We start from the raw sequence: 228,334 nt of genomic DNA on the forward strand, positions 1-228,334 counted from the left end.
GTCACCTCCAAGACCGGTGTGCGCGGCCTGATGATGCTCACCCAGCGCACCGCCCAGGCCATGGGCGTGTCCAACCGCCTGGACCCGAAGCAGAGCATCCAGGGCGGCGCCAAGTACTTCATGGTCGTCAAGGCCCAGCTCGACGACAGCATCAAGGAGCCGGACCGCACCTGGTTCGCCCTGGCCGCCTACAACGTCGGCAGCGGCCACCTGGAAGACGCGCGCACGCTGGCTAGGCGCGAGGGGCTGAACCCGAACAAGTGGCTGGACGTGAAGAAGATGCTGCCACGCCTGTCGCAGAAGCAGTGGTACAGCAAGACCCGCTACGGCTATGCCCGCGGTGGGGAGCCGGTGCACTTCGTGGCCAACATCCGCCGTTACTACGACATCCTCACCTGGGTGACCCAGCCGCAGCTCGAAGGCCAGGTGGCCGAGGGCAGCCTGCATGTGCCGGGGGTCAACAAGGACAAGCCGGCGGAACAGTCGCCGCCGATGTAGTGCCGGGCGACCGGTGGTGGAGGCCCAGACCGGCTCAGGCCTTCGTCCTGCGTGCCTTGAAGAACTCGCTCAGTATCTGCCCGCACTCCTCGGCCAGCACCCCGCCTTCATAGATCACCCGATGGTTGAGAAACCCCTGGGTGAAGAACTGCCCCTGGCTCTGCACGACCCCCGCCTTCGGCTCCAGTGCCCCATACACCACCCGCGCCACCCGTGAGTGCACGATCAGGCCGGCGCACATGCTACACGGCTCCAGGGTCACGTACAGGGTGCTGCCGGGCAGGCGGTAGTTGCTCGCCGCCCTGGCCGCCGCGCGAATGGCGACCATCTCGGCATGGGCGCTGGGGTCGCTGTCGGCGATCGGCCGATTGAAGCCCTGCCCGATGACTTGCCCGTGCTGCACCAGCACCGCGCCCACCGGCACTTCGCCCATGGCCGCCCCTTCGGCGGCCAAGGCCAGGGCCAGACGCATGAATTCCTGGTCGCGGCTGCGATCGATGATCTGCGGGCGCATCAGACCACCGCGATCGCGGCCATCAGGCCGGTTTCCATGTGGTCGATGACGTGGCAGTGGAACATCCAGGTCCCTGGGTTATCCGCCACCAGTGCCACCTGGGCACGCTCGTTCTTGCCCAGCAGGTAGGTGTCGGTGAACCAGGGCTCGACGATCTTGTGGCGATTGGAGGCGATCACCTTGAAACTCATGCCGTGCAGATGGATAGGGTGCTGGTACTGGGTCATGTTCTTCAGTTCGAAGATATAGCTCTTGCCCTTCTGCAGGGTAGCGATCGGTCGATCGGCACAGGTCTTGTCGGTGATGTCCCAAGCCTGGCCGTTGATCTGCCACAAGCTTGGAGGCTTGCCGTCCTCGGTGCCGACCGACACCTTGCCGGCCCACTCGAAGTTGAAGTTGAGCTTCTCGGCGTTCGCCAGGTCCGGCTCAGCGACCGGATTGGGCGGCAGGGGCTTGGGCCAGTCGCCGGGAGCTTCGTCGCTGACCACCGAGCGCAGGGTGCCCAGGCGCACGAAACCATCGCGCAGGGAGATCTCCTCGCCGGCCTGGGGAATGCGGATGGCCAGGCAGATGCGCATGCCCGGGCCGAGCCAGTAGTCCTTGCCCAGGGGCCGTGGCGTGACGGGGTTGCCATCCAGGGCATAGATCATCGCCTCGCAGTTGCCCTTGAGGTTGATGCGGTAGGTCCAGGTGTTGTCCAGGTTGAGCAGGCGCACCCGCACCACCTGGCCGGCCGGCAGCTCGGTGACCGCCCCGGCCTGGCCGTTGATGGTGATCAGGCGCCCGGCGGTGCCGTTGCGCGCCGCCTCGCGGGCAACGCTGAACGGCATCCAGGCGCCCTGCTCGTCCACGTGCCAGGTCTTCAGGCTCAGGGTGCGTTCATGACGAAACCCCGTGGGCTCGCGCTCCTCGACGATCAGCGGGCCGACCAGGCCGCGGCCCAGTTCCTCGGAGCTGCTGACGTGGGGGTGGTACCAATAGCTGCCAGCGTCCGGGACGCGGAACTTGTAGTCGAAGAACTCGCCCGGCTTGACCGGCAATTGCGACACGTAGGGCACGCCGTCCATTTCCAGCGGCAGGCGGATGCCATGCCAGTGAATGGTCGTCTCGACCGGCAGGTGATTGATGAAGCGTACCCGCAGCCAAGTGCCCTGGCGTACCCGCAGCTCGGTGCCCGGGGCCGATGGGCCGAAGGCCCAGGCCTCGGTCTTGAAGCCGGGCACCAACTCGACGTCCAGGGGTGCGGCGATCAATTCGTAGTCGTGCCCGGCGTTCTCGTCCTCCACCTTGCCCAGCCAGTAGCGGGCGGCGCCCCCGGCGCCCAGGCCAACCACCACCAGGCCGGTCAGGCCCTTGAGCATTTGTCGACGGGTGAAGGACATCGGTGCAGGTACCTCGTTTTTCGCGATCAATCTGCCAGCAGAGCTGGCAAGGAAGGGCGAATACGATACACCTGCAGTTGAGAAAGATTAAGTGAAGACTTGTACCTCGGGCCGGACGCGATGTCGCATCCAGCATTAAGTACCACCCCCACCACGACCGTTCCAACCATCTTGTGCGCCCCTTGAACCACCGCGAGTACGCTCATGATCTTTACCGAACGGCAGAAGCAGGATCACCAAACCCTGAACCTGATGGCGACCCAGGTAAGCACCTCTTGCCCCGACCTGCGCCAGATGGCCCGGGATATCGCCAAAGCGCTCCTGACCCAACATGGTTTCACGGCACTGGATCCCGACCGGGTGTACTTCCATCGCTTCCATACCGCCTCCAGCAGCCCCCGCACATTCAATGGCTGGCAGCATCATGAAAAGCCCTACCAATCGCTGACCCTGCCACAGCTGGTGATGCATCGCTTCGACGCGGCCGAGCAGGACAATGCCGACCTGCTCGGCAACTACACAGGTTTCTACACCTCAGGCCCAGGGGCCCAAGCCTACGATGAACGCAACGAAGTCCCCCTGGCCCCCAAGGCCGTACTCGAGGCGTTCTGGAAGATCGATTTCAGCAGTGCCTTCCATCAACGCCTCGATGCCTTCTGGGCACAGCATGCCGATGACTACCGAACCCTGGCCAAATCCATGTTCCTGGGCAAGGTCCTGGAAGCCTGCGCACATGACGCCCACAGTAGCCTGGCCAAGAGAGCACGCCAGATCGCCGAGGCCTTGACGGGCGTGCGGACCTGGCCTGCCTCCCTACAGGAGTTGCGCCAGCAGGTCGTGCCCTCGACAGAGGTACGCCTGTGCACCTTCGACATAGGCGGACACGTCGCCAGCGATATCCTCAGGGTGGTGATGAGTGATGGCTGCCAGTTGCTCTACCTGCCAGGTGAAGACGAGGCGCTGCAACTGTTCGCCAGTGACCGGGAGCTTCATGCGTGGGTCCTGGCCAATACCCGGGAAACGCAAGGCAAGGTCCGCTTCATGGGCCACTTCCCGCTGGCGAGCCAAAAGGAGAATGCCCCCAACGTGGGGCTCGGTCACCTGCTGGATGTCATGAGGTGCCAGTGGGACGCCGCACATCCCGATGGCCTGAACACGCGGGACACGACGCTGCACGTGGATGCTTTCAGCCACCTGCGCGATGCCGCTCGCCAGCGCATGCTCGAAGATGCTCACTTCGCCTTGCGCTCCAACGCAGACCTGCGCAAACAGCTGTGGATCGGTTACCTAGGGGCCTTCTCCAAGGTCTTCGGCCCCATGGCCGCCCTGGACTGGCCAGTGGCGCTGGCCGCCGTCGGCGCAGGCCTGGCCGAGACAGGCCTGGATATCGACCAGGCGATCAACGGCCACACCACCGCCGAGCGTCAGGCGGGCGTCACGGGGGCCATACTCGCCGGCATCAATACCTTGTTCAACGCCACTTTCCTGGTTGCCGCCGGTGTGAACGTCACGGGCGAGCTGGCCCCCATCGAGGAAGCCGGCGAACAGGTCACGCTCCCCGAGGAAAACCAGCCCCCGGGCGAAGAACTCGATCCCGCCACCCCGGACGAGATCCAGGCCTGGGTTCCGGAAGATTTCAGGCCGAGCGATCTCGCACGGCGGATGCAGACGCTAGAAAGCAACGATATCCTGCGCAATGCCCCGGCAAACGCACCGTTCAAGGGCATCCTGGTACAGGACGGCAAGCAGTACGCGATGGTTGGCGACCTCGTCTACCAGGTACGTTTCGTCGGAGAACTGGATACCTGGGTCATCATCGATCCAGAAAACCCCTACGCGTTCTCAGGCAGCATCCCCATTGCCCCGGATACCGAAGGCCGCTGGCAACCTATCGACAGCATAGGGCTCAAGGGCGGCGGAATACCGAGGTTCCTGCTCAAGGCATGGGGCCGGTTACGGCCAAGGCCTGCCCTGCCACCCCTGGCCCCCACCCCCTACGACGTAGCGGAAATCGAGCGTCCGGCCTTGGCGCCTGCGACCAGAGGCGGCCTGAGGCTCGCCCTGGAAGACCCCGACAGCGGCCATCCCTATTCGGTCTATAGGCAACTGCGCGACCGCTTGGCCGCTGACGCACAGGGCTTCTTTTCTTCGTTTCACGCCCCTGCCCGCCCAACGATTCCCGAGCTACCCAGTACAGCCACAAACAAGGAGATCATCCGCACGCTTTACCAGGAAAGCGACGGTCTGGTGATCGGCGAGTCACATACCCAACGCGGCGCCAAGCAGCTCTTGATCAAGAACATGCGGCAACTCAAGAAACAGGGGGTGGATGTACTCTACATGGAGCACTTCACGACCGATTTCCACCAGGTCGATCTCGACCTGTTCAACCGAACCGGGATGTTGTCGGCCGAACTCAAGGCCTATGTGGAGGATTTCGACGCCCAAGCCACCCTCGCCGAATCGACGCCCCACACCATGAAGAACGTGCTGTACGAGGCCCACCGGCAGAACGTACGCGTACAAGCCATCGACTGCCTTGCCTCGTACGTCCAAGCCTGGGACGTGCAGCCCTCTTCGACCATTCGCCAGGAAATGATGAACTACTTCGGCCATGTGGTCATCGAGGCCGACCAGACGCGACGCGGGGCCGGAAAATGGATCGCCCTCGCGGGCAACTCCCATGCCAATACCTTCATGGGCACTCCCGGCCTGAGCGAGCTGGAGGGGGTTATCGGCTTGCGGGTCGAAGACGTCGAGATCGACCAGGCAGGCGGCATTGGCAACGATCCCGGCTTCTGGGAGGAGGTGGAGGGGGAGCCGTTATTCGTCAAGAACGACCTGCTCCTGCAAGTTCCTCTCCTTCGCCCCTGGATGTAGGTACGACGGCCCTGCCCCTGAGCGCCATGGCGACAACTCGCGTCAGAGTGCCGCCATGGCACTCCAGCGAATCGTACGCCCTGAAACCCAAAAGCCCGCAATCATGCGGGCTTCTTGGATGTTTCTCACCAGTGGGGACCGGTCAACGCCGATTCCACTTCATTATCAATAGAATAAAAAAACCATATAAGCGGCTATTGCCCATCGTGACTACAACGAATCAAGACAGTGAATCTGAAAGGACTTCCTAGCACTACGCCTGATTTTGAGAAGCTATGAAAGAGGAGTAGAGAATATCGGCGAAATCATGCCCGTTGATATCGCCAGTAACCAAATCCCTAACGGCATCCGCTAGCAGATCATTGTCTAAGGTTATTTCATAATCATTGAGCGAAAGGTACTCCAAGCCGACTGCAAGCCCGGTGCGCTTGTTAGCATCAGGGAGTGCGTGGCCTCGCGCGATACTGGCTGTGTATTTAGCGGCAATTTCAAACACATCGTCGAGGCCATCATAGGCGACCGCATTGTCGATTCGGGCCAGCGCGCCCTGCAAGATCGGAATGCTCACCGCCCCCTTCATGCCGGGCTCGGTAGTCAAGATTTGAGTATTTATCTCAATGACACGTTCAAATGGAAAGAAGATCAATTCCATTACATGTCAGCCAGCTTCTGAAAGGTTTTCCTGTGAGTTCTGAGAGCGAGCTTGGTTTCTGAATAAACGATCTGCTTCCCCAAGTCGCCGCCCAAATCCAGCTTCTTGGTGGCTTTAATTTTAGGCCTTTCTACTATGGATACGCCATAGGTGTTCAGCTTGTGGTTCATGGCTTGGGTACCCCAAACGGCTTGATCAATTTCTACTCGCAAGGTAGCACACGAGGAGGCAAGACGCACCGAGCCGTCGACTTAAGGTACAGAGGAGGTTGTCCGGCATTTTTTTGGCCTGTCGGCGACCGCTCCTGACCGATCGAGGCAAAAAGGGGACTGATTTATTTTCCACTTGTTCATCAGCCTGCTGGGCGTCGTGCTGGTGCACACGACGCGTTGGCGTGAGGAACGCGCCGCCATGGGCCTATGGCCTGCCGCTGCCGGGCATGCCGGCGGTGGCGACGCTGTGGCAGAAGCATGTGCATTCCGAGGCAGCGCTAAGGATGCTGCCCACCCTGTGGTTGCAGTGCGTGGTAGCGACAGGTGCATTCGCCTGACTGGCGAGCTTGGAGGGCAGCTTGATGCAGTGGCAAGCACCGGATTCACGCTGAGCGTGCTGTGGACGGCTGCGCTGTCCATCCTTGGCGGCTCTATGGGCTTGGGCCATGTTTGATGAGCCGCTGTCGTGATGGATGTTGGTGGGCACTGGGGTGTCGGGGTTGAGGGTCTGCTTGGTGGCGCGGCGGAGCGGGTGCGGAGTTGAAGCCACGGGTGTGATACCCCACCTCAAAAACGCCGAAAGCCCGCAGTTACGCGGGCTTCCGGGGTGTTTTTTTACCGTTTGATCCGGTCTATGCCGGACGCGGGATCACTCCCACTCGATCGTGGCAGGCGGCTTGCTCGACACATCGTAGGTGACGCGGGAAATACCTTCGATTTCGTTGATGATACGGCCGCTGACGGTCTCCAGCAGCTCATAGGGCAGGTGCGCCCAGCGAGCGGTCATGAAGTCCACGGTCTCGACGGCGCGCAGGGCGACAACCCAGGCGTAGCGGCGGCCATCACCGACCACACCGACCGACTTCACCGGCTGGAACACCACGAACGCCTGACTGGTCTTGTGGTACCAGTCAGCCTTGCGCAGTTCTTCGATGAAGATGTGGTCGGCGCGACGCAGCAGGTCGGCGTATTCCTTCTTCACTTCACCGAGGATGCGCACGCCCAGGCCCGGGCCCGGGAACGGGTGGCGGTAGACCATGTCGTACGGCAGGCCCAGCTCCAGGCCGATCTTGCGCACTTCGTCCTTGAACAGCTCGCGCAGCGGCTCGACCAGCTTGAGGTTCATCTCCTCCGGCAGGCCACCGACGTTGTGGTGCGACTTGATCACGTGGGCCTTGCCGCTCTTGGCGCCGGCCGACTCGATCACGTCGGGGTAGATGGTGCCCTGGGCGAGGAACTGGATGTTCTCCAGCTTGCTGGCCTCGGCATCGAACACGTCGATGAAGGTGCGGCCGATGATCTTGCGCTTCTTCTCCGGGTCGCTCTCGCCCGCCAGGTTGGCCAGGAACTGGGCCTCGGCGTCGGCACGGATCACCTTGACGCCCATGTTCTCCTTGAACATGGCCATCACCTGGTCACCTTCGTGCAGGCGCAGCAGGCCGTTGTCGACGAACACGCAGGTCAGCTGGTCACCGATGGCGCGGTGCAGCAGCGCGGCGACCACGGAGGAGTCGACGCCGCCGGACAGGCCCAGCAGCACGTTGGCCGAACCGACCTGCTCGCGGACCTGGGCGATGGCGTCCTCGACGATGTTCGACGGGGTCCACAGGGCTTCGCAGCCGCAGATGTCCTGGACGAAACGCGACAGGATGCGCCCGCCTTGCTTGGTGTGGGTCACTTCCGGGTGGAACTGCACGCCGTAGTAGCCACGGGCATCGTCGAACATGCCGGCGATCGGGCAGCTCGGGGTGCTGGCCAGGATGTGGAAGTCTTCCGGCATCTGGGTGACCTTGTCACCGTGGCTCATCCACACGTCCAGGCCGAACACGCCGTCATCGTCAACATGGTCTTCGATGCCATCGAGCAGGCGGCTCTTGCCGACCACGTCGACGCGGGCATAACCGAACTCGCGCAGGTCGGAACCTTCGACCTTGCCACCCATCTGTTCGGCCATGGTCTGCATGCCGTAGCAGATGCCCAACAGCGGGACGCCCAGGTCGAACACCGCCTGCGGTGCGCGTGGGCTGTCGGCTTCGTGGACCGACTCGGGGCCGCCGGCGAGGATGATGCCGCGTGGGTTGAATGCGCGGATCGCTTCATCGTCCATGTCGAACGGATGCAGTTCGCAGTAGACCCCGATCTCGCGCACGCGGCGGGCGATCAGCTGGGTGTACTGGGAACCGAAATCGAGGATCAGGATACGGTGAGCGTGAATGTCGAGGGCCATGACTCAATCTCTGATACAGCTGCGAGCGTCTAGCCGCAAGCTGCAAGTTGATCGGGGGAAAACGCGGTAGCGGCTGCAGCGCAACTACCGCTTGTAGCTTGGAGCGCGTAACGGCGACTGGGCTGTCAGCCGACGCGGTAGTTCGGCGCTTCCTTGGTGATCTGCACGTCATGCACGTGGGACTCGGCCATGCCGGCACCGGTGATGCGCACGAATTCCGGCTTGGTGCGCATCTCGTCGATGGTCGCGCTGCCGGTGTAGCCCATGGAGGAACGCAGGCCGCCCATCAGCTGGTGGATGATCGCCGCCAGGGCGCCTTTGTAGGGCACACGGCCTTCGATACCTTCCGGCACCAGCTTCTCGGCACCGGCCGAGGAGTCCTGGAAGTAGCGGTCCGAGGAGCCCTGGGCCTGCGCCATGGCGCCCAGCGAGCCCATGCCGCGGTAGGCCTTGTAGGAACGGCCCTGGAACAGCTCGACCTCACCCGGGGCCTCTTCGGTACCGGCGAACATCGAACCCATCATGACGCAGGAGGCGCCGGCGACGATGGCCTTGGACAGGTCGCCGGAGAAGCGGATGCCGCCATCGGCGATCAGCGGGACGCCAGTCCCTTCCAGGGCGGCGGCGACGTTGGCGATGGCGCTGATCTGCGGCACGCCGACACCGGCGACGATACGGGTGGTGCAGATCGAGCCCGGGCCGATACCGACCTTGACCGCGTCGGCACCGGCTTCGGCCAGGGCCTTGGCAGCGGCGCCGGTGGCGATGTTGCCGCCGATCACCTGCACCTGCGGGTAGGTTTCCTTGACCCAGCGCACGCGGTCGATCACGCCCTTGGAGTGACCGTGGGCGGTGTCGACCACCACCACGTCGACGCCCGCGGCGACCAGGGCGGCAACGCGCTCGCCGGTGTCCTTGCCGGTACCGACGGCTGCGCCGACGCGCAGGCGGCCCTGGTCGTCCTTGCTGGCCAGCGGATAGGCCTTGGCCTTCTCGATGTCCTTGACGGTCATCATGCCCTTGAGGTTGAACTTGTCGTCGACGATCAGGACTTTTTCCAGGCGGTGCTTGTGCAGCAGCTCGCGGACTTCGTTCTTGTCGGCGCCCTCGCGCACGGTGACCAGGCGCTCTTTCGGGGTCATCACCTCGCGCACCTTGGCTTCCAGACGGCTTTCGAAGCGCACGTCACGGGAGGTGACGATACCGACCAGGTCGCCGTTCTCCAGCACCGGCACGCCGGAGATGTTGTTCAGGCGGGTCAGCTCGAACAGGTCGCGCACGGTGGCGTCGGCGTCGATGGTGATCGGGTCCTTGACCACGCCGGCCTCGAACTTCTTGACCTTGCGGACCTCGGCGGCCTGCTGCTCGATGGTCATGTTCTTGTGGATGATGCCGATGCCGCCTTCCTGGGCCATGGCGATGGCCAGGCGCGCTTCGGTCACGGTATCCATGGCGGCGGAGACCAGGGGAATGTTCAGCTCGATGCCACGGGTCAAACGGGTCTTGAGACTGACTTCATTGGGCAGTACCTCGGAATAGCCAGGTACAAGGAGGATATCGTCGAAGGTCAGGGCTTCTTGGCTGATACGCAGCATCGCGGGGGCTCCCGGGCGGGAAAAATGGAAGCGCGCCATTATACTCATCCACGCTGCCGCGCTCAATGCAAAATAAGGGCCTCTTGTCAGCTGCGAGCGTCGGGACCAAGCCGCTCGCCGCGCATGGCTCAGCGCTTGTCGCCCAGCTTCACCTGCACCACCGCCACCGGCTGGTCCAGCCAGTCGGCGAAGGTATCGAGGAAGGCCTGGGTGAAGCCGGCCTCGCCCCAGTTGTTGAAGATGAACCCCAGGTTGGAGAAGGCGCACGGCTGCAGGTAGAGGAAGCCGTTGATGTCGTCCTCGAAGCCGCATAGCGGGCAAGTGAAGTTGTCGCTCACCCCGGGCATCCACTCCTCCAGGCTCTCGAACAGCGGTTCGCCCACCTCACGCCGACATTCGGGGCAGCCGGCCTCCTCGAGAAAACCCTCGGTAGGGGTATAGATGCAGCGCTTGAGCACCACCTCCAGGCCGTTGATCGGCTCGCCGAAGGGCAGCTTCTGCGGGTGCAGCGCCACCTTGCGCGCGCCCTCGGCCAGGGCATGGCCCATGCGGTTGCCGGTACGCCCGCAGGTGCTCAGGTGTTCCTCGACGATCTTCTCGCGCACCAGCCAGCGCAGGATCGCCCGGGCGCGGGCTTCATGCACCGGCACGGTGGACAGTTTGGGGACGATGATGCTCTGGGTGTTCATGAACGAAACGGGCCTGCGGACTGCGGTAATGGCGCAATTCTACCGCCTGCTCACCTGCCCAGATAGCGACCGATCAACGCCACGCCGCTGGCCAGCACCAGCCAGGTGACAATCGGACGAAGGCCTCGCGCGACAGCCTCATGCTCAGCCGCCGTCCAACCCACAGCCCGGCGATCTGGAACAGCGACAGCCCAAGACACTGTGGGCTTGCCGGCGATAGGGCGCGAAGCGGCCCCAAATGACCGGCACGGGGACCTGCCGGCAACCGATGCACAACCCCGCCGCGTCCTTTATGATGCCCGCCATGATCAGAGACCCTTTCGAACGACTCGGCCTGGACCGCGAGGTCCTCACCGTCAGCCAGCTCAACGGCCGCGCCCGCGTGCTGCTCGAGGACGTGTTCCGCAGCGTCTGGGTGGAAGGCGAGATTTCCAACCTCGCCCGCCCGGCCTCCGGCCATGTCTACTTCACCCTCAAGGACAGCGGCGCCCAGGTGCGCTGCGCGCTGTTCCGGCAGAATGCCGCCCGCGTGCGCCAGGCCCTGCGCGACGGCCTGGCGGTGCGGGTGCGCGGCAAGGTCTCGCTGTTCGAGGGGCGTGGCGACTACCAGTTGATCCTCGACAGCGTGGAGCCGGCCGGCGATGGCGCCTTGCGCCTGGCCTTCGAGGCACTGAAGGAGAAGCTCGGCGCCGAAGGCCTGTTCAGCGCCGAACGCAAGCGCCCCTTGCCGGCCCACCCGCAGCGCATCGGCATCGTCACCTCGCCTACTGGCGCAGTGATACGCGACATCATCAGCGTCTTTCGCCGCCGCGCGCCCCAGGTCGAATTGAACCTGATCCCCACCGCGGTGCAGGGCCGCGAGGCCATCGGCCAGATCGTCCGTGCCTTGCAGCTCGCCGACAGCCGTGGTTTCGACGCACTGATCCTGGCCCGTGGCGGCGGCTCGCTGGAAGACCTCTGGTGCTTCAACGAGGAAGCCGTGGCCCGCGCCGTGGCGGCCTGCGTGACGCCCATCGTCAGCGCCGTGGGGCATGAGACCGACGTGTCGATCAGCGACTTCGTCGCCGACGTCCGGGCCCCGACCCCATCCGCCGCCGCCGAGTTGCTCGCCCCCGACAGCAGCGGCCTGCAGCAACGTCTCGAGAGCCTGCAACGGCGCCTGCTGCTGCGCATGCGCAACCGCCTGGCCCACGACCACCTGCGCCTGGAAAGCCTGGCCCGGCGCCTGCGTCACCCGGGCGAACGCCTGCGCCAGCAGGCCCAGCGCCTGGACGACTTGGACATGCGCCTGCGCCGCGCCTTCATGCTCGGCATGAACCAGCGCCACGAACGCCTGGCACGGCTCGACACACGCCTGTCCGCCCAGCACCCGGGGCGCACGCTGAAGCTGCTCGGCCAGCGCCTGGACAGCCTTGCCGAGCGCTTGCCGCGAGCCATGCGCGAAGTGCTCAAGGACCGTCGCCAGCGCTTCCAGGCCCAGTTGCAGACCCTGCAGGTGGTCAGCCCACTGGCGACCCTGGCGCGCGGCTACAGCATCCTGCTCGACGAGCGCGGCCAGGCCATTCGCAGCGCCGCCCAGACTCACAACGGCCAACGCCTGACCGCACGCCTGAACGAAGGCGAACTCAAGGTGCGGGTCGAGGACAATCACCAGACCCCGGTCACCCTTTCGCTACTGGACTGACACATGCCCCGCCTGCTCGCGCCCCTGCTCGCCCTGACCCTCCTGCTGCTCGGCACCAGTGCCCAGGCCAGCTACATCACCCGCCAGTTGAACAAGCCGGTACCTGGCGGCGTCGCGGTGGTCGACCTTGGCCCGGCAGCCAGCGCCCCGAGCGCACGCTTCGACGGCAAGCCGGTGCTGGTGGTCAAGGAGCAGGGCACCTGGCTGGCCATCGTCGGCATCCCCCTGACCCAGCAGCCCGGCACCGCCGTGCTCACCCAGGGCGGTCGCACCCTGCCCTTCACCGTCGTCGGCAAGAAGTACCCCGAGCAGCGCATCACCTTGAAGAACAAGCGCCAGGTCAACCCCAACCCCGAGGACCTCAAGCGCATCGACCGCGAACTGGCCGAACAGCTCAAGGCCTACCGCAGCTTCAGCCCCAACCTGCCGAGCAACCTGATCCTCGACAAGCCGGTCAACGGCCCGCTGTCGAGCCGCTTCGGCGTACGCCGTTTCTTCAATGGCGAGGAACGCAACCCGCACGCCGGGCTGGACTTCGCCGTGCCCGCCGGCACGCCGATCAAGACCCCGGCCAACGGCAAGGTGATCCTGGTGGGCGACTATTTCTTCAATGGCCGCACGGTGTTCGTCGACCATGGCCAGGGCTTCATCAGCATGTTCTGCCATATGTCCAGGATCGACGTGAAACCCGGCCAGGTGCTGCGCCGCGGCGAAGTGGTCGGCCGTGTGGGCGCCACCGGCCGGGCGACCGGGCCGCACATGCACTGGAATATCAGCCTGAACGATGCACGGGTGGACCCGGCGATCTTCATCGGGGCGTTCCAGCCCTGAGATTGGCGACATTGGGCCGCTTGCGCCCCTTGAAAAGACCGCGCAACCAACGCGGTCTTTTTGCACCCAGCAAGCGATAAAATCTCGAAAACCTACTTTTTTTGAGCATTTCTATCAATTTTTCTCGAAGGCTTGCCATCCTTCACCCCACTGGTTAGGGTTGAAGACATGAAAACGTCCACGACCCTCATTCTGCTCCGCCAACACCGCAGCCTCTGCCTGGTCAGTGCACGACTACCAGGGTGAATCGCGTCGCCTCGCCTTTTCATCTCGTTACGTCCGGCAGGCCCGATCACGGCCGCACACTAAAGGATTGCTTCCATGACCATGCTCAAAGACCCTTCGAAGAAATACCGCGCGTTCCCGACCATCGACCTGCCCGACCGTACCTGGCCGTCGAAGACCATCACCCAGGCGCCGATCTGGTGCAGCTCCGACCTGCGTGATGGCAACCAGTCGCTGATCGAGCCAATGGACTCGGAGAAGAAGCTGCGTTTCTGGAAGACCCTGGTGCAGGTAGGCGTCAAGGAAATCGAAGCGTCCTTCCCGTCCGCCTCGCAAACCGACTTCGACTTCGTGCGCACGCTGATCGAGGACGGCCACATCCCGGACGACACCACCATCCAGGTGTTGACCCAGGCCCGTGAAGACCTGATCGCCCGGACCTTCGAGTCCCTGCGCGGGGCCAAGAAGGCCATCGTCCACCTGTACAACGCCACCTCGCCGTCGTTCCGCCGCATCGTCTTCAACCAGGACAAGCAAGGCGTGAAGGACATCGCGGTGAACGCGGCCAAACTGTTCGTCAAGTACGCCGCCCAGCAGCCGGAAACCCAGTGGACGTTCCAGTACTCGCCGGAGACCTTCAGCGCCACCGAACTGGAGTTCGCCAAGGAAGTCTGCGACGCGGTGATCGAGGTGTGGAACCCGACCCCCGAGCACAAGATCATCCTCAACCTGCCGGCCACCGTCGAAGTGGCGACGCCGAACGTCTACGCCGACCAGATCGAGTGGTTCTGCCGCAACATCAGCCGTCGCGACAGCGTGATCATCAGCCTGCACACCCACAATGACCGTGGCACCGGCATCGCCGCCACCGAGCTGGGCCTGATGGCCGGCGCCGACCGCGCCGAAGGCTGCCTGTTCGGCAACGGCGAGCGCACCGGCAACGTCGACCTGGTCACCCTGGCCCTGAACCTCTACACCCAGGGCATCGACCCGCAACTGGACTTCTCCGACATCGACGGCGTGCGCAAGGTGGTCGAGGAGTGCAACCAGCTGCCGGTGCACCCGCGTCACCCGTACGTCGGCGACCTGGTCCACACCGCCTTCTCCGGCTCGCACCAGGACGCCATCCGCAAAGGCTTCGCCCAGCAGAAGGACGGCGAACTGTGGGAAGTGCCTTACCTGCCGATTGACCCGGCCGACATCGGCCGCAGCTACGAGGCGGTGATCCGCGTCAACAGCCAGTCCGGCAAGGGGGGCATCACCTACCTGCTCGAGCAGGAGTACGGCATCAGCCTGCCGCGCCGCATGCAGATCGAGTTCAGCCAGGTGGTACAAGGCGAAACCGACCGCCTGGGCCTGGAAATGACCGCCCAGCAGATCTACAGCCTGCTGCACAAGGAATACCTCCAGGCCAACACCCCGTACGCGCTGGTCAGCCATCGCCTGCAGGAAGAAAACGGCCACAGCGCGGTGGAAGTGGAAGTCGCCGGTGAAGGCGAGACCACCCTGCACTGGCGCGGCAAGGGCAACGGCGCCCTGGAAGCCCTGGTCGCCGGCTTGCCGATCGGTGTGGAGATCATGGACTACAACGAGCACGCCATCGGTGCCGGTACCAATGCCAAGGCCGCGGCCTACATCGAGCTGCGCGTGGCCGGTGGCCGTCCGGTGCATGGCGTGGGCATCGACGAAAACATCACCACCGCCAGCTTCAAGGCCCTGTTCAGCGCGCTGAACCGCTCGCTGAGCCAGCAAGCAGCGAAGGCGGCATAAGTCACACCGCAACATGCAAAGCCCCTGTCGAAAGACAGGGGCTTTCTTGTGCTCGACAGTTAGAGCGAAACGTAATTCGTTGATTTGGGCAAACCCTGTGGACATTCCGTCAACCGAATGTTCTGCGTGCGGCAGCGCTGCCCGGAGGGCTGGGTCATCTCCCTCAGAACAACTTGATCGTATAGCTCAGGATCAACCGGTTCTCATCGATATCCGTGCGGTAGTTCGATCGCGCCACCACGTTGCGGATACGTACGCCAACGCCCTCCAACGGCCCACTCTGCACCACATAGGCCAGGTCCAGGTCGCGCTCCCAGTCACGCCCCTCGAAGCCCAACCCCGTCTCCACGTCCTTGCCCTTCACATAGCGCAAGGTCGACGTCAGCCCAGGAGTCCCCAGCACCACGAAGTTGTAGTCATGCCGGACCTGCCACGAGCGCTCGCCCGGGGCGGCGAACTCGTAGGTGGGCAGCGTGTTGCCCAGCGGGTTGGTGTTGGCGCCGACCTGGATGAAGCCGTCGTCGCCACCGATCTGCTGGTAGCCCAGGTAGAAGGTATGCCCGCCGTGCTTGGCGGAGAACAAACCGAACAACGCATGGTTGTCGTACTCGCCGGCGATCTGCCGGCCGTCCTCGCGGGCATCGAAGTAACCTGCGTTGACCCCCAGCACCCAATCCCCCACCGGCTCGGCATGCTTGAAGCTGTAGAAACGCTGCTGGTAGATGTCCTCGAGTTGCGCCTGCCACACCCCGACACTGGTGCGGTTGTCGTTGAAGGCATAGTCGGCGCCGACGTAGTTGAAGCGGTCGCTGGTGAAACGGGCCAGGCGCTGCGGGTTGATCGGGTCGTTGACCAGGGCATACATCTTCTGGTCGTTGGACGAGTCGCGCAGGCGGGTGGAGCGGAACTGGCCCGCGCTCAGGGTCAGCCCCGGGAACTCGCGGGATTCGAGCATCGCGCCCTGGTAGGTCGGTGGCAACAGGCGCAAGTCGCTGAACACCAGCACCGGCAGGTTCGGCATTAGCTCGCCGATCTTCAGTTCGGTCTTGGAGGCCTTGAACTTGATCGCCGCACCCAGGCGGCCGTACTCGTCCGCCGACTCACCGTCGGCGTGCGTGGGCAACAATCCCGACCTGGCCCGGTCAGGGCTGCTGTCGAGCTTGATGCCGAGCAGGCCGATGACATCGACACCGACGCCGACCGTACCCTGGGTATAGCCGGAGCTGGCATTGAGGATGAAGCCCTGTGCCCATTCCTCGGTCTTCGATTGCCTGTTCGCCCCCTGGATATCGGAATAATCGCGGCTGAAGTAATAGTTGCGGGCTTGCAGGGTGGCCTGGGCACCTTCGATGAAACCGGCTTGCTCGGCGACCGACTCACCGCACAGGGCGGCGGCCAGGCAACCGCCAGTCAGGCGAACGGCCGGGTTGAGACGCTGTGACATTCGGGCATGCATGGAACGACTCCTGGATTTCGGGCAATGGCGATCCGTCGCGGTGGCCTGGGGCCAACCACGGGCGGAGTGCGACAAGGGGGATCGGCAAGCGGACCCAGGGCCCGCCTGCACTGCCGTTACGAAAGCCGGTCGGCCGCCTAGCGGTTGACCAGCTTGGCCGGCAAGGCGATCACCAGGAAGCAGCTGAGGATCAGGCAGCCTGCGAACACCCACAGCGCGGCATGGGAGGTGCCGGTAAGGTCGGTCACCAGGCCCATCAGCGAGTTGCTCACCAGGCCCGCGATGTTGGCCAGCGAGCAGGCCAGGGCGAAGCCGGTGGCCGCGGCGGTACCCTTGAGGAACGTCGCCGGCAGGCTGAAGAACACCGGTACCGCGCCGATGATCGCAGCCGAGGCGATGGAGAACAGCACCACGGTCACCACCAGGTTGTAGCTGAACAGGGTACTGCCGGCCATGGCGAACGCACCGATGACGAAGGGCACGATGATGTGCCAGCGGCGTTCGCGATGACGGTCGGAGCTCGCACCGATCATCAGCATGCCGAGCAAGGCGGCAAGGCTGGGGATGGCGGTCAGCAGGCCGATGTGGAAGGTGTCGCTGACGCCCGCGTCGCGGATGAAGGTCGGCATCCAGAAGCCCATGGCATAGGCGCTGAGCAGGATGGAAAAGTCGATGCCACCGAGCATCCACACCTTCAGGTTGAAAAAGCCATCGCGGAAACTGTGCTTGCTGCCCTTCCCTTCCGCGTCATCGGCGGCGAGATCGCTGGCCAGTTGCGCCTTGTCGTCCTCCGACAGCCACTTGGCCTGCTGGAAGTTGTTGGGCAGCGCCCAGAAGGTCAGGATGCCGAGCAGCACACTCGGGATCGCCTCCAGCAAGAACAGCCATTGCCAGCCGTGCAAACCGTGCACCTGGTCGAAATGGCCCATGATCCAGCCGGAGATCGGCCCGCCGATCACGCTCGACAGCGGCAGCCCGATCATGAACAGGGCGATGATGCGCCCACGCCGGTAGGTCGGGTACCACATGGTCAGGTAGTACAGCACGCCCGGCAGGAAGCCCGCCTCGGCGGCCCCCAGCAGGAAACGCAGGATATAGAACTGGGTGGTGCTGGTGACGAACATGGTGCAGGCCGAGAGCAGGCCCCAGGTGATCATGATACGGGCGATCCAGATCTTCGCACCGACACGCTCGAGGATCAGGTTGCTGGGCACTTCGAAGATGATGTAGCCAACGAAGAACAGCCCGGCGCCCAGGCCATAGGCCGCGGTGCTGAACTGCAGGTCTTCGAGCATCTGCAGCTTGGCGAAGCCGACGTTGATGCGGTCGAGATAAGCGGCGAGATAGCAGAAGCACAGGAAGGGGATGAGCCTCCATGTGATCTTTCGATAAAGCGCTTGTGTGCCATGGTCGGCTTCGCTATGGACCGTGGTTGCATTCGCAATGGGCATTTTCTGTCTCCTGGCGGCGACTTGTGGTTGTTGTATAGGCCAGCAGTTTTCGACGCTCCGGGAGCGCCGCGAACTACAAGCGACTTTCCAGGGCAGCGTCACAAGATCCCCGAGCGCTCCTGCGGGGAGGTCGCCCAGACAGCAGGCGGCCAGGGAACGGGCTTCCCGCGCCGTTCCTCGATTGTTATGGGTGCGCCGGTCGAGTCAGCCGGCCAGGCGCGCCAGTTGTTCCATGGCTTCCTGCCGACTGACGACATCGCCGTACTTGCTGTCGATGTCGAACAGGTTGGCCTCGTGGGGAGCGGGATGGCGATCGCCCACGCATTCACGAACCACGATGGTACGGAACCCATGCTGCACGGCGTCCACCGCGCTGGCACGGATGCAGCCGCTGGTGGAGCAGCCGGCCAGCACCACGGTGTCGACCCCTTGTGCATGCAGCAGCGAGGCCAGGCTGGTACCGAAGAAGGCACTGGCGTACTGCTTGCTGATCACCGGCTCCCCTGGCCGTGGCGCCACCGGGGCGCAGAACGCCGCCAGCGGGTTGCCCTCGACCATGTCCTTCATCACCGGCGCCTTGCGCACCCAGATACCCCCATCGGCGAAATGCCCAGGCTGGTAGCGGATGTTGGTATGCACCACCAGGGTACCGCAGCCACGGGCCAGTTCCAGCAGGCCAGCGGCCTGCTCCACCGCCGACACCACGCCCGGGGCGTAGAGCGGCGCACCTGGTGTGGTGTAGCCCTGCATGAAGTCGATCAGCAGCAAGGCAGGCTTGCGGCCGAAGCCGATGCGCTGGCCCCACACGCCCTGGTAGTTGTCGCTTGCACTCTGCACGTCGCTCATTTCCGCCTCCCGACTCAGTAGGCGCCCGACAGCAAGGCACCGGCACCCGGCACCACTGGCTCCAGGTCCAGGGCCTTGAGCATGGCGTAGGTGGTGGCGATGGCCGCAGTGACCACCGGCTTGCCGGTCTGCGCCTCGACCTTGGCCACCGCCGACAGCGACTGCATCTGCACGCAGGCCGACAGCACCACCACATCGACGCCTTCCAGGTCCATGTCGGCGACGATACCGGGCAGGTTGGCCGGGTCGTGGCGGGCCACGGCGAGGTTGTCGGGGATTTCCAGCGCGCGCCAGTCCTGCACCTCGAAGCCTTCTTCACGGATGTAGTTCACCACCAGTTCGGTGAGCGGCTTCATGTAGGGCGCGACGATGGCGATGCGCTTGGCCTTCATCACGTGCAAGGCTTCGACCAGGGCACCGGCGCTGGTGATCACCGGGGCCTGCGCCTCATTGTCGGCGGTGGCCTTTTGCAGGCGCTTTTCCGACTGGCGATGGTAGCCCAGCCCCATGGCCATGATCGCCACCAGGCAGGCGTAGCCCAGCACGTCGACCTTGGCGTCGGACAGCTCGACCGCGCAACGGTCGGACTCGGCGTCCATCGCCGCCAGCTCTTCCTTCTTCACCTGTTTCATGCGCATGCGGCTGGAGTGGAAGGTGAAACGCTCGGGGCGGATGGCCTGGCGCGCCATGAGCATCGCCGGGATCTCGGTTTCCATGGTGGTGTTCGAGCTCGGCACGATCTGGCCGATGCGATACAGCTTGGTCATGTTGCGTGCTCCTTCAGACGAGAGGTTGGCCGAGGAAATCGCCGAACGCGGCGAAGAAACCTTCAAGGTCATCCCAGGGAATCATGTGCCCGGCGTTGTCGACGTGAACCACCTGGATATCCGGCTTGAGCTCGCGGATCTCGGCGATGTCCTGGGGCTGGATCACGCCGCCGCGCCCGGCCACCATCAACAGTGCCGGCTGGCTCACGGCGGGCAGGTACTGGTGGATATCCACCTCGTGGAAGTCCTCGAAGGCGCGCACGATCGCCGGCTCATGGCAGGTGTGCAGCCACTCGGCGCGCAGTTGCAGTTGCTCGTCGCTCCAGGTTGGGCAGAACGCACGCATGTCGTCGCCGGTCATGCCGATGCTGGCCTGGCGGATCGAGTCCACGTACCACGGCAGCTTGCTCGGATACGCGCAGCGCCCCGGCCCGGAGACCGGCGGGTCCACCAGCACCAGGCGCTGCAGGCCCGGTGCGCCCGCGGCGGCGGCACGGATGGCGAAACGCGCCCCCATCGAGTGGCCGAGCAGGTCATAGTGCTCAAGGCCCAGGGCCTCGGCGAACGCCGGGATGTCCGCGGCGCAGGCATCGGTGCCATAGTCCAGGCCCGGACCGCTGGAGGACAGGCCACGGCCGCGCACGTCGAGCACGTAGGTGTCGAAGTGCTGGCCCAGGCGCTCGGCCACGAAGCCCCAGGTGATCGCCGGGCTGGTGATCCCCGGCACCAGGATCAGCGCCGGGCCCTTGCCACCGTAGCGCAGGTAGTGCTGGCGGATGCCGTTGGCACTGACGTTGCCACCCTCGACGAAGGTGCTCATGCCGCTTCCCCGCTCTTGAGCTGCTGGCCATAGAGGTCATAGCCATAGACCCACGCCGGATCTTCCTGGGTACGCAGGAAGGTGTTGGCGTTGGACACGGCCTGCACGCGTGAGGCGCGCTCCTTGCGGTTGGCCTCGTACAGGGCGAAGGCGGTGTGGTGGTCGGACAGCCCGGTTTCCTCCAGGCAGCGGGTCAGCATGGCGGCATCCTCGATGGCCATGCAGGCGCCCTGGGCCATGTGCGGCTTCATCGGGTGACAGGCGTCGCCCAGCAGCACCAGGCGGCCACGGCTCCACAGCGGCAGCGGGTTGCGGTTGCGCAGCGGCCACTTGGTGATCGACTCGGTGGAGCGGATCAGGTTCTGCACCGTCGGGTGGTAACCCTCGAAGGCCGCCAGCATCTCTTCCTGGCTGCTGTCGACGAACGGGCCCTGGAAGTCCCAGGCCTCGTGCGGCACGCCGGTGACGAAGTAGTACTCGTCCCGCTTGCCGGTGGTGTAGTAGACCATCATGTGACGGTCCTCGGTCCACCACTTCACGCAGTCTTCGAACACGTCCGAATAGCGCGCCAGTCGCTCGCCGCGGATCAGCGCCCGGTGGGCGACCCAACCGCTGTAGATCGGTGCTTCGGCGCCCAGCAGCGCTTCGCGGATCTTCGAGTGGATGCCGTCGGCACCGATGACGATGTCAGCCACGGTGCTGGTGCCGTCGGCGAAGGCCAGGCGCACCTGGTCGCCATCATCGACGATGCTTTCCAGGCGCTTGCCGAAGTGCACGGTGCCCGGCTTGATGGCGGCGATTTGCAAGGCATGCAGGTCGCCACGGTGAATGGTGATGTACGAGGCGCCGTACTCGCGACGGGCGAACTCGCCAAGGGGAATGCGCGACAGGTAGTCGCCGCTCAGGCCGTCGCGGCTGAACCAGAAGTCCGGGTGGGAGCTCATCAGCTCCAGCTTCTGCTCCAGCCCCATGCGGCGGAAGATCTTCATCACGTTCGGGCCGATGTGGATACCGGCGCCCAGCCGGGTGAACTCCGGTGCCTGCTCATAGACCTCGACGTCGAAGCCTGCCTGCTGCAACAACGTCGCGGCGGCCGCACCACCCAGCCCTGCACCGACGATCGCGATTTTCTGTCTACCCCGCATGGGCATGTCTCCTCTTGTTCTGATGGATCGCAAGCGGGAGGTCCCGCCTGGCGATTTACAGTGTATACGCTCTATTTTTTCAAAGTGAAGATGCTGCATCAGGATATTTTCAAACAACCGATTGAAGTCGACGAACGGCCTACTGTTACCGTATATATTGATAAATGTGTGCTTTCGTAACGAACCAATACAGTGCTTGCGCTTTGTTCTGGGATGCGCTTTTCTATTGCAAATAGGGCGTACACACTATTTATAAGCACTACAACGAAGCACGCGGCACCACCATGGTGCAACGGCCTCCCCCTTCACGCCTGACCAGGAGAAACCCGATGCCGGTTAGCAACGCAGAACTGACCCAGATGTTCGAGCACGTGCTCAAGCTGTCCCGCGTGGACGAAACCCAGAGCGTGGCCGTGCTCAAGAGCCACTATTCCGACCCACGCACGGTGAACGCGGCGATGGAAGCGGCGCAGCGCCTGAAGGCCAAGGTCTATGCGGTGGAGCTGCCGTCGTTCAACCACCCCAGGGCCATGGGCAACGACATGACCGCCTACTGCGGCGACACGGCGCTCACCGGCAACCTCGCCGCCCAGCGCGCCCTGGAAGCCGCCGACCTGATCGTCGACACCATGATGCTGCTGCACTCCCCCGAGCAGGAGCAGATCCTCAAGACCGGCACGCGCATCCTGCTGGCCGTGGAGCCGCCGGAAGTGCTGGCGCGGATGCTGCCGAACGAAGAGGACAAGCGTCGCGTGCAGGCCGCCGAGGCCATGCTCAAGCAGGCGCGCACCCTGCACGTGCGCTCCAAGGCCGGCAGCGATTTCCATGCCCCGCTGGGCCAGTACCCGGCCGTCACCGAATACGGCTACGCCGACGAACCCGGGCGCTGGGACCACTGGCCCAGCGGCTTCCTGTTCACTTGGCCGAACGAGGACAGCGCGGAGGGCACCCTGGTGCTGGACGTGGGCGACATCCTGCTGCCGTTCAAGACCTACTGCCGCGAACGCATCACCCTGGAGATCGAGAAGGGTTTCATCACCGGCATCCACGGTGGCTTCGAGGCCGAGTACCTGCGCGACTACATGAAATACTTCGACGACCCCGAGGTGTACGGCATCTCCCATATCGGCTGGGGCCTGCAACCCCGCGCCCAGTGGACCGCCATGGGCCTGCACGACCGCAACGACGGCATGTGCATGGACGCCCGCGCCTTCTATGGCAACTTCCTGTTCTCCACCGGCCCCAACACCGAGGTCGGCGGCAAGCGCAAGACGCCGTGCCACATGGATATCCCGCTGCGCAACTGCGACATCTACCTCGACGACCAGGCCGTGGTGCTGGCCGGCGACGTGGTCGCCCCCGAGGCCTCCAAAGCCCGCTAGCCCTGACCCGCGGCTTGGTTATACTGGCCGGACGCTCCGCTACCGGGGGCCGGCCAGCCCCCCTCCACACAAGCCAAGCCATCACATGCCCAGAAAACCCAGCCCAGCTCCCGCCGCCCCACAGATCGACGCCACGCCCTACGATGTCACCGAACAGATCGGCCACCTGCTGCGCAAGGCCTATCAGCGGCACACGGCGATCTTCCAGCAGCAGGCCTGCGACCCGCAGCTCACCTCGATCCAGTTCGTCACCCTGTGCGCCCTGCGCGACAACGGCCCCAGCTCCCAGGCCGAGCTGATCAAGGCCACCGCGGTGGACCAGGCGACCATTCGTGGCATCGTCGAGCGCCTCAAGAGCCGTGGCCTGATCCAGCTGTCGCCAGACCCAGGCGACCGGCGCAAGGTCATCGTCGAACTCACCGAGGCGGGCAACACCCTGCTCGACGCCATGATTCCCTGCGCCCGCCGGATCAGCGAACTGAGCATGGGCAGCCTGAACGCGGCGGAGCAGGTGGCGATCCTGTTCCTGCTGCGCAAGATGATCGACAGCGACGAGTCGGCTGGCTGATCCGTCCTGGGGCAGTTTTCTTCACAAGCGTTCATGCCATTCGGGGCCGCTTCGCGCCCCATGATGGCAACGCACGACTTGACTGACTGACATAGCCGCAATCATCCCTGGCCTGCTTCTTGCCTACTCATTTCATGTAGTGAGTACTTACCGAAAAAACGCACCCGTTGAGTCCTTTGGTAGCGCCCCGGTACTCGCCCATGAACGGCAAGCAACCTCCAGAGATGAGCGAACCATGCAAAAAGACATCTCCCTGCGAGTCAACGGCCAGGCAGTCGAGGTCAGCGCGACGCCCGACACGCCACTGCTCCTGGTCCTGCGCAACGACCTGTGCCTGAACGGCCCGAAATACGGCTGCGGCCTGGGCGAATGCGGCGCCTGCACGGTGATCATCGACGGTGTCGCGGCACGCGCCTGCGTGATCCCGCTGTCCGGTGCCGAAGGCCGCGATATCACCACCCTCGAAGGGCTCGGCAGCAAGGCCGCGCCGCACCCGGTGCAGCAGGCGTTCATCGACGAGCAGGCAGCGCAATGCGGCTACTGCATGAACGGCATGATCATGACCGCCAAGGCCCTGCTCGACCGCATCCCCAACCCCAACGACGAACAGATCCGCAACGAGCTGTCCGGCAACCTCTGCCGCTGCGGCACCCACGTCGAAATCCTGCGCGCCGTGCGTCGCGCAGCCGGCCGCCAGGCCTGAGCCCGGAGACAAGCATGAATCACTCACAGCAGGTTCCCACCCGCGACCAGTTGCTGGCCAAGACCGGCGTACTGCTCATCGTCGACGAGATCGTCCCACCCTCGGGCCCGGTGGCCAAGGGCGTGACGCCGGAGGTCAAGGACAAGGAGTTGGCGCTGTTCCTAGCCGTCAGTGACGATGGAACGGTCTACGCCTTCAACGGCCACGTGGACCTGGGCACCGGCATCCGCACCTCGCTGGCGCAGATCGTCGCCGAGGAACTGGACCTGCGCATGGACCAGGTGCACATGGTGCTCGGCGATACCGAGCGGGCACCGAACCAGGGCGCCACCATCGCCAGCGCCACCCTCCAGATTTCCGCCGTGCCGCTGCGCAACGCGGCGGCGGAGGCACGGCGCTTCCTCCTGCGACGAGCAGCGCAGCAGCTGGCTGCCGATGTTGAGCAATTGCGCATCGAGGACGGCGTGGTGATCGCTGGCGACGGCCGTGCACTGGCGTTCGCCGAACTGGTGCGCGGCGAGCGCCATCGACTGCTCATCTCCGGCGACGCGCCGCTCAAGCGCATCGAGGACTACCGCCTGGTCGGCCGTAGTGCCGCGCGCGTGGACATCCCCGGCAAGGCCACCGGCGAGCTGACCTACGTCCACGACATGCGCCTGCCCGACATGCTTCATGGCCGCGTGGTACGCCCGCCCTACGCCGGCTACGACAGCGGCGAATTCGTCGGCAACAGCCTGCTGGCAGTGGACGAATCGTCGATCGCCCATATCCCCGGCGTGGTCGCGGTGGTGGTGATCCGCGATTTCGTCGGCGTGGTCGCCCAGCGCGAAGAACAGGCAATGCGTGCCGCGCACGAACTGAAGGTCAGCTGGAAACCCTGGACCGGCAAGCTTCCCGACCTGTCCGACGTGGCCCAGGCGATCCGCGACAACCCTAGGGTCCAGCGCACCGTGCTGGACAAGGGCGATGTCGACGCCGGCATCGCCAACGCCAGCCAGCGCCTGAGCCGGAGCTACCTGTGGCCGTACCAGTTGCACGGCTCGATCGGCCCGTCCTGCGCGCTGGCCGACTACACCGAAGGGCAGATCCGCGTCTGGTCCGGTACCCAGAACCCGCACCTGCTGCGCGCCGACCTGGCATGGCTGGTGGAATGCCCGGAAGAACGCATCGAGATCATCCGCATGGAAGCGGCCGGATGCTACGGGCGCAACTGCGCCGACGATGTCTGCGCCGATGCGCTGCTGTTGTCACGCGCAGTGGGCCGGCCGGTGCGGGTGCAACTGACCCGCGAGCAGGAGCATGTGTGGGAACCCAAGGGCACGGCGCAACTGATGGAGATCGATGGCGGGCTCAACGCCGACGGCAGCGTGGCCGCCTACGACTTCCAGACCAGCTACCCGTCCAATGGCGCCCCCACCCTCGCCCTGCTGCTGACAGGAGCCGTGGAGCCGGTGCCGGCGCTGTTCGAGATGGGCGACCGCACCTCGATCCCGCCCTACGACTACGAACACATGCGCGTCACCATCAACGACATGACCCCGCTGGTGCGTGCCTCGTGGATGCGCGGCGTATCGGCCTTGCCCAACAGCTTCGCCCACGAGTCGTACATCGACGAGCTGGCCTTCGCCGCGGGCGTCGACCCGGTCGAGTACCGCCTCAAGCACCTGTCCGACCCACGGGCCATCGACCTGGTCAAGGCCACTGCCGAGCGCGCCGGCTGGCAACCCCACGACGCCCCCATGCAGACCCCGGCCGAGGGTGACGTGCTGCGCGGTCGGGGCTTTGCCTATGCGCGCTACATCCACAGCAAGTTCCCCGGTTTCGGTGCGGCCTGGGCGGCCTGGGTCGCCGATGTCGCGGTGGACCGGCGCACCGGCGAAGTGGCGGTGACCCGCGTGGTGATCGGCCATGACGCCGGCATGATGGTCAACCCGGAAGGGGTGCGGCACCAGATCCACGGCAATGTGATCCAGTCCACCAGCCGGGTGCTCAAGGAGCAGTTGAGTTTCGAAGACTCGAAAGTGGCGAGCAAGGAATGGGGTGGCTACCCGATCCTCACCTTCCCCGAGGTTCCGGACATCGACGTGATGATGCTGCCGCGCCAGCACGAGCCCCCCATGGGCAGCGGCGAATCGGCCTCGGTGCCAAGCGCTGCGGCTATCGCCAATGCCATCTTCGATGCCACCGGCATCCGCTTCCGTGAGCTGCCGATCACCGCCGAACGGGTACGTGCGGCGCTGGGCGGCGATGGTCCCGGCAACGACACGCCAGCGCCCGGCGAGGTGAAGACCAAGCGCTCGAAGTGGTGGTTCGGCTCGCTCGCCGGCCTGTTCGGCGTCGCCCTGGGCATGGCCGCCACCGCCCTGCCCTGGCGCGCCGAGATCGCCCCGGTGACGCCGCCTGCGGCTGGCAGCTGGTCGGCGTCGATGCTCGAACGGGGGCGCCAGGTGGCTGCCGCGGGCGATTGCGCGGTCTGCCACACGGTGAGCGGCGGCAAGGTCAATGCCGGCGGGCTGGCGATGGAAACACCCTTCGGCACGTTGTACAGCACCAACATCACCCCTGACCCGGAAACCGGTATCGGCCGCTGGTCGTTCGCGGCCTTCGAGCGAGCCATGCGCGAAGGCATCAGCCGCGATGGCCGGCACCTGTATCCGGCCTTCCCCTATACCTCGTTTCGCAACATCACCGACGGCGACATGCAAGCACTGTATGCCTACCTGATGTCCCAGGCCCCGGTACGCCAGGAAGCGCCCGCCAACCAGATGCGCTTCCCATTCAACCAACGCCCGCTGATGGCCGGCTGGAACGCGCTGTTTCTCAAGCGCGGCGAGTACCAGCCCGACCCGCAGCGCAGTGCACAGTGGAACCGTGGTGCCTACCTGGTCGACGGCCTGGGCCACTGCACCGCCTGCCACTCGCCGCGCAACCTGATGGGCGCCGAAAAGGCCGGCAGCAGCTATCTGGCCGGCGGCAAGGTCGACGGCTGGGAAGCACCGGCCCTCAATGCCTTGGGCACGTCGTCGACACCCTGGAGCGAACGCGAGCTGTTCGACTACCTGCGTACCGGTTTCTCTGACAAGCACGGCGTCGCCGCCGGCCCCATGGGCCCTGTGGTCAGCGAACTGGCCACCCTGCCGGAAAGCGACGTACGCGCCATCGCCCATTACCTGGCCTCCCTCGACGGCGAGCCACGAGCGGTAGCGGCCAAGGCACCGCCCCAGGCGGACACACAGGTGTCGCTGAGCAATGGCGAACGGGTGTTCAAGGGCGCCTGCCAGGCCTGCCACAGCGATGGCCTGGGACCGAAGCTGTTCGGCGTCAGCCCGTCGATGGCGGTCAACAGCAACGTCCACAGCGACCTGCCGGACAACCTGCTGCGCGTGGTGCTGCACGGCATCCCGACCCCGGCGACCCGCGACCTGGGCTACATGCCGGGCTTCAGGGACAGCCTGTCGGATCGGCAAGTGGCAGACCTAGCAGCCTACCTGCGCCAACGCTTCGCCGCCGACAAACCGGCCTGGGAAGGGTTGCAGGCCAGGAGCGCACAGGTACGCGCCAACCCCGGCAGCCACTGAGCCTCAGCGGCGCAGGCCGCGCAGGGCCAGGTCGCTGATGAAGTGCAGCCAGTCGTCCTTGGCGCGCTTGTCGGTGAGGTCCTCGGCGAGGAACGAGCTCAAGGTGTAGCAATTGGAGTTATAGAAGTAGCAGAGCGAGGCGATCATCAGGTAGGCGTGCTTGATGTCGATGTCGTCGCGAAACAGGCCCTTGGCCTGCCCGGCTTCGATGATCGGCCGCAACACGCCGACCGCCTCGCCCGACAGCGCCTGCAGGTTCAGGGATTTGCGGGCGTGCTGGCCCTGGTGCAGGTTCTCGGTGGCAAGGATGGTGACGAACTCCGGGTGACGCAGGTAGTAGTCCCAGATGAACGCCACCAACTGGCGCAGCGCGGCCTCGGGGTCGGCGAGGTCGAGCCGCAGCTTGCCCTCGGCCTTGTTGAAGCTGGCGTAGATATGTTCCAGCACGCTGATGAACAGCTTCTCCTTGTTACCGAAGTAGTAATAGATCATCCGGTCGTTGGACTTGGCCAGCTTGGAGATTTGCTCGATGCGCCCGCCGCTGAAGCCGTGCTTGCTGAACACCCGCACCGCCGCCTTGAGGATGCTGTCCTTGGTACGGTCGGCCTGCTGGGCACGAACGCCGGTTTTGCGATTCTGCATGTTGGTCCCTGTGGGGCAGTGCCAGATGGCCCGGATAGTACCAACACTGCCACAGGGTTCGCGCCCCTGCGCGACTTTTCTGGCGCGATGCACACCCTTTGGAACGAGGTAGCGGAACATGCGGCATCTCGACTTGCAGGTCATAGACCAGGCGCTGCAATGGGCCCGATCGGGCCAGCCGGTGTGGCTGTGCACGGTGCTCTCCACCTATGGCTCGGCACCCCGCTCACCAGGCGCGATGCTGGTCAGCCGGGGCGTGGACGGGTACGTCGGGTCGTTGTCCGGCGGCTGTGTGGAAGAAGAGTTCCTGGAGAGCCTCGCACGGGGCGCATTCGCCCGACAGGCGCAGGTGGTGCGCTACGGCGATAGCCAGGAACAGAGCCGGCGCCTGCGCCTGCCCTGCGGCGGCGTCTTGGTGGTGCTGGTGGAGCACCGGGCGCCGGATAGCGACTGGCTGGAGCACCTCGAGGCCCTGCGTAGCGCGCTGCTCGGCCAGCGTCGGCTATCACGCCAGGTGAGCCTGGCAGATGGTGCCTTGCGCATCGACACCCACGGCGGCCAGGGCAATGCCCGCGTACGCCTGCTCGATGATGCGGTGCATATCGACATCGGCCCGGCCCTGCGCCTGGTGCTGGCCGGCCTGTCGCCGGTGGCCGAAGCCTGCGCCGACATCGCCCGTACGCTCGGCTGCGAGGTGATCGCATGCGATCCCCGGGAAGAAATGGCGCACGTGCAGCTCGACGGCGTGCAGATGCACCGCATCCTGCCTTCGATGTACATCGCAGCGCACGGCTGCCATGCCGCGACGGCCGTGGTGGCGCTGACCCACGACCCGAAGATCGACGACCTGGCGTTGATGGAGGCGGTCAACACCCCGGCCTTCTACATCGGCGCCATGGGCTCGACCACCACCTCGGCCCGCCGCGCCGAACGCCTGCGGCGCATTGGCGGGCTGACCGACGCACAGATCGAACGCCTGCACATGCCCATCGGGCTGGACCTGGGCAGCAAGTCGCCAGCGGAGATCGCCCTGGCGGTGATGGCGGATGTGCTGCGGGTGTATCGGGGCAAGGCGCGGCATGCGTTGTAGCGGTGCGCAAGGGACGCCGAGCGGCCCCAATGGCGCTGGCACCGGGCCTACCCCACGATGCCTTCTGCCAGGCAAAAAAAGGGGCGCCGACCAAGCGCCCCATAAGCCGTGCAGCACACAACAAATACGATTTCAGTCCAGCAGGGCCATGGCCTCGGCACTGCAGGCCTCGATCCGCGCCCAGTCGCCGTTCTTGATCCAGCTGCTGTCGAGCATCCAGGTCCCCCCCACGCACATGACGTTGGGCAGGGCCATGTAGTTGCGCACATTGGCCGGGTTGACGCCGCCAGTCGGGCAGAAACGAATGTCGCCGAACGGGCCGGCGTAGGCTTTGATCGCCGCCACCCCACCACTGATCTCGGCGGGGAACAACTTGAAGCGCCGGTAGCCGAGGGCGTAGCCCATCATGATTTCCGACGGCGTGCTGATGCCCGGCAGCAGCGGGATGTCGCTGTCCACGCCTGCTTCGAGGATGTCCTGGGTGACCCCGGGAGTCACCACGAACTGCGCGCCAGCGGCCTCGACGGCGGCGAACATGTCGCGGTCCAGCACGGTACCGGCACCGATGCACAGCTCCGGCCGCTGCTCGCGCAGCACGCGGATGGCCTTAAGGCCGTGCTCGGAACGCAACGTCACCTCCAGGGTGCGGATGCCACCGGCGGCCAGGGCGTCGGCCAGGGGCAGGATGTCTTCCTCACGGGCGATGGTGATCACCGGCAGGATGCGCGCCTGGCCACAGATCGCGTCGATCCGGGCGGCTTTCTCGGCCATCGAGAGCAGAGGCTGTGGGCGTTCAAGCGTGGTCATGAGAGTGGATCCTTGGCTCATGGGCACCAGTAGATGTCCAGGGGGTCGTGAAGAAAGGCGCGAATCGGCATTTCGGTTGGGTCGGCGCCCGCCAGGGCGGCGCGCAGGGTAGCGAGTTTGCCCAGGCCTTGCACGGACAGGGCGATGAAGCCGGCGCTGGCCAGCAGTGCACGGCTCATGCTCAGGCGCTGGCGCGGCACGCTCGGCGCCAGCATCGGCAGGCAGCGGCGCGTGCCAGCAGGGTCCAGGCCTTCGGCCAGGTTGGGGCTGGCCGGGAACAGCGACGCCGTGTGGCCGTCGTCGCCCATGCCCAGCACCAGCACATCGATCGGCGGCAGCTCGGCCAGGGCCTGGTCGGCCAGGGCAGCGGCGGCCTCGAGGTTGTCAGCGCAGTGGTACAAACCGACGAAGCGTGCCTTGGCCGCCTCGCCCGTGAACAAGTGACGCGCCAGCAGCCCGGCGTTGCTGTCGGCATGCGCCACCGGCACCCAGCGCTCGTCGGCCAGGCTCACGGTGACCTTGGCCCAATCCAGCGGCTCGCCGGCCAGGCGCTCGAGAAACGGCACCGGGCTGCGCCCGCCAGACAGCACCAGGCAGGCCTGGCCCTTGGCAGCGATGGCCTGGCGCAGGCGCTCGGCCACATCACCGGCCAGGGTCTCGGCCAGCGTGGCGGAGTCCGCCAGTGAGTGCGCCTTCACCTGCGCAGGCAATTGCAGTTCAGATATCGCCATACCACGCCCTCCCATCGCGTGTAATCAGAGCGATCGAGCTCATCGGCCCCCAGGATCCAGCCGCATAGGGCTTGGGGGCGTCGCCGGCGTTCTTCCAGCCGGCGATCAGCTGGTCGCACCATTTCCAGGCATATTCGATCTCGTCCTTGCGCACGAACAGGTTCTGGTTGCCGCGCATCACTTCCAGCAGCAAGCGCTCGTAGGCATCGGGAATCCGCGCGCTGCGCCAGGTATCGGAGAAATTCAGCTGCAGCGGCCCGCTGCGCAGTTGCATGCCTTTGTCCAGGCCCTGTTCCTTGGTCATCACCCGCAAGGAAATGCCTTCGTCCGGTTGCAGGCGGATGATCAGTTTGTTACCGATCTGCAAACGCTGTTCCGGGGCGAAGATGTAGTGCGGCGTTTCCTTGAAATGGATGACGATCTGCGACAGTTTCTGCGGCATGCGCTTGCCGGTGCGCAGGTAGAACGGCACGCCCGACCAGCGCCAGTTGCGGATATCGGCACGCAGGGCGACGAAGGTCTCGGTATCGCTGGCGGCGTTGGCGTTGTCCTCTTCCAGGTAGCCTGGCACCGGCTTGCCATCGCTGTAGCCGGCGATGTACTGGCCCCGCACCACGCAGGTGCTCAGGGCCTCGCCGGTGATCGGCGCCAGGGCCTTGAGCACCTTGACCTTCTCGTCGCGGATGCTGTCGGCCGACAGGTCGCTGGGCGGGTCCATGGCGATCAGGCAGAGCAGCTGCAACAGGTGGTTCTGGATCATGTCGCGCAGCTGGCCAGCCTTGTCGAAGTAGCCCCAGCGCCCCTCGATACCGACCTTCTCGGCCACGGTGATCTCCACGTGGGAGATGGAGTTCTGGTTCCACTGGGTTTCGAACAGGCTGTTGGCGAAACGCAGGGCGATCAGGTTCTGCACCGTCTCCTTGCCCAGGTAGTGGTCGATGCGATAGACGCGGCTCTCCGGGAAGAAGCGCGCCACGGCGTCGTTGACCCGGCGCGACGACTCCAGGTCGTGGCCGATGGGCTTCTCCAGCACCACCCGGGCACGATCGGCCAGGCCGGCCTTGTCGAGGTTCTCGCAGATCGCCCCATAGACTGCCGCCGGCGTGGCGAAGTAGGCGATCAACGGCAGCTCGCCGGCAACCTGCTCGGCCAGGGCCTGGTAGCCCTCGGGCTGGAGGAAGTCCAGGCGCAGGTAGCTCAGGCGGCCGAGGAATCGCCCCAGGGTCGCCGCCTCGATGTCCGCCTCGGGCACGAAGCGGCGCAGGTGCGCCTCGATGGTCGCCAGGTGCTGCTCGCCGTCGCCTGCCTCGCGGGCCAGCGCCAGCAGGCGGGAATCGGCGTGCAGCAGGCCGGCACGGTCGAGCTGGTAGAGCGCGGGGAACAGCTTGCGCAGTGCCAGGTCGCCGAGGGCGCCAAACAGGGCAAAGGTGCAAGGTTCTACACTGATCGCAGCCATGATGTTGGTTCTTTCCTAAAGTTGACCTAGGAATATCGTGTTCAAACACGATTTTCAAGGGGTAATGTAGTAAAAACTACAACATTACCGACAAATGTTACAGACAAGTGGTGCGGCAACCTTACCGCCAGTACGATAGACACCGTGCAAAAAGCCTGCTGTTCCACCAGCCGGCCGTCTTCCCGACCCAAGGACATACCATGGACCGCGTGCGAAACCTCCTGGAACAGATCCAGGGACGCCTCGACGAGCTGAACAAGGCCGAACGCAAAGTCGCCGAGGTCATCCTGCTCAACCCGCAACAAGCCACCCGCTTCAGCATCGCCGCCCTGGCCCAGGCGGCCAAGGTCAGCGAGCCGACCGTCAACCGTTTCTGCCGCTCGTTCGGCGTCAGCGGCTACCCTGAGCTGAAGCTGCAACTGGCGCAGAGCCTGGCCAGCGGCGCCGCCTACGTCAGCCGCGCCGTGGAGGCCGACGACGATCCGGCCGCCTACACCCAGAAGATCTTCGGCAGCGCCATCGCCTCGCTCGACAGTGCCTGCCAGCAGCTCGACCCGCAGCAGGTCAGCCGCGCCGTGGACATGATGATCCAGGCCCGGCAGATCCACTTCTTCGGCCTCGGCGCCTCGGCCCCGGTGGCCCTCGACGCCCAGCACAAGTTCTTCCGCTTCAACCTGGCCGTGTCGGCCCACGCCGACGTGCTGATGCAACGCATGCTGGCCTCGGTGGCGCACACCGGTGACCTGTTCGTCATCATCTCCTACACCGGGCGCACCCGCGAACTGGTGGAGGTGGCGCGCCTGGCCCGGGAAAACGGCGCCTCGGTGCTCGGCCTGACCGCCGCCGGCTCGCCGCTGGCCAAGGCCTGCAGCCTGAGCCTGCACATCCCGCTGCCGGAGGACACCGACATCTACATGCCGATGACCTCGCGGATCATCCAGCTCACCGTGCTCGACGTGCTGGCCACCGGCATGACCCTGCGCCGTGGCGTGGACTTCCAGCCCCACCTGCGCAAGATCAAGGAAAGCCTCAACGCCAGCCGCTATCCCATCGAGGACGACGAGCTCAACTGAGCCGATGCGCCTGCAGGCGCAGGTGGGCACGCTGCCCCGGCGCCAGGCTCAGGCCCTCGTCACTGCCGCTGGCCGCCTCGACGCAGACGAAACGCTGGCACTCGCGCCCGCTCACGCCCATCAGCGGACGCTTGCCCGGGTGCCAGACCACGGTGTCGTCGCTGTCGCCAGTATCGATGCACAACGCCCGCTCCCAGGCCGGGTCCTGCAATTGCACCCGGGGTGTGCCCGGATAGACCTTCTGGCAACCACCCTTGAGCTTCAGGGCGCCGTCCTCGCGGCAGGCCTGGCGGTTCAGGCGGTCGTAGCCCTCGATATCCTCCAGCCCAGACAGCGCTATCTCCGAGACGTCGCTGATACGCCAGTAAGCCAGCAGCGCATGGCTCAACTGGCAGGGCTCGCTGTCCTGGTGCTCGGTGCTCAGGCGCAGCTCCATGCGGCTGTCCAGCCGCGCATGCAGGTCGACCTGCCAGTCGCACAGCTGCAGGCGCCACCTGAGGGTCACGCCTTCCTCGTCCTCGCGGCTGTCCATCAGCTTCCAGTCGAGCAACCGCGCCCAGCCGTGGGCCGGCCACAGGTCCTCGCTGGGGTGGCGGCCATACCAGGGCCAGCACACCGGCACGCCACCACGGATCGCACCGACCTGCGGCCACTGTTCGGCGCACCACAGCCAAGGCCGTTCGCCGGCCGGCTGGAAATGCAGCAGCTGCGCGCCCTGGCGGCTGAACACCGCCTGGCAACGGGGATGATCGATGATCAGCACATCGCGCTGCTGGTAACGCTCCCACTCGAAGGTCGGCCTGGGCCGCTGCGAGGTGAAGAAGCGATGGAGCGGATGTTCGGGCATGGTTGCAAGGCTCTTGTTGTTGAGATAGCGCTGTCTCGACCTGGGCCCTGTTGCCACTGCGGGCCAGTGGGAACAGGGTTGCCAAGAATGGATGGCGTAAATTTACAACAATTTTTCTCAGAATGACGACTGAATCTTCAGGCCCGCGACCAGCGCGTTGTCCACCTCGTCCACCCCGCCCGGGCTCTTGATGTATTGCAGGTTGGGGCGCACGGTCAGCCAGTTGGTGACGTGGAAGCCGTAGTACAGCTCGGCGTTGTACTCGGTGCGCTGCAGCGGCACGAAGCCTGGGTTGTCGTAGTCGTCGATGCCGCTGGCGGCATTGAGCTGCCCGGCGCGCTTCTTCACGTCGTCGTTGACGTGGATACGGGCGATGCCGAAGCCGATGTCATCCTTGGGCCGGGCATCGAAGGGCCCCTTGTAGACCAGGCCGAGCTGCTGGTAGTTGTCGATGACGTTGGTGGCCTTGTCGTGCACGGTGAAATTGGCGAACAGGCTCAGGCCACGATTGACGTCGCCGCCATGGGCGGTGACCTGCTGCTGCGCCACCACCCACCAGCCATGCTTGCTGGAGTGGGACTTGAAGTCGTTGCCGGTGATGCCTTGGGGCTGGCCATTGACGTCTTCGTAGACATCGTCGGCCTTGGCGGTGCTGTAGTAGTAGCCCAGCCGGTACTCGCCCGGCAGGCCATTGACCTTCGGCGACCAGACCATCTCCACCGGCAGGATCGCCCCCTTGGTGCCGCTGCCGCTGAGCTTGAAGCCGTTGCCGGTCTCCAGGTTCGAGGGGTTCTGCTCGAAGGCGCCGACCTGGACGAAGAATTCCGGGTTGATGTTGTACTTGACCCGCAGGGCCCACTGGCTGACCGGCCAGTTGTACCAGATGTCGCCGACCCAGTTGCCCACCTGGGAGCCGCAGAACGCCAGGTTCTGGAAGTCGCAGGGGAAGCTGTTGAAGTCCTCGCCCTCGCCGAAGCGGCCGAATTTCACGTCCAGGGCGCCGTCGAAGTACTTCTGCTTGATCCACATCTGGGTCAGGCGCCAGGTCTGGCCACGCCCCCAGACCTCCTGGACCGAGCTGAACTGGCCGGCACGCGGGTCGCTGATGCGGTCGTTGGACAGGTTGCGGCCACTGCGCTCGGTGATCGCCAGCTTGAACTCGGCGTCATGCCAGCCAAGGATCTTCTCCAGGTCCAGGTGCGCGCCGAGGGCGAATTGGTCGCTGTAGCGCGCGGTCTTGTCGTCGTTGTAGCCACCGTGCAGGTTGCCGGCTACCTCGCCGACGTAGTCGAGGGTGAAATCGTAGCCTTTCTCCAGCAGTTCGGTGCGGGCTCCGCCCCAGTCACCGGTCATCCATTTCGACTCCGTCGAGAAGGCCTCGGCGGCCTGTGCGCCACTGCTGCCGACGATGGCCAGCATGGCCAGCGCCCCCAGCGTCCCGATGCGTTTGCAATGATCCATCCCTTGTTCCTCATTTCTTGTTATTGATGGTTTAGACGACTCAGCGCCCTTTGAAACGAGCCACGTTGTCCTTGACCACTGGGGCCGGCGTGGCCAGGTCCAGGCGTTCGCCGCTGACCGCGTCGAACAGCAGCACCCGCCCCGGATCGAACTGCAGGTTCAGGCTGTCGCCGACACGGCACGCCACATCCGGCGCCAGGCGGCAGCAGACCTTGGTCTGGTTGAGGGTGACGAACACCAGCAGGTCCGGCCCGGTGGGTTCGATGACCTGCACTTCGGCCCGGATACCCGGCAGGCCGTTGCCCTCCTCCGCCCCCAGGGTGATCTGTTCCGGGCGCACGCCGAGGATGATCTCGCGCCCGTCCAGCGCATCGTCCAGCACGCCGAGCGACAGCTCGCAGCGGGCCTGGCCGCTGTCGAGCAGGGCCAGCAGGCGCCCCTCCTGTTTCGTCAGGCGCACGGGAATGAAGTTCATCGGCGGCGAGCCGATGAAGCTGGCCACGAACAGGTTGGCCGGATCGTTGTAGATCTGCCGCGGCGTGCCGAACTGCTGGATGACCCCGTCCTTCATCACCGCCACCTTGTCGCCCAGGGTCATGGCTTCGATCTGGTCGTGGGTGACGTATACCGTGGTGGTCTTCAGGCGCTGGTGCATCAGCTTGATCTCGGTGCGCATCTCCACCCGCAGCTTGGCGTCGAGGTTCGACAGCGGCTCGTCGAACAGGTAGATCTTCGGCCGTCGCGCCAGGGCCCGGCCCATGGCCACCCGCTGCTGCTGGCCGCCGGAGAGCTGGCCGGGCTTGCGCCCGAGCAGGTGTTCGATCTGCAGGAGCCTGGCGACCCGCGCCACCTCCTCGTCGATGGCCGCCTGGGACATCTTGCGGATCTTCAGGCCGAAGGCGATGTTGTCGCGCACGCTCATGGTCGGGTACAGCGCGTAGGACTGGAACACCATGGCGATGTCCCGGTCCTTGGGGCTCATGCCGCTGATGTCGGCACCGTCGACGAGGATCTCGCCGCCGCTGATGTCTTCAAGGCCGGCGATGCAGTTCATCAGGGTCGACTTACCGCAGCCGGAGGGGCCGACCAGGATCAGGAACTCGCCGGACTCGATGGCCAGGTCGATCGCCTTGAGGGTATCCGGCAGGCCGCTGCCGTAGCGTTTGTTGACGTTGCGAAGTTCGAGCCGTGCCATGTGTCACCCCTTGACCGCGCCGGCGGTGAGGCCGCGCAGGAAGTATTTGCCAGCGAGGACGTAGACCAGCAGGGTCGGAAGCCCCGCGATCATCGCCGCCGCCATGTCGACGTTGTATTCCTTGACCCCGGTGCTGGTGTTGACCAGGTTGTTCAGGGCCACGGTGATGGGCTGGGCGTCGCCGCTGGCGAACACCACGCCGAAGAGGAAGTCGTTCCAGATCTGGGTGAACTGCCAGATCAGGCAGACCATGATGATCGGCACCGACATGGGCAGCAGGATCCGCCCGAAAATGGTGAAGAACCCCGCCCCGTCCAGACGCGCCGCCCGCACCAGGGCCTCGGGCACGCTGCAGTAGTAGTTGCGAAAGAACAGCGTGGTGAAGGCCAGCCCGTAGACGATGTGCACCAGCACCAGGCCGGTGGTGGTGCTGGCCAGGCCCAGCTTGCCGAGGGTGAACGAAGCCGGCAGCAGCACGGTCTGGAATGGCAGGAAGCAGCCGAACAGCAGCAGCCCGAAGAACAGCTGCGAGCCACGGAAACGCCACATCGACAGCACGTAGCCGTTGAGCGCGCCCACCAGGGTCGAGATGAGCACCGCCGGCACGGTGATCTTCACCGAGTTCCAGAAGTAGCCGCCTACCGTGTCCCAGGCCTTGATCCAGCCGATACCGGTGACCACTTCCGGCCAGCTCAGCAGGTTGCCGGTGCGGATGTCGTCGGGCGACTTGAAGCTGGTCAGCAGCATCACCACCAGCGGCACCAAGTACAGGGCGCAGGCGGCCAGCAGGGTGGCATGGATGGCCAGGCGGCTGGGGGAGAACCAACGCGGGCTAGTCATGGCGCTTGTTCCTCAGTTCCGAATACAGGTAGGGCACCAGGATCGCCAGGATGGCGCCGAGCATGAGGATCGCACTGGCCGAGCCCATGCCCATCTGCCCGCGGCTGAAGGTGAAGTTGTACATGAACATCGCCGGCAGGTCGGAGGCGTAACCCGGCCCGCCAGCGGTCATGGCGGCGACCAGGTCGAAGCTCTTGATGGCGATGTGGGCGAGGATCATCAGGGCGCTGAAGAACACCGGGCGCAGGCTCGGCAGGACGATGCGCAGGTAGATCCTCGGCAGGCTCGCGCCATCGACCTGGGCGGCACGCACGATCGACGAGTCGACCCCACGCAATCCGGCCAGGAACAGCGCCATGACGAAGCCCGAGGCCTGCCACACGGCAGCGATCACCAGGCAGTAGACGACCCGGTCCGGGTCTACCAGCCAGTCGAAGCGAAACCCCTCCCAGCCCCAGTCGCGCAGGAGCTTGTCCAGGCCCAGGCCGGGGTTGAGCAGCCACTTCCAGGCGGTGCCGGTGACGATCATCGACAGGGCCATGGGGTAGAGGTAGACGGTGCGGATGACGCCTTCGCGGCGGATGCGCTGGTCCAGCAATACCGCCAGCAGCACGCCGACAGCCAGGCTGATGGCGATGAACAGGCCACCGAAGACCAGCAGGTTCTTGCTGGCGACCCACCAACGGTCGTTGTCCAGCAGCTTCAGGTACTGGGTCAGCCCGGCCCATTTGTAGCTGGGCATGAAGCTGGAGTGGGTGAAGGACAGCACGAAGGTCCAGAGGATGTAGCCATAGAAGCCCACCAGGACGATCAGCATGCTGGGGGCCAGCACCAGTTTCGGGAGCCAGCGCTGCAGGGCGTCCAGGGGGGAGGCCCGCAGGGTTGCGGTTACTGTGTTCATGAGGAAATCCTGCTGGGGTGCATGGATTTATGGAGTGCGGTGTCAGTTCTGGCCTATTCGCGGCGGTTCGGCGCGGATAGGCCCGAACTGACACCCCGCCTTACTGGGCCGCCTTGATCGCTGCACCCAGTTGCCGGGCCGCCTTGGCCGGATCGGCCTTGGGGTCGTTGAGGAAGTTGGTGACCACGTCGAAGATGGCCCCCTGCACCGCCAGCGACGAGGCCATGTTGTGCGCCATGCTCGGCTGCAGGCCTTCGCCTTTTCCGGCCTCCTGGAAGTCCTTCTGCGACTGCTGGGTGCAGGCGTCGAACGGGCTCATGTCCATGCCCTGGCGCACCGGCAGCGAGCCCTTGGCCTGGTTGAAGGCGGTCTGGAAGGCCGGTTCCAGGGCGACCTTGGCCAGGTCGCCCTGGGCCTTGATGTCGTTGTCGTCCTTGAGCTTGAACATCGCCAGGGAGTCGATGTTGTAGGTGAAACTGCCCTGGGTGCCTGGGAACGGCACGCACTGGTAGTCCTTGCCGGCGACCTTGTGGGCTGCGGTCCATTCGCTCTTGGCCCAGTCGCCCATGATCTGCATGCCGGCCTTGCCGTTGATGACCTCGGCGGCGGCGATGTTCCAGTCGCGGCCGGCGCGGTTGGGGTCCATGTAGCTACCCAGGCGCTGCAGGACCTTGAAGGTCTCGACCATCTTGTCGCCGGTGAGGGTCTGCGGGTCCAGCTCGACGAACGCCTTGTGGTAACCCTCGGGGCCGAGGATGCTCAGCACCAGGCTCTCGAACACGGTGCTGTCCTGCCATGGCTGACCGCCATGGGCCAGGGGCTGGAAGCCGGCGGCCTTGAGCTTGTCGGCGGCGGCGAACAGCTCGTCCAGGGTGGTCGGCACCTTGGCGCCGGCCTTGTCGAACACCTGCGGGTTGACCCACAGCCAGTTCACCCGGTGGATGTTCACCGGCACCGCGACGTAGTGGTCGTCGTATTTCCAGATGTGGGTCAGCTTGGCCGGCAGCAGTTGATCCCACTGGTTGGCCTCGGCCACCTCGTCCAGCTCGGTGAGCAGGCCCAGGGCGCCCCATTCCTGGATGTCCGGCCCCTTGATCTGCGCGGCGGCCGGCGGGTTGCCCGCCACGGCGCGGCTCTTGAGCACGGTCATGGCCGCGGCACCACCGCCACCGGCCACGGCATTGTCCTTCCAAGTGAAGCCGTCCTGCTCGATCTGCTCCTTGAGGGTCTTGACCGCCGCGGCTTCACCGCCCGAGGTCCACCAGTGCAGGACTTCGACGGTGCCGTTGTTGGCAGCGATGGCAGAAAGGGGCATGAGCGAAGCGAGGGAAACGACAGCGGCGAGACGGGTGATCGCATTCATCGTGAAAACCTTTCTTGTTGTTATGCAGGTGCAAGCTGAGGCTTGCGCTTGCCCCGAAGTCTAACCAGCACACCGGCGCCGCCAGGTAACGAAGGGATGCGCGAATGTCACCGAACCGTGACATTCGCCGCTCAGTCGGCCGTGCGCGGCAAGCTCAAGGTGACCCGCAGGCCACCCTGGCGCAGGTTCAGCAGGCTCACCTCGCCACCGTGGCTGTGGGCGATGTTGCGCGCGATCCCCAACCCCAGACCGTAGCCCTGCTGCTGCCCGGCCAGGCGAAAATGCGGCTCGAACACCTGCTCCAGGCGCTGCTCAGGCACCCCGGGCCCCTGGTCGTCCACTTGCAGGACGAACCCGGTGGCGCTGTCGAGGATGCGCAGGTGCGCCCGCTCGCCGTACTTGATGGCGTTGTCGATCAGGTTGCCGATGCAACGGCGCAAGGCCAGCGGCTTGCCCGGATAAGGCGCCAGGGCGCGGCCCTCGACGGTGATGCGGCCATCGCCCAGGTAGGGCTCGGCGAGGATCTCCAGGACCTGGTTGAGGTCGATCGGCTCGATGTTCTCGTGGATGTCGGTGTCCTTCACGCACTGCAGCGCGCCCTTGACCAGCAGCTCCAGCTCGTCGAGGTCGCGGCTGAACTTGGCCTGCATCCGCTCGTCGTCGAGCAGCTCGACCCGCAGGCGCAGGCGCGTGATCGGCGTGCGCAGGTCGTGGGAGATGGCGCTGAACAACTGGCTGCGCTCGGTCAGGTAGCGACTGATGCGCTCACGCATGCTGTTGAAAGCGCGCCCCACGTCGGCCACCTCGCTGCCACCGCCTTCGGTCACCGGCGCCACGTCCGCCCCCAGCGACATCTCCCGCGCCGCCCGCGCCAGGCGCTTGAGCGGGCGGCTCTGCCAATGCACCAGCAGGCCGATGAACAGCAGCAGCAAGGCCGTGGTCAGGGCGATGAAGCCGATCTGCTGGCGTGGCAGCCGCTCGGCCTCCAGGCCCGTGTAGGGCTCCGGCAGCAACGAGGCGATGTACAGCCACTCGCCCTCGTCCAGGCGGATCTGCGTCACCAGCACCGGCGGGTTGAGCGGCTCCAGGGTCAGCGAGTAGTGCGCCCAGGAGCGCGGCAACTCGTCGAGCCTCAGGCCGCTGTTGAAGATGCGCAGTTCCTGGGGGCTGACGAACGCCACGCTGATCTCCACCTGCTGGCCGAGGCGCTCGTGCAATACCTCCTGGAAGACCTCGATCACCGCCTGCTTGCGCGGCGTGACCGGCAGCAGCGGCATGTCCAGGGGCTTTTCGTTGAGCGAGACGAAGAAGCGCGTCCCGCCCATGCTGCGCAACTGGTCGAGGATCATCGGCCGGTAGGCCACCGGCAACGAGCGGAAGTAACTGACACTCGCGCTCATGGAGTGGGCCAGGCTGCGGGCGCTGGCCTGCAGGCCCTGCAACTGGCTGGCACGCAGCTGCGACACCCAGATCAGGCTCGACAGCCCTTGCGCCAGCAGGACCACCAGCAGGGTCAGCAGCAGCATGCGCCCGAGCAGCGAGCGCGGCAGCAGGCGCCAGCGCCGTTCAGCAGGCCGCGCAGACATGGGCCGCCAGCAGGTAGCCGCTGCCGCGCACGGTGCGGATCAGGCGTGGTGGCTTGTCGGTGTCGCGCAGCCGCTGGCGCAGGCGGCTGACCGCCATGTCGACGATGCGATCCAGGGGCATCGGCTCGCGGCCGCGGGTGGCGTTGCCGATGGTGTCGCGGTCGAGGATCTGCTGCGGATGGTCGAGGAACAGCTTGAGCAGGGCGAAGTCGGCGCCGGAGAGGATCACCTCCTCGCCATCACGGTGGAACAGGCGATGGCTGATGGTGTCCAGGCGCCAGTCGTCGAAGGCCAGCACGGCACCGGCCGGCGCGGCCTGGGCGAATTCGGTACGGCGCAACAGGGCCTTGATCCGCGCCTGCAGCTCGCGGGGGCTGAAGGGTTTGCCGAGGTAGTCGTCGGCCCCCAGCTCCAGGCCGATGACCCGGTCGGTCTCGTCGGAACTGGCGGTCAGCATGATGATCGGCACCCGTGCCTGGCGCGGGTGCTGGCGCACCCAGCGGCACAGGCTGAAGCCGTCCTCGTCGGGCAGCATCACGTCGAGGATCACCAGGTCGCAAGGCTGGCTGTCCAGTGCCTGGCGAAAGCCCTGGCCATCGGCCGCGGCGTGGACCTGGAAGCCGGCCCGGCTCAGGTAGGTTTGCAGCAGTTCACGGATCTCCTGGTCGTCGTCGACCATCAGGATCGATTTTCCGGCAGTGCTCACAACGTCCCATCCTCTGGTTGGCGCGGGTCTTCATGCCCGCTGTTGTCGGGGCTGCTGTGCAGCCCGCTTGAATCAGTCCTGCAATGCCTGCTGCAACGCCACCCCGGCACCGAGCAACCCGGAGAACTCCGCCGTCACCAGCCATACCGGCAGCCCTTCGAAATACCCGCTCATGCAGCCCTTGTCGGCAAAGCTTGCAGCGAACCCGCTGTGCAAGAACAGCTCGGCAAAGCGCGGGATCACGCCGCCGACGATATAGACCCCGCCCCGCGCCCCGAGGGTGAGCACATTGTTGCCCGCCACCCGGCCAAGAAAGCGGCAGAACTGCTCGATCACCGCCATCGCCCGTGGCTCGCCGCCCAGGGCGGCATCGGTGATCTGCGCCGGGGTCTTGTGCCGTGGCGTATCGCCGTCCAGGGCGCAGATGGCCTGGTACAGGCGCACCAGGCCGCCACCACTGAGCACGGTCTCGGCGCTGACATGGCCGATCTGCCGGTGGATCTGCTGGTGGATCGCCGCCTCGCGGGTATTGCCCACCGGCAGGTCGACGTGCCCGCCCTCCCCCGGCAGCGCCAGCCAGCGCTGTTCATCCAGGCGCAACAGGGTGCCCACGCCCAGGCCGGTACCAGGGCCGATGACCAGCGCCGGACGCGCAGGGTCCGCCTCGCCCGGGCAGACCTGGCGGTATTCGCCGTCCTGCAGGCGGGTCATGCCCAGGGCCATGGCGGAAAAATCGTTGAGCAACAGCAAGCGCTCGACCTGCAGCGCCTGGCAGAAGGCACGGCGGCTCAAGCGCCAGTGGTTGTTGGTGAAGCGGAACTCGTCGCCATCCACCGGCCCGGCCACCGCCAGGCACACCGCCGCCAGAGCGCCACGGCCGATGCCCTGCTCGGCAAGGTAGGCCTCGATGGCCTGTTCGGGGCGGGTGTAGTCGGCAGTCGCCAGCACCTGCACGGCATGCAGCCGGTTATCGCGCCACAGGGCGAAACGGGCATTGGTGCCGCCGATGTCACCGACCAGCAAGGCCTTCATTTGAGGTTCTCCAGGGCCGAGGTGAAGGCGCTGGCGCCCTGCTCGGCCGGGCTGAACGCCATGCGCATGAAGCCGAACAGCTCGCGGCCACAGCCCAGGTCGTTGCCCCGGGGTGGCTCGGGCAACTCGCGGGTGGCCATTTCCTCGGCCGGTACCATGACCTGCAGCGTGCCTTCGACACCGTCGACCCGCACGATATCACCATCGCGCACCCGTGCCAGCGGGCCGCCGTCATAGGCTTCCGGGCAGACATGGATGGCCGCCGGGATCTTGCCCGAGGCGCCAGACATACGCCCGTCGGTGACCAGCGCCACCTTGTAGCCACGGTCCTGCAGCACGCCGAGGAACGGCGTCAGCTTGTGCAGCTCGGGCATGCCGTTGCAGCGTGGCCCCTGGAAACGCACCACGGCGACGAAGTCGCGCTCCAGCTCCCCGGCCTTGAAGGCATCGGCCAGGGACTGCTGGTCGTGGAACACCCGCGCCGGCGCCTGCACCACCTGATGCTCGGGCGCCACGGCGGAAACCTTCATGACCCCACGGCCCAGGTTGCCCGCCATCACCCTCAGGCCACCTTCGGCCGAGAACGGCCGGGCCACCGGCCGCAGGATGTTCTCGTCGAGGCTTTGCGCCGGCCCTTCGCGCCAGACCAGCTTGCCGTCCTCGAGAAACGGCTCCTGGGTATAGCGGCGCAGGCCATGGCCGGCCACGGTGTTGACGTCCTCGTGCAGGAGCCCGGCGTCGAGCAGTTCGCGGATCAGGAAGGCCATGCCGCCGGCGGCCTGGAAGTGGTTGATGTCGGCCTTGCCGTTGGGATAGACGTGGGACAGGGTCGGCACCACCTCGGAGAGGTCCGCCATGTCCTGCCAGGTCAGCTGGATGCCGGCGGCCTGGGCGATCGCCGGGATGTGCAGGGTGTGGTTGGTCGAACCACCGGTGGCATGCAGGGCGACGATGGCGTTGACCAACGCCTTCTCGTCGACGATCTCGCCCAGGGGCATGAAGCTGCCGCTGGCCTTGGTCATGCGCGTGACCTGCTGCGCCGCCTCGGCGGTCAGGGCATCGCGCAGCGGCGTGTAAGGGTTGACGAACGAGGCGCCCGGCAGGTGCAGGCCCATCACTTCCATGACCAGCTGGTTGGTGTTGGCGGTGCCGTAGAAGGTGCAGGTGCCGGGGCTGTGGTAGGACTTCATCTCCGACTCGAGCAGTTCCTCGCGGCTGGCCTTGCCCTCGGCGTAGCGCTGGCGCACGTCGGCCTTCTGCTTGTTGGAGATCCCCGAAGGCATCGGCCCGCCAGGGACGAAGATGGTCGGCAGGTGACCGAAGCGCAGCGCCCCCATCATCAGGCCGGGGACGATCTTGTCGCAGATGCCCAGCATCAGCGCGGCGTCGAACATGTTGTGCGACAGGGCGACGGCGGTGGACATGGCGATCACTTCGCGGCTGGCGATGGCCAGCTCCATGCCCGGCTCGCCCTGGGTCACGCCATCGCACATGGCCGGCACGCCACCGGCGAACTGGCCGACCGAACCGATCTCGCGCAGGGCCTGCTTGATCAGTTCGGGGAAGTGCAGGTACGGCTGGTGGGCCGAGAGCATGTCGTTGTAGGCCGAGACGATGGCCACGTTGGCGGCGTTCATCATCCGCAGGGCCTGCTTGTCCTGGGTGCCGCAGCCGGCCACGCCGTGGGCGAAGTTGGCGCACTGCAGGCCGGCGCGCATCGGTCCGTCGCTGGCAGCGCCGCGAATCAGCTCCAGGTAGCGTTCACGGGTGGGACGGCTGCGTTCGACCAACCGTTCGGTGACCTCAAGGATGCGCGGATGCATGTACTGGACTCCAGGCTAACAGTGGGGGTGGTCTCACAGGGCATTTCCCCTTCAAACGATTGCGACCTAGGCTCAAGGAAAAGGTGCCTGAGGCAATCGAGGGAAGGCTGGCCCAACCACTCGTTGTAGGTTTAAACAAAATACTGCCATCAAAAAGGCTTGTTTTCTATCTGTCAGTGAATAATCTTGTAATTCCAACAACAAAACCGTTTCAGTGAAGCTGCTCTTTTTGCCACAGGCTTCACCCGGACCGCCAGAGGTAGTGCCATGACCCTTCGCATCGCCATCAATGGATTCGGCCGCATCGGACGCAACGTCCTGCGCGCACTCTATACCCAAGGCTACCGCCAGGACCTGCAGGTCGTCGCCATCAACGACCTGGGTGACAGCGCCATGAACGCCCACCTGCTCAAGTACGACAGCGTGCATGGGATCTTCGAGGCCGATGTCCAGGCCGATCACGAGAGCCTGACGGTCAATGGCGACCGTATCGCCGTCAGTGCCATCCGCAACCCGGCGGAGCTGCCGTGGAAAGCCGAGGCGGTGGACGTGGTGTTCGAATGCACCGGGCTGTTCACCGAGCGCGCCAAGGCCGCCGCTCACCTGGCCGCCGGAGCCGGCAAGGTGATCGTCTCGGCACCGGCCAAGGGCGCCGATGCCACGGTGGTGTATGGGGTCAACCACGATATCCTGCGCGCCTCGCACCAGGTCATTTCCAATGCTTCCTGCACCACCAACTGCCTGGCGCCGATCGCCCAGGTGCTGCACCGCGAGTTCGGCATCGAGCAGGGCCTGATGACCACCATCCATGCCTACACCAACGACCAGGTGCTCACCGATGTCTATCACGGCGATCCGTACCGTGCACGTTCGGCGACCCAGTCGATGATCCCGAGCAAGACCGGCGCCGCCGAGGCCGTGGGCCTGGTGCTGCCGGAACTGGCCGGCAAGCTCACCGGCATGGCGGTCAGGGTACCGGTGATCAACGTGTCGCTGGTGGACCTGACCGTCAACCTCAAGCGCGAGGCCAGCGCCGAGGAAGTCAACAGCTTGTTCCTCGAGGCCAGCCGGCATTCCCGGGTGCTGGGCTACAACGCCCTGCCGCTGGTGTCGTGCGATTTCAACCACAACCCGCTGTCGTCGATCTTCGATGCCAACCATACCCGGGCCAACGGTCGGATGCTCAAGGTATTGGCCTGGTACGACAACGAATGGGGCTTCTCCAACCGCATGCTGGACAACTGCCTGGCGCTGTGCAACGCCCGCTGATCGCTGGCGGGGTATGGGCAGGGCTGCTTTGCAGCCCATCGCCGGCAAGCCGGCTCCCACAGAGCCCCTGCAAACCGCATCATCCAGGGTACGACTCGTACCCCTGTGGGAGCCGGCTTGCCGGCGATGGGGCGCGAAGCGGCCCCAAATGGCCGTTGAAGCCTTGACTCACCGGCATTGGGAAAGCGACGGCTGCCGATCTTTACCTAATCGTGACACTTCCAGGCTTGACCTTGGCCAATGATGATAAGCATTATCATTCACCTCCTATCGGCCCAGGTTTCCCCGTGAGTCAGTCCCGGTTCAACACAGTCTTCCTAACCCAGCGCCTCACCCTGCTGCGTACGTTGCAGCGCATGGTCGGCAACCCCAGCACGGCCGAGGACTTGCTGCAGGAAACCTACCTACGGGTCACCCGTGCCTTGGGCGAACGCCCCATCGAGCACCTCGAGCCGTTCGTCTTCCAGACTGCGCGCAACCTTGCCCTCGACCACTTGCGGGCACGCCGGGTGCAGGCACGGACCCTGGTCGACGATGTCCCCGAGCAGGTGCTGCACAATGTCGCCGCCCAGGCCGGCAGCAGCGAGGACGCCGCCCATGCCGAACAATTGCTCAGGCACCTGAGTGTCAGCCTTGGCCAGCTCACTGCGCGCCAGCAGCGGATCTTCATCCTCAGCCGCCTGCATGGCGCCAGCTACCTGGAAATCGCCGAACAGTTGAAGGTCTCGGCCAGCACGGTGCAGAAGGAACTGAAACTGATCATGGCCATCTGCATGGGCGTGGCCGACCGGCTCAAGTGAGCCGACCGCTCGCCGGCCGACCGAGGCAAAGCCCTTGCCATGCCTCGCCGCAGCCCTGATCATTCAAAAAAAAACCTACCGCAAGGAACCTCCGTGACCGACAGCCCCGTCCCTCGCCCGTCACCCGCCGGGCCTGACGCCCGTGCCCGTGCCATGGACGAGGCACTGGACTGGCTCGTGCGCCTGCAATGCGCCAGCGAGGACGATACCCGTGCCTTCGAAGCCTGGTTGAGCGCCGCCCCGGAAAACGCCGAGGCCTATGTCGAGGCCGAAGCCCTGTGGAACGGCGCGCCCCTGCGCCAGGCCGCCAGCCACCTGCACCACAACCGCCGCCGCTCCCTTGGCGGGCGCCTGCGTGCCCACTGGAAACCTCTGGCCACCGCCGCCGTGTTGCTGGTCGGGCTGTTCACCTTCGGCAACCTGCCGGTACGCCTGCAAGCCGATCACCTGACTGTGGTCGGCGAGCGCCAGCGCCTGCAACTGGACGATGGCGCGCAGGTGCTGCTCAACACCAACTCGGCCTTCGCCAGCGACCTGCGCGAGGGCCGCCAGGTCGCCCGCCTGCTCCAGGGCGAGGCGTATTTCCAGGTGCCCGGCGGCATCCAGGCGCCCCTGGAAGTCCAGGCCGGACCACTGCGTGCGCAGGTGCACGACACCGACTTCGCCGTGCGCTACCTCGATGGCCAGGCCCAGGTGCGGGTGCAACGCGGCGACGTCGACCTACAGGCCGCCAGCGACCAGCGCATCCGCCTGAGCGCCGGCGACAGCATCAGCGTCGGCCCCCAGGGCTTCAGCCAGCGCCAGCGCCCGGACATGAGCAAGGAACTGGCCTGGATCGACGGCCGCCTGGTGTTCGAGAACTGCCCGCTGAGCCAGGTCCTCGACGAGCTGCGCCGCTACTACCCCGGCTGGATCATCAGCCGCAACACGCAGCTGGAGCAGGTCGCGGTGACCGGCAACTACCGCCTCGACCAACCCCTGGAAACCTTGCGCGCCCTGGCCCAGATCACCTCGGCGCAACTGCACGAGTACCCCGCGCTGGTGATCATCAACTGACCGACGAACTTTTTTTACGCGATCGCGCCGCCCTGCCCGTCTCGTTATAGCCAATGCAACTGATTCTTGTTTTGAAACAAGAACAGCCATCACCTATAACAGTTCGCGCGTCAGGGAGCGCCTTCGATGTCCACAGGTCCAACTCGTCCGTCCACCTCCTCCCGCCGCATGGGGCAGCTGTCGCTGCTGACCCTGGCCTTGCTCGCCAGCGGCGCCTGCAGCCTGCCGGCGCTGGCCGCAGAGCCCACCCAGGCCAGCGGCCCGCGCATGGGCGACTACCGCTTCGCCATCGCCCAGCAGCCGTTGGTCTCGGCGATCAACGCCTTCAGCCAGGTCACTGGTTGGCAGGTCGGCTTCAATGCCGAGTTGGCCGAGGGAGTGTCCTCGCCGGGGGTGCAAGGCTCGCTGGCGCCGGAGGCCGCGCTCAAGCGCCTGCTCCAGGGCACCGGCCTGGGCTATCGCAAGATCGGCAACGGCAACGTGGTGCTCGAACGCCAGGTGGCAGGCAACGCCATCGCCCTGCAGCAGCTCACCGTCAGCGCCACCCGCAGTGCCCAGGACGTCAGCCAGGTGCCCAGCACCGTCAGCGTGCAGACCCGCGAACAACTGGACCGGCAGAACGTCAACAACATCCAGCAACTGGTCCGCTACGAGCCTGGCGTGTCGGTCGCCGGCACGGGCCAGCGCAGCGGCCTCAATGGCTACAACATCCGCGGCATCGACGGCGAACGCATCCTGACCCAGGTCGACGGCGTGTCCATTCCAGACAGCTTCTTCTACGGCCCCTACGCCCAGACCCAACGCAACTATGTCGACCCGGAGATCGTCAAGCGCGTCGAGATTCTTCGCGGCCCGGCCTCGGTGCTGTACGGCAGCAATGCCATCGGCGGCGCGGTGAGCTACTTCACCCTCGACCCGGACGACATCCTCAAACCCGGCAAGGACGTCGGTGCGCGCCTGAAGACCGGCTACAGCTCGGCGGACGAAAGCTGGCTGACCTCCGCCACCGTGGCCGGCCGCCAGGGCGACTTCGACGGCCTGCTGCACCTGAGCCAGCGCAATGGCCACGAGACCGAATCCTACGGCAGCCATGGCGGCACCGGCCTGGATCGCACGCAGGCCAACCCCGAGGACGTGCGCACCACCAACGTGCTGGCCAAGCTGGGCTGGAACTACGCCGACGATGCGCGCCTGGGCTTTACCTACGAGCGCTACAAGGACGATCGCGACCAGAACATCCTCAGCGCGGTGGGCGGCCCCTTCATTCCCGGTTTTGGCGCCATGAATTCCTATCGCACGCGCCAGGGCAACGACACCGTGACCCGCGAGCGCTTCGGGATCAATCATGAATTCGGCCTCGACAGCCTGGTCGCCGACCATGCGAAGTGGAGCCTGAACTACCAGATCGCCAAGACCGACCAGCGTACCGATGAAATCTACGCGGCCTCGGGGCGCGAGGTATTCAGGGATCGCCAGACCACCTACAAGGATCGCCAGTGGGTCTTCGATGCCCAGTTGGACAAATCCTTCAGCATCGGCCCGACCGATCACCTGCTGACCTACGGCACCACGCTCAAGCACGAGAAGGTCACCGGTTCGCGCAGCGGCACCGGCACCTGCCTGAACGTGGGCGGCAGCTGCGCGTTCATCGGCCAGGACAGCAGCCGGGACGGCCAGGCACTGGTCAGCGATTTCCCGGACCCGACCGTCGACACCTACAGCCTGTTCGCCCAGGATGAGATCCGCTGGAACAACTGGACCTTCCTGCCAGGCGCGCGCTACGACTACACCCGCATGGAGCCGCACATGACCACCGAGTTCCTGCGCGGCGTGCAAGGCAGCGGCGAGGCCCCCGAGCGGATCGACGACTCGGACAAGAAATGGCACCGCGTCTCGCCCAAGTTCGGCGTGACCTATGCCTTCAACGACAACTACACCTGGTACGGCCAGTACGCCGAGGGTTTCCGTACGCCGACCGCCAAGGCCATGTACGGGCGCTTCGACAACCCAAGCCTGGGCTATCGCGTGGAGCCGAACCCCGACCTCGAGCCGGAAAAGAGCAAGAGCTACGAGACCGGCCTGCGCGGCAACTTCGAGGCAGGCAACTTCGACGTGGCGGTGTTCTACAACAAGTACCGCGACTTCATCAACGAAGACGCCGTGCAGTCGGCCAATCTGGGCTCGACCTTCCAGGCCAACAACATCAAGCACGCCACCATCAAGGGGGCCGAGTTCAAGGGCCGCCTGAACCTGGACCACTTCGGCGTAACCCAGGGCCTGTACACCCAGGGCTCGCTGGCCTACGCCCATGGCCGCAACGACGACAACGGCCAGCCGCTCAACAGCATCAACCCGCTCACGGCAGTGATCGGCCTGGGCTACGAGCAGCAGAACTACGGCGGCCTGCTCAGCTGGACCCTGGTCAAGCGCAAGACCCGCGTCGACGACACCACCTTCTTCGCCCCCGACGGCACCAGCTCGCAGTTCCGCACCCCGGGCTACGGCGTGCTGGACCTGACCGGTTTCTACAAGGTGACCGACGACATCACCGTCAATGCAGGCCTGTACAACCTCACCGACAAGAAGTACTGGCAGTGGGACTCGGTGCGCGGCTACGACGCCCTGGGCGAGGCAGCGGTGACCCAACCGGCCAACCTCGACCGCCTGACCATGCCGGGCCGCAACTTCGCCATCAACCTGGTGTGGGATATCTGACCTGTAGTCAGGGGGGGGGCGCCCCGGCAAGGCCGCTCCCACATGGCCCTTCAGCGCCCATTATTTGTGATCGACTCGGCCCCTGTTGGAGCAGGCCGCGAAGCGGCCCCCTGACGATAATTTCACCTCTAGATGAGATTTTTTTACTGTTCCGTCTCACCTGGTTCGTCTTGTACTAGACAGCCTATTCCCAAGGACCCGCCTCCATGACCAGCACCCTTGCCTCTGAACGCCCAAGCCTGCGCTCGCAGCGCCTGAACCAGATCACCCATGCGCCGCACAGCGAGCTCGATGCCCTGGTCAAGTCCCATGCGCCGTTCGACAATCGCGAAAACTTCGCACGCTTCGTGGTCGCCCAGTACCTGTTCCAGTCCGAACTGCAGGCCCTGTACAACGACCCACAACTGATCGCCATCGTCCCCGACCTGGCCGAGCGCTGCCGCGCCGAACAGGCCCGCCTGGACCTGGCCGACCTGGACACCGAAGTCCCCGCACCGGTCTTGGGCGCCCTGCACAACCCGAGCCTGGGCGAGGCGATGGGCTGGATCTTCGTCTCCGAAGGCTCCAAACTAGGCGCCGCGTTCCTGATCAAGCGTGCCGTGGCCCTGGGTCTGTCGGACAGCTTCGGTGCCCGCCACCTGGGCGAACCGGCCGGTGGCCGTGCCGAGGGCTGGAAGCAGTTCACCCGCATCCTCGACAGCCTGGAGCTGTCGGCCGAGGAGGAGGCCGCCGCCGAACGTGGCGCGGTCGCTGCCTTCGAGCGCTTCACCGAACTGCTCAAGCATGCCTACGCCGCGGATGCCGCACTGGCCTGACACGCCTTACCCGGCCACCCCTGGTGGCCGGACCGCCCCTTGCAGTGAGACCATGACCCAGCCTGCCCGCTCGAAGCTGTCCCGCCTGCTGTACGCGATCCTGGCCTATGTCAGCCTGGGGATAGGCCTGGTCGCCATCGTCGTGCCCGGCCTGCCGACCACCGAGTTCATTCTCCTTGCCGCCTGGGCCGCCACCCGCAGCTCACCGCGCCTGAGCGCCTGGCTGGAGAACCACCGGCTGTTCGGGCCGATCCTGTACAACTGGCGCAACGGCAAGGTCATCCAGCGCCGCGCCAAGGTCAGCGCCACCGTCAGCATGCTGCTGTGCGCCACGCTGATGCTGGTTTTCCTCGAGCATCGCTGGCCGGTGTTCCTGGCCCTGGCCGGCATGGCCCTGGGCAACCTGTGGATCTGGTCGCGCCCGGAGCGGCCTACCCCGCCCTGCCCCGGCACCGGCCCGGCCTGACGCTCACAAGCCCAGCAATCCCGAATACAGCGCATAGGCCGCCAACCCCGCCCCCACCAGCACCGCCGCGAAGATCAGCCTCTCCCACTGGGTGAACAGGGCTTGCCCCTGCTCGCGCTTGGCCCGGGCGAACAGCACCACCCCCGGCGCATAGAGCAGCGCCGACAGCAGCAGGTACTTGAGCCCTCCGGCATACAACAGCCAGATGGCATAGACCAGCGCCACCAGCGCCACCACCAGGTCCTTGCGGCGCATTCGCTCCTGCCCCGCGTAGCCCTCGCCTCGCAACGTGAGCAACACGGCGTAGGCCGCCGACCAGAAGTACGGCACCAGGATCATCGACGAGGCCAGGTAGATCAGGCTGGTGTAGGTGCCTGCGGAGAACAGCGTGATCAGCAGGAACCCCTGGATCATGCAGTTGGTCAGCCACAGGGCGTTGGCCGGCACATGGTTGGCGTTCTCGCGGGCCAGGAAGCGCGGCATGGTCTTGTCCCTGGCCGTGGCGTAGAGGATCTCGGCGCACAGCAACGCCCAGGACAGCAGGGCGCCGAGCAGCGACACCGCCAGGCCGATACTGATCAGCAAGCCTCCCCAGGGCCCGACGATGTGCTCGAGCACGGCGGCCAGCGACGGGTTCTGCAACTGCGCCAGCTCCGGCTGGGTCATCACCCCCAGCGATAGCACGTTGACCAGCACCAGCAGCGCCAGCACGCCGAGAAAACCGATCACCGTGGCCTTGCCCACGTCGCAGCGGTGCAAGGCCCGGCCGGAATAGACACTGGCGCCTTCGATGCCGATGAACACGAACACCGTCACCAGCATCATGTTGCGCACCTGCTCCAGCACGCTGCCGAACTTGGGATTGCCCAGGCCCCAGATGTCGCGGGTGAAGATGTCGGCACGAAAGGCGAAGGCGGCGATGACGATGAACATCAGCAGCGGCACGAGCTTGGCCACGGTAGTCACCTGGTTGATGAACGCCGCTTCCTTGATGCCGCGCAGCACCAGGAAGTGCACGGCCCACAGCAACAACGAGGCGCAGCCGATGGCCACCGGCGTGTTGCCCTCGCCGAACACCGGGAAGTAGAAGCCCAGGGTGCTGAACAGCAGCACGAAGTAGCCGACGTTGCCCAGCCAGGCGCTGATCCAGTAGCCCCAGGCCGAGGAGAAACCCATGTAGTCGCCGAAGCCGGCCTTGGCGTAGGCGTACACCCCGGAGTCCAGCTCAGGCTTGCGGTTGGCCAGGGTCTGGAACACGAAGGCCAGCGCCAGCATGCCGACGGCAGTGATGCCCCAGCCGATCAGCACAGCGCCCACGTCGGCCCGCGCCGCCATGTTCTGCGGCAACGAGAAGATCCCGCCGCCCACCATCGAACCGACCACCAGCGCGATCAACGCCCCCAGGCGCAGCTTTTGTCCCGGTTCGCTCATGGGGCCTCCCCCCTGCGTTCTGTCATACGCATGAAACAACCCTTGCGTTCATATAAAAGCTGCAGCCAATTTATATTAGACCAGGCGATCAGAGGCAGAAGATTCATAACCAGTATTTCTATGCCACCTGCAACTTCACGCCCGTTATTTCCGTGACGTGAATCACACTGCACCGGTACACAATGTGTTTACCCGGAAAATTTGCTTATTACCCAAAAGCGGCTAGCTTCAACATTCGCAGGCCGGTGGAGCGATTGCTCCAGATGGACATGGAGGTGCCAGCGCACAAGGCCTGCAGCCACGCTGTCGGCACTCTCCAGGAGGCGCGTGAAGGAATTTTCCTACTTCACAACGTCATGAACTGATCTGCATCAGCGAATGACGAAGGCGTCGGATTTATTCTGTCGTCAACTTTCTCCTGGCACGGAGTTGTTAAATGTCTGATTCTCCCGGAAAACTAAAACTGGGTGCACTTGTTGCACTTGTCGTCGGTTCGATGATTGGCGGCGGGATCTTCTCGTTGCCGCAAAACATGGCGGCCAGCGCCGGTGTCGGTGCCGTGCTGATCGGCTGGGCCATCACCGCCGTCGGCATGCTGACCCTGGCCTTCGTGTTCCAGACCCTGGCCAACCGCAAGCCTGACCTGGACGGTGGTGTGTACGCCTACGCCAAGGCCGGCTTCGGCGACTACATGGGTTTCTCCTCGGCCTGGGGCTACTGGATCAGCGCCTGGCTGGGCAACGTCGGCTACTTCGTGCTGCTGTTCAGCACCCTGGGCTACTTCTTCCCGATCTTCGGCGAAGGCAACACCCTGGCCGCCGTCATCGGTGCGTCGATCCTGCTCTGGGCCGTGCATTTCCTGGTGCTGCGCGGCATCAAGGAAGCGGCGTTCATCAACCTGATCACCACCGTGGCCAAGGTCGTGCCGCTGGCGCTGTTCGCCTTGATCTGCCTGTTCGCCTTCAAGCTCGACGTGTTCACCGCCGACATCTGGGGTGAGAGCTCACCTGACCTGGGCAGCGTGATGAACCAGGTACGCAACATGATGCTGGTCACCGTGTGGGTGTTCATCGGCATCGAGGGTGCGAGCATCTTCTCCTCGCGGGCGGAAAAACGCTCCGACGTGGGCAAGGCCACGGTCATCGGCTTCATCACCGTGCTGTTGTTCCTGGTGCTGGTCAACGTGCTGTCGCTGGGCGTGATGACCCAACCGGAACTGGCCAAGCTGCAGAACCCGTCGATGGCCGCCGTGCTCGAGCACGTGGTCGGCCACTGGGGCGCGGTGCTGATCAGCGTCGGCCTGATCATCTCGCTGCTCGGTGCCCTGCTGTCGTGGGTACTGCTGTGCGCCGAGATCATGTTCGCCGCGGCCAAGGACCACACCATGCCGGAGTTCCTGCGCCGCGAGAACGCCAACCATGTGCCGGCCAATGCCCTGTGGCTGACCAACGCCATGGTGCAGATCTTCCTGGTCATCACCCTGTTCTCCAGCAGCACCTACCTGTCGCTGATCTACCTCGCCACCTCGATGATCCTGGTGCCCTACCTCTGGTCGGCGGCCTACGCCTTCCTGCTGGCGGTACGCAGCGAAACCTACGAGCAGGCCCTGGCCGAACGGCGCAAGGACCTGATCATCGGCGGCATCGCCCTGTTGTACGCCATCTGGCTGCTGTACGCCGGCGGCGTGAAGTACCTGCTGCTCTCGGCCCTGCTCTACGCCCCTGGCGCGATCCTGTTCGCCAAGGCCAAGCGCGAGGTGGGCCAACCCATCTTCACCCCGGTGGAAAAACTGATCTTCGCGGCCGTCGTGGTCGGCGCCCTGGTGGCGGCCTATGGCCTCTACGACGGCTTCCTGACCCTTTGAACCACGTCTTCGCATTCTTGGAGGTATGAATCATGTCCACGGAAAAAGTGCAATACGGCGTCCACTCCGAAGCCGGCAAGCTGCGCAAGGTGATGGTCTGCGCCCCGGGCCTGGCGCACAAGCGCCTGACCCCGAGCAACTGCGACGAACTGCTGTTCGATGATGTGATCTGGGTCGACCAGGCCAAGCGCGACCACTTCGACTTCGTCACCAAGATGCGCGAGCGCGGCGTCGAGGTGCTGGAGATGCACAACCTGCTCACCGAGATCGTGCAGAACAAGGAAGCGCTCAAGTGGATCCTCGACCGCAAGATCACCGCTGACACCGTCGGCGTCGGCCTGACCAACGAAGTGCGCAGCTGGCTGGAAGGCCTGGAGCCGCGCCACCTGGCCGAGTTCCTGATCGGCGGCGTGGCCGGCCAGGACCTGCCGGAGAGCGAAGGCGCCAGCGTGATCAAGATGTACAACGACTACCTGGGCCACTCCAGCTTCATCCTGCCGCCGCTGCCCAACACCCAGTTCACCCGCGACACCACCTGCTGGATCTACGGCGGCGTGACGCTCAACCCGATGTACTGGCCAGCGCGTCGCCAGGAAACCCTGCTGACCACCGCCATCTACAAGTTCCACCCCGAGTTCACCAAGGCCGACTTCCAGGTCTGGTATGGCGACCCGGACAAGGACCACGGCCAGGCCACCCTCGAAGGCGGCGACGTCATGCCGATCGGCAAGGGCATCGTGCTGATCGGCATGGGCGAGCGCACCTCGCGCCAGGCCATCGGCCAACTGGCACAGAACCTGTTCGCCAAGGGCGCGGCGCAGAAAGTGATCGTCGCCGGCCTGCCGAAGTCCCGCGCCGCCATGCACCTGGACACCGTGTTCAGCTTCTGCGACCGCGACCTGGTCACGGTCTTCCCGGAAGTGGTCCGGGAGATCGTGCCGTTCATCATCCAGCCGGACGAAAGCAGGCCCTACGGCATGGACGTGCGCCGCGAGAACAAGACATTCATCGAGGTGGTCGCCGAACAACTGGGCCTGGCCAAGCTACGGGTGGTCGAGACCGGCGGCAACAGCTTCGCCGCCGAACGCGAGCAGTGGGATGACGGCAACAACGTGGTGGCGGTGGAGCCCGGCGTGGTCATCGGCTACGACCGCAACACCTACACCAACACCCTGCTGCGCAAGGCCGGTATCGAGGTCATCACCATCAGCGCCGGCGAGCTGGGCCGCGGCCGGGGCGGCGGCCACTGCATGACCTGCCCGATCGTGCGCGACCCGATCGACTACTAACGACCATCGCTTGCCGGCTGCCCCCCACGCGGCGGCAGCCGGACACAACCCGAATCCAAGGAGAACCGTCATGGCGTTCAACATCCACAACCGCAACCTGCTCAGCCTGGAGCACCACTCCACCCGCGAGTTGAAGTACCTGCTGGACCTCTCCCGCGACCTCAAGCGTGCCAAGTACACCGGCACCGAGCAGCAGCACCTCAAGGGCAACAACATCGCCCTGATCTTCGAGAAGACCTCCACCCGCACCCGTTGCGCCTTCGAGGTCGCCGCCTATGACCAAGGCGCCAACGTCACCTACATCGACCCCAACTCTTCGCAGATCGGCCACAAGGAAAGCATGAAGGACACCGCCCGCGTGCTCGGGCGCATGTACGACGCCATCGAGTACCGGGGCTTCAAGCAGGAGATCGTCGAGGAGCTGGCCAAGTATGCCGGCGTGCCGGTGTTCAACGGCCTGACCGATGAATACCACCCGACCCAGATGATCGCCGACGTGCTGACCATGCGCGAGCACAGCGACAAGCCACTGCACGACATCAGCTACGCCTACCTGGGCGATGCCCGCAACAACATGGGCAACTCGCTGCTGCTGATCGGCGCCAAGCTCGGCATGGACGTGCGCATCGCCGCGCCCAAGGCGCTGTGGCCGCATGACGACCTGGTCGAGCGTTGCAAGCAATACGCCGAAGAGAGCGGTGCGCGCATCACCCTCACCGAAGACCCGAAAGCCGCGGTCCAGGGCGTGGACTTCGTCCACACCGACGTCTGGGTGTCCATGGGCGAGCCGGTCGAGGCCTGGGGCGAGCGCATCAAGCTGCTGCTGCCCTACCAGGTGAACAAGGAACTGATGAAGTCCACCGGCAACCCGCGGACCAAGTTCATGCATTGCCTGCCGGCCTTCCACAACTCCGAGACCAAGGTCGGCAAGCAGATCGCCGAGCAGTACCCGAACCTGGCCAACGGCATCGAAGTGACCGACGACGTGTTCGAGTCGCCCGCCTGCATTGCCTTCGAGCAGGCGGAGAACCGCATGCACACGATCAAGGCGATCCTGGTGTCGACGCTGGCCGACCTGTAACGCCACGCGCGATCCCTGTGGGAGGCGGGCCTGCTCCCTCCCACAGGCTCAGCGTCGATCAGCACATTTCCGTTTAAAGGACATTCCCCATGCGTATCGTTGTTGCTTTGGGCGGCAACGCCCTGTTGCGCCGCGGCGAGCCGATGACCGCCGACAACCAGCGCGCCAATATCCGCATCGCCACCGAGCAGATCGCCAAGATCCATGCCGGCAACGAACTGGTCATCGCCCACGGCAACGGTCCCCAGGTCGGCCTGCTGTCGCTCCAGGGCCAGGCCTACAAACCCGACGAGGCTTACCCGCTGGATGTGCTCGGAGCCGAAACCGAAGGCATGATCGGCTACATGATCGAGCAGGAGCTGGGCAACCTGCTGCCGTTCGAAGTGCCGTTCGCCACCCTGCTCACCCAGGTGGAAGTGGATGCCAACGACCCGGCCTTCCAGGACCCGACCAAGTTCATCGGCCCGGTCTATGGCAAGGAAGAAGCCCAGCGCCTGGCCGAGGAGAAAGGCTGGGTGGTCAAGCCCGACGGCGACAAGTACCGCCGCGTCGTGGCCAGCCCCAGGCCCAAGCGCATCTTCGAGATCAAGCCGATCACCTGGCTGCTGGAGAAAGGCACCGTGGTGATCTGCGCCGGCGGCGGCGGCATCCCCACCATGTACGACCCGGCCAAGGGCGAACGCCTCCTCCAGGGCATCGAGGCGGTGATCGATAAGGACCTGTGCTCGGCACTGCTGGCCGAGCAGCTCAAGGCCGACCTTCTGGTGATCGCCACCGACGTGAACGCGGCGTACATTGACTACAACAAGCCCACCCAGAAAGCCATCGCCGAAGCCCACCCCGACGAGCTGGAAAAGCTCGGCTTCGCCGCCGGCTCCATGGGACCGAAGGTCCAGGCCGCCTGCGACTTCGCGCGCCACACTGGCAAGGTGGCGGTGATCGGTTCGCTGTCGGACATCCAGGACATCGTCAAGGGCACCGCCGGCACCCGCGTCTCCACCGCCAAGCCGGGCATCAGCTACCGTTGAGTGCAGTAGGCGGGCGTGGGGCGCCCGCCGTTTTCAACTTTCCGGAGGATTGCGCCATGGCCCAGTTCCAACCCGGTCACCTGCATATCGAGCGCCATGCGCTGACCAAGGATGACCATAGCTACAACCTGTGCATCGATTACGAGGTCGCGCAGGATCCCAAGGAAGGCAAGGGCATGCAGTTCCGCATGCACGGCAATATCCAGGGCAAGGACATGGACGAGACGTTCTTCCTGGCCAAGGACCAGGCCTTCGACTTCGCCCGCCATGTCACCCGGGTGGCGGAAAAGTACGGCATCCCGAAAAACGCCAGTAGCCTCGGCTCGTCACACAAGTACTACGACCTGATGTTCGAGGACGTACGGGCGCAACTGGACGTGAAATCCGGAGACCCCATCAAGCCCGAGCACCTGGGATAGGAGCTGCAAGCTGCAAGAGACTGCCGAACCTGCGCGATTCGCTTTTCTCTTGCAGCTTGAAGCATGAAGCTTGAAGCTATCCGCCTCCATCCCCGGCTACCGCTCCCCCAATGCGCATCCACGTCAGCTTCATCGACCGCGTCGGCATCACCCAGGAAGTCCTGGCCCTGCTCGGTGCCCGCAACCTCAACCTCGACGCCGTGGAGATGGTCCCGCCGAACGTCTACATCGACGCCCCGACCTTGAGCCCCGCCGTGCTCGAGGAACTGCACGATGCGCTGTTCGAGGTCCAGGGCGTGCAGTCGGTGGAAGTGGTCGACATCCTTCCCGGCCAGCGTCGCCACCTGCAGCTCGATGCCCTGCTCGCCGCCATGAGCGACCCGGTGCTGGCGGTAGACAGCGCCGGCAAGGTGTTGCTGGCCAACCCGGCGCTGATCGCCCTGTGCGGGCGCGAGTCGGCCGGCCGCTCGGTGGGCGAGCTGTTTGGCGACCCGGGGCTGCTCCAGGCCCTGCTGGACAACAACTTCCACCTGCCCATGCGCGAGATGCAGCTCAACGGCCAGAGCCTGCTGCTCGACGCCACGCCGATCACCAACGCCGGCGGCCTGCTCACCCTCTATCCGCCGCACCGCATGGGCGAACGCCTGTCGGCCCTGCACCACGATCACGCCGAAGGCTTCGATGCCCTGCTCGGCGACTCCCCGGCGATCCGCACCCTCAAGGCCCGTGCCCTGCGCGTGGCAGCCCTGGATGCACCGCTGCTGGTACATGGCGAGACCGGTACCGGCAAGGAGCTGGTGGCCCGCGCCTGCCATGCCACCAGCAGCCGCCATGCCGCGCCGTTCCTCGCGCTGAACTGCGCCGCACTGCCGGAGAACCTGGCCGAGAGCGAACTGTTCGGCTACGCCCCGGGCGCCTTCACCGGCGCGCAACGGGGTGGTAAGCCAGGCTTGATGGAACTGGCCAACCAGGGCACGGTGTTCCTCGACGAGATCGGCGAGATGTCGCCCTACCTGCAGGCCAAGCTGCTGCGTTTTCTCAACGACGGCAGCTTCCGTCGGGTCGGTGGCGACCGCGAGGTCAAGGTCGACGTGCGCATCATCAGCGCCACCCACCGCGACCTGGAACGCATGGTCGCCGAAGGCACGTTCCGCGAAGACCTGTTCTATCGCCTCAACGTCCTTAACCTGCAAGTCCCGCCCCTGCGCGAACGTGGCCAGGACATCCTCCTGCTGGCGCATGTCTTCATGCAGCAGGCCTGCACCCAGATCCAGCGCCCACCCTGCCACCTGGCACCGGCCACCCACCCGGCGCTGCTGGCCAACCCCTGGCCCGGTAACGTACGTCAATTGCAGAACGTGATCTTCCGCGCCGCCGCCATCTGCGATGGCAGCCTGGTGGACATCGGCGACCTGGACATCGCCGGTACCTCGGTGGCGCGTGGCCAGGATGGTGACGTGGCCAGCCTGGAGCAAGCCGTCCAGGCCTTCGAGCGCGACCTGCTGCAGCGCCTGTACGTGAGCCATCCTTCGACTCGCCAGTTGGCCAACCGGTTGCAGACCTCGCACACCGCCATCGCCCAGCGCCTGCGTAAGTACGGGATTCCGGCGAAGGGCTGATGACGGTACGGACCATCTTCGTATCGATTTCATTACGTCGTAATGAAATCGATACACGCCTTTGCAGATGCAGCTACGCAAGGGTTTGATCCAGCACAGCTTTTCAATCGCCCAACATCTGTAGCGATTTCATTACAGACTGCGGAACATGGACTTTCCCAATATCCCCTCAACCCATTGATTTATAAGCGATTGACTCATCTGGCCGCATTATTGCTAAGGGAATTCCAACCAAGAGTGCGGACCTACCGCACCCAACGCCCCCTGCGAGGAATTTCCATGAGCGAGTTGCGTTTCACCGAAGATCACGAATGGCTGCGCGTCGAGGCCGACGGCAGCGTCACCGTGGGCATCACCGCCTACGCCCAGAACGCCCTGGGCGATGTGGTCTACGTGCAACTGCCAGAACTGCAGCACTACGAAAAAGGTGCCGAAGCCTCCACCGTCGAATCGGTGAAGGCCGCCAGCGGCGTCTACATGCCCCTGACCGGTGAAGTGATCGCGGTCAACGACCAGCTCGACGCCAGCCCCGAGCTGGTCAACGAAGACCCGCTGGGCGAAGGCTGGTTCTTCCGCTTCGTCCCCGCCGACGCCAGCGCCGTGGCCAGCCTGCTCGACCAGGCCGCCTACGACCGCCTGCTCAACGCCAACGACGACGCCTGAGGAGAAGCCGCCATGACCATCGACCTCGGCACCGCCAACGAATTCATCGCCCGTCACATCGGCCCACGCAGCGCCGACGAGCAGGCCATGCTCGCCACCCTGGGCTTCGATTCCCTGGAGGCCATGACCGCCGCTGTCATCCCCGAGAGCATCAAGGGCACTAGCGTGCTGGGCGCCAGCGACGGCCAGAGCGAGGCCGATGCCCTCGCCGACCTCAAGGCCATCGCCAGCCAGAACCAGCTGTTCAAGAGCTATATCGGCCAGGGCTACTACAACTGCCATACCCCGGCGCCGATCCTGCGCAACCTGCTGGAAAACCCGGCCTGGTACACCGCCTACACCCCCTACCAGCCGGAAATCTCCCAAGGCCGCCTGGAAGCGCTGCTGAACTTCCAGACCCTGGTCAGCGACCTGACCGGCCTGCCGATCGCCAACGCATCCTTGCTCGACGAAGCCACGGCCGCCGCCGAGGCCATGACCTTCTGCAAGCGCCTGTCGAAGAACAAGGCCAGCCATGCCTTCTTCGCCTCCGTCCACTGCCACCGGCAGACCCTCGACGTGCTGCGCACCCGTGCCGAGCCCCTGGGCATCGAGGTGGTGGTCGGCGACGAGCGCGAACTGACCGACGTCAGCGCGTTCTTCGGCGCCCTGCTGCAATACCCGGCCAGCAACGGCGACGTGTTCGACTACCGTGAGCTGGTGCAACGCTTCCACGCCGCCAACGCCCTGGTAGCGGTGGCCGCCGACCTGCTGGCGCTGACCCTGCTCACCCCGCCCGGCGAGTTCGATGCGGACGTGGCCATCGGCAGCGCCCAACGTTTCGGCGTACCGCTGGGCTTCGGCGGCCCGCACGCGGCCTACTTCGCCACCCGTGACGCCTTCAAGCGCGACATGCCGGGCCGCCTGGTCGGCGTGTCGATCGACCGTTTCGGCAAGACCGCCCTGCGCCTGGCCATGCAGACCCGCGAACAGCACATCCGCCGCGAGAAAGCCACCAGCAACATTTGCACCGCCCAGGTGCTGCTGGCCAACATCGCCAGCATGTTCGCCGTGTACCACGGCCCGGCCGGCCTCAAGCGCATCGCCGAACGCACCCATGCCCTGACCGCGATCCTCGCCGCCGGCCTCGGCCAACTGGGCGTCAACGTGGTGACCGGCGCCTGCTTCGACACCCTGACCCTGGCCACCGGCGATGCCACCGCCAGCCTGCACGACAAAGCCCGCGCCCAGCGCGTCAACCTGCGCCAGGTCGACGCCACGCACCTGGGCCTGTCCCTGGACGAGACCTGCACCCAGGCCGACGTCGAGGCCCTCTGGCAACTGTTCGCCGGCGACCAGGCCCTGCCGGACTTCGCCGCCCTGGCCGCCACCGCGGCCTCGCGCCTGCCGGCCGCCCTGCTGCGCCAGTCGGCGATCCTCGCGCACCCGGTGTTCAACCGCTACCACAGCGAAACCGAGCTGATGCGCTACCTGCGCCGCCTGGCCGACAAGGACCTGGCCCTGGACCGCAGCATGATCCCGCTGGGCTCGTGCACCATGAAGCTCAACGCCGCCAGCGAGATGATCCCGGTGACCTGGGCCGAGTTCGGCAACCTGCACCCCTTCGCCCCGGCCGAGCAGAGCCAGGGCTACCTGCAGATGACCCGCGAACTGGAGGACATGCTCTGCGCCGCCACCGGCTATGACGCCGTGTCGCTGCAGCCCAATGCCGGCTCCCAGGGCGAATACGCCGGCCTGCTGGCGATCCGCGCCTACCACCGCAGCCGCGGCGAGGGCCATCGCAACATCTGCCTGATCCCCTCCTCGGCCCACGGCACCAACCCGGCGACCGCGCACATGGCCGGCATGCGCGTGGTGGTCACCGCCTGCGACGCCCGTGGCAACGTCGATGTCGACGACCTGCGCGCCAAGGCCATCGAGCACCGCGAGCAACTCGCCGCGCTGATGATCACCTACCCGTCGACCCACGGCGTGTTCGAGGAAGCGATCGGCGAGATCTGCGCGATCATCCACGACAACGGCGGCCAGGTGTACATCGACGGTGCCAACATGAACGCCATGGTCGGCCTGTGCGCACCGGGCAAGTTCGGCGGCGACGTGTCGCACCTGAACCTGCACAAGACCTTCTGCATCCCCCACGGCGGTGGCGGCCCGGGCGTCGGCCCGATCGGCGTCAAGTCGCACCTGGCCCCCTTCCTGCCGGGCCACGCGGCCCTGGCCAACCCCGAGGGCGCGGTCTGTGCCGCACCGTTCGGCAGCGCCAGCATCCTGCCGATCACCTGGATGTACATCCGCATGATGGGCGGCGCCGGCCTCAAGCGCGCTTCGCAGATGGCCATCCTCAACGCCAACTACATCGCCCGTCGCCTGGAAGAGCACTATCCTGTTTTGTACACCGGTGGCAACGGCCTGGTCGCCCACGAGTGCATCCTCGACCTGCGCCCGCTCAAGGACACCAGCGGCATCAGCGTCGACGACGTGGCCAAGCGCCTGATCGACTTCGGCTTCCACGCCCCGACCATGTCCTTCCCGGTAGCCGGTACGCTGATGATCGAACCGACCGAAAGCGAGTCCAAGGAAGAACTGGACCGTTTCTGCGACGCGATGATCCAGATCCGCGAGGAAATCCGCGCCGTGGAGAACGGCAGCCTGGACAAGGACGACAACCCGCTGAAGAACGCCCCGCACACGGCGGCGGAGCTGGTCGGCGAATGGGCGCACGGCTACAGCCGCGAGCAGGCGGTGTACCCACTGCCGAGCCTGGTGGAAGGCAAGTACTGGCCACCCGTCGGCCGGGTCGACAACGTGTACGGCGACCGCAACCTAGTCTGCGCGTGCCCGTCGATCGAGAGCTACCAGGACGCCTGATAGCCCCAGGCTCGCCACCCACCCTGTGGCAGCGGGCTTGCCCGCGAAAGCGTCGGTGAAGCCACCATCGCATTCGCGGGCAAGCCCGCCGCCACAGGTTCACCGTCATCCCGACGACCCTGGTAGGAGGTCACCATGTCATTGAGCGTCTTCGACCTGTTCAAGATCGGCATCGGCCCCTCCAGCTCCCATACCGTCGGCCCGATGCGCGCTGCTGCGCGTTTCGCCGAAGGGCTGCGCCGCGAAGGCCTGCTGGCCCGCACCGCCAGCGTCAAGGCCGAGCTGTACGGCTCCCTCGGCGCCACCGGCAAGGGCCACGGCAGCGACAAGGCCGTGCTGCTGGGCCTGGAGGGCGAACACCCGGACAGCATCGACACCGAGTCCATCCCTGCCCGCCTGCACGCGATCCGTGACAGCGGCCGCCTGCGCCTGCTCGGCGAGCACGAGATCGCCTTCGTCGAAAAGCAGCACCTGGCGATGATCCGCAAGCCGCTGGACTACCACCCCAACGGCATGATCTTCCGCGCCTTCGACGCCGCCGGGTTGCAGATCCGCAGCCGCGAATACTACTCGGTAGGCGGCGGTTTCGTGGTCGACGAAGAGGCCGCAGGGCAGGATCGCATCGTCGAAGACACCACCGTGCTGGCCTATCCGTTCAAGACCGCCAAGGAGTTGCTCGCCCACTGCACCGCGCAGCAGCTGTCGTTCAGCCAGGTGATGCTGGCCAACGAAGCCGCCTGGCGGCCAGAGGCCGAGACCCGTGCCGGCCTGCTGCGTATCTGGCAGGTCATGCAGGACTGCGTCGAGGCCGGCTGCCGTCATGAGGGCATCCTGCCTGGCGGGCTGAAGGTCAGGCGCCGTGCACCGGCCCTGTACCGCCAGTTGAGCCGCCATCCGGAAGCCAGCCTGCGCGATGCCCTGTCGGTGCTCGACTGGGTCAACCTCTATGCCCTGGCGGTGAACGAGGAGAACGCCTACGGCGGACGGGTGGTCACCGCCCCGACCAACGGCGCGGCCGGCATCGTCCCGGCGGTCCTGCACTACTACATGCGCTTCGTCCCCGGTGCCAGCGAGGACGGGGTGGTGCGCTTTCTGCTCACCGCCGCGGCCATCGGCATCCTCTACAAGGAAAACGCCTCGATCTCCGGTGCCGAGGTCGGCTGCCAGGGCGAGGTCGGCGTGGCCTGCTCCATGGCCGCCGGAGCCCTGTGCGAAGTCATGGGCGGTACCCCGCAGCAAGTCGAGAACGCCGCCGAGATCGGTATGGAACACAACCTGGGCCTGACCTGCGACCCCATCGGCGGGCTGGTCCAGGTGCCTTGCATCGAGCGCAACGCCATGGGCTCGGTCAAGGCCATCAATGCGGTGCGCATGGCCTTGCGCGGCGACGGGCAGCACTACGTGTCGCTCGACAAGGTCATCCGCACCATGCGCCAGACCGGCGCCGACATGAAAAGCAAGTACAAGGAGACCGCCCGTGGCGGTCTGGCCGTCAACATCATCGAATGCTGACCCGAACACTACCTGAGGAGCCCCCGATGTCCGAAACACTGCACAAGACCCCGCTGCACGCCCTGCACCTGGAACTGGGCGCGCGCATGGTGCCGTTCGCCGGCTACGACATGCCGGTGCAGTACCCGCTGGGCGTGCTCAAGGAGCACCTGCACACCCGCGAGCAGGCCGGCCTGTTCGACGTCTCGCACATGGGGCAGATCCGCCTGCGTGGCGCCGAGGCCGCCCAGGCCCTGGAAACCCTGGTGCCGGTGGACATCGTCGACCTGCCGCTGGGCATGCAGCGCTATGCCATGTTCACCAACGAACAGGGTGGGATCCTCGACGACCTGATGGTCGCCAACCTGGGCGACGACGAGTTGTTCCTGGTGGTCAACGCCGCCTGCAAGGACCAGGACCTGGCCCACCTGCGCCAGCACATCGGCTCGCGTTGCGACATCCAGCCGCTGTTCGAAGAACGTGCGCTGCTCGCCCTGCAAGGCCCGGCGGCTGCCCAGGTGCTCGAGCGCCTGGCACCGGAGGTGGCCGGCATGACCTTCATGCAGTTCCGCCCGGTCACCCTGCTGGGCGAAGACTGCTACGTCAGCCGCTCGGGCTACACCGGTGAAGACGGTTACGAGATCTCGGTGCCGGCCGGCGCCGCCGAAGCCCTCGCCCGTCGCCTGCTGGCCGAACCCGAAGTACAGCCGATCGGCCTGGGCGCACGTGACTCGCTGCGCCTGGAAGCTGGCCTGTGCCTGTACGGCCACGACATGGACACCCGCACCACGCCAGTGGAGGCCAGCCTGCTATGGGCCATCTCCAAGGCACGCCGTGCCGACGGCGCTCGCGCTGGCGGCTTCCCGGGCGCGCAAGCCGTGTTCGCCCAGCAGCAGCAAGGTGTCGCCCGCAAGCGTGTCGGCCTGCTGCCCCAGGAGCGCACGCCGGTACGCGAAGGTGCCGAGATCGTCGACCAGAACGGCAAGCCGGTCGGCAAGGTGTGCAGCGGCGGTTTCGGCCCGACGCTCGGTGCACCGGTCGCCATGGGTTATGTCGATAGCGAACATGCCGCGCTCGATACCGCCTTGTTTGCTGTTGTACGGGGCAAGCAGGTGGCCTTGAAAGTCAGCAAAATGCCTTTTGTCGCGCAACGTTACTATCGCGGTTGATTGTTCCCACGGCAGGTTCGGCATATTCGTTTTCGAACCTGCCTAATAACTTTTGAACATGGCGCCAGGCCAGGCACCATGCCGTTTCCGACAATTTTGTCGGTTATCGGAAAAAGCCTGAATTCCAGCGGTCCGGAGGGCTTGTTTTTGTCGACGGAGTTAGCGTAGAGTCACTGCACTGTGTTTGCATGGGTCGCAACAGTTCGTGACCTGGGCCAGTAGCTGCAATCTGCTACAACCCGTTCGACGTCTCTTACTTTCCTGCAACCCAGCCCGGTACTTTTTCATATCGTTTGGATATGAAAAAAACTGTCATCAAAAACTAAGCTTCATAGGAAACAAGACAATGGCTGAGCGTCAGAACGGTACCGTCAAGTGGTTCAATGACGAGAAAGGTTACGGCTTCATCACCCCCGAAAGCGGTCCGGATCTGTTCGTGCACTTTCGCGCCATCGAAGGTAACGGCTTCAAGAGCCTGAAAGAAGGCCAGAAGGTCTCCTTCGAAGCTGTGCAGGGCCAGAAAGGCATGCAGGCCGACAAGGTCCGCGCTGAAGGCTGATCCCAGACTTCTTCAGAAAAAGCCCCTGCCAAGTGCAGGGGCTTTTTTTTGTCCGTAGAATGTGGGCTTCGCCACTCGGAGCCGTCCTGCATGTCCAAGCCTCTGCTCAAACCCCAGGGTGATTTCCCGCCGGTCGGCCTGGGCCGTCGCCTGGCCGCGATGTTCTATGACTTCTTGCTGTGCACCGCCCTGCTGATCGTCACTGCCGGCCTCTACAAGATGGTACAGATGGCGATCATCGGCGAGGCACGCATGCGTGAGCTGACCGAGGCTGGCGCCCTGGACGGTGACCCGCTGCTGTCGACCCTCCTGCTGTTCGCCCTGTTCGGTTTCTTCGCCAAGTTCTGGACCCACGGCGGGCAGACCCTGGGCATGCAGGTGTGGGGAGTACGGGTGCAGAACGCCGACGGCAGCGCCATCAGCCTGTGGCAGGCGCTGCTGCGCTTTCTCGTGGCCATCGCCTCATGGCTGTGCCTGGGACTGGGGTTCTTCTGGTCGTTGATCGACAAGCGCAAGCGCAGCTGGCATGACATCTACTCCGAGACGCAACTGGTGCGGATTCCCAAGCAGAAGAAATGAGCTTGCCGATACGTCCCCGGTGCCAGCCGCTTGAATGGCATCTGGGGCTGCGAAGCAGCCCCAGGCTTGACTGACCGGCATCGACGCTAGGGTCGACTTTTCTGTGCAGCCCAGGCCATCACCCCGCCCGGCGCAACAACCACACACCGGCCAGCGCGCAGATCCCGGCCGGGATCACCACCGCCAGCAGCGGCGGGAAGCCGAACACCTGGCTCGAAGGCCCAAGCAAGTCCTGGCCGATGCGGAACACGAAGCCCACCAGCACACCGGTGAACACCCGCTGGCCGAGGGTGACCGAGCGCAGTGGTCCGAAGATGAAGGAAATCGCCATCAGCACCAGCGCCGCCGTGACCACCGGCTGCAGCACCTTGGTCCAGAAGGCCAGCCAGTAGCGGGCGTTGTTCAGGCCCTGCTCGGACAGGTAGTGGATGTAGTCCCACAGGCCAGTGATCGACAGGGACTCCGGTGCCAGGATCACGGTATTGAGCAACTGCGGCGTCACCGAGACGTCCCAGCGCTCCTGCGGCGCCTTCACCACCTCGGTGCGGTCGCCGTGGAAGAAGGTGGTGCTGACATCGCTGAGGATCCAGTGGTCTTCCTGGTACTGAGCCCGACGGGCGAAGCTCGAGGTGACGATCCGTCGCTCGTCGTCGAAGCGGTAGCGGGTCACGCCCAGCAGCAGGCCATTGGGCTGCACCGCGTTGATGTGCACGAACTCGTCGCCCTGGCGGTGCCACATGCCGCGCTTGGAACTCTGCGCCTCACCGCCGCCCTGGGCCAGTGAGCGGTCGGCCTGGGCCTTGTTCTCGGTGACCGGGGCCACGTACTCGCCGATCAGCAGGCCGACCAGCATCAGCACCAGCATCGGCTTCATCACCGCCCAGACGATACGCCCGATGGACACCCCGGCGGCGCGCATGATGGTCAGCTCGCTGCTGCTGGCCAGGCTGCCCAGGCCGATCAGGCAACCGATCAGCGCCGCCATTGGCAGCATCTCGTAGAGCCGGCGCGGTGCGGTGAGCAACACGAAGTTGCCGGCATCCAGCACCGTATAGGTATCGCTCAGGTCGCCCATCTCGTCGATGAAGGCGAACAGCGAGGCCAGGCCGAGGATGATGCCCAGCACCGCCAGGATGGCCAGCAGCACGCTCTGGCCGATGTAGCGATCCAGCTTAACCATGGGCCACCTCCGCACGACGGGCGGCGCGCTTGAGGCGCAGCGGCTCCCAGTACATCAGGCCCAGGCCGATCAGCAGGAACAGGCCGTGTACCCACCACATGCCCAGGGCGATCGGCAGCTTGCCCTTCTCCAGGGCGCCGCGTACGGAAATCAGCATCGTCAGGTACGCCATGTACAGGAGGATCGCCGGCAGCAGCTTGAGGAAGCGGCCCTGGCGCGGATTGACCTTGGCCAGCGGCACCGCCAGCAGGGTCACGATGAAGACCAGCAACGGCAGGGAGAGCCGCCACTGCAGCTCGGCCTGCTCGCGCAGGCCCTGGTGCCCGAACAGTTGCCAGGTCGGGATGGCTTCGCGCTCGGTCACTTCCTCGCTGACCTCGGGCTTGGGTAGCAGCACGCCGTAGGTGTCGTACTTGATCGCCCGGTAGTCGGCCTGGCCGGGGTTGCCGTCGTAGCGGTAGCCGTTCTCCAGGATCAGGTAGCGATTGCCGTCGGCCTGCACTTCCTGGTGGCCCTTCTCGGCAACCAGCACGGAGGGCGCGCGGTCCTTGGTCTTGTCCTGGTTGAAGCGTTTCTCGGAGATGAACACCCCGGCCAGGTTGACGCGGTCGTCCGTCAGCTCCTCGGTGTAGGTCACCCGTGAGCCGTCGCGCAAGGTCTGGAAGCGCCCGGGCACCAGGGTGTCGAACTCGGTCAGGGCATCCTGCTGGTTGATGATCTGCTGCACCTGGGCCACGCCCTGGGGCGCCAGGCCCAGGCTCAGCCAGGCCACCAGCAAGGCGACCAGCGCGGCCGGCGCCATGGTCAGGGCGAGCAGGCGCTGCTGGCTCATGCCGGTGGCCGAAAGCACGGTCATCTCGCTTTCCAGGTACAGCCGGCCGTAGGCCAGGAGGATACCGAGGAACAGCCCCAGCGGCAGGATCAGTTGCAGGAAGCCCGGCAGACGGAAGCCCATGATCAGGAACAGCACGCCCGGATCGAGCACGCCCTGGGCCGCCTGGGCCAGGTACTTGATGAAGCGCCCGCTCATGATGATCACCAGCAGCACGGCGCTGACGGCGCTCAAGGTCAGCAGGACCTCGCGGGACAGATAACGAAAGACGATCAAACCAGACACTCCTGGGTTGTCAGGGGCGGAGAGCCAAACAATGGCCTAGGACAGCCAAGGCCCGTGCCAGTTCGCCGACGGCGAAGCAGCATGTGAAGTGCGCGCATTATCCTGTGATTGACCGCGCCTGTCACTTGGCCGCGCATGACGGCGCAGGTCGGGGTTGTCACAAGGGTTGCCGCAGGCTCAAACTGGCAGCTTTTCCACTGGCACGCGAACATGCGGCCAGGCCTGCTTCGAGCGCTCGCCAAAGACAGCGCCAACTGACAGATCATTCGGGGACCCTGACATGGAACTGGTTGTAAAAAGCGTAGCCGCAGCATCCTTGAAAACCGCCACCCTGGTGCTGCCCGTCGGTGAGGGCCGCAAGCTCGGCGACGTGGCCAAGGCCGTCGACCAGGCCAGCGGCGGCGCCATCGCCGCCGTGCTCAAGCGCGGCGACCTGGCCGGCAAGCCCGGCCAGACCCTGCTGCTGCACAGCCTGCCAGGCCTGAAGGCCGAGCGCGTGCTGCTGGTCGGCAGCGGCAAGGAGGCCCTGAATGACCGCAGCTGGCGCAAGCTGGCCAGCAGCGTTGCCGGGGTGCTGAAGAACCTGGGCGGCGGCGACGCCGTGCTGGCCCTGGAGGATGTCGCCGTCGACGGCCGCGATGCCCACTACGGCAAGTACCGCCTGCTGGCCGAGACCCTGCTCGACGGCGAGTACGTGTTCGACCGCTTCAAGAGCCAGAAGGCCGAGCCACGCACCCTGAAGAAGATCACCCTGTTGGCCGCCAAGGCCGGCCAGGCCGAGGTCGAGCGCGCCGTGAAGCACGCCACCGCCATCGCCACCGGCATGGCCTTCACCCGTGACCTGGGCAACCTGCCGCCGAACCTGTGCCACCCGAGCTTCCTCGCCGAACAGGCCAGGGACCTGGGCAAGGGCCACAAGAATCTCAAGGTCGAAGTGCTCGACGAGAAGAAGATCAAGGACCTGGGCATGGGCGCCTTCTATGCCGTGGGCCAGGGCAGCGACCAGCCGCCACGGCTGATCGTGCTCAACTACCAGGGCGGCAAGAAGAGCGAGAAGCCGTTCGTGCTGGTGGGCAAGGGCATCACCTTCGACACCGGCGGCATCAGCCTTAAGCCGGGTGCCGGCATGGACGAGATGAAGTTCGACATGTGTGGCGCCGCCAGCGTGTTCGGCACCCTGCGCGCGGTGCTGGAACTGCAGTTGCCGATCAACCTGGTGTGCCTGCTGGCCTGTGCCGAGAACATGCCCAGCGGCGGCGCCACCCGTCCCGGCGACATCGTCACCACCATGAGCGGCCAGACCGTGGAGATCCTCAACACCGACGCCGAAGGCCGCCTGGTGCTGTGCGACACCCTGACCTACGCCGAGCGCTTCAAGCCGCAGGCGGTGATCGACATCGCCACCCTGACCGGCGCCTGCATCGTCGCCCTGGGCAGCCACACCTCCGGCCTGATGGGCAACGACGACGCACTGGTCGGCCAGTTGCTCGACGCCGGCAAGCGGGCCGATGACCGCGCCTGGCAACTGCCACTGTTCGACGAATACCAGGAGCAGTTGGACAGCCCGTTCGCCGACATCGCCAACATCGGCGGCCCGAAGGCCGGCACCATCACTGCCGGCTGCTTCCTGTCGCGCTTCGCCAAGGCCTACCACTGGGCCCACCTGGACATCGCCGGCACCGCCTGGATCAGCGGTGGCAAGGACAAGGGCGCCTCGGGCCGCCCGGTACCGCTGCTGACCCAGTACCTGCTGGACCGCGCCAACGCCTGATGCCCCAGGCCGGGCGGCGCCCGCGCGGCGCCGCCCGGCAGAGCGAACCATGAGCAAAGTCGATTTCTACATCCTGCCCACCGACTCGTTGTCGGCACGCCTGGACTTCGCCTGCAAGCTGTGTGAAAAGGCCTGGCGCCTTGGCCACCGGGTCTACCTGCATTGCCAGGACGACGCACAGCGCAGCGAGCTGGACGAACGCCTGTGGCGCTTCAAGGGCGAGGCCTTCGTGCCCCACGACCTGGCCGAGGCCCATGCCGATGCCGTGGTCGCACTGGGCCTCGGTACGGATGCCGGCGCGCACCGTGGCCTGCTGATCAACCTGGGCGGCGACGTGCCGGCCTTCGTCGGCCAGTTCGAGCGGGTCGCCGAGATCGTCGTCGAGGAGCCGACCGTTCGCCAGGCCGCTCGCGAGCGATTCCGTTTCTACCGCGAACAGGGCTATGCTCTGCAAGACCACCGCTTACAGCGACTTTGACGATGATGGACAAGCCTTCCCCCCTGCCCGATTCCGCCCACCTGCTCGACGACCTGGAGTCGATCCGCCAGTTGCTGGGCGATGCCGACCTGCAACCGCCGCTGCTGACCGAGACGGTCGAACAGATCCCCCTGCTGCTCGACGAACCGGCCGGCAATGCACCACCTGCCGCCGAACCGGAGCCGGCCGCAACCGCCGAGGACGATCCGCAGACCCGCCGCCAGGACACCCTGCTGCACCTGGAAGCCGAACTGCGAGCCGCCGCGCAGTTGATCATGCAGGACGTGATCAACGACTTCACTCCACACATCGAGAACGAAATCAAGCGTCGCCTCGATGCGCGCATGGAGCGGCTGATCAAGCGCTCCGAGTAAGCCCTCCCGGGGCCGCTACGCGCCCACTACAGCTCCCCGCCTCGCAGCTTGTCGCTTGAAGCTTGCAGCTCCGTTATACTTCCCGGCTTTCCCGAATTAATGCCATAGGGTCCCGCCGCGCATGGATAAGACCTACCAGCCGCACGCCATCGAAACTTCCTGGTACACCACCTGGGAGTCGGAGAACTATTTCGCCCCACAAGGTGCAGGCGAGTCCTACACCATCATGATCCCACCGCCGAACGTAACCGGCAGCCTGCACATGGGCCACGGCTTCAACAACGCGATCATGGACGCCCTGATCCGCTTCCGCCGCATGCAGGGCCGCAACACCCTGTGGCAGCCAGGCACCGACCACGCCGGCATCGCCACCCAGATGCTGGTGGAGCGCCAGCTCGAGGCCAAGGGCCAGAACCGTCATGACCTGGGCCGCGAGAAGTTCCTGGAGAAGGTCTGGGAATGGAAGGAACAGTCCGGCGGCAACATCAGCCGGCAGATCCGCCGCCTGGGCTCGTCGGTGGATTGGAGCCGCGAGCGCTTCACCATGGACGACGGCCTGTCCGAGGCAGTCAAGGAAGCCTTCGTCCGCCTGTACGAAGACGGCCTGATCTACCGCGGCAAGCGCCTGGTCAACTGGGACACCAAGCTGCACACCGCCATCTCCGACCTCGAAGTGGAAAACCACGACGAGAAGGGCCACCTGTGGAACCTGCGCTACCCGCTGGCCGATGGCGCCACGACCGCCGAAGGCAAGGACCACCTGGTCGTCGCCACCACCCGTCCGGAGACCCTGCTCGGTGACGCCGCCGTCGCCGTCAACCCGAACGACGAGCGCTACCAGGCACTGATCGGCAAGTTCGTCGTGCTGCCGCTGGTCGGCCGACGCATCCCGATCATCGCCGACGACTACTGCGACCCCGAATTCGGCACCGGTTGCGTGAAGATCACCCCGGCCCACGACTTCAACGACTACGAAGTCGGCAAACGCCACGACCTGCCGCTGCTGAACATATTCGACAAGAATGCCCTGGTCCTGGCCAGTGCCCAGGCCTTCAACCTCGATGGCAGCCTCAACGACAGCGTCGACACCTCCCTGCCCGCGCAGTACGCCGGCCTCGACCGTTTCGTCGCGCGCAAGCAGATCGTAGCCGACCTGGATGCCCAAGGCCTGCTGGTCAGCATCGACGACCATGCCCTGAAGGTGCCGAAGGGCGACCGCTCCGGCACCGTCATCGAGCCCTGGCTGACCGACCAGTGGTACGTTTCCACCAAGCCGCTGGCCGAGCCTGCCATCGCGGCGGTGGAGGACGGCCGTATCCAGTTCGTGCCCAAGCAGTACGAGAACATGTACTTCTCCTGGATGCGCGATATCCAGGACTGGTGCATCAGCCGTCAGCTGTGGTGGGGCCACCGCATCCCGGCCTGGTACGACGAGTCCGGCAAGGTCTACGTCGGCCGCGACGAAGCTGAAGTGCGCGCCAAGCATGGCCTGGGCGCCGACGTGGTGCTGCGCCAGGACGACGACGTCCTCGACACCTGGTTCAGCTCGGGCCTGTGGACCTTCTCCACCCTGGGCTGGCCGGAGCAGACCGAGTTCCTCAAGACCTTCCACCCCACAGATGTGCTGGTCACCGGCTTCGACATCATCTTCTTCTGGGTCGCGCGCATGATCATGCTGACCATGCACCTGGTGAAGAACGAGGACGGCACGCCGCAGGTACCGTTCAAGACCGTCTACGTCCACGGCCTGGTGCGCGACGGCCAGGGCCAGAAGATGTCCAAGTCCAAGGGCAATGTCCTCGACCCGCTGGACATCGTCGACGGCATCACCCTCGACGCCCTGCTGGAAAAACGCACCAGCGGCATGATGCAGCCCAAGCTCGCCGAGAAGATCGCCAAGCAGACCAAGGCCGAGTTCCCCGAAGGCATCGCCAGCTACGGCACCGACGCCCTGCGCTTCACCTTCTGCTCGCTGGCCTCCACCGGCCGCGACATCAAGTTCGACATGGGCCGCGTCGAGGGCTACCGCAACTTCTGCAACAAGATCTGGAACGCCGCCCGCTACGTGCTGGACAAGGGCGAGGACTGCGGCCAGAACGGCGAAGCCTACGAGCTGTCGCTGGCAGACCGCTGGATCATCTCGCAGCTGCAGCGCACCGAGGCCGAAGTAACCCGCCAGCTCGAGCAGTTCCGCTTCGACCTGGCCAGCCAGGCCCTGTACGAGTTCATCTGGAACCAGTACTGCGACTGGTACCTGGAGCTGTCCAAGCCGGTACTGTGGGACGAGAACGCCCCCATCGAGCGTGCCCGCGGCACCCGTCGCACCCTGGTGCGCGTGCTGGAAGTGGCCCTGCGCCTGGCGCATCCGTTCATGCCGTTCATCACCGAGGAAATCTGGCAGCGCATCGCGCCGCTGGCCGGCATCCAGGGCAAGACCCTCATGCTGCAGCCGTGGCCGGTGGCCAACGAGAGCCGTATCGACAGCGCCGCCGAAGGTGACATCGAGTGGCTCAAGGAGCTGATGGTGGGCCTGCGCAACATCCGCGCCGAGATGAACATCGGCCCGGGCAAGCCGCTGCCGCTGTTCCTCAAGAACGCCAACGCCGACGACCAGCGCCGCCTGCAGGAGAACGAGGCGCTGCTCAAGAAGCTGGCCAAGGTCGAGTCCTTCACCGTGCTCGGCGAACAGGACGAAGCGCCGCTGTCGGCCACCGCGCTGGTGGGTGACCTGCAGGTACTGGTACCGATGGCCGGCCTGATCGACAAGGATGCCGAGCTGGCGCGCCTGAACAAGGAAATCCAGCGCCTGCAAGGCGAGGTCCAGCGCGTGGGCGGCAAGCTGTCCAACGCCGCTTTCGTCGACAAGGCACCGCCTGCGGTGATCGAGAAAGAGCGCGCCAAGCTGGCCGAGGCCGAGCAGGCCCTGGCCAACTTCACCGAGCAGCATGCGCGGATTGCGGCGCTCTAATCACTAGAGACCGTCAGGGCCGCTGCGCGGCCCTTTCGCGACACAAGGCCGCGCCCACAGGACGGCGCCCGACTTCAAGGCGCCACTCTCCTGTAGGCGCGGCCTTGTGTCGCGAAAGGGCTGCACAGCAGCCCCTGGCCTGCGACACCGGACCCGACCATGACCGTAAAACCCACCCTGCACCCGCGCAACCGCCATCAGGGCCGCTACGACTTCCCCAGCCTGATCAAGGCGCACCCGCAACTGGCCAACTTCACCATCACCAACCCCTACGGCAAGCCGAGCATCGACTTCGCCAACCCGCAGGCGGTGCGTGTGTTCAACCGCGCCCTGCTCAAGGCCCAGTACGGTATCCAGCACTGGGACATCCCGGCCGACTACCTGTGCCCGCCAATCCCGGGCCGAGCCGACTACATCCACGTGCTGGCCGACCTGCTGGCCGAGGACAGCGGCGGTGAGATCCCCCGTGGTGCCCAGGTACGCGCCCTGGACATCGGTGTCGGCGCCAACTGCATCTACCCCCTGCTCGGCCACAGCGACTACCGCTGGCGCTTCCTAGGCTCGGACATCGACCCGGTGGCCCTGGCCTCGGCCAGGACGATCGTCCTGGCCAACGGCCTGGGCAAGGCCATCACCCTGCGCCAGCAAGCCAACCGCAACCACATCCTCACCGGCCTGCTGCAGGGCGACGAGCGTTTCGACCTGACCCTGTGCAACCCGCCCTTCCACGCCTCCCGCGAGGAGGCCACCCGCGGCAGCCAGCGCAAATGGAAGAACCTTGGCAAGCTCGACCCCAGGCGCAAGCTGCCCGTGCTGAATTTCGGCGGGCAGAACAACGAGCTGTGGTGCGAGGGCGGCGAGATCCGCTTCGTCACCCAATTGGTGGGCGAAAGCGCGCAGTACGGGGAGCAGGTGCTGTGGTTCACCAGCCTGGTGTCCAAGGCCAGCAACCTGCCTGGCATCGAGGCAGCACTGAAGAAGGCGGGGGTTAAGGCACAGCGTATCGTCGCGATGGGCCAGGGCCAGAAACAGAGCCGCATGGTCGCCTGGAGCTTCCTGGACGACAGCGCGCGCCAGGCCTGGCACGCTCGCCGTGAAAGCAAACCGCAGGTATGAAAAACCGCGCCCGGGCAAGCCGGGCGCGGTTTCAGTACGGCATCGACAATTACTTGTTGACGGCGTCGGTCAGGACCTTGGCTGGTACGAACTTGACGACTTTCTTGGCAGCGATTTCGATGGCGGCACCAGTCGAAGGGTTGCGGCCAGTACGGGCAGGACGCTCGGCGACTTTCAGCTTGCCGATACCTGGGAGAGTGATCTCAGCGCCGTTTTCCAGTTGGTCGGCAACGATCTGGCCCAGTTGCTCCAGCGCGTTCTTGGCGGTGGCCTTCGGGGCGCTGATCGATTCGGCGATGTCGGCAATCAGTTGGTCTTTGGTCAATGCCATGGTGGTGTTCCTTCCCTATCAAATTCAGTGGTTATGCAGCGTGCTACATCGGTTATCGGGCCAGCCCTGAAAAGGTCCGGCGGGCCGCGCCAATCGCGTATGTAGATACGAAAATCGGCGTTTGGTTCGACACGACGCGAGCGATCTGCCAGCAATGCGCCACCCAAGGGGCGCAAGACCGCGCAAAACTACCACAGGAATGGATAAATATCCGCTACCGGCTTCGATTTTATGCAGGTTTTTCGGGGGTTTTGTCGTAAAACGCAAAAAATTGAACAAAAAAACAACAACAGGCATTTACGCCAACATCCGGCCACTGCATCGCCCCCGCCCCTGGGGTAAACTGGCCGACTTTGCAGCGCGGCCTCGCACCGCCCCACACCATTCGAGAATCCCATGCCAATCCGTCATTGCATCGTTCACCTGATCGACAAGAAGCCCGATGGCAGCCCCGCCGTGCTCCATGCGCGGGACAGCGAACTGACTGCATCGGACGCCATCGAGAACCTGCTGGCTGACCTCAACGACAGCTACAACGCCAAGCAGGGCAAAGCCTGGGGCTTCTTCCACGGCGAATCCGGGGCCTACCCGTTCAGCGGCTGGCTCAAGCAGTACCTGGACGAGGAGAAGGACTTCACCGCCTTCAGCCGTGTCGCCGTCGAGCACCTGCAAAAGCTGATGGAAGAATCCAACCTGTCCGTCGGTGGCCATGTGCTGTTCGCCCAGTACCAGCAAGGCATGACCGACTACCTGGCGATCGCCCTGCTGCACCACAGCGAGGGCGTGGCGGTGAACGCCGAGCTGGATGTCACCCCGTCGCGCCACCTCGACCTGGGCCAACTGCACCTGGCGGCGCGGATCAACCTGTCGGAGTGGAAGAACAACCAGAACTCGAAGCAGTACATCTCGTTCATCAAGGGCAAGAACGGCAAGAAGGTCTCGGACTATTTCCGCGACTTCATCGGCTGCCAGGAAGGGGTCGATGGCCCCGGCGAGACCCGTACCCTGCTCAAGGCCTTCAGCGACTTCGTCGAGAGCGAGGACCTGCCCGAGGAGGCCGCCCGCGAGAAGACCCAGACCCTGGTCGAATATGCCACCACCCAGACCAAGCTGGGCGAGCCGGTGACCCTGGAGGAGCTGTCCAGCCTGATCGACGAGGACCGCCCCAAGGCCTTCTACGACCATATCCGCAACAAGGACTACGGCCTGTCGCCGGAGATCCCGGCCGACAAGCGCACCCTCAACCAGTTCCGCCGCTTCACCGGGCGCGCCGAAGGCCTGTCGATCAGCTTCGAGGCGCACCTGCTCGGTGACAAGGTGGAGTATGACGAAGAAGCCGGCACCCTGATCATCAAGGGTCTGCCGACCCAACTGGTCGACCAGCTCAAGCGCCGCAAGGAGTGAAACCGCTGGGCTGCCTCGCAGCCCATCGCCGGGACTGCGCCGTTCTTGAGCGAATGGGTCGCACAAGCGCCCTAGGAGCCGTGGGTCACGCCACCATAGGCCGCCACCAACGCTTCCTTGGCCGACTTGCGCAGCTTCTTGACCAAACGCTCCTGGCGCAGCGCCTCGGCCTTGTCCGGCCACTGCTCGACATAGACCAGCGCCTGGGCCGGGCTGGTCTTGAAGTAACGTGCCCCCTGCCCTTTCTGATGCTGGAGGAAACGTCGCTGCGGATCGTCGCTGATACCGCAGTACAAGGATCCGTTGGCGGCGCGGACCAGGTAGACGTACCAGGGTTTGGGAAGGGATGTCTCGCTCACGGCTCGATTCAGGACAGCTGGGAAAGGCCGCCAGCTTAACCGCTCAACGCCCTTGCTGGAACGCCCGCAGCCCCTTGAATGCCTGCTGGCGTATCTTGTTCTGCAACATAGGCGACCACCCCAGCAGCAGCCCGGGCAGGCCCAGGGCCTGACGCGACCAAGCCCACAGGTCGAAGCTGTCATCGTGCTGACGAATCAGCCCATTGCGGATCACGAAACGCGCCTGGATGTCGTTGACCACGGTGCGCCCGGTCTGGCTGAACAGGTAGGTCGCCACCCAGTGCGCGCAGCCGCTGTCCTGGTTGGCATGGACGTGGTCGAAGGTCAGGGAGAAATCCCTGGCGCGGGTTGTGAGCAACCGCCACATATCGCCGACGTCACTGCCGCGCAAGGTGCCGAAGACCGGGTCGGTGAAGACGATGTCATCGCTGTAGCAGGCCACCATGGCCTCGGCGTCCAGGCGCTGGAAAGCCTGGTAGAAGCGGCAGATCAGGGCGTGGTTGGCGTCGCTCATGGGGCTGCTCCGTCCTGCAGGGCGAAACCTGAACGATAATCCGCCGCGGGCGATGTCGCCATGGCCATTCGCGCCATTTGTGCAGGCCTCAAACCCGTTCGCTCTCCACCTGCACATGCAGCGCCCGCCCGGCACCAAGGCCGAACACGATGGCGCCCACGCCCAGCACCGCGAAGATCCAGCCCACCGCAGCCCAGCCACCGGTCAGGTCATGCACCAGCCCCACGGCGAAAGGCCCCATGGAGGCCAGGGTGTAGCCCACGCCCTGGGCCATGCTCGAGAGGTTGGCGGCCACATGAGCATCCTTGGAACGCAACACGATCAGGGTCAGGGCCAGGGCGAAGGTACCGCCCTGCCCCAGGCCCAGCAGGACCGCCCAGCCCCACAGGCCGGAAAGCGGCGCATACAGGCAGCCGAACAACCCGGCCAGGGTGACCAGCATGACGATCACGATGGCCAGGCGCTGGTCCTTGCCACGGGTCGCCAGCCAGGGCGCACTGAGCGAACTGACCAGTTGCACGATCACCGAGCCGGACAGCACCAGGCCTGCCTCGGTCGGGCTCAGGCCGCGGCCAATGAGGATCGATGGCAGCCAGCCGAAGACGATGTAGGCCAGCGAAGATTGCAGGCCCATGTACAACGTCACCTGCCAGGCCAGCGGGTCGCGCCACAGACCGCGCACCCGGTAGGCCACCTTGTGCAGGCCATGCCCCTGGCGCGCCTGGGGCAACCACACGAGCATCGCCAGCAATGCCGGCACCAGCCAGAAACCCAGGCCCATCGCCCAGCTGTCGTCGAAGCGCTGGGCCAGCGGTACGGTCGCGCCGGCGGCCATCGCGGCACCGAGGCACAGGGCCATGGTGTAGACGCCAGTGAGGGTCCCCGCATGCTGTGGGAAGTCGCGCTTGACGATGCCTGGCAGCAAGACGCCGATGATGCCGATGCTGGCCCCCGCCATCAGGCTGCCGATGAACACCCCAGCCGTCCCCAGGGCACTGCGCACCAGGATGCCCAGGGCCAGGGTCAGGAGAATGCCGAGGATCACCCGCTCGCTGCCGAAACGCCGCGCCAGGACCGGCGCCAATGGCGCGAACAGCCCCAGGCAGAGCACCGGCAAGGTGATCAGCAAGCCGGCCTGGGAAGCATTCAGTCCCAGCCCCTCGCTGACCTGGCCCAGCACCGGCGCCATGCTCGACAGCGCCGGACGCAGGTTCAGCGCCACCAGTACCAGGCCCAGCAGCAACAACCAGGGCCGCTGCAGGAGCACCGGTTGCTGCTGGACCTGCTCGTCGTCGGCTTCGGCATCGATGAGCAGTTCATCGAGCTCCGCCTCGCGGGGGGCGGTGTGGCGGGTCAATTGTTCAGCCATGGGAGTCTCGCTTTCAGGATTCGATGAGGGTGCGGCTCAGGCGCTTGGCCCGCTCCGCGTCGCGCTGCTCGATGGCGTCGAGAATCTGCCCATGCAGGTCGAAAACCTTCTGGCAACGGGGGGCAGTGCTCATGTTGAGCTGCAGCGCCGCCGCCACCACGCCGGAGAAATAGCGGTACAACTCGCTCAGGGCGGGGTTGTGGGCGGCGTCCACCAGGCGCTGGTGGAAGACCAGGTCACAGGTGACGTAGGCCTCGACATCACCATGGAAATGCGCCGCGCTATCGGCAAGCGCCTCGCGCAGGCGGGCCAGGTCGTCCTCGGTGCGACGCAGGGCGGCCAGCCCGATCGCCTCGGCTTCGAGGATGTGGCGGGTTTCGCGGGCCTGCTCGGGGGTGCAGCGGGACATGGCCTGGACCGCCTGGAGCGGGTCCTGGGCGGTACGCAGGTAGCTGCCGTCGCCCTGGCGGATTTCCACCAGGCCACTGAAGGCCAGCACCCGCATGGCCTCACGCACGGTGTTGCGGCTGATGCCCAGCTCCAGGGCCAGTTCGGGCTCGGTCGGCAGGCGCTGGCCGATGGCCCAGGTGCCGCTGGTGATGCGGTTGCGCAGTTGGTCTACGGCTTGCTCGACCAGGGAGCGTTTGATTAACGGAGTCATGGGGACATCCAGTCATCGGATGATTTTTGCGAAAAAGTGAACGATAACCCTGGAATACCGCAGGGGCAAGGTTGGTTTTTCACAGCGCCGAAACGATATCGGCTGCAAAGCAGCCCCAAATGGCCTTGCGATCAGCACCGCTCCCCGTGAGAGCGGGCTTGACCGCGAAGAGGCCGCTACGGCCGAGTCAGTTCAGCGCATCGAGCAGCGCCTGGTTCTGCTCCGGCGTACCGATGGTGATCCGCAGGAACTGGGCGATACGCGCCTGCTTGAAGTGCCGCACGATCACCCCCTGCTCACGCAAGCGTGCCGCCAGCCCAGCGGCATCCTGCTGTGGATGGCGGGCGAAGATGAAGTTGGCCGCCGACGGCAGCACTTGGAAACCTCGCGCAACCAGTTGCTCGACCAGCGCCTCGCGGCTGTCGATCACCTGGCGGCAGGTCTGTTCGAAGTACGCCCGGTCCTCGAACGCCGCCGCCGCGCCGACGATCGCCATGCGGTCCAGCGGGTAGGAGTTGAAGCTGTTCTTGATCCGCTCCAGCGCCTCGATCAACGCTGGGTGACCGACCGCCAGGCCAACCCGCAGCCCCGCCAGGGAGCGCGACTTGGACAGGGTCTGGGTCACCAGCAGGTTGTCGTAGCGGTCCACCAGGCTGATGGCGGTCTGGCCGCCAAAGTCGATGTAGGCCTCGTCCACCACCACCACCGAGTCGCGGTTGGCCTCGAGCAAGCGCTCGATCGCCTCCAGCGGCAGCAGGCAGCCGGTGGGCGCGTTGGGGTTGGGGAAGATGATCCCGGCGTTGGGCTTGCGGTAGTCCTCGATCCGGATCTGAAACTGCTCATCCAGCGCCACCTGTTCGAACGGAATGCCGTACAGGCCACAGTAGACCGGGTAGAAGCTGTAGCTGATGTCCGGGAACAGCAGCGGCGCATCGTGTTGGAACAGGCCGTGGAAGATGTGCGCCAGCACTTCGTCCGAACCATTGCCGACGAACACCTGCTGTGGCGTGACGCCATAGTAGTCGGCGACCGCCTGCTTGAGGCGGTCGCCGTTCGGGTCCGGGTACAGGCGCAGGTTATCGTTCAACTCGTCGCGCATGGCCTCCAGCGCCTTGGGCGACGGGCCATAGGGGTTCTCGTTGGTATTGAGCTTGACCAGGCGGGTCAGCTTCGGCTGCTCGCCCGGCACGTAGGGCACCAGGTCCTTGACGAAGGGGCTCCAGAATCGGCTCATGTTAGTTCCCCTCGTTCTCGGTGAGGATGCGGTATTCGGCGCTGCGGGCGTGGGCGGTCAGCGATTCGCCACGGGCCAGGACCGAAGCGGTGTGGCCCAGCTCGGACGCGCCCTGCTCGGAGCAGAAGATGATCGACGAACGCTTCTGGAAGTCGTACACCCCCAGCGGCGAAGAAAAGCGCGCGGTGCCGGAAGTCGGCAAGACGTGGTTGGGGCCTGCGCAGTAGTCACCCAGCGCTTCGCTGGTGTGGCGGCCCATGAAGATCGCGCCGGCGTGGCGGATGTGCGGCAGCCAGGCCTGCGGATCGGCCACCGACAGCTCCAGGTGCTCGGGCGCGATGCGGTTGGCCACGTCCATGGCCTGCTGCATGTCGCGCACCTGGATCAGCGCACCACGGCCATTGATCGACTTCTCGATGATCTCGGCACGCTCCATGGTCGGCAGCAGCTTGTCGATGCTGGCGGCGACGCGATCGAGGAAGGCGGCATCCGGGCTGACCAGGATGGCCTGGGCATCTTCGTCGTGCTCGGCCTGGGAGAACAGGTCCATGGCGATCCAGTCCGGATCGGTCTGGCCGTCGCACACCACGAGGATTTCCGACGGACCGGCGATCATGTCGATGCCGACCTGACCGAACACGTGGCGCTTGGCGGTGGCCACGTAGATGTTGCCCGGGCCGACGATCTTGTCCACCTGGGGCACGCTTTCGGTGCCGTAGGCCAGGGCCGCGACGGCCTGGGCACCACCGACGGTGAACACCCGGTCGACACCGGCGATACAGGCGGCGGCCAGCACCAGTTCATTGACCTCGCCGCGCGGGGTCGGCACCACCATCACCACCTCGGAAACCCCGGCGACCTTGGCCGGGATGGCGTTCATCAGCACCGACGAGGGGTACGACGCCTTGCCGCCGGGCACGTACAGGCCGGCGCGGTCCAGCGGGGTGACCTTCTGGCCGAGTACGGTGCCGTCGGCTTCGGTGTACTGCCAGGAGTCCTGCTTCTGCCGCTCGTGGTACATGCGCACACGGCTGGCGGCCTTCTCCAGGGCTTCGCGCTGGGCCGGGGTGATGCGGGTCAGGGCCAGTTCCAGGCGCTCGCGGCCCAGGATCAGGTCATCGATGCTTTTGGCGTCGACGCCGTCGAAACGCTGGGTGAACGCCACCAGGGCTTCGTCGCCACGCTCGCGCACGGCCTTGATGATGTCGAGCACGCGCTGGTTGACCGCGTCATCGGACACACTTTCCCAGCTCAGCAGATGATCCAGATGTCGGGCGAAATCCGGATCAGCAGCGTTGAGACGGGCAATTGCAGTGGACACGGTCATGGCGAGGGCCTCGATGATTAGCGAATGCTCAGGCGCCCTAGGCTACCAGTCCATCCGCGCGGGCACCCGAGAAAATTGGCTATGACGCGGATAGATGGGCGCGACAGCGAAGGTCGCGCGCAGAGGTCAGCCGCGGTGTCGCGATTCGACAGCCTGGCGCAGGGTATCGATCAGGCTCTGGATGCGCGCGTGCTGCATCTTCATGGAGGCCTTGTTGACCACCAGGCGCGAGCTGATGGTGGCGATCAGTTCCTGGGGCTCCAGGCCATTGGCGCGCAAGGTGTTGCCGGTGTCGACCACGTCGATGATCTTGTCGGCCAGGCCGATCAACGGCGCCAGCTCCATGGAGCCGTAGAGCTTGATGATGTCGACCTGGCGGCCCTGCTCGGCGTAATAGCGCTTGGCGACATTGACGAACTTGGTGGCCACGCGCAGGCGGCCCTTGGGCTCCGGTGCTCCCACCGCACCGGCGGTCATCAGCTTGCAACGGGCGATCTGCAGGTCCAGGGGCTCGTACAGGCCCTGGCCACCGTACTCCATGAGCACGTCCTTGCCGGCCACACCCAGGTCGGCGGCGCCATGCTCGACATAGGTCGGCACGTCGGTGGCACGCACGATCAACAGGCGCACGTCTTCCTGGGTCGTGGGGATGATCAGCTTGCGGCTCTTGTCCGGATTCTCGGTCGGCACGATGCCGGCCTCTGCCAGCAGCGGCAGGGTGTCGTCGAGGATGCGGCCCTTGGATAGCGCGATGGTCAACATTGGAGCGTCGGTCCTTAAGCGTCTACTGCCGGCCGGGCACGCGCCCGACCGCATACGATTCGGCTGGCGCGTCCCTGCGCCAATCACAGACTAGCCCGGTACGCGACGGATCTTCGCGCCCAGCATCTGCAGTTTTTCCTCGATGCACTCGTAACCACGGTCGATGTGGTAGATGCGATCGATCAGGGTGTCGCCTTCAGCCACCAGGGCCGACAGCACCAGGCTGGCCGAGGCCCGCAGGTCAGTGGCCATGACCGGTGCGCCCTTGAGCGCCTTGACCCCGGTGACGATGGCGGTGTTGCCTTCGACCTGGATCTGCGCGCCCATGCGGTGCATCTCGTAGACGTGCATGAAGCGGTTCTCGAAGATGGTCTCGATCACCGCGCCCGTGCCTTCGGCGATGGCGTTGAGCGAGATGAACTGCGCCTGCATGTCGGTCGGGAACGCCGGATACGGGGCGGTGCGCAGGTTGACGGCCTTGGGCCGCTTGCCGTGCATGTCCAGCTCGATCCAGTCTTCGCCAGTGGTGATCTCGGCGCCGGCTTCCTTGAGCTTCTCCAGCACCGCCTCGAGGATGGTCGGATCGGTGTCCTTGAGCTTGACGCGGCCACCGGTCACGGCGGCGGCGACCAGGTAGGTGCCGGTCTCGATCCGGTCGGGCATCACGCGGTAGTTGGCCGAGTGCAGGCGCTCGACGCCATCGATGGTGATGGTGTCGGTGCCTGCGCCTTGGATCTTGGCGCCCATGGCGATCAGGAAGTTGGCCAGGTCGACCACCTCCGGCTCACGGGCGGCGTTCTGCAGCACGCTGCGGCCCTTGGCGAGCGCCGCGGCCATCATGATGTTCTCGGTACCGGTCACGCTGACGGTATCGAAGAAGAAGTGCGCGCCACGCAGGCCGCCCTCAGGTGCCTGGGCCTTGATGTAGCCGCCCTCGACCTCGATCTTCGCGCCCATGGCCTCCAGGCCGCGAATGTGCAGGTCGACCGGACGCGAACCGATGGCGCAGCCGCCCGGCAGGGCCACTTCGGCCTTGCCGAAGCGGGCGACCATCGGGCCGAGCACGAGGATCGAGGCACGCATGGTCTTGACCAGCTCGTAGGGGGCGACCAGGGTCTTGATGGTGCGCGGGTCGATCTCCACCGCCAGCTTCTCGTCGATCACAGGCTCGATGCCCATGCGGCCGAACAGCTCGATCATGGTGGTGATGTCGTGCAGGTGCGGCAGGTTGCCCACGGTGACCGGACCGTCGGCCAGCAAGGTGGCCGAGAGGATCGGCAGGGCGGCGTTCTTCGCCCCGGAAATGCGGATCTCGCCGTCGAGGCGGGCGCCGCCAGTGATAATCAGTTTGTCCATTGGAGTCTCGCCGCCAAGTTGGCTCAGGTGCGCTCAGCCCAGGCTGCGCTGCTGAAAAATTTCATGGTTACCGCATGGATGCTGCCATCGGCGATCCACGGGTTCAGGTGAGCATAGATCGCCTGCTGGCGCTTGACCGGGCTCTGGCCGGCCAACTCGTCGCTGATCACGTTCAACTGGAAGTTGCAGCCTTCGCCCTCAACTTCGACCCGGGTTCCCGGCAATTTCTCTTCAAGGAAGTTCTTAACTTCTACGGCCTGCATGCTCAACCTCAATCGGCGCCCTGTGCGCGCGGGTCGGCCATCATACAAAAAAGCCCCTCGCCTGCGAAGCCCATGGACGGGCGTGCTGACCGAGGGGCCATCCATTGAAGGCGAGCCATCAGCCCGCCAGCACTTCATCGAGGTCATACACCTCGGCGATTTCCCGCATGGCGTCGGGCATCTCGCGCACTTCCCAACCCTTGCCCGCCGCCTGGGCGTCACGCATGAACGCCAGCAGCAGGGAAAGGCCGACACTGGAGGACTTCACCACCGCCGAGCAATCCAGCACCAGGCGCGGCTCGCGACAGGCGGCGATCAACGCCTTGCCTTTCTTGCGCAGGGTCGGGCCGCTGCGGTAGTCCAGCACGCCGGCCAGGCGCAGGACGCCCGGCTCGGCCATGCTCACGCCGGCTTCGCTCATTGCACTTCCTTGTCTGGCGACTTGTCGGCGGTTTCCTTGGCCTTGGCCACCTCGCCGGCCCAGCCGTCGATGGTCTTGTCCAGGTCGTTGCCGTTGCGCTGCATGGCGTCGGCGAACTGGTCGCGGAACAGTTTGCCGATGTTGATGCCGTTGACGATGACGTTGCGCACCTTCCACTCGCCGCCCAGCTTGACCATGGTGTACTGGACCGGGTAGACCGCGCCGTTGTTGCCGGTGACCTTCATGCCGACGCTGGTGCGATCGCCTTCCTCGCCCTTGGCCGGGTCGACGGTGATGCCCTGGTTGTTGTACTCCAGCAGGGCATTGCCATAGAACTGCATCAGGCTGCGCTTGAAGTTCTCCTGGAAGCGCTGCATCTGCGCAGGCGTCGCCTTGCGCGAGTACTTGACGGTCATGATGCTCTTGGAAATGCCATCGGCGTCGACCACCGGGCCGAGCACGCGGTTGAGCGCATCGTAGAACGCTTGCGGACTGGTCTTGTACTGTTCCTTGTTGGCCTTGAGGTCGGCCAGCAGTTCGTTGGTGGTGCCCTGGATCACATCACGGGCGGATTGCCCCGGCGCCGCCAGGGCCATCAGGGGGAAGGCCGCCAGCAGGACCAGCAGGCCACGTCGCAGGATCGAAATCATGAAAACTCCTCAATTAGCTGGTTGGGCTTCTTTCGGTTCCTTGCCAACGGAGTTGAGCAGGAACTTGCCAATCAGATCTTCCAGCACCAGGGCCGACTGGGTGTCGTGGATGGTGCTACCGTCCTTGAGCACCTCGTCCTCGCCGCCCACGCTGATGCCGATGTATTTCTCGCCGAGCAACCCGGCGGTCAGGATCGAGGCAGTGGAGTCGGTCGGCAGGTTGTCGACGTGCTTGTCCAGCTGCAGGGTCACCCGACCGGTGTAGGAATCACGGTCCAGATCGATGGCCGTGACCTTGCCGATGGTCACGCCGGCCATGGTCACCTTTGCTCTGACAGTCAAACCGGCGATATTGTCGAAGTACGCATAAACTTTGTACGTGTCGCTGCTCGGGCTGGCGGACAGCCCGCTGACACGCAGGGCCAGCAGCAGCAACGCCAGGATCCCGGCCAGAAGGAACAGGCCGACACCGATTTCCAGGGTGCGGTTTTGCATCAGAAATCTCCAAACATCAAGGCGGTCAGAATAAAGTCCAGACCCAGGACCGCCAACGAGGCGTAGACCACGGTCTTGGTGGTGGCACGGCTGATCCCTTCTGAGGTGGGCTCGCAGTCATACCCCTGGAACACGGCGATCCAGGTGACGACGAAGGCGAACACCAGGCTCTTGATCAGCCCATTGAGCACGTCGTCGGTAAAGGAAACGCTGTTCTGCATGTTGGCCCAGAACGAGCCTTCGTACACGCCCAGCCAGTCCACTGCCACCCAGGACCCGCCCCAGATGCCGACCACGCTGAAGATCAGCGCCAGCATCGGCAGCGAGATGAAGCCTGCCCACAGGCGCGGGGCAACGATGTACTTGAGCGGGTCGACCCCGATCATCTCCAGGCTCGACAGTTGCTCGGTGGATTTCATGTTGCCGATCTCGGCGGTCAGTGCCGAGCCCGCGCGCCCGGCGAACAGCAAGGCGGTGACCACCGGGCCGAGTTCGCGCAGCAGGGTCAGGGCGACCATCTGCCCCACCGCCTGCTCGGAACCGTACTTGGTCAGGATGCTGTAGCCCTGCAGGGCCAGCACCATGCCGATGAACAGGCCAGAGACCACGATGATCGCCAGCGACAGCACGCCAACCGAATACAGCTGCTTGACCAGCAGCTGGAAGCTGCCGCCGATGCCGCCGCGCCCAACCAGCGCATGGAACAGGAACAGGCAGGAACGCCCCAGCACGGCCAGCACGTCGATGGCCGAGCGACCGAGAAGACGGATACGTTCGAGTAAGGATCGTCTGCGCATCAATGCGCCCCCAGCAGATCGGCGCGGTAATCAGGCGCGGGAAAGTGGAATGGCACCGGACCGTCCGGATCGCCCTTCATGAACTGGCGGATACGCGGGTTGTCCGAGCCCATCAGTTCGTCAGGCGTACCCTGCCCCAGCACCTGGCCGTCACCGACCACATAGATGTAGTCGGCGATGCTGGCAGTCTCGGCCAGGTCGTGGGAAACCACGATGCTGGTGATGCCCAGGGCATCGTTGAGCAGGCGGATCAGGCGCACCAGCACGCCCATGGCGATCGGGTCCTGGCCGACGAACGGCTCGTCGTACATGAGGATCTGCGGGTCGAGGGCGATCGCCCGGGCCAGCGCGACCCGGCGCTTCATGCCGCCGGACAGCTCGTCCGGCATCAGGTCGATGGCCCCGCGCAGGCCCACGGCCTGCAGCTTCATCAGGACGATGTCGCGGATCATCTCGTCCGACAACTGGGTGTGCACCCGCAACGGGAAGGCGACGTTCTCGAACACGTCAAGATCGGTAAACAGCGCGCCGCTCTGGAACAGCACGCCCATCTGCTTGCGCGCGTCGAACAGGTCGCCCCGCGACAGGGTCGGCAAGTTCTGCCCAGCGACCCACACCTCGCCGCTGGACGGGCGCAACTGCGCGCCCATCAGGCGCAGCAGGGTCGTCTTGCCGCACCCGGAAGGCCCCATGATGCCGGTGACCTTGCCGCGGGGGATGCGGATGTCGACATTGCTGAAAATGCTGCGCGAACCGCGCTTGAAGGTGACGCCCTTCAACTCGACCGCGTAGGCGCTATCCACACTCATCTAGACTCCTTGCGATGCAGCCTCGTCTCCATGGACGCCCACCTTCATCGTGAAGGCACACGCGCCCCTTGGCGGGCCGAATAGCGGCGAACTATAGCATCGCGGCAGGCCCGCCCCAAGGCCATCGCCCGAGTCGTTCAGGCCAGCGACAGGCTCGCGCGACCTCCGTCCGGCAATCGAAGGATGAGCCTTTCACACATTGCAGCTATAATCGGCGCCTTTTCATCAGGCATCGTTTTTCGACATGAGCCAATCCAGCGAGCTGATCCAATCCGCCCAGCGCACCCTGCGCCTGGAAGTCGAGGCCGTGGAGGCCCTGCTGGCCCGCATCGACGATAATTTCGTCAAGGCTTGCGAGTTGATCTTGGCCAGCAAGGGCCGGGTCATCGTGCTCGGCATGGGCAAATCGGGCCACATCGGCAACAAGATCGCCGCAACCCTCGCCAGCACCGGCACCCCGGCCTTCTTCGTGCACCCGGCCGAAGCCAGCCACGGCGACATGGGCATGATCACCCGCGACGACGTCATCCTGGCCCTGTCCAACTCAGGCAGCACCGCCGAGATCGTCACCCTGCTGCCGCTGATCAAGCGCCTGGGCATCCAGATGATCAGCCTCACCGGCAACCCGGATTCGCCCCTGGCCCAGGCCGCCGAGGTCAACCTCGATGCCCGCGTCGCCCAGGAGGCCTGCCCATTGAACCTGGCGCCCACCTCGTCCACCACCGCAGCCCTGGCCCTGGGCGACGCCCTGGCCATCGCCCTGCTCGAGGCGCGCGGCTTCACCGCCGAGGACTTCGCTTTCTCGCACCCGGGCGGCGCACTTGGCCGCCGCCTGTTGCTGAAAGTGGAAAACGTCATGCATGCGGACGACGAACTGCCCCAAGTGAAGCGCGGCACCCTGCTCAAGGACGCACTCCTTGAAATGTCTCGTAAAGGTTTAGGCATGACCGTCGTCTTGGAAAACGACGGCAAGCTGGCCGGTATCTTCACCGACGGCGACCTGCGCCGCAGCCTGGATCGCAACATCGACGTGCACAAGACCCCGATCGACCAGGTGATGACCGTCCACGGCAAGACTGCCCGCGCCGAGATGCTGGCCGCCGAAGCCCTGAAGATCATGGAAGACCACAAGATCAACGCACTCGTGGTGGTCGACCAGGACGACCGCCCGGTCGGCGCCCTGAACATGCATGACTTGCTGCGCGCGGGGGTGATGTGATGGGGAGCGACGCGATGAACCAGGACCTGATGCAACGCGGCAAGGCGATCAAGCTGGCGGTGTTCGACGTCGATGGCGTGCTTACCGATGGCCGCCTGTACTTCCTCGAGGACGGCAGCGAATTCAAGACCTTCAATACCCTCGACGGCCATGGCATCAAGATGCTGATGGCCTCGGGCGTGACCACGGCGATCATCAGCGGGCGCAAGACCCCGGTGGTCGAACGCCGGGCCAGGAACCTGGGTATCCCGCACCTGTTCCAAGGCCGCGAGGACAAACTGGTGGTACTCGACGGCCTGCTGGCGGAACTGGGCCTAAGCTATGAACAGGTTGCCTACTTGGGCGACGACCTGCCCGACCTGCCGGTGATCCGCCGGGTCGGCCTGGGCATGGCAGTAGCCAATGCCGCGCCGTTCGTGCGCCAGCACGCCCATGGCGTGACCCAGGCACGTGGCGGCGAAGGCGCCGCCCGCGAGTTCTGCGAACTGATCATGCAGGCCCAGGGAACCCTGGACGCTGCCAACGCCAACTACCTGTAAGGCCGTACATGCTCAGCAAGAAAGCCCGAAACATCGCGCTGTTCGGTGCGATCGCCGCCCTGCTGGTGGCGGTCGGCTACTGGAACATCAGCCCCGAGAGCTTCCTCGACAGGCCAGTGGCCCAGGTCGACCAGAGCGCCATCGACTACTACGCGATCAACGCCCACAGCGTGCAGTTCCTGCCCGACGGCAAGCTGCAGTACGAAATGACCGCCGACAAGGTCGAGCACCTGAAGGCCAGCGAAGTGACCCTGGTGACCAAGCCCGACCTGCACCTGTATCGGGGCACCCCGTATCCCTGGCACGTACAGAGTGAACGCGCCGAGGTCAACCCGGACGGTAGCGAGGTCGAGCTGATCGACAAGGTCCGCGTTGCCCGTACCGACGCGAAACAACGCGATACCATCATCACCACTACCCGCATGACCGTGTTCCCGCAGAAGCAATATGCGCAGACCGAGCAAGCCGTTAGAATCGACGGCGCCGGTGGCACGACCACGGGCAAAGGAATGAAAGCGTATCTGAAAGACGGCAGGATGGACCTGCTGTCCAACGTAAGAGGACAGTATGAGGCTCGTTAAAACCCTCCCCCTTCTGCTCAGCCTGGGCGCGGCACTGGGAAGCGCGAGCGCCTTGGCCCTGCCGAACGACCGTGACCAGCCCATCCGCATCCAGGCCGACAACGCCCACCTGGATGACAAGCAGGGCGTTGCCACCTACACCGGCGACGTGATCATCACCCAGGGCTCGATGATGATCAAAGGCAATACCGTGACCATCACCCGCGCCGCCTCCGGCGATATCGACGTGGTCACCTCGGTGGGCAACCTGGCCTACTTCGAGCAGCAGCAGAGCGCCGCCAAGCCCGACAAGATGAAGGGCTGGGCCGTGACCATCCAGTACCAGGCGCTGAAGGACATGGTGATCCTCACCGACCGCGCCAAGGTCGAGAACGAAGGCAACACCACCGAGGGCGAGAAGATCGTCTACAACACCAAGACCCAGGTGGCTACCGCCGGTCGCGGTGGCAACGTGACCTCGCCGCGTCAGCGCATCGACATGGTGATCCAGCCGAAGAAGAAGGCCGAGTAAATCAGATGGCAACCCTCAAAGCCCAGCACCTGGCCAAGAGCTACAAGGGCCGCCAGGTCGTCCGCGACGTCAGCCTGTCGATCGACAGCGGCCAGATCGTCGGCCTGCTCGGTCCCAATGGCGCCGGCAAGACCACCTGCTTCTACATGATCGTCGGGCTGGTCCAGGCCGACCAGGGCCGCGTGCTGATCGACAGCCTCGACGTCAGTCACCAGCCCATGCACGGCCGCGCCCGTGCCGGTATCGGCTACCTGCCGCAGGAAGCCTCGATCTTTCGCAAACTGTCGGTGGCCGACAACATCATGGCCATCCTCGAGACCCGCAAGGATCTGGACCGTGACGGCCGACGCAAGGAACTGGAAAGCCTGCTGCAGGAGTTCCACATCAGCCACATCCGCGACAACCTCGGCATGAGCCTCTCCGGTGGCGAACGCCGCCGTGTCGAGATCGCCCGTGCGTTGGCCACCGCGCCGAAGTTCATCCTGCTGGACGAACCCTTCGCCGGTGTCGACCCGATTTCCGTAGGCGATATCAAGCAGATCATCCACCACCTCAAGGCCAAGGGCATCGGCGTGCTGATCACCGACCACAACGTGCGCGAAACCCTTGATATCTGCGAAACCGCCTACATCGTCAATGATGGCCAGCTGATCGCCGAAGGCGACGCCGAGACCATCCTGGCCAACGACCTGGTCAAGGAGGTTTACCTGGGCCACGAGTTCCGGCTCTAACGCTAGGAGTCTGCCCGGAGCACTGGCACAGGCGCCCGAGAAGGGCTTAAGTGATACAGTGCTCTAGGCAAACGCTACAATTTAAGGCATAAAACTTGCTTGAAGTTGGCGCCCCGGCGCCCTCTCTGTAGTGGATGGCGCATGTGCGCCGGCGAACAAGGTATTTAGCCCCTGCCATGAAACCATCGCTCGTCCTAAAAATGGGCCAGCAACTGACGATGACCCCGCAGTTGCAACAGGCTATCCGTCTGCTTCAGCTCTCCACCCTGGACCTTCAGCAGGAAATCCAGGAAGCGCTGGAGTCCAACCCGATGCTCGAACGTCAGGAAGACGGCGACGACTTCGACAACAGCGACCCGATGGCCGACAACGCCGAGAGCAAACCGGCCAGCGAACCCCAGGACAGCAGTTTCCAGGAAAGCACGGCCAGTGCCGACAACCTGGAGGATGGCGAATGGAACGAGCGCATCCCCAACGAGCTGCCGGTGGACACGGCCTGGGAGGACATCTACCAGACCAGCGCCAGCAGCCTGCCCAGCAGCGATGACGACGAGTGGGACTTCACCACCCGCACGTCGATCGGCGAGAGCCTGCAAAGCCACCTGCTGTGGCAACTGAACCTGGCGCCGATGTCCGACACCGACCGCCTGATCGCCGTCACCCTCATCGACAGCATCAACGGCCAGGGCTACCTGGAAGACAGCCTCGAGGAAATCTGCGCCGGCTTCGAGCCAGAGCTGGATATCGAGCTGGATGAAGTCGAGGCGGTGCTGCACCGTATCCAGCAATTCGAGCCCGCCGGCATCGGCGCACGCAACCTGGGCGAATGCCTGCTGCTGCAACTGCGCCAACTGCCAGCCAGCACGCCGTGGATGGCCGAAGCCCAGCGCCTGGTCACCGACTTCATCGACCTGCTCGGCAGCCGCGACTACAGCCAGCTGATGCGCCGCATGAAGCTCAAGGAAGACGAACTGCGCCAGGTCATCGAGCTGGTGCAGAGCCTCAATCCGCGCCCGGGCTCGCAGATCGAGTCGAGCGAGCCGGAGTACGTGGTCCCCGATGTCATCGTGCGCAAGGACAACGACCGCTGGCTGGTGGAACTGAACCAGGAAGCGATCCCGCGCCTGCGGGTCAATCCACAGTATGCCGGGTTCGTCCGCCGCGCCGACACCAGCGCCGACAACACCTTCATGCGCAACCAGTTGCAGGAGGCGCGCTGGTTCATCAAGAGCCTGCAGAGCCGCAACGAGACGCTGATGAAGGTCGCCACCCAGATCGTCGAGCACCAGCGTGGCTTCCTCGACCATGGCGACGAGGCGATGAAGCCGCTGGTCCTGCACGACATCGCCGAGGCGGTGGGCATGCACGAATCGACCATTTCCCGGGTCACGACGCAGAAATACATGCACACGCCCCGTGGCATCTACGAACTGAAATACTTTTTCTCGAGCCATGTGAGCACCGCCGAAGGCGGCGAATGCTCGTCCACGGCGATCCGTGCGATCATCAAGAAACTGGTTGCGGCGGAAAATCAGAAAAAGCCATTGAGTGACAGCAAGATCGCTGGTTTACTGGAGGCACAAGGCATCCAGGTAGCCCGTCGCACCGTCGCCAAGTATCGTGAGTCCCTCGGCATCGCACCGTCGAGCGAACGCAAGCGACTGATGTAGCCCCTGGCTGTGCCATAGCGTTTCAGTGGCAGGTGCAATACCTGCCCTTTATGCACGGGCAACAAAGGAGAAGCTGTATGCAAGTCAACATCAGTGGACACCATGTAGAAGTCACCCAGCCGCTGCGTGAGTACGTACTCGAGAAGCTCGCTCGCGTGGAGGGCCACTTCGACAAGATCACCAACGTGCAGGTCATCCTGACAGTCGAGAAGTTGCAGCAGAAGGTCGAGGCGACCCTGCAGATTCCCGGCGGCGAAGTGGTTGCAAACGCCGAAGACAAAGACATGTATGCAGCGATCGACGCCCTGGCTGACAAGCTCGACCGCCAACTGAAAAAACACAAGGAAAAACAGCAAAGCCTGCTGCAAGGTGCAGCCGCCCGCTGATCCCCCTCATCCATGATCCGACTTGAAACCATCCTGACCCCCGGCCGTTCCCTCGTGAACGTGCCGGGCGGCAGCAAGAAGCGTGTGCTCCAGGAAATCGCCACCCTGATCGCCAGGGACGTGGCCGAACTGGAAATGGAAGACGTATTCGAGAAACTGGTCGCCCGCGAGAAGCTGGGCTCCACCGGTTTCGGCAATGGCATCGCCATTCCCCACTGCCGGCTCGAAGGCTGCACCGCACCGGTCAGCGCCCTGCTGCACCTGGATGCCCCCATCGACTACGACGCCATCGACGGCGCTCCCGTGGACCTGCTGTTCGTCCTGCTGGTACCGGAAGCCGCCACCGATGCCCACCTTGAACTGCTGCGCCAGATCGCCAGCATGCTCGATCGCAAGGAGGTCCGCGATCGCCTGCGTGCCGCCGACAGCAGCGAGGCCCTGTACCAGGTAGTCCTGGACGCACAGAACGAGCACTGAACATGCGCCTGATCATCGTCAGCGGCCGGTCCGGCTCCGGCAAGAGTACCGCCCTCGACGTGCTGGAAGACAACGGCTACTACTGCATCGACAACCTGCCTGCCGGGTTGTTGCCGCAATTGGCGGAAAATGCGCTGGTCAATACCGAGATGCTGCAACCGAAGGTCGCCGTCTCCATCGATGCACGCAACCTGCCCAGCCATCTGTCGCGATTCCCCGAATTGCTCGAGGAGGCGCGTGCCCGGCATATCCAGTGCGACGTGCTGTACCTGGATGCGGACGAGGAGACCCTGCTCAAGCGCTTCTCCGAGACCCGCCGGCGCCACCCGCTGACCAACGCCGATCGTTCCCTGGCCGAGGCGATCCGCGTCGAGAGCGAACTGCTCGGCCCGATCGCCGACCTGGCGGACCTGAAGATCGACACCACCAGCCTCAACCTCTACCAGTTGCGCGACTCGATCAAGCTGCGCCTGCTCAACCAGCCTGAGCCCGGTACCGCCTTCCTGGTCGAGTCCTTCGGCTTCAAGCGCGGCATGCCTGTGGATGCCGACCTGGTGTTCGATGTGCGCTGCCTGCCCAATCCCTACTGGAAGCCGGAACTGCGTGAGCACTCCGGCCTGGAGCAGCCAGTGATCGACTACCTCGACGCCCAGCCGGATGTCGAGGAGATGTTCCAGGACATCTCCAGCTACCTGCTCAAGTGGCTGCCACGCTTCGCCGCCAGCAACCGCGCCTATGTCACCATCGCCATCGGCTGCACCGGTGGTCACCACCGCTCGGTGTACCTGACCGAACGGCTGGGCCAGCAGTTGCAGCAATCCCTGAAAAACGTCCAGGTCCGCCACCGCGACCTCTAGCCCACAGGACCCGCACCACGATGCCCGCCCGCGAAATCACCATCATCAACAAGCTGGGTCTGCATGCCCGGGCGGCCGCCAAGTTCGTCGGCGTGGCCGGGCGCTTCCCCTGCCAGATCAGGGTGGGCCGCGCACCGGACAAGCTGGTGGATGGCAAGAGCATCATGGCGGTGATGATGCTCGCCGCTGGCAAGGGTACCCAGGTCCACCTGCACACCGAGGGCGAGCAGGATGACGCGGCCATGGATGCATTGGTGGCACTGATCAACAATCGCTTCGACGAAGGCGAATAGCCCCCGGGATTCCCTCGAACCTTTGCGCAACATCTCCTGCCAATTGTCAGGAGCAGGTTCTGTTCGATTGCCTTACCTATATCGGTATGGATTGAAGGCGATCCCATGGAACCACACAAGCAAATCAAGCCTTTGTATTGGGTCGGCAGCAGTAGGAAAGATATTCAGAAACGCCCCGCCGATGTCCAAGATGTCTTCGGTTTTGCCCCGCACTTGGCGCAGGAGGGAGGCAGGCATCCGCAAACGAAGGCCTTGAAAGGCTTCTCAGGCTCGAAGTCGTGGAAGATCATGGCAACAACACCTATCGCGCCGTCTATTCCGCGGCATCAGCGAAACGAAGATGATCGAGTGCCTGGCGCGCCTGGGGCGGGATATACAAATTGTCATCAAGGCCGCCCCGCGCACACGTCGTGAAGGACGCGTGGAAGTGATCTATGCCTGAGCCAACGGCATAAGCAAAAAAAGGTACTCCCCACCTTCGCCATGCTCACGACATCGCCGTATCCATCACCATCATCAGGCAGAAGCCGACGCACAGCCCCAGGCTGGCCAAGCGATGATGGCCGTTGCTGCGAGACTCAGGGATGATCTCCTGGGTCACCACCAACAGCATGGCCCCCGCCGCGCAGGCCAGGCCCAGTGGCAGCAGTAGCTCGGCGATGTTCACCAGCCAGGCGCACACCACCGCCGCCAGCGGCTCGACCAACCCGGAAGCGGCCCCGATCAGGAACGCCTTGAAACGTGGCATCCCCGCCCCCGCCAGCACCAGGGCGATCACCAAGCCTTCGGGTACGTCCTGCAGGGCGATACCCATGGCCAGGCTGTCGGCATCGGCCATGCCGCCGCCGGCCGACACACCGATGGCCATACCTTCCGGGATGTTGTGCGCGATGATGGCAATGACGAACAGCCAGATCCGTGCGGCGATCACCGGCTTGTTCTCGCCACCGACCAAAGCCTCCGGCGAGGCGCCCGACACCTTGAGGTCGACCAGGAACAGGCACAGGGCACCGAACAACAGGCCGAAGCTGATCAGCCCACCGGCGCCCCAAGGGCTGAAGCCAATGGCCTGGGCCGCATCCAGCCCGGGGATGATCAGGGAAAACGCCGTGGCCGCCAGCATCACCCCAGCGCCGAAGCCCAGCAGGGTGTCGGCCAGGGCCACCGGCATGTTGCGGATGACCAGTACCGGCACCGCGCCCAGCGCCGTGCCCAAGGCACACAGCGCTCCGCCCTCGAGGGCGCGCAGCATGCGCGGCTCGAGGTCCAGCCAGGCGATGCCGCGCGCCACCAGCAACGCAGTGCCGACCAACAACAGCAAGGTGCCCAGCGCCAGCCGAAACAGGCGCACACTGCTGACAGACATCACCTCCGAGCGCATACCGGTTCGACTCACTTCAGGGCTTCAAGGTAGCGGCGTTCGACTTCAGTCCAATCGATGACGTTGTAGAACGCACCGATGTATTCCGGACGACGGTTCTGGTACTTCAGGTAATAGGCATGCTCCCAGACGTCCAGGCCGAGGATCGGCGTGTTGCCGTGCATCAAGGGGCTGTCCTGGTTACCGCTGCTCTCCACCACCAGGGTCTTGGCCGGGGTCACGCTGAGCCAGGCCCAGCCGCTGCCGAAGCGGGTCAGCGCAGCCTTGGTGAAAGCCTCCTTGAAGGCCTCGAAGCCACCCAGTTGCTCGTCGATGGCCTTGGCCACCTGGCCCTGGGGCTGGCCACCGCCCTTGGGCGACATCACAGTCCAGAACAAGGTGTGGTTGGCATGGCCGCCGCCCTGGTTGACCACCGCGCCTTGCAGTTGCTCGGGCAGTTGCTTGACCGCGCCCACCAGCTTCTCGACCGGCCATTCGGCCCATTCGGTGCCTTCGATGGCGGCGTTGAGGTTGTTGATGTAGGTCTGGTGGTGCTTGGTGTGGTGGATCTCCATGGTCTGGGTATCGATATGCGGCTCCAGCGCATCGTAGGCATAAGGCAACGCAGGCAAGGTATGGGGCATGTCAATGGATTCCGTAGGCGTGTGAACGATGAATCGGTTCGCGCTGGGCGGCCAGCTCGCTCGCCCCTGGCGCATGGCGATCGAGCAGGCGCTCGGTACGCGGGTACTGGCCGTATTCGGCGATGAACCCCAGCAACTCGGTGTAGGTCCGGCCGCTGTGGCGCAACGCCGCCTCGCGCAGGGCCTGGGGCAGGCGCGGGTCCTGGCTGGCCTGAAGCAAGCGCTGGTGGGCGGCGCACAGGTAGTCGGCGCTCTCATGAGGCTGGTTCAGGCGCAAGTGCAGGTCGGCCAGGTTGTGGTGGGCGATGACGAACGCAGCCACCGCTTCGTCCACGTCATGCCAGCGCTCGAACAGCACCTGGGCCAGCGCCAAGGCCTGCAGGTAGTGTTCCCGGGCATCGACCAGCTCGCCCTGTTCGAACAGGCGGTTGGCGGTTTCCGTGGTGTGTTTCCAGTGCTGCATGACGTGTCTCCTGGGCGGTGCTGGATCAAATACCGCCGGCGGTGAGTTTTTCAGGGTCCAGCAGCGCCTCCAACTGGTCGCGCGACAGGTCAGTGTGCTCCAGCGCCACGTCGATGATCGGGCGCCCCTGCTTGTAGGCAGTCTTGGCGATCTCGGCGGCCTTCAGGTAGCCGATGATCGGGTTCAGCGCGGTGACCAGGATCGGGTTGCGCGACAGCGCCTCCTTGAGCTTGGTCTCGTTGATCTTGAAGCTGGCGATGGCCTTGTCGGAGAGCAGGCGGCTGGCGTTGGCCATCAGCTCGATGCTCTCGAGCAGGTTGCGAGCGATGACCGGCAACATCACGTTGAGCTCGAAGTTGCCCGACTGCCCGGCCACGGCGATGGTCGCGTCGTTGCCGATCACCTGGGCGGCGACCATGGCAGTGGCCTCCGGGATCACCGGGTTGACCTTGCCCGGCATGATCGAGGAGCCCGGCTGCAGGGCCTGCAGCTCGATTTCGCCGAGGCCGGCCAGGGGGCCGGAGTTCATCCAACGCAGGTCGTTGGCGATCTTCATCAAGGCCACGGCGGTGGTCTTGAGCTGGCCGGACAGGGCCACGGCGGTATCCTGGGAGCCGATCAGGGCGAACAGGTTGTCACCGGGGGTGAACTCGACCTGGGTCAGCGCGCTGAGCTGGCGGGCGAAGCCCGCGGCGAACTGCGGATGGGCATTGATCCCGGTGCCCACTGCGGTACCGCCCTGGGCCAGCGATTGCAGGCTCGGCAAAGTCGCCTCGATATGCGCCTGGGCAGCCTTGACTTGGGCAGCCCAGCCACCGAGGACCTGGCTCATGCGCACCGGCATGGCGTCCATCAGGTGGGTGCGGCCGGTCTTGACGTAGGCATGCACCTGGTCAGCCTTGGCTTCGATCACCTGGACCAGGTGACGCAACGCCGGTAGCAGTTGCTCGTGCAGGGCCAGCGCGGCGCTCACGTGGATGGTGGTGGGGATGATGTCGTTGCTGCTCTGACCGCAATTGACGTGGTCGTTGGCATTGACCTTGTCGCCCAGCACGCGGCTGGCCAGGGTGGCGATCACCTCGTTGGCGTTCATGTTCGAGCTGGTGCCCGAGCCGGTCTGGTACACATCCACCGGGAAGTGCCGGATGAAATCCTCGGCCAGCAGTTGCTCCACCGCCTCGACGATGGCTGCGCCCTGCTCGGCGCTCAATTGCTCCAGCTCGACGTTGGCCTTGGCCGCCGCGGCCTTGGCCAGCAGCAGCGCGCGGATGAACTGGGCCGGCATGCGCTGGCCGCTGATCGGGAAGTTGTCGACCGCGCGCTGGGTCTGGGCACCGTACAGCGCCTGGGCCGGCACCTGCAGTTCGCCCATGCTGTCACGCTCGATACGGGTATCACTCATCATCAAGTCCTTGCATCAGTTCATCGGGAGAAATCGAAGGCAGCAGCACGCAATTGGCCAGTTGCAAGGCGTAGGGCTGCCAGCGTTGGTTCTGTTCGCGACGGTCGAGGTTGCGCAGGTCGAGCAACGGACGCCAGGCCTGGTCCAGGCACAGGCAACGCCAGTGCCAGGGCAGCATGCGGTCGCAGGCGGTATCCAGGAGCAGGCGGAACGAGGTCAGGGCCACCGTCCAGGGCGAGGTTTCGGTACAGCACACCAGGTAGCGGCCTTCGGCCAGGTAGTGATCGATCAGCCGGGGCTCGTCGGGTTCGAGGGCACAGCGGATGCGCCGGCTGAGCCAGCGCCAGTTTTCCAGGTAGGGCAGTTCGTGGAGGACGGGTTTCATGAACATCATCGCCGGGTTACTGGATAATGATATTCATTATTAAGTGATAAATAGAATCACTTCAAGAGCAAGGCGAAAACCAACGCCTCGCGCGCCGTGAAAAATCGGCGCGACGACGTGATGATGCTTATTCGAATGTGCCCAATGAAGGGGCTGCTAGGCAGCCCCAATTGACATCACACAGATTGAGGTTCAACTACCCGCCACGGTCATCCGCTCGATCAGCACCGAGCCGCTGTGGATGTTGCTGCGGGTTTCGATATCACTGCCAATGGCGACGATTTGCTGGAACATGTCCTTCATGTTACCGGCGATCGTCACTTCCTGGACCGGGAAGCGGATCTCGCCATCTTCCACCCAGAAGCCCGCCGCGCCGCGCGAGTAGTCACCCGTCACCATGTTCAGCCCATGGCCCATCAGTTCGGTCACCAGCAGGCCTCGGCCCATGCGCCGGATCAACGCCGCCTGGTCCTCCACACCATGGCTGACGAACAGGTTGTGCACACCGCCGGCATTGGCCGTGCTCGGCAGGCCCAGCTTGCGGCCCGAATAGGTCCCAAGGAGATAGGACACCAACTCACCTTTGTCGACGAACGGCTTGGCATAGGTCGCCAGGCCGTCACCATCGAACGCGGCGCTGCCCAGGGCCCGCGGCAGGTGCGGACGCTCGTCGATGGTCAGCCAGGTCGGGAACAGGCGCTGGCCGATGGCACCGTCGAGGAACGACGACTTGCGGTACAGGTTGCCGCCGGAAATGGCCGACAGGAAGCTGCCGAACAGGCCGCCCGCCAGCTCGGCGGAAAACAGCACCGGCACCTCGCAGGTCGGCACCGGACGCGCGCCAAGGCGGCTGGCGGCACGCTGGGCGGCACGCTGGCCGATGCTGCGCGGGTCGGCCAGCAAGTGGCCCTGGCGATTGACGTCGTACCAATAGTCACGCTGCATTTGCCCCTCGCCCTCGGCGATCATCACGCAACTGAGGCTATGGCGGGTGGAGGCATAGCCGCCGATGAAGCCATGGCTGTTGCCATACACCCGACAACCCTGGTGGGTATTGAGGGTGGTACCGTCGGCGTTGCGGATGCGTGGGTCGGCCTCGAAAGCCGCCGCCTCGCAGGCCAGCGCCTTCTCGATGGCCTGCTCGGGGCTGATGTCCCAGTCGTGGTAAAGGTCGAGGTCGGGGATATCCCGGGCCATCAGCGCCGCGTCGGCCAGCCCCGCGCAATTATCCTCGGACGTATGCTGGGCGATGGCCAGGGCGGCGGCCACGGTCTCGCGGATCGCCTCCGGGCCGCTCGCCGAGGTACTGGCCGAACCTTTGCGCTGGCCGACATACAGGGTGATGCCAAAGCCCTGGTCGCGATTGAACTCGACCGTTTCGACTTCACGCTGACGTACCGTGGTGGACAGGCCCTGCTCCAGCGACACCGCCACCTCGCAGGCGCTGGCACCCTGGCGGCGCGCTTCGGCGATGATCGCTTCGACCTGTTCCTGCAACGCCGGCAGGTCCTTGGGGCCTACGCTCTGGACTGCACTCATGGTTCTCTCCACTCAAAATTCTGCGTACGGCTTGGGTCATTCTACGACCGGACCGGACAAGCGGCCCCCGACTGGTTATCATGGCGGCGTTTTCCAGCGGACTGCCACCATGGTTGATTCTTACGACGACGCCTTCGACGGCGAAAAAAGCAAAACCCAGATCAAGCGCGAACTGCACGCGCTGGTCGAGCTCGGCGAGCGTCTCACCACGCTCAAGGCCGACACCCTGGCGCGCCTGCCCTTGACCGATGGGCTGCGCAAGGCGCTGGCCGAGTCCGTCAAGCACACCGCGCATGGCGCCCGCAAACGCCACATGTCGTTCGTCGGCAAGCTGATGCGCGACCAGGACCTCGACGCCATTCATGCCGTGCTCGAGCAGATCGACAGCTCGAGCCGCCAGTACAACGAACGTTTCCACAACCTCGAGCGCTGGCGCGACCGACTGGTCGATGGCACCGATGAAGACCTCGAGCGCTTCATCAACGAGTACCCCGAGGCCGATCGCCAGCACCTGCGCTCGCTGATCCGCCATGCCCAGCACGAGAAGGCGCGGAACAAGCCGCCTGCCGCCGCGCGCAAGGTCTTCAAGTACATCCGCGACCTCGACGAAACCCAGCGCGGCCTGCGCTGAGGCCCGTCTCGGGGCTGTCACGCAGCCCCTCGCGGGAACGGCTGCGTGTCGCGAAAGGACTGCATGGCGGCCCCGACTTTTTCACGCTCCCGTACCACCCACCGTGATGGCATCGAGTTTCAGGGTCGGTTGGCCAACGCCGACCGGCACCGATTGCCCATCCTTGCCACAGGTTCCCACACCACTGTCCAAGGCCAGGTCGTTGCCGACCATCGACACTCGGCTCATGGCCTCCGGGCCGTTACCGATCAGGGTCGCGCCCTTGACTGGCGCGGTGATCTTGCCGTCCTCGATCAGGTAGGCCTCGCTGGTGGAGAACACGAACTTGCCGCTGGTGATATCCACCTGCCCACCGCCGAGGTTGGCGCAATACAGGCCTTTCTTCACCGAGGCGATGATCTCCTGCGGATCGCTGTCGCCGGCCCGCATGTAGGTGTTGGTCATGCGCGGCATCGGCAGGTGCGCGTAGGACTCGCGGCGCCCGTTGCCGGTGACGGCCATGCCCATCAGCCGGGCATTGAGCTTGTCCTGCATGTAGCCCTTGAGGATGCCGTTCTCGATCAGCGTGGTGCATTCCGTCGGCGTCCCTTCGTCATCGACGCTCAGCGAACCACGGCGGCCTTCCAAGGTGCCATCGTCGACGATGGTGCACAGCGTCGACGCTACCTTTTCACCGATGCGCCCGCTGTAGGCCGAGCTGCCCTTGCGGTTGAAGTCGCCTTCCAGGCCATGCCCCACCGCCTCGTGCAACAGTACGCCGGACCAGCCCGGACCGAGCACCACCGGCAAGGTACCCGCCGGTGCCGGCTTGGCCTCGAGGTTGACCAGCGCCTGGCGCAGCGCCTCTCGGGCATAGCCCATGACCCGCTCCTCGGTGAAATAGCGGTAGTCGGTACGCCCACCGCCGCCCTGGCCACCTCGCTCGCGCCGACCGTTCTGCTCGACGATCACGCTGACGTTGAAGCGCACCAGCGGACGTACGTCGGCGGCCAGGCTGCCATCAGCGGCAGCCACCAGGATGCGTTCCCAGACCCCGGCCATGCTCACGGTGACCTGCTGGATCCTTGGGTCCAGGGCCCGGGTGGCAGCATCGACACGCTTGAGCAGCTCGACCTTTTCCGACCTGCTCAGCACGTCCAAGGGGTTGTCCGCGGCATACAGGGGCGTCACCTCCTGGCTGCGAAACGCCTGCACACGGCCCTCCTGGCCGGCACGGGAAATCGAGCGGGCAGCACGAGCCGCCGAGGTCAGGGCCTCGAGGTTGATCGCGTTGCTGTAGGCGAAGCCGGTCTTCTCGCCAGATTGGGCCCGCACGCCCACGCCCTGGTCGAGGTTGAAACTGCCTTCCTTGACGATGCCGTCCTCCAGGGCCCAGGTTTCCGAGATCTGGCCCTGGAAATACAGGTCGGCGGCGTCGATACCGGGGCCGGCCAACTCGCCCAGCACAGCCTGCAGGCTGTCCAGGGTCAGTCCGCCCGGGGCCAGGAGCTGCTCGCTGACGGTGGATAACATCTGGCTCATAGTCACTCCGAGGTGTGCGCAGGCCGCAAGGCGTCCTGCGAGAAAAAGCGCCGGTGCAAGGCGACCGGCATTCGCGCCCGTATGGACGCCTGTTCATCGATATCGCGCTCGGCCAGCAAAACGCCTTCGCCGCGCGCCTGTTCGGCGACGATCCGCCCCCAAGGGTCGATGATCGCCGCATGGCCGTGGGTTTCCCGCGGCCCTGGATGGGTGCCGCCCTGGGCCGCGGCCAGCAGGTAGCACTGAGTTTCGATGGCCCGGGCGCGGATCAGCACCTCCCAGTGGGCCGCGCCGGTCACCGCGGTGAAGGCCGAGGGCGCACTGATCAGCTCTGCCCCGGCAGCGCGCAGGGCGCTGTACAGCTCGGGGAAACGCAGGTCGTAGCACACCGAGAGGCCCAGACGCCCCACCGGGGTGTCGGCGACGACCACCTGGCCGCCATGGGCATAGTCGTCGGACTCCCGGTAACGGCCACGGCTGTCCGCGACATCCACGTCGAACAGGTGCAGCTTGTCGTAGCGCGCCGCCAGCTCGCCATGCTCGTCGACCAGCAGCGAGCAGGCGTGGGCCTTGGCATCGGGCTGGCCGACCGGCGGTAACGGCAGGGTACCGGCGACAATCCATAACCTGAGGTCGCGAGCCGTGCGTTTCAACCATGGCAGGATCGGCCCCTCGCCCATGGCCTCGGCCCGGCCTATCGCGGCCGCATCGCGCCGGCCCATGGCGACGAAGTTCTCCGGCAGCACTGCCAACCTAGCGCCGCCGAAGGCAGCCTGCTCCAGCAGGGCCGTGGCACGTTGCAGGTTGGCCAGCACATCGTCCTGGCTGACCATCTGGATGACCGCTGACTTCATTGACGTTTCTCGAAAGGTTTCACAAATGTGATTCTAGGCTCTTTCCATGGGCCCTCGATGCGGTAGTGCACGCTGGCGAAGCGGGCCACGCGATCGCCGATCAGGCGGTCGACCAGAAACAGCGCGCCACCGACTGCCGGCGCCCCGACGATCAGTGCGGCCAGGGGCAGGTTATTGGTCACCGGCAGGGTCACCTGCAGGTTGGCATCGACCCGGTCGCGGACCATGTCCAGGGTGCCGTCGAGTTCGAAATTGCTCGATGGCCCGGTGATGGTGATCGGCTCACGGGTCACGTAGACCCCATTGCTGGCCACCAGCAGGCCCTTGAGCCGATCGTAGGCCAGGCCCTTGTCGAACAGGTCGGAGAAGTCCAGGCGCAGGCGGCGGCCGATGGAGTTGAAATTGAGCAGGCCGAACACCCGCAGGGCCTGGGCACTGCCCTCCACCTCTATGAACTGGCCACTACGCAGGGCCGCGTCGAGGCTGCCGGAGAAGCGCTGGAGACCGACCCAGGCTGGCGAGCCCGGCCAGCGGCCATCCACGTCGAGGCGGAAGTCACGGCTGGTGACGGTCGGGGCAAAGCCCCAGCCCTTGAGCACCTCGGCAAGGTTCTTGCCCTCCAGGCGCCCCTTGTACCAGCTGGCGCTACGCCCCGGCTCGCCCTCCCAGCCACCGCTACCGCCGATGCGCAGGCCCTTGAGGTCGAGGTCGATATCGTTCAGCGAAACGCCACGCGCGGTCGGCCGCAGCTTCACCGCTGCGCGGCCGTACAGGTCGTCGCCGCGGAACAATTTGTCGATGGTCAGGTCGAGGGACGGCGCCTTGCGCGGATCGAAGGAAGCCAAGGGGTCAGGCGCATCCTCGGCCTGGACCTGGGCCGGGTCGGCCGCGGGCAGGCGCAGGGTCTGCAGGCGCACGCTCATGGGCGCGGCCTTGGCATCCGGGATGCGGGCATTGCCGATGACCTCCCGGCTGTCCAGGCGCAGGTCCCAGGCCGCGCTGCCCCGGGCCAGGCGAACCACAGCCTGGTTCAGGTCCAGGCCGAAGGCCTTCAGTTGACCGATGCTCAGGTCGACGCCCAGCAGGTTCTGCCGGGCATTGTCACCCGGCGCCTGGCCGGCGAAGCGCTCCAGTTGCTGCTGCCAGGGCGCCACGTCCAGGCTTTCGAGCCGGCCACGCACGCGCAGGCCCTGGCCGGGGGGCAGCAGCGCATTGCCGCTGCCGAGCAACAGTTCGCCACGGCCCTGGGCCAGCTTGTCGGCCGGCGCGGCATAGGCCAGGCGGGCCAGGTCGGCATAACCGGCGTCGAAGCGTCGTTCCTCGCCCTGCAGGGTCATGCTGAAGCGGCTGTCACGGGTGTCCGCCGCAGCCTTGCCGAACGGTGCCGGCAGGTCGATGGCCAGCCCCTTGAGCGTGGAGTTGACCGTCAACCGGTTGTCGCGGGCGCCAAGGCTCAGTCGCAAGCGGTATGGCAGGTCGCCCGAGGCCGGCAGCGGCTGCCCGAACTGCAGCCAGTCGGTCAACGTCTTGAGCGCCACCTGGCCGCTGGCATCGATACGGGTCTGCATCTGACCGGGCCGGCCTTCGGCGACGATCTGCGCGGTGACCGGCTTGCCGAATGCCTGCAGGCTGATGCCCTTGCCACTCAGGCCCTTGTCCAGGTCGAAGCTGAAGTCGCCCTTCAGACGGCTCAGTTCCAGGGTCGGCGGCGCCACCTTGAGGCGGGCATTGGCGGTGGCGAAGTCCACCCGCACCTTGGGATGCAGGCCATGGGCCAGGGGAATGTCGAGCTTGACCTTGCCCTTGAGCGGCCCCTCGCCTTCCCAACCGGCGAAGATCTCGCCGGTACCGATCGGCGCTTGCTGGAGGATCTTCAGGCCATCGCCCAGATGGCCATCGAAGTCGCCCTCCAGGTACAGGTGGCTGTGCTGGTCGCCTTCGACATGGGGGATGTCGACGCTGACGTCGCTGACCTGGGTGTCGAGCAGCAAGCCACGCTTGGCCTTGATGCGCACGCCGCTGTCCTCGATGTAGACATCGCCATCGACCTGCTGCACCTGCGGCCAGCCAGGCTGGAAGTCCAGTGACGCATCGCGCACCTTGAAGAACAGGCTGATGCTGCGCGCCTGCGGCGGCGCACCATGGTTCAGCGAACCCTGGTACTGGAAGTAGCCTTCGTCGACGGTGCCCTTGACGATAGCGCTGCGCAGCCACTCGTCGACCGCCGGGCTGAGCACCTCGGGCAGGTACTTGGCGGTGTAGCGCCCGTCGCCTTCGGTCAGGCCCACGCGCAGGTCCATGTAATCCTCGCGCCCTTCCTCGAACAGTAGGCGGATGAGGAAGTCGGCGGCAATCTTGCCCTCCTCCCCCAGCACCTTGATATACGGCGCAACCAGGGTGAAGCCGTCCTTGTCCAGTTGCCAGGTGAGCCGGGCGTTGGCCTTCTGGTAGTGCCAGGGTTTGGCGAAGATCGGGTACAGGTGCAGCATGAAGGCGTCGCTATCCAAGCGCAGCTCGCCGTGTCCGAGGTCGCCGCTGATGCTGCCGTTCACGTTGCCGGCCGCCGGCGCCCCGTGATAGGCGTCGAAACCGACCTTCTCCAGGTTGGCGGCGAAGCTCAGACGCTGGTCGCCCTCGGCCTTGGGGCGGATGTCCAGGCGCACGTTGCGCAGGGCACCGGTCACCTTGAGGGCATCGACCACGGTCATGACGTTGTCCGGCAACGGTGCCAGGGCGTCGACCAGCGGTGTCAGCGGCGTCAGGTCGAGGCGATCGGCCTGGACCTGCCAGTTTTCCTGGCTCGGATCAGTGCCTGACCGCTGTTGCAGTTGCAGGTGGGTTTCCCAGCGGGTCTCGCCGATGCTGGCCGCGAGCGAGTCCACGGTGACGTCGAAGCCGTCCTTGCCCCGCCGAAGCCAGGCGTTCAGGGCAAGGTTGTCGAGGGTGACGGCCTTACGCCCGACGTGGGCGCCCTGCAACTGCGGTGCATTGAGGCGGGCCACCGCGCGCTGCAGTTGTCCTTTGTTCCAATCGATCCAGAACTCGCCACCGGCGCGCAGCGTCGTGGCCTGCCACGGCCCCAGCAGGCGCGGCGGCAACCAGCGGGCCCAGTCGCTTTGCGGCAGGCTCAGGTAGGCCTCGAGCCGACTGTCGCGCCAGTTGCCGGGTACGGCACGACCACGCAGGCTGGCGGCCAGGGGCTGGCCATCGGGCAGGGTGGCCCGCAGGTCCAGCACCTGGCGCGAGGCGCCGGCGCGCAAGCCCGCACTGACGTAGGTGAGGGTCAAGGGGTCGCGTTGCCAAGGGTGGAGGGTGACCTGGCTGTCGAACACATCGATGCGGCCCAGTTGCCCCAGGCTGCGCAGGACCTGCGCCGGATCCGCCGGGGTGTCATCCTTGCGTGGCAGGCCTTCGAGCACCCAGGCGCCCTGTTCGTCCTCGCGCAGGATCAGTTGCAGGCCGCCGAGCTGGACGTTCGCCAGGCGCAGCTCGCGCGCCTTGAGGCTGGCCCACAGGTCCGGCACCACCTTGACGTCGTCCAGGCGCAAGGCCGCGGCGTCCTCGCCCAGTTGCAGGTCACGTACCTGCAACACTGGCGCCAGGCCGCTCCAACGACCTTCCAGGGCACCGATATGTACCGGCAGGCCCAGGGCCTGCTCGGCCTTGATCTCGGCGTCGGCACGGTACTCGGCCACCAGGGGGGTCAATTGCCGGCCGAGGCTGACATACAGCGCCACCAGCACCGCGAACAGGGCGCAGAGCCCCAGCCCCCAACGGGTCAAGGCGATCAGAACGCGGGTCAGACGTCCCATGGCCATGGCCCTCCAAGTCGTGCCTTAACTATGGCTCGGTGCCGTGGCTTTGCCAGTGCGTCCGAGCGCCGTGGGTGTTCATAACGCGTCAGAGCAACACCACATCGTACTGTTCCTGGGAATACATGGACTCCACCTGGAAACGGATGGTTCGGCCAATGAAAGCCTCGAGCTCCGCGACGTTGCCAGATTCCTCGTCGAGCAGGCGATCGACCACCTTCTGGTTGGCCAGCACCCGGTAACCCTCGGCCTGGTAGGCCCGGGCCTCACGGAGGATCTCGCGGAAGATCTCGTAGCACACGGTCTCGGGTGTCTTCAGCTTGCCACGCCCCTGGCAGGCGATGCAGGGCTCGCAGAGCACCTGCTCGAGGCTCTCGCGGGTGCGCTTGCGGGTCATCTGTACCAGGCCCAACTCGGTGATGCCGATGATGTTGGTCTTGGCATGGTCGCGCTCGAGCTGCTTCTCCAGGGTCCGCAGGACCTGGCGCTGGTGCTCTTCGTCCTCCATGTCGATGAAGTCGATGATGATGATCCCGCCGATATTGCGCAGGCGCAGTTGCCGGGCGATGGCGGTGGCCGCCTCGAGGTTGGTCTTGAAGATGGTTTCCTCGAGGTTGCGGTGGCCGACGAAGGCGCCGGTGTTGACGTCGATGGTGGTCATCGCCTCGGCCGGGTCGACCACCAGGTAGCCGCCGGACTTGAGCGGCACCTTGCGTTCCAGGGCACGCTGGATTTCGTCCTCGACGCCATAGAGGTCGAAGATGGGCCGCTCGCCCGGGTAGTGTTCCAGGCGGTCGGCGATCTCAGGCATCAGCTCGCCGACGAATTGCGTGGTTTTCTGGAAGGTTTCCCGGGAGTCGATGCGGATCTTCTCGATCTTCGGGTTGACCAGGTCGCGCAGGGTACGCAAGGCCAGGCCCAGGTCCTCGTAGATCACCAACGGCGCACCGCAGGTCTTGATCTGGCTGCCGATCTGCTCCCACAGGCGGCGCAGGTAGCGGATATCCTGGAGAATCTCTTCGGCGCGGGCGCCCTCGGCGGCAGTGCGCAGGATGAAGCCGCCGGCATCGCGGATATCCTCCTGCTCCATGCAGTCGCTGACCACCTGTTTGAGGCGATCGCGCTCGGCTTCGTCCTCGATCTTCAGGGAGATACCGACATGACTGCTGCGCGGCATGTACACCAGGTAGCGCGACGGGATCGATAGCTGGGTGGTCAGGCGTGCGCCCTTGGTGCCGATCGGGTCCTTGGTCACCTGCACCACCAGGGCCTGGCCCTCGTGGACCAGCGCGGTGATGGTCTCCACCGCCGAACCTTCGCGCTGGGAGATCTCCGATGCGTGGATGAAGGCGGCGCGCTCCAGGCCGATGTCGACGAAGGCCGCCTGCATGCCCGGCAGCACCCGCACCACCTTGCCCTTGTAGATGTTGCCGACGATGCCGCGGCGCTGGGTGCGTTCGACATGCACCTCCTGCAGCACGCCGTTTTCCACCACTGCCACGCGTGACTCCATCGGGGTGATGTTGATCAGGATCTCTTCACTCATGGCAGGCTCTCGTCAAAGGTCTCAGGTAATGATGGATCGCTGGCGGATAGCTGGCTAGCGCGGTGCTGAATCCTCATGTTGCTGCCAGCAGGCGATGGCGAATTGCGCCAGCAGGTCGGCCGTCTCGCTCAAGGGCAGGCCGACCACCGCCGAATAGCTGCCGACGAGGCTCGTGACGAAGACCGCCCCCAGCCCCTGGATGGCGTAGCCACCGGCCTTGTCCAGCGGCTCGCCAGTGGCCCAGTAGCGCTCGGCCTCCTGCGCACCGATGGCACGCATGCGCACGTTGCTCGCCACACAGGCGCTCAGGCAGCGCTGGCCATCGCTCAGGGCGACGGCGGTGAGTACCTGGTGTTCACGATTGGAAAGCTCGGCCAGCATGGCCAAGGCGTGTTCGCGATCTTGCGGCTTGCCAAGGATGCGACCATCGAGCACCACGGCGGTGTCGGCGCCCAGCACCACCCCTGGCCCGCTTACCTGGGCCAGCCCGGCTGCGGCCTTGGCCCGGGCCAGGCGCTCGACGTACTCGGCCGCGCCTTCGCCAGGCCGAGGGGTCTCGTCGATGGGTGCACTGACGGTGGTGAACGGCACGCCGATCTGGGTCAGCAGTTCACGACGGCGCGGCGAGCCAGAGGCCAGATACAGCGGAATCATGTCGACATCTCCCTGTCAGCGGCGATGATGGCCGTCAGTTGATGTGCAGGCGGCGGCGCAGATCGCGCAGGCCGAAGCTGATCCATGGCCAGAGCAACGCGCTGATCACCGCCGACCAGACCAGCGCCAGGGTCGGCAAGCGATTGCCGGTCAGGGCGCTGAGCCACAGCTGGATCAGTTGGGCGATACCGAAGATCACCAGGATCACCAGGCTCTGCTGCCACATGGGGAACATACGCAGGCGCTGTTGCAGCGACAGCACCAGGAAGGTGATCAGGGTCAGGATCAGGGCGTTCTGACCCAGCAAGGTGCCATACAGGACGTCCTCGGCCAGGCCCAGGACGAAGGCCGTGGTCATGCCGACCTTGTGCGGCACCGCCAGGGCCCAGAAGGACACCAGCAAGGCCAGCCACATGGGCCGGAACACTTCCATGAACTGGGGCATGGGCGACACGCTGAGCAACAGGCCGATCACGAAGGTCAGCCAGATGGCCCAGCCGTTCTTGCTGCGCGAACCTGCCATCATTCTCTCCCGGGGGTATTCGGCGCCGCGGGGGCCGCTGCCGGGCTGACAGGGGCCGCGCCTGGGGCGGCGGGGGCGGGGGTTGCCGGCGCGGCGGGTACGGCGCCCGGCGTGGTGGCGGACGGGGCAGGCGTGCCCTGCCCACCGTCGCCCGTGGCCTGGCCGTTGCCTGCCGCATCCTTGCGGTCAGCCTCTTCCTGGGCGATCGCCGCCTCCGTGGCACGCTGTTCCGGCGAACGCCGGTCGCTGAATACCAGCAGCATGTAGCGGCTACGGTTGAGCGCTGCGGTGGGAATGGCGCGGACGATGGCGAACGGCTGGCCGGAGTCGTGGATCACCTCGTTGACCGTGGCCACCGGGTAGCCGGCCGGGAAGCGCTGGCCCATGCCGGAGCTGACCAGCAGGTCGCCTTCCTTGATATCGGCGGTGTCGGCCACATGACGCAGCTCCAGGCGCTCCGGGTTGCCGGTGCCGCTGGCGATGGCGCGCAAACCGTTGCGGTTGACCTGCACCGGGATGCTATGGGTGGTATCGGTCAGCAGCAGCACCCGCGAAGTGTAGGGCATCAGCTCGACCACCTGGCCCATCAGGCCACGGGCGTCGAGTACCGGCTGGCCGAGGAACACGCCGTCGCGCTCGCCCTTGTTGATCAGGATGCGATGGGTGAAGGGGTTGGGGTCGACACCGATCAGCTCGGCCACCTCCACCTTCTCGTTGACCAGCGCCGAGGAGTTGAGCAGCTCGCGCAGGCGCACGTTCTGCTCGGTCAGGGCCGCCAGCTTCTGCAGGCGCCCCTGCAGCAGCAGGGCCTCGGTCTTGAGTTTCTCGTTCTCGGCGATCAGTTCGGTGCGGCTGCCGAACTGGCTGGCCACGCCCTGAAACAGGCGTTGCGGCAGGTCGGTGACCCAATAGGACTCCATCAGCACCAGCCCCATCTGGCTGCGCACCGGTTTGAGCACGGCAAAGCGCGAGTCGACCACCATCAGCGCGACCGACAGCACCACCAGCACGAGCAGACGAACGCCCAGCGAAGGGCCCTTGGAGAAAAGCGGTTTAATGGGCCGTTCCTCGTGGACGACGTTTCAGGAGGTCATTGGACATGGGGCAATGCACCGGCCTGCTTGCGGGTTGACGGAAACGACGCCCGGACGGACGCCAGCCCAGCACATACAGGTAGCACTGCGGGTGCTACCTGTAAACCGGGCGTTGACACTGCCAGGTGACGGACAGCGCCTGGGCTCACTCGCTGGAGAGCAGGTCCATGGCGTGCTTGTCCATCATTTCCAGCGCACGGCCACCGCCACGGGCGACGCAGGTCAGCGGGTCTTCGGCGACGATCACCGGCAGGCCGGTTTCCTGGGCCAGCAGCTTGTCCAGGTCGCGCAACAGGGCGCCACCACCGGTCAGCACCAGGCCGCGCTCGGCGATGTCCGAGGCCAGCTCGGGCGGCGACTGCTCCAGGGCGCTCTTGACCGCCTGGACGATGGTCGCCAGCGACTCCTGCAAGGCCTCGAGCACTTCGTTGGAGTTGAGGGTGAAGGCACGCGGCACGCCTTCGGCCAGGTTGCGGCCACGCACGTCGACTTCGCGGACTTCGCCGCCCGGGTAGGCGGTGCCGATTTCCTGCTTGATGCGCTCGGCGGTGGACTCGCCGATCAGGCTGCCGTAGTTGCGGCGCACGTAGGTGACGATGGCTTCGTCGAAACGATCGCCGCCGACCCGCACGGACTCGGCGTAGACGACGCCGTTCAGGGAAATCAGGGCGATCTCGGTGGTACCGCCACCGATGTCGACGACCATCGAGCCGCGGGCCTCTTCAACGGGCAGGCCGGCACCGATGGCGGCGGCCATCGGCTCTTCGATCAGGAACACTTCACGGGCACCGGCACCCAGGGCCGACTCGCGAATGGCGCGGCGCTCGACCTGGGTCGACTTGCACGGTACGCAGATCAGCACGCGTGGGCTGGGCTGCAGGAAGCTGTTCTCGTGGACCTTGTTGATGAAGTACTGCAACATTTTTTCACAAACGCTGAAATCGGCGATCACGCCATCCTTCATCGGACGAATGGCGGCAATGTTGCCGGGCGTGCGACCCAGCATGCGCTTGGCCTCGGTACCGACTGCGACGACGCTTTTCTGGTTGCCGTGGGTACGGATGGCAACGACCGAGGGCTCATTCAGGACGATACCGCGCTCACGCACGTAAATAAGGGTGTTGGCAGTCCCCAGGTCGATGGACAGATCGCTGGAAAACATGCCACGCAGTTTCTTGAACATGGGAAAGTGACCCTAGGCAAAGCGTGGGTAAAAAAGTGCGGCAAACTCTAACAATGGCAGGGATTTTGGGCAAGGAGCCAATATGTTAAATTGGCAGTTTTTCCGAGCACGCCAGCAGATGATCGCGGCCGTATGACCGCCAGAATGCCGGCATGTTCCTCATCGCGGACCCCATCCGTTCCGTTTCTCCTGGAGATCCCCATGGCGCTTCAACGCTGCGACGTGGAAAAGATCGCCCATCTGGCCCGCCTGGGCCTGAATGAAGGCGAACTGCCACGCATTACCGATGCCTTGAACAGTATTCTCGGGCTGGTCGACCAGATGCAAGCTGTCGACACCAGCGGTATCGAACCCCTGGCCCACCCCCTGGAGGCCAGCCAGCGCCTGCGCCCCGACCAGGTCACCGAAAGCAACCAGCGCGATGCCTACCAGGCCATCGCCCCGGCGACCGAGAACGGTCTGTACCTGGTTCCGAAAGTCATCGAGTAAGGGATAGAGCCTGCCATGCATCAATTGACCCTGGCCGAGATCGCCCGCGGACTCGCCGACAAGTCGTTTTCCTCCGAAGAGCTGACCGCCGCCCTGCTGGCGCGCATCCAGCAACTCGACCCGCAGATCAACAGCTTCATCAGCGTCACCGAGGAGCTGGCCCTGCAACAGGCCCGTGCCGCCGACGCCCGCCGCGCCGCCGGCGAGGGCGGCGCCCTGCTCGGTGCGCCGATCGCCCACAAGGACCTGTTCTGCACCCAAGGCATCCGCACCAGCTGCGCCTCGAAGATGCTCGACAACTTCAAGGCGCCCTATGACGCCACCGTGGTCGCCAAGCTGGCCGAAGCCGGCATGGTCACCCTGGGCAAGACCAACATGGACGAGTTCGCGATGGGCTCGGCCAACGAGTCCAGCCATTACGGCGCGGTGAAGAACCCGTGGAACCTCGAGCACGTTCCTGGCGGCTCGTCGGGCGGCTCGGCTGCCGCCGTGGCCGCGCGCCTGTTGCCGGCCGCCACCGGCACCGATACCGGCGGCTCGATCCGCCAGCCGGCGGCCCTGACCAACCTCACCGGCCTCAAACCGACCTACGGCCGCGTCTCGCGCTGGGGCATGATCGCCTACGCCTCGAGCCTCGACCAGGGCGGCCCGATGGCGCGCACCGCCGAGGACTGCGCCCTGCTGCTGCAAGGCATGGCCGGCTTCGATGCCAAGGACTCCACCAGCATCGACGAGCCGGTACCGGACTACAGCGCCGCGCTGAACGGCTCGCTGGAAGGCCTGCGCATCGGCCTGCCGAAGGAATACTTCGGCGCCGGCCTCGACTCGCGCATCGCCGACCTGGTCCAGGCCAGCGTCAAGGAGCTGGAAAAGCTCGGCGCGGTGGTGAAGGAAATCAGCCTGCCGAACATGCAGCACGCCATCCCGGCCTACTACGTGATCGCCCCGGCAGAGGCTTCCTCCAACCTGTCACGCTTCGACGGCGTACGCTTCGGCTATCGCTGCGAGGCGCCCAAGGACCTCACCGACCTGTACAAGCGCTCGCGTGGCGAAGGCTTCGGCGCCGAGGTGCAGCGGCGCATCATGGTCGGCACCTATGCCCTGTCGGCTGGCTACTATGACGCCTACTACCTCAAGGCGCAGCAGATCCGCCGCCTGATCAAGAACGACTTCATGGCCGCCTTCGAAGAGGTCGACCTGATCCTTGGCCCGACCACGCCGAACCCAGCCTGGAAGCTCGGCGCCAAGAGCAGCGATCCGGTCGCCGCCTACCTCGAGGACGTCTACACCATCACCGCCAACCTGGCGGGCCTGCCGGGCCTGTCGATGCCCGCCGGCTTCGTCGATGGCCTGCCGGTGGGCGTGCAGTTGCTGGCCCCGTACTTCCAGGAAGGCCGCCTGCTCAACGTCGCGCACCGCTACCAGCAAGTCACCGACTGGCACACCCGCGCCCCCAACGGCTTCTGAGGAATTCACACATGCAATGGGAAGTTGTGATCGGGCTGGAGATTCATACCCAGCTCGCCACCCAGTCGAAGATCTTCTCCGGCAGCGCCACCACCTTCGGCTCCGAGCCGAACACCCAGGCCAGCCTGGTCGACCTGGGGATGCCCGGCGTGCTGCCGGTGCTCAACCAGGAAGCCGTGCGCATGGCCTGCATGTTCGGCCTGGCGATCAATGCCCAGATCGGCAAGCGCAACGTGTTCGCGCGCAAGAACTACTTCTACCCCGACTTGCCCAAGGGCTATCAGATCAGCCAGATGGACCTGCCGATCGTCGGCAAGGGCTACCTGGACATCGCCCTGGAGGACGGCACCATCAAGCGCGTCGGCATCACCCGCGCGCACCTGGAGGAAGACGCCGGCAAGAGCCTGCATGAAGACTTCAGCGGCTCCACCGGCATCGACCTGAACCGCGCCGGCACCCCGCTGCTGGAGATCGTGTCCGAGCCGGACATGCGCAGCGCCAAGGAGGCCGTGGCCTACGTCAAGGCGATCCACGCCCTGGTGCGCTACCTCGGGATCTGCGACGGCAACATGGCCGAGGGCTCGCTGCGCTGCGACTGCAACGTCTCGGTACGCCCCAAGGGCCAGGCCGAGTTCGGTACCCGCTGCGAGATCAAGAACGTCAACTCGTTCCGCTTCATCGAGAAAGCGATCAACTACGAGATCCAGCGCCAGATCGACCTGATCGAGGACGGCGGCACGGTGGTGCAGGAAACCCGCCTGTACGACCCGAACAAGGACCAGACCCGCTCCATGCGCAGCAAGGAGGAAGCCAACGACTACCGTTACTTCCCCGACCCGGACCTGCTGCCGGTGGTCATCGAGGACAGCTTCCTGGAAACCGTCCGCGCTGGCCTGCCGGAGCTGCCGCAACAGAAGGTCGAGCGCTTCCAGAGCCAGTACGGCCTGTCGGCCTACGATGCCAACGTGCTGGCGGCCAGCCGCGAGCAGGCCGACTACTTCGAGAAGGTCGCCAGCATCGGCGGCGACGCCAAGCTGGCCGCCAACTGGGTGATGGTCGAGCTGGGCAGCCTGCTCAACAAGCTGGGCGTGGAGATCGACCAGGCGCCGGTCAGCGCCGAGCAGCTCGGCGGCATGCTGCTGCGCATCCGCGACAACACCATCAGCGGCAAGATCGCCAAGACCGTGTTCGAGGCCATGGCCGCCGGTGAAGGCGACGCCGACAGCATCATCGAGAGCCGCGGCCTCAAGCAGGTCACCGATACCGGCGCGATCGACAAGATGCTCGACGAAGTGCTCGCCGCCAACGCCGAGCAGGTCGAACAGTACCGCGCCGCCGACGAGGCCAAGCGCGGCAAGATGTTCGGCTTCTTCGTCGGCCAGGCGATGAAGGCCTCCAAGGGCAAGGCCAACCCGGGGCAAGTGAACCAATTGCTCAAGGCCAAGCTCGAAGGGTAATCGTTTTACCCCTGTAGCCCGACGAGGGCCCCGCCCTCGTTCACGGGACGAGCCCGCTCCCACAGGTTCCCCGCCCCCTGGGCCTTTCGGGAACCAGTGGGAGCGGGCTCGCTCCGCGATGGGCCGCAAAGGATGCAGTCTCGGAGCCTTCGACTTGACAAGACACGCCCTCAGCGCCCTGGCGCTCCTCTTCCTGCTGGCCGGCTGCGCCAGCCACGACATCGACCCCCGCGGCTACGACCAGTCCGGCACGGCCTCCTGGTACGGCTCACGCCACCACGGCAAGCGCACCGCCAGCGGCGAACCCTTCAACCAGCACGGCCTGACCGCCGCCCACCGCAGCCTGCCCTTCGGCAGCCGGGTGCGGGTCACCAACCTTGCCAACCAGCGCAGCGTGGTGGTGCGCATCAACGACCGCGGTCCGCACACTCGCGGCCGGCTGATCGACCTGTCGCGCGCCGCGGCAGAAAAAATCGGCATGCTCCGTAGCGGAACGGCGCGCGTCCGGGTACAAGGTCTGAGCAACTGAGCCGACAGGAGTCTCGACCATTTTCGACCTGGCCACCCTCCCCACCTTCAGCCTCCTGCAACTGGGCCTGGGCCTCGTGTTGCTGGTGATCGGCGCCGAGCTGCTGGTGCGCGCCGCCGTGCGCCTGGCCCTGCGCCTGCATGTACGACCGCTGATCATCGGCCTGAGCCTGGTGGCGTTCGGCAGCACCGCGCCGCAGCTCACCGTGAGCCTGCAGGCGGCCTACCAGGGCGCACCGGATGTCGCCGTGGGCAGCGTGATCGGCAGCAACATCTTCAATGTCCTGGTGATCCTGGGCCTGGCTGCGCTGATCATCCCGTTGCGTGTGTCCAGGCAACTGGTGCGCCTGGACATTCCATTGATGATCGTCGCCAGCGGCCTGGTCTACCTGCTGGCGGCCAACGGCCAGTTCGGCCGGTTGGAAGGCCTGTTGCTGCTGCTTGGCCTGCTGGGCTACCTGGGGATGCTCTGGCATCAGTCGCGCCACTACGCCCGTACCTACCCGGCGCCCGAGGCGGTACACACCAGCGCAGGGCGCTTCTGGAGCGCTGCGACGCTGCAGGTCCTGCTCGGCCTGGTTCTCCTGAGCCTGGCCGGCCACCTGCTGCTGGAGGCCTCGGTGGAGGTGGCCACGGACCTGGGATTGTCCGAGCGGATCATTGGCCTGACCGTGGTCGCCGTGTGCACCTCCCTGCCAGAGCTGGCTGCCGCCCTGGTGGCCGCCCTGCGCGGGGAGCGGGAGATCGCGGTGGGTACGGTGATCGGCAGCAACCTGTTCAACCTGCTGGCAGTGCTGGGGCTGACCGCGCTGGTTACCCCCGAACCGCTGTCGATCTCGCCCAACGCCCTGGACTTCGACCTGCCGGTGATGCTCGGGGTGGCCGCGCTGAGCCTGCCGGTGTTCTACTCCGGCTATCGAGTCACCCGCGCCGAAGGCCTGGTATTCCTCTGCCTGTACCTGGCCTATGGTCTGCACGTGGTGGCCTTCACCACTGGCATGCCGCTGGCCGGTCGCCTGGAAAAACTGATGCTGTTCTACGTGATGCCGGTGCTCGGGGTGCTCTTGCTGTACACGACCCTGCGCGCCTGGCGCCGCCAACACTAAGGAAAACAACATGGCTGACACACGCAAATCCGGCGAGCAGATCCGCCGCCAGGTAATGGGCGACGCCTTCGTCGACCGTGCCCTGGGCAATGCCACCGACTTCACCCAACCCCTGCAGGACTTCGTCAACGAGCACGCCTGGGGTAGCGTCTGGGCCCGCGAAGGACTGGCGCTGAAGACCCGCAGCCTGATCACCCTGGCCACGCTGACGGCCTTGAAGTGCCCGCAAGAGCTCAAGGGTCATGTGCGTGGCGCACTGAACAACGGCTGCACGGTGGAGGAAATCCGCGAGGCGCTGCTGCACTGCGCGGTCTATGCGGGGGTGCCGGCGGCGATCGACGCGTTCCGCGCGGCACAGGAAGTGATCGACAGCTACCCAGCCTGATTTTCGCGGCGCGCCATTCGCGGGCAAGCCCGCGAATGCTCCACCGTGAAAGAACAGATCAGCCCCTGACGAGCTGGCGCTGCTTCTTCAGACGAAACGCCACCCACAGCACCGCGATCCACAGCGGAATCAACATCACCGAGATGCGGATCGGCGGCGTCAGGTACATCACCACCAGGATCAGCGCGATGAACGCCAGGCACAAGTAGTTGGTGAGCGGATGCCCCCAGCTGCGGTAGAACGGCACGATGCCCCCCGCCAGCTTGGCCCTGCGGAACTTCAGGTGGGTGATGCTGATGCTCGCCCAGTTGATCACCAACGCCGACACCGCCAGGGCCATCAGCAGGCCGAAGGCTTCGCCCGGCATCAGGTAGTTGATCACCACGCACAGGCCGGTGGCCACGGCAGAGACGCCCAGCGCCGCCAGCGGCACGCCACGGCGGTTGACCTTGAGCAACTGGCGCGGCGCATCGCCCTGGGTCGCCAGGCCGAACAGCATGCGGCTGTTGCAGTACACGCAGCTGTTGTAGACCGACAAGGCCGCAGTAAGCACCACGACATTGAGCACGGTGGCCACCAGGTCGCTGTCCAGTTCATGGAAGATCATCACGAACGGGCTGCCGCCCTGCACCACCTTCTGCCACGGATACAGCGACAGCAGCACCGCCAGGGCGCCGATGTAGAAGATCAGGATGCGGTAGACCACCTGGTTGGTGGCCTTCGGGATGCTCACACGCGGGTTGTCCGCTTCGGCAGCGGTGATCCCCACCAGCTCCAGCCCACCGAAGGAGAACATGATCACCGCCAGGGCCATGATCAAGCCGGTGACGCCATTCGGGAAGAAGCCACCGTACTGCCACAGGTTGGCCACGCTGGCGTCCGGCCCGCCCTGGCCACTGCCCAGCAGCCAGGCACCGAAGACGATCATGCTGACGATGGCCACTACCTTGACCAGGGCGAACCAGAACTCCAGCTCGCCATACACCTTCACCTGGGTCAGGTTGATCGCGTTGATCACCACGAAGAAGATCGCCGCCGTGGCCCAGGTGGGGAAGCCCGGCCACCAGTACTGCACGTAGATGCCGACCGCGGTCAGCTCGGCCATGCCCACCAGCACGTACACCACCCAGTAGTTCCAGCCCGAGACGAAGCCTGCGAACTCGCTCCAGTATTGGTGGGCGAAGTGGCTGAAACTACCGGCGACCGGCTCCTCGACCACCATCTCGCCCAACTGGCGCATGATCAGGAAGGCCATCAGGCCGGCCACGGCGTAGCCCAGCAGGACGGACGGGCCGGCCAGCTGGATGGTCTGGGCGATACCCAGGAACAGCCCGGTGCCGATGGCGCCACCCAGTGCGATGAGCTGGATATGGCGATTCTTCAGCCCGCGCTGCAACTGCTCGGGCGTACGCTGGTCTTGCATGAAGTGTCCTCAGGTCAGGAGGCAGTGTTGTTGGTGTTGTCGGCAGTCGAGGATCTAGATCCATCCGCCCCACTGCAAGATAAAAATGCCGATATTGGTAGTGATTGCCGCCAAAAGCGTGGTGATCACGATGATCGAGGCCGCCAACTGGTGATTGCCGTTGGCCGCCCGCGCCATGACGTAGCTCGCCGCTGCCGTCGGGCTGCCGATGTAGAGGAACAGGATGCCCAGTTCGGCGCCACGGAAACCGCAGAGCCAGGCGCCCAGGGTACCCAACAGCGGCAGCCAGACCATCTTCACCAGGCTGACGTCGATGGCCAGCTTGCCACTGTCGCGCAAGGCCGCCAGCGACAGGGTGCCACCGATGCAGATCAGCGCCAGGGGCAGGGTCATCTGGGCCAGGTAGTCGGCGGATGTCAGCAACCAATTGGGCAGTGGCACCTGGCCGTAGGCCATGGGCGTGGCCACCAGTACGCTGAGGATCAACGGGTTGCTGAAGATGTTCTTGCACAGGCTCCAGGGGTCGGACTTCAGGTCCGGGCTGTAGACCGCCAGGACCACCACCGACAGCGAGTTGTACATGAGGATCACCAGGCCGGCGAGCACCGCGCCCAGGGAGATGCCGTAGTCGCCATACAGGCTCGCCGCCAGGGCCAGGCCGATCACCCCGTTGTTGCCGCGGAACGCACCCTGGGTATAGATGCCGCGATCGGCCGGCGGGCAGCGCCAGATCGCCAGGCCCCAGGCAATGGCGAAGCTGAGCAGGGTCGCGGCGACGAAATACAGGAGGACCCCAGGCTTGACTGCGGCGGCCAGGTCGGCGTGGTAGATGCCGAGGAACAGCAGGGCCGGCATGCAGACGTTGAAGACCAAGGTCGAGGCGACCTTGTTGAAATTGTCGTCGATCAGCCGGATACGCTTGAGAAGCACGCCCATGAACAGCATGGCGAACACCGGGGCCGTGATGTTCAGCGTCTGGATGAAGAGGGCGAGCATTGCAGGTCCTGAGGGGTTGCCGTTAGGGGGCTAATGATACGCGACCCGTCAGGTTTTGCGGGGATCTTGCTGTGACTTCTTCGGGTTTTGCTGCTGGGTACAGGGTGAGCCAGGCGGGGCGCACATCGGGGCTGCCTTGCAGCCCCGACAGCCAGCCGACGCTCCGCGAATCGAACCCTCGGCTTCAGCGCCGTACCGGCCGCTTCTGCAACTTGCGCTGCAGCGTACGCCGATGCATCCCCAGCGCCCGCGCGGTCGCGGAGATATTGCCATCGTGCTCGGCCAACACCCGCTGGATATGTTCCCACTGCAGCCGATCCACCGACATCGGGTTCTCCGGCACCAGCGAATCCAGGTCCGCATGCTCGGACAGCAACGCCGCCACCACATCGTCCGCGTCAGCCGGTTTGCACAGGTAGTTGCAGGCTCCGCGCTTGATGGCCTCGACCGCCGTGGCGATGCTCGAGTAGCCGGTGAGGATCAGCACCCGCATCTCCGGATCCAGCTCCAGCAGCTTGGGCAACAGCACCAACCCCGAATCGCCTTCCATCTTGAGGTCCAGGGTCGCGTAGTCCGGCACATCCTGCTTGGCCAGCACCAGCCCCTCTTCGGCGCAGGACGCAGTGCTCACGCGGAAACCGCGACGGCTCATGGCACGGGCCATGACCCGGGTGAAGGTGGCGTCGTCGTCCACCAGCAGCAGGTGTGGCAGCTCTTCGCCCTCGACCTGGTTTTCTTCGCTCATCGTTCATCTCCTCGCTTGCCATGGGGCAGGCGCAGCTCGGTAAGGGTGCCGCCCTGTTCATGACTATAGAGTTTCACCGAGCCGCCAGCACGCGTCACGCTGGCCTTGCTCAGGAACAGGCCCAGGCCGAAGCCTTTGCCCTTGGTGGTAAAGAAGGGTTTGCCGATCGCCTCGGCGATGGCCACGGGCACGCCCGGCCCATGGTCGCGGATGCTGATGAGGATGTCCTGGTCGTCCCAGTCCAGGCGTACCTCCAGGTCGTCCGGGCAGGCGTCGGCAGCGTTGTTCAACAGGTTCAGCAGGGCCTGGGTCAGGTCTGGGGGCGGGGTCAGGCGCGGCACCTCGCCGTCGCGCAGGCGCTGGAAACGGTAGCTGGCCTCCGGACGCATCAGGTGCCAACGGTTGAGCGCCTCGTCGAGCCAGACGGTCACCTCCTGCTCCACCACGCTCATGCGCCGGTTGGCCTCGGCGGCACGCACCAGTTGCTGCAAGGTCTCCTTGCACAATTTGACCTGGTCCTGGAGCACCATGAGGTCTTCCTGCAACTGCGGGTCGGTATGGTCCTGGCGCATCTCGTTGAGCAGCACGCTCATGGTCGCCAGCGGCGTGCCCAGTTCGTGGGCCGCCCCGGCAGCCTGGGTGGCCACGGCCAGCAGTTGCTCGTCACGCAAACTCTCTTCGCGGCGCTCGGCGCGCAACTGCTCCTGCCGGCGCAGCTCCTCGGCCATGCGCGCGGCGAAGAAGGTGATCACCCCCGCCGCCAGGGCGATGCTCAACCACATGCCGTAGACCTGCATCTTGTCCCGCGCCAGCGGCAGGGTCTCGAGCGGGTAGAACTGCACCAGCAGCAGGCTGTAGGCCGCCAGGGCGATGCCGGAAAGCACCAGCGAGTAGATCCACGGCAGGGTCACCGCGGCGATCGCCAGGGGCACCAGGTAATAGGAGACGAAGGGGTTGGTCGAGCCACCCGAGTAATACAGCAAGGCGCTGTGGATCAGCAGGTCGCAGGCCAGCTGGAAGGCGTATTCGAACTCGGTGACCGGCAGCGACAGGCGCAGGCGCAGGGCGGTGAAGGCGCACAGCAGGGACGACAGGGCCAGGGTCACCGCCAGGGAGAACCAGGGCAGCGGCAGCAGTTCGGTCCAGTAGGCCACGCCTACGGAGCCGGCCTGGGCGGCCAGGACCAGGATGCGAATGAAGGTCAGGCGCCAGAGGTTCTGGCGGGTGGCGGACAGCGGATGTGCGACGGCGAGCATGAGCTCTCCTGATGAGTGCTCCAGGGAAAACGGCTGGAGTATACCGAAGCCAGGCGCCCCGCTGCAGCGATGCGGCAAAGCGCCACACTCGGATCCAGCTTGCAGCTTGAAGCGCGGCGCTCGGAGATTGAAGCTCGGAGTCGCCCCATGAACCCACTACACTGTTTCCGGTCTGATGGACCATGCATTTCATTGCCAAGGAGCCCTACATGCAAATCCCTCGTCGCGGCACAGCCCTGATCCTGTCCTGTGGCCTGCTCGCCAGCCTGCCCACGCTGGCGGCCGAGGCACCGCGCTACAACCAAGTGTCGCTGCGTGCCGAAGTCAGCAAGGAAGTGGCGCGCGACCTGATGGTCGTGACCCTGTACAGCGAAGCCCAGAACAGCGACCCCGGCAAGCTCGCCAAGCAGATCACCGAGACCATGAACAAGGCCGTGCAACAGGCTCGCCAGGTCAAGGAGGTGAAGATCAGCCAGGGCAGCCGCAACAGCTACCCGGTCTACGACAGCAAGGGCCAGAAGATCACCGGCTGGCGCGAGCGCGCCGAACTGCGCCTGGAGAGCGCCGACTTCCCGGCCCTGTCCAAGCTCACCGGTGAACTGCTGCAGGACCTGAAGATGGGCGGCATGGACTTCTCCATCGCCCCGGCCACCCGCAAGGCCAGCGAAGACGCGCTGCTCAAGGATGCCGTCAACGCCTTCAAGGCCCGCGCTCAATTGGCTACCGAGGCGCTCGGCGGCACGGGCTACAAGGTCGTCAGCCTGAACCTCAACAGCAGCGGCTACCCGCGCCCGTACCTGCGCAGCGCACCGATGGCCGCCAAGGCCATGATCGCCGACGAGTCGGCACCAGCACCGGACATCGAGGCCGGCACCAGCGAAGTCAGCATGAACGCGGATGGCTTGATCGAAGTGCAGATGCCCTGATAGCCGAGGGCCGCTTCGGGAGCGAAGCCCAATGCGGTCAGGCAAGCTGTCTTGGGGCCGCTTCGCGCCCCATCGCGGGCAAGCCCGCTCCCACAGGGTCCGAATCGACCGCCAATGATGCGGTTTGCAGGATCATGTGGGAGCGGGCTTGCCCGCGATGGGGCGCGAAGCGGCCCTAAGCCTGGCCGGCCAGCCCCAACCGCCCCTCTCTCCCTCCCCCTTGTAGCCGAAAACCTATACCCAGTTCAGCCGTTTCCTACGCTCTAAACCGGTGCATCCGCTTGCCCCATTTAGTGCGAAATATCTTGAAAATCTCACCCTTCCACGCCACGCAAACGTTCAACTTCGTAAAAAGTTACACGAATGCGACATCCATGTACGTCCGTACCACACTTTTGACGCCAACTATCCTCCTCCCTGTTGCATTGGGAATACCCCCTGCATAAGTATCCCCAGGTCGGCTCACGAGGCCGCCTCAATCGAAAAATGACAACAATGAGGCCACCATGCTCAAACACGCAGTCATTCCGTTCCTGGTCGGCGCAGGCTTGCTAGCCGGCACACCCACCGCCCTCGCCGCGACCAACCTGGTGTTCTGTTCCGAAGGCAGCCCGGCCGGTTTCGACCCAGGCCAATACACCACCGGAACCGACTTCGATGCCTCGGCCGAAACCATCTTCAACCGCCTGACCCAGTTCGAACGCGGGGGCACCGCGGTCATTCCCGGCCTGGCCACCCGCTGGGAGGTTTCCGAGGATGGCAAGGCCTACACCTTCCACCTACGTGAAGGCGTCAAGTTTCACACCACCGACTACTTCAAGCCGACCCGTCCCTTCAACGCCGATGACGTGCTGTTCACCTTCAACCGCATGCTCGACAAGGACCATCCCTTTCGCAAGGCCTACCCCACCGAGTTCCCCTACTTCACCGACATGGGCATGGACAAGAACATCGCCCGTATCGAGAAGCTCGACGAGCACACCGTGCGCTTCGTCCTCAACGACGTCGATGCCGCCTTCATCCAGAACCTGGCCATGAGCTTCGCCTCGATCCAGTCCGCCGAATACGCCGACCAGTTGCTCAAGCAGGGCAAGGCCGCCGACATCAACCAGAAGCCGATCGGCACTGGCCCGTTCGTGTTCAGCAAGTACCAGAAGGACGCGCAGATCCGCTACAAGGGCAACAAGGACTACTGGCAACCCGAGGACGTCAAGATCGACAACCTGATCTTCGCCATCAGCACCGATGCCTCGGTGCGCATGCAGAAGCTGAAAAAGAACGAATGCCAGGTCACGCTGTTCCCTCGCCCGGCCGACATCGAGCCGCTGAAAAAAGACCCGAAGCTGCAGATGCCTGAACAGGCCGGCTTCAACCTCGGCTACATCGCCTACAACGTGATGGACAAGATCAAGGGCAGCAACGAGCCCAACCCCATGGCCCAGCTCAAGGTGCGCCAGGCCCTGGACATGGCGGTGAACAAGCAGCAGATCATCGACTCGGTGTACCAGGGCGCCGGCCAGCTGGCCGTCAACGCCATGCCACCGACCCAGTGGTCCTACGACACCAGCATCAAGGACGCCCCCTACGACCCGGAGAAGGCCAAGGCCCTGCTCAAGGAGGCCGGGGTCAAGGACGGTACCGAGATCACCCTGTGGGCCATGCCGGTGCAGCGCCCCTACAACCCCAATGCCAAGCTGATGGCCGAGATGCTGCAGTCCGACTGGGCCAAGGTCGGCATCAAGGCCAAGATCGTCAGCTACGAGTGGGGCGAGTACATCAAGCGCTCCAAGGGCGGCGAGAACGGCGCCATGCTGATCGGCTGGAGCGGCGACAACGGCGACCCAGACAACTGGCTGGGCGTGCTGTTCGGCTGCGATGCCCTGGAAGGCAACAACTTCTCCAAGTGGTGCTACAAGCCCTACGACGACCTGATCAAGCAAGCCAAGGCGACCTCCGACCAGGCCAAGCGCACCGAGCTGTACCAGAAGGCCCAGCACATCCTCAAGGAACAGGTGCCCTTGACCCCCATCGCCCACTCCACCGTGTACCAGCCGATGAGCGCCAAGGTGAAGGACTTCAAGATCAGCCCCTTCGGCCTGAACTCCTTCTACGGCGTGAGCGTGGAGAAATAGGGCAAGCCCCTGCGCCGCTGGCCTGACCGGCCGGCGGCCCCTCGCGCCACCCACGCACTACAGACCAAACGTCCTCCCGCTGCCATCCGCAGCGGGTCGGGCTCCTGTTGCCGCGCCTGCTACCTGGGCCGGCGAAAACCAATGGACAAGGATTCGCCATGCGCCACGCCACACTGCTCGCCACCCTGCTCGGCCTCGGCCTGCTACCCCAGGCCCCGACCCTGCTCGCCAAGAACCTGGTGTTCTGCTCCGAAGGCAGCCCGGCCGGTTTCGACACGGCCCAGTACACCAGTGCCACCGACAACGACGCCGCCGAGCCCATCTACAACCGCCTGGTCGAGTTCGAGCGTGGCGGCACCGCCGTGCAGCCGGCCCTGGCCACCGCCTGGCAGGTGTCCGAGGATGGCCTGCGCTACACCTTCCAGTTGCGCGAAGGGGTGAAGTTCCACGGCAACAAGGACTTCACGCCAAGCCGCGACTTCAACGCCGACGATGTGCTGTTCACCTTCCAGCGCATGCTCGACAGGCAGCACCCGTTCCGCAAGGCCTACCCCACCGAGTTCCCCTACTTCGTCAGCATGGGCCTGGACAAGAACATCGCCCACATCGAGAAGAGCGGCCCGCTGAGCGTGACCTTTACCCTCAATACCGTCGATGCCGCATTCATCCAGAACCTGGCCATGAGCTTCGCCTCGATCCTCTCCGCTGAATACGCCGACTACCTGCTGGCCCAGGGTCGGCCCAGCGACATCAACCAGAAACCCATCGGCACCGGCCCCTTCGTGTTCCAGCGCTACCAGAAGGATTCGCAGATCCGCTACAAGGGCAACAAGGACTACTGGGCAGCGCAAGAGGTGAAGATCGACAACCTGGTGTTCTCCATCAACATCGACCCGTCGGTACGCATCCAGAAGCTGCGCCGCAACGAGTGCCAGGTCACCCTCCATCCGCGCCCGGCCGACCTGCCGACCCTGAAGGCCGACAGCTCGCTGCAGATCCTGCAGAAGCCAGGCTTCAACCTCGGCTACATCGCCTACAACACCCAGCACCCGCCTTTCGATCGCCTGGAAGTACGCCAGGCCATGGACATGGCGGTGAACAAGCAGGCGATCGTCCAGGCGGTCTACCAAGAAGCTGGGCAACTGGCGGTCAATGCCATGCCGCCGACCCAGTGGTCCTACGACGACAGCATCGAGGACGCCGGCTTCGACCCGGACAAGGCCCGTGCCCTGCTCAAGGCCGCCGGGGTCGAGGAAGGCACCGAGGTCACCCTGTGGGCCATGCCGGTGCAGCGCCCCTACAACCCCAATGCCAAGCTGATGGCCGAAATGCTCCAGGCCGACTGGGGCAAGGTCGGCCTGAAGGTGCGCATCGTCAGCTACGAGTGGGGCGAATACCTCAAGCGCATGAAGAACGGCGAACACGACATCGCCCTGATCGGCTGGACCGGCGACAACGGCGACCCGGACAACTGGCTGGGTACCCTGTACAGCTGCGACGCCATCGGCAGCAACAACTACTCCCAATGGTGCGACCAGGAGTACGACACCCTGGTCAAGCAGGCCAAGCAGGTGACCGACCGCGAGCAGCGCACCGCCCTCTACCAACAAGCCCAGCAGCGCCTCAAGCAACAGGTGCCGATCACGCCGGTGGCCCACTCCACGGTCAACCAGCCGATCAGCGCCAAGGTCGTCGACTTCAAGGTCAGCCCTTTCGGACGCAACGACTTCTCGGGCGTGAGCGTTGATTGAACATCCCTGCCCCGCACTCCCACGCAGTGCTTGTGGGAGCGGGCTTGCCCGCGAAGAGGCCAGGGCTGGGCGGCACTGAAAGCAGCCGCGCCACATACCTCCTGAGTCTTCCCGAATTTGCCCGGCGATCCCGCGGCAAACCTGTGCAACACCGCGTCACCGCAACGACATCCGGCTCACGAGGCCCGGGTGATAACTAAAAAAAAAAGAAAGGGAGCTTTCATCTTGAGACGAACCACACTCACCGCACTGGCCCTGTCCATCGGCGCGTTCTGCGCCACCGCCCAGGCCGAACCCGCCAGCCAGGACTTCATCCCGATCAGCCTCAAGTCAGGCAGCGAGCAGGACGAGGCCAGCGGTTTCCTCGCCGGCCAGAGCCTGACCGGCAGCACACGCAACTGGTATGCCCGCGAGCGCGCCACCCGCGCGCCGCTGTTCAAGTACTACAAGAGCGACGGCAGCCGCCACGCCACCCACAGCCGCGACAACTGGGTGCAGGGCACCATCCTCAACTACAGCTCCGGCTTCACCCAGGGCACGATCGGCTTTGCCGTGGAAGCCGCCGGCTACAACGCCATCGCCCTGGAGCAAGGCCGCGCGGCAGTGGCCGGGCCCAACAACCGGACCCTCACCGACAGCGACGGCGACGTGGTCAGCCAGTGGAGCAAGCTGGGCCTGGGCAACATCAAGGCGCGCATCTCCAACACCACCCTCACCGTCGGGCGCCAGTCGGTCGATACACCGATGATCGCCTATATCGGCAACCGTGCCCTGCCGTCGAGCTTCCAGGGCGCGTTCCTGCACAGCGCCGAATTCGACAACCTGTCGTTCGACCTGGGCACCTTCGACCGTGTCTCGCCACGTACCGAGCAGAGCCTGAGCAAGTTCCGCAGCGAATACAGCGCCACCGGCGTGGAGACCGACCGGGCCAGCACCGCAGGGGTCAACTACCAGCCGTTCAAGAGCCTGACCACCAGCCTCTACGCCACCAAGGTCGACGACTTCTGGAACCAGTACTACTTCGGTGCCAACCATGTGCTGGGCGACAGTGCGGTGCTGAGCCTGACCACTGGCCTGAACTACTACAAGACCGTGGATGCCGGCAGCAAGAAGATGGGCGAGATCGACAACGACACCTACAGCCTGTCGCTCGGCCTGACCCACCAGGCCCACTCGCTGACCTTCTCCTGGCAGCAGGTCAACGGCAACGAGTACTTCGACTACCTGCACGAGACCAACGGCATCTACCTGGCCAACTCGCTGCTGTCGGACTTCAACGGCCCCAACGAGAAATCCCTGCAGATCAGCTACGTGCTGAACATGGCGCCCTATGGCGTACCGGGGCTCAAGTTCAATGTGTACAACGCTCGCGGCTGGGGTATCGACGGCACCCACTACCGAGGCACGGCCTATGATGTCAACGGCATGGACGGGGAGACTCACTACGAGTGGGGCATCGGCACCAGCTACGCGGTGCAGAGCGGGCCGCTGAAAGACACCAGCATCCGCGCCACTTATACCGCACACCGCGCCAGCAAGGCCCAGGCCGACGGCAGCCTGGACGAACTGCGCATCGTCACGACCATTCCGTTCAACATTCTCTGACCCGTATCGCCACGGCCTGCCTTGTGCGGGCCGTGGCAGCTACGCTGGAACAAACTGCAGGGAGGTTCCATGACATCGCTACCGCTACGTGCCGCCCTGGTGGCAGTAATCCTCGGCGCCGCGCCCCACCTCGCGGCCAAGCCGCTGGTGGTGTGCACCGAAGCCAGCCCGGAAGGCTTCGACATCGTGCAGTACACCACCGCCGTCACCGCCGACGCCTCGGCCGAGGCCATCTTCAATCGCCTGGTCGACTTCAAGCCCGGCACTACCGATATCCAGCCGGCGCTGGCGAAAAGCTGGGAGATCAGCCCCGACGGACTCACCTACACCTTCCACCTGCGCGAAGGGGTGAAGTTCCACACCACCGACTACTTCAAGCCGACCCGTGAATTCAACGCCGACGACGTGCTGTGGAGCCTGCGCCGCCAGCTCGACCCGAACCACCCGTGGCACGACAAGACCAGCGTCGGCTACCCCTATTTCGAGAGCATGGCCTTCAAGGAACTGCTCAAGTCGGTGGACAAGACCGATGACCACACCGTGGTGATCACCCTGACCCGTCCGGAGGCGCCCTTCCTGCGTGACCTGGCCATGGCCTTCACCTCGATCTACTCCGCCGAGTACGGCGACCAGTTGCTCAACACGGGCAAGACCCGCGACCTCAACAGCAAGCCGATCGGCACCGGCCCGTTCGTCTTCCAGCGCTACAACAAGGACGCCCAGGTCCGCTACAAGCCCAACCCCGACTACTTCCGCGGCAAGCCACCGGCCGACGCCCTGATCTTCGCCATCACCCCGGACAACAACGTGCGCCTGCAGAAGCTGCGGGCCAACGAATGCCAGGTCGCGCTCTACCCCAAGCCTGACGACGTGCCCTCGATCAAGACCGATCCCAAACTGAAGGTCGCCGAGACCGAGGCCCTGGTCACCGGCTACATCGCGATGAACACCGAGCGCAAGTACCTGAACGACGTGCGCGTACGCAAGGCGATCAACATGGCCTTCGACCGCACGCCCCACGTCGACCAACTGTTCGGCCAGGGCAACGCGCTGGTCGCCGTCAACCCCTACCCACCGAGCATGATCGGCTTCAACGACGAGAACCGGAACCCACCCCGCGACCTGGACAAGGCCCGCGCCTTGCTCAAGGAGGCTGGCGTGCCAGAGGGCACGGTACTGACCCTGTTCACCCGCAACGGCGGCGGTCCGACCAACCCCAATCCACGCCTGTCGGCCGAAATGCTCCAGTCGGACCTGGCCGAGATCGGCATCAAGCTGGATATCCGCATGATGGAATGGGCCGAGATGCTACGCCGCGCCAAGAAGGGCGAGGCCGACATGGTCTCCACCGGCTGGGCCAGCGACAACGGCGACCCGGACAACTTCCTCGGCCCGCTGCTCAGTTGCGAGGCGGCCCGCAACGGCGAGAACTATGCCCGCTGGTGCAACCCCAAGTTCCAGGAACTGATCACCCGCGCCCGCGAGGTCATCGACAACGACGAGCGCGCAAGGCTCTATGCCGAGGCGTTGGCGGTGTACGATGACGACCAACCCTGGATCAGCATGGCCCATCCGAAGATGTTCACGGCCATGCGCGAGAACGTGGAGGGTTATGTGGTCAACCCTCTGACCAACAACAACTTCGCCACCACCAAGGTGAAGTAGAACAACAACGACCGCCGGCAGCCCACGGGGAACCGGCGGCATTGCCCTGACGGGCTGACCGTACTACCGCCTGGAGAGGTACACCCGACGATGTTGAGTTTTATTGCCCGGCGCCTAGGCCTGTTGATTCCGACCTTCTTCGGCATCACCTTGCTGACCTTCGCGCTCATACGCCTGATCCCCGGCGACCCGGTGGAAGTGATGATGGGCGAGCGCAGGGTCGACCCCGAGATGCACGCCCAGGCCATGGAGCGCCTGGGCCTGAACAAGCCCCTGCCGGTCCAGTACCTGGACTACATCGGCAAACTGGCCCAGGGCGACCTGGGCGAGTCGCTGCGCACCCGCGAAAGCGTGTGGAACGAATTCCTCACGTTGTTCCCGGCCACCCTGGAGCTGGCCTTCGCCGCCTTGCTGTTCGCCGGCATCGTCGGCCTGCTGGCCGGGGTGATCGCCGCGCTCAAGCGAGGCTCGCTGTTCGACCACGGGGTCATGGGCATCTCCCTGGCTGGCTACTCCATGCCGATCTTCTGGTGGGGCCTGATCCTGATCATGTTCTTCTCCGTGAGCCTGGGCTGGACCCCGGTGTCCGGACGCATCGACCTGCTCTACGACATCGAGCCGAAGACTGGCTTCATGCTCATCGATACCTTGCTCAGCGACGAAGAAGGCGCCTTCAAGGACGCGGTGATGCACCTGATCCTGCCGGCCATCGTGCTGGGCACCATCCCGCTGGCGGTGATCGCCCGCATGACCCGCTCCTCCATGCTCGAGGTGCTGCGCGAAGACTACATCCGTACCGCCCGGGCCAAAGGCCTGTCGCCCGCCCGCGTGGTGTTCGTGCACGGCCTGCGCAACGCGCTGATCCCGGTATTGACCGTGTTCGGCCTGCAGGTCGGCACCTTGCTGGCCGGCGCCGTGCTCACCGAAACCATCTTCTCCTGGCCGGGCATCGGCAAGTGGCTGATCGAAGCCATCGGTGCCCGTGACTACCCCGTGGTCCAGAACGGCATCCTGTTGATCGCCTGCCTGGTGATCCTGGTCAACTTCGTCGTGGACATCCTCTACGGCCTGGCCAACCCACGCATCCGTCATCAGCGCTGAGGCCCTCGTCATGACTAGCCCGATTGCGAAATCCGTCACGCCGGCCAGCCCGGTGGACCAGAGCCTGCTCTACCCCTCGCCGTACAAGGAGTTCTGGCAGGCCTTCTCACGCAACAAAGGTGCGGTGGCCGGCCTGGCCTTCATGTGCCTGATCGTGTTCTGCGCGCTGTTCGCGCCCTGGGTCGCCCCGCACGATCCGAGCGAGCAATACCGCGACTTCCTGCTGACCCCGCCGGTATGGCTGGAAGGCGGCACCTGGCAGTTCATCCTCGGCACCGACGAGCTCGGCCGCGACCTGCTCTCGCGACTGATCCAGGGCGCCCGGCTGTCGCTGCTGATCGGCCTGTCGTCGGTGGTGATGTCGCTGGTGCCGGGGATCCTGCTGGGCCTGCTGGCCGGTTTCTTCCCGCACATCCTCGGCCCCTCGATCATGCGCCTGATGGACGTGATGCTGGCCCTGCCCTCGCTGCTGCTGGCCGTGGCCATCGTCGCCATCCTCGGCCCCGGCCTGATCAACACGGTGATCGCCATCGCCATCGTCTCGCTGCCGTCCTACGTGCGCCTGACCCGTGCCGCCGTGATGGGCGAGCTGAACCGCGACTACGTCACCGCCGCGCGCCTGGCCGGTGCCGGCCTACCGCGGCTGATGTTCGTCACCGTGCTGCCCAACTGCATGGCACCGCTGATCGTCCAGGCCACCCTGAGCTTCTCCTCGGCGATCCTCGACGCTGCTGCCTTGGGCTTTCTCGGCCTCGGCGTCCAGCCACCGACCCCGGAGTGGGGAACCATGCTGGCCTCGGCCCGTGACTACATCGAACGCGCCTGGTGGGTGGTGAGCCTGCCCGGCCTGACCATCCTGCTCAGCGTGCTGGCGATCAACCTGATGGGCGACGGGCTGCGTGATGCGCTGGACCCGAAACTCAAGAACGCCGTCTGAGGAGAACGCCATGTCACTGTTGCAGATCGACAACCTGAACGTGCGCTTCGGCGACGCCAATGCCGTGCCCGTGGTGGACGGCCTCGACCTTGCGGTGGAGGCCGGCGAGATCCTCGCCATCGTCGGCGAGTCCGGCTCCGGCAAGTCGGTGACCATGATGGCCCTGATGGGCCTGATCGACGCCCCCGGGCGCATCACCGCCGATGCCCTGAACTTCGATGGCACCGACATGCTGCGCCTCAGCGGCCGCCAGCGGCGCAAGGTGGTGGGCAAGGACATCGCCATGGTCTTCCAGGACCCGATGACCGCGCTCAACCCCAGCTACACCGTGGGCTACCAGATCGAGGAGGTGCTACGCCAACACCTGGGCCTGAAGGGCAAGGCCGCGCGCCAGAGGGCCCTGGAGCTGCTCAAGAAGGTCGAGATCCCGGCCGCCGAAAGCCGCCTGGATGCCTACCCACACCAGCTATCCGGCGGCATGAGCCAACGCGTGGCGATCGCCATGGCCATTGCCGGCGAACCCAAGCTGCTGATCGCCGACGAGCCGACCACCGCCCTGGACGTGACCATCCAGGCGCAGATCATGGAGCTGCTGGTGAACCTGCAGAAGGAGCGCAACATGGCGCTCATCCTGATCACCCACGACCTGGCCGTGGTCGCCGAGACCGCCAAGCGGGTCTGCGTGATGTACGCCGGGCAAGCCGTGGAAGTGGGCCAGGTGCCAGAGCTGTTCGACCTCCCTGCCCATCCCTATAGCGAGGCCTTGCTGGCGGCCATCCCCGAGCACAGCATCGGTGCCGAACGCCTGGCCACCCTGCCCGGCATCGTCCCCGGCCGCTATGACCGGCCCCAGGGTTGCCTGCTGTCACCACGTTGCCCATATGTCCAGGACAACTGCCGCCGGCAGCGTCCGCCCCTCGATCCCCAGGCCCACAGCCTGGTGCGTTGCTTCTACCCGCTGAACCAGGAGGTGGCGTGATGACCGTCGTCCTATCCGCCCGTGAACTGACCCGTCACTACGAAGTCTCCCGTGGCCTGTTCAAGGGCCATGCCCTGGTGCGCGCGCTCAATGGCGTGTCGTTCGAGCTGGAGGCCGGCAGGACCCTGGCCGTGGTCGGTGAGTCCGGCTGCGGCAAGTCCACGCTGGCCCGCGCCCTGACCCTGATCGAGGAGCCGACCGCCGGCTCGCTGCAAATCGCCGGCACCGAAGTCAAGGGGGCCAGCAAGGCCGAGCGCAAGCAACTGCGCCGCGATGTACAGATGGTCTTCCAGAGCCCCTACGCCTCGCTCAACCCCCGGCAGAAGATCGGCGATCAGCTGGCCGAACCGCTGCTGATCAACACCTCGCTGAGCAAGGCCGAGCGCCGCGAGAAAGTGCAAGCGATGATGCAGCAGGTCGGCCTGCGCCCCGAGCATTACCAGCGCTACCCGCACATGTTCTCGGGCGGCCAGCGCCAGCGCATCGCCCTGGCCCGGGCGATGATGCTGCAACCGAAGGTGCTGGTGGCCGACGAGCCGACCTCGGCGCTGGACGTATCGATCCAGGCGCAGGTCCTGAACCTGTTCATGGACCTGCAGAAGGAGTTCAACACCGCCTACGTGTTCATCTCCCACAACCTCGCGGTGGTGCGCCACGTGGCCGACCAGGTGCTGGTGATGTACCTGGGCCGGCCAGCGGAGATGGGGCCGAAGCAGGACATCTACGACAAGCCCCTGCACCCCTATACCCAGGCGCTGCTGTCGGCGACGCCGGCGATCCACCCGGACCCGCTGAAACCGAAGATCCGCATCGCCGGTGAACTGCCCAACCCGCTGAACCCACCGGACGGCTGTGCCTTCCACAAGCGCTGCCCGCATGCCACGGAGCGCTGCGCCAAGGAGATACCGGCGCTGAGGCAGGTGGGCACGCGGCAGGTGGCCTGCCACTATGCCGAGCAGTTTCTCTAGAGCGGCATAGCCGTCCAAGCCAGGCCGCTCCCACGCCGGTATCCAGTGCTGTGGGAGTGGCCCAAATGGCAGTTGCAAAGCCTTGACGGGCATTGGGGCAGCCTGCGAATGGTCACCCCCCTGATCTTGTCACCCATGGCCAGGTCAAGGCACTATCCCCGTCCATGACGACGAGCACCCTCCCCGACGGCCCCGAGCAGACCGCGCTCACCGCCGAAACGGTACTGCGCTACCACCTGTGCTGGAAGCACCGCGACCTGGACGGGGTAATGGCGCTGTACCATGCCGACATCCAGTACCACGACTTTTTCCAGAACCGCGTGCTCGGCTTCGATGAGCTGCGCGACTACGTGCGCGGCTGCCTGCCTCATGAAGCCGACGAGGACATCGTCCATAGCGACCGCATCCGCGTCGACGGCTGTACCGCGTTCATCCAGTATCAAGTGACGGTCCAAGGCGGTGAGGGCTTGGTGGCCTTCCAGTCGAGCGAGGCGATCACCGTCAAGGACGGGCTGATCTGGCGGGTCAATGAATACGCCACCCTGGTGCGCCGTTCGAACGACAGCACCCCCCGTTCGGGCCCACGGCCCGCCACTAGCCGCCTGGGCCTGTCACCACGCCAGTTGAGCAGCATGGCCCAGGACCTGGAATACTATTTCCAGCGTCAACGCCCCTACCTCGACCCGGAGCTGGACCTGCAACAGGTCGCCGACGCCAGTGGCTACAGCCGTAACCAGATCTCCTACCTGCTCAACCAGGTGCTGGGGCAGAGCTTCTACCGCTACGTCAACCAGGCACGTCTGCAACACCTGATGGCCAGCCTCGACGATGACAGCCTCAAGGCCTCGATCGAAGACCTGGCTTTCAATGCGGGCTTCAATTCCTTATCGGCCTTCTACAAGTGCTTTCGCGAACATACCGGGCTCTCGCCCAAGGCCTACCTGAAGCAGATTTCCCTGCGTGCACGCACGTAAGACAGCCCCCACCGCATGACACTAGGATCGCCCACAGACCTTCATCGATGTGGAGCCGAACCTGATGCAACCCTGGCGCACGATCAGCCTCTGGATGGACCAGCTCGACGAGCCACTCAGCGCCCGCCCGGCATTGCAACAGGACCTCGACCTGGATGTGTGCATCATCGGCGCCGGCTACACCGGCCTGTGGACCGCCTACTACCTCAAGCGTCAGGCACCGCAGTTGAACATCGCCGTGATCGAAGCCAAGATCGCCGGCTTCGGCGCCTCGGGACGCAATGGCGGCTGGCTGATGGGCAACCTGCTTGGCGAAGATCGCCTGCTCGCCACCCTGTCGCCGCAACAGCGCCGCGCCAGCATCGACCTGCTGCACGGCATTCCCGACGAAGTCCACGCCGTGCTGCAACGCGAGGCCATCGACTGCGACTACCGCAAGGGTGGCGTGCTCTATTGCGCCGCTCGCTATCCGGAACAGGAACGCAGCCTGCGCGCCTACCTCGACGGCCTCTATCGCCTAGGCATGAACGAACACGATTATCGCTGGCTGCGTCCCGATCAACTGGATGCACAACTGCGGGTGAGCAATGCCTACGGCGCGATCTTCAGCCCGCACACCGCGACCATCCAGCCGGCCAAGCTGGCGCGCGGCCTGGCCCGAGCCGTGGAAAGCCTCGGTGTGCCGATCTACGAAAACACTCCAGCCATCGACTGGCAGCCCGGTCAAGTGCGTACTCCCCTGTCACGCATTCGTTGCCAGTGGATGGTGCCCGCCGTGGAGGGTTACGCGGCCAGCCTGCCACCGCTGGGTAAACATCAACTGCCGGTGCAAAGCCTGCTTGTGGCCACCGAACCACTGCCCGAGTCGACCTGGGCACAGATCGGCCTGTCCCAAGGGCAAGCCTTCAGCGAGAACAGCCGCCAGGTCACCTACGGCCAGCGCACCGCCGACAACCGCCTGGTATTCGGCGCGCGCGGTGGCTACCGTTTCGGCGGCCGGCTGCGCGACAACTTCAACCTGAACCCGGCAGAAATAGAACTACGCCGCTACCTGTTCAGCGAGTTGTTCCCGCAGCTCAAACATGTACGCATCACCCACTCCTGGGGCGGCAACCTGGGCATGGCCCGACGCTTCCGTCCGCACATGCTCTGTGATCGCCAACGCGGCGTTGCCCTTTCAGGCGGCTATGGCGGCGAGGGGGTTGGCGCCACCAATCTCGGCGGCCGCACGCTGGCCGCGCTGATCCTCGACCAGCACAACGAACTGACCGCACAACCATGGGTGCTCGACAACCGCCCATTGTCGAGCCTGGCCACCTGGCCGCCCGAGCCATGCCGCTGGCTGGGCTACAACGCGATCATCCAGAGTTTCGTCCACGAGGACCGGACCCTCGCCAACCCCGCCAATGCGCCCTGGAGGCGGCGCCTGGCCAGCTCGCTTGCGGACTTCATGGAAAGCTTCATGCACTGACTCCCCTTCCCCTCACACAGGATCCACCGGTCATGAGCATTACCCACTTCAAACACACCGACAGCACGGAGCTAGGCAGCTCCAACCCCGTCGCGGCACCCATCGGCGAGCCCGTGGCCGTGACGTCTGTCACCTGCGTCGAGCGTAGCGATGGCGTCGAGACGGGCATCTGGGCGTGCACCCCAGGGCGCTGGCGCCGGCAGATCGTGCAACAGGAGTTCTGCCACTTCATCAAAGGCCGCTGCACCTTCACCCCCGATGGTGGCGAGCCCCTGCACATAGAAGCCGGAGATGCCCTGATGCTACCGGCCAACAGCACCGGCACCTGGGACATCCAGGAAACGGTGCGCAAGACCTACGTCCTGATTTTCTGAACCGCCAATCGCCTGCCGCCCTTCGATAACAACAGACAAAGCAAGGTAAACCGGACATGCGCACGATTATTTTCGCTCCCCTGATGTTGGTCGCCTGCGTGGCCAATGCCACTGAGTCGGTGAAGATCTACAACTGGTCCAGCTACATCGCCCCGGACACACTGAAACATTTCCAGCAAACCACTGGCATCGTGCCGACCTACGACGTCTTCGACAGTAACGAAACCCTCGATGGCAAGCTGATGACCGGCAACTCCGGCTACGACGTGGTATTCCCCTCCAACCATTTCATGGCCCGGCAGATCCAGGGCAAGGCCCTGAAGAAGCTGGACAAATCGCAGTTGCCCAACTGGCACAACCTAAACCCGGTGCTGCTCAAGGCGCTGGAGGTCAACGACCCCGGCAACCAGTACGGTTTCCCCTACCTGTGGGGCAGTACCGGCATCGGTTACAACATCGACAAGGTCAAGGCCGTGCTCGGAGACGACGCCCCGGTGGACTCCTGGGACTTGATCTTCAAGCCTGAGTACATTTCCAAACTCAAAAGCTGTGGCGTGGCAGTGCTGGACAATGGCCCAGAGCTGCTGCCAATCGCCCTGCACTACCTGGGCTTGCCGCACCACAGCCAGGACCCGAAGGACTACGACAAGGCCAAGGAGCTGCTGATGAAGGCGCGACCGTACATCAGCTACTTCCACTCCTCCAAGTACACAGGCGATCTGGCCAATGGCGATGTGTGCGTGGTGGTGGGTTTTTCGGGCGATGTGCTACAGGCGAAGAACCGTGCGCAAGAAGCGAAGAACGGCGTGAAGGTGGGCTATTCGATCCCGAAGGAAGGCGCGCCGATGTGGTTCGACATGGTCGCCATGCCGGCCGATGCGCCAGACGAGAAGGCAGGATATGCCTACATGAACTACCTACTGCAACCCGAGGTGATGGCCAATATCAGTAACCATGTGCAGTACGCCAACGGCAACCTCAAGGCCGATGGGCTGGTGGATTCAGCAATGAAGAGCAACAGCATGATTTACCCGAGCGAGGAAGTGATGGGCAAGCTGTATGCACTGCAGGCCATGCCGGCGAAAATCGACCGCATCAGGACGCGCCTCTGGACCAGCATCAAGGCGGGGCACTGACGAGCTCCGGCCAATGACAAGCTTCGAGCTGCAAGGGAAAACAGGCGTGCCTGCGGTCTAATACCGTTCACTTAAGCCATTGGGGCCGCCTTGCGGCCCTTCGCGGGCAAGCCCGCTCCCACAAGTACGCTGCAAACCTCAAGGAATGCACGATCCTGTGGGAGCGGGCTCGCCCGCGAAGGGCTGCAAGGCAGCCCCAATCGATGTCACATCAGACTTAAGTGAACAGCTTGCAGCTTGAGGCTGAATCAGTGGTGCTCGCGCGTCGCGCGGAACTTCACATCCGGCCAGCGCTCTTCCATCAGCGACAGGTTGACCCGGGTCGGTGCCAGGTAGGTCAGGTGACCGCCACCGTCGATGGCCAGGTTCTCCATGGCCTTGTTCTTGAAGTCCTCGAGCTTCTTCTTGTCGTCGCAGCTGATCCAGCGCGCCGACCAGACAGTGATCGGCTCATAGGCGCACTCGACCTTGTACTCTTCCTTCAGGCGGCTGGCGACCACGTCGAACTGCAGCACACCGACCGCACCGAGGATGATGTCGTTGCTGCGCTCGGGGAAGAACACCTGGGTCGCGCCTTCCTCGGCCAACTGTTGCAGGCCCTGGCGCAGTTGCTTGGACTTGAGCGGGTCCTTCAGGCGCACGCGGCGGAACAGCTCCGGTGCGAAGTGCGGGATACCCGTGAAGCCCAGCACCTCGCCTTCGCTGAAGGTGTCGCCGATCTGGATGGTGCCGTGGTTGTGCAGGCCGATGATGTCACCGGCATAGGCCTCTTCCAGTTGCTCGCGCTCGGATGAGAAGAAGGTCAGCGCATCGCCGATGCGCAGGTCCTTGCCCAGGCGCACGTGGCGCATCTTCATGCCCTTCTCGTACTTGCCCGAGCAGATGCGCATGAAGGCGATGCGGTCGCGGTGCTTGGGGTCCATGTTCGCCTGGATCTTGAACACGAAGCCGCTGAACTTCTCCTCGGTCGGCTCGACGGTACGCTCGTGGGCAACGCGGCCCAGCGGGCGTGGCGCCCAGTCGACCACGGCATCGAGCACGTGGTCGACACCGAAATTGCCAAGCGCAGTGCCGAAGAACACCGGGGTCAGCTGGCCATTGATGAACTCGTCCTGGTCGAACGCATGGCAGGCACCTTGCACCAGCTCGAGCTGCTCGACGAACGCATCGTACTGGTCGCCCAGGTGCGCGCGGGCTTCGTCGGAGTCCAGCTTCTCGATGATCTTCGCTTCGGTGCGCTCATGACCATGGCCGGGGGTATAGACCACGATGTAGTCGCCGGTCAGGTGGTAGACGCCCTTGAAGTCCTTGTAGCAGCCGATCGGCCAGGTGATCGGCGCAGCCTTGATCTTCAGCACCGCCTCGATCTCGTCGAGCAGCTCGATCGGGTCGCGGATGTCGCGGTCGAGCTTGTTGATGAAGCTGACGATCGGCGTGTCGCGCAGGCGGCAGACATCCATCAGGGCGATGGTCCGCGGCTCGACGCCCTTACCGCCGTCGAGCACCATCAGCGCCGAGTCCACCGCCGTCAGGGTGCGGTAGGTGTCTTCCGAGAAGTCCTCGTGGCCGGGGGTGTCGAGCAGGTTGATCATGTGTTCGCGGTAGGGGAACTGCATCACCGAGGTGGTGATGGAGATACCGCGCTGCTTTTCCATTTCCATCCAGTCGGAAGTGGCGTGGCGGTCGGACTTGCGCGACTTCACGGTACCGGCGACGGCAATGGCCTTGCCCATCAGCAGGAGCTTCTCGGTGATGGTGGTCTTACCGGCGTCAGGGTGGGAAATGATTGCGAAAGTGCGGCGTTTCGCGACTTCGGCGGCCTGGTTGGTCATGGGAAATCGCCTGACTGGGGATCAAAAAGGGGCAGTATCATACCTGAAGTCGGGCGTCAGGCCAAAATAGCTGCCGCCAGACCGGACGCCCCTTGGCCTCGACACCCTAGCTGCGAGAAATCGGATCCTCTGCGAACCCTTCGATCGTGACGGGTGCTCGACCGGGCATGTGGGCCACCAGCTCCAGCCTGCCGCCCATGGCCTCCACATAGCCACGCAGAGTAGATATCAGCATGTCGCTGCGATTCTCGACTTTCGAAACATTGCCTTGACGGATGTCGAGACGTTCAGCCAGATCCTCCTGGGTGATCTGGAGCTGTTTACGCAGCGCTCGAAGCGTCATTTCTTCACGGACCAATTCGCGACCGCGCTCCTCCACCCTCGCCCTGCGCTCAGGTGAAAGGCCGTTCATTACGTCATCAAGTGTCTTGTACATGCTTTCAACCTCTGGACAGGTGCCGATCGAACCACTCATCGGCACGGTCGATCAGGTGCCTGTAGAACCTGCGTTCATTGATGCCCGCCTTATCGCCAGCCACCAACAGAAGCGCACAACGAGAACGATCGAAGGCGAACGCCACTCGCCATACACCACCATCAGCATTGAAGCGCAACTCTTTCATATTCGAATGCCTTGAGCCTTTGAGCGTATCTACGCGAGGGCGTCCCAACGCAGGGCCCCAGCGTTCGAGCAGGTGAAGCTGAGCCAGCAGTTCATCCTGAACCGCCTCTGCCAACCTTTCGAACTCGGTCATGAACTCCAGACACATCCCTATAGACCACAAAAAAATACCTCCAAGAGAATATTCCTTCAAGGGATTACTCGGAAAATTTTCGAATGACCATGGAGAGATAGGGATGTGCTCGAAAAGCAGGTGATTCAACGTCCACAAGTAATATCCACGCTGTTTTTTCGCGTGAAATTTCCTACTCGCCAGTGATTAACGCTGGCCAAATGCCGCTTCAGATGGGAACCTTTACCCCCACGGAGACGTCCACTCCCCTGCAACCCGCCTCGGTTCAGGGCTGGAAACACCTGCATTTCGGGCCCGACGGGGTTCGGCTCATGGCGTGACCGCACAGCTCTGCTGGGCACCACGCTGCTACTCGCGACCACACTGCCCGCCGCCAGGAATGGCCGGCCGCCACGGGGGTGTGCTCGCCGACTACACAAAGGAGTCCGCCTGTGGCTGCACGCTACGGAAAAGGGCTGTTGGGATGGGCCGCCGTGCTCGTCATCCTGGCCCTGCTGGTCCACTGGATCGGCATCGACACGATCGCGCGCTACCGCGACGATCTTGGTTTCTACCTGCAAGCGCACCTGGTCCTGGTGCTGGCTTCGATGGCGGCGGCGTTGGCCGTGGGCATCCCCGCCGGCATTGCCTTGAGTCGACCGCACCGGGTCGACAAGGCCGAGCGCTTCATGCAGTTGTTCAACGTTGGCAATACCATCCCTCCCCTGGCCGTTCTGGCCATCGCCCTGAGTGTCCTGGGCATCGGCGCAGGCCCGGCGATCTTCGCCCTGTTCCTCGCCTCCCTGCTGCCCATCGTGCGCAATACCTACGAAGGCCTGAAGAACGTGCCCGCCTCGCTCAAGGAAGCCGCCACCGGCATCGGCATGACCCCGCGCCAGCAGCTCTGGCAGGTGGAACTGCCCAACGCCGTGCCGATCATCGTCGGCGGGGTGCGCGTGGCCCTGGCGTTGAACGTGGGTACAGCGCCACTGGCGTTTTTGATCGGTGCCAACAGCCTGGGCAGCCTGATCTTCCCCGGCATCGCCCTGAACAACCAGCCACAACTGCTGCTGGGCGCGGCCTGCACGGCGCTGCTGGCGCTGCTGCTCGACGCCTTGGTGAGCTTCTCCAGCAAGCGCTGGCTGGAACGTGGCCTGGCCTGACAAGAAGAGGGACTGCATGAAGAAAAGAATCGCCTTGCTGCTGGGCGCGGCCCTGCTGTTCGCAGGATTTGCCCAAGCAGCGCAGAAACCACTGGTGCGGATCGGCGCCCGGGTCTTCACCGAACAGACCGTACTCGCCGAGATCACCGCACAGTACCTGCGTGCCAATGGCTTCGACGTGCGCGTCACCGCAGGCCTTGGCAGCAACCTCGCCCGCCAGGCTCAGGAGACCGGCCAGCTCGACCTAATGTGGGAGTACACCGGTGTCTCGCTGGTGTCCTACAACCACATCGACGAGCGCATGCCCAGCGCCGAGGCCACCTATGCCAGGGTCAAGGCGCTGGATGCGCAGAAGGGCCTGGTCTGGCTGACGCCCTCGAGGTTCAGCAACACCTACGCCCTGGCCCTGCCGCGCAAGGTCGCCGAGGCCTACCCGCAGGTCGCGACCATCAGCCAGCTCAACCAGGTGCTGCGCGATGAAAAGGCACGCAAGCACCTGGTGGCCCTGGACACCGAGTTCGCCAACCGCCCCGACGGCCTGGAAGGCCTGAAGGCGATGTACGACCTGCAGGTCGGCCGCGCCAACATCCGCCAGATGGACGCGGGCCTGGTCTATACCGCCCTGCGCAACGACCAGGTATTCGCCGGCCTGGTGTACACCACCGACGGTCGCCTGAGCGCCTTCGACCTCAAGCTGCTGGAAGACGACAAGCACTACTTCCCCGACTACACCGCCGCCCCCGTGGTGCGCAAACAGGTCCTCGACGCCAATCCACAGCTGGCCGCGCTGCTCAAGCCCCTGGCCGAAACGCTCGACGACCAGACCATGCGCCAGCTCAACGCCAAGGTCGATGTCGAGCACCAGAGCCCGACCACCGTGGCCGCCGAGTTCCTGCGCCAGCATCCCTTCAGCGAGGTACAGCCATGAACCTGCTCGACACTTTCGTCCACCTGGACTGGGCCCAGGTCGTGCAACTGACCTGGCAGCACATCGCCCTGGTCGGTATCGCCGTGGGCCTGGCGATTCTCTTCGGTGTGCCGCTGGGCATCCTGATGACCCGTTTCCCCGCCGTCGCCGGCCCCGTGCAGGCTGCGGCCACGGTCCTGCTGACCATACCGTCGATCGCCCTGTTCGGCCTGCTGCTGCCGTTCTATTCCAAGTTCGGCCAGGGCCTGGGGCCGCTGCCGGCGATCACTGCGGTGTTCCTGTATTCCCTGCTGCCGATCCTGCGCAACACCTACCTCGCCCTGACCAATGTCGAACCCGGCATCCGTGAGGCCGCGCGCGGTATCGGCATGACCTTCGGCCAGCGCCTGCGCATGGTCGAGCTGCCCATCGCCGTGCCGGTGATCCTCGCCGGCGTGCGCACCGCCGTGGTCATGAACATCGGCGTCATGACCATCGCCGCGACCATCGGTGCCGGCGGCCTGGGTGTACTCATCCTCACCTCCATCAGCCGCAGCGACATGTCCATGCTGCTGGTCGGCGCCGTGCTGGTCAGCCTCCTGGCGATCATCGCCGACCTGATTCTGCAAACCCTGCAACGTGCCCTGACTCCGGAAGGACTGCGCCCATGATCGAACTGAAGAACCTCAGCAAGACCTTCAACGTCAACGGCAAGGACGTCAAAGCCGTCGACTCGGTAAGCCTCACCGTCAACGAAGGCGAGATCTGCGTCTTCCTCGGCCCTTCGGGCTGCGGCAAGAGCACCACCCTGAAGATGATCAACCGCCTGATCACCCCGACCTCCGGCCAGGTGTTCATCAATGGCGAAGACACCAGCGCCCTGGACGAGGTGACCCTGCGCCGCCATATCGGCTACGTGATCCAGCAGATCGGCCTGTTCCCCAACATGACCATCGAGGAGAACATCACCGTGGTCCCGCGCCTGCTCGGCTGGGACAAGCACAAGTGCCACGAGCGCGCCCGCGAGCTGATGAACATGATCAAGCTCGAACCCAAGCATTACCTACAGCGCTACCCACGCGAGCTGTCCGGTGGCCAGCAGCAGCGCATCGGCGTGATCCGCGCCCTGGCCGCCGAAGCACCGGTGCTGTTGATGGACGAGCCGTTCGGCGCGGTCGACCCGATCAACCGGGAGATGATCCAGAACGAATTCTTCGAGATGCAGCGGGCGCTGAACAAGACCGTGATCATGGTCAGCCACGACATCGACGAGGCCATCAAGCTGGGCGACAAGATCGCCATCTTCCGTGCCGGCAAGCTGCTCCAGCTCGACCACCCGGATACCCTGCTGGCCCACCCGGTAGACGATTTCGTCAGCGACTTCGTCGGCCAGGACAGCACCCTCAAGCGCCTGTTGCTGGTGCGTGCCGAGGACGCGGCGGACAACGCACCCTCGGTCAGCCCGCAAACGCCGGTGAACGATGCCCTGGAACTGCTCGACGAGCACGACCGTCGCTACGTGGTGGTCACCGACGCGGCGAACAAGGCGCTCGGCTACGTGCGCCGTCGCGACATGCACCGTCAACAGGGAACCTGCGGCGACTTCCTGCGCCCGTTCAACGCCACTGCATCCCATGACGAGCACCTGCGCATCCTGCTATCGCGGATGTACGAGTACAACCGCGCCTGGTTGCCGGTGCTGGATGCCGAGCAGGTGTTCCTTGGCGAGGTGACCCAGGAGTCCATCGCGGCGTACCTGAGCTCGGGGCGTTCGCGCGGGGGCAAGACCAGCATCGTCTCGCCGGCGGAGGCAGTCGGCGCCTGACCGAGGCGTGCCGGATATCGGCCGGTCAACTTGGGGTCGCTGCGCGCCCCAATCGCCGGCAAGCCGGCTCCCAGGTACTCCACCCAGCGGCCCCCCTGTGGGAGCGGGCTTGCCCGCGATGGGCCGCAACGCGGCCCTCCTCGGCATTAGAACCCGACGCTGGCCTGCACATAGAAGGTCCGCGGTTCACCCACATACAACCCCGCGTTGTTGTCGCTCGAGCGGGTGTAGTACTGCTTGTCGAAGATGTTCTTCACCCCCGCCGCCAACTTCAGGTTCGACAGCTGCGGCCCGAAGTCGTAGCCACCACGGGCATGCCAGGTCACGTAGCCTGGAATATCGCCATACTGGCCGTCGGCACTGGGCTCGGTGATGTAGTTGCCGTTGAAGCTACCGTCGGCGTTCATCCCGGTACCGGGGGCGCGCTGCTTGGATTGAGCGTAGGCATCCAGGTTCCAGGTCCAGCGGTCGACCTGGTAGCGCAGGCCGGCGGTGACCACCTGGCGGGAGTAGAACGGCAGGTCGCGGCCCTTGAAGCCAGGGATCTCGCCCTCGTAGGTAGCGCGGGTGTAGGTGAACCCGGCATTGGCCGACAAGCCCTGCAGCCGCGGGTCGAGGCCCGACAGGTCATAGCGCATCGACGCTTCGATGCCCTGGTGCTTGGTAGCGCCCAGGTTGGTCCAGCCCACATCGTTGCTGATGTATTGCAGCTCATCGTCGAAGTCGATGTAAAAGGCCGTCAGTTCACCGGCGAAATGGCCATCGTCATAGCGTGTGCCGATCTCGTAAGTCTTGGCCTTCTCCGGCTCCAGGCCGTTGGCGGTACTGTCGCCGACACCGCCCTGGCCGAGCTGGAAGTACTGCAGGCTGCCGAACGACGTCTCGTAGTTGGCGAACAGCTTCCAGGCATCCGACAGGTGGTACATCACGCTCAAGGCTGGCAGCGGCTCGTTGCTGGTGATGCTGCGGTTCTTTTCCGGCACCGGTCTGTAGTTGGCATCCAGCACCGGACGGTCGCGCCAGTCGGTATTGATGTGCTCGAAGCGAATCCCTGGAGTGATGGTCCAGTTGCCCACGTCGATCTTGTCATCGATGTAGTAGGCGCTGGCCTCGGTGCCGCCACTGCGGTCCTGGAAGACATGGCCGTCGGAGGTCGGGGTTGGCGTCGGTACGTTGTCGATCAGCGCCAGGCGGGTGGATTGCTCGCGCATGGCCTCCTTCAGGTAGCGATAGCCGACGCTGACTTCCTGGGTGGTCGGGCCGACGAAGAAGATCCGCGACAGGCGTGGCTCGATGGCGAAGGTGTGGTAGTTGCGCGGGTACGACGACAGGGTCTTCATGTCGCGAGCGGCGATGGCGCTGCCACGGAAGCTGTCGGTGTAGTAGGTCAGCACCTCGAACTGGGTCGCGTCGTCGATCTGCCGCTGCCACTTGAACGACACGTCCTTGCGCCGGCCGCTGAAGTAGTCGTAGTCGCGTACCGACTGGTACGGGTCATGGTCGAACTGGGCCTGGGTCAGGCCGCCAGGCATGTCGGCGCGGCCGTCGTAGTAGTGGAAGTTGAGCCAGAACTCGTCGCGCTCGGTGGGCGCCCAGTGGGTCTTGAGGATGACGTCGTCGATATCGTTGTCGTTGTTGCTGCTGCGATAGCCATGGCCGTTGACCCCGGTGTACAGCAGCGCGACACCCAGGCCATTGTCGGCGGTGCCGCCGACGAATGCCGATTCGGTGTGCTTCCAACCGCCGTGGCGGGAGGTTTCGAGGGTAGTGGCCAGCTCGCCAGTGGCCTTCTCGGGGATCGCCCGGGTGACGAAGTTGATCACCCCACCGACGTTCTGCGGGCCATAGCGCACCGAACCCGCGCCACGCACCACGTCGATGCTGTCGAGGTTGCCCGAGGAGATCGGCGCCATCGACAGCTGCGGCTGGCCATAGGGGGCGAAGGCTGCCGGGATGCCGTCGATCAGCACGGTCGAGCGTGGCGACAGGCGGGAGGTCAGGCCGCGCACGCCGACGTTGAGCGACAGGTCGCTGCCGCCGGTGCCGTTGGAGTCCTGCACCTGCACGCCCGGAATGCCACGCAGGACGTCGCTCACGTTCATCGCACCCTTCTCCACCATGGCCTCGCGGCGCACCACGGTACGCGCGCCGGGATGGTTGTGCACGACGCGCTGCTCGGCGTCGCCCAGCCAGTCGCCGACCACCTTCACATCGGTGGGCGCCAGCTCGAGGCTGCCGGGGGTCGCGCCGCCCGCGCCCTGGGAGGGCTTGATCACCACGGTGTCCTGGGACATCTCATAAGTCAGCCCGCTGCCTTGCAGCAGTTGCTGCAAGGCCTGCTCGGGCGCCAGGTTGCCGGATACCGCAGGGGCCTGCTTGCCAGCCACGAGCTCCGGGCTGAAGAACAGCTGCAGGTTGGTCTGCTGGCCGAGCTGGGCCAAGGCCGAGGCCAATGACTGGGCCTGGATCTGCAAGGCGACCGGCGCCTGCTCGGCATAGGCATGGGTTGCGGCGGCACTGACCGCCACGGCCAGTGCCAGGGTGCGCAGGCGAAGAAGAGGTTTGTTGTTGTTCACGTCGTCGAAGGGTCCTGAAAGTCGGGATGAACGCCAACCGCATGCAAGTGGGAATGCTTGGCAGTTGCAGTTGGCGGGGAAGACGAACGAGCGAAAAAAAACCTGAATCTACTTCGCGATAATTTCGCTGGAGCCATCGCCGTAGGTCTTGATCGCCACGGGCAGGATGCTCGGCAGGGCTCGCAGCAAGGCGTCGGTATCGTCGACGCTGAAGGTGCTGGACAGGCGCAGGCCAGCCGCCTTGCCTGGTGCGACACGCAAGGGCTGGGCACGATAGCGGGAAACCTCGGCGACCACCTCCTCGAGGGTGGCGTTGTCGAATACCAGCTTGCCCTGGCGCCAGGCGGTCAGCGCAGCGGCGTCGACCGCATAGGGCGCGGCCACCTTGCCCTGTCGGTCGATGTGCGAACCCTGGCCGGCCTTGAGCTGCGCCAGCGAGTCGCCCGCCCCACGGACCCGCACCGAGCCCTGCTCCACTGCCACGCGGGTCCGCTCGGGGTCCAGGCGCACGTCGAAGCGCGTGCCGGTCACGGTGACGCTGCCTTGCGCGGTGTCGACCACGAACGGTCGGTCGACGTCATGGGCCACGCTGAACATCGCCTCGCCAGCGGTCAGCAAAACTTGACGTCGGCCGGAGCTGAACGCGACCTGCAAGTGGGTACCGCCATTGAGTTCCAGGTGCGAGCCATCGGGCAACTCGACCTGGCGACGCTCACCCAGGGCAGTCTGCAGATCTGCGTGATGGTTCAGGCGCTGGTACTGCCAGCCGCTCCACCCCAGCCCCAGCGCGGCCAGCGCGACCCCAGCGGCCAGGGCCTGACGCAACAGGCGACGACGCGGCAACCGCTGCACGGGCTCGGGTTGGCACAGGGCCTCCAGGTGCTGGCGAGGAATGAGGTCGGCGGCCTGCCACAGCCGGCCCAGTTGTTCATATTCCTCGCGGTGCCGGGGATGCGCAGCGAGCCACTGGCGCAATTGCGCCTGCAGTTCGGCATCCTGGGGAGCATCCTGGACGCGGGCGAACCATTCGGCCGCCTGGTCGCGGACGGCATCGGCACCGTGCTGTTTCATGAAAAGGCTCTCCTGACTCATCTCGACACATCCAGGTGCTCACGCAGATGTCGGAGCGTGCGGATCATATACTTTTCGACCATGTTCTTGGTCAAACCCATGCGCTCGGCGATCTCCGCCTGGCTCAGCCCTTCGAGCTTCTGCCAGATGAAGACCCGCCGGCAATTGACCGGCAGTTGCGCCAACGCCCGCTCGACACTGTCGGCCAGCTCCAGGGCATGCACATAGGCCTCCGGATCGCCGCTGCCCGCGCCGACCGGCGCGAACGCCTCCTGCTCCAGGGACTGGCGCCGGTCTTCGCGGCGAAAGCCATCCACGGCGATGTTGCGGGCGGTCTGGTGCAAGTAGGCGCGGGGCTGCTCGACCTGTTCGCGCGGGTTTTCCAGAACCCGCACGAAGGCGTCGTGGGTGAGGTCCTCGGCTTGCTGGCGGCTGCGCAGCTTGCGCGTCCAGGTGCCGATCAGCTCGTGGTAATGGTCGAGAAAGCCTTTGTGTCCGGACACGGTCGGGGTCGTCAGGGAGGCAGATGAGGTCGCGAATAGTAATGCTTCTCATCAACGACGGCAAATCGACGATGCCATGGCCCGACCAAGCCTCGCCAGGGCGTCAGTAACAAAAAATTTATGACGGGATTCATGCACAGGCGTGCCAGGAACATGTGGCCATAAATATGAACACCTGGTCGCTATTGCAGGCCAACCCGCACCCCCCCGAAAACAGCGCTGACCTTGTGGGCACGGGTCTACCTGCGAAGTGGCCAACGGGTTCCATTCCACAATTTTTTACGCTTGTGATCCTGGGGGGAACATCCGAGGGTCACATGAGTCGGTTATTCAAGGCACTGCTCGTCGATCCACGACGATCGCGTCGGGATTGGCTGTTGATCTTGCTTTCTTCACCGCCTAAAGTGCGCGCCGAACGTCCATGCTGGAAACGATCCATCCGGCTCAAGTACTGACGACGAGACAGCAAGGTCACCCGCCGCTCCGTATCACGGGCACGGTTGACCTTTTTGCTTTCGGCGACATGCCTTGGGAAGTAGGCGAACCAAAGTGGGGATACGGAGGACGTTCAGTTTGCAGCCACTTACCTTTTCAGTTTGCCCATGGAGCCCTTGAGCATGTCGATCCAGGTCGAAGACTATTTCGCGCGCGACACCTTCCAGAAGATGAAGGCGTTCGCCGACAAGCAGGAAACCCCGTTCGTACTCATCGACACCCAGATGATCAGCCAGGCCTATGACGACCTGCGCGCCGGGTTCGAGTTCGCCAAGGTCTACTACGCGGTCAAGGCCAACCCGGCGGTCGAGATCATCGACCTGCTCAAGGACAAAGGCTCGAACTTCGACATCGCCTCGATCTACGAGCTGGACAAGGTGATGAACCAGGGTGTCAGCGCCGACCGCATCAGCTACGGCAACACCATCAAGAAGTCCAGGGACATCCGCTACTTCTACGAGAAGGGCGTGCGCCTGTACGCCACCGACTCCGAAGCCGACCTGCGCAACATCGCCAAGGCCGCGCCGGGCTCGAAGGTCTACGTGCGCATCCTCACCGAAGGCTCCACCACCGCCGACTGGCCGCTGTCGCGCAAGTTCGGCTGCCAGACCGACATGGCCATGGACCTGCTGATCCTCGCCCGCGACCTGGGCCTGGTGCCTTATGGCGTGTCTTTCCACGTCGGCTCCCAGCAGCGCGACATCAGCGTGTGGGATGCCGCCATCGCCAAGGTCAAGGTGATCTTCGAGCGCCTGAAGGAAGAAGACGGCATCGAGCTGAAGATGATCAACATGGGCGGTGGTTTCCCGGCCAACTACATTACCCGCACCAACAGCCTGGAAACCTATGCCGAGGAAATCATCCGCTTCCTCAAGGAAGACTTCGGCGACGAACTGCCGGAGATCATCCTCGAGCCAGGCCGCTCGCTGATCGCCAACGCTGGCATCCTGGTCAGCGAAGTGGTGCTGGTGGCGCGCAAGTCGCGTACGGCGGTCGAGCGTTGGGTGTACACCGACGTGGGCAAGTTCTCCGGCCTGATCGAAACCATGGACGAAGCCATCAAGTTCCCGATCTGGACAGAGAAGAAGGGGGAGATGGAAGAAGTGGTGATCGCCGGCCCTACTTGCGACAGCGCTGACATCATGTACGAGCACTACAAGTACGGCCTGCCGCTGAACCTGGCCATCGGCGACCGCCTGTACTGGCTGTCGACCGGCGCCTATACCACCAGCTACAGCGCGGTGGAGTTCAACGGCTTCCCGCCGCTGAAGGCGTACTACCTGTAAGAAACATGGGGCCGCTTCGCGGCCCATCGCCGGCAAGCCGGCTCCCAGGGGCAGCGCTGCTCACTCATCATGAGCCATGCAGAGGACTCCGTGGGCTTGCCGGCGATGGGCTGCAAAGCAGCCCCGATGCGACCTCCAATGCCTCAGAGGCCGCGCTGCTCGATCTCCCCGGCATACGCCGCCGCATACTCCGCCAACAATGGCCCACCACCCAGCAAGGTCGCCAGCGCGCTGCGCAGGAAGTTCAGGTTACCCGCCTCCCGTGCCCGTTCCAGCCAAGGCCTGGCCTCGGCCATCTGCCCCCGCTCGACCAACACCATCGCCAGGCTGAACATGCCACGAAAATCCCCCGCCTCGGCCGAGCGCCGGTACCAGCGCAGCGCACGTGCCGGGCTTGCCGGGGTGGCGATGCCTTGCTCCAGGTAACGACCGTACAGGTTCATCGACTTGGCATGCCCCAGGTACGCGGCCTTTTCGTAGCAGGCGAGCGCCTGCGCCTGGTTCGCTTGCACGCCACGCCCGGTGGCCAGCAGGTTGCCCAGGTTGTACAGGCCCCAGTCCAATCCTGCGCGCGCAGCCTGCTGGAAATGCCGCGCCGCCCCTGGCAGGTCCACCTCGCCGCCCCAGCCATGCTCCAGGCAACGCCCGAGCATGTTGTGCGCCATGGGACTGCCGTTTTCGGCGGCAATGGCGAACCATTGCCGGGCCACCTGCGGATCGCGCTCGATGCCCCGCCCGTCGAGCAGGATCTGCCCGAGCAGCAACTGCGCCTCGACGATGCCCTGCCCGGCCGCGGCGAGAATCGCCTGGGCGGCCTTGCCGGGGCTGTCCTCGAGCATGGCCTGCAGCCCGGCGACATCCACCACGTGCTCACGACGTAGCTGGTACGACATGGCTCAGACCTCGGCCCAGCGGCGCAGCAGGTTGTGGTAGGTGCCGGTCAGTTGCAGCAGCGCCGGGTGATCCGGCACATCGGCGGTCAATTGCTGGATGGCATTGTCCATCTCGAACAACAACGCGCGCTGGCTGTCCTCGCGCACCAGGCTCTGGGTCCAGAAGAACGCCGCGTAGCGCACACCGCGGGTGACCGGGTTGACCTTGTGCAGGCTGGTGCCGGGGTACAGCACCATGTCGCCCGCCGCCAGCTTGACCTGCTGCACACCGTAGGTGTCCTGGATCACCAGCTCGCCGCCGTCGTAGCTCTGCGGGTCGCTGAGGAACAGCGTCGAAGACAGGTCGGTGCGCACCCGCTCCGGGCTGCCCTTGGGCTGGCGCAAGGCATTGTCGATATGGAAATCGAAATTGCCGCCTTCGCGGTAGCAGTTGACCAGCGGCGCAAAGACCTTGTGCGGCAGCGCCGCCGACATGAAACGCGGGTTGCGCCACAGCCGCTCGATCAAGGCGCTGCCGATCTCCTTGCCCAGGGGGTGCCCTTCGGGCAACTGCAGGTTGTGCTTGGCCTTGGCTGACTGATAACCCGCGGTGACCTTGCCATCGGCCCAGTCGGCCTGCTCCAGGGCTTCGCGGATGCGGGAGAGTTCGTCGACCTCGAACAGGCCGGGAATGTGGAGCAGCATGCTGGCGGCACCTGGTAGGGAGATAGGGCGCCAATGATATTGATTCCCTTTTACGCTTCACAAGCCCCATTCGCCACCCAAGACGTTTCAGCAGGGGAAAACCGTAAAGGGAATTTGTAAAGATTGTAAATTTCTAGCGAATGGTAACTCTTCTCAATTGTTAGTCACAATTGCTTACATTATGATCCGCGGCCTTCACACCTTGGGGAAGGTCCACACATGCGTCACGTACCATCTGCTGTGAGTTCACCACGCCTGCTCGTCTCCGCCATCGGCATGGCGATCGGCGCCACCTCTGCCTATGCCGCCGATCCGGCTGCCAACAGTGCCATCACCCTCGACACCACCAGCGTTACCGGCAAGGCCGAACAGGCTTCTACCGAGTACAAGGTCGACAAGGCTTCGTCGCAGAAATACACCGCGCCGCTGGTGGATACTCCGCGCTCGATCACCGTGATCCCGCAGCAGGTGATCAAGGACACCAACGCCCTCACCCTGCAGGACGCCCTGCGCACCGTACCGGGTATCACCTTCGGTGCTGGCGAAGGTGGCAACCCTCAAGGCGACCGGCCTTTCATCCGCGGCTTCGATGCCCAGGGCGACACCTACCTCGATGGCGTGCGCGACACCGGTGCCCAGACCCGCGAAATCTTCGCCGTCGAATCGGTCGAAGTGGCCAAGGGCCCGAACTCGGCCATCGGCGGCCGTGGCGCGGCTGGCGGCACCATCAACCTGGTGAGCAAACGCGCGCACCTGGGTAACACGTTCGATGCCGCCTACACCTGGGGCAGCGACCAGACCCAGCGCTACACCCTCGACGGCAACTACCAGTTCAGCGACACCGTGGCCGGGCGCCTCAACCTGATGACCCACGACAGCAAGGTCGCCGGCCGCGACAAGGTCAACTACGACCGCTGGGGTATCGCCCCCTCCCTGGCCTTCGGCCTCGGCACCCCGACGCGGGTGAACCTCGACTACTACCACATGGAAAGCGATGACCTGCCCGATTCGGGCATCCCCTACAGCATTCCACGTGCCGGCAGCGGTGCCCGTACCTCGGCCCATCCAGACAAGCCGGTCGATGGCGGTGACAGCGACAACTTCTACGGCCTGACCGACCGCGACTTCCGCAAGACCCGCACCGACATCGCGACCATCGCCATCGAGCACGACCTGAGCGACTCGCTGACCATCAAGAACACCCTGCGCCACGGCAACAGCATGCAGGACTATGTCCTGACCCAGCCTGACGACAGCGCCGGCAACGTGAACAACAACGGTGTATGGCGCCGCGCCAACACCCGCGTGGGCAACACCGCCACCACCACCAACCAGACCGACCTGTTCGGCGAGTTCTTCGTGGGCGGTTTCAAGAACAGCTTCTCCACCGGTGTCGAGTTCACCAAGGAAGAGTCCGATCGCCAGGGCTATACGGTAACGCCGAACGGCAAGCTCACCTGCACCGGCCCTGGCAACGGCGGTAGCTGTACCTCGCTGAGCGATCCGAACCCGGACGACGCCTGGGACGGCACCGTCTCGCGCAACTACGCGGGCACCAAGACCAACAGCAAGACGCGTGCGATCTATGCCTTCGACACCCTGGAACTGACGCCCCAGTGGCTGCTGAACATGGGCCTGCGTTACGACCATTTCGACACCAAGTTCCGTACCTACGACGCCTCCGGTGCAACGGTCGTGAACAAGGACGGCGTCCCGACCAAAGGCCGCGACAAGAGCGAGTTCTTCACCGGGCAGTTGGGCCTGGTGTGGAAACCGGCCGAGAACGGCAGCGTCTATATCTCCTATGCCACGTCCGCGACGCCACCAGGCGCCATGCTCGGCGAGGGTACAGAAGGCAACCCGCTGCCAGGCACCACCGACCGTGGCGGCAACATCCTGAGCAGCGACCTGGAACCGGAAGAAACCACCAACTACGAGATCGGTACCAAGTGGGATCTGCTGGACGAGCGCCTGTCGCTGGCGGCTGCGATCTTCCGCACCGAGAAGGAGAACGCTCGCGTCCAGGTCGACACCGCCAGCTACGAGAACGTCGGCGAAACCCGCGTGCAAGGTATCGAGCTGTCGGCCAGCGGCAAGCTCACCGACAAGTGGCAGGTGTTCGCCGGCTACACCTACCTGCAGGCTCGCCAGATCGATGGTGGCCCGCTGGGCAAGGCCAACGACGGCAACCAGCTGCCGAACACGCCGAACAACAGTGCAAGCCTGTGGACCACCTATGCGATCACGCCGAAGCTGACCGTCGGTGGTGGCGCCTTCTACGTGGATGACGTGTATGGCAGCGTGGCCAACACCACCATGGTCGACAGCTATGTGCGCTACGACGCCATGGCGGCATACAAACTGACCAAGAACATCGACCTGCAACTGAACGTGCAGAACCTCACCAACGAGGTCTACTACGACAAGGCGTATTCCACTCACTTCGCCAACCAGGCGGCCGGGCGCACTGCCCTGCTGACCACCAGCGTCCACTTCTGACGACGCTGCTCGAAAGCCCCGCCCATTCCGATGCGCGGGGCTTTCGCGTACCAAGGCATAATGCACGCCGTGCCCCGCCAGGCGGCAAGACAAGGTGAACGATGTGGTGAAGAAGTCGCTGTTTCAATTGCACTGGTTCTTTGGCATCACCGCTGGGCTGGTGCTGGCCTTGATGGGTATCACCGGTGCCATCTGGTCGTTCCAGGAAGAACTGCTGCGCCTGTTCAACCCGGACGTCCTCAAGGTCGAAGTCCGCCAGGAGGGGGTATTGCCGCCCGCCGAGCTGGTACGCCGGGTCGAAGCCGCCCAGGGCGACAAGGTTTCGATGCTGTGGGTCGATACCCGCGAAGGCAACGCTGCGCGGATCTTCTTCACCCCACCACCTGGCGAGCGTCGTGGCCAGCTGCGCTACGCCGACCCGTACACCGGCGAACTCAAGGGCGATGTCGCCGGCCAGGACTTCTTCGGCCTGATGCTGCAACTGCACCGTTTCCTGGCCATGGGCGATACCGGCCGGCAGATCACCGGCGCCTGCACGCTGATGCTGGTGTTCTTCTGCCTGTCCGGCCTGTACTTGCGCTGGCCACGCCAGGCGTTGAGCTGGCGAGCCTGGTTGACCTTCGACTGGGCCAAGCAAGGCCGCGCCTTCAACTGGGACCTGCACGCCGTGGCCGGTACTTGGTGCCTGCTGTTCTACCTGCTGTTCGCCCTCACCGGCCTGTTCTGGTCCTACGAGTGGTATCGCGAGGGGTTGAACAAGCTACTGGCCGACGCACCTGCCGCCGGCCAGCAGCACAAGCGCGGCGAAGGGCGTGGCCGCCATGGCCCGCAGAACGCGGACAAGAACGCAGCGCCACTGGTGGTCGACTACGACGCCATCTGGAACAACCTCAAGGCCGCGGCCGGCCCGGGCCTGCTCATCTACAACCTGCGCCTGCCCCCGGCAGGCGGGCAGCCCGCCACGCTGTTCTACCTGCTCGACGACGCCGCCCACGAGCGCGCCTTCAACAGCATGACCCTGGACCCGGCCAGCGGCCAGGTGAAGCGCCACGAACGCTATACCGACAAGTCCTTCAAGGCCCAGCTACTGCAAAGCGTCTACGCCCTGCACGTGGGCAGCTACTTCGGCCTGCCGGGGCGCATCATCGTGACCATCGCCAGCCTGACCATGCCGCTGTTCTTCGTCACCGGCTGGCTGCTGTACCTCGACCGGCGGCGCAAGAAACGCCAGGTCCGCGCTGCCCGTGGCAACGTCTCACCCGCCTCGGCAGGCGGCGACAGTTGGCTGATCGGCTTCGCCAGCCAGAGCGGCTTCGCCGAGCAACTGGCCTGGCAGAGCGCCGGCCAGTTGCAGGCCGCCGGCCTGCCGGTGCACGTGCGCCCGCTGGCCGAGTTGGGCGAAACCGACCTGCGCCAGGCCCGGCGTGCGCTGTTCGTGGTCAGTACCTTCGGTGACGGCGAGGCGCCCGACAGCGCCCGCGCCTTCGAACGCAAGGTGCTGGGCCAGCCGTGGGCCCTGGACAATCTCAGCTATGCCCTGCTGGCCCTGGGCGATCGCCAGTACCCGCACTTCTGCGGCTTCGCCCGCCGGCTCCAGGCCTGGCTGGGCGAACGCGGCGCCACCAGCGCCTTCAGCCCGGTGGAGGTGGATAACGCCGACCAGGCGGCCTTGCAACAGTGGCACCAGGCGCTGGCGCAGTTGACCGGTACCCAGCCGGTGACAGCCTGGCAGGCGCCGAGCTTCGGCACCTGGACCCTGGCCCGACGCGAGTTGCTCAACCCGGGCAGCCAGGGCGCGCCAGTCTACCTGCTCGGCCTGCAGCCCGATGAACCGGCGAGCTGGATGGCTGGCGACCTGGTGGAAATCCTGCCCCGCAACGGGCAGGCCCGCGTCGCCGCCTGGCTCGCTGGGCTGGGCCTGGATGCCGACACACCGGTGCAGGTCGACGGCCTCGGCGAACGGCTCGGCCAAGCCTTGGCCAGCCGCCAGTTGCCAGCCAGCCACGGGCACCTGGTGGGGCTGCATGCCCAGGCACTGGTCGATGCGCTGGTGCCCATCGGCAGCCGCGAATATTCCATCGCCTCCATCGCCAGCGATGGCGTCCTGGAACTGATCGTGCGCCAGGAGCGCCATGCCGACGGTCATCTCGGCCTGGGCTCGGGCTGGTTGACCGAATACCTGCCGCTGCACGGCAGCGTCAGCCTGCGCCTGCGCCGCAACAGCGGTTTCCATCTGCCCCAGGCGCCGGCGCCACTGGTGCTCATCGGCAACGGCACCGGCCTGGCCGGCTTGCGCAGCCTGCTCAAGGCGCGCATCGCGGCGGGCGAGCGGGACAACTGGCTGCTGTTCGGCGAACGCAACCGCGCCCATGATTTTCTCTGTGGCGACCAGTTGCAGGGCTGGCTGGCCAGCGGTGACCTCGCACGCCTGGACCTGGCATTCTCGCGGGACCAGGCGCAGAAGGTGTACGTGCAGGATGTGCTGGTGCAACACGCCGATGAACTGCGCCGCTGGGTCAATGACGGTGCTTGCGTGTATGTCTGCGGCAGCCTGCAGGGCATGGCCGCAGGGGTGGATGCGGCGCTCGAGGGTATTCTTGGTGCCGAGGTGCTGCAGCGCCTGATCGAGGATGGGCGCTACCGGCGGGATGTGTATTGATCGGTCAATCGGTGGTGCTTTGGTCGTCCTGGGGCCGCTTCGCAGCCCCAAGATAGGCGTTGAATGACCACGCTGGCCCGACGCTCAATGCAACTCGAAGCTGTCGGCATCCAGGTTGGCCGGGAAGCGCGAGCGGTACGCCGCCAGGTCCGCCGCGCTCAACACCGCAGTGAACACCCCGTCAGCCTCCCCGGCGCTGAGCAGGCTCTCGCCCTGGAAATCCAGCACCTGGCTGTCGCCCGAATAGGCAAAGCCCTTGCCATCGGTGCCCACCCGGTTCACCGCCGCCACGTAGCACAGGTTCTCGATGCCCCGCGCCGGCAACAGGCGGTTCCAGTGCTGGCGGCGCGCGGCCGGCCAGTTGGCGGTATACAGCAGCAGGTCGGTGTCCTGGGCGTCACGGCTCCAGACCGGGAAACGCAGGTCGTAGCAGATCAGCGGGCGAACGCGCCAGCCCTTGATCTCGAACTGCACCTGGCGCTCGCCCGGCGTATAGTGCTTGTGTTCGCCGGCCATGCGGAACAGGTGGCGCTTGTCGTAATGCAGGATCTCGCCATCCGGCCGCGCCCAGAGCAGGCGGTTGCGATGACTGCCATCGGCGGCCTGGACGATCACGCTGCCGGTGATCACCGCATCGTGCTTCTTCGCCTGGGCCTTGAGCCACTTGTAGGTCGGGCCGTTCTCAGGCTCGGCCAGGCGCTCGGAGTCCATGGAGAAACCGGTGGTGAACATCTCCGGCAGGATCACCAGGTCTACGTCGCCGGCCTGCTCCAGCAGTTCCTCGAAATGCTCGTAGTTGGCCTGGCGGTCCTGCCAGGCCAGGGTGGTCTGCACCAGGGCGACTTTCAGGTTGGGCAGTTGGCTCAGATCGCGCATAGTCTTTCCGCCGCCTGACGCAGCGTCTCCTCACGTTTGGCAAAGCACAGGCGCACCAGGCGTTGCTCGGGGACAGGTTGCTGGTAGAACACCGAGACCGGGATCGTCGCCACACCGTGCTCGCGGGTCAGCCACAGGGACATGTCGACATCGTTGAGGTCCGGGCGGATCTGCGAGTAGTCCACCAGTTGGAAATAGGTGCCCGGCGTGCGGGTGAAGGTGAAACGCGAAGCCTGCAGCAGGTCGCAGAACAGGTCGCGCTTGGCCTGGTAGAAGCCCGGCAATTCGTCCAGGTGCTCCGGATGCTCGGCCATGTAGTCGGCCAGGGCGCATTGCAACGGGGTCACGCCACAGAAGTTGACGTACTGGTGGACCTTGCGCAGTTCGGCGCTCAAGGCCGGCGGCGCGACCACGTAGCCGGTCTTCCAGCCGGTGACGTGGTAGGTCTTGCCGAACGAGCTGACCACGAAAGCCCGCGCATACAGCTGCTCGTGGGCCAGCACACTGGCGTGGCGCACGCCATCGTAGATCAGGTGCTCGTACACTTCGTCGCTGACCAGGTAGATGTCGCGTCCTTCGATCAGCCTTGCCAACTGGTCCAGGTCGTCGCGACCGATCAACGCACCGCTGGGGTTGTGTGGCGAGTTGAGGATGACCATGCGCGTACGCGGGGTCAGGGCATCGCTGAACGCCTGCCAGTCGATACGAAAATCGCCATCGCGAAGCTGCACATGCACGCAGCGACCGCCGGCCAGCTCCACGGAAGGTTCGTAGCTGTCATAGGCCGGATCGAAGACGATCACCTCGTCGCCGGCCTGGATCACCGCCTGGATGGCGCAGAAGATCGCCTCAGTGGCACCGGGGGTGATGGTCACTTCATGGTCGGCATCGACGTTCACGCCATAGTGCCGTGCGACCTTCGCCGCCACCTGCTGGCGCAAGGCCGGCAGGCCGGTCATGGGCGCGTACTGGTTATGGCCGGCGGCCACGTGCCGGCCAACCGCATCGAGCAATGCCTGTGGGCCATTGAAGTCGGGAAATCCCTGGGACAGGTTGAGCGCACCGGTCTGCACGGCCAACTGCGACATGGTGGTGAAGATGGTCGTGCCGACGTTCGGCAATTTGCTGCGGATCATGGGGCCCTCTTTCCTGCACGTTGCATACGGCACGGGGTAGAGCCCGAGCATAGCGGATCGAGCGGTCAGGAAAAAGCTGCAAGCTACAAGCTGCAGCTTGCAGCCCGAAGCTTACTTGCGCTTGTCCTTGCGCTTCTTCTCGGCCTTCTTGTGGTGCGACATCAGGCGGCGCTTCTTGTTGACCTGGCGATCGGTGAGGGTGTTCTTCTTGCCCTCGTACGGGTTTTCGCTGCCCTTGTATTCGATGCGGATCGGCGTACCGACCAGCTTGAGCACCCGGCGGTAGGTGTTCTCCAGGTAACGCGAGTAGGAACGCGGGATCTTGTCGGTCTGGTTGCCATGGATCACGATCAGCGGTGGGTTGGCCCCCCCGAGGTGGGCATAGCGCAGCTTGATGCGCCGACCGTTGACCATCGGCGGCTGGTGCTCGCTGATGGCGTCCTCGAGGATCTGGGTCAGGCGGCTGGTCGGCCAGCGGGTCACCGCCGACTTGAACGCGGCCTGCACCGACTTGTACAGGTGGCCCACACCGGTGCCGTGCAGCGCGGAAATGAAGTGGATATCGGCGAAGTCGACGAAGAACAGCCGGCGCTCCAGCTCGGTCTTCACGTAGTCGCGCTCGCCTGGCTCCATGCCGTCCCACTTGTTCAGCGCGATGACGATGGCACGCCCCGCCTCCAGGGCGAAGCCCAGCAGGTTCAGGTCGTGGTCGACCACCCCTTCGCGGGCATCCATGACGAAGATCACCACGTTGGCGTCCTTGATCGCCTGCAGCGTCTTGACCACGGAGAACTTCTCGACTTCCTCGTGGATCTTGCCGCGCTTGCGCACCCCGGCGGTGTCGATCAGGGTGTACTTCTCTTCATCGCGCTCGAACGGGATGTAGATACTGTCGCGGGTGGTGCCAGGCTGGTCGTAGACCACCACACGCTCTTCGCCGAGCATGCGGTTGACCAGGGTCGACTTGCCGACGTTCGGGCGGCCGATGATGGCGATCTTGATACCGTCCTTTTCGCTCGGGCCAGGGATGCGCGCGGCTTCTTCGCCTTCGGCGACTTCTTCGTCGAGGGCTTCCTCGGCCTTGTCGCGCGGGATATGCCCCAGCACCGCTTCCATCAGCGCGTTGACGCCACGGCCCTGGGAGCCGGCCACCGGGATGGCGTTGCCCATGCCCAAGGGCGAAAACTCGGCGCGGGCGACGTCCGCGTCGATGTTGTCGATCTTGTTGGCGACCAGGATGGCTTCCTTGTTCCGCTTGCGCAGGTGTTCGGCGATCATCTGGTCGGCAGCGGTCATGCCGGCACGGGCATCGACCAGGAACAGCACGTAGTCGGCTTCCTCGATGGCCATCAGCGACTGCTCGGCCATCTTCTCGTCCATGCCCACTTCGTCGCCGGTGATGCCACCGGTATCGATCAGGATGTAGGAGCGGCCTTGCCAGGTCGCCTCGCCGTACTGGCGGTCACGGGTCAGGCCCGACAGGTCGCCGACGATGGCATCGCGGGTCTTGGTCAGGCGGTTGAACAGGGTGGACTTGCCGACGTTCGGCCGTCCCACCAGGGCGATTACGGGAACCATGCGGCTCTCCACTCTTGAATTCTTGAAAATGCAAAGGCCGCTGCAAGGCAGCGGCCGGAGTTCGTGCGGCGCGTCATGCGCCATTGCCTGAGCCCCATGACGGACTCAAGCATAGCCTCAGCGGATGGTCAGCGCCTCGAGCTTGCCGCTGTTGCCGAAGACATAGATGGTGTCGCCGACCACCAGGGGACGGGCGCGCAGGCCATCGCTGTCGATCCGCTCGCGACCGACGAAGCGGCCATCGACCTGGCTGAGCAGGTGCAGGTAGCCCTCGAAGTCACCCACCGCCACGTAGCTGGAGAACACTTCCGGTGCCGACAACTGGCGGCGGGCCATGGAATCGTTGCTCCACAGGGCGCTGGAGGAGCGCTCGTCGATGCTCTCGACGGTGCCCGAGGCCTCGCTGACGTAGACGTTGCCGAAGCCCTGGGCGACACCCACGTAGCTGGAGGCATCGCGCTGCCACAGCACGCGGCCGCTTTCCAGGTCGAGGCCGGCGACCCGGCCCTGGTAGGTGCTGACATACAGCATGCCGCCAGAGAGCAGCAGGCCACCGTCGATATCGACCACCCGATCCAGCTCGGAACGGCCCTGCGGGATGGCCACGCGGCTCTCCCACACCGGCACGCCGTTCTGGGTATCCACGGCGATCACCTTGCCGGTGGACAGGCCAGCCACGGCCAGGCGGTTGGTCACGATCGGCGCACCGGTACCGCGCAGGGTCAGCACGGCCGGGCTGCTTTCGTAGATCCAGCGACGGTCACCGGTGGCGGCGTCGAGGCCGATCAGGCGGTCGTCCTGGGTCTGCACCACCACCACGTCACCGTTGGTGGCAGGCGGCGCCAGCACTTCGCTGGTCACCCGCGAACGCCAGCGCTCCTCGCCGGTGCTGGCATCCAGGGCGATGACCTCGCCCTTGAGGGTGCCGAGCATGACCAGGCCATAGCCCACGCCGACGGCGCCGGACACCGGCAGCTCCAGGTCCTTCTTCCACACCACGTCGCCGTTGAGGCGATCCAGGGCGAAGACCAGGCCGTTGACGTCGGAGGCGTAGATACGGTCGTTCTCGATGGCCGGCACCAGGGTGTTGTAGGTCTCGCCCTGGCCGTCGCCGATCGAACGGCTCCACTGCTTCTTGAGCACCACTTCCTCGGTGAACTTGGTCAGCTCGGCCGGAGGCAGTTCCTTCTTGCTGTTGCTGCTGCAACCCGCGGCCAGGACGGCCAGGGCGAGCACTGCTGCTTGTTTCCAACCGATCACGTCAGGCGTCCCCTCTGGCCAGGTCATCCAGCTTCAGTTGCAGGCCACCGACCGCGGCGTCGTCGGACAGCGCGGCCTTGGCTTTCTCGTATGCGCTGTGGGCATCGTCGGCACGGCCGAGCTGGACCAGCAGGTCGCCCTTGAGTTCTTCGCGGCTGGCCAGGAAGGCCTTGTCGGCATCGCCGTCGAGCAGCTTGAGGGCCTCTTCGGCCTTGTCCTGCGCGGCGAGCACGCGGGCCAGGCGCTGGCGCGAGATCTCGCCCAGGGTCGCATCGGCCGGTTTGTCCATCACGCCCTTGAGCTCGGCAGCGGCATCGTCGAGCTTGCCGCTCTCGACCGCGACCTTGGCCACGAACAGGCTGCCGTACTGGGCGTACGCGGTGCCGCCGAACTCGCTCTTGAGCTTGCCGGCCAGCTCGGCGACCTTGGTCGCATCCGGCTCACCGCTCGGCGTCAAGGCGGTCTCCAGCAGGGCCTGGTACAGCACCGAGGCGCCTTGCGACTGGTTGCTCTGGTACTTCTGCCAGGCCTGCCAACCCATCACCACCGCGGCGGCCAGCAGGGCACCGGTCAGCAGCGGCTTGCCGTTGCGATTCCACCAGTCCTTGGCCGCGGCCAGGCCATCATCATCGATACTCGACACCCCAATACTCCTTTTCAGCAATTCGGCTGTTGAACCGCATCACGCCTGGGCGAGCGCGGCTTCCAGGTGCTCGGCCAGAGCATCCCAGGCAATGTTCTGTTGTTCGCCCTGGCCACGCAGGGGCTTGACGCCAATGACCCGTTGCGCCAGTTCGTCGTCGCCCAGGATCAGGGCGAACAGCGCCCCGCTCTTGTCGGCTTTCTTGAACTGGCTCTTGAAGCTGCCACCACCGGCGTTGACCGCCAGGCGCAGGCCCGGCAGGCGATCGCGCAGGCTTTCGCAGAGGCGCAGGCCGGCCAGTTCCGCCTGTTCGCCGAAGGCACACAGGTAGACGTCGATCTGGCGGCTGATGGACTCGGGCACCTTGCCCAGGGTCTCCAGCAACAGGATCAGGCGCTCGATGCCCATGGCGAAGCCCACGCCCGGGGTCGGCCTACCGCCCATCTGCTCGACCAGGCCGTCGTAGCGGCCACCGGCACAGACGGTGCCCTGGGCGCCAAGCTTGTCGGTGACCCACTCGAACACGGTCTTGCTGTAGTAGTCCAGGCCACGGACCAGCTTGGTGTTGATGACGAACGGAATGCCAGCTGCGTCCAGACGTGCCTTGAGGCCCTCGAAGTGCACGCGGGAGTCCTCGTCCAGGTAGTCTTCCAGCTTCGGCGCGTCGGCCAGCACCGCTTGGGTGCCCTGGTCCTTGCTGTCGAGGATGCGCAGCGGGTTGCTTTTCAGGCGACGCTGGCTGTCTTCGTCCAGTTGTTCGATGCGCGCGGAAAGGAACTCGACCAGGGCGTCGCGGTAGCGCGCGCGGGCTTCGCTGGTCCCCAGGCTGTTGAGCTCGAGCTTGACCGCGTCCTGGATGCCCAGCAGCCCCCACAGGCGCCAGGTCAGCATGATCAGCTCGGCGTCGACATCCGGGCCGTCCAGGTTGAACACTTCCACGCCGATCTGGTGGAACTGACGGTAGCGGCCTTTTTGCGGGCGTTCGTGGCGGAACATCTGGCCCACGTACCAGAGCTTCTGCACCTGGCCGTTGCCGGTGATGCCGTGCTCGAGCACGGCACGCACGCAGGCGGCGGTGCCTTCGGGACGCAGGGTGAGCGAATCGCCATTGCGATCCTCGAAGGTGTACATCTCTTTTTCGACGATATCGGTGACTTCACCGATCGAGCGCTTGAACAGCTCGGTGAACTCGACGATCGGCGTGCGGATCTGGCTGTAGCCATAGGTGTCCAGCAGGCCGGCCACGGTGCCCTCGAAGTAGCGCCACAGGGGCGACTGGTCGGGCAGGATGTCGTTCATGCCACGGATGGCTTGCAGCGATTTGCTCACGGAAAATCCTTACGAATCTGTGTGTCAGCCACGGGCGATCAGCGCCGCGTCGGCCTCGACCTTCTCGGCCGCTTTCTGGCGAATGAGCTTTTCCAGCTCGTCGACCAGGTTCTCGTTGGTCAGCTTCTGCGACGGCTTGCCATCGATGTAGACCAGGTTCGGCGTGCCGCCGGTGAGCCCCACGTGGGACTCCTTGGCTTCGCCCGGGCCGTTGACCACGCAGCCGATCACGGCCACGTCCATCGGTACCAGCAGGTCCTCCAGGCGCCCTTCCAGTTCGTTCATGGTCTTGACCACATCGAAGTTCTGTCGCGAGCAGCTCGGGCAGGCGATGAAGTTGATGCCACGGGAACGCAGGTGCAGCGACTTGAGGATGTCGTAGCCGACCTTCACTTCCTCGACCGGATCGGCGGCCAGGGAAATGCGGATGGTATCGCCGATGCCTTCGGCCAGCAGCATACCGAGGCCGACGGCGGATTTCACCGTCCCCGAACGCAGGCCGCCGGCTTCGGTGATGCCCAGGTGCAGGGGTTGGACGATCTGCCGGGCGAGCTGGCGGTAGGCCTCGACGGCCATGAACACGTCGGAGGCCTTGACGCTGACCTTGAAGTCCTGGAAATCCAGGCGGTCCAGGTGCTCGACATGACGCAATGCCGACTCGACCAGTGCGGCCGGGGTCGGCTCGCCGTATTTCTTCTGCAGGTCCTTTTCCAGGGAGCCGGCATTGACGCCGATGCGGATCGGGATGCCGCGGTCACGGGCGGCATCGACCACCGCACGCACACGGTCTTCGCGACCGATGTTGCCCGGGTTGATGCGCAGGCAGTCGACGCCCAGTTCGGCCACGCGCAGGGCGATGCGGTAGTCGAAGTGGATGTCGGCGACCAGCGGTACGCTGACCTGCTGCTTGATCTTGCCGAAGGCCTCGGCGGCGTCCATGTCCGGTACCGAGACACGGACGATGTCGACGCCGGCATCGACCAGGCGCTGGATCTGCGCAACGGTGGCGGCGACGTCGTTGGTGTCGGTGTTGGTCATGCTCTGCACCGCGATGGGGGCATCGCCCCCCACCGGTACATTGCCGACCCAGATCTTCCGGGATTCGCGACGTTTGATCGGAGATTCGCCGTGCATGACTTACTGTCCCAACTTCAGGCGAGCGGTCTCGCCAGTGGTGAACGAGGCAACGTCGACGGCCTGGCCGTTGTAGCTGACCTGGGCGCCGCGGGCGAAGCCCAGGCGCACCGCGAACGGCGGTTTGCCGGTCAGGTCCAGGCTGTCGCCCTTGCGCTTGATGGCGCTGAACAGCACCTTGCCGTTGCCGTCGGTGACCTGGGTCCAGCAATCGGCGGTGAATTGGATTTGCAGCGTGCCGTTGCCGGCAGGAACCGCGGCCGGGGCGCTGGCGACGGAAGCTACCGGAGCGGCAGGGGCCGCAGGCAGGCTGGGCGCCGCCGGGGCGACAGGCGTCTCGCTGGCAGCCGGTGCCGGCATCGGGGCGGTCGCAGGCGCGCTCGCGTCGTCGGCTGCCGGGGTTTCGCCGCTGGTCGCCGTCTCGGTCGCGGGGGCGGCCTCCTGCCCGGTGATGGCCTGGTCGAGCGGCAGCGGTGCGGCCTCGGGCTGCTGGCCAGCGCTCACGGCCTGGTCTTCCGGCTCGTCCAGCGGGTGGATCTGGGTGGTGCCATCGGCGCTCTCGACTTCGACGTGCTCCAGGGCGATCCTGGCCAGGTCCTTGCCGCGCTGGCTGTTCTGGTCCTGCCACCAGAAGAAGCCGCCGCCGACCACGGCCACCAGCAACAGCAGGCTGATGCCGCGCAGGATATTGTGCGACAGGCGCACCGGCTCCTCGATGCGCCCTAGCGCGTGCACTTCGCTGCCCTTGGCATGGGTGCCGGTGAACTGGTCGAATGCCTCGACCAACGGCGCCTGGTCCATGTCCAGCAGCTTGGCATAGGCGCGGATGTAACCACGGGCGAAGGTATGCCCCGGCAGCTTGTCGAAGGCGCCGGTTTCCAGGTTGTTCAGCGAACTTACCGTGAGGTTGAGCTTGCGGGCCACCTCGGCTTGCGACCATTCCCGGCGCTCGCGGGCCTGGCGCAAGACCTCACCGGGATTCTGGCGAGTCGCTGCTGCTACTTCGGGGTGCGCGGCTTTCATCGTTGCTCCGACAGGTATTGCTGATATTCCGGCGTACCGGGATAAAGTCGTTGTAGTTGCTGGCCCAGCTCGGCCACGCTGATGTGCTCAGCGAAAGCCCGGGCGATACGGCTGCCCAGCAGCAGGCTGCGGGCGTTCTGGCCGCTCAGCTGGCTGAAACGATCGTAGTAGTCCCGGGACGGCACATAATGCCTGTTTTCGTAGGACAACTCAGCCATTTCCAGCAATGCCCGAGGCTGGTGCGGATTGAGCTGCAGGGCCTTGCCCAGGTATTCGTGCGCCTGGTCGCGGCGATCGAGCGCCAGGGCCGTCAGGCCAAGGTTCTCGTACACCCGTGACCGCTCAGGATACAGGGTATCGGTGGCGGCTTGGCGAAACATCTGCTCGGCCTGGCGAAATTGCCCCTGAGCATAAAGGAAACTGCCGTAGTTGTTGCGAATCCGCGTGTCGCCCGGGCGTATCGCCAGGGCCTTGCGCCAATGCGCTTCGGCCAGTGTCGGCTCACCCTCGGCCTGGAACACCAGGCCCAAGGCGGCATGGGCGTCGGCGTCGTTGCCGTTGAGCGCCAGGGCTCGGCCCAGTGGCACCTTGGCCTGTTCGGTCAAACCTTGTTGCAAATAACCCAGGCCCAATTGCACGTAGGCCTGCCCTGCTTCCACCCGCCCCTGGCGGCTGGCCAAGGGGTCACCGCCGCCGGACACGCAGCCGGCCAGCAGCGAAAGCGACAGGATCGACAGCGCGGCGCGCAGGGTCATGGGCGGCCTCGTCAGTGGCGCACGGCGTTGCCTTGCGGCTCTGCGTCGGCGTTCAGCTGGCGCACGGCGATGTAGCGCTCGCTGCGGCGGGTACGATCCATGACCTGGCCGACCAGCTGGCCGCAGGCGGCATCGATGTCGTCGCCCCGGGTGGTGCGGGTGGTGACGTTGAAGCCACCGTGGTGCAGCAGGTCTTGGAAGCGACGGATGGCATTGTTGCTCGGCCGTTCGTAGCCCGAATGGGGGAACGGGTTGAACGGGATCAGGTTGATCTTGCACGGCACGTCGCGCAGCAGCTCGATCAGCTCGGCGGCGTGCTGCGGCTGGTCGTTGACGTCCTTGAGCAGGGTGTACTCGACGGTGAGCACCCGCTTGCCGCCCAGCGTGGACATGTAGCGCATGCAGGAGTCCAGCAGCACCTTCAACGGGTATTTCTTGTTGATCGGCACCAACTGGTTGCGCAACTCGTCGTTCGGCGCGTGCAGCGACAGCGCCAGGGAAACGTCGATGTGCTTGGCCAGTTCGTCGATCATCGGCACCACGCCCGAGGTGGACAGCGTGACGCGGCGCTTGGAAATGCCATAGCCCAGATCATCCATCATGATCTTCATGGCGGCGATGACATTGTCGAAATTCAGCAGCGGTTCGCCCATGCCCATCATGACCACGTTGGTGATGGCGCGGTCGATCTTGGCCGGGACGGTACCGAAGGATTTGTTCGCAAGCCACACCTGGCCGATGACTTCGGCGGCGGTGAGGTTGCTGTTGAAGCCTTGCTTGCCGGTGGAGCAGAAACTGCAGTCCAGGGCACAGCCGGCCTGGGACGAGACGCAGAGCGTGCCGCGGTCGTCGGTGGGGATGTAGACGGTCTCGACGCAGCTGCCGGAGGCAACGCGGACCACCCACTTGCGCGTACCGTCGGCGGAAATGTCTTCACTGACCACTTCCGGCGCGCGAATCTCGGCAACGGCCTCGAGCTTTTCGCGCAAGGCCTTGCCGACATTGGTCATGGCGGCGAAATCGTCGACGCCGAAGTGGTGAATCCATTTCATGACCTGACCGGCACGAAAACGCTTCTCCCCGATCGACTCGAAGAATTTTTCCATTTCCTGGAGGGTCAGGCCCAACAGGTTGATCTTGCCAGTCATGTCACTCATGGAATCACCCAAGACCTGCTTCGCTTAGCGAATGCGGTCGCACAGCTCGGTAGCGGAGAAGAAGTACGCGATTTCGCGGGCAGCCGAAGCTTCCGAGTCGGAACCGTGGACGGCGTTCTCGTCGATGGAAACGGCGAAGTCGGCGCGGATGGTGCCTGGAGCGGCTTCTTTCGGGTTGGTGGCGCCCATCAGCTCGCGGTTGGCCAGGACGGCGTTCTCGCCTTCCAGGACCTGGACGATGACCGGGCCGGAAGTCATGAAGGCAACCAGGTCAGCGAAGAAGCCGCGCTCTTTGTGCTCGGCGTAGAAGCCTTCGGCTTCGGCCTTGGACAGTTGCTTCATCTTCGAAGCGACGACGCGCAGGCCGGCTTTCTCGAAGCGAGTGGTGATCTCGCCGATGACGTTCTTGGCGACGGCGTCGGGCTTGATGATGGAGAAGGTACGTTGGACAGCCATGGATAACTCCAGAAATATGAGTGTTGCGAAAAATTAAACCCGCGAATTATACGCGGGTTCCAAGGGATTGCCTAACCTGCGGACACGCTCAGTCGGCTTCTTCGATCCAGGCCGCCTGGATGGCTTCGAGCACTTTCTCGCCGCCACGTTGCGGATCGTCGCTGAAGTCTGGCAGCTCCAGCACCCAGCGATGCAGATCGACGAAATTCACATAACGAGGATCGACGTCTGGCTTGCTTTGCGCAAGCTGGATGGCGATCTCAAGTACATCAATCCATTTCAGGCTCATGCGTAGACCTCAGTGCGGCGCTTCGGCGGCGTGGTTGAGCGAGTACTTGGGAATCTCGATCGTCAGGTCCTCTTCGCCGACGATGACCTGGCAGGCCAGGCGCGACTGGGCCTCCAGGCCCCAGGCCTTGTCCAGCATGTCCTCTTCCAGCTCGTCGGCTTCCTCCAGCGAGTCGAAACCCTCGCGGACGATGCAATGGCAGGTGGTACAGGCACAGACGCCACCACAGGCGCTTTCCATCTCGATGTGATGCTCGTGGGCCAGTTCCAGGATGTTGGTCCCTGGCTCCACCTCCACCACCAGCCCATCCGGGCAGAACTTCTCGTGCGGCAGGAAAATCACCTGGGGCATCGGTTACTCCTCGATCTCATTCAGGTTGCGCCCGGCCAGTGCGGCTTTGACCGTCGAATCAAGGCGACGGGCGGCAAATGCATCGGTCACCTGCGACAAACGCTTGGTCTGCTGCTCGATGGCCGCGCCATCGGTGCCGCTGAGCAAATCACGCAATTCTTGCATCTGGTGCTCGATGGCTACGCGCTCCTCGGCACTGAGCAGGCGGTCGCCGTCGGCGTCCAGGGCGCCCTGCACCGCCTCGAGCAGTCGCTCGCCGTCGACCTGGTGCTCGCGCAGCTGGCGCGCCTGCTTGTCGGAGCCCGCGTGCTCGAAGGAGTCCTTGAGCATGCGTGCGATCTCGCCATCGGTCAGGCCGTAGGACGGCTTGACCTGGATGCTCGACTCCACGCCCGACCCGGTCTCCCGGGCCGAAACGCTGAGCAGGCCATCGGCATCGACCTGGAAGGTCACGCGGATCTTCGCCGCGCCCGCGACCATGGCCGGGATGCCGCGCAGCTCGAAGCGCGCCAGGGAGCGGCAGTCGCTGACCAGCTCACGCTCACCCTGCAGGACGTGGATCATCATGGCCGACTGGCCATCCTTGTAGGTAGTGAACTCCTGGGCCCGCGCCACCGGGATGGTGGTGTTGCGCGGGATCACCTTCTCCATCAGCCCGCCCATGGTCTCGAGGCCCAGGGACAACGGGATGACGTCCAGCAACAGCAGCTCGCCGCCCTCGCGGCGGTTGCCGGCCAGGGTATCGGCCTGGATCGCGGCACCGATGGCCACCACCTGGTCCGGGTCGATGGAAGTCAGCGGGGTACGCCCGAACAGCGCGCCAACCGCCTCACGCACACGCGGCACGCGGGTGGAACCACCCACCATGACCACCGCCCCGACATCCTCCAGCTCGACGCCACTGTCGCGCACGGCGCGGCGGCAGGCCTTGAGGCTGCGGGCGATCAGCGGCTCGATCATGGCCTCGAACGCGGCGCGGGTCAGTTCGCCCTGCCAGGCGCCGTGGCTGACACGGACCACATCGGCATCGGTCAAGGCTTCCTTGGCCGCGCAAGCGGCCTGCAGCAGCTGGCGCTGGGCCGCCGGGTCGAGGTCGGCGGACAGCCCAGCCTGCTCGATGATCCAGCCGGCGATGGCGTGGTCGAAGTCGTCACCGCCCAAGGCGGTGTCGCCGCCCGTGGCCAGGACTTCGAAGACACCTGCGGTCAGGCGCAGGATGGAGATATCGAAGGTACCGCCGCCCAGGTCGAAGATCGCCACGACGCCCTCGGCATCCTGGTCCAGGCCATAGGCCACCGCCGCCGCGGTCGGCTCGTTGAGCAAGCGCAGGACGTTGAGGCCGGCAAGCTTCGCGGCATCCTTGGTAGCCTGGCGCTGGGCGTCGTCGAAGTAGGCCGGAACGGTGATCACCGCCCCCACCAGTTCGCCGCCGAGGGTCTGCTCGGCCCGCTGACGCAGCACCTTGAGGATGTCGGCGGACACTTCCACCGGGCTCTTCGGGCCCTGGACGGTGTCGATGAACGGCATGTGCGACTCGCCACCGACGAAGCGGTAAGGCAGTTGCTCGCCCAGTTGCTTGACGTCGGCCAGGCCACGCCCCATCAGGCGCTTGACCGACAGGATGGTGTTCAATGGGTCGCTGGAGGCGGCATCGCGGGCGGCCTGGCCGACTTCGCTGCGGCCATCGAGGTAGCGCACCGCGGACGGCAGGATGACCTTGCCCTGTGCATCGGGCAGGGGTTCGCTACGGCCGCTGCGCACCGCGGCGACCAGGGAGTTGGTGGTGCCCAGGTCGATCCCCACCGCCAGGCGGCGCTGGTGCGGCTGGGGGCTCTGACCGGGTTCGGCGATCTGCAGTAGGGCCATGCTTATCTGAGTACCTTAGGCGTCATCACGGGCGACGCCGGGATTAATCGTCGAGGCGCTCTTCCAGTTGGCGCACTTCTTGGGCGAGCTTGTCGAGGAACTGCATGCGGCGCATCAGGCGCTCGGCCCTGTCGCGCTCGGCAGCATCGTCCCAGCAGGCGGCGAATTCCTCGTTCAGCGTGTCCTGGGCGACCTTCAGGCGCTTCTTGAACACCGCGACGCCGTCCAGGTCGGCCTCGTCCTGCAGCTCTTCGAGCTCTTCGCGCCACTGCATCTGCTGCAGCAGGAAGTCCGGGTCGTGCACGGTGACTTCCTGGGGCACTTCGTGGCCACTGATGGCCAACAGGTAACGGGCACGCCGCGGCGCGCTGCGCAAGGTCTGGTAGGCCTCGTTGAGGGCGGCTGACTTTTCCAGGGCTACGCGCTGCTCACGCTCGGAGGCGTCGGCGAAGCGGTCCGGATGGACCTCGCGGGCCAGCTCGCGATAGCGAACGGCCAGCTTGTCGAGGTCCAGGCGAAAGCTGGGCTTGAGGTCGAACAGGGCGAAATGGCAAGGAGTACCCACGTCAACCCTCAGACATTGAAGCTTTCGCCGCAGCCACACTCACCGCGCACGTTGGGATTGTTGAACTTGAAGCCTTCGTTCAACCCTTCCTTGACGAAGTCCAGCTCGGTGCCGTCCAGGTAGACCAGGCTCTTGGGATCGATGATCACCTTGACGCCATGGCTCTCGTACACCTGGTCCTCGGCAGCCAGCTCGTCGACGAACTCCAGCACGTAGGCCAGGCCCGAGCAGCCGGTGGTGCGCACGCCCAGGCGGATGCCCTCACCCTTGCCGCGCCCTTCGAGGGAACGCCGCACGTGGTTGGCGGCGGCTTCTGTCATGCTGATAGCCATCGGAACTCTTTCCTCAACGTCAGTTACCTTGCCACAGGCGACTTAGAGCAAGCCTTTCTTCTGCTTGTAATCGCGCACGGCCGCCTTGATGGCGTCCTCGGCGAGCACGGAGCAGTGGATCTTCACCGGCGGCAGCGCCAGTTCCTCGGCCAGCTGGGTATTCTTGATGGTCTCGGCTTCGTCCAGGGTCTTGCCCTTCATCCACTCGGTGGCCAGGGAGCTGGAGGCGATGGCCGAGCCGCAGCCGTAGGTCTTGAACTTGGCGTCTTCGATGATGCCCTGTTCGTTGACCTTGATCTGCAGGCGCATGACGTCGCCACAGGCCGGCGCGCCGACCATGCCGGTACCGACATCCGGGTCCTCGGCGTTCAGCTTGCCGACGTTGCGCGGGTTTTCGTAGTGGTCGATGACCTTTTCACTGTATGCCATGGTGCAATTCCTTCCTCATCAGGGAGCCGCTCTTGCCGGCGACTGCTTAGTGGGCGGCCCACTCGATCTTGGAGATGTCAACGCCGTCTTTGTACATGTCCCACAGCGGCGACAGCTCACGCAGTTTGTTCACGGCCTCGCAGACCTTCTGCGCGGCGTAGTCGACTTCTTCTTCGGTGGTGAAACGGCCGAAGGTGAAGCGGATCGAGCTGTGCGCCAGCTCGTCGTTGCGGCCCAGGGCGCGCAGCACGTAGGAAGGCTCGAGCGAAGCGGAGGTGCAGGCCGAGCCGGACGATACCGCGATGTCCTTGAGGGCCATCAGCAGCGATTCGCCTTCCACGTAGTTGAAGCTCAGGTTCAGGTTGTGCGGCACGCGGGCGGTGCGGCTGCCATTGACGTACAGCTCTTCCAGGCTCTGGACCTGTTCGAAGAAGCGGTCGCTCAGCGCCTTGATACGGGCGTTCTCGCTGGCCATTTCCTGCTTGGCGATGGCGAAGGCCTCGCCCATGCCGACGATCTGGTGGGTGGCCAGGGTGCCGGAGCGCATGCCGCGCTCATGGCCGCCACCGTGCATGGTGGCTTCCAGGCGCACGCGCGGCTTGCGGCTGACGTACAGCGCGCCGATACCTTTCGGGCCGTAGGTCTTGTGCGCCGAGAAGGACATCAGGTCGACCTTGAGCTTTTGCAGGTCGATCTCGACCTTGCCGGTCGACTGGGCGGCATCGACGTGGAACAGCACGCCGCGGGAGCGGGTCAGCTCACCGATGGCGGCGATGTCGTTGATGGTGCCGATCTCGTTGTTGACGTGCATGACCGAGACCAGGATGGTGTCGTCGCGCAGCGCCGCCTCGACCATGGCCGGGGTGATGATGCCGTCTTCGCCAGGCTCGAGGTAGGTGACCTCGAAGCCCTCGCGCTCGAGCTGGCGAGCGGTGTCCAGGACCGCCTTGTGCTCGATCTTGGAGGTGACGATGTGCTTGCCCTTGGTGTGATAGAAGTGCGCGACACCCTTGATGGCCAGGTTGTCGGACTCGGTCGCGCCGCTGGTCCAGACGATTTCCCGCGGGTCGGCATTAACCAGGTCGGCGACCTGGCGGCGAGCGTTCTCGACCGCTTCCTCGGCCTTCCAGCCGAAGACGTGGGAGCGCGAGGCCGGGTTACCGAAGTTCCCGTCGACCAGCAGGCAGTCGGCCATCTTCTGGGCGACGCGGGGATCGACCGGGGTGGTCGCGGAGTAATCGAGGTAGATCGGCAACTTCATTGAGTATCTCCTATCAGGCGGTGGCGTCGCTCGTCGCTACGTTCAGTCGACGGCGGACGTCTCAATCTTGTCCAACTGGGCGTTGCGGCCCGCGACACGGCGCAGGTCCTGGCGCTGGGCGACTTCCTGCACCTCACGGCGCATGACGAGGTCAGCCAGGCTGATGCCGCTGAGGAATTCATGGATCTGCTGGCTGAGGTCGCACCACAAGTGGTGGGTCAGGCAGGTGTCACCGGCGTGGCAATCCCCCAGCCCCTGGCAACGGGTGGCATCGACCGATTCGTTGACCGCATCGATGACCTGGGCCACCTGGATGGTTTCCATGTCCCGCGACAGCTGGTAGCCGCCGCCCGGACCGCGCACGCTGGAAACCAGGCTGCTGCGGCGCAGCTTGGCGAACAGCTGTTCCAGATAAGAGAGGGAAATGCCCTGGCGCTCGGAAATGTCGGCCAAAGACACCGGCCCATGCTGCGCATGCAACGCCAGGTCAAGCATGGCGGTCACGGCATATCGGCCTTTGGTAGTCAGTCGCATGGCTAGTGGATACCACGGGAGTTACAGGATGTGAGCGAGTATGCGATTCCCGAGCATTTAAGTCAACTATTAGACCTACTGCTTTAGTCGGGCTTACATCGGGGAGGCGGGCGCGATTGTAGCAGACAAGGGGCGTGAGCACACGCCCCATCGTCGCTGCGCCGTAATCAATGCGGCTGAGTGTCGCTCTGCGCGGCCGGCTTGACCTCGGTGAAGTCTTCCTCGGGCAACGCCGGCAGCTCCTTGCCGCAATAGTCGCTGCCCAGCTTGGTCAATGCCCCGCACACGCCCTCCAGGCGCTCGTCGACCGCGTGCAGGTGATCGAGCATCTGGCCGATGGCGCGAGCCACCGGGTCGGGCATGTCGCCACTGACACCATAGGCATCGAAGCCGATCTTGTCGGCCATGGCCTTGCGCTTGGCCTCGACCTCGTCGTCCTCGGCCTTGACGATGATCCGCCCGGGGATGCCGACCGCGGTGGCACCGGCCGGCACCGCCTTGGTCACCACCGCGTTGGAACCGATCTTGGCCCCCGCGCCGACGGTGAACGGGCCGAGCACCTTGGCCCCGGCACCGACCACCACGCCGTTCTCCAGGGTCGGGTGGCGCTTGCCCTTGTTCCAGCTGGTGCCGCCCAGGGTCACGCCCTGGTACAGGGTGACGTCGTCGCCGATCTCGGCGGTCTCGCCGATGACGATGCCCATGCCGTGGTCGATGAAGAAGCGCCGGCCGATGGTGGCGCCCGGATGGATCTCGATACCGGTCAGCCAGCGGCCGAAGTTCGACACCAAGCGCGCCAGCCACTTGAAGTCACGCACCCACAGGGCATGGCCCAGACGATGCAGCCAGATGGCGTGCATACCCGGGTAGCAGGTCAGTACCTCGAAGGCGTTGCGCGCCGCCGGGTCACGATGGAATACGCTCTGGATATCTTCACGCAGACGTTCGAACATCTTTTTAGTCCTTGCGCTTATGCGGCTCGCCCCTGGCGACCTTCTGGGTCTCGGTGAGGATGCCGCGCAAAATGCTCATTTCCGAACGATTGACCGCGCTGCGCCCATAGAGCCGGCGCAGGCGCGGCATCAGGTGCTTGGGCTTCTCGGGGTCAAGGAAGCCGATGTCCACCAGGGTTTTCTCCAGGTGTTCGTAGAACAGCTCCATCTCGTCCATGGTCGCCAGCTCGCCGCTGCGCAGCGAGTTGGCTTCGAATTTCTCGACCTTCGACGGCGCCCCTTGGGCCACCAGCCAGGCCATGCGCACCTCGTAGGCGAGCACCTGGACGGCAGCGGCAAGGTTCAACGAGCTGAAGTCGGGGTTCGAGGGAATGTGCACGTGAAAGTGACATCGCTGCAGTTCTTCGTTGGTCAGGCCGGCGTGCTCGCGACCGAACACCAGGGCGATTTCCTCGCCGGCGCCGGCCTGCTCCACGACCTTGATCCCGCACTCGCGGGGGTCGAGCAGCGGCCACGGGATACTGCGGTCGCGGGCGCTGGTGCCAAGCACCAGGCTGCAGCCGACCAGCGCCTGCTCGAGGCTGCCCACCACTTGGGCGTTATCCAGCACATCGTCGGCACCGGAGGCACGCGCAGTGGCGTCCACGGCGGGGAAATCCTGTGGCTGGACCAGTACCAGGCGCGACAAGCCCATGTTTTTCATGGCACGAGCAGCGCCGCCGATATTGCCGGGGTGGCTGGTATTGACCAGAACAACACGAATATTTTGCAGCAAGGTATCGAGCTCACAGATACAAGGAAAAGGGGAATCGATCTTACAGAACCGACAGGCGTAACGCCATGAAAGCAAATGTCACCCTTCTGCCGGAACAGTTTTCTGATAGAATGTGCGGCTTTCTTCTTTAACATCCCAGGTGAAACGCCCATGCAGCCTATGCTGAATATCGCGCTGCGCGCCGCTCGCAGCGCCAGTGAACTGATTTTCCGCTCCATCGAACGCCTGGATAGCATCAAGGTCGACGAGAAAGAGGCCAAGGACTACGTCTCCGAGGTCGATCGCGCCGCCGAGCAGAGCATCGTCAACGCCCTGCGCAAGGCCTACCCGAACCACTCCATCCAGGGAGAGGAAACCGGCCTGCACGCCGGCTCCGGCGAAGACGGCAAGGACTACCTGTGGATCATCGATCCGCTGGACGGCACCACCAACTTCCTGCGTGGCGTTCCTCACTTCGCGGTCAGCATCGCCTGCAAGTACCGCGGCCGCCTCGAGCACGCCGTGATCGTCGACCCGGTACGCCAGGAAGAATTCACCGCCAGCCGCGGTCGCGGCGCCCAGCTCAACGGCCGCCGCCTGCGCGTCAGCTCGCGCAGCAGCCTGGAAGGCGCCCTGCTGGGTACCGGTTTCCCGTTCCGTGACAACCAGATCGCCGACCTGGACAACTACCTGGGCATGTTCCGCGCCCTCACCGGCCAGACCGCCGGCATCCGCCGCGCCGGCGCTGCCAGCCTGGACCTGGCCTACGTCGCCGCCGGCCGTTTCGACGCCTTCTGGGAGTCGGGCCTGTCCGAGTGGGACATGGCTGCGGGCGTACTGCTGATCCAGGAAGCGGGTGGCCTGGTGAGCGACTTCAACGGTGGCCACGACTTCCTCGACAAGGGCCATATCGTCGCGGGCAACATCAAGTGCTTCAAGGCGGTGCTGACCGCCATCCAACCGCACCTGCCCGAGCACATGAAGCGCTAAGCGCGGATTGCAGCCACAAAAAAAGCACCCCGCGGACCGCGCGGGGTGCTTTTTTTGTGGCTGCAATTCACAACAGCGTGGGAGCGAGCGTGCCCGCGAACAAGGGTGTAGCCCTTGCTAAAGGGCATCTCCCACAAGGGGAGTTATTGGCCGACCTGGTTGTCACTCAGGACCAGGTTACCGTTCTTGTCCAGCGGGATGGTCGAGCCCGGCTCGTGGTTCATCTTCACCTGGCCGACCTTGTCGCCAATGGAGTACTTCACGTTATAGCCAACCACCTTCTCACTGATGTCGTTAACCGTGTTGCAGCGGGTCTGGGTGGTGGTATAGGTGTCACTGTTCTGCATGTGCTCCTGCACCTTGTTGCCCGCATAGCCACCACCGACCGCACCGGCCACGGTGGCGATCTTCTTGCCCGTGCCACCACCGATCTGGTTACCCAGCAGGCCACCCGCCAGGGCACCGACCACGGTGCCGGCGATCTGGTGCTGGTCCTTGACCGGCGCCTGGCGCGTCACGGTAACGTCCTTGCACACCTCACGCGGCGTCTTCACCTGTTGCTTGATCGGCTGCACGTCCATGACCTGGGCGTACTCAGGCCCCTTGTTCACCAAGCTGTAGGTCGCCACAGCACCTCCGGCGGTCACACCGACAGCACCCAGTACCGCACCCACCAGCATTGATTTGTTCACGCGAACCTCCTGATCGTACCCGCGGGATCTTGCCCGCCTTCTCCCAGCCTTGGAGCGAAAAAAAAGGCGCGAGTTCAACACTCGCGCCCTTCTTTACGCCAAACGGTGTAGGACAACGCCTTACGGACGGTCGTCCACCCCCTCGGCCTTGACCGTCGGGATCAGGTCTTCGCTGCTCAGGTTCAGCCAGATCAACACCACGTTGGCGATGTAGATCGACGAGTAGGTACCCGCCAGGACACCGATGAACAGCGCCAGGGAGAAGCCGAACAGGTTGTCGCCGCCGAAGAACAGCAGCGCGGCCAGGGCCAGCAAGGTCGACACCGAGGTGGCGATGGTCCGCAGCAGGGTCTGGGTGGTCGAGACGTTGATGTTCTCGATCAGCGAGGCCTTGCGCATGACCCGGAAGTTCTCGCGCACGCGGTCGAATACGACGATGGTGTCGTTGAGCGAGTAACCGATGATCGCCAGCACCGCAGCCAGCACCGTCAGGTCGAAGGTGATCTGGAAGAACGACAGGATACCCAGCGTCACCACCACGTCGTGGACCAGCGAGACGATGGCACCGACGGCGAACTTCCACTGGAAGCGGAAGGCCAGGTAGACCAGGATGCCGCCCAGGGCCAGGAGCATGCCCAGGCCGCCCTGGTCACGCAGTTCCTCGCCCACTTGCGGGCCGACGAACTCGACGCGCTTGACCGTCGCCTGGTTGTCGCCGCCAACCTTCTGCAAGGCCGCCGCGACACGGTTGCCCAACTGCGGATCATCGCCCGGCATACGTACCAGCAGGTCGGTGGTGGCACCGAAGCTCTGCACCACGGCCTCCCCGAAGCCCGCCTGGGCCAGCTCGGCACGTACCGTCGTAAGGTCCGCCGGACGCTCGTAGGTCAGCTCGATGAGCGTACCGCCGGTGAAGTCCAGACCGAAGTTCAGGCCCTTCTGCCACCAACTGAACAAGGCCAGCACGGTGAGGAGCAGGGTAATGGCGAACGCGACATTGCGCACGCCCATGAAATTGATGGTTTTCATCGCAGCTCCCTCAAACCCACAGCTTCTTGATGTCACGCCCGCCGCAGGTCAGGTTGACCATGGCGCGGGTCACCATGACGGCGGTGAACATCGAGGTGAAAATCCCGAGGGACATGGTGACCGCGAAGCCCTTGACCGGGCCGGTACCCATGGCGAACAGGATGCCACCGACCAGCAGGCTGGTCAGGTTGGCGTCGATGATCGCGGTGTAGGCACGGTTGAAGCCTTCGTGGATGGCGCGCTGCACCGACATGCCAGCCCTGATTTCCTCGCGGATCCGCGAGAAGATCAGCACGTTGGCGTCCACCGCCATACCCATGGTCAGCACGATACCGGCGATACCCGGCAGGGTCAGCGTCGCACCCAACAGCGACATCAGCGCCAGCAGCAGGACCATGTTGCCCGCCAGGGCGATGGTAGCGATCACGCCGAAGCCACGGTAGATGGCCATGATGAACAGCGAGACGAACAGCATGCCCCACAGGGAGGCATCGATGCCCTTGACGATGTTGTCGGCGCCCAGGCTCGGGCCGATGGTGCGCTCCTCGGCGAAGTACATCGGCGCGGCCAGGCCACCGGCGCGCAGCAGCAGGGCCAGCTCGGACGACTCGCCCTGGCCGTTCAGGCCGGTGATGCGGAACTGGCTGCCCAGCGGCGACTGGATAGTGGCCAGGCTGATGATCTTCTTCTCTTCCTGGAAGCTCTGTACCGGCACTTCCTTCTCGACGCCATCTACCGTCTGCTTGACATAGCGCGTCACCGGTTTCTGCTCGATGAAGATCACCGCCATGCTACGACCGACATTGGTGCGGGTGGCGCGGCTCATCAGCTCGCCGCCGTGGCCGTCGAGGCGGATGTTGACCTGCGGGCGGCCCTGCTCGTCGAAGCTGGCCTGGGCATCGGTGACCTGGTCACCGGTGATGATCAAGCCACGCTCGACCGCGGCGGAGCGCCCGCCTTCACGGAACTCGAACACCTCGGTGGTGGCCTTGGAAGCGCCCGGCTCGGCACCGAAGCGGAACTCCAGGTTGGCGGTCTTGCCGAGGATACGCTTGGCCTCGGCGGTGTCCTGCACGCCTGGCAGCTCGACCACGATACGGTTGGCACCCTGGCGCTGGACCAGCGGCTCGGCCACGCCCAGCTCGTTGACCCGGTTGCGCACGGTGGTCAGGTTCTGCTTGATCGAGTATTCGCGGATCTCGGCGACTTTCGCCTGGGTCAGCGCCAGACGCAGCACGGCGAGCTCGTTGCGCTCGGTGGTGGTCAGGTCGAAATCATTGAAATTCTTGCGGATCAGGCTACGGGCCTGCTCGCGGGTGGCATCGTCGGCGAAGCCCAGCATGATGCCGCCGTCCTGCTGGGGCAGGCTGCGATAGCGGATGCGCTCTTTGCGCAGCAGGGTCTTCACTTCGCCTTCATAGACCTTCAGGCGGGCGTTCATGGCCTTGTCCATGTCCACTTCCAGCAGGAAGTGGACACCACCGGACAGGTCCAGGCCCAGCTTCATCGGGCTGGCGCCCAGGTTGCGCAGCCATTGCGGGGTGGTCTGGGCCAGGTTCAGGGCCACGACGTAATCATCGCCCATGGCCTTGCGCACCACATCCTTGGCCGGCAGCTGATCTTCCTGGTTGACCAGGCGCACCAGCGCGCTGCCCTTCTCGCCCAGGCTGCTGCCCTTGACGGTGATGCCGGCATCGGTCAGGGCCATGGTGGCGCGGTCCAGGTCGGCCTGGGAGACCTGCAGGGCCGAACTGGCACCGCTGATCTGCACCGCCGGGTCATCCGGGTAGAGGTTGGGAGCGGAATAAATAAAGCCGATCGCCAGTACCACCAGGATCAGCAGGTATTTCCACAGAGGGTATTTGTTCAGCATCACGCCGCCCGTTCAAGACGCGGGGCGCGTTGCGCGCCCCGACTGGAAAAGAAAAACGATGACTCAGATAGCCTTGAGCGTACCTTTTGGCAGGGTCGCCGCCACGGCGCCCTTCTGGAACTTCAGCTCGACGTTGTCGGAAACTTCCAGGACCACGAAATCATCGGAAACCTTGACGATCTTGCCAGCGATACCGCCGTTGGTGACGACTTCGTCACCTTTTTGCAAGTTGCTCAGCAGGTTCTTCTGCTCTTTGGCACGCTTGGCCTGCGGACGCCAGATCATCAGGTAGAAGATGACCAGGAAACCGACCAGGAAGATCCATTCGAAGCCGGTACCGGCGGGGCCGGCGGCAGGGGCAGCAGCGTCCGCGTAGGCGGCGGGAATCAGAAAGCTCATTGGGCACTCCAGTGACTAAGGTTTTGTTAAGTGCGGACAGTCAGTCCAAGGGCGGCACAGGCAGCCCGCGCTTGGCATAGAAGGCGTCGACAAAGGCGGCCAATTTACCTTGTTGAATAGCCTCGCGTAAACCGGCCATCAAACGCTGGTAATGGCGCAAGTTGTGGATCGTATTCAGCATGCTGCTCAGCATTTCGCCGCACTTGTCCAAGTGATGCAGATAAGCGCGAGAGAAGTTCTTGCAGGTGTAGCAGTCGCAGGTTGGATCCAGTGGCGAATCATCATGGCGATGGAACGCGTTGCGGATCTTGATCACCCCGGTATCGACGAACAGATGGCCGTTGCGCGCGTTGCGCGTGGGCATCACGCAATCGAACATGTCGACGCCGCGGCGCACACCCTCCACAAGATCCTCGGGTTTGCCTACCCCCATAAGGTAACGAGGTTTGTCAGCGGGCATCTGCGCCGGCAGGTAGTCCAGCACCTTGATCATTTCGTGCTTGGGCTCCCCCACCGACAGGCCGCCGATCGCCAGGCCGTCGAAACCGATGTTTTCCAGGGCCTCCAGCGAACGCATGCGCAGGTCCTGGTACATGCCGCCCTGGACGATGCCGAACAGCGCCGCGGTATTGTCGGCATGGGCGTTCTTCGAGCGCTGGGCCCAGCGCAGCGACAGCTCCATGGAGGCTTGCGCCACGTCGTGCTCGGCCGGGTACGGCGTGCACTCGTCGAAGATCATCACGATGTCCGAGCCCAAGTCGCGTTGGACCTGCATGGATTCCTCCGGCCCCATGAACACCTTGGAACCGTCCACCGGCGAGGCGAAGGTCACGCCCTCTTCCTTGATCTTGCGCATGGCGCCCAGGCTGAACACCTGGAAGCCGCCGGAGTCGGTGAGGATCGGGCCTTTCCATTGCATGAAGTCGTGCAGGCTGCCGTGCTTCTTGATCACCTCGGTACCCGGGCGCAGCCACAGGTGGAAGGTATTGCCAAGGATGATCTCGGCGCCGATGGCTTCGATATCGCGTGGCAGCATGCCCTTGACCGTGCCATAGGTGCCCACCGGCATGAACGCCGGGGTTTCCACCGTGCCACGGGGGAAGGTCAGGCGGCCGCGACGGGCCTTGCCGTCGGTGGCCAGCAGTTCGAAGGACATTCGACAGGTGCGACTCATGCTTGATCCTCGGGGCCGCGTGGCGCCGGATTGCGGGTGATGAACATGGCATCACCGTAACTGAAGAAGCGGTACTCCTGCTCGACCGCCGCCGCGTAGGCAGCCATGGTCTCGGGGTAGCCGGCGAAGGCCGAGACCAGCATCAGCAGCGTGGACTCCGGCAGGTGGAAATTGGTGACCAGGGCATCGACCACATGGAACGGCCGGCCCGGGTAGATGAAGATGTCGGTGTCGCCACTGAAGGCTTTCAGCTGGCCATCACGCGCCGCGCTCTCCAGCGAGCGCACGCTGGTGGTCCCCACCGCGATCACCCGACCGCCACGGGCACGGCAGGCCTCGACGGCGTCCACCACCGCCTGGCTGACTTCCAGCCACTCCTTGTGCATGTGGTGGTCCTCGATCTTGTCGACGCGCACCGGCTGGAAGGTCCCGGCCCCCACGTGCAGGGTGACGAAGGCGCATGCCACGCCCTTGTCGGCGATCTTCTCCAGCAGCGACTCGTCGAAGTGCAGCCCCGCCGTGGGCGCTGCCACCGCGCCGGCACGTTCGGCGTAGACGGTCTGGTAGCGCTCGCGGTCGGCGCCTTCGTCGGGCCGGTCGATATAAGGCGGCAGCGGCATGTGCCCTACCCGCTCCAGCAGCGGCAGCACGTCCTCGCTGAACCGCAGCTCGAACAGCGTCTCGTGGCGCGCGACCATCTCGGCCTCGCCGCCGCCGTCGATGAGGATTTGCGTACCCGGCTTGGGCGCCTTGCTGGCGCGTACGTGGGCGAGCACGCGGTGGTTGTCCAGCACGCGCTCGACCAGCACCTCCAGCTTGCCACCGGAGGCCTTCTGGCCGAACAGCCGCGCCGGGATCACCCGGGTATTGTTGAACACCATCAGGTCGCCCGGGCGCAGGTATTCGAGCAGGTCGGTGAAGCGCCGGTGCGAAAGCGCCCCGCTCGGCCCGTCGAGGACCAGCAGACGGCTGCCATGGCGCTCGGCCAGGGGGTGGCGGGCGATCAGGGAATCGGGGAGTTCGAAGGAAAAATCGGCGACGCGCATGATGGTGTTCGGTTCGACAGGGCCGGAAAGTTTAGCCCAACGCGCGAAAATTGACCATGAAACCCGATTGACCGACCCTCGACGCCTCTCTATACTGCGGCGCCACAAGCCCTGATGGCGGAATTGGTAGACGCGGCGGATTCAAAATCCGTTTTCGAAAGGAGTGGGAGTTCGAGTCTCCCTCGGGGCACCAAGATCCGAAAGAACCGACCTTATGGTCGGTTTTTTTATGCCTGGAATTCTGGATGCCAATCCGACCGTTCCAGCACGCCGCAGGTGATTCCGATAGACAAGGCATTATTTCCCACTTCAGCGCTCTGCCTGTGGGAGCGGCCTTGTGTCGCGATTGGGGCGCACAACGCCCCTACACCGCCTTCCAACGCGATCAACGATCTCGTTTCGCACATCCATGCAGCCTCCGCATACGCCCAATGCAGCGATTGCAGTGCCCCGTTGACGAGGCACAAGCGGAACAACGAAAAAGCCCCTTGTTCTGAACAAACACATAAGCCAACATTACAGAGAATCATTCTCATGAAGAGCCGATCATGCCCTCCGCCACCCTGCACCAGCTCTACCAGACCCACAACGGCTGGCTGAACACCTGGCTCCGCGCACGCCTGGGCAACTCCAGCGATGCCGCCGACCTGGCGCAGGACACTTTCATGCGCGTGCTGGCCGCCCGCAACGTCGAGGCCATCCGCGAACCGCGCACCTACCTCAGCTCCATCGCCCGCGCCTTGATGATCGATCGCTTCCGCCGCCGTGCCGTGGAACAGGCCTACCTCGACGCCCTGGCCCTGCGCCCGGAGCCGCTGGACATCTCCCCGGAAACGCGCCTGCTGATCCTCGAAACCCTCACCGCCGTGGATGCCATGCTCGACGGCCTGGGCGATCGCACCCGTACGGTATTCCTGGCGGTGCAACTGGAAGGCCTGAGCTACGTGGCCACGGCGCAGCGCCTGAACGTGTCGGTGACCACGGTGAAGAAGCACATGATCCGCGCCATGACCCAGTGCCTGCTGCTGGTGGAAGACTGAGCGATGCTGGAGCGCAAGGTGCTGGAGGCCGCGGCCACCTGGTACGTGCAGCTCAATGCCGCGCCGCCAGGCCAGGCCGATCATGCTGGCTGGCAAGCGTGGCTGGAGCAGGACGAGCGCCACGCCAGGGCCTGGGCACGATTAGAAAAATTGCAACGCCAGCTCGACACACTCCCCGGCGAGATCGCCCTGCCGGCCCTGGCCGGTGTCCGCACAAGGCGCCGGGCGGTGGCCAAGGTGCTGGGGCTGTTGCTGGCCGCTGGCGCCACGGGCTGGGGCCTGCAGGTGATCGAACCGTTGTCGTCGCGGCTGGCGCAGTATCGTACCCGCAAAGGCGAGCGGCGCCATGTGCACCTGGCCGATGGCGGGCGGTTGGAGATCAACACCAACAGTGCCCTGGACGTTCTCTATGGCGCGACCCTGCGCGAGGTACGCCTGCACCACGGCGAAGTCCTCATCCAGACGGCAGCCGATACGGCGCAGCGGCCCTTCATCGTGCATACCCCACAGGGCAGCATCCGCGCCCTGGGCACGCGCTTCAGCGTACGCAGCGAAGGCCAGCGCTGCCTGGTCCAGGTCACGGCGCATGCGGTCGAACTGCGTCCGGCACAGTCCCCCAGCCGCCTGCTGCGACTGGAAGCCGGCCAACAGGCCTGGTTCGACGATCATCGCCTGGATGTGCCGAGCCCCCTGCCCGACGATAGCGATGCCTGGGTGCGCGGCATGCTGATGGTGGTGGACTGGCGCCTGCGCGACCTGGTCGTCGAGCTCGGCCGCTACCGCCCGGGCTTGCTGGCCTGCAGCGACGCCGTCGCCGACCTGCGCGTCTCCGGCGCCTTCCGCCTGGACGATAGCGATCGCATCCTGGAAAACCTGGCCACATCACTGCCGATCCGGGTGCGTTACCTGACCCGCTACTGGGTGCGCATCGAGGCCGCATGAAAAATTTCCTGCAAAGGGTTGCCGATTTTCATTCTCATTCGGCCAAGCACTGAAGCGGCGACAACTGCCGCACCTTTGCCACGCCAACCCTAGGAAAACACGATGCCCCGTCTTGCCCTGGCCCATGCCATCCACCTGGCCTTGTTTGGCCTGATCGCCACGCCCTTGATCCCCACGGCCTACGCTGCCGAGCAGAACCAGGCCCGTCATTTCGAGATCGAGCCGGGCCCACTGGGTTCCGCCCTGAGCCAGTTCGCCAGCCATGCGGGGGTGAACCTGTCGTTCGCCAGCGAGCAGACCCAAGGCCTGACCTCGCCCGGCCTGCGTGGCCACTACTCGGTGGAGGATGGCCTGGCCCATCTGCTGGCCGGCAGTGGCCTGCAGGCGCGGCGCCAGAGCAATGGCGGCTACGTGCTGATGCCGGTTTCGGCACCGGGAGAAACCGCCCTGGAGCTGACCGCCCTGAGCATCTCCGGCAAGGCGCCGGGCTCGACCACCGAGGGCTCGGGCTCCTACACCACCGAGTCGTCGAGCAGCTCGACCCGCCTGAACCTGTCGCTCAAGGAAACCCCACAATCGGTCACCGTGCTGACCCGCCAGCGCCTGGAAGACCAGAAGCTCGACAACCTCACCGACGCCCTCGACGCCACCACCGGCATCACCGTGGTACGCGAAAGCATTGGCGGCGACAGCACCACCTACCTGTCGCGCGGCTTCCCGATCAACAACTTCGAGATCGACGGCGTACCCACCTCGTCGCGCATGGACAACTACACCCAGAACACCGCCATGTACGACCGAGTCGAAGTGGTGCGCGGTGCCACCGGCCTGATCAGCGGGCTGGGCAACCCGTCGGCGACCATCAACCTGATCCGCAAGCGCCCCACCGTGGATCCACAGGTCCTGCTGTCGGCCGAAGCCGGTAGCTGGGACCGCTACGGCCTGAGCGTGGATGTGGGCGGCGCGCTGAACGACAGCGGCAACGTGCGTGGCCGCTTCGTCGCCGACCAGAAGGACCAGCATGCCTGGATCGACCGCTTCAACCAGGAGCTGTCGACCCTCTATGGCATCACCGAACTCGACCTGAGCGACTCGACCCTGCTGACACTGGGCTTCAGCCACCAGGTCACCCACGCCAACGCACCGATGCGCACGGGCTTTCCGCTGTTCACCACCGACGGCGACCTGACCGACATCCGCCGCTCGTTCAACCCCTCGCCCGACTGGACCTACTACGACCGCAAGCAGAGCACACTTTTCGCCTCGGTCGAGCAGCACTTCGCCAACGGCTGGAGCGGCAAGCTGGAATACAGCCACGCCCGCAATGACTACGACAGCGTGGTCACCTACATGAGCGGCGAAATCGACAAGGCCACCGGTGCCGGGGCCTACATCATGCCGACCCGCTGGAAGGCCACGCCCGAGCAGGACAACCTCGACGCCTACATGACCGGCACCTTCCCTTTGTTCGGCCGTGAACACGAACTGATCACCGGCGTCACCCTGTCACGCATCGAGGAGCGCGGCACCGCCAACTATGGCGGCTGGCAGCGCCCAGGGTCCGGCTACCAGGGCACCATCGACAACATCTATACCTGGGACGGCCATGCGCCCAAACCGGTATTCAACAAAATCGGCGAAGACGACCTGACCGAAACCCAGTACGGCGCCTACCTGACGTCGCGCTGGCACCTGAGCGATGCCGCCAGCCTCATCGTCGGCGCACGGGTGGTGGACTGGAACCGCGAGAACAAGAGCCGTCTCTATGCCGGTTCGAGCAGCAAGAGCGAGCGCACCGAGACCGGCATCGTCATCCCCTATGCGGGCTTCGTCTATGACCTGGACGACACCTGGACCGCCTATGCCAGCTACACGCAGATCTTCAACCCACAGTCGTCGAACATCCGCGACGTCAATGGCACCCCCCTCGATCCCCTGGAGGGCACGGGCTACGAACTGGGCTTGAAGGCAGGCTTCTACGAAGGCCGGCTCAATGCCAGCCTGGCGCTGTTCCGGGTCGAGCAAGACAACCTCGCGGTGGCCGACGGTGACCGCCTGCAACCCAATGGCTACCAGGCCTACAAGGCCGAGAGCGGCACCACCAGCGAAGGCGTGGAGCTGGAGGTCAATGGTGAACTCGCCGACGGCTGGCAGATCACCGGCGGCTACTCCTACAGCGTCAGCTTCAACGATGACGACCATCGCATCGTCACCGAGATCCCGCGCAACAGCGTCAAGCTGTTCACCACCTACCGCCTGCCCGGTGCGCTGGACAAGCTGACCGTCGGCGGCGGGGTGAACTGGCAGAGCGAGACCGGCTACGACCTGAGCTACGCCACCACCCAGAGCAGCTATGCCCTGGCCAACCTGATGGCGCGCTATCAGATCACCCCGTCGCTGTCGGCCACGCTCAACGTCAACAACCTGTTCGACAAGGAGTACTACACCACCACCGCCGCCGGGCTGTATGGCGCGCCGCGCAACTTCATGACGACGTTGCGCTACGCCTACTGAGGTACAGGGGCCCTTGGTTTCGATGAGCTCGGTGAACGTGTCCTCACCGGCCTTGGGAGCCAGAGGCCCCAAGGCATGGAACTGCGTCGTCTCAATGCTGCGGTTGGAAGCCCGTGCTGCTGTTCCCGGACCAGTTAACCCAACTGGTCCCCGCTACCACGGTGCGATTGCGACCTTCGCTCTTGGCCTGGTAGAGCGCCGTGTCCGCCTCATGCAGCCAGGCCTCGGCATTGGTCAGGTGCAGCCCGAACGGCGCGATGCCGATACTCAGGCTCAAGCGCAAATGCGCCAAGGCAGGGTCGCGGTATTCCTCGACGGCCTGGCGCAGACGCTCGAGGATTTCCCTGGCCTGTGCCGGTGTGGTGCCGGGGAGCATGACGCAGAACTCGTCCCCGCCATAACGGGCCACGGGGTCGCTCTTGCGCAGGTAACTGGAAAAGAAGGCACTCACGATGCGCAGGATATTGTCCCCGACCAGATGCCCATGGCCATCGTTGATCTGCTTGAAGTGGTCGATATCGATCAGAGCCAGGGTGTTGGGCAGGTGGTTGGCGCGGCAGTGCTCGAATTCACGCAGCAACAGGTCTTTCCAGGCACCGTGGTTGATCAGCCCGGTCAGGCTGTCGGTCTGGCTCAGGCGTGCCAGGGCACGCTTGTGCTCGCCAAGCAGTACGGTGACCCGGTAGCAGATCATGCCGATGGCCATGGGGTAGACCAGCAGGATCGGCAGGCAGGCGAGCATCTGCACCTGGCTGGTCTCGGGGAACAGCGGCGGCGCGTACAGCCACAGGCCCAGGCCGATGCCCAGCAACTGGGCCAGGAGGGTCTTGAACAGCATGTGCCAGCCGCCAGCGGCGATCTTGTCCATGGCGATCATCGACAGGATGATCACGCTCGGCAGCGGATTCAGGCCCATGACCCCAGCCCAGCAGCCGCCGGCGAAGCCGTCGAACACCAGGTTGCGCTGCTCGCAGCGAAAAGGTTGCGACGACAGCCGGGCGATCTGGAAAGCCAGGTGCGGCCAGACGAAGCCATGGGCCACCAGCAACGCCCATGTCCACCAGGCCGGCTGCAGCGGCCAGATACCGATCATCACACAGAAGAAGCCCAGCCCCGTGCCGATGGCACGCGGCACGTACATGCGCTTGGCAAAAGAGAGGCCCTTACCCGTTCGCTCGCTCATAGAGGATCACCGATTCGACTGCTGTCCTGGAGGGCACCGGACAGGCGACAGGGCGGGGAAAGGCCCTGGGGTACGGCGACCGCGGCATTGTGCCATCAGCCAGAAGCCGACTTCAAATAACCTGGACGAATTGCATGGGCATGGATAATGTCATCTCGGAATCCACTACTTCCAGCCTGCCATGCGCCTGAACCACCGCCCTGCCCAGCCCGCCGACATCGCTGCCATCTGCCGCTTTCCCCAGGGCCCGGACGAGCTGTTCTACATGTTCCCCAAGGCCAGCTACCCCCTGACCCCGGCCCAACTGAGCGAAGCCATCGCCCAGCGCAGCGGCTCGACGGTGGTCGAGGCCGATGACGAGGTGCTGGGCTTCGCCAACTTCTACAAGGCCGAGCACGGTGGCGTGTGCGCCCTGGGTAATGTGGTGGTGGCGCCGAAGGCGCGTGGCTGTGGCGTAGCGCGCTACCTGGTGCAATGCATGATCGACAAGGCACGGGAACAGTTCGCGGCGCGGGAGGTGTGGGTGTCGTGCTTCAACCACAACACCGCCGGGTTGCTGCTTTATCCACAGCTGGGCTTCGTGCCGTTTGGCATCGAGGAACGGCAGGCGCCGGAGGGTGGCAGGGTGGCGTTGGTGCAGATGAGGCAAGTGCTCTGCGACCCCGATAAACCTCTTGCTACACCCTCCCCCCACCTCAAGCACGCACATAGCGCTGACGCAGCAGGTCGCTGAACGCATCCACCAGCAACACCAGCACCAGCATGGCGATGATCACCGTACTGGCCTGCGCCTCCTGGAACAGGCTCAAGGTGGTATAGAGCATCTGCCCCAACCCACCCGCGCCCACGAAGCCGAGCACGCTGGCCATGCGGATGTTGTTCTCCCAGCGGTACAGGCTGTAGGCGAGCAACTGCGGCCAGAGGTTGGGCAAGGTACCGAAACAGAACGCCACGGCCTGGCTACCGCCCTGCAGGCGGATGGCTGCAGCAGGCTCAGCGGGTGCATTTTCCAGCGCTTCGGCGAACAGTCGGCCAAGCACACCGGTGGTGTGCAATGCCAGCGCCAGGGTGCCGGCATTCGGCCCAAGGCCCGCGGCCAGGACGGTCAGGGCCGCCCAGACCAGCTCGGGAATGGCACGCAGGGCGTTGAGCAGCAGGCGCGCCAGCGATTGCAAGGGCCAACCGAATCGCCCTGCGGCAGGCAGCGCCAGCAGCAACCCCAGGGCCATCGCCAGCAAGGTGCCCAGGCCGGACATGGCCAGAGTCTCCAAGGCCCCCCAACCCACTGCCCGCAAATGGTCGGTGGACAGGTCCGGGCTGAGGAAGCGCGTGGCATATTCGCCCATCTGCGCCAACCCACCGTGGCCGATCACCGAGGCGAGGTCCAGCTCCAGGTAGCCGAACGAGGCCACCACCGCTGCCAGGATGCAGACGATCACCGACAGGTTGAGCAAACGGCTCACGCCAACCTCCCACGCAGGATGCGGCTGAGCAGGTCGGCGAGCATCACCAGCACCAGGAACGCCAGCAGCATGCTCGCCACTTCGGCCCCGGCGAACATACGCATGGACAGGTCGATCTGCTGCCCCAGTCCGCCCGCACCGACGAACCCCATCACCACCGAGGCCCGCACCGCGCACTCCCAACGGTAGACGGTGTACGACACCACCTCCGCGGCCGCATTGGGCAGGATACCGTAGAAGAAGGCCGCCAGCCGGCCGCTGCCAGCCTGCAACAGGGCATGGACCGGGCGCTGGTCGACCGACTCGAAGATCTCCGCATAGACCTTGCCGAGCATGCCGCTGTAGGTGATGGCGATGGCCAGCACGCCAGCGGTCGGCCCCAGCCCCACGGCACGCACGAACAACAGCGCCCAGACGATCTCCGGCACGCTGCGCAGGAACACCAGAAGGCCCCGCACCGGCAGGCGCAGGATGCGCGACCAGGGCCCGGCACGCCCGCCCCGGGATGCCGCGCCCAGCGACAGCGCACGGCTGGCCAGCAGACTCGTCGGCACCGCCAGCAGCAGCGCCAGGGCCATGCCGGCGGTCGCCACGGCCAGGGTCTGCAAGGTGGCCTCGAACAGCAATGCGAGAAAGTCGCGGTCATGGGCAGGCGGCCAGAAGGCCGCGACGAAGCTGCCCATCTGCTGCCGGTTCTCCTCCTGCAGCAGCACGCCGGGGTTCAATTCGCTCAATTGCACCCCTGGCCACAACACGGCCAGGGCCAGCAAGGTCAGCAACAGACGGGGCAAGGCCGCCGGGTCGCGGGCATCGGCCTTCAGCATCGCGGGATCTGCACCGTCAAGGTCGGCCCCGGCACAGGCGGTGAGCTGAGTTGCTCGTTGGCGTAGAGCGCATCCAGCAGGCTCTCGGTAACGGCCTCGGCCGGGCAGTCGAAAACCACCTGGCCATCGCGGATGCCGACCACCCGGGGGAAATGCGCCAGCGCCAGTTCCACCGCATGCAGGCTGGCCACCAGGGTCACGCCGTGCTCACGGGCATGGCGGTTGAGCAGCGCCAGGCTGTGCTCGGCCAGCACCGGGTCCATGGCCGAGACCGGTTCGTCGGCCAACAGCACGTCGGGGCGCTGATACAGCGCCCGGGCGATGCCCACCCGTTGCAACTGGCCACCGGACAACTGCCCGCACTGGACGAACAGCTTGTCGGCCAGGCCCAGCTCGGCAAGCGCCTGGCGAGCACCCGGCACATCGCTGGGATAGATCAGGTTGAGCAAGCCGCGCAACGTTCCCCACTGCCCCAGGCGCCCGGCCAGCACGGCGGTGACCACCCGCTGGCGCGGCGGTAGCGGCGGTGCCTGGTGCACCAGGCCAACCCGCGCGCGCAAGCGCTGGCGGGCCCCGGACGACAGTGCCCAGGGCTGCTCGTCGAGCAGTTCCAGATGCCCCGCGCTGGGCCGTACGGCGGTGGCGATCAGGTGCAGCAGGCTGGACTTGCCGGCCCCGGACGGGCCGATGATCGCCACCCGCTCGCCCTTGTCGATGCGCAGGTCCACCGCTTCGAGGGCGCGGACCTGGCCATGGCGCAGGCCTGCGCCGTGCAGATGGATAGTCACTTGAGCAGGCCGGCCTCGCGTGCGGCTTGCTCGGTGCCCACGTAGTTCTCAGGCTTGGTCTCGATGAAGCGGCTGGCGGCCTGCAGGTCGAGGATCGCCTTGTGCTCCGGGTTGGCCGGGTCGAGGGCGAGAAAAGCCTGCTTGATCTTCTCTTTCAGGGCCGGGTCCATCTTGCCGCGCACGGTCCAGTTGTAGTCGTAGTAGGTCGGCGTGGTGGCGAACACCTTCACCTTGCTGGTATCGACCTTGCCCGAGGCGACCAGCTTGTCCCACACGCTGGCGTTGAGCACGCCGGCGTCGACCTTGCCGGCCTGGACCCAGGCAGCAGTGGCGTCATGGGCGCCGGAGTAGGCGATGCGGCTGAAATAGCCCTCGGGCTTGATGTTGTCGTTCTTGAGCATGAAGTAACGTGGCATCAGGCTGCCGGAGGTCGACGAGATCGAACCGAAGGCGAAGGTCTTGCCCTTGAGGTCGGCCAGGCTGTGCACGTCCGGGTTGGCGGTGATGAACTTGCTGGTGAACTGGGCATCCTGCTCACGCTGCACCAACGGCGTCGCGGCCGGGTCCTTCAGGTGCACCTGGACGAAGGTGAAGCCGCCCAGCCAGGCCAGGTCCAGCTTGTCGCTCGCCAGCGACTCGACCACCGCAGGGTAGTCCGCCACCGGCACGAACTTCACGTCCATGCCCAGTTGCTTCTCCAGGTACTCGCCCAACGGCTTGAACTTGCGCAGCAGTTCGGTCGGCGCCTCGTCGGGGATGGCGCTCACCCGCAAGGTTTCAGCAGCCTGGGCGATGACGGCACAGCAGGACAGCGCGAGGCCGGCGGCAAGCGCCAGGGGACGTTTGAGCATGGGGGTTCTCCGGTTCAATAGCGGGGAAGATCAGCGGCGAGCTGCCAAAGAAACTACGAGCTGCAAGAAAGAGCAAATCGGTGCACTGGCTGCTTTCGCTGGCTGCTTGAAGCTTGCCGCTGGATGGAGGGGATTATAAGAGGCGCTGGCGCAAAGGCCAGCTTTGCTACAATCGCGCATCACGAAAATCAGAGGTGCGTATGAGCGAGCCGATTCGCCTGACCCAGTACAGCCACGGCGCCGGCTGTGGCTGCAAGATCTCTCCGAAGGTGCTGGATGTGATCCTCGCCGAGAGCGGTGCCCAAGCCCTGGACCCGAAGCTCTGGGTGGGCAACGCTTCGCGCGACGACGCCGCAGTGTATGCGCTGGACGACGAGCGCGGCGTGGTCTCGACCACCGACTTCTTCATGCCCATCGTCGACGACCCGTACGATTTCGGCCGTATCGCCGCCACCAACGCCATCAGCGACATCTACGCCATGGGCGGCGACCCGCTGATGGCCATCGCCATCCTCGGCTGGCCGGTCAACCTGCTGCCGCCGGAAGTGGCCCGCGAAGTGATCCGCGGCGGCCGCGCCGTGTGCGCCGCAGCGGGTATCCCCTTGGCTGGCGGCCACTCCATCGATGCGCCCGAACCGATCTTCGGCCTGGCCGTCACCGGCGTGGTCGGCAAACGCGACCTCAAGCGCAACGATACCGCCACCCAGGGCTGCCGCCTGTACCTGACCAAGCCGCTGGGCATCGGCATCCTCACCACGGCCGAGAAGAAGTCCAAGCTGCGTGAGCAGGACCAAGGGCTGGCCCGCGACTGGATGTGCACCCTCAATACCCCTGGCAGCCGCTTCGGCAAGCTCGATGGGGTCAAGGCCATGACCGACGTGACCGGTTTTGGCTTGCTCGGGCATCTGGTCGAAGTGGCCGATGGCAGCGGCCTGACCGCGCGGCTGCAGTTCGATGCCGTGCCGCGCCTGCCCAGCGTCGCGCACTACCTGGCCGAGGGCTGCATCCCCGGCGGCACCCTGCGCAACTTCGACAGCTACGGCCACCGGATCGGCGCCCTGAACGACGACCAGAAACACCTGCTGTGCGACCCGCAGACCAGCGGTGGCCTGCTGGTGGCCGTGAGCCCCGAAGGCGAAGCCGAGTTCCTCGCCGTGGCCGCCGAACTGGGCCTGTCGCTGTCGCCGATCGGCGAGCTGGTCAAGCGACAGAGCCACGCGGTCGAGGTGTTCTGATGCGCCACGACTGCACCGATTACCGCCAGTTGTTCCTCGACGATGTGCCGATGATGGACATGCGTGCACCGGTCGAATTCGCCAAAGGCGCCTTCCCCGGCGCCGTCAACCTGCCGCTGATGAACGACCAGGAACGGCAGAAGGTCGGCACCTGCTACAAGCAGCACGGCCAGGCCGCCGCCATCGCCCTGGGCCACCAGTTGGTCAACGGCGCCACCAAGCAGCAGCGCCTGGAAGCCTGGGCCGCGTTCGCCCAGGCCCATCCGCACGGCTACCTGTACTGCTTGCGCGGCGGCCTGCGCTCGCAGATCGTCCAGGGCTGGCTGAAGGATGAAGCCGGTATCCAGTACCCCAAGGTCAAGGGCGGCTACAAGGCCATGCGGACCTTCCTGCTGGAGACCACCCAGCAGGCGGTCGAGCAGTGCGATTTCGTGCTGGTGGGCGGCTTCACCGGCACCGGCAAGACCGACGTGCTGCACCAGCTGGACAACGTGCTCGACCTGGAAGGCCACGCCAACCACCGTGGTTCCAGTTTCGGCAAGCGCGCCACCGCACAACCGGCGCAGATCGATTTCGAAAACCGCCTGGCCATCGACGTGCTGAAGAAGCGCGCCAAGGGCATGCAACAGTTCGTGCTCGAAGACGAAGGGCGTATCGTCGGTAGCTGCTCGGTGCCGCTGGAGCTGTACCAGGGCATGCAACAGTACCCGCTGGTGTGGCTGGAAGACAGCTTCGCTAATCGCGTGGAGCGCATCCTGCGCGATTACGTGATCAACCTCTGCGCCGAGTTCGTCGCCCTGCATGGCGAAGAGAACGGTCGCCGGCTGTTCGCCGAGCGGATGCTGCAGAGCATGGCCAATATCCACAAGCGCCTGGGCGGCGAGCGCTTCCAGCGCCTGTCGGCCCTGTTGGGGCAAGCGCTGGACGAGCAACTGCGCAGCGGCGATGTGAGCCTGCACCGGGGTTGGATCGAAGGGTTGCTCAACGAGTACTACGACCCGATGTATGCCTACCAGCGCGAAGCCAAGGCCAGCCGTATCGAGTTCGCCGGGGATGGCGTGGAAGTGCGGGAATACCTCAAGGCCAGGGCTCGGCGCGAACCTCGCGTAGCCCCCTAGGGCTGCTTTGCAGCCCATTCGCGGCGCCTCGGCGCCCCGACAAGGCCGCTTCGATCACCAATGATGCGATCTGCAGGCTCCTGGAGCGGCCTTGTGTCGCGAAAGGGCTGCGAAGCGGCCCCAGCCTTCGCCAAGCCAACGGGCTTGCCGGAGCGCCTCGAACGCCCCCTTGCTGACACCACACGCCCCCTCAAAACGACTGCGGCTGCTCCGGCGGCATCAGCACCTTGTCCACATCGAACTGCAGCGAAGGCATCTGGGTCCCGGCATACAGCGTCACGCCAAGCGCGGCGATCAGCGCCACATCGAGCCAGTGCCAGTCAGGCATGTCATTGGCACTGCGCGCCTTCCAGCACCACCAGGCCTGGCCCACGCAAAACAGCAGGATGGCCAGCAACCACAGGTAGAAACCGGCACCGAAGCCAGTGACGTCCTGGAAGGCATAGCTCTGGTTGTCTGGCAGGCGCTCGATGCCGAAGCTGCTCGCGGCCAGGTACAGGGCCCCCAGCCCGAGTAGCAGCGCCAGCCGACGAAAGCGCCGGTGCGCCAGGATCGCCACCGCCAGCAAAGGGTTGGCGAACCACTGGTACAAGCCGAAGGGCACGCCCCATGGGCCATACAGCAGCATCTGCAACGCTGGCATGTGCCGCCCGGCCCCCGTCAGGACGCCATCGAAACACAAGGCGAGCAGGTACAGCAGGAGGCTGAAGGTCAGGTAGTAGGCAGGCAACCGCGTGCTCCATCGGTGCTGGGCAGGCCCCTGACCATACAGCACCCAGGCCTCATGCGACAGGCGGCTCCAGCAGCAAGCCGTAGATGCCCGAGTCGGTGAACTCGCCTGCCACGCACCAGCGCGCCCGCAGGGTGCCCTCGAGGACGAAGCCCTGGCGCTCCAGGGTACGTGCCGAGCCGGTATTGCGCGGGTCGATCTCCGCTTCCAGGCGGCGCATGTGCAGGGTATGGGCCAGGTAGTCGATGAAGCAGGTCAGCGCCTCGTCCATGTAGCCACGGCCTTGCACGGCGCTGGCCAGGCAGTAGCCGATCTCGCCGCGGCGAGACGCTTCGTCGATGTTGAACAACTGGACCATGCCGATCAGCTCGCCGTTGTCGCGGCGGTACATGCCCAGCTTGAGCATCTGGCCGCTGGCATAGGCCTCGCGATCGGCAGCCAGGGCGCTCTCGGCCTCGGCCAGGTCGTGCCAGGGCGCGTGGTGCCAGTAACGCATGACCTCCGGATCGGCCATGATCGCCAACCATCGAGGAGCGTCGCCATGACGCATGGGGCGCAGCTGCAGCCGTGGGCTATCGAGGCACAGGTCGCTGGGGAAACTGCGGGGTGGGGTCACGCCGGGACTCCTGTCCATTGCGAAGAAGATGACAGTCTAGCGTCAGCGGAGAGACAAGGCAGCAGTGGCGTCGGCCAGTTAAGTGCTTCAGCTGCCATTGGGGACTGCTGTGCAGCCCCAATGCCACAGCAGACCGTTCAGGCCACCGCCGCCCCGTCATCGTCCGGCCAATGCGGCTCGTTGGCTTCCGGCGGGGTCAGTGGCGCCAGCCCGTAGTGAGCCCTGGCGGCATCGCAACTGGGGTTGTACACGCCATGGGTCCAGGACGCCTCGAACTCGCGGCAAGGGGTCGAACGGTTGGCGTAGAGCGTACAGGCGACCTGCTTGCCGATCTCCCCATCCAGGCCGATGCAACGGCAGGGCTTGGCATCGGTGCCGATCATGGCGACCCGGGTCGGGTTGATCTGCACCACCAGATCATCGGGCACCAGTCCGCCCGCGGACTGGCATTCGCCCCAGAAGAAGGACACACGGAAGTACCCGCAGCAAGCGCCGCAGTCAAGGCAAGGGTTGTATTCGGACATGATGACACGGAGGGAAGGTTGTTGTTATCGGGGCGCTGCCCGCGCGCCATTTTTAATCCAAGGATGGGGGGTTGAGAAGAGGGGGATTGCAAAAAATCTCGCCATTTATCAGCTTCAAGCGGCAAGCTGCAAGACGAATCGCGTCGGCCTCCTACCCCGCATGAACTGAAAAGCCGCAAGAGGCCGCCTTCACACGGGCCTGCTTGCGGCTTGAAGCTACGAGCTTGTCGCTTACTTGCGAGCCAAGCCGTCGGCCCGGAACATCTGGCGAATCCCACGGATCGCCTGGCGAATGCGGTCCTGGTTCTCGATCAGGGCAAAGCGCACATGATCGTCGCCATAGTCACCGAAACCGATACCCGGCGAGACGCAGACCTTGGCCTCGGCCAGCAGCTTCTTGGAGAACTCCAGCGAGCCCATGTGCGCGTAGGCTTGCGGGATCTTCGCCCAGACGTACATCGACGCCTTGGGGTTCTCGACCATCCAGCCCAGCTCGTGCAGGCCCTTGACCAGCAGGTTGCGGCGCTGGCGGTACTGCTCGGCGATATCGCGCACGCACTGCTGGTCGCCTTCCAGCGCAGCGATGGCTGCTACCTGCAAGGGGGTGAAGGTGCCATAGTCGTGGTAGCTCTTGATCCGCGCCAGGGCGCTGACCAGCTCCGGGTTGCCGACCATGAAACCGATGCGCCAGCCGGCCATGTTGTAGCTCTTGGACAGGGTGAAGAATTCCACCGCGATGTCCTTGGCGCCCGGCACCTGCATGATCGAGGGGGCCTTCCAGCCGTCGTAGACGATGTCGGCATAGGCCAGGTCATGGACCACCAGCACGTCGTACTGCTTGGCCAGGGCCACCACACGCTCGAAGAAGTCGAGCTCGACGCACTGCGCGGTGGGGTTGGACGGGAAGCCCAGGATCATCATCTTCGGCTTGGGGATCGACTCGCGGATCGCCCGCTCCAGCTCATTGAAGAAGTCCACGCCCGGCACCAACGGCACCGAACGCACCTGGGCACCGGCGATCACCGCGCCGTAGATGTGGATCGGGTAGCTGGGGTTGGGCACCAGCACCGTGTCGCCGTGATCGAGGGTGCCCAGCATCAGGTGGGCCAGGCCCTCCTTCGAGCCGATGGTGACGATGGCTTCGCTTTCCGGGTCGATCTGCACCTGGTAGCGCTCCTGGTACCAGCGCGAGATGGCCCGGCGCAGGCGCGGGATGCCGCGGGACGTGGAATAGCCGTGGGTGTCGTCACGCTGGGCGACCTGCACCAGCTTCTCGACGATATGAGGCGGCGTGGCACCGTCGGGGTTGCCCATGCTCAGGTCGATGATGTCCTCGCCACGGCGGCGGGCAGCCATCTTGAGCTCGGCGGTGATATTGAAGACGTAGGGGGGGAGACGATCGATGCGCGCGAAACGGCGCGGCGAACCTTGGTCGGCCATGCTTTCCTCGAAGACGTAAGCGCCCGGAACCGTCCGAGCGACGTTGGCCACTGCGGTGGCCGATTCGGAAGATAATCCCGAAAGAGAATTTTTGTAAAGGGATTTTTCTTGTCTGCCCAGAGTTTTTCAGACGAATTTATTGAATCCATTAGATCTGCGGTGTTCGAACTTGCCCGCGAAAGGAGCCGGCACAAGCAGCACAAAATGAAAAACCCCGGCACAAGGCCGGGGTTTTCACGTAGCAGGCGACTGTCAGCGCGCGTAGGTCATCAGCACATCGGCTGCCGTCTGGCTGTCCACCGACATCATCACGCTCAGGGCAGTGACGGTGAGGATGGAGAAGCCAAACACCTTGCGCGCCCATTTGCTGTCGTCCTCGGCCTTGTAGCCACCCCAGGCCATGTACAGCCAGTACAGGCCCATGGCGGCCGCCACGGCCAGGTAGCCGAGGCCAGCATAACCGCCAAGGGTCAGCATCAGGGTAGCGAGCACGAAAGCCAGCACGTACAGCACGATCTGCTTCTTCGCCGCGAGGATACCGCGCGCCACCGGCAGGACCGGAATGTTGGCAGCGCTGTAGTCCTTGAAGCGGAAGATGGCGATCGCGAAGCTGTGCGGCATCTGCCACAGGCTGAACATCACCAGCAGGGTCACTGCGGCCAGGTCGAAGCTGTTGCTCACGGCGCAGTAGCCGATCACCGGAGGCATGGCACCGGACAGGCTGCCAACCAGGGTGCCGTGCACCGATTTACGCTTGAGCCACAGGCTGTAGAAGCCCACGTAGACGATGAAGCCGACCAGCGCGCAGAACGCCGCCAGGGGGTTGGCCTGGACATACAGCAGGCTGAAGCCCGCCACCCCGAGCAGGGTGGCGTAGGCCAGCGCAATGGTCAGCGGCATGCCGCCCTGGACCATGACACGGTTCTTGGTACGTTCCATCTTCTGGTCGATGTCGCGGTCGATGCAGTTGTTGAACACGCAACCGGACGCGACGACCAGGGAAGTACCGACGACCACCGCCAGGAACAGGGCGAAGTCCACATGGCCCTTCGCGGCAAGGAAGAAACCGCCTGCCACGGAAAGCACGTTACCGAAAATGATCCCCGGTTTGGTGATTTGGATAAAGTGCTTAACGGACATGCAGTCTTACCTCACTTGGCCATCATTTCGATGTGGATGCTGAACATGATCCACAGCGACAGGCCGACCAGCAGAGCGATTACCAAGGTGGTGAACAGGAACGTCGACACATTGGAACGTTGCTCTTTCGAGCGGTCCATGTGCAGGAAGTACACCAGGTGCACCACCACCTGAATGACGGCCAGGGCCACCACGATCAGGACGGTCAGGTTCTTCGGCAGGCTCGGGTACATCACCAGGCCGAACGGGATCGCAGTCAGGATGATCGACAGCACGAAGCCGATCATGTAGGACTTCACGCTGCCGTGGTTACCTTCGTGATGAGTGTCGTGTGCATTGGCCATTACAGAACCCCCAGCAGGTAGACGACGGTGAAGACGCAGATCCAGACCACGTCCAGGAAGTGCCAGAACAGGCTCAGGCAGCTCATGCGGGTCTTGGCGGTCGGGGTGATGCCCTTGGTCTGGATCTGATACATCAGCACAGCCATCCAGATCAGGCCCGAGGTCACGTGCAGACCGTGGGTACCGACCAGGGCGAAGAAGCCCGACAGGAAGCCACTGCGGTTCGGACCGTAGCCTTCGGAGATCAGGTGATGGAACTCATAGACTTCCATCGCGATGAAGCCGGCACCGAACAGGAAGGTGATGGCCAACCAGCCCAGCACGCCGCCCTTGTTGCCCTTGAACATCTGCAGCATGGCGAAGCCGAAGGTGATCGACGACAGCAGCAGCAGTGCGGTTTCAACAGCTACGAAATCGAGCTGGAAGATGTCATGACCCGACGGGCCGCCGGCAAAACTGCCGGACAGCACCGCGTAGGTGGCGAAGAGCGACGCAAACAGGATGCAGTCGGTCATCAGGTACAGCCAGAAACCGAGGACGGTCATCTGGCCCGAGTCGTGGTGGTGATCGTCGTGCCCATGGTCGTGACCATGAGCAGCGCCGTGGATTACTTGACTGGACATTGATTACACCCGCTCAAACGATTCGACACGTGCGCCGCCGGCAGGCAGTGCACCGGCCTGGGCCAGCGCCTTCATGCGCTCGCCTTCGATACGCGCCACTTCTTCGGCCGGAACCATGTAGCCCTGGTCGTCACGCGCAGCGTGGCGAACGAAGACAGCGATGGTCGCAACCAGGCTCGCGCCAACCAGCCACCAGATGTGCCAGATGAAGGCGAAGCCGAACACGGTCAGGAACAGACCCATGAACAGACCGGTGGAGGTGTTGCTCGGCATGTGGATCGGCTCGTACTTGCCCGGCACCTTGTAGGCGACACCGGCTTCCTTGGCTTCGTGCCAGGCGTCCAGGCCAACCTTCTCAGGCATGTGGGCGAAGTTGTAGAACGGAGGTGGCGACGAAGTCGACCATTCCAGGGTACGGCCACCCCATGGGTCGCCGGTCACGTCCAGGTTCTGGTTGCGGTCGCGGACCGACACGTACAGCTGGATCAGCTGGCAGGCGATACCGAACAGGATCAGCACGGCGCCGACGACGGCAACGTACAGGTACGGTTCCCAAGCCGGGTTGTCCGAGTGGTTCAGACGACGGGTCATGCCCATGAAGCCCAGGGCGTACAGCGGCATGAACGCTACGTAGAAGCCGGAGATCCAGAACCAGAAGGCAGCCTTGCCCCACTTCTCGTTCAGGGTGAAACCGAAGGCTTTCGGGAACCAGTAGGCGAAACCGGCGATGTAGCCGAATACCGCACCACCGATGATCACGTTGTGGAAGTGGGCGATCACGAACAGGCTGTTGTGCAGGACGAAGTCAGCACCTGGAACAGCCAGCAGGACGCCGGTCATGCCACCGATGGAGAAGGTGACCATGAAGCCCAGGGTCCACATGATCGGCGCGGTGAAGCGCAGACGGCCCTGGTAGATGGTGAACAGCCAGTTGAACAGCTTCACACCGGTCGGAATGGAGATCAGCATCGTCGCCAGGCCGAAGAAGGTGTTGACGCTGGCGCCGGCACCCATGGTGAAGAAGTGGTGCAGCCATACGGCGAAGCCCAGGACGGCGATCGCGCCCGATGCGTAGATCATCGAGTGGTGGCCGAACAGACGCTTGCCAGCGAAGGTCGAGGTGACTTCCGAGAACACACCGAAGGCCGGCAGGATCAGGATGTAGACCTCAGGGTGACCCCACGCCCAGAACAGGTTGACGTACATCATCGGGTTCCCACCAAGCTCGTTGGTGAAGATGTGGAAGTCCAGATAACGGTCAACGGTCAGCAGGGCCAGGGCAGCGGTCAGGATCGGGAAGGAAGCGACGATCAGGACGTTGGCCCAGGTGCAGGTCCAGGTGAAGATCGGCATGTCCATCAGTTTCATGCCAGGCGCGCGCATCTTCATCACGGTGACGAGGAAGTTCACGCCGGTAAGCGTCGTACCCAATCCGGAGAGCTGTAGCGCCCAGATGTAGTAGTCCACGCCCACGCCAGGGCTGTACTGGATACCCGCAAGCGGCGGATAGGCCACCCAGCCGGTCTTGGCGAATTCACCAACGCCCAGCGAGATGTTGACCAGCAGCACGCCTGCCAGCAGCAGGTAGAAGCTCAGGGAGTTCAGGAACGGGAAGGCGACGTCACGCGCACCGATCTGCAGGGGCACGGCCAGGTTCATCAGGCCAGTGAAGAACGGCATCGCCATGAAGATGATCATGATCACACCGTGGGCGGTGAAGATCTGGTCATAGTGTTCAGGCGGCAGGTAGCCTTCGGCGCCGCCAGTGGCCGCGGCCAGCTGGGTACGCATCATGATGGCGTCGGCAAAGCCACGCAGCAGCATGACCATCGCGACGATGATGTACATCACCCCGATCTTCTTGTGGTCGACCGTGGTCAGCCACTCGGTCCACAAGTAGGTCCACTTGCGGTAATAGGTGATAGCACCGATCAAAGCGATACCACCGAGCGCGATCATGGCAAGCGTCACCATGACTATCGGCTCGTGATAGGGTATCGCCTCCAGACTTAGTTTACCGAACATCTCTTACTCCTCTGCCCCGGCAGCTGGTTGCATACTCGACTCCACACCATTGGTAGTGGCCAGATCCTTGCTGCCTGCTTCTTCGTGGCTCGGGCGACCGCGGTTCATACCCTCGTACTTGTCGACGATGATCTGGAACTGGTCAGCCGATGCCTCGCTGTACAGCGTGACTGGGTTGTTTTCGCTAGGTTTGGCCAAGGCTTCGTATTCAGCCTTATCCAGCTTCTTCGGCGATTGCTTGACTTCGTCGATCCAGGCCTGGAAATCAGCCTCGGAAGTCGCAATGGCCTTGAACTTCATGCCGGTGAAGCCGGCGCCGCTGTAGTTTGCGGAAATACCGTCGAACTCGCCGTTCTCGTTGGCGATCAGGTGCAGCTTGGTGGTCATGCCGGCCATGGCGTAGATCTGGCCGCCCAGGCCTGGGATGAAGAAGGAGTTCATCACGGCGTCGGACGTGACGCGGAAGTTGACCGGGGTGTTGGCCGGGAAGACGATCTTGTTGACCGTGGCGATGCCCTGCTCCGGATAGATGAACAGCCATTTCCAGTCCAGTGCGACCACGTCGATCTGCACCGGCTTCACGTCGGAGTCCAGCGGGCGATAGGGGTCGAGGGAGTGGGTGGTCTTGTAGGTGACGATACCCAGGGCGATGATGATCAGGATCGGGATGATCCACACTGCGGCTTCGATCTTGGTCGAGTGCGACCAGTCGGGAGTGTAGGTGGCGGACTTGTTGGAAGCACGGTACTTCCAGGCGAAGACCAGGGTCATGACGATGACGGGCACGACGACCAGCATCATCAGGCCGAAGGCGATCAGGATCAGGTTCTTCTGCTCAATGCCCACCTGGCCCTTCGGATCGAGAAGGGTCCAGTTGCACCCACTGAGTAAAAGCATGCCTAAAAAGGGCAAAATGCCAAACAGTCTGGGGTAACGCTTTTTACTCATCTCACGACCTCTAGATCAGCTTGCTTCAATGCAATTTGTGTTTTGGTCGCCAACACTTCGTCCTGCCAAGCGTCAGCATTTCGGGCTCGAATTCGCTCATGCCTGTGGTCCGACTGCAGGACCTGGCGTCGAGCGTGTTTACGGTGCTTATGGTTTCGTAGGCTAACGGCCTGTACTTCAGACCAAGTCCATTTGGTGCGGGAAAACGCGGAGGGAGGTCCGCCCGGTATCGCCGTTGGGCGAAACTTGTCGAAGTCAGCAAAAGGAGCCTCGGCTTCCTTCAATCCTGCGACTCGCAAGCAGTGCCGAACGGAAATTGGGGGCGATTGTAGATAGGTCGCCCCCCCTTGACTATGACTTATTGAGCAACAGTCTTTTACAGGATACGTAACAATACGGATCAAAAAATCAACTTCGCGACAGTTTGTCGCACCCGGGTTGATAGCCCTGAAACCCGCATCGCGCAAGGCTTCTTTATTGATCTGGATCAACCGGGAGGCGAGTTTCGGTTGTTGTCTCGCCCTGCAAAAGACCCGCCTCGAAGCGGGACTTTTGTCTAAGCCCGGCGCCGGTTCCGGTAGATGCCCAGCGGCACCAGGATGGCAGTGAGGATGAAGGCCAGCAGAGCCCATTGGGCCAGGGACAGCCCCAGGATCGGCGGGTAGGGCGTGGTGCAGAAACCATCGACCTGGAACGCCAGCGGCCAGACTCGCGCCAGGGGCAGGTCGTCGACGATCGGCTGCAGGGTATCGATGCCGCAACTGACTGCCGGGTTGGCGAGTATATACACATGGTTGCCGGCCGCAACGATTCCGCCGATCGCACTGAGCACCACCAGGCCTTCGAAGAAGGTCAGGCTGCGCCGTCCAGGCATGGCGGCGGCGATGAAGGCGAACACGGCGATCAGCAGCAGCGCATAGCGTTGCAGGATACACAACGGGCAAGGCGCCTCGCCGAGGACCACTTGCATGTAGAGCGCGCCACCGATCAGGGAGAGGCAGATCACCCCCAGCAGCACCAGGAAGCGCCGTTCGCGATTCAGGCGCAATGTTTGTTCGTTCATGACCGGTTCCTTCGATGGATAGTGGCAGCGCCTGCACGCCTGCCAGGGCTGCAGTCTACACGTGCGTCGAGGAAACGGCGTGATAGCACTGCGCGGGGCTATCCGGAGACGACTTCAGACCAGGCGCAACGACGTCGGTTCAACGTCGACCGCCAAAATGCGGCAACCCGGATGCCGGACAGGCGCAAGCCCCTCGACACCCGGGAGTGAAGGATACAGTGATTAAAGGAGGATTAAAGATGAAAATTGGCGCAACCCGATTCATCTCTCCTTATATAGATAGAAAGGGTAGGCCCAATCGCTGGCAAGCCAGCCCTCGTACGGCAATGTCACGTACGCTTCGTCTCGATTACCCACGTCCGGGAGCACAGTGCACGAGAGCTGGCTTGCCAGCGATTGGGATGACACGACGAGCCAGTCGGTCAAGACGTTAGTTGGGCCGCAAAGAAGCCCCACTGCCACTAGACCGACTGGCGTTGCCCCGCTACCGCCTCATCACTCCAGCGCCGCCGCCGGCCCGAAGAACTCGTAGCGGCTCTGCTGTTCCGGTACGCCCAGGCCCTTGAGCTGGCGCTTGACCGCCGCCATGAAGCCTTTCGGGCCGAGGAAGTAGGCATCCACGTCGCGCTCGCGCGGCAGCCACTCGCCCAGCAGGTCCTGGCTCAGCAGGCCCACCGCGTCGACGTCGCCCTTGCCATCGTCCTCGGCGTAGCAGTAGAAGCGCTTGAGCTGCGGGTGGCGCGCGGCCAGGCCATCGATCCAGTCACGGAAGGCATGCACCGCGCCGTTGCGCGCGCAATGGATGAAATGCACCGGACGCTGGGTCTGCAGCGCCGCCTGGAGCATCGCCAGGGTCGGGGTGATGCCCACGCCACCGCTGATCAGCACCAGCGGCTTGTCGCTGGCGGCCAGGGTGAAGTCACCCGATGGCGGGAACAGCTGCAGGGTCTGGCCGACCATGAGTTGGTCATGCAGGTAGTTGGACACCTTGCCGCCAGCCTCGCGCTTGACGCTGATGCGGTATTGCTCGCCATCGCACAGGGCCGAGAGGGAATAGTTGCGGCGCTGCTCGACGCCATCGATGAACAACTGCAGGCCGATGTACTGGCCCGGTTCGGCCTTGAGTACCGGCTTGCCATCCACCGGGGCGAAGTAGAACGAAACGATCTCGCTGCTCTCCTGCTCGCGGCGCACCAGGCGGAATTCGCGGGTACCGCGCCAGCCACCCTCGGCCTCTTCCTTCTGTTTATAGAGATTCTCCTCGGCGCCGATGAGGATATCGGCCAGCTGGCCATAGGCCGCGGCCCAGGCGTCGATGACCTGCGGGGTGGCGATGTCCTTGCCCAGCACTTCCTCGATGGCGCGCAGCAGGCAGCTGCCGACGATCGGGTAGTGCTCGGGGAGAATCTGCAGGGCGACGTGCTTGTTGATGATCTGCCCCACCAAGCCGCCGAGCTGCTCCAACTGGTCGATGTGGCGGGCATACATGAGCACGCCGTTGGCCAGGGCACGCGGCTGGTCGCCGCTGGCCTGGTGGGCCTGGTTGAACAGCGGACGCACCTCGGGGTACTCGCTGAGCATCATCTTGTAGAAGTGGGTGGTCAGCGCCTCGCCACCGCTTTCGAGCAGCGGGACGGTGGCCTTGATGATTGCACGTTGTTCGGCAGTGAGCATTTGCAACGACTCCTGAGCCTGTGGCTTCAATTTGACTGCCCTGGCTATATCAGCAATCGTGCCAACTCTGCGGGCCAATGAATTCGGGGCTTTGACAGGTAGAGAGTCAAAACGACCGCATTCCCTGTATAGTCATATAGACCAACAGGAGTCCTTATGACCGCAAAGCCTCTGCTCACCACCCTGCTGCCCCTGGTCAGCGACCTGTCCCGCGACCTGCCCGACCAGGAGCGCTACCGCCGCTTGCTGCAGGCCATGCGCGGGCTACTGCCGTGCGACGCCGCCGCGCTGCTGCGCCTGGATGGCGAATGGCTGGTGCCGCTGGCGGTCGATGGGTTGTCGGCCGACACCCTCGGCCGACGCTTCCGGGTCAGCGAGCACCCGCGCTTCCAGATCCTGCTCAGCCGCACCGAGCCGACCCGTTTCGCCAGCGACAGCGACCTGCCCGATCCCTATGACGGCCTGGTCAATGCCCCTCACGCCGACCTCGAAGTGCATGACTGCATGGGCTGCCCGCTGATGGTCGATGAACGTCCCTGGGGCCTGGTCACCCTCGATGCCCTCACCCCCGGGCAATTCCAGAGCCTCGAGCTGGATGCCCTGCAGGCCTTCGCCAGCCTGGCCGCGGCCACCGTCACGGTGGCCGAGCGCATCGAGGACCTGGCCCTGCGCGCCGAGGACGAGCACCAGCGTGCCGAGGTCTACCGCCAGGCCAGCAGCCAGGCCAAGGAGTTGATTGGCCAAAGCAAGGCGCACAAGCGCCTGCTGGAGGAAATCCGCCTGGTCGGTGGCAGCGACCTGACCGTGCTGATCACCGGAGAGACCGGGGTCGGCAAGGAGCTGGTGGCCCAGGCCCTGCACCAGGCCAGCGCCCGTGCCGACAAGCCGCTGATCAGCCTCAACTGTGCCGCCCTGCCCGATACCTTGGTCGAGAGCGAGTTGTTCGGCCATGTTCGCGGCGCCTTCACCGGCGCCCATGGCGAGCGCCGTGGCAAGTTCGAGCTGGCCAACGGCGGTACCCTGTTCCTCGACGAGGTGGGCGAACTGCCCCTGACCGTGCAGGCCAAGCTGTTGCGCGTGCTGCAGAGCGGCCAGTTGCAGCGCCTGGGTTCGGACCGCGAACACCGAGTGGACGTACGCCTGATCGCCGCGACCAACCGCGACCTGGCCGAGGAAGTGCGCAACGGCCGCTACCGCGCTGACTTCTACCATCGCCTGAGCGTGTATCCCTTGCATGTCCCGCCGCTGCGCGAGCGCGGCCGCGATGTGCTGCTGATCGCCGGCTATTTCCTCGAACAGAACCGTTCGCGCCTGGGCCTGAACAGCCTGCGCCTGAGCAGCGAGGCCCAGGCCGCGCTGCTGGCCTACGACTGGCCAGGCAACGTGCGCGAACTGGAGCACCTGATCGGCCGCTCGGCGCTCAAGGCCCTCGGTCAGCACTCAGAGCGCCCGCGTATCCTCACGCTGGAGGCCGGCGACCTGGACCTGCGCAGTGTCCTGCCTGCCAGCAGCGAACCTGCCCCCGCGCCCATGCCGATAGGCAGCCTGCCCGAGGGCGGCCTGCGCGAGGCGGTGGATGACTACCAGCGCCGGTTGATCGAAGCGTGCCTGGAGCGCCACCAGGACAATTGGGCCTCCGCCGCCCGCGAGCTGGGGCTGGACCGCGCCAACCTCAGCCGATTGGCCAAGCGCCTGGGGTTGCGCTGAAGCCATTCGGGGCCGCACAGCGGCCCCGGCGAGCTAAAGCCTGGTGCCGGCATGCCGATAACCCGGCATCCACCTCTATTCCTGACAAACCCGAAGGTTGCCCATGGCCACGCAAAATGCCCGCGCGGACTCGTTGTCCCTGCTGCTGTTCACCCTGCGCAGCGGCAAGCTGATGGCAATCAACCTGCTCAAGGTCAGCGAGATCATCCCCTGCCCGCCGCTGACCAAGCTGCCCGAGTCGCACCCCCACGTGAAGGGCGTGGCCACCCTGCGTGGCAACTCGCTGTCGGTGATCGACCTGTCTCGCGCCATCGGCGAACGCCCCCTGGCCGACCCCGACGGCGGCTGCCTGATCGTCACCGAGATCAGCCGCTCGCGCCAGGGCCTGCATGTCCAGGCCGTGAGCCGCATCGTCCATTGCCTGAGCACCGACATCAAGCCGCCGCCCTATGGCTCGGGCAACCGCTCGTTCATCACCGGCGTGACCCGGGTCGACAACACCCTGGTGCAGGTGCTGGACATCGAAAAGGTCATCCACGCCATCGCGCCACCCGAAGCCGAGCCACACCCCGGCGAACTGAGCGAGGAGGACGCCAGCCTGCTGGCGGCAGCCAACATCCTGGTGGTCGACGACAGCCAAGTGGCCCTACAGCAGTCGGTGCATACCCTGCGCAACCTGGGCATCGAGTGCCATACCGCACGCAGCGCCAAGGACGCCATCAACGTTCTGCTGGAACTGCAAGGCACCGAGCGGGAGATCAATATCGTCGTCTCCGACATCGAGATGTCCGAGATGGACGGCTACGCCTTCACCCGCACCCTGCGCGAGACACCGGATTTCCAGCACCTGTACGTCCTGCTGCACACCTCGCTGGACAGCACCATGAGCGCCGAAAAGGCCAGGTTGGCCGGGGCCAACGCCATCCTCACCAAGTTCTCCTCGCCGGAGCTGACCGATTGCCTGGTGCTGGCGGCAAGGGCGGTGGTGTTCGCCGAACACTGATATATCCAGCGACAAACTCCCTGGCTTGATGCAGGGGAGGACTCGGGCATAATTCGCGCTTCTCGGTTGTTCTTTGCCGGTACCGTGTATGAAATTTCCCAGTTACCTCCTGCTTGCCTGCACCCTGTTCAGCACCGCCGCCCTGGCCTCCAGCAGCCAGGCCTGGAACGAGCAGCGCCAGCAGATGCTCAAGAGCTGCCTGGCCGCCAGCCAGTTCAAGGATGCCCACGCCCGTGGCAAGCCCGTCGAGTTCGACGACCAGGTCGGCTACAGCGCCCTGCTGATCGAAGGCGTCTACCCACAGAAGCACATGCAACAACGCACGGGCACCGAGCTGTGCCTGTACGACCGCCAGCGCAAGCAGGCCGTCGTCAGCGAGTGGAATCCGGGCGCCTACTAGTGGACCAGCACATCCGTTTCGCCTGTACCGGCTGTGGCAAGTGCTGCACCGGCCACCATGTACCGCTGACCCTGGCCGAGTCCCGCCAATGGGCGGCAGCCGGTGGCCAGGTGGTGGTGCTGATCGAGGCTTTCGTTACCGACGGCCCCGGCATGCCCAGCGAGCAGCGCGAACACGTGCTGCGCCGCTCCTACCCGGTCGCCTGCGGCACTACCGAGATGCGCGTCTCGGTGACCTTCGCAGCCTTCAACCCAGGGCGCTGCCGCAACCTGGACGCCAACGACCTGTGCACCATCTACGAGACGCGCCCATTGGTGTGCCGCATCTACCCGGCGGAGATCAACCCGCACCTGCCCTTACGCCCGGAAAACAAGGACTGCCCGCCCGAGGCGTGGGAACAAGGCCCCGCGCTGATCCATGGCAACCTGCCGGTCGACCCACAACTGATGGCGTTGATCGAAGCCTCGCGCCAGGCCGACCGTGACGACATCGCCGCCAAGGTTGTCATCTGCCAGGCCCTGGGCATGACCACCAGCGCACTCAAGGGCAATGGGTTCACGGCCTGGCTGCCGGACATGGGGGCGTTTGCCTCGGCGCTGGAACAGGAGCCAAGCGACCAGGGCGCCACCTGGGCCTTGCATGTGCAGGACCCGGCCCTGGTCGAACAACTGCACGGCCGTGGTCTGCGCACCATTGGCGAAGCGCCGCTGTACTACGCCTTCATCGGGTTTTGAGGCGGGCTCGCCTACTCAGTAGTCGGTGCTGGTCTTTTCGCGGGCAAGCACGCTCCAACATGGCCCCTGCAATCCTTATCATGCGGGACCGACACGACCCCAAGCGGCGCTTGTCATCCTGGGGCTGCTTTGCAGACCCAGATGCAGAGCATGGCCCACAACGAAACACTCACTGACAACGCCGCCAGAACTCATCCGCCAGACGCCGCAGGTCCTGGGCCAGGTCAGCCACGTCGCTGGCGCTGCTGTGGCTGCGCTGGCCAACGTCGACGGTCGCCTCGCTGGCCTGGCGGATGATGACGATGTTGCGGTTGATGCTCTCGCTGACCCGGCTCTGCTGCTCCACCGCCGCCGCGATCTGCAGGCTCATCTCGTTGATCTGGTTGACCCGTGCACTGATGCTGTCCAGCGCACCACTGGCCAGTTGCGCCTGCTCGACACTGTGCCCGGCATGGGCGCTGCTCTGCTGCATCACCTGCACCGCGGCGCGGGCGCCCTCCTGCAAGGTGGCGATCATGCGCTGGATCTGGTGGGTCGACTGCGCCGTGCGCTGGGCCAGGCCGCGCACCTCGTCGGCGACCACGGCGAAGCCTCGCCCCTGGTCGCCAGCCCGGGCCGCCTCGATCGCAGCATTGAGCGCCAGCAGATTGGTCTGCTCGGCAATGCCACGGATCACATCGAGTACCCCCGAAATTTCGCTGCTGTGGTTTTCCAGTTGCCGCACCACCTCGCTGGCCTCCACCAGCGAGCCGGCCAGGTCCTGTATGGCGCAGCGATTGCGGTCGACCAACTGGTGACCGGACTGGGTCTCGCCCTCGGCCTGGTCGGCGGCCATGGAGGCCAGCTGCGCGCTGCTGGCCACCTGGGCCACGCTGGCGCTCATCTGGTGGATCGCGGTGGCCACCTGGTCGGCTTCGTCCTGTTGTTCCAGGCTGTTGGCATGGCTGGCCTGCAAAGCATCCACCAAGGCACCGGAATGCCCGGCCAGGCGCGCCGAGGTATCGCCGATGCGCCCCACCACCGCGCCCAGCTGGGCCTTGAGCATGCGCATGGCGAACTCGATCTGGCCAACGCCGTCGCGCCGCCCGGTATACAACTGCTGGCTCAGCGGATTGTCGGCGATCGCCAGGGCCTGCCTGCGCAGGCGTTCGAACGGGCGCAGCAACATCAGGATCAACGCGCTGCTAAGGCCCGCAGCCAGCACGACCTCCAACAGCGTCGGCAACCAGGGTGCCCCCTGCCACCACTGCCCCGCCCCGAGCACCAGCGCCACGATCGCCGCCACCCCGAACGACAGGCGCATGCCCAGGCCCAACACCGGCAAGCGCTCGCACCAGTGCCTGCGCCCCTCGCGCAAGCGCGCGTAGCAGCGCTCGGCCGCGGCCACCTGCTCGACGCTGGGCCGGGTGCGCACCGACTGGTACTCGATGGTCTTGCCGCCACTGCTGATCGGCGAGACGAAGGCGCTGACCCAGTAATGATCGCCGTTCTTGCAGCGATTCTTCACCAGCCCCATCCACGAGCGCCCTCCTTTGAGTGCCTGCCACATCTGTTCGAACGCCTGGCTCGGCATGTCTGGGTGCCGCACGATATGGTGCGCATTGCCCAGCAATTCGTCGCGGGTGAAACCGCTGATACGCACGAAATCGTCGTTGGCATAGGTGATCAGGCTGTCCAGGTCGGTGGTGGACAGGATGTTGGCATCGCCGGGGTAATCCACTTGGCGACCGGTAACAGGCATATTGCACTTCATCGGAGGCACTCGTTCTTGTTGGGAAAATCGGCAGGGCATACGACTTTAGGCACAAATCCCGATGAAACATTGATCCACGGCAGCATCTTGGCAATTGGCCATCAATGAGCCGAAACTGACAACCCTGTCAGCCTGGCGTCACGCTGCCGACCCGATCCAGGCGCTATAAGCTTGATCAGGACAGAACCGCTTCCCCACCCTTCGGCTACGGTGCCCGACCCGATGCGACCTCCATCCCGATCCCTCGTCCTCGCCGCCCTGGCGCTTCTCATCCTGGCGGCCCTGGGCGGGTGGCTGAGCCAACGCCAGGAGGCGCCCAGCGTGCGCGCGCAGAACGCCATTCCGGTGCGGGTGGTCAGCGTCGCCCGGCAGGACGTACCGCGCTACACCAGCGCCATCGGCTCGGTGCTGTCGCTGCACAGCGTCGAGGTACGCCCGCAGGTCGAAGGCGTACTGACCCGGGTGCTGGTCAAGGAAGGGCAATGGGTCAAGCAGGGCGACCTGCTCGCCACCCTCGACGACCGGGCGATCCGCGCCAGCCTCGACCAGGCCCGCGCCCAACTGGGCCAGAGCCAGGCACAACTGCAGGTCGCCGGTGTGGACCTCAAGCGCTACCGCCTGCTCAGCAGCGACGACGGCGTGTCCAAGCAGACCCTCGACCAGCAGCAGGCGCTGGTCAACCAGTTGCAGGCCACGGTCAAGGGCAACCAAGCCGCCATCGCCAACGCCGAGGTGCAGCTGTCGTACACGCAGGTCCGTTCGCCGGTGACCGGCCGGGTCGGCATCCGCAATGTCGACCCGGGCAACCTGGTGCGCACCAGCGATACCCGCAGCCTGTTCAGCGTCACCCAGATCGACCCGATCGCCGTGGAGTTCGCCCTGCCCCAGCAGATGCTGCCGACCTTGCAGAGCCTGCTGAACGCACCGACCCCGGCGCTGGTGCAAGCCTACCTGGATGCCGACGGCGAGAGCCGCCTGCTCGGCGAAGGTCACCTGGCCCTGATCGACAACCAGGTATCGGCCAACACCGGCACCGTGCGGGTCAAGGCCGAGTTCGACAACAAGGACGGTCATCTGTGGCCCGGCCAACTGGTGACCGTCAAGCTGCGCACCGCGGTGGAGCAAAGTGCCCTGGTGGTTCCACCGCCCGTGGTGCAGCGCGGCATCGACGGCCATTTCGTCTACCGCCTGGACGGTGACAAGGTGACCAGCGTGCCGGTCAAGGTGCTGTACCAGGACAGCACCCTGAACATCGTCGCCGGTGTCGAGCCGGGTGACCGCCTGGTGCTCGACGGGCAGTCGCGGCTCAAGCCCGGCGCCCAGGTCGAGGTCACTCCCGAAGCGCCCGCCCCAGCGGAAATGGCCGACCGCCGGAGCCAGCCATGAACACCCGCAATGGCCTGTCGGCCTGGTGCATCGACCACCCGGTGGCGACCCTGTTGCTGACCTTCGCCTTGGTCCTGCTCGGTGTCATCGCCTTCCCGCGCCTGCCCGTGGCGCCCCTGCCGGAGGCCGACTTCCCGACCATCCAGGTCACCGCCCAGTTGCCCGGCGCCAGCCCCGAGACCATGGCCTCCTCGGTGGCCACGCCGCTGGAGGTGCAGTTCAGCGCCATTCCCGGCATGACCCAGATGACCAGCAGCAGCGCCCTGGGCTCGACCACGCTGATCCTGCAGTTCAGCCTGGACAAGAGCATCGACACCGCCGCCCAGGAAGTCCAGGCGGCGATCAACACCGCCACCGCACGGCTGCCCCGGGACCTGCCCAACCCGCCCACCTGGCGCAAGGTCAACCCGGCCGACAGCCCGGTGCTGGTGCTCACCGTCAGTTCCGCGCAGATGCCTGGCAACGAACTGAGCGACTACGCCGAGACCCTGCTCGCCCGCCAACTGAGCCAGATCGACGGCGTCGGCCTGATCAACATCACCGGCCAGCTGCGCCCGGCCATTCGCGTCCAGGCCCAGCCAGAAAAACTCGCCGCCATCGGCCTGACCCTGGCCGACCTGCGCCAGGCGATCCAGCAGACCAGCCTGAACCTGGCCAAGGGCGCCTTGTACGGCGAACACAGCGTCTCGACCCTCGCCGCCAACGACCAGTTGTTCCACGCCGAGGACTACGCCCAGTTGATCGTCTCCTACCGCGACGGCGCACCGGTGCACCTGCGCGACGTGGCCAAGGTGATCCAGGGCGCCGAGAACGCCTACGTCAGGGCCTGGTCCGGCGAGCGCCCGGGGCTGAACCTGGTGATCTTCCGCCAGCCGGGGGCGAACATCGTCGATACCGTCGACCGGGTGATGGCCGCCCTGCCCAAGCTGCAGGAAATGCTCCCGGCCTCGGTCGAGGTGTCGGTGCTCAACGACCGCACCCAGACCATCCGCGCCTCGCTGCACGAGGTAGAGCTGACCCTGATGATCGCCGTGGCCCTGGTGATCGGGGTGATGGCGCTGTTCCTGCGCCAATGGTCGGCCACCCTGGTGGTCTCCAGCGTGCTCGGCGTGTCGCTGATCGCCAGTTGCGCCCTGATGTACGTGTTCGGCTTCAGCCTGAACAACCTCACCCTGGTGGCCATCGTCATCGCCGTGGGCTTCGTGGTGGACGATGCCATCGTCGTGGTGGAGAACATCCACCGCCACCTGGAGGCCGGCGACGACAGCCGTACCGCGGCGCTCAAGGGCGCCGGCGAGATCGGCTTCACCGTGGTGTCGATCAGCTTCTCGCTGATCGCCGCATTCATCCCGCTGCTGTTCATGGGCGGAGTGGTCGGCCGGCTGTTCAAGGAATTCGCCCTGACCGCCACCGCCACCATCCTGATCTCGGTGGTGGTGTCGCTGACCCTGGCACCGACCCTCTGCGCCCTGTTCATGCGCCGCCCGCCGGCACACCAGCATGGCGGCCTCGGCCAGCGCCTGGTGCGCTGGTACGAGAAAGGCCTGGACCATGCCCTGGCCCACCAGCGCCTGACCCTCGGTGTGTTCGGCCTGACCCTGGCGCTGGCAGTGGCCGGCTACGTGGCCATCCCCAAGGGCTTCTTCCCGCTGCAAGACACCGGTTTCATCCTCGGCACCACCGAGGCGGCGGCGGACGTGTCGTACCCCTCGATGATCGAGAAGCACCAAGCCCTGGCGAAGATCATCGAGGCAGACCCTGCAGTACGCGCCTTCTCCCACGCCGTCGGCGTGACCGGCAGCAACCAGACCATCGCCAACGGCCGCTTCTGGATCGCCCTCAAGCCACGCGGCGAACGCGACGTCTCGGCCAGCGAGCTGATCGACCGGCTACGCCCCAAGCTTGCCCAGGTGCCGGGGATCGTCCTGTACATGCGCGCTGGCCAGGACATCAACCTCAGCTCCGGGCCTTCGCGTACCCAGTACCAGTACGTGCTCAAGAGCAACGACGGCGTCGCCCTGAACCTCTGGACCCAGCGCCTGACCGACCGCCTGCGCGAGATCCCGGCGCTGCGCGATCTGTCCAACGACCTGCAGTTGGGCGCCAGCGTCACCCGTATCGACATCGACCGCCAGGCCGCGGCACGCTTCGGCCTGACCACCGCCGACGTCGACCAGGCGCTGTACGATGCCTTCGGCCAGCGGCAGATCAGCGAATTCCAGACCGAGACCAACCAGTACAAGGTGATCCTCGAACTCGACGCCCGCCAGCGTGGCAAGGCCGAGAGCCTGAATTACTTCTACCTGCGCTCGCCATTGACCGGCGAGATGGTGCCGCTGTCGGCGGTGGCGCATGTCGCCGCGCCGAGCACCGGGCCGTTGTCGATCAGCCACGACGGCCTGTTCCCGGCGGCCAACCTGTCGTTCAACCTGGCACCGGGCGTGGCCCTGGGCGACGCGGTGAAGATCCTCGAGCGCACCCAGCGCGAACTGGGCATGCCCGACTCGATCGTCGGCAACTTCCAGGGCGCGGCACAGGCGTTCCAGAGCTCACTGTCGAGCCAGCCATGGTTGATTCTGGCCGCGCTGGTGGCGGTGTACATCATCCTCGGCGTGCTCTACGAGAGCTTCGTCCATCCGCTGACCATCATTTCCACCCTGCCCTCGGCGGGCCTCGGCGCACTGATCCTGCTTTGGGCCATGGGCCAGGACTTCAGCATCATGGGGCTGATCGGCGTGGTGCTGCTGATCGGCATCGTCAAGAAGAACGGCATCCTGCTCATCGACTTCGCCCTGGATGCCCAGCGCCGCCAGGGGCTGACACCGGAGCAGGCGATCCACCAGGCGTGCCTGACGCGCTTCCGGCCGATCATCATGACCACCCTGGCAGCCCTGCTCGGCGCGCTGCCGCTGATGTTCGGCTTCGGCGCCGGCGCCGAGCTGCGCCAGCCCCTGGGGATCGCCGTGGTGGGCGGGCTGCTGGTCAGCCAGGCCCTGACGCTGTTCACCACCCCGGTCATATACTTGGCCCTGGAGCGTCTGTTCCACCGCCGCCAGGCCGCCAAGGCCGTTGCGCCCAGTGCCAGTTGAGACAAGACCATGCGTGTGCTGATCATCGAAGACGAAGAGAAAACCGCCGACTACCTGCATCGCGGCCTGAGCGAACAGGGCTTCACCGTCGACCTGGCCCGTGACGGCATCGACGGCCTGCACCTGGCCCTGGAAGGCGACTACGCGGTGATCGTGCTCGATGTCATGCTCCCCGGGCTGGATGGCTACGGGGTGCTGCGTGCCCTGCGTGCGCGCAAGCAGACGCCGGTGATCATGCTCACCGCCCGCGAGCGGGTCGAGGACCGTATCCATGGCCTGCGCGAAGGCGCCGACGACTATTTGGGCAAGCCGTTCTCCTTCCTCGAACTGGTCGCCCGGCTGCAGGCCCTGACCCGTCGCAGCACCAGCCACGAGCCGCTGCAGATCCAGGTCGGCGACCTGTGGATCGACCTGCTCAGCCGCAAGGCCAGCCGCGCCGGCCAGCGCCTGGAGCTGACCGCCAAGGAGTTCTCCCTGCTCAGCGTGCTGGCTCGCCGGCAGGGCCAGATCCTGTCCAAGACCGCCATCGCCGAGCTGGTCTGGGACATCAACTTCGACAGTGACGCCAATGTCGTCGAGGTGGCCATCAAGCGCCTGCGCGCCAAGCTCGACGGGCCCTTCGACAACAAGCTGCTGCACACCATCCGAGGCATGGGCTATGTCCTGGAAAACCGTGCGGGGTAACTCCATCGCCCTGCGCCTGTCGGCGCTGTTCACCCTGGTCGCCCTGGGGGTGTTCGTGCTGATCGGCAGCGCCCTGTACCGCCAAGTCGACCGCAGCCTCGACCTGCTGCCGGCAGCCGAACTGGACGCGCGCTTCAGCGTGCTGGAGTCCACCCTCAACCGCTACGGCACACCGGAACACTGGGCCAAGATCCATAACAAGCTCAACCTGCTCGGCGAGGAAGACCGGCGTATCCGCTTCTGGGTGGTCAGCGGCGACCCGGCCTACGAGTACGGCCAACCGGACGAGGCGATCCGTCGCTTCGCCGCAGGCCCGCAGGGCATGCGCGATTTGCGCCTGGCCGAGCATCCGTATCCATACAAGGTGCTGGTCAGCGAACTGCCAGCCCTTGGCGAACGCCCGCCGCTGCGCTTTCTCATCGGTATCGACACCGAGACCTTCTGGCAGGCCCAGCACAGCCTGCTGGTGGCCATCGTCGGCCTCGCCGCGCTCGGCGTGCTGCTGGCCTCGCTGCTCAGCTACTGGGTCGCGCGCATCGGCCTCAAGCCACTGCAGGCCCTGTCGACCGAGGCCCAGGCGCTGGCCCCGCCGCACCTGGACGGACGCCTGCGGACCCAGGACCTGGCCCCGGAGCTGGCGCAGTTCGCCGACGCCTTCAACGCCGCGCTGGACCGGGTCAGCCTGGCGTACTCGCGGCTGGAGGCGTTCAACGCCGACGTCGCCCATGAGCTGCGCTCGCCGCTGACCAACCTGATCGGCCAGACCCAGGTAGCCCTGACCCGCGGGCGCAGCGCCGAGCATTATTTCGAGGTGCTGCAATCGAACCTCGAGGAGCTCGAACGCCTGCGCAGCATCATCAACGACATGCTGTTCCTGGCCAGCGCCGACCAGGGCAGCAAGGTCACCGCCCTGACCCAGGCCTCGCTGGCCGAGGAAGTGGCCACGACCCTCGATTATCTGGACTACATCCTCGAAGACGCCCACGTCAGCGTCACAGTCAGCGGCGATGCCCAGGCACCGATCGAGAAGGCCCACCTGCGCCGGGCGCTGATCAACCTGCTGAACAACGCCGTGCAGCACACTGCGCCCCACCAGGTGATCGATGTACGCATCGAGGCCGGCAACGAGCAGGTCAGCATCGCCGTGAGCAACCCGGGCCCAGCCATCGCCGAGGAACACCTGCCGCTGCTGTTCGAGCGCTTCTACCGGGTCGATGCCGCCCGCAGCAACAGTGGCGGCGGCAACCATGGCCTGGGCCTGGCGATCGTCAAGGCCATCGCCCTGATGCATGGTGGCGAGGTCTTCGTGCACAGCAAAGGGGGGGCCAACACCTTCGGTATCCGCCTGCCGAGCGCTCAACTGCGCGGGTTTGCGACAAAAGCCTGAACGTTGGCCACTCGATCATTACCTTTTACGCAACGGTGCTTATCCAACTTCGCTCTGTTTCCAGGGCGTCGACGGGGCTAACTTACGCCTGTCTCAATTAGCACTTGCCCCGCAAGAAGGTTGTTCCAAATGTCCAACAGTATGGGTGTTGCCAGCGTTTTCGTCCTGTCTTCCCTGTTGTTGTCGCCCCTGGCCATGGCCGAAGAATCGCCGGCCTTCGTTGCCCGTAACGCCGCACTTTCCGCTGTTCACCAACAAGCCCGCGAAGCCTATGCCGCGCAGAAGTCCGACAGCGTGAAAGACGCACAACAGACCGCATCCAAGGCCGTTACCGACGATAATGCCGATAGCTGATCGGCACTTCGAACGCTCTCCTTTTTCCCTTGGCTACTCCATGGGCATTGCCCGTGTCGATATGTTAGCCTTTCAAAGCCGCTGCCGATCAGCGGCTTTTTTTATGTGTTCGAAACTCTCAGCCAGGCTGTTACGTACTTCATAAGAAAGTTGTAAACCCGACAATAAAAACTGCCCCACCGCCAGACCAAAGGAGCTTGTACCGGTGTCTTCCGCGTTTCGTTTCACCCCGTTGTTCGTTGCATTGGCCGCAACGATGCCGTTTGCCGCACAGGCCGATGAAGACAAGGCTGAGGGCTTCATCGAAGGCGCGTCCCTGAACCTGCATTTTCGCAACGCCTACTTCCACCGCAACCAGCTGGACCGCGGCCACAACGACAACCGTGAATGGGGGCAGGGCTTCGTCGCCCGCTTCGAGTCCGGCTATACCCCGGGCGTGATCGGCTTTGGCCTCGATGCCCACGCCATGCTCGGCCTGAAGCTCGATGGTGGCGGCGGGCATGCCGGCACCAGCCTCCTGCCGGAGCACATCGAGGACGACGGTGAGCTGGGCGCCGCGCCGCACTCGTTCTCCACCGCCGGCGCCGCCGTCAAGTTCAAGGCCTTCGACACCGAACTCAAGGCCGGTGACCTGTTCCTCACCAACCCGGTGATCGCCGGTGGCGAGACGCGCATGCTGCCGCAGACCTTCCGTGGCGTGAGCCTGACCAACACCAGCATCGACGGCCTGCTGCTCGAAGGTGGCCAGGTCAGCTTCACCAAGCCGTACAACCAGAGCGGCCACCGCCGTATCGACACCTACTACGGCACGCTCGACGATGGCACCAAGAGCCAGCACCTGACCTGGGCCGGTGCGTCCTGGAGCGGCAGCGAGAGCATCACCAGCAACCTGTATGCCGCCGAGCTGAAGGACATCTGGAACCAGTACTACTTCGACTTCGACTACACCTACGTGGTCAACGACCTCGTCAGCTTCAATCCGGGCCTGCACTTCTACCACACCCAGGACACCGGCCAGGCGCTGCTCGGCGACATCGACAACAACACCTACAGCGTGCACTTCACCGTCAATGCCGGGTACCACAGCGTCACCGCCGCCTACCAGCGGGTCAATGGCGACACGCCGTTCGACTACATCAACCTGGGCGATAGCGTGTACCTGGACAACTCGCGCATGTACTCGGACTTCAACGGCCCCAACGAGCGTTCGTGGAAGCTGCAGTACGACTATGACTTCGCCGGCCTGGGTATCCCGGGCCTGAGTTCGTCGCTGTCGTATTCGCGCGGTGAGTTGGACCTGACCAAGCCCGCCCCGGGCAACCGCCATTACGACTACTACAATCCCGACGGCAAGAACGCCATGCATTGGGAACGTGACCTGGACGTGCAGTACGTGTTCCAGGAAGGCAGCCTCAAGGACCTTTCGGTGCTGCTGCGCTATGCCAGCCACCGTGGCAGCCAGGGCTATTCCTCGGTGGACCGTGACATGGACGAGTACCGGGTGATCGTCGACTACCCACTGAACGTGTTCTGACCGGCTGACGCTCAGCGGCTTTTGGGGCTGTTTCGCAGCCCCACACCACGTCAACCCGCTCATTCCGTCGGACAGCCGCGCTAGCTCTTGTCCGGCCATTGCCGCTTGCCTAGAATGAGGCCGCCGCGTAATAGCCCTACCCTCACGGACAGAGGGGCTTATGCAGTAGCGAGCATGACGTTGCCTACTCGATCACCGCGTTCCTCCCTGTCCAGATCGCAGCCCGAGCTGATCCTCAACCTGGGCAGCTGCCTGGCCGTGCTCGCCATCGTCGCCATCGTCAGCTATCTGCTGGCCCGCGAGCGGGACAGCGTCGAGCAATCGGCCAAGCGCTCCTCGAGCAACATCGTCCAACTCATCGAGAGCGATATCCTGCGCAACGTCGAACTCTACGACCAGTCCCTGCGCAGGCTGATCTGGGCGGTACAGCACCCCGACCTGCTGCAGGTACGCTCGCAGCTACGCCAACAGATCCTGTTCAACCAGACCTTCGCCGCGCCGGTGCGCGGGAACATCCTCTGGCTCGACGCCAAGGGCGAGGTGCGCGGTGATTCGCTCAACGTGGTGCCACGCCAGGCCAGCCTCGCCGACTCCGTAGCCTTCCAGGCCCATCGCGACAACCCAGGCCTGGGCCTGTTCATCAACCCGCCCTTCCAGGCCCGCTGGGGCAACCTCGACTGGTGCATCAGCTTCAGCCGGCGTATCTCCAGGACCGATGGCGAATTCGCCGGGTTGGCCATGGGGGTGCTGCGGTTGTCCTATTTCAGCCAGCTGTTCGAGCGCCTGGACATCGGCACCGACAGCAGCATCAACCTGTTCAATACCGATGGCCAGCTATTGGCGCGCCAACCCAGCCGCCCGCAGGCCCCGCTGATCGGCAGCGATTTCAGCGCACGTGCGAACTTCCAGCGCATCCTCAGCGAACACAGCGGCAGCTTCACGGCCCCTTCCGGGGCTTCCGGCGCCCAGCGCATGTACACCTTCGCCCGGGTGGGCGACCTGCCGCTCATCGTCCTGGTGGCGCATTCCACCGACGAGGTCTTCCAGTCGTGGCGGCGCACGGCAGCCCTGGTCAGCGTGGCGACCGGCATCCTGTGCATCGGCATCCTCTGGCTGACCCTGCTGCTGGCCCGCGAATTGCGCCGCCGCCACGACGCCGAGCAAGGCCTCGCGGCCCTGGCCGCCACCGACAGCCTCACGGGCCTGGCCAACCGCCGGCAACTGGACCAGGTGCTGCGCCAGGAATGGGCACGCGCCCAGCGCAATCGCCAGCCGCTGGCGATCCTCATGGTGGATGTGGATCATTTCAAGGCGTACAACCAGCGCCATGGCCACGCCGGCGGCGACCATGCCTTGCGCGAGGTGGCCCGAACCATAGAGCGCTGCATCCGCCGTCCCGCGGACCTGGCGGCACGCTACGGCGGCGAGGAATTCCAAGTGGTGCTACCGGAAACCGAACTGTCCGGCGCCCGCCTGCTGGCCGAACGCATCCGCGCCAGCGTCCAGCAAATGCCGTCCTTCGACAGTGATGCCCGGCCAGTGACCGTCAGCATCGGCATCGGCCTCTATACCCCCGGTACCCAGCAAGACCTGGCAGGCCTGCTGGGCACGGCGGACGAAGCCCTCTACCGGGCCAAGGCCAATGGCCGCAACCGGGTGGAGGGCCCACTGGAGCAGACCTAGGCCTTTCGTACACCGTTGGGCTGGCAAATGCTGCGTAGCAGCCCCATCGATTCACCGCTGGACTGGCCTTAGGAGCGTGCACGCGCAGCATCACGCAGAGCCTTGACCTGGTCATGGTTGCGTTGCACGCCCTGCAACTGCCTCTCCACCAGGGCATAGGTCTCGTCGCTGGCGGTACGGCCGAGCTTGACCAGCTTCTCACGGGCGTCCTTGTAGGCCTTCAGGGCGAAGTCCTCGCCACGCTCGACCTCGTTGAGCACCGCCTCCTCGCTCTTGCCGGTCAGCATCGACTTGAAGTTGACCCAGCCCCGGTGCAGGTCGCCGCTGAGGCTGGTGGAGGTTTCCGGATCGCCACCCAGGCGACGCACCTCGCCCTGCAGCTCGGCGGCGGCATTGGCGCACTCCCCGGCCCGCTGGACGAAAAAGGCCTTCAGCTCGGCATTCTTGACATCATCGGCCGACTCCTTGAACCCCTTCTCGCCGTCCTTGCTGTATTCGATCAGGTCGTTGAGCACGTCGATCACGTCTTTGTTCGGATTGCTCATGGCACAAACTCCTTGGCAGGTGATAGTCACCAAGGTTGGAGCAGCCTTCGTGCCAAGCCAAACCCCATGAAAAAACCATCCAAAATCAATCAGATAGCCAAAGGCAAGGAAAGACCGAACGAGGCGTTCTGCATGATCGCCGCTTGGGGCTTCGTGCAGATTGCAGTATGGTCGGAGCCTTTCACCCGCCAGGCCCGCCCATGAATCCCGAATCCCTGCAACGACTGCTCACCCGCACCATGCCCTTCGGCAAGTACCAGGGCCGCCTGATCGCCGACCTGCCAGGCGACTACCTGGCCTGGTTCGCCCGCAAGGGCTTCCCATCCGGTGAGTTGGGCAGCTTGCTGGCCTTGATGTACGAAATCGATCACAACGGATTGGGCGAGTTGCTGACGCCATTGCGATCCCAGTTGCAAGCCACAAGCCGCAAACCATAAGAAGCCAGCCCCAGCGCCTCTTGCAACTTGCAGCTTGCGGCTCATCCCCCCGCTAGGACGCCACCGCCAACTCCACCCGCTCGCCCTTCTTGATCAGCGCATACACCACCGCCGTCAACAAGCTGCCCGCCAGGATCGCCAGCAGGTACAGCAGCGCATGGTTGATCGCATTGGGGATCAGCAGCACGAACAGCCCGCCATGGGGCGCCATCAGCTTGCAGCCGAAGTACATCGACAGCGCCCCGGTCAGCGCGCCACCGGCGATGCTCGCCGGGATCACCCGCAACGGGTCCTTGGCGGCGAAGGGGATCGCCCCTTCGGAAATGAAGCACAAGCCCAGCACCAACGCCGCCTTGCCCGCCTCGCGCTCACCCTGGGCGAACTTGCGCCGGGCCAGGAAGCTGGCGATGCCCAGGCCGATCGGCGGCACCATGCCAGCGGCCATGGTGGCCGCCATCGGCGCATAGCTGGACGAAGCCAGCAGCCCCACCGAGAAGGCATAGGCCGCCTTGTTGATCGGCCCGCCCAGGTCGACGCACATCATCCCACCGAGCAGCAACCCCAGGAGAATGGCGTTGGTGGTGCCCATGCTGTCGAGAAACTGCGTCAACCCCTCGAGCATCGCCGCCACCGGCTGGCCGACCACATAGATCATCACCAGGCCGGTGAACAGGCTGGCCAGCAGCGGAATGATCAGGATCGGCTTGAGCGCATCGAGGCTGCTCGGCAGGCGCGCCCAGCGGCTGATGGCCTTGGCGCTGTAGCCGGCGAGAAAGCCGGCGATGATGCCACCTATGAACCCTGCGCCCAGGGTGCTGGCCAACAGGCCACCGATCATGCCAGGCGCCAGCCCCGGCCTGTCGGCGATGGACCAGGCGATATAGCCGGCCAGCAACGGCACCATCAGCTTGAACGCGGCCTCGCCGCCGATCTGCATCAGCGCCGCTGGCAAGGTACCGGGCTCCTTGTAGGCCTCGATGCCGAAGACGAACGACAGGGCGATCAGCAGGCCACCCGCCACCACCATCGGCAACATGAACGACACGCCGGTGAGCAGGTGCTTGTAGACACCGCTCTTTTCAGACGCCTTGGGCGCCTCGCCGGTGGCGTCACCGGCGTTCTCCACCTTGCCTTCGGCCAACGCCTTGTCGAGGATGCCGCGCGCCTGCTTGAGCGCGACGCCGGTGCCGCAGCGGTAGATGCGCTTGCCGGCGAAACGCGCGGTGGGCACCTCGATGTCGGCGGCCAGCAGCACCACGTCGGCGGCCGCGATGGCCTCGGCCGGCAGCGGATTGCGCGCCCCGACCGAACCCTGGGTTTCCACGGTGAGCAGGTAGCCCAGCTCTTGGGCCGCCTGCTGCAGGGCCTCGGCGGCCATGAAAGTGTGGGCCACGCCCGTCGGGCAGGCGGTGACCGCGACGATCCTCGGCTGCGCGTTGGGCTGCGGCGCTTCGACGGCGCCCACGGCTTCCTGCACCTGGGCCTTGGCGGCGGCCTCGTCGAGAAAACCTTCCCGGTCGGCCAGGGCCTGGGCCGGGGTGCTCTGGTACAGGCGCTTGCCGACGAAACGAGCCAGGTCCACCGGGCCGGTGCTGACCACCAGCACCCAGTCGGCCTCGGCGATCTGCGCGCTCGTCAGGCGGCGTTCGGGCTGTTCGTCGGCCTGCACCTCGACGCTGGTGCTCCAGCCCCGTCGCTGCGCGGCGGCCGCCAGCAGGCGTGCGCTCAGCACGCTGGACACCTGGCCGTTGGGGCAGGCGGTGACGATGGCGATGTTCATCGGCAACCCTCTTGTCGTTCTGTCAGTTGCACGGCGGCCTCCAGGTGGGCCAGTTGCTCGCGATCACAGAGGCCGAAGCCGACCTGGGTCACCGCCTGGGCAGCGATGGCAGTGGCGCGGCGCAGGGTCTGCGCAGGCGCCTCGCCCAGCAGCAGGCCATGGACCATGCCAGCCACCAGCGAGTCACCGGCACCCACGGTACTCGCCACCTGCACCTGCGGCGGTCGCCCATGCAAGGCCAGGCCCTTGGCGAACCAGCTCACGCCCTGCTCGCCCTGGGACACCACCACATGCTGCACGCCGGTCGCCAGCAGGCGCTCGGCGGCGGCACGCTGCTCGGCCGGGCTGTGCACGGCAACGCCAAGCACCTCGCCCAGCTCCTCGGTGTTCGGCTTGACCAGCCACGGCGCCGTCCGCAGGCCAACACGCAAGGCCTCGCCGCTGCTGTCCAGGGCGACCTTCAGGCCCTGGGCCTGCAATTGCAGCAGCAACTGGCCGAACCACTGCGGATCGATGCCGCGAGGCAGGCTGCCGGCCACCACCACCGCGTCATGCCCCGGCGCGATCTTCTCCAGGCGGCGCAACAACGCAGTCCGGGCGACCTCGCCGACGTCCGGCCCCTGGCCATTGATATCGGTGACCCGGCCATCG

General features: G+C 64.9%; 210 protein-coding genes, 1 tRNA gene and 3 pseudogenes (2 of these 214 only partly in view). 94 read left to right on the forward strand and 120 right to left on the reverse strand.

Annotation, left to right across the window (positions count from 1 at the left end):
- A protein-coding gene (gene mltF, locus ABFA30_RS18305; protein ID WP_225787257.1) for a membrane-bound lytic murein transglycosylase MltF crosses the window boundary here: on the forward strand, positions 1-498 show its 3' portion. The gene continues 960 nt to the left of window position 1, outside the view; the window shows 498 of its 1,458 coding nt (coding positions 961-1,458); its start codon lies off the left edge, out of view; its stop codon occupies positions 496-498.
- A 34-nt stretch (positions 499-532) separates the two neighbouring features.
- On the opposite strand, the gene tadA is transcribed toward mltF, so the two are convergent.
- A complete protein-coding gene (gene tadA, locus ABFA30_RS18310) occupies positions 533-1,012 on the reverse strand; it encodes a tRNA adenosine(34) deaminase TadA (RefSeq protein ID WP_368816054.1) in 480 nt (159 codons plus the stop codon).
- Complete coding sequence (locus ABFA30_RS18315) at positions 1,012-2,394, reverse strand: multicopper oxidase family protein (RefSeq protein WP_410045774.1); 1,383 nt, start codon at positions 2,392-2,394, stop codon at positions 1,012-1,014. The genes tadA and ABFA30_RS18315 overlap by 1 nt, the downstream gene beginning before the upstream one ends.
- A 204-nt stretch (positions 2,395-2,598) precedes the next feature.
- Between ABFA30_RS18315 and ABFA30_RS18320 the strand changes: the two genes are divergently transcribed.
- Positions 2,599-5,274, forward strand: a complete 2,676-nt coding sequence (locus ABFA30_RS18320; RefSeq protein WP_410045775.1) for a dermonecrotic toxin domain-containing protein — start codon at positions 2,599-2,601, stop codon at positions 5,272-5,274.
- 253 nt (positions 5,275-5,527) lie between these two features.
- Here ABFA30_RS18320 and ABFA30_RS18325 read toward each other — a convergent pair whose 3' ends face one another.
- The 6 genes and pseudogenes from ABFA30_RS18325 to ABFA30_RS18350 all read right to left on the reverse strand — a co-directional run.
- A complete protein-coding gene (locus tag ABFA30_RS18325) occupies positions 5,528-5,926 on the reverse strand; it encodes a type II toxin-antitoxin system death-on-curing family toxin (protein WP_410045776.1) in 399 nt (132 codons plus the stop codon).
- On the reverse strand, positions 5,926-6,096 hold the full coding sequence (locus tag ABFA30_RS18330; RefSeq protein ID WP_225787252.1) for an acetyltransferase: 171 nt from the start codon (positions 6,094-6,096) through the stop codon (positions 5,926-5,928). The genes ABFA30_RS18325 and ABFA30_RS18330 overlap by 1 nt, the downstream gene beginning before the upstream one ends.
- A 691-nt stretch (positions 6,097-6,787) precedes the next feature.
- Positions 6,788-8,365 carry a glutamine-hydrolyzing GMP synthase gene (gene guaA, locus ABFA30_RS18335; protein WP_225787251.1) on the reverse strand — a complete coding sequence of 526 codons (1,578 nt, stop codon included), beginning with the start codon at positions 8,363-8,365 and terminating at the stop codon, positions 6,788-6,790.
- A 125-nt stretch (positions 8,366-8,490) separates the two neighbouring features.
- Positions 8,491-9,960 carry an IMP dehydrogenase gene (gene guaB / locus ABFA30_RS18340; RefSeq protein WP_225787250.1) on the reverse strand — a complete coding sequence of 490 codons (1,470 nt, stop codon included), beginning with the start codon at positions 9,958-9,960 and terminating at the stop codon, positions 8,491-8,493.
- A 128-nt stretch (positions 9,961-10,088) separates the two neighbouring features.
- The gene (locus tag ABFA30_RS18345) at positions 10,089-10,649 is read right to left on the reverse strand and encodes a sugar ABC transporter ATPase (RefSeq protein WP_368816057.1); all 561 of its coding nucleotides are present in this window, start codon (positions 10,647-10,649) and stop codon (positions 10,089-10,091) included.
- Positions 10,650-10,699: 50 nt separating this feature from the next.
- Positions 10,700-10,818 (reverse strand): annotated as a pseudogene (locus ABFA30_RS18350) (sulfite exporter TauE/SafE family protein); the annotation flags it as partial.
- Between the two features lie 135 nt (positions 10,819-10,953).
- Here ABFA30_RS18350 and xseA point away from each other — a divergent pair.
- The 3 genes from xseA to leuA all read left to right on the forward strand — a co-directional run bounded on the left by xseA (position 10,954) and on the right by leuA (position 15,159).
- The gene (xseA, locus tag ABFA30_RS18355; protein WP_368816058.1) at positions 10,954-12,333 is read left to right on the forward strand and encodes an exodeoxyribonuclease VII large subunit; all 1,380 of its coding nucleotides are present in this window, start codon (positions 10,954-10,956) and stop codon (positions 12,331-12,333) included.
- A gap of 3 nt (positions 12,334-12,336) precedes the next feature.
- Entirely contained in the window at positions 12,337-13,164 is an 828-nt protein-coding gene (locus ABFA30_RS18360; RefSeq protein WP_253081236.1) for a M23 family metallopeptidase, read from the forward strand.
- Positions 13,165-13,485: 321 nt separating this feature from the next.
- Positions 13,486-15,159, forward strand: a complete 1,674-nt coding sequence (leuA, locus tag ABFA30_RS18365; protein ID WP_225787245.1) for a 2-isopropylmalate synthase — start codon at positions 13,486-13,488, stop codon at positions 15,157-15,159.
- 163 nt (positions 15,160-15,322) lie between these two features.
- Here the strand turns inward: leuA and ABFA30_RS18370 are convergent, their stop codons facing one another.
- From ABFA30_RS18370 to ABFA30_RS18395, 6 genes are all read right to left on the reverse strand, one after another.
- Positions 15,323-16,615, reverse strand: coding sequence for an OprD family porin (locus tag ABFA30_RS18370; RefSeq protein ID WP_410045777.1), 1,293 nt, complete (start codon positions 16,613-16,615; stop codon positions 15,323-15,325).
- 137 nt (positions 16,616-16,752) lie between these two features.
- A complete protein-coding gene (locus ABFA30_RS18375) occupies positions 16,753-18,066 on the reverse strand; it encodes an MFS transporter (RefSeq protein WP_225787243.1) in 1,314 nt (437 codons plus the stop codon).
- A gap of 204 nt (positions 18,067-18,270) precedes the next feature.
- On the reverse strand, positions 18,271-18,912 hold the full coding sequence (locus tag ABFA30_RS18380; protein ID WP_225787242.1) for an N-carbamoylsarcosine amidohydrolase: 642 nt from the start codon (positions 18,910-18,912) through the stop codon (positions 18,271-18,273).
- Between the two features lie 14 nt (positions 18,913-18,926).
- Positions 18,927-19,679 carry an Asp/Glu racemase gene (locus ABFA30_RS18385; RefSeq protein WP_225787241.1) on the reverse strand — a complete coding sequence of 251 codons (753 nt, stop codon included), beginning with the start codon at positions 19,677-19,679 and terminating at the stop codon, positions 18,927-18,929.
- A 13-nt stretch (positions 19,680-19,692) separates the two neighbouring features.
- A complete protein-coding gene (gene nicD / locus ABFA30_RS18390) occupies positions 19,693-20,499 on the reverse strand; it encodes an N-formylmaleamate deformylase (RefSeq protein WP_253081239.1) in 807 nt (268 codons plus the stop codon).
- The gene (locus ABFA30_RS18395) at positions 20,496-21,644 is read right to left on the reverse strand and encodes an FAD-dependent monooxygenase (RefSeq protein WP_253081240.1); all 1,149 of its coding nucleotides are present in this window, start codon (positions 21,642-21,644) and stop codon (positions 20,496-20,498) included. Before ABFA30_RS18395 ends, nicD begins: the two co-directional genes overlap by 4 nt.
- 329 nt (positions 21,645-21,973) lie before the next feature.
- Between ABFA30_RS18395 and ABFA30_RS18400 the strand changes: the two genes are divergently transcribed.
- From ABFA30_RS18400 to ABFA30_RS18415, 4 genes are all read left to right on the forward strand, one after another.
- Positions 21,974-23,026 (forward strand): 2,5-dihydroxypyridine 5,6-dioxygenase, encoded by a 1,053-nt coding sequence (locus tag ABFA30_RS18400; RefSeq protein ID WP_225787238.1) that lies wholly within the window; start codon positions 21,974-21,976, stop codon positions 23,024-23,026.
- An 85-nt stretch (positions 23,027-23,111) separates the two neighbouring features.
- The gene (locus ABFA30_RS18405) at positions 23,112-23,594 is read left to right on the forward strand and encodes a MarR family winged helix-turn-helix transcriptional regulator (protein ID WP_225787237.1); all 483 of its coding nucleotides are present in this window, start codon (positions 23,112-23,114) and stop codon (positions 23,592-23,594) included.
- Positions 23,595-23,829: 235 nt separating this feature from the next.
- On the forward strand, positions 23,830-24,297 hold the full coding sequence (locus ABFA30_RS18410; RefSeq protein WP_253090597.1) for a (2Fe-2S)-binding protein: 468 nt from the start codon (positions 23,830-23,832) through the stop codon (positions 24,295-24,297).
- 14 nt (positions 24,298-24,311) lie between these two features.
- Positions 24,312-27,875, forward strand: coding sequence for a molybdopterin cofactor-binding domain-containing protein (locus ABFA30_RS18415; protein WP_410045778.1), 3,564 nt, complete (start codon positions 24,312-24,314; stop codon positions 27,873-27,875).
- A gap of 3 nt (positions 27,876-27,878) precedes the next feature.
- Here the strand turns inward: ABFA30_RS18415 and ABFA30_RS18420 are convergent, their stop codons facing one another.
- Positions 27,879-28,517 (reverse strand): TetR family transcriptional regulator, encoded by a 639-nt coding sequence (locus ABFA30_RS18420; protein ID WP_225787234.1) that lies wholly within the window; start codon positions 28,515-28,517, stop codon positions 27,879-27,881.
- 118 nt (positions 28,518-28,635) lie between these two features.
- Here ABFA30_RS18420 and ABFA30_RS18425 point away from each other — a divergent pair, with 118 nt between their 5' ends.
- Entirely contained in the window at positions 28,636-29,607 is a 972-nt protein-coding gene (locus tag ABFA30_RS18425; RefSeq protein WP_410045779.1) for an XdhC family protein, read from the forward strand.
- Between the two features lie 132 nt (positions 29,608-29,739).
- Here ABFA30_RS18425 and ABFA30_RS18430 read toward each other — a convergent pair whose 3' ends face one another.
- Genes ABFA30_RS18430 through zwf form a run of 3 tightly spaced genes read right to left on the reverse strand, consistent with a single transcriptional unit; the run spans position 29,740 to position 32,601 of the window.
- Positions 29,740-30,414 (reverse strand): bifunctional 4-hydroxy-2-oxoglutarate aldolase/2-dehydro-3-deoxy-phosphogluconate aldolase, encoded by a 675-nt coding sequence (locus tag ABFA30_RS18430; protein WP_410045780.1) that lies wholly within the window; start codon positions 30,412-30,414, stop codon positions 29,740-29,742.
- A gap of 17 nt (positions 30,415-30,431) precedes the next feature.
- On the reverse strand, positions 30,432-31,145 hold the full coding sequence (gene pgl / locus ABFA30_RS18435) for a 6-phosphogluconolactonase (RefSeq protein WP_225787231.1): 714 nt from the start codon (positions 31,143-31,145) through the stop codon (positions 30,432-30,434).
- Positions 31,132-32,601: a glucose-6-phosphate dehydrogenase gene (gene zwf, locus ABFA30_RS18440; protein ID WP_225787230.1), complete on the reverse strand. Its 1,470-nt coding sequence runs from the start codon at positions 32,599-32,601 to the stop codon at positions 31,132-31,134. The genes pgl and zwf overlap by 14 nt, the downstream gene beginning before the upstream one ends.
- Positions 32,602-32,810: 209 nt before the next feature.
- On the opposite strand from zwf, the gene hexR reads away from it, so the two are divergent.
- A complete protein-coding gene (gene hexR / locus ABFA30_RS18445; protein WP_225787460.1) occupies positions 32,811-33,674 on the forward strand; it encodes a DNA-binding transcriptional regulator HexR in 864 nt (287 codons plus the stop codon).
- Here hexR and ABFA30_RS18450 read toward each other — a convergent pair.
- The 10 genes from ABFA30_RS18450 to edd form a co-directional block, all read right to left on the reverse strand.
- Entirely contained in the window at positions 33,667-34,521 is an 855-nt protein-coding gene (locus ABFA30_RS18450) for a D-hexose-6-phosphate mutarotase (protein ID WP_225787229.1), read from the reverse strand. The two genes, hexR and ABFA30_RS18450, sit on opposite strands and share 8 nt — an antisense overlap.
- A 117-nt stretch (positions 34,522-34,638) precedes the next feature.
- The gene (locus ABFA30_RS18455) at positions 34,639-35,940 is read right to left on the reverse strand and encodes a carbohydrate porin (RefSeq protein WP_253102001.1); all 1,302 of its coding nucleotides are present in this window, start codon (positions 35,938-35,940) and stop codon (positions 34,639-34,641) included.
- A gap of 82 nt (positions 35,941-36,022) precedes the next feature.
- A complete protein-coding gene (locus ABFA30_RS18460; protein ID WP_225787228.1) occupies positions 36,023-37,177 on the reverse strand; it encodes an ABC transporter ATP-binding protein in 1,155 nt (384 codons plus the stop codon).
- A gap of 3 nt (positions 37,178-37,180) precedes the next feature.
- The gene (locus tag ABFA30_RS18465) at positions 37,181-38,017 is read right to left on the reverse strand and encodes a carbohydrate ABC transporter permease (protein ID WP_225787227.1); all 837 of its coding nucleotides are present in this window, start codon (positions 38,015-38,017) and stop codon (positions 37,181-37,183) included.
- A complete protein-coding gene (locus ABFA30_RS18470) occupies positions 38,010-38,918 on the reverse strand; it encodes a carbohydrate ABC transporter permease (protein WP_225787226.1) in 909 nt (302 codons plus the stop codon). The genes ABFA30_RS18465 and ABFA30_RS18470 overlap by 8 nt, the downstream gene beginning before the upstream one ends.
- Before the next feature lie 100 nt (positions 38,919-39,018).
- The gene (locus tag ABFA30_RS18475) at positions 39,019-40,281 is read right to left on the reverse strand and encodes an ABC transporter substrate-binding protein (RefSeq protein WP_410045781.1); all 1,263 of its coding nucleotides are present in this window, start codon (positions 40,279-40,281) and stop codon (positions 39,019-39,021) included.
- A gap of 131 nt (positions 40,282-40,412) precedes the next feature.
- Complete coding sequence (locus tag ABFA30_RS18480; RefSeq protein WP_225787224.1) at positions 40,413-41,867, reverse strand: ATP-binding protein; 1,455 nt, start codon at positions 41,865-41,867, stop codon at positions 40,413-40,415.
- Complete coding sequence (gene gltR, locus ABFA30_RS18485) at positions 41,848-42,573, reverse strand: two-component system response regulator GltR (protein WP_225787223.1); 726 nt, start codon at positions 42,571-42,573, stop codon at positions 41,848-41,850. Before gltR ends, ABFA30_RS18480 begins: the two co-directional genes overlap by 20 nt.
- Positions 42,574-42,645: 72 nt before the next feature.
- Positions 42,646-43,605, reverse strand: a complete 960-nt coding sequence (locus ABFA30_RS18490) for a glucokinase (protein ID WP_225787222.1) — start codon at positions 43,603-43,605, stop codon at positions 42,646-42,648.
- Positions 43,602-45,428, reverse strand: a complete 1,827-nt coding sequence (gene edd, locus ABFA30_RS18495) for a phosphogluconate dehydratase (RefSeq protein WP_368816308.1) — start codon at positions 45,426-45,428, stop codon at positions 43,602-43,604. Before edd ends, ABFA30_RS18490 begins: the two co-directional genes overlap by 4 nt.
- A gap of 267 nt (positions 45,429-45,695) precedes the next feature.
- Here edd and gap point away from each other — a divergent pair, with 267 nt between their 5' ends.
- From gap to ABFA30_RS18525, 6 genes are all read left to right on the forward strand, one after another.
- On the forward strand, positions 45,696-46,697 hold the full coding sequence (gene gap / locus ABFA30_RS18500) for a type I glyceraldehyde-3-phosphate dehydrogenase (protein ID WP_225787220.1): 1,002 nt from the start codon (positions 45,696-45,698) through the stop codon (positions 46,695-46,697).
- A gap of 287 nt (positions 46,698-46,984) precedes the next feature.
- Positions 46,985-47,497 carry an RNA polymerase sigma factor gene (locus tag ABFA30_RS18505; protein WP_225787219.1) on the forward strand — a complete coding sequence of 171 codons (513 nt, stop codon included), beginning with the start codon at positions 46,985-46,987 and terminating at the stop codon, positions 47,495-47,497.
- Positions 47,498-47,590: 93 nt separating this feature from the next.
- Complete coding sequence (locus ABFA30_RS18510; protein ID WP_225787218.1) at positions 47,591-48,553, forward strand: FecR family protein; 963 nt, start codon at positions 47,591-47,593, stop codon at positions 48,551-48,553.
- Positions 48,554-48,679: 126 nt separating this feature from the next.
- Entirely contained in the window at positions 48,680-51,268 is a 2,589-nt protein-coding gene (locus tag ABFA30_RS18515; RefSeq protein ID WP_225787217.1) for a TonB-dependent receptor, read from the forward strand.
- A 206-nt stretch (positions 51,269-51,474) separates the two neighbouring features.
- Positions 51,475-52,083, forward strand: coding sequence for a biliverdin-producing heme oxygenase (locus ABFA30_RS18520; protein ID WP_225787216.1), 609 nt, complete (start codon positions 51,475-51,477; stop codon positions 52,081-52,083).
- Positions 52,084-52,135: 52 nt separating this feature from the next.
- Positions 52,136-52,549 (forward strand): YbaN family protein, encoded by a 414-nt coding sequence (locus ABFA30_RS18525; RefSeq protein ID WP_225787215.1) that lies wholly within the window; start codon positions 52,136-52,138, stop codon positions 52,547-52,549.
- 3 nt (positions 52,550-52,552) lie between these two features.
- On the opposite strand, the gene arcD (ABFA30_RS18530) is transcribed toward ABFA30_RS18525, so the two are convergent.
- Positions 52,553-53,980: an arginine-ornithine antiporter gene (gene arcD, locus ABFA30_RS18530; protein ID WP_225787214.1), complete on the reverse strand. Its 1,428-nt coding sequence runs from the start codon at positions 53,978-53,980 to the stop codon at positions 52,553-52,555.
- Between the two features lie 436 nt (positions 53,981-54,416).
- Between arcD (ABFA30_RS18530) and arcD (ABFA30_RS18535) the strand changes: the two genes are divergently transcribed.
- The 12 genes from arcD (ABFA30_RS18535) to ABFA30_RS18590 all read left to right on the forward strand — a co-directional run bounded on the left by arcD (ABFA30_RS18535) (position 54,417) and on the right by ABFA30_RS18590 (position 68,609).
- Entirely contained in the window at positions 54,417-55,844 is a 1,428-nt protein-coding gene (gene arcD / locus ABFA30_RS18535; protein WP_410045782.1) for an arginine-ornithine antiporter, read from the forward strand.
- A gap of 32 nt (positions 55,845-55,876) precedes the next feature.
- Positions 55,877-57,133 (forward strand): arginine deiminase, encoded by a 1,257-nt coding sequence (arcA, locus tag ABFA30_RS18540; protein WP_225787212.1) that lies wholly within the window; start codon positions 55,877-55,879, stop codon positions 57,131-57,133.
- 70 nt (positions 57,134-57,203) lie between these two features.
- Positions 57,204-58,214: an ornithine carbamoyltransferase gene (locus ABFA30_RS18545; RefSeq protein ID WP_225787211.1), complete on the forward strand. Its 1,011-nt coding sequence runs from the start codon at positions 57,204-57,206 to the stop codon at positions 58,212-58,214.
- Positions 58,215-58,303: 89 nt separating this feature from the next.
- Positions 58,304-59,242: a carbamate kinase gene (gene arcC, locus ABFA30_RS18550; protein WP_225787210.1), complete on the forward strand. Its 939-nt coding sequence runs from the start codon at positions 58,304-58,306 to the stop codon at positions 59,240-59,242.
- A gap of 56 nt (positions 59,243-59,298) precedes the next feature.
- The gene (locus tag ABFA30_RS18555) at positions 59,299-59,661 is read left to right on the forward strand and encodes a DUF5064 family protein (RefSeq protein ID WP_225787209.1); all 363 of its coding nucleotides are present in this window, start codon (positions 59,299-59,301) and stop codon (positions 59,659-59,661) included.
- 110 nt (positions 59,662-59,771) lie between these two features.
- Positions 59,772-61,280 (forward strand): sigma-54-dependent transcriptional regulator, encoded by a 1,509-nt coding sequence (locus tag ABFA30_RS18560; protein ID WP_225787208.1) that lies wholly within the window; start codon positions 59,772-59,774, stop codon positions 61,278-61,280.
- Between the two features lie 279 nt (positions 61,281-61,559).
- Positions 61,560-61,943: a glycine cleavage system protein GcvH gene (gene gcvH / locus ABFA30_RS18565; RefSeq protein ID WP_225787207.1), complete on the forward strand. Its 384-nt coding sequence runs from the start codon at positions 61,560-61,562 to the stop codon at positions 61,941-61,943.
- Between the two features lie 12 nt (positions 61,944-61,955).
- The gene (gcvP, locus tag ABFA30_RS18570; protein ID WP_410045783.1) at positions 61,956-64,811 is read left to right on the forward strand and encodes an aminomethyl-transferring glycine dehydrogenase; all 2,856 of its coding nucleotides are present in this window, start codon (positions 61,956-61,958) and stop codon (positions 64,809-64,811) included.
- A 135-nt stretch (positions 64,812-64,946) separates the two neighbouring features.
- Positions 64,947-66,323 carry an L-serine ammonia-lyase gene (locus ABFA30_RS18575; protein WP_253101979.1) on the forward strand — a complete coding sequence of 459 codons (1,377 nt, stop codon included), beginning with the start codon at positions 64,947-64,949 and terminating at the stop codon, positions 66,321-66,323.
- A 26-nt stretch (positions 66,324-66,349) separates the two neighbouring features.
- Positions 66,350-67,471, forward strand: a complete 1,122-nt coding sequence (gene gcvT / locus ABFA30_RS18580) for a glycine cleavage system aminomethyltransferase GcvT (RefSeq protein ID WP_410045784.1) — start codon at positions 66,350-66,352, stop codon at positions 67,469-67,471.
- Positions 67,472-67,817: 346 nt separating this feature from the next.
- Positions 67,818-68,030, forward strand: a complete 213-nt coding sequence (locus ABFA30_RS18585) for a cold-shock protein (RefSeq protein ID WP_225787203.1) — start codon at positions 67,818-67,820, stop codon at positions 68,028-68,030.
- Positions 68,031-68,120: 90 nt separating this feature from the next.
- Positions 68,121-68,609, forward strand: a complete 489-nt coding sequence (locus ABFA30_RS18590; protein WP_225787202.1) for an RDD family protein — start codon at positions 68,121-68,123, stop codon at positions 68,607-68,609.
- A 118-nt stretch (positions 68,610-68,727) separates the two neighbouring features.
- On the opposite strand, the gene lptG is transcribed toward ABFA30_RS18590, so the two are convergent.
- Together lptG and lptF are read right to left on the reverse strand one after the other, a co-directional pair.
- The gene (lptG, locus tag ABFA30_RS18595; RefSeq protein WP_225787201.1) at positions 68,728-69,789 is read right to left on the reverse strand and encodes an LPS export ABC transporter permease LptG; all 1,062 of its coding nucleotides are present in this window, start codon (positions 69,787-69,789) and stop codon (positions 68,728-68,730) included.
- The gene (gene lptF / locus ABFA30_RS18600) at positions 69,782-70,897 is read right to left on the reverse strand and encodes an LPS export ABC transporter permease LptF (RefSeq protein WP_253081784.1); all 1,116 of its coding nucleotides are present in this window, start codon (positions 70,895-70,897) and stop codon (positions 69,782-69,784) included. Before lptF ends, lptG begins: the two co-directional genes overlap by 8 nt.
- Positions 70,898-71,186: 289 nt before the next feature.
- Here lptF and ABFA30_RS18605 point away from each other — a divergent pair, with 289 nt between their 5' ends.
- The 5 genes from ABFA30_RS18605 (at position 71,187) to rlmF (ending at position 77,613) form a co-directional block, all read left to right on the forward strand.
- Positions 71,187-72,677, forward strand: a complete 1,491-nt coding sequence (locus ABFA30_RS18605) for a leucyl aminopeptidase (RefSeq protein WP_225787199.1) — start codon at positions 71,187-71,189, stop codon at positions 72,675-72,677.
- A gap of 49 nt (positions 72,678-72,726) precedes the next feature.
- Positions 72,727-73,155, forward strand: coding sequence for a DNA polymerase III subunit chi (locus ABFA30_RS18610; protein WP_253081782.1), 429 nt, complete (start codon positions 72,727-72,729; stop codon positions 73,153-73,155).
- Positions 73,156-73,160: 5 nt separating this feature from the next.
- Complete coding sequence (locus tag ABFA30_RS18615; protein WP_225787458.1) at positions 73,161-73,529, forward strand: DNA polymerase III subunit chi; 369 nt, start codon at positions 73,161-73,163, stop codon at positions 73,527-73,529.
- 121 nt (positions 73,530-73,650) lie between these two features.
- Positions 73,651-76,497: a valine--tRNA ligase gene (locus ABFA30_RS18620; protein WP_410045785.1), complete on the forward strand. Its 2,847-nt coding sequence runs from the start codon at positions 73,651-73,653 to the stop codon at positions 76,495-76,497.
- A gap of 159 nt (positions 76,498-76,656) precedes the next feature.
- The gene (gene rlmF / locus ABFA30_RS18625) at positions 76,657-77,613 is read left to right on the forward strand and encodes a 23S rRNA (adenine(1618)-N(6))-methyltransferase RlmF (RefSeq protein ID WP_225787196.1); all 957 of its coding nucleotides are present in this window, start codon (positions 76,657-76,659) and stop codon (positions 77,611-77,613) included.
- A gap of 49 nt (positions 77,614-77,662) precedes the next feature.
- On the opposite strand, the gene ABFA30_RS18630 is transcribed toward rlmF, so the two are convergent.
- Positions 77,663-77,944, reverse strand: a complete 282-nt coding sequence (locus tag ABFA30_RS18630) for an HU family DNA-binding protein (protein ID WP_225787195.1) — start codon at positions 77,942-77,944, stop codon at positions 77,663-77,665.
- A 396-nt stretch (positions 77,945-78,340) separates the two neighbouring features.
- Between ABFA30_RS18630 and yejK the strand changes: the two genes are divergently transcribed.
- Positions 78,341-79,348: a nucleoid-associated protein YejK gene (yejK, locus tag ABFA30_RS18635; protein WP_225787194.1), complete on the forward strand. Its 1,008-nt coding sequence runs from the start codon at positions 78,341-78,343 to the stop codon at positions 79,346-79,348.
- 71 nt (positions 79,349-79,419) lie between these two features.
- On the opposite strand, the gene ABFA30_RS18640 is transcribed toward yejK, so the two are convergent.
- From ABFA30_RS18640 to ABFA30_RS18705, 14 genes are all read right to left on the reverse strand, one after another.
- Entirely contained in the window at positions 79,420-79,707 is a 288-nt protein-coding gene (locus ABFA30_RS18640) for a GIY-YIG nuclease family protein (RefSeq protein ID WP_225787193.1), read from the reverse strand.
- Between the two features lie 43 nt (positions 79,708-79,750).
- Entirely contained in the window at positions 79,751-80,221 is a 471-nt protein-coding gene (locus ABFA30_RS18645) for a nuclear transport factor 2 family protein (RefSeq protein ID WP_225787192.1), read from the reverse strand.
- Between the two features lie 88 nt (positions 80,222-80,309).
- Positions 80,310-81,590, reverse strand: a complete 1,281-nt coding sequence (locus tag ABFA30_RS18650) for a CynX/NimT family MFS transporter (RefSeq protein ID WP_410045786.1) — start codon at positions 81,588-81,590, stop codon at positions 80,310-80,312.
- A gap of 13 nt (positions 81,591-81,603) precedes the next feature.
- Positions 81,604-82,251: a FadR/GntR family transcriptional regulator gene (locus ABFA30_RS18655; RefSeq protein WP_368815331.1), complete on the reverse strand. Its 648-nt coding sequence runs from the start codon at positions 82,249-82,251 to the stop codon at positions 81,604-81,606.
- A gap of 187 nt (positions 82,252-82,438) precedes the next feature.
- Positions 82,439-83,485, reverse strand: coding sequence for a histidinol-phosphate transaminase (gene hisC / locus ABFA30_RS18660; RefSeq protein WP_225787189.1), 1,047 nt, complete (start codon positions 83,483-83,485; stop codon positions 82,439-82,441).
- Between the two features lies 1 nt (position 83,486).
- Complete coding sequence (hisD, locus tag ABFA30_RS18665; protein WP_253081365.1) at positions 83,487-84,812, reverse strand: histidinol dehydrogenase; 1,326 nt, start codon at positions 84,810-84,812, stop codon at positions 83,487-83,489.
- 126 nt (positions 84,813-84,938) lie between these two features.
- A complete protein-coding gene (hisG, locus tag ABFA30_RS18670) occupies positions 84,939-85,574 on the reverse strand; it encodes an ATP phosphoribosyltransferase (protein WP_225787187.1) in 636 nt (211 codons plus the stop codon).
- A gap of 90 nt (positions 85,575-85,664) precedes the next feature.
- Positions 85,665-86,930, reverse strand: coding sequence for a UDP-N-acetylglucosamine 1-carboxyvinyltransferase (murA, locus tag ABFA30_RS18675; protein WP_225787186.1), 1,266 nt, complete (start codon positions 86,928-86,930; stop codon positions 85,665-85,667).
- 23 nt (positions 86,931-86,953) lie between these two features.
- On the reverse strand, positions 86,954-87,193 hold the full coding sequence (locus tag ABFA30_RS18680; protein WP_225787185.1) for a BolA family protein: 240 nt from the start codon (positions 87,191-87,193) through the stop codon (positions 86,954-86,956).
- Between the two features lie 118 nt (positions 87,194-87,311).
- Complete coding sequence (locus ABFA30_RS18685) at positions 87,312-87,614, reverse strand: lipid asymmetry maintenance protein MlaB (protein ID WP_410045787.1); 303 nt, start codon at positions 87,612-87,614, stop codon at positions 87,312-87,314.
- Positions 87,611-88,264, reverse strand: coding sequence for a phospholipid-binding protein MlaC (locus tag ABFA30_RS18690; RefSeq protein ID WP_225787183.1), 654 nt, complete (start codon positions 88,262-88,264; stop codon positions 87,611-87,613). The genes ABFA30_RS18685 and ABFA30_RS18690 overlap by 4 nt, the downstream gene beginning before the upstream one ends.
- A 9-nt stretch (positions 88,265-88,273) precedes the next feature.
- A complete protein-coding gene (gene mlaD / locus ABFA30_RS18695; protein ID WP_225787182.1) occupies positions 88,274-88,759 on the reverse strand; it encodes an outer membrane lipid asymmetry maintenance protein MlaD in 486 nt (161 codons plus the stop codon).
- Entirely contained in the window at positions 88,759-89,556 is a 798-nt protein-coding gene (gene mlaE / locus ABFA30_RS18700; protein ID WP_225787181.1) for a lipid asymmetry maintenance ABC transporter permease subunit MlaE, read from the reverse strand. Before mlaE ends, mlaD begins: the two co-directional genes overlap by 1 nt.
- The gene (locus ABFA30_RS18705) at positions 89,556-90,365 is read right to left on the reverse strand and encodes an ATP-binding cassette domain-containing protein (protein WP_225787180.1); all 810 of its coding nucleotides are present in this window, start codon (positions 90,363-90,365) and stop codon (positions 89,556-89,558) included. The genes mlaE and ABFA30_RS18705 overlap by 1 nt, the downstream gene beginning before the upstream one ends.
- Before the next feature lie 244 nt (positions 90,366-90,609).
- Here ABFA30_RS18705 and ABFA30_RS18710 point away from each other — a divergent pair, with 244 nt between their 5' ends.
- The 11 genes and pseudogenes from ABFA30_RS18710 to ABFA30_RS18760 form a co-directional block, all read left to right on the forward strand.
- A complete protein-coding gene (locus ABFA30_RS18710) occupies positions 90,610-91,584 on the forward strand; it encodes a KpsF/GutQ family sugar-phosphate isomerase (protein ID WP_225787179.1) in 975 nt (324 codons plus the stop codon).
- Between the two features lie 14 nt (positions 91,585-91,598).
- Complete coding sequence (locus ABFA30_RS18715; protein ID WP_225787178.1) at positions 91,599-92,123, forward strand: KdsC family phosphatase; 525 nt, start codon at positions 91,599-91,601, stop codon at positions 92,121-92,123.
- 8 nt (positions 92,124-92,131) lie between these two features.
- Positions 92,132-92,704, forward strand: a complete 573-nt coding sequence (lptC, locus tag ABFA30_RS18720; protein ID WP_225787177.1) for an LPS export ABC transporter periplasmic protein LptC — start codon at positions 92,132-92,134, stop codon at positions 92,702-92,704.
- Complete coding sequence (gene lptA, locus ABFA30_RS18725) at positions 92,691-93,215, forward strand: lipopolysaccharide transport periplasmic protein LptA (protein WP_225787176.1); 525 nt, start codon at positions 92,691-92,693, stop codon at positions 93,213-93,215. The genes lptC and lptA overlap by 14 nt, the downstream gene beginning before the upstream one ends.
- 5 nt (positions 93,216-93,220) lie before the next feature.
- Positions 93,221-93,946 carry an LPS export ABC transporter ATP-binding protein gene (lptB, locus tag ABFA30_RS18730; RefSeq protein WP_225787175.1) on the forward strand — a complete coding sequence of 242 codons (726 nt, stop codon included), beginning with the start codon at positions 93,221-93,223 and terminating at the stop codon, positions 93,944-93,946.
- 176 nt (positions 93,947-94,122) lie between these two features.
- Positions 94,123-95,616 carry an RNA polymerase factor sigma-54 gene (locus ABFA30_RS18735; protein WP_225787174.1) on the forward strand — a complete coding sequence of 498 codons (1,494 nt, stop codon included), beginning with the start codon at positions 94,123-94,125 and terminating at the stop codon, positions 95,614-95,616.
- Positions 95,617-95,693: 77 nt separating this feature from the next.
- A complete protein-coding gene (gene hpf, locus ABFA30_RS18740) occupies positions 95,694-96,002 on the forward strand; it encodes a ribosome hibernation-promoting factor, HPF/YfiA family (RefSeq protein ID WP_225787173.1) in 309 nt (102 codons plus the stop codon).
- 12 nt (positions 96,003-96,014) lie between these two features.
- On the forward strand, positions 96,015-96,479 hold the full coding sequence (ptsN, locus tag ABFA30_RS18745) for a PTS IIA-like nitrogen regulatory protein PtsN (RefSeq protein WP_253090591.1): 465 nt from the start codon (positions 96,015-96,017) through the stop codon (positions 96,477-96,479).
- Positions 96,480-96,481: 2 nt separating this feature from the next.
- A complete protein-coding gene (rapZ, locus tag ABFA30_RS18750; RefSeq protein ID WP_225787171.1) occupies positions 96,482-97,336 on the forward strand; it encodes an RNase adapter RapZ in 855 nt (284 codons plus the stop codon).
- 20 nt (positions 97,337-97,356) lie between these two features.
- Entirely contained in the window at positions 97,357-97,629 is a 273-nt protein-coding gene (locus ABFA30_RS18755) for an HPr family phosphocarrier protein (RefSeq protein WP_225787170.1), read from the forward strand.
- A gap of 307 nt (positions 97,630-97,936) precedes the next feature.
- Positions 97,937-98,071, forward strand: a pseudogene (locus ABFA30_RS18760) (transcriptional regulator); the annotation flags it as partial.
- Between the two features lie 45 nt (positions 98,072-98,116).
- Here the strand turns inward: ABFA30_RS18760 and ABFA30_RS18765 are convergent.
- The 6 genes from ABFA30_RS18765 to pmbA all read right to left on the reverse strand — a co-directional run bounded on the left by ABFA30_RS18765 (position 98,117) and on the right by pmbA (position 103,422).
- Positions 98,117-99,010: a ZIP family metal transporter gene (locus tag ABFA30_RS18765; protein WP_253081375.1), complete on the reverse strand. Its 894-nt coding sequence runs from the start codon at positions 99,008-99,010 to the stop codon at positions 98,117-98,119.
- A gap of 11 nt (positions 99,011-99,021) precedes the next feature.
- The gene (locus ABFA30_RS18770; protein ID WP_253081368.1) at positions 99,022-99,633 is read right to left on the reverse strand and encodes a superoxide dismutase; all 612 of its coding nucleotides are present in this window, start codon (positions 99,631-99,633) and stop codon (positions 99,022-99,024) included.
- A gap of 1 nt (position 99,634) precedes the next feature.
- The gene (locus tag ABFA30_RS18775) at positions 99,635-100,096 is read right to left on the reverse strand and encodes a DUF2753 domain-containing protein (RefSeq protein WP_253090590.1); all 462 of its coding nucleotides are present in this window, start codon (positions 100,094-100,096) and stop codon (positions 99,635-99,637) included.
- Between the two features lie 25 nt (positions 100,097-100,121).
- Positions 100,122-101,498, reverse strand: coding sequence for a class II fumarate hydratase (locus ABFA30_RS18780; protein ID WP_253090589.1), 1,377 nt, complete (start codon positions 101,496-101,498; stop codon positions 100,122-100,124).
- Positions 101,491-101,892 (reverse strand): FagA protein, encoded by a 402-nt coding sequence (locus ABFA30_RS18785; RefSeq protein WP_225787166.1) that lies wholly within the window; start codon positions 101,890-101,892, stop codon positions 101,491-101,493. The genes ABFA30_RS18780 and ABFA30_RS18785 overlap by 8 nt, the downstream gene beginning before the upstream one ends.
- Positions 101,893-102,075: 183 nt before the next feature.
- Entirely contained in the window at positions 102,076-103,422 is a 1,347-nt protein-coding gene (pmbA, locus tag ABFA30_RS18790) for a metalloprotease PmbA (protein ID WP_410045788.1), read from the reverse strand.
- A 109-nt stretch (positions 103,423-103,531) separates the two neighbouring features.
- On the opposite strand from pmbA, the gene yjgA reads away from it, so the two are divergent.
- Positions 103,532-104,053, forward strand: a complete 522-nt coding sequence (gene yjgA, locus ABFA30_RS18795) for a ribosome biogenesis factor YjgA (protein WP_225787164.1) — start codon at positions 103,532-103,534, stop codon at positions 104,051-104,053.
- 81 nt (positions 104,054-104,134) lie between these two features.
- Here the strand turns inward: yjgA and tldD are convergent, their stop codons facing one another.
- From tldD to mreB, 8 genes are all read right to left on the reverse strand, one after another.
- Complete coding sequence (gene tldD / locus ABFA30_RS18800; RefSeq protein WP_253090587.1) at positions 104,135-105,574, reverse strand: metalloprotease TldD; 1,440 nt, start codon at positions 105,572-105,574, stop codon at positions 104,135-104,137.
- A gap of 2 nt (positions 105,575-105,576) precedes the next feature.
- Positions 105,577-106,428, reverse strand: coding sequence for a carbon-nitrogen hydrolase family protein (locus ABFA30_RS18805; protein ID WP_253081371.1), 852 nt, complete (start codon positions 106,426-106,428; stop codon positions 105,577-105,579).
- A complete protein-coding gene (locus tag ABFA30_RS18810; protein ID WP_410045789.1) occupies positions 106,425-110,246 on the reverse strand; it encodes a YhdP family protein in 3,822 nt (1,273 codons plus the stop codon). The genes ABFA30_RS18805 and ABFA30_RS18810 overlap by 4 nt, the downstream gene beginning before the upstream one ends.
- Before the next feature lie 82 nt (positions 110,247-110,328).
- Positions 110,329-111,786, reverse strand: a complete 1,458-nt coding sequence (gene rng / locus ABFA30_RS18815) for a ribonuclease G (protein ID WP_225787160.1) — start codon at positions 111,784-111,786, stop codon at positions 110,329-110,331.
- 54 nt (positions 111,787-111,840) lie between these two features.
- Positions 111,841-112,440, reverse strand: coding sequence for a Maf family protein (locus tag ABFA30_RS18820; protein WP_410045790.1), 600 nt, complete (start codon positions 112,438-112,440; stop codon positions 111,841-111,843).
- Between the two features lie 34 nt (positions 112,441-112,474).
- Positions 112,475-112,963, reverse strand: coding sequence for a rod shape-determining protein MreD (mreD, locus tag ABFA30_RS18825; RefSeq protein ID WP_410045791.1), 489 nt, complete (start codon positions 112,961-112,963; stop codon positions 112,475-112,477).
- Positions 112,963-113,973 (reverse strand): rod shape-determining protein MreC, encoded by a 1,011-nt coding sequence (mreC, locus tag ABFA30_RS18830; protein ID WP_410045792.1) that lies wholly within the window; start codon positions 113,971-113,973, stop codon positions 112,963-112,965. Before mreC ends, mreD begins: the two co-directional genes overlap by 1 nt.
- Before the next feature lie 229 nt (positions 113,974-114,202).
- Positions 114,203-115,240: a rod shape-determining protein MreB gene (gene mreB / locus ABFA30_RS18835; protein ID WP_003255163.1), complete on the reverse strand. Its 1,038-nt coding sequence runs from the start codon at positions 115,238-115,240 to the stop codon at positions 114,203-114,205.
- A 201-nt stretch (positions 115,241-115,441) separates the two neighbouring features.
- Between mreB and gatC the strand changes: the two genes are divergently transcribed.
- The 6 genes from gatC to ABFA30_RS18865 all read left to right on the forward strand — a co-directional run bounded on the left by gatC (position 115,442) and on the right by ABFA30_RS18865 (position 120,672).
- Positions 115,442-115,729 carry an Asp-tRNA(Asn)/Glu-tRNA(Gln) amidotransferase subunit GatC gene (gatC, locus tag ABFA30_RS18840; protein WP_225788658.1) on the forward strand — a complete coding sequence of 96 codons (288 nt, stop codon included), beginning with the start codon at positions 115,442-115,444 and terminating at the stop codon, positions 115,727-115,729.
- A gap of 15 nt (positions 115,730-115,744) precedes the next feature.
- Positions 115,745-117,196: an Asp-tRNA(Asn)/Glu-tRNA(Gln) amidotransferase subunit GatA gene (gene gatA / locus ABFA30_RS18845; protein WP_225788657.1), complete on the forward strand. Its 1,452-nt coding sequence runs from the start codon at positions 115,745-115,747 to the stop codon at positions 117,194-117,196.
- A gap of 11 nt (positions 117,197-117,207) precedes the next feature.
- Positions 117,208-118,653: an Asp-tRNA(Asn)/Glu-tRNA(Gln) amidotransferase subunit GatB gene (gatB, locus tag ABFA30_RS18850; protein WP_253081373.1), complete on the forward strand. Its 1,446-nt coding sequence runs from the start codon at positions 117,208-117,210 to the stop codon at positions 118,651-118,653.
- Between the two features lie 118 nt (positions 118,654-118,771).
- Complete coding sequence (locus tag ABFA30_RS18855; RefSeq protein ID WP_225788656.1) at positions 118,772-119,182, forward strand: septal ring lytic transglycosylase RlpA family protein; 411 nt, start codon at positions 118,772-118,774, stop codon at positions 119,180-119,182.
- 61 nt (positions 119,183-119,243) lie between these two features.
- A complete protein-coding gene (locus tag ABFA30_RS18860) occupies positions 119,244-120,287 on the forward strand; it encodes a calcium/sodium antiporter (RefSeq protein WP_225788666.1) in 1,044 nt (347 codons plus the stop codon).
- Between the two features lie 10 nt (positions 120,288-120,297).
- Complete coding sequence (locus ABFA30_RS18865) at positions 120,298-120,672, forward strand: carboxymuconolactone decarboxylase family protein (protein WP_225788655.1); 375 nt, start codon at positions 120,298-120,300, stop codon at positions 120,670-120,672.
- 58 nt (positions 120,673-120,730) lie between these two features.
- Here the strand turns inward: ABFA30_RS18865 and ABFA30_RS18870 are convergent, their stop codons facing one another.
- From ABFA30_RS18870 to ABFA30_RS18885, 4 genes are all read right to left on the reverse strand, one after another.
- Positions 120,731-122,095: an amino acid permease gene (locus ABFA30_RS18870; RefSeq protein WP_225788654.1), complete on the reverse strand. Its 1,365-nt coding sequence runs from the start codon at positions 122,093-122,095 to the stop codon at positions 120,731-120,733.
- A gap of 54 nt (positions 122,096-122,149) precedes the next feature.
- On the reverse strand, positions 122,150-123,091 hold the full coding sequence (locus ABFA30_RS18875; protein ID WP_225788653.1) for an AEC family transporter: 942 nt from the start codon (positions 123,089-123,091) through the stop codon (positions 122,150-122,152).
- A 184-nt stretch (positions 123,092-123,275) separates the two neighbouring features.
- Entirely contained in the window at positions 123,276-123,836 is a 561-nt protein-coding gene (locus ABFA30_RS18880; RefSeq protein ID WP_225788652.1) for a response regulator transcription factor, read from the reverse strand.
- Positions 123,833-125,092, reverse strand: a complete 1,260-nt coding sequence (locus ABFA30_RS18885) for an ATP-binding protein (protein WP_225788651.1) — start codon at positions 125,090-125,092, stop codon at positions 123,833-123,835. Before ABFA30_RS18885 ends, ABFA30_RS18880 begins: the two co-directional genes overlap by 4 nt.
- A 209-nt stretch (positions 125,093-125,301) precedes the next feature.
- On the opposite strand from ABFA30_RS18885, the gene ABFA30_RS18890 reads away from it, so the two are divergent.
- From ABFA30_RS18890 to ABFA30_RS18950, 13 genes are all read left to right on the forward strand, one after another.
- On the forward strand, positions 125,302-126,018 hold the full coding sequence (locus ABFA30_RS18890) for an SIMPL domain-containing protein (RefSeq protein WP_225788650.1): 717 nt from the start codon (positions 125,302-125,304) through the stop codon (positions 126,016-126,018).
- Between the two features lie 506 nt (positions 126,019-126,524).
- Entirely contained in the window at positions 126,525-128,150 is a 1,626-nt protein-coding gene (locus ABFA30_RS18895; RefSeq protein ID WP_225788649.1) for an ABC transporter substrate-binding protein, read from the forward strand.
- Positions 128,151-128,308: 158 nt separating this feature from the next.
- Positions 128,309-129,901: an ABC transporter substrate-binding protein gene (locus ABFA30_RS18900; RefSeq protein ID WP_225788648.1), complete on the forward strand. Its 1,593-nt coding sequence runs from the start codon at positions 128,309-128,311 to the stop codon at positions 129,899-129,901.
- A 225-nt stretch (positions 129,902-130,126) separates the two neighbouring features.
- Positions 130,127-131,506 carry an OprD family porin gene (locus tag ABFA30_RS18905; protein ID WP_225788647.1) on the forward strand — a complete coding sequence of 460 codons (1,380 nt, stop codon included), beginning with the start codon at positions 130,127-130,129 and terminating at the stop codon, positions 131,504-131,506.
- 69 nt (positions 131,507-131,575) lie between these two features.
- Positions 131,576-133,171, forward strand: coding sequence for an ABC transporter substrate-binding protein (locus tag ABFA30_RS18910; protein WP_225788646.1), 1,596 nt, complete (start codon positions 131,576-131,578; stop codon positions 133,169-133,171).
- Between the two features lie 90 nt (positions 133,172-133,261).
- On the forward strand, positions 133,262-134,272 hold the full coding sequence (locus ABFA30_RS18915) for an ABC transporter permease subunit (RefSeq protein ID WP_060515691.1): 1,011 nt from the start codon (positions 133,262-133,264) through the stop codon (positions 134,270-134,272).
- A 10-nt stretch (positions 134,273-134,282) separates the two neighbouring features.
- Positions 134,283-135,209 carry an ABC transporter permease subunit gene (locus ABFA30_RS18920; RefSeq protein ID WP_225788645.1) on the forward strand — a complete coding sequence of 309 codons (927 nt, stop codon included), beginning with the start codon at positions 134,283-134,285 and terminating at the stop codon, positions 135,207-135,209.
- A 10-nt stretch (positions 135,210-135,219) separates the two neighbouring features.
- Complete coding sequence (locus tag ABFA30_RS18925; RefSeq protein ID WP_225788644.1) at positions 135,220-136,188, forward strand: ABC transporter ATP-binding protein; 969 nt, start codon at positions 135,220-135,222, stop codon at positions 136,186-136,188.
- On the forward strand, positions 136,188-137,156 hold the full coding sequence (locus tag ABFA30_RS18930; protein WP_225788643.1) for a peptide ABC transporter ATP-binding protein: 969 nt from the start codon (positions 136,188-136,190) through the stop codon (positions 137,154-137,156). Before ABFA30_RS18925 ends, ABFA30_RS18930 begins: the two co-directional genes overlap by 1 nt.
- A gap of 164 nt (positions 137,157-137,320) precedes the next feature.
- Positions 137,321-138,130: a helix-turn-helix domain-containing protein gene (locus ABFA30_RS18935; RefSeq protein WP_225788642.1), complete on the forward strand. Its 810-nt coding sequence runs from the start codon at positions 137,321-137,323 to the stop codon at positions 138,128-138,130.
- 64 nt (positions 138,131-138,194) lie between these two features.
- Positions 138,195-139,601 (forward strand): NAD(P)/FAD-dependent oxidoreductase, encoded by a 1,407-nt coding sequence (locus ABFA30_RS18940; protein WP_225788641.1) that lies wholly within the window; start codon positions 138,195-138,197, stop codon positions 139,599-139,601.
- Positions 139,602-139,633: 32 nt separating this feature from the next.
- A complete protein-coding gene (locus ABFA30_RS18945; RefSeq protein WP_225788640.1) occupies positions 139,634-139,975 on the forward strand; it encodes a cupin domain-containing protein in 342 nt (113 codons plus the stop codon).
- A 56-nt stretch (positions 139,976-140,031) separates the two neighbouring features.
- A complete protein-coding gene (locus ABFA30_RS18950) occupies positions 140,032-141,111 on the forward strand; it encodes a polyamine ABC transporter substrate-binding protein (RefSeq protein ID WP_225788639.1) in 1,080 nt (359 codons plus the stop codon).
- Positions 141,112-141,359: 248 nt separating this feature from the next.
- Here the strand turns inward: ABFA30_RS18950 and ABFA30_RS18955 are convergent, their stop codons facing one another.
- From ABFA30_RS18955 to ABFA30_RS18965, 3 genes are all read right to left on the reverse strand, one after another.
- The gene (locus tag ABFA30_RS18955) at positions 141,360-142,943 is read right to left on the reverse strand and encodes a peptide chain release factor 3 (protein ID WP_225788638.1); all 1,584 of its coding nucleotides are present in this window, start codon (positions 142,941-142,943) and stop codon (positions 141,360-141,362) included.
- A gap of 106 nt (positions 142,944-143,049) precedes the next feature.
- Positions 143,050-143,418, reverse strand: coding sequence for a helix-turn-helix domain-containing protein (locus tag ABFA30_RS18960; RefSeq protein ID WP_410045793.1), 369 nt, complete (start codon positions 143,416-143,418; stop codon positions 143,050-143,052).
- Complete coding sequence (locus tag ABFA30_RS18965) at positions 143,384-143,698, reverse strand: type II toxin-antitoxin system RelE/ParE family toxin (RefSeq protein ID WP_253080770.1); 315 nt, start codon at positions 143,696-143,698, stop codon at positions 143,384-143,386. Before ABFA30_RS18965 ends, ABFA30_RS18960 begins: the two co-directional genes overlap by 35 nt.
- A 431-nt stretch (positions 143,699-144,129) precedes the next feature.
- On the opposite strand from ABFA30_RS18965, the gene ABFA30_RS18970 reads away from it, so the two are divergent.
- The 4 genes from ABFA30_RS18970 to ABFA30_RS18985 are packed head-to-tail and all read left to right on the forward strand — an operon-like array spanning position 144,130 to position 147,572.
- Positions 144,130-144,840, forward strand: coding sequence for an ABC transporter permease (locus ABFA30_RS18970; RefSeq protein WP_225788635.1), 711 nt, complete (start codon positions 144,130-144,132; stop codon positions 144,838-144,840).
- A 16-nt stretch (positions 144,841-144,856) separates the two neighbouring features.
- Positions 144,857-145,768 (forward strand): glycine betaine ABC transporter substrate-binding protein, encoded by a 912-nt coding sequence (locus ABFA30_RS18975; protein ID WP_410045794.1) that lies wholly within the window; start codon positions 144,857-144,859, stop codon positions 145,766-145,768.
- The gene (locus ABFA30_RS18980; protein ID WP_225788633.1) at positions 145,765-146,418 is read left to right on the forward strand and encodes an ABC transporter permease; all 654 of its coding nucleotides are present in this window, start codon (positions 145,765-145,767) and stop codon (positions 146,416-146,418) included. Before ABFA30_RS18975 ends, ABFA30_RS18980 begins: the two co-directional genes overlap by 4 nt.
- Positions 146,415-147,572: a betaine/proline/choline family ABC transporter ATP-binding protein gene (locus ABFA30_RS18985; protein WP_253080771.1), complete on the forward strand. Its 1,158-nt coding sequence runs from the start codon at positions 146,415-146,417 to the stop codon at positions 147,570-147,572. The genes ABFA30_RS18980 and ABFA30_RS18985 overlap by 4 nt, the downstream gene beginning before the upstream one ends.
- 146 nt (positions 147,573-147,718) lie before the next feature.
- On the opposite strand, the gene ABFA30_RS18990 is transcribed toward ABFA30_RS18985, so the two are convergent.
- The 3 genes from ABFA30_RS18990 to ABFA30_RS19000 form a co-directional block, all read right to left on the reverse strand.
- Positions 147,719-150,148, reverse strand: coding sequence for a TonB-dependent siderophore receptor (locus ABFA30_RS18990; protein ID WP_410045795.1), 2,430 nt, complete (start codon positions 150,146-150,148; stop codon positions 147,719-147,721).
- A 108-nt stretch (positions 150,149-150,256) separates the two neighbouring features.
- The gene (locus ABFA30_RS18995; RefSeq protein ID WP_225788630.1) at positions 150,257-151,219 is read right to left on the reverse strand and encodes a FecR family protein; all 963 of its coding nucleotides are present in this window, start codon (positions 151,217-151,219) and stop codon (positions 150,257-150,259) included.
- Positions 151,220-151,236: 17 nt separating this feature from the next.
- Positions 151,237-151,722, reverse strand: coding sequence for an RNA polymerase sigma factor (locus tag ABFA30_RS19000; protein WP_225788629.1), 486 nt, complete (start codon positions 151,720-151,722; stop codon positions 151,237-151,239).
- A gap of 617 nt (positions 151,723-152,339) precedes the next feature.
- Between ABFA30_RS19000 and ABFA30_RS19005 the strand changes: the two genes are divergently transcribed.
- A complete protein-coding gene (locus ABFA30_RS19005) occupies positions 152,340-153,503 on the forward strand; it encodes a type III PLP-dependent enzyme (RefSeq protein WP_225788628.1) in 1,164 nt (387 codons plus the stop codon).
- 143 nt (positions 153,504-153,646) lie between these two features.
- Here ABFA30_RS19005 and ABFA30_RS19010 read toward each other — a convergent pair whose 3' ends face one another.
- Positions 153,647-154,396 (reverse strand): tetratricopeptide repeat protein, encoded by a 750-nt coding sequence (locus ABFA30_RS19010; RefSeq protein WP_225788627.1) that lies wholly within the window; start codon positions 154,394-154,396, stop codon positions 153,647-153,649.
- 3 nt (positions 154,397-154,399) lie between these two features.
- Positions 154,400-155,080, reverse strand: a complete 681-nt coding sequence (locus ABFA30_RS19015; RefSeq protein ID WP_225788626.1) for a Fe2+-dependent dioxygenase — start codon at positions 155,078-155,080, stop codon at positions 154,400-154,402.
- 219 nt (positions 155,081-155,299) lie between these two features.
- Between ABFA30_RS19015 and ABFA30_RS19020 the strand changes: the two genes are divergently transcribed.
- Positions 155,300-157,579, forward strand: a complete 2,280-nt coding sequence (locus tag ABFA30_RS19020) for a TonB-dependent receptor (protein WP_225788625.1) — start codon at positions 155,300-155,302, stop codon at positions 157,577-157,579.
- Positions 157,580-157,682: 103 nt separating this feature from the next.
- Positions 157,683-160,238 carry a PepSY domain-containing protein gene (locus ABFA30_RS19025; protein ID WP_410046053.1) on the forward strand — a complete coding sequence of 852 codons (2,556 nt, stop codon included), beginning with the start codon at positions 157,683-157,685 and terminating at the stop codon, positions 160,236-160,238.
- An 84-nt stretch (positions 160,239-160,322) separates the two neighbouring features.
- Here ABFA30_RS19025 and ABFA30_RS19030 read toward each other — a convergent pair whose 3' ends face one another.
- The 21 genes from ABFA30_RS19030 to trmJ form a co-directional block, all read right to left on the reverse strand.
- Positions 160,323-161,114, reverse strand: a complete 792-nt coding sequence (locus tag ABFA30_RS19030; RefSeq protein ID WP_253080774.1) for an amidohydrolase — start codon at positions 161,112-161,114, stop codon at positions 160,323-160,325.
- The gene (locus tag ABFA30_RS19035; RefSeq protein ID WP_225788623.1) at positions 161,102-162,250 is read right to left on the reverse strand and encodes a pyridoxal phosphate-dependent aminotransferase; all 1,149 of its coding nucleotides are present in this window, start codon (positions 162,248-162,250) and stop codon (positions 161,102-161,104) included. Before ABFA30_RS19035 ends, ABFA30_RS19030 begins: the two co-directional genes overlap by 13 nt.
- Positions 162,251-162,361: 111 nt before the next feature.
- Positions 162,362-163,828, reverse strand: a complete 1,467-nt coding sequence (gene der, locus ABFA30_RS19040) for a ribosome biogenesis GTPase Der (RefSeq protein ID WP_225788622.1) — start codon at positions 163,826-163,828, stop codon at positions 162,362-162,364.
- Positions 163,829-163,945: 117 nt separating this feature from the next.
- Positions 163,946-165,088 carry an outer membrane protein assembly factor BamB gene (gene bamB / locus ABFA30_RS19045; protein WP_225788621.1) on the reverse strand — a complete coding sequence of 381 codons (1,143 nt, stop codon included), beginning with the start codon at positions 165,086-165,088 and terminating at the stop codon, positions 163,946-163,948.
- 1 nt (position 165,089) lies between these two features.
- Complete coding sequence (locus tag ABFA30_RS19050; RefSeq protein WP_225788620.1) at positions 165,090-165,731, reverse strand: tetratricopeptide repeat protein; 642 nt, start codon at positions 165,729-165,731, stop codon at positions 165,090-165,092.
- A gap of 39 nt (positions 165,732-165,770) precedes the next feature.
- Positions 165,771-167,060 carry a histidine--tRNA ligase gene (gene hisS / locus ABFA30_RS19055; RefSeq protein WP_225788619.1) on the reverse strand — a complete coding sequence of 430 codons (1,290 nt, stop codon included), beginning with the start codon at positions 167,058-167,060 and terminating at the stop codon, positions 165,771-165,773.
- A gap of 24 nt (positions 167,061-167,084) precedes the next feature.
- Positions 167,085-168,194, reverse strand: a complete 1,110-nt coding sequence (gene ispG / locus ABFA30_RS19060) for a flavodoxin-dependent (E)-4-hydroxy-3-methylbut-2-enyl-diphosphate synthase (RefSeq protein ID WP_225788618.1) — start codon at positions 168,192-168,194, stop codon at positions 167,085-167,087.
- Between the two features lie 3 nt (positions 168,195-168,197).
- Positions 168,198-169,217 carry a RodZ domain-containing protein gene (locus tag ABFA30_RS19065; protein ID WP_410045796.1) on the reverse strand — a complete coding sequence of 340 codons (1,020 nt, stop codon included), beginning with the start codon at positions 169,215-169,217 and terminating at the stop codon, positions 168,198-168,200.
- Positions 169,214-169,972 (reverse strand): type IV pilus biogenesis/stability protein PilW, encoded by a 759-nt coding sequence (gene pilW, locus ABFA30_RS19070; protein WP_410045797.1) that lies wholly within the window; start codon positions 169,970-169,972, stop codon positions 169,214-169,216. Before pilW ends, ABFA30_RS19065 begins: the two co-directional genes overlap by 4 nt.
- An 11-nt stretch (positions 169,973-169,983) precedes the next feature.
- On the reverse strand, positions 169,984-171,129 hold the full coding sequence (gene rlmN / locus ABFA30_RS19075; RefSeq protein ID WP_225788615.1) for a 23S rRNA (adenine(2503)-C(2))-methyltransferase RlmN: 1,146 nt from the start codon (positions 171,127-171,129) through the stop codon (positions 169,984-169,986).
- A gap of 24 nt (positions 171,130-171,153) precedes the next feature.
- Positions 171,154-171,585 carry a nucleoside-diphosphate kinase gene (gene ndk, locus ABFA30_RS19080; protein ID WP_225788614.1) on the reverse strand — a complete coding sequence of 144 codons (432 nt, stop codon included), beginning with the start codon at positions 171,583-171,585 and terminating at the stop codon, positions 171,154-171,156.
- Between the two features lie 88 nt (positions 171,586-171,673).
- Positions 171,674-171,874, reverse strand: a complete 201-nt coding sequence (gene iscX / locus ABFA30_RS19085; protein WP_225788613.1) for a Fe-S cluster assembly protein IscX — start codon at positions 171,872-171,874, stop codon at positions 171,674-171,676.
- A 9-nt stretch (positions 171,875-171,883) separates the two neighbouring features.
- Complete coding sequence (gene fdx, locus ABFA30_RS19090) at positions 171,884-172,225, reverse strand: ISC system 2Fe-2S type ferredoxin (RefSeq protein ID WP_043208095.1); 342 nt, start codon at positions 172,223-172,225, stop codon at positions 171,884-171,886.
- A gap of 3 nt (positions 172,226-172,228) precedes the next feature.
- The gene (hscA, locus tag ABFA30_RS19095; protein WP_410045798.1) at positions 172,229-174,091 is read right to left on the reverse strand and encodes a Fe-S protein assembly chaperone HscA; all 1,863 of its coding nucleotides are present in this window, start codon (positions 174,089-174,091) and stop codon (positions 172,229-172,231) included.
- 43 nt (positions 174,092-174,134) lie between these two features.
- A complete protein-coding gene (gene hscB / locus ABFA30_RS19100) occupies positions 174,135-174,656 on the reverse strand; it encodes a co-chaperone HscB (protein ID WP_253080779.1) in 522 nt (173 codons plus the stop codon).
- A gap of 8 nt (positions 174,657-174,664) precedes the next feature.
- Positions 174,665-174,988, reverse strand: coding sequence for an iron-sulfur cluster assembly protein IscA (iscA, locus tag ABFA30_RS19105; RefSeq protein WP_253080780.1), 324 nt, complete (start codon positions 174,986-174,988; stop codon positions 174,665-174,667).
- Between the two features lie 42 nt (positions 174,989-175,030).
- Positions 175,031-175,417, reverse strand: coding sequence for a Fe-S cluster assembly scaffold IscU (gene iscU, locus ABFA30_RS19110; protein WP_225788609.1), 387 nt, complete (start codon positions 175,415-175,417; stop codon positions 175,031-175,033).
- A gap of 46 nt (positions 175,418-175,463) precedes the next feature.
- Positions 175,464-176,678, reverse strand: coding sequence for an IscS subfamily cysteine desulfurase (locus ABFA30_RS19115; RefSeq protein WP_225788608.1), 1,215 nt, complete (start codon positions 176,676-176,678; stop codon positions 175,464-175,466).
- Positions 176,679-176,720: 42 nt separating this feature from the next.
- Positions 176,721-177,212 carry a Fe-S cluster assembly transcriptional regulator IscR gene (gene iscR, locus ABFA30_RS19120; protein WP_253080781.1) on the reverse strand — a complete coding sequence of 164 codons (492 nt, stop codon included), beginning with the start codon at positions 177,210-177,212 and terminating at the stop codon, positions 176,721-176,723.
- 167 nt (positions 177,213-177,379) lie between these two features.
- Positions 177,380-178,165 carry a serine O-acetyltransferase gene (cysE, locus tag ABFA30_RS19125; RefSeq protein WP_253080782.1) on the reverse strand — a complete coding sequence of 262 codons (786 nt, stop codon included), beginning with the start codon at positions 178,163-178,165 and terminating at the stop codon, positions 177,380-177,382.
- A 4-nt stretch (positions 178,166-178,169) separates the two neighbouring features.
- Entirely contained in the window at positions 178,170-178,940 is a 771-nt protein-coding gene (gene trmJ, locus ABFA30_RS19130; protein WP_225788605.1) for a tRNA (cytosine(32)/uridine(32)-2'-O)-methyltransferase TrmJ, read from the reverse strand.
- A 150-nt stretch (positions 178,941-179,090) separates the two neighbouring features.
- Here trmJ and suhB point away from each other — a divergent pair, with 150 nt between their 5' ends.
- The gene (gene suhB, locus ABFA30_RS19135) at positions 179,091-179,909 is read left to right on the forward strand and encodes an inositol monophosphatase family protein (RefSeq protein WP_225788604.1); all 819 of its coding nucleotides are present in this window, start codon (positions 179,091-179,093) and stop codon (positions 179,907-179,909) included.
- Between the two features lie 143 nt (positions 179,910-180,052).
- Here suhB and ABFA30_RS19140 read toward each other — a convergent pair whose 3' ends face one another.
- The 6 genes from ABFA30_RS19140 to queA all read right to left on the reverse strand — a co-directional run bounded on the left by ABFA30_RS19140 (position 180,053) and on the right by queA (position 186,122).
- On the reverse strand, positions 180,053-180,601 hold the full coding sequence (locus tag ABFA30_RS19140) for a glycine zipper 2TM domain-containing protein (RefSeq protein WP_225788603.1): 549 nt from the start codon (positions 180,599-180,601) through the stop codon (positions 180,053-180,055).
- A 120-nt stretch (positions 180,602-180,721) separates the two neighbouring features.
- The gene (gene secF, locus ABFA30_RS19145) at positions 180,722-181,630 is read right to left on the reverse strand and encodes a protein translocase subunit SecF (RefSeq protein ID WP_225788602.1); all 909 of its coding nucleotides are present in this window, start codon (positions 181,628-181,630) and stop codon (positions 180,722-180,724) included.
- Positions 181,631-181,640: 10 nt separating this feature from the next.
- The gene (gene secD / locus ABFA30_RS19150) at positions 181,641-183,503 is read right to left on the reverse strand and encodes a protein translocase subunit SecD (RefSeq protein WP_410045799.1); all 1,863 of its coding nucleotides are present in this window, start codon (positions 183,501-183,503) and stop codon (positions 181,641-181,643) included.
- A 63-nt stretch (positions 183,504-183,566) separates the two neighbouring features.
- Entirely contained in the window at positions 183,567-183,902 is a 336-nt protein-coding gene (gene yajC / locus ABFA30_RS19155; RefSeq protein ID WP_023382222.1) for a preprotein translocase subunit YajC, read from the reverse strand.
- 40 nt (positions 183,903-183,942) lie between these two features.
- On the reverse strand, positions 183,943-185,058 hold the full coding sequence (gene tgt / locus ABFA30_RS19160; RefSeq protein WP_253080793.1) for a tRNA guanosine(34) transglycosylase Tgt: 1,116 nt from the start codon (positions 185,056-185,058) through the stop codon (positions 183,943-183,945).
- A 14-nt stretch (positions 185,059-185,072) separates the two neighbouring features.
- Positions 185,073-186,122, reverse strand: a complete 1,050-nt coding sequence (gene queA, locus ABFA30_RS19165; RefSeq protein ID WP_225788600.1) for a tRNA preQ1(34) S-adenosylmethionine ribosyltransferase-isomerase QueA — start codon at positions 186,120-186,122, stop codon at positions 185,073-185,075.
- 108 nt (positions 186,123-186,230) lie between these two features.
- On the opposite strand from queA, the gene ABFA30_RS19170 reads away from it, so the two are divergent.
- The 4 genes from ABFA30_RS19170 (at position 186,231) to ABFA30_RS19185 (ending at position 190,618) form a co-directional block, all read left to right on the forward strand.
- Positions 186,231-186,315: transfer RNA gene (locus ABFA30_RS19170), tRNA-Leu, on the forward strand.
- 355 nt (positions 186,316-186,670) lie between these two features.
- A complete protein-coding gene (locus ABFA30_RS19175) occupies positions 186,671-187,162 on the forward strand; it encodes a sigma-70 family RNA polymerase sigma factor (protein ID WP_253090575.1) in 492 nt (163 codons plus the stop codon).
- Between the two features lie 3 nt (positions 187,163-187,165).
- Entirely contained in the window at positions 187,166-188,104 is a 939-nt protein-coding gene (locus ABFA30_RS19180; protein WP_253090574.1) for a FecR domain-containing protein, read from the forward strand.
- A gap of 102 nt (positions 188,105-188,206) precedes the next feature.
- Entirely contained in the window at positions 188,207-190,618 is a 2,412-nt protein-coding gene (locus ABFA30_RS19185) for a TonB-dependent siderophore receptor (protein ID WP_410045800.1), read from the forward strand.
- Between the two features lie 91 nt (positions 190,619-190,709).
- Here ABFA30_RS19185 and ABFA30_RS19190 read toward each other — a convergent pair whose 3' ends face one another.
- On the reverse strand, positions 190,710-191,801 hold the full coding sequence (locus ABFA30_RS19190) for a diguanylate cyclase (RefSeq protein WP_368815353.1): 1,092 nt from the start codon (positions 191,799-191,801) through the stop codon (positions 190,710-190,712).
- A gap of 181 nt (positions 191,802-191,982) precedes the next feature.
- Between ABFA30_RS19190 and ABFA30_RS19195 the strand changes: the two genes are divergently transcribed.
- Positions 191,983-192,534, forward strand: coding sequence for an N-acetyltransferase family protein (locus ABFA30_RS19195; RefSeq protein WP_410045801.1), 552 nt, complete (start codon positions 191,983-191,985; stop codon positions 192,532-192,534).
- On the opposite strand, the gene phnE is transcribed toward ABFA30_RS19195, so the two are convergent.
- The 4 genes from phnE to ABFA30_RS19215 are packed head-to-tail and all read right to left on the reverse strand — an operon-like array spanning position 192,497 to position 195,727.
- Complete coding sequence (gene phnE, locus ABFA30_RS19200) at positions 192,497-193,264, reverse strand: phosphonate ABC transporter, permease protein PhnE (RefSeq protein WP_225788594.1); 768 nt, start codon at positions 193,262-193,264, stop codon at positions 192,497-192,499. The genes ABFA30_RS19195 and phnE overlap by 38 nt on opposite strands.
- Positions 193,261-194,088: a PhnE/PtxC family ABC transporter permease gene (locus ABFA30_RS19205; protein WP_225788593.1), complete on the reverse strand. Its 828-nt coding sequence runs from the start codon at positions 194,086-194,088 to the stop codon at positions 193,261-193,263. The genes phnE and ABFA30_RS19205 overlap by 4 nt, the downstream gene beginning before the upstream one ends.
- Positions 194,082-194,876: a phosphonate ABC transporter ATP-binding protein gene (locus ABFA30_RS19210; protein WP_410045802.1), complete on the reverse strand. Its 795-nt coding sequence runs from the start codon at positions 194,874-194,876 to the stop codon at positions 194,082-194,084. Before ABFA30_RS19210 ends, ABFA30_RS19205 begins: the two co-directional genes overlap by 7 nt.
- Positions 194,873-195,727, reverse strand: coding sequence for a putative selenate ABC transporter substrate-binding protein (locus ABFA30_RS19215; RefSeq protein WP_225788591.1), 855 nt, complete (start codon positions 195,725-195,727; stop codon positions 194,873-194,875). The genes ABFA30_RS19210 and ABFA30_RS19215 overlap by 4 nt, the downstream gene beginning before the upstream one ends.
- 200 nt (positions 195,728-195,927) lie before the next feature.
- Here ABFA30_RS19215 and selD point away from each other — a divergent pair, with 200 nt between their 5' ends.
- On the forward strand, positions 195,928-196,962 hold the full coding sequence (gene selD, locus ABFA30_RS19220) for a selenide, water dikinase SelD (RefSeq protein ID WP_225788590.1): 1,035 nt from the start codon (positions 195,928-195,930) through the stop codon (positions 196,960-196,962).
- On the forward strand, positions 196,962-198,080 hold the full coding sequence (gene mnmH, locus ABFA30_RS19225; RefSeq protein ID WP_410045803.1) for a tRNA 2-selenouridine(34) synthase MnmH: 1,119 nt from the start codon (positions 196,962-196,964) through the stop codon (positions 198,078-198,080). The genes selD and mnmH overlap by 1 nt, the downstream gene beginning before the upstream one ends.
- Before the next feature lie 190 nt (positions 198,081-198,270).
- On the opposite strand, the gene ABFA30_RS19230 is transcribed toward mnmH, so the two are convergent.
- The 11 genes from ABFA30_RS19230 to hmpA all read right to left on the reverse strand — a co-directional run bounded on the left by ABFA30_RS19230 (position 198,271) and on the right by hmpA (position 209,207).
- A complete protein-coding gene (locus ABFA30_RS19230; RefSeq protein WP_253080790.1) occupies positions 198,271-198,810 on the reverse strand; it encodes a hypothetical protein in 540 nt (179 codons plus the stop codon).
- A 52-nt stretch (positions 198,811-198,862) separates the two neighbouring features.
- Complete coding sequence (locus ABFA30_RS19235) at positions 198,863-199,426, reverse strand: GNAT family N-acetyltransferase (protein ID WP_225788587.1); 564 nt, start codon at positions 199,424-199,426, stop codon at positions 198,863-198,865.
- A 137-nt stretch (positions 199,427-199,563) separates the two neighbouring features.
- A complete protein-coding gene (locus ABFA30_RS19240) occupies positions 199,564-199,950 on the reverse strand; it encodes a YkgJ family cysteine cluster protein (protein WP_410045804.1) in 387 nt (128 codons plus the stop codon).
- Positions 199,951-200,181: 231 nt separating this feature from the next.
- Positions 200,182-201,390 carry an alanine transaminase gene (alaC, locus tag ABFA30_RS19245; RefSeq protein ID WP_225788585.1) on the reverse strand — a complete coding sequence of 403 codons (1,209 nt, stop codon included), beginning with the start codon at positions 201,388-201,390 and terminating at the stop codon, positions 200,182-200,184.
- A gap of 252 nt (positions 201,391-201,642) precedes the next feature.
- On the reverse strand, positions 201,643-202,530 hold the full coding sequence (gene cyoE / locus ABFA30_RS19250; protein WP_225788584.1) for a heme o synthase: 888 nt from the start codon (positions 202,528-202,530) through the stop codon (positions 201,643-201,645).
- Positions 202,531-202,541: 11 nt separating this feature from the next.
- The gene (cyoD, locus tag ABFA30_RS19255; protein WP_225788583.1) at positions 202,542-202,874 is read right to left on the reverse strand and encodes a cytochrome o ubiquinol oxidase subunit IV; all 333 of its coding nucleotides are present in this window, start codon (positions 202,872-202,874) and stop codon (positions 202,542-202,544) included.
- On the reverse strand, positions 202,874-203,497 hold the full coding sequence (gene cyoC, locus ABFA30_RS19260) for a cytochrome o ubiquinol oxidase subunit III (protein WP_225788582.1): 624 nt from the start codon (positions 203,495-203,497) through the stop codon (positions 202,874-202,876). Before cyoC ends, cyoD begins: the two co-directional genes overlap by 1 nt.
- A 3-nt stretch (positions 203,498-203,500) precedes the next feature.
- Complete coding sequence (cyoB, locus tag ABFA30_RS19265; protein ID WP_225788581.1) at positions 203,501-205,522, reverse strand: cytochrome o ubiquinol oxidase subunit I; 2,022 nt, start codon at positions 205,520-205,522, stop codon at positions 203,501-203,503.
- Between the two features lie 3 nt (positions 205,523-205,525).
- Positions 205,526-206,470, reverse strand: a complete 945-nt coding sequence (cyoA, locus tag ABFA30_RS19270; RefSeq protein ID WP_253080791.1) for a ubiquinol oxidase subunit II — start codon at positions 206,468-206,470, stop codon at positions 205,526-205,528.
- A gap of 556 nt (positions 206,471-207,026) precedes the next feature.
- Positions 207,027-207,533 (reverse strand): disulfide bond formation protein B, encoded by a 507-nt coding sequence (locus ABFA30_RS19275; protein ID WP_225788579.1) that lies wholly within the window; start codon positions 207,531-207,533, stop codon positions 207,027-207,029.
- A 495-nt stretch (positions 207,534-208,028) separates the two neighbouring features.
- Entirely contained in the window at positions 208,029-209,207 is a 1,179-nt protein-coding gene (gene hmpA / locus ABFA30_RS19280; RefSeq protein ID WP_225788578.1) for an NO-inducible flavohemoprotein, read from the reverse strand.
- Between the two features lie 156 nt (positions 209,208-209,363).
- On the opposite strand from hmpA, the gene norR reads away from it, so the two are divergent.
- The 4 genes from norR (at position 209,364) to ABFA30_RS19300 (ending at position 213,051) form a co-directional block, all read left to right on the forward strand.
- Positions 209,364-210,914, forward strand: coding sequence for a nitric oxide reductase transcriptional regulator NorR (gene norR / locus ABFA30_RS19285; RefSeq protein WP_225788577.1), 1,551 nt, complete (start codon positions 209,364-209,366; stop codon positions 210,912-210,914).
- A gap of 103 nt (positions 210,915-211,017) precedes the next feature.
- The gene (locus ABFA30_RS19290; RefSeq protein ID WP_225788576.1) at positions 211,018-211,917 is read left to right on the forward strand and encodes a chemotaxis protein; all 900 of its coding nucleotides are present in this window, start codon (positions 211,018-211,020) and stop codon (positions 211,915-211,917) included.
- A gap of 88 nt (positions 211,918-212,005) precedes the next feature.
- Positions 212,006-212,317, forward strand: coding sequence for a hypothetical protein (locus ABFA30_RS19295; RefSeq protein WP_225788575.1), 312 nt, complete (start codon positions 212,006-212,008; stop codon positions 212,315-212,317).
- The gene (locus tag ABFA30_RS19300; RefSeq protein ID WP_368815356.1) at positions 212,317-213,051 is read left to right on the forward strand and encodes a YkgJ family cysteine cluster protein; all 735 of its coding nucleotides are present in this window, start codon (positions 212,317-212,319) and stop codon (positions 213,049-213,051) included. The genes ABFA30_RS19295 and ABFA30_RS19300 overlap by 1 nt, the downstream gene beginning before the upstream one ends.
- A gap of 169 nt (positions 213,052-213,220) precedes the next feature.
- Here the strand turns inward: ABFA30_RS19300 and ABFA30_RS19305 are convergent, their stop codons facing one another.
- Both ABFA30_RS19305 and ABFA30_RS19310 read right to left on the reverse strand, forming a co-directional pair.
- Positions 213,221-214,324: a methyl-accepting chemotaxis protein gene (locus tag ABFA30_RS19305; RefSeq protein ID WP_410046054.1), complete on the reverse strand. Its 1,104-nt coding sequence runs from the start codon at positions 214,322-214,324 to the stop codon at positions 213,221-213,223.
- Between the two features lie 198 nt (positions 214,325-214,522).
- A pseudogene (locus ABFA30_RS19310) lies at positions 214,523-214,843 on the reverse strand (PAS domain-containing protein); the annotation flags it as partial.
- A 183-nt stretch (positions 214,844-215,026) separates the two neighbouring features.
- Here ABFA30_RS19310 and ABFA30_RS19315 point away from each other — a divergent pair.
- The 7 genes from ABFA30_RS19315 (at position 215,027) to ABFA30_RS19345 (ending at position 224,921) form a co-directional block, all read left to right on the forward strand.
- Positions 215,027-216,190 (forward strand): efflux RND transporter periplasmic adaptor subunit, encoded by a 1,164-nt coding sequence (locus ABFA30_RS19315; RefSeq protein ID WP_225788572.1) that lies wholly within the window; start codon positions 215,027-215,029, stop codon positions 216,188-216,190.
- Entirely contained in the window at positions 216,187-219,279 is a 3,093-nt protein-coding gene (locus ABFA30_RS19320; RefSeq protein ID WP_225788571.1) for a multidrug efflux RND transporter permease subunit, read from the forward strand. The genes ABFA30_RS19315 and ABFA30_RS19320 overlap by 4 nt, the downstream gene beginning before the upstream one ends.
- A 9-nt stretch (positions 219,280-219,288) precedes the next feature.
- Entirely contained in the window at positions 219,289-219,963 is a 675-nt protein-coding gene (locus ABFA30_RS19325) for a heavy metal response regulator transcription factor (protein ID WP_225788570.1), read from the forward strand.
- Positions 219,938-221,350, forward strand: coding sequence for a heavy metal sensor histidine kinase (locus ABFA30_RS19330; protein ID WP_225788569.1), 1,413 nt, complete (start codon positions 219,938-219,940; stop codon positions 221,348-221,350). Before ABFA30_RS19325 ends, ABFA30_RS19330 begins: the two co-directional genes overlap by 26 nt.
- Before the next feature lie 129 nt (positions 221,351-221,479).
- Entirely contained in the window at positions 221,480-221,704 is a 225-nt protein-coding gene (locus ABFA30_RS19335; RefSeq protein WP_253167681.1) for a hypothetical protein, read from the forward strand.
- A 205-nt stretch (positions 221,705-221,909) separates the two neighbouring features.
- Positions 221,910-223,238 (forward strand): OprD family porin, encoded by a 1,329-nt coding sequence (locus ABFA30_RS19340; RefSeq protein WP_253167680.1) that lies wholly within the window; start codon positions 221,910-221,912, stop codon positions 223,236-223,238.
- Positions 223,239-223,418: 180 nt separating this feature from the next.
- Positions 223,419-224,921 carry a diguanylate cyclase domain-containing protein gene (locus ABFA30_RS19345; RefSeq protein WP_410046055.1) on the forward strand — a complete coding sequence of 501 codons (1,503 nt, stop codon included), beginning with the start codon at positions 223,419-223,421 and terminating at the stop codon, positions 224,919-224,921.
- 68 nt (positions 224,922-224,989) lie between these two features.
- On the opposite strand, the gene ABFA30_RS19350 is transcribed toward ABFA30_RS19345, so the two are convergent.
- Positions 224,990-225,466: a ferritin-like domain-containing protein gene (locus ABFA30_RS19350; protein ID WP_225788566.1), complete on the reverse strand. Its 477-nt coding sequence runs from the start codon at positions 225,464-225,466 to the stop codon at positions 224,990-224,992.
- A gap of 66 nt (positions 225,467-225,532) precedes the next feature.
- On the opposite strand from ABFA30_RS19350, the gene ABFA30_RS19355 reads away from it, so the two are divergent.
- Positions 225,533-225,670 (forward strand): hypothetical protein, encoded by a 138-nt coding sequence (locus ABFA30_RS19355; protein WP_225788565.1) that lies wholly within the window; start codon positions 225,533-225,535, stop codon positions 225,668-225,670.
- Entirely contained in the window at positions 225,667-225,903 is a 237-nt protein-coding gene (locus tag ABFA30_RS19360) for a DUF3820 family protein (protein ID WP_410045805.1), read from the forward strand. Before ABFA30_RS19355 ends, ABFA30_RS19360 begins: the two co-directional genes overlap by 4 nt.
- Positions 225,904-225,955: 52 nt before the next feature.
- Here ABFA30_RS19360 and ABFA30_RS19365 read toward each other — a convergent pair whose 3' ends face one another.
- Both ABFA30_RS19365 and pfkB read right to left on the reverse strand, forming a co-directional pair.
- On the reverse strand, positions 225,956-227,683 hold the full coding sequence (locus ABFA30_RS19365) for a PTS fructose-like transporter subunit IIB (protein ID WP_253081396.1): 1,728 nt from the start codon (positions 227,681-227,683) through the stop codon (positions 225,956-225,958).
- Positions 227,680-228,334, reverse strand: partial view of a 1-phosphofructokinase gene (pfkB, locus tag ABFA30_RS19370; protein WP_253081397.1) — the 3' portion only. The gene runs 293 nt beyond the window's last position; the window shows 655 of its 948 coding nt (coding positions 294-948); its start codon lies beyond the right edge, outside the window — the gene reads right to left on this strand; it ends in the stop codon at positions 227,680-227,682. The genes ABFA30_RS19365 and pfkB overlap by 4 nt, the downstream gene beginning before the upstream one ends.

Source organism: Pseudomonas sp. HLMP (genome assembly GCF_046365545.1).
Taxonomy (GTDB): Bacteria; Pseudomonadota; Gammaproteobacteria; order Pseudomonadales; family Pseudomonadaceae; genus Aquipseudomonas; species Aquipseudomonas guariconensis_B.

Excerpts from the sequence above, each read along its gene's own strand:
- tadA (WP_368816054.1), bottom strand. The coding sequence starts at position 1,012 with ATGCGCCCGCAGATCATCGATCGCAGCCGCGACCAGGAATTCATGCGT.
- ABFA30_RS18315 (WP_410045774.1), bottom strand. The coding sequence starts at position 2,394 with ATGTCCTTCACCCGTCGACAAATGCTCAAGGGCCTGACCGGCCTGGTG.
- ABFA30_RS18320 (WP_410045775.1), top strand. The coding sequence starts at position 2,599 with ATGATCTTTACCGAACGGCAGAAGCAGGATCACCAAACCCTGAACCTG.
- ABFA30_RS18325 (WP_410045776.1), bottom strand. The coding sequence starts at position 5,926 with ATGGAATTGATCTTCTTTCCATTTGAACGTGTCATTGAGATAAATACT.
- ABFA30_RS18330 (WP_225787252.1), bottom strand. The coding sequence starts at position 6,096 with ATGAACCACAAGCTGAACACCTATGGCGTATCCATAGTAGAAAGGCCT.
- guaA (WP_225787251.1), bottom strand. The coding sequence starts at position 8,365 with ATGGCCCTCGACATTCACGCTCACCGTATCCTGATCCTCGATTTCGGT.
- guaB (WP_225787250.1), bottom strand. The coding sequence starts at position 9,960 with ATGCTGCGTATCAGCCAAGAAGCCCTGACCTTCGACGATATCCTCCTT.
- ABFA30_RS18345 (WP_368816057.1), bottom strand. The coding sequence starts at position 10,649 with ATGAACACCCAGAGCATCATCGTCCCCAAACTGTCCACCGTGCCGGTG.
- xseA (WP_368816058.1), top strand. The coding sequence starts at position 10,954 with ATGATCAGAGACCCTTTCGAACGACTCGGCCTGGACCGCGAGGTCCTC.
- ABFA30_RS18360 (WP_253081236.1), top strand. The coding sequence starts at position 12,337 with ATGCCCCGCCTGCTCGCGCCCCTGCTCGCCCTGACCCTCCTGCTGCTC.
- leuA (WP_225787245.1), top strand. The coding sequence starts at position 13,486 with ATGACCATGCTCAAAGACCCTTCGAAGAAATACCGCGCGTTCCCGACC.
- ABFA30_RS18370 (WP_410045777.1), bottom strand. The coding sequence starts at position 16,615 with ATGCATGCCCGAATGTCACAGCGTCTCAACCCGGCCGTTCGCCTGACT.
- ABFA30_RS18375 (WP_225787243.1), bottom strand. The coding sequence starts at position 18,066 with ATGCCCATTGCGAATGCAACCACGGTCCATAGCGAAGCCGACCATGGC.
- ABFA30_RS18380 (WP_225787242.1), bottom strand. The coding sequence starts at position 18,912 with ATGAGCGACGTGCAGAGTGCAAGCGACAACTACCAGGGCGTGTGGGGC.
- ABFA30_RS18385 (WP_225787241.1), bottom strand. The coding sequence starts at position 19,679 with ATGACCAAGCTGTATCGCATCGGCCAGATCGTGCCGAGCTCGAACACC.
- nicD (WP_253081239.1), bottom strand. The coding sequence starts at position 20,499 with ATGAGCACCTTCGTCGAGGGTGGCAACGTCAGTGCCAACGGCATCCGC.
- ABFA30_RS18395 (WP_253081240.1), bottom strand. The coding sequence starts at position 21,644 with ATGCGGGGTAGACAGAAAATCGCGATCGTCGGTGCAGGGCTGGGTGGT.
- ABFA30_RS18400 (WP_225787238.1), top strand. The coding sequence starts at position 21,974 with ATGCCGGTTAGCAACGCAGAACTGACCCAGATGTTCGAGCACGTGCTC.
- ABFA30_RS18405 (WP_225787237.1), top strand. The coding sequence starts at position 23,112 with ATGCCCAGAAAACCCAGCCCAGCTCCCGCCGCCCCACAGATCGACGCC.
- ABFA30_RS18410 (WP_253090597.1), top strand. The coding sequence starts at position 23,830 with ATGCAAAAAGACATCTCCCTGCGAGTCAACGGCCAGGCAGTCGAGGTC.
- ABFA30_RS18415 (WP_410045778.1), top strand. The coding sequence starts at position 24,312 with ATGAATCACTCACAGCAGGTTCCCACCCGCGACCAGTTGCTGGCCAAG.
- ABFA30_RS18420 (WP_225787234.1), bottom strand. The coding sequence starts at position 28,517 with ATGCAGAATCGCAAAACCGGCGTTCGTGCCCAGCAGGCCGACCGTACC.
- ABFA30_RS18425 (WP_410045779.1), top strand. The coding sequence starts at position 28,636 with ATGCGGCATCTCGACTTGCAGGTCATAGACCAGGCGCTGCAATGGGCC.
- ABFA30_RS18430 (WP_410045780.1), bottom strand. The coding sequence starts at position 30,414 with ATGACCACGCTTGAACGCCCACAGCCTCTGCTCTCGATGGCCGAGAAA.
- pgl (WP_225787231.1), bottom strand. The coding sequence starts at position 31,145 with ATGGCGATATCTGAACTGCAATTGCCTGCGCAGGTGAAGGCGCACTCA.
- zwf (WP_225787230.1), bottom strand. The coding sequence starts at position 32,601 with ATGGCTGCGATCAGTGTAGAACCTTGCACCTTTGCCCTGTTTGGCGCC.
- ABFA30_RS18450 (WP_225787229.1), bottom strand. The coding sequence starts at position 34,521 with ATGCCCGAACATCCGCTCCATCGCTTCTTCACCTCGCAGCGGCCCAGG.
- ABFA30_RS18455 (WP_253102001.1), bottom strand. The coding sequence starts at position 35,940 with ATGCTGGCCATCGTCGGCAGCAGTGGCGCACAGGCCGCCGAGGCCTTC.
- ABFA30_RS18460 (WP_225787228.1), bottom strand. The coding sequence starts at position 37,177 with ATGGCACGGCTCGAACTTCGCAACGTCAACAAACGCTACGGCAGCGGC.
- ABFA30_RS18465 (WP_225787227.1), bottom strand. The coding sequence starts at position 38,017 with ATGACTAGCCCGCGTTGGTTCTCCCCCAGCCGCCTGGCCATCCATGCC.
- ABFA30_RS18470 (WP_225787226.1), bottom strand. The coding sequence starts at position 38,918 with ATGAACACAGTAACCGCAACCCTGCGGGCCTCCCCCCTGGACGCCCTG.
- ABFA30_RS18475 (WP_410045781.1), bottom strand. The coding sequence starts at position 40,281 with ATGAATGCGATCACCCGTCTCGCCGCTGTCGTTTCCCTCGCTTCGCTC.
- ABFA30_RS18480 (WP_225787224.1), bottom strand. The coding sequence starts at position 41,867 with ATGTCTGCGCGGCCTGCTGAACGGCGCTGGCGCCTGCTGCCGCGCTCG.
- ABFA30_RS18490 (WP_225787222.1), bottom strand. The coding sequence starts at position 43,605 with ATGAAGGCCTTGCTGGTCGGTGACATCGGCGGCACCAATGCCCGTTTC.
- edd (WP_368816308.1), bottom strand. The coding sequence starts at position 45,428 with ATGCATCCGCGCATCCTTGAGGTCACCGAACGGTTGGTCGAACGCAGC.
- gap (WP_225787220.1), top strand. The coding sequence starts at position 45,696 with ATGACCCTTCGCATCGCCATCAATGGATTCGGCCGCATCGGACGCAAC.
- ABFA30_RS18515 (WP_225787217.1), top strand. The coding sequence starts at position 48,680 with ATGTCCACAGGTCCAACTCGTCCGTCCACCTCCTCCCGCCGCATGGGG.
- ABFA30_RS18520 (WP_225787216.1), top strand. The coding sequence starts at position 51,475 with ATGACCAGCACCCTTGCCTCTGAACGCCCAAGCCTGCGCTCGCAGCGC.
- ABFA30_RS18525 (WP_225787215.1), top strand. The coding sequence starts at position 52,136 with ATGACCCAGCCTGCCCGCTCGAAGCTGTCCCGCCTGCTGTACGCGATC.
- arcD (WP_225787214.1), bottom strand. The coding sequence starts at position 53,980 with ATGAGCGAACCGGGACAAAAGCTGCGCCTGGGGGCGTTGATCGCGCTG.
- arcD (WP_410045782.1), top strand. The coding sequence starts at position 54,417 with ATGTCTGATTCTCCCGGAAAACTAAAACTGGGTGCACTTGTTGCACTT.
- arcA (WP_225787212.1), top strand. The coding sequence starts at position 55,877 with ATGTCCACGGAAAAAGTGCAATACGGCGTCCACTCCGAAGCCGGCAAG.
- ABFA30_RS18545 (WP_225787211.1), top strand. The coding sequence starts at position 57,204 with ATGGCGTTCAACATCCACAACCGCAACCTGCTCAGCCTGGAGCACCAC.
- arcC (WP_225787210.1), top strand. The coding sequence starts at position 58,304 with ATGCGTATCGTTGTTGCTTTGGGCGGCAACGCCCTGTTGCGCCGCGGC.
- ABFA30_RS18555 (WP_225787209.1), top strand. The coding sequence starts at position 59,299 with ATGGCCCAGTTCCAACCCGGTCACCTGCATATCGAGCGCCATGCGCTG.
- ABFA30_RS18560 (WP_225787208.1), top strand. The coding sequence starts at position 59,772 with ATGCGCATCCACGTCAGCTTCATCGACCGCGTCGGCATCACCCAGGAA.
- gcvH (WP_225787207.1), top strand. The coding sequence starts at position 61,560 with ATGAGCGAGTTGCGTTTCACCGAAGATCACGAATGGCTGCGCGTCGAG.
- gcvP (WP_410045783.1), top strand. The coding sequence starts at position 61,956 with ATGACCATCGACCTCGGCACCGCCAACGAATTCATCGCCCGTCACATC.
- ABFA30_RS18575 (WP_253101979.1), top strand. The coding sequence starts at position 64,947 with ATGTCATTGAGCGTCTTCGACCTGTTCAAGATCGGCATCGGCCCCTCC.
- gcvT (WP_410045784.1), top strand. The coding sequence starts at position 66,350 with ATGTCCGAAACACTGCACAAGACCCCGCTGCACGCCCTGCACCTGGAA.
- ABFA30_RS18585 (WP_225787203.1), top strand. The coding sequence starts at position 67,818 with ATGGCTGAGCGTCAGAACGGTACCGTCAAGTGGTTCAATGACGAGAAA.
- ABFA30_RS18590 (WP_225787202.1), top strand. The coding sequence starts at position 68,121 with ATGTCCAAGCCTCTGCTCAAACCCCAGGGTGATTTCCCGCCGGTCGGC.
- lptG (WP_225787201.1), bottom strand. The coding sequence starts at position 69,789 with ATGGTTAAGCTGGATCGCTACATCGGCCAGAGCGTGCTGCTGGCCATC.
- ABFA30_RS18605 (WP_225787199.1), top strand. The coding sequence starts at position 71,187 with ATGGAACTGGTTGTAAAAAGCGTAGCCGCAGCATCCTTGAAAACCGCC.
- ABFA30_RS18610 (WP_253081782.1), top strand. The coding sequence starts at position 72,727 with ATGAGCAAAGTCGATTTCTACATCCTGCCCACCGACTCGTTGTCGGCA.
- ABFA30_RS18615 (WP_225787458.1), top strand. The coding sequence starts at position 73,161 with ATGGACAAGCCTTCCCCCCTGCCCGATTCCGCCCACCTGCTCGACGAC.
- ABFA30_RS18620 (WP_410045785.1), top strand. The coding sequence starts at position 73,651 with ATGGATAAGACCTACCAGCCGCACGCCATCGAAACTTCCTGGTACACC.
- rlmF (WP_225787196.1), top strand. The coding sequence starts at position 76,657 with ATGACCGTAAAACCCACCCTGCACCCGCGCAACCGCCATCAGGGCCGC.
- ABFA30_RS18630 (WP_225787195.1), bottom strand. The coding sequence starts at position 77,944 with ATGGCATTGACCAAAGACCAACTGATTGCCGACATCGCCGAATCGATC.
- yejK (WP_225787194.1), top strand. The coding sequence starts at position 78,341 with ATGCCAATCCGTCATTGCATCGTTCACCTGATCGACAAGAAGCCCGAT.
- ABFA30_RS18645 (WP_225787192.1), bottom strand. The coding sequence starts at position 80,221 with ATGAGCGACGCCAACCACGCCCTGATCTGCCGCTTCTACCAGGCTTTC.
- ABFA30_RS18650 (WP_410045786.1), bottom strand. The coding sequence starts at position 81,590 with ATGGCTGAACAATTGACCCGCCACACCGCCCCCCGCGAGGCGGAGCTC.
- ABFA30_RS18655 (WP_368815331.1), bottom strand. The coding sequence starts at position 82,251 with ATGACTCCGTTAATCAAACGCTCCCTGGTCGAGCAAGCCGTAGACCAA.
- hisC (WP_225787189.1), bottom strand. The coding sequence starts at position 83,485 with ATGAGCCGATTCTGGAGCCCCTTCGTCAAGGACCTGGTGCCCTACGTG.
- hisD (WP_253081365.1), bottom strand. The coding sequence starts at position 84,812 with ATGACCGTGTCCACTGCAATTGCCCGTCTCAACGCTGCTGATCCGGAT.
- hisG (WP_225787187.1), bottom strand. The coding sequence starts at position 85,574 with ATGTTGACCATCGCGCTATCCAAGGGCCGCATCCTCGACGACACCCTG.
- murA (WP_225787186.1), bottom strand. The coding sequence starts at position 86,930 with ATGGACAAACTGATTATCACTGGCGGCGCCCGCCTCGACGGCGAGATC.
- ABFA30_RS18680 (WP_225787185.1), bottom strand. The coding sequence starts at position 87,193 with ATGCAGGCCGTAGAAGTTAAGAACTTCCTTGAAGAGAAATTGCCGGGA.
- ABFA30_RS18685 (WP_410045787.1), bottom strand. The coding sequence starts at position 87,614 with ATGAGCGAAGCCGGCGTGAGCATGGCCGAGCCGGGCGTCCTGCGCCTG.
- ABFA30_RS18690 (WP_225787183.1), bottom strand. The coding sequence starts at position 88,264 with ATGATTTCGATCCTGCGACGTGGCCTGCTGGTCCTGCTGGCGGCCTTC.
- mlaD (WP_225787182.1), bottom strand. The coding sequence starts at position 88,759 with ATGCAAAACCGCACCCTGGAAATCGGTGTCGGCCTGTTCCTTCTGGCC.
- mlaE (WP_225787181.1), bottom strand. The coding sequence starts at position 89,556 with ATGCGCAGACGATCCTTACTCGAACGTATCCGTCTTCTCGGTCGCTCG.
- ABFA30_RS18705 (WP_225787180.1), bottom strand. The coding sequence starts at position 90,365 with ATGAGTGTGGATAGCGCCTACGCGGTCGAGTTGAAGGGCGTCACCTTC.
- ABFA30_RS18710 (WP_225787179.1), top strand. The coding sequence starts at position 90,610 with ATGAGCCAATCCAGCGAGCTGATCCAATCCGCCCAGCGCACCCTGCGC.
- ABFA30_RS18715 (WP_225787178.1), top strand. The coding sequence starts at position 91,599 with ATGAACCAGGACCTGATGCAACGCGGCAAGGCGATCAAGCTGGCGGTG.
- lptC (WP_225787177.1), top strand. The coding sequence starts at position 92,132 with ATGCTCAGCAAGAAAGCCCGAAACATCGCGCTGTTCGGTGCGATCGCC.
- lptA (WP_225787176.1), top strand. The coding sequence starts at position 92,691 with ATGAGGCTCGTTAAAACCCTCCCCCTTCTGCTCAGCCTGGGCGCGGCA.
- lptB (WP_225787175.1), top strand. The coding sequence starts at position 93,221 with ATGGCAACCCTCAAAGCCCAGCACCTGGCCAAGAGCTACAAGGGCCGC.
- ABFA30_RS18735 (WP_225787174.1), top strand. The coding sequence starts at position 94,123 with ATGAAACCATCGCTCGTCCTAAAAATGGGCCAGCAACTGACGATGACC.
- hpf (WP_225787173.1), top strand. The coding sequence starts at position 95,694 with ATGCAAGTCAACATCAGTGGACACCATGTAGAAGTCACCCAGCCGCTG.
- ptsN (WP_253090591.1), top strand. The coding sequence starts at position 96,015 with ATGATCCGACTTGAAACCATCCTGACCCCCGGCCGTTCCCTCGTGAAC.
- rapZ (WP_225787171.1), top strand. The coding sequence starts at position 96,482 with ATGCGCCTGATCATCGTCAGCGGCCGGTCCGGCTCCGGCAAGAGTACC.
- ABFA30_RS18755 (WP_225787170.1), top strand. The coding sequence starts at position 97,357 with ATGCCCGCCCGCGAAATCACCATCATCAACAAGCTGGGTCTGCATGCC.
- ABFA30_RS18765 (WP_253081375.1), bottom strand. The coding sequence starts at position 99,010 with ATGCGCTCGGAGGTGATGTCTGTCAGCAGTGTGCGCCTGTTTCGGCTG.
- ABFA30_RS18770 (WP_253081368.1), bottom strand. The coding sequence starts at position 99,633 with ATGCCCCATACCTTGCCTGCGTTGCCTTATGCCTACGATGCGCTGGAG.
- ABFA30_RS18775 (WP_253090590.1), bottom strand. The coding sequence starts at position 100,096 with ATGCAGCACTGGAAACACACCACGGAAACCGCCAACCGCCTGTTCGAA.
- ABFA30_RS18780 (WP_253090589.1), bottom strand. The coding sequence starts at position 101,498 with ATGAGTGATACCCGTATCGAGCGTGACAGCATGGGCGAACTGCAGGTG.
- ABFA30_RS18785 (WP_225787166.1), bottom strand. The coding sequence starts at position 101,892 with ATGATGTTCATGAAACCCGTCCTCCACGAACTGCCCTACCTGGAAAAC.
- pmbA (WP_410045788.1), bottom strand. The coding sequence starts at position 103,422 with ATGAGTGCAGTCCAGAGCGTAGGCCCCAAGGACCTGCCGGCGTTGCAG.
- yjgA (WP_225787164.1), top strand. The coding sequence starts at position 103,532 with ATGGTTGATTCTTACGACGACGCCTTCGACGGCGAAAAAAGCAAAACC.
- tldD (WP_253090587.1), bottom strand. The coding sequence starts at position 105,574 with ATGAGCCAGATGTTATCCACCGTCAGCGAGCAGCTCCTGGCCCCGGGC.
- ABFA30_RS18805 (WP_253081371.1), bottom strand. The coding sequence starts at position 106,428 with ATGAAGTCAGCGGTCATCCAGATGGTCAGCCAGGACGATGTGCTGGCC.
- ABFA30_RS18810 (WP_410045789.1), bottom strand. The coding sequence starts at position 110,246 with ATGGCCATGGGACGTCTGACCCGCGTTCTGATCGCCTTGACCCGTTGG.
- rng (WP_225787160.1), bottom strand. The coding sequence starts at position 111,786 with ATGAGTGAAGAGATCCTGATCAACATCACCCCGATGGAGTCACGCGTG.
- ABFA30_RS18820 (WP_410045790.1), bottom strand. The coding sequence starts at position 112,440 with ATGATTCCGCTGTATCTGGCCTCTGGCTCGCCGCGCCGTCGTGAACTG.
- mreD (WP_410045791.1), bottom strand. The coding sequence starts at position 112,963 with ATGGCAGGTTCGCGCAGCAAGAACGGCTGGGCCATCTGGCTGACCTTC.
- mreB (WP_003255163.1), bottom strand. The coding sequence starts at position 115,240 with ATGTTCAAGAAACTGCGTGGCATGTTTTCCAGCGATCTGTCCATCGAC.
- gatC (WP_225788658.1), top strand. The coding sequence starts at position 115,442 with ATGGCGCTTCAACGCTGCGACGTGGAAAAGATCGCCCATCTGGCCCGC.
- gatA (WP_225788657.1), top strand. The coding sequence starts at position 115,745 with ATGCATCAATTGACCCTGGCCGAGATCGCCCGCGGACTCGCCGACAAG.
- gatB (WP_253081373.1), top strand. The coding sequence starts at position 117,208 with ATGCAATGGGAAGTTGTGATCGGGCTGGAGATTCATACCCAGCTCGCC.
- ABFA30_RS18855 (WP_225788656.1), top strand. The coding sequence starts at position 118,772 with ATGGGCCGCAAAGGATGCAGTCTCGGAGCCTTCGACTTGACAAGACAC.
- ABFA30_RS18865 (WP_225788655.1), top strand. The coding sequence starts at position 120,298 with ATGGCTGACACACGCAAATCCGGCGAGCAGATCCGCCGCCAGGTAATG.
- ABFA30_RS18870 (WP_225788654.1), bottom strand. The coding sequence starts at position 122,095 with ATGCAAGACCAGCGTACGCCCGAGCAGTTGCAGCGCGGGCTGAAGAAT.
- ABFA30_RS18875 (WP_225788653.1), bottom strand. The coding sequence starts at position 123,091 with ATGCTCGCCCTCTTCATCCAGACGCTGAACATCACGGCCCCGGTGTTC.
- ABFA30_RS18880 (WP_225788652.1), bottom strand. The coding sequence starts at position 123,836 with ATGAGCGAAGAAAACCAGGTCGAGGGCGAAGAGCTGCCACACCTGCTG.
- ABFA30_RS18885 (WP_225788651.1), bottom strand. The coding sequence starts at position 125,092 with ATGCTCGCCGTCGCACATCCGCTGTCCGCCACCCGCCAGAACCTCTGG.
- ABFA30_RS18890 (WP_225788650.1), top strand. The coding sequence starts at position 125,302 with ATGCAAATCCCTCGTCGCGGCACAGCCCTGATCCTGTCCTGTGGCCTG.
- ABFA30_RS18895 (WP_225788649.1), top strand. The coding sequence starts at position 126,525 with ATGCTCAAACACGCAGTCATTCCGTTCCTGGTCGGCGCAGGCTTGCTA.
- ABFA30_RS18900 (WP_225788648.1), top strand. The coding sequence starts at position 128,309 with ATGCGCCACGCCACACTGCTCGCCACCCTGCTCGGCCTCGGCCTGCTA.
- ABFA30_RS18910 (WP_225788646.1), top strand. The coding sequence starts at position 131,576 with ATGACATCGCTACCGCTACGTGCCGCCCTGGTGGCAGTAATCCTCGGC.
- ABFA30_RS18915 (WP_060515691.1), top strand. The coding sequence starts at position 133,262 with ATGTTGAGTTTTATTGCCCGGCGCCTAGGCCTGTTGATTCCGACCTTC.
- ABFA30_RS18920 (WP_225788645.1), top strand. The coding sequence starts at position 134,283 with ATGACTAGCCCGATTGCGAAATCCGTCACGCCGGCCAGCCCGGTGGAC.
- ABFA30_RS18925 (WP_225788644.1), top strand. The coding sequence starts at position 135,220 with ATGTCACTGTTGCAGATCGACAACCTGAACGTGCGCTTCGGCGACGCC.
- ABFA30_RS18930 (WP_225788643.1), top strand. The coding sequence starts at position 136,188 with ATGACCGTCGTCCTATCCGCCCGTGAACTGACCCGTCACTACGAAGTC.
- ABFA30_RS18935 (WP_225788642.1), top strand. The coding sequence starts at position 137,321 with ATGACGACGAGCACCCTCCCCGACGGCCCCGAGCAGACCGCGCTCACC.
- ABFA30_RS18940 (WP_225788641.1), top strand. The coding sequence starts at position 138,195 with ATGCAACCCTGGCGCACGATCAGCCTCTGGATGGACCAGCTCGACGAG.
- ABFA30_RS18945 (WP_225788640.1), top strand. The coding sequence starts at position 139,634 with ATGAGCATTACCCACTTCAAACACACCGACAGCACGGAGCTAGGCAGC.
- ABFA30_RS18950 (WP_225788639.1), top strand. The coding sequence starts at position 140,032 with ATGCGCACGATTATTTTCGCTCCCCTGATGTTGGTCGCCTGCGTGGCC.
- ABFA30_RS18955 (WP_225788638.1), bottom strand. The coding sequence starts at position 142,943 with ATGACCAACCAGGCCGCCGAAGTCGCGAAACGCCGCACTTTCGCAATC.
- ABFA30_RS18960 (WP_410045793.1), bottom strand. The coding sequence starts at position 143,418 with ATGAGTGGTTCGATCGGCACCTGTCCAGAGGTTGAAAGCATGTACAAG.
- ABFA30_RS18965 (WP_253080770.1), bottom strand. The coding sequence starts at position 143,698 with ATGACCGAGTTCGAAAGGTTGGCAGAGGCGGTTCAGGATGAACTGCTG.
- ABFA30_RS18975 (WP_410045794.1), top strand. The coding sequence starts at position 144,857 with ATGAAGAAAAGAATCGCCTTGCTGCTGGGCGCGGCCCTGCTGTTCGCA.
- ABFA30_RS18980 (WP_225788633.1), top strand. The coding sequence starts at position 145,765 with ATGAACCTGCTCGACACTTTCGTCCACCTGGACTGGGCCCAGGTCGTG.
- ABFA30_RS18985 (WP_253080771.1), top strand. The coding sequence starts at position 146,415 with ATGATCGAACTGAAGAACCTCAGCAAGACCTTCAACGTCAACGGCAAG.
- ABFA30_RS18995 (WP_225788630.1), bottom strand. The coding sequence starts at position 151,219 with ATGAAACAGCACGGTGCCGATGCCGTCCGCGACCAGGCGGCCGAATGG.
- ABFA30_RS19005 (WP_225788628.1), top strand. The coding sequence starts at position 152,340 with ATGTCGATCCAGGTCGAAGACTATTTCGCGCGCGACACCTTCCAGAAG.
- ABFA30_RS19010 (WP_225788627.1), bottom strand. The coding sequence starts at position 154,396 with ATGTCGTACCAGCTACGTCGTGAGCACGTGGTGGATGTCGCCGGGCTG.
- ABFA30_RS19015 (WP_225788626.1), bottom strand. The coding sequence starts at position 155,080 with ATGCTGCTCCACATTCCCGGCCTGTTCGAGGTCGACGAACTCTCCCGC.
- ABFA30_RS19020 (WP_225788625.1), top strand. The coding sequence starts at position 155,300 with ATGCGTCACGTACCATCTGCTGTGAGTTCACCACGCCTGCTCGTCTCC.
- ABFA30_RS19030 (WP_253080774.1), bottom strand. The coding sequence starts at position 161,114 with ATGCGCGATCTGAGCCAACTGCCCAACCTGAAAGTCGCCCTGGTGCAG.
- ABFA30_RS19035 (WP_225788623.1), bottom strand. The coding sequence starts at position 162,250 with ATGATCCGCAGCAAATTGCCGAACGTCGGCACGACCATCTTCACCACC.
- der (WP_225788622.1), bottom strand. The coding sequence starts at position 163,828 with ATGGTTCCCGTAATCGCCCTGGTGGGACGGCCGAACGTCGGCAAGTCC.
- ispG (WP_225788618.1), bottom strand. The coding sequence starts at position 168,194 with ATGCACGGCGAATCTCCGATCAAACGTCGCGAATCCCGGAAGATCTGG.
- ABFA30_RS19065 (WP_410045796.1), bottom strand. The coding sequence starts at position 169,217 with ATGAAAGCCGCGCACCCCGAAGTAGCAGCAGCGACTCGCCAGAATCCC.
- pilW (WP_410045797.1), bottom strand. The coding sequence starts at position 169,972 with ATGACCCTGCGCGCCGCGCTGTCGATCCTGTCGCTTTCGCTGCTGGCC.
- rlmN (WP_225788615.1), bottom strand. The coding sequence starts at position 171,129 with ATGAGTGACATGACTGGCAAGATCAACCTGTTGGGCCTGACCCTCCAG.
- ndk (WP_225788614.1), bottom strand. The coding sequence starts at position 171,585 with ATGGCTGTCCAACGTACCTTCTCCATCATCAAGCCCGACGCCGTCGCC.
- iscX (WP_225788613.1), bottom strand. The coding sequence starts at position 171,874 with ATGAGCCTGAAATGGATTGATGTACTTGAGATCGCCATCCAGCTTGCG.
- fdx (WP_043208095.1), bottom strand. The coding sequence starts at position 172,225 with ATGCCCCAGGTGATTTTCCTGCCGCACGAGAAGTTCTGCCCGGATGGG.
- hscA (WP_410045798.1), bottom strand. The coding sequence starts at position 174,091 with ATGGCCCTACTGCAGATCGCCGAACCCGGTCAGAGCCCCCAGCCGCAC.
- iscA (WP_253080780.1), bottom strand. The coding sequence starts at position 174,988 with ATGGCTATCAGCATGACAGAAGCCGCCGCCAACCACGTGCGGCGTTCC.
- iscU (WP_225788609.1), bottom strand. The coding sequence starts at position 175,417 with ATGGCATACAGTGAAAAGGTCATCGACCACTACGAAAACCCGCGCAAC.
- ABFA30_RS19115 (WP_225788608.1), bottom strand. The coding sequence starts at position 176,678 with ATGAAGTTGCCGATCTACCTCGATTACTCCGCGACCACCCCGGTCGAT.
- iscR (WP_253080781.1), bottom strand. The coding sequence starts at position 177,212 with ATGCGACTGACTACCAAAGGCCGATATGCCGTGACCGCCATGCTTGAC.
- cysE (WP_253080782.1), bottom strand. The coding sequence starts at position 178,165 with ATGTTCGAACGTCTGCGTGAAGATATCCAGAGCGTATTCCATCGTGAC.
- suhB (WP_225788604.1), top strand. The coding sequence starts at position 179,091 with ATGCAGCCTATGCTGAATATCGCGCTGCGCGCCGCTCGCAGCGCCAGT.
- secF (WP_225788602.1), bottom strand. The coding sequence starts at position 181,630 with ATGAAAACCATCAATTTCATGGGCGTGCGCAATGTCGCGTTCGCCATT.
- secD (WP_410045799.1), bottom strand. The coding sequence starts at position 183,503 with ATGCTGAACAAATACCCTCTGTGGAAATACCTGCTGATCCTGGTGGTA.
- yajC (WP_023382222.1), bottom strand. The coding sequence starts at position 183,902 with ATGAGCTTTCTGATTCCCGCCGCCTACGCGGACGCTGCTGCCCCTGCC.
- tgt (WP_253080793.1), bottom strand. The coding sequence starts at position 185,058 with ATGTCCTTCGAACTGCTGGCCACCGACGGCAAGGCCCGTCGCGGCCGC.
- queA (WP_225788600.1), bottom strand. The coding sequence starts at position 186,122 with ATGCGCGTCGCCGATTTTTCCTTCGAACTCCCCGATTCCCTGATCGCC.
- ABFA30_RS19175 (WP_253090575.1), top strand. The coding sequence starts at position 186,671 with ATGCCCTCCGCCACCCTGCACCAGCTCTACCAGACCCACAACGGCTGG.
- ABFA30_RS19180 (WP_253090574.1), top strand. The coding sequence starts at position 187,166 with ATGCTGGAGCGCAAGGTGCTGGAGGCCGCGGCCACCTGGTACGTGCAG.
- ABFA30_RS19185 (WP_410045800.1), top strand. The coding sequence starts at position 188,207 with ATGCCCCGTCTTGCCCTGGCCCATGCCATCCACCTGGCCTTGTTTGGC.
- ABFA30_RS19190 (WP_368815353.1), bottom strand. The coding sequence starts at position 191,801 with ATGAGCGAGCGAACGGGTAAGGGCCTCTCTTTTGCCAAGCGCATGTAC.
- ABFA30_RS19195 (WP_410045801.1), top strand. The coding sequence starts at position 191,983 with ATGCGCCTGAACCACCGCCCTGCCCAGCCCGCCGACATCGCTGCCATC.
- ABFA30_RS19205 (WP_225788593.1), bottom strand. The coding sequence starts at position 194,088 with ATGCTGAAGGCCGATGCCCGCGACCCGGCGGCCTTGCCCCGTCTGTTG.
- ABFA30_RS19215 (WP_225788591.1), bottom strand. The coding sequence starts at position 195,727 with ATGCTCAAACGTCCCCTGGCGCTTGCCGCCGGCCTCGCGCTGTCCTGC.
- selD (WP_225788590.1), top strand. The coding sequence starts at position 195,928 with ATGAGCGAGCCGATTCGCCTGACCCAGTACAGCCACGGCGCCGGCTGT.
- mnmH (WP_410045803.1), top strand. The coding sequence starts at position 196,962 with ATGCGCCACGACTGCACCGATTACCGCCAGTTGTTCCTCGACGATGTG.
- ABFA30_RS19240 (WP_410045804.1), bottom strand. The coding sequence starts at position 199,950 with ATGTCCGAATACAACCCTTGCCTTGACTGCGGCGCTTGCTGCGGGTAC.
- alaC (WP_225788585.1), bottom strand. The coding sequence starts at position 201,390 with ATGGCCGACCAAGGTTCGCCGCGCCGTTTCGCGCGCATCGATCGTCTC.
- cyoE (WP_225788584.1), bottom strand. The coding sequence starts at position 202,530 with ATGTCCGTTAAGCACTTTATCCAAATCACCAAACCGGGGATCATTTTC.
- cyoD (WP_225788583.1), bottom strand. The coding sequence starts at position 202,874 with ATGGCCAATGCACACGACACTCATCACGAAGGTAACCACGGCAGCGTG.
- cyoC (WP_225788582.1), bottom strand. The coding sequence starts at position 203,497 with ATGTCCAGTCAAGTAATCCACGGCGCTGCTCATGGTCACGACCATGGG.
- cyoB (WP_225788581.1), bottom strand. The coding sequence starts at position 205,522 with ATGTTCGGTAAACTAAGTCTGGAGGCGATACCCTATCACGAGCCGATA.
- cyoA (WP_253080791.1), bottom strand. The coding sequence starts at position 206,470 with ATGAGTAAAAAGCGTTACCCCAGACTGTTTGGCATTTTGCCCTTTTTA.
- ABFA30_RS19275 (WP_225788579.1), bottom strand. The coding sequence starts at position 207,533 with ATGAACGAACAAACATTGCGCCTGAATCGCGAACGGCGCTTCCTGGTG.
- hmpA (WP_225788578.1), bottom strand. The coding sequence starts at position 209,207 with ATGCTCACTGCCGAACAACGTGCAATCATCAAGGCCACCGTCCCGCTG.
- norR (WP_225788577.1), top strand. The coding sequence starts at position 209,364 with ATGACCGCAAAGCCTCTGCTCACCACCCTGCTGCCCCTGGTCAGCGAC.
- ABFA30_RS19290 (WP_225788576.1), top strand. The coding sequence starts at position 211,018 with ATGGCCACGCAAAATGCCCGCGCGGACTCGTTGTCCCTGCTGCTGTTC.
- ABFA30_RS19295 (WP_225788575.1), top strand. The coding sequence starts at position 212,006 with ATGAAATTTCCCAGTTACCTCCTGCTTGCCTGCACCCTGTTCAGCACC.
- ABFA30_RS19315 (WP_225788572.1), top strand. The coding sequence starts at position 215,027 with ATGCGACCTCCATCCCGATCCCTCGTCCTCGCCGCCCTGGCGCTTCTC.
- ABFA30_RS19320 (WP_225788571.1), top strand. The coding sequence starts at position 216,187 with ATGAACACCCGCAATGGCCTGTCGGCCTGGTGCATCGACCACCCGGTG.
- ABFA30_RS19325 (WP_225788570.1), top strand. The coding sequence starts at position 219,289 with ATGCGTGTGCTGATCATCGAAGACGAAGAGAAAACCGCCGACTACCTG.
- ABFA30_RS19330 (WP_225788569.1), top strand. The coding sequence starts at position 219,938 with ATGTCCTGGAAAACCGTGCGGGGTAACTCCATCGCCCTGCGCCTGTCG.
- ABFA30_RS19335 (WP_253167681.1), top strand. The coding sequence starts at position 221,480 with ATGTCCAACAGTATGGGTGTTGCCAGCGTTTTCGTCCTGTCTTCCCTG.
- ABFA30_RS19350 (WP_225788566.1), bottom strand. The coding sequence starts at position 225,466 with ATGAGCAATCCGAACAAAGACGTGATCGACGTGCTCAACGACCTGATC.
- ABFA30_RS19355 (WP_225788565.1), top strand. The coding sequence starts at position 225,533 with ATGAAAAAACCATCCAAAATCAATCAGATAGCCAAAGGCAAGGAAAGA.
- ABFA30_RS19360 (WP_410045805.1), top strand. The coding sequence starts at position 225,667 with ATGAATCCCGAATCCCTGCAACGACTGCTCACCCGCACCATGCCCTTC.
- ABFA30_RS19365 (WP_253081396.1), bottom strand. The coding sequence starts at position 227,683 with ATGAACATCGCCATCGTCACCGCCTGCCCCAACGGCCAGGTGTCCAGC.